Below are 177,461 nucleotides of genomic sequence, written 5' to 3' on the forward strand. Positions count from 1 at the left end.
CATCTGGTTCTTCACCGACGCGGACACCAAGAAGGTCGAGGAGGCCGAATCGGATGATGAGGTCGGTCTGTCGTACTGCGACCCGAAGGGCATGCGCTACGTCTCGGTCGCCGGCCGCGCCCGGATCGTCCACGACGACGCACTCATGCAGGAGTTGTACTCGCCCTCGCTCGAGGTGTGGTTCGAGGACGGTTTGGACACGCCGGGCATCACCCTGCTGCGCGTGACCCCGGTCGAGATCGAGTTCTGGGAGCCCGGTCAGAACCGGCTCGAGCAGGCCGCGGGAATGCTCAAGGCGTTCGTGACGCGCGACGCCCCGGACGACGACATCGTCCGACACGCGAAGATCACGTGCTGAACGGGACTCAGGCTGTGAGGCGGCCGATCGCCGCCTCGAACGTCAGCGTCTCGCGGTCCCCGCTGCGACGGTCCCAGAGTTCGACCTCGCCTGTCGCGGCGCCTCGGCCGACGATGAGGATGCGGGGCACGCCCACGAGCTCCGCATCGCCGAACTTGACCCCGGGCGACACCTTCGCACGGTCGTCGTAGAGCACGTCGAGCCCGGCGTCCTCGAGCCGCGCACACGCCTGCTCGGCAAGATCGAAAGCGACGGCATCCTTCCCCGTGGCGACGACGTGCACATCGAAGGGGGCGACGCTCGACGGCCAGATGAGCCCCTTGTCGTCGTTGTTGAGCTCAGCGATGATCGCGAGGATCCGTGTCACTCCGATTCCGTACGAACCCATCGTCACCGTCACGAGTTTGCCGTTCTCGTCGAGCACCTTCAGTCCCAAGGTCTCGGCGAAGAATCGTCCGAGCTGGAAGACGTGACCGATCTCCATGCCCCGCGCGAGCTCGACCGGGCCTGAGCCGTCAGGGGCCGGATCGCCCGGAGCGACGTCCGCGACCTCGACGAAGCCGTCCCCTGTGAAGTCGCGGCCCGCGACGAGCGAGTGCACGTGCTTCTGATCGATGTTGGCGCCGGTGATCCACGAGGTTCCGTCGACGACGCGGGGGTCGAGCAGATACCGGATGCCGGTTGCCGACTCCTCACCGAGCAGCGCACCCGTCGACGACCAGGGACCGATGTAACCCTTGACCAGCAGCGGGTGGGCCTCGAAGTCCTCGGGCGTGGCAGCCTCGACGGTCGCCGGCGCGAAGGCCACCTCCGCGCGCTTGTCATCGACGTCCCGGTCACCGGGAATACCGACGACGACGACCTCCCGGGACCCGTCGAGGTGGGTCAACGCCAGAACGACGTTCTTGAGCGTGTGGGCGGCGGTCCATGTCGTGGCGCCCTGCGTGGCAGGGCCGGCGATCCCGGGCACCGGGGCGTCGAGATGCGTGTTCGCGTGGTCGACGAGCGTGGCGATCGTGGGGGTGTCGGGAGAGTCGAAGATCACCGGCTCCGGCAGTCCATCGAACGGGATCGGCTCCGGGGCGAGCGTCGTGAAGGCTTCCACGTTGGCGGCGTAGCCGCCGGCGCTGCGGACGAAGGTGTCCTCGCCGACAGGAGTCGGATGCAGGAACTCCTCGCTGCGGGCCCCACCCATCAGACCGTTGTCGGCGTTGACGATGACGTATTCGAGTCCCAGCCGCTGGAAGATGCGCTCGTAGGCGTCCCGTTGAGCTTGATACGAGGCCTCGAGACCGGCATCCGTGTAGTCGAAGGAGTAGGCGTCCTTCATCGTGAACTCGCGCCCGCGCAGCAGGCCCGCCCGCGGCCGCGCCTCGTCTCGGTACTTGTCCTGGATCTGGTAGATCGTCAGCGGGAGGTCCTTGTACGAGGAGTACAGGTCCTTCACGAGGAGAGTGAACATCTCCTCGTGGGTCGGGGCCAGGAGATAGTCGGCACCCTTCCTGTCCTGCAAGCGGAAGATTCCGTCCCCATAGGACTCCCAGCGGCCCGAGGCCTCGTAGGGCTCCCGGGGCAGAAGCGCCGGAAAATGCACTTCGTAGGCACCCGCGGCCGCCATCTCGTCACGGATGATCTGCTCGATCTTCGCCTTCACGCGCAGGCCCAACGGCAGCCAGGCGAAGATGCCGGGCGCTTGCCGGCGGATGTAGCCGGCGCGGACGAGCAGCCGGTGGCTCGTGACCTCCGCGTCGGCGGGGTCCTCGCGAAGCGTGCGGAGGAAGAAGTGCGAAAGACGGGTGACCACGAGCGTCAAGTCTAGGCCGCGCCGCGGTGGGCGATCGGTCCCGGCGAGACCGATCGGCAGGGGAACTCAGGCATCCGCGGGCGCAAACGCCAGCAGATCGTCCGTCGCACCCTCGGGCTCACCCGCGCGCGCCCAGCGCAGCTGAGCCTCGCTGCGGTCAAGTCGTGTGCGCAGCTCGGACCACCCGGACGGCGACTCCCAACGCAGCCGAAGCCATCCGTCGTCCTCGAGTGCGGACTCGAAAGCCCCGTCGAAACCCGGGGCGGCTGCGCGGAACCGGCAGAGCGCGAGGAGCGCCGCGACGACGGGGCGCTCAAGTTCGCGGTCGAGTTCGGACGCGCTGTAGACGTGCCGGTTGATGTCGCGACCGACGCCGGTGCGCTCCAGCAGCGCCCGGTCGTTGTGACCGGCGAGCGCGCCGACGTAGTAGATCTGGTGGATCCCCGGCAGGAAGAGCTGGACGGCGCGTGCGGCAAGATAGGCGCGATCATCGCGGCCCATGGCGTCGTAGAACGTGCTGTTGACCTGATAGATGTCCAGGTTCGACGCTGCAGCTCCCGTCGCGGCTCTACTGTCCCCGCCGGTGGCGTCATGGATCGCATCGACCAGGGCATCCAGCTGTTGCGCATTCAGCAGGCCCGGCTCCCCCGTGGCCGGGTCGGGTCCGACATCCACGATGCCGATGCCGTCGTGGGTGTCGAGCACGGTGACGGCATTGACCGGTCGCTCGGCCACCCACCGCGCCAGCGGCGCATGATCGCCCGTCGCTGCCGCGAAGAGGACCAACGGTGGCAGGGCGAAGTCGTAGACACGGTCGACGCGAGCCGCGATCTCGATCTGTCGCCGGTAGAACGAGTGCACCTCGACGAGCACCTCCAGCCCGCGCGCGTGGGCGAGGGCGGTCAGCTCGTCGATGAAGGCGAACGTCTCGGGTGTCATGAATGACGAGGTCCCGGGCGTCTTCACCGCATACCCGACGGCATCGAGGCGGATCATCCGCACCCCCGCCTCCCGCAAGGTGTCCAGGATCGCGACGAGGTAGGCGGCGCCTTGCTCGCTGCGCACGTCGATGTCGACCTGGGCGGAGGTGAAGGTCGTCCACACGAGCCGCGTGCGCTCACCCCACACGTACGGGGGTGAACGGCAGGCCCGGGCGCGGCCGGTAGATCCGCAGGAGATCGGCTTCGGTCGCACCGTCGGGAAAGACCGCGCCCATCGTCAGGAACATCGACGCGTACGGCGACGCGTCCCCGCGCTCCATCACGTCACGGAATTGGGGCGAACGGGCCGAGACGTGGTTGACGATCACATCCACCATGACGTCGAGATCGCGTGAAAGGGCACGGACGTCCTCCCACGTCCCCAGCCGGGGATCGACCGTGGTGTGGTCGTCGGGATCGAAGCCGGCATCGGCTCCGTCGAAGGGCGTGAAGAAGGGGAGGATGTGCACCCCGCCGAAAGCGCCGCCGAACCGCTCCCGCACGAGTGCGCCCAACGCCGGAATCGTGCCGCCCAGGCGGTCGGCGTAGGCGATGAGCTGGATGGGGTGGGTCATGAGTCGCGCTCCGGATGCGGTCGCAGGTGTACGTCGAGGCGTATCCCGCTGCTAAATCGTTTGAGCTAATTTTACCGCGATGTCCACGCGCACGCCTGACACTCCCAGCGGGGCCAGTCGTCGATTTGACACCGTCGCTGCGGTGAAATGCAATATATTGCATGCCGGTCCCCTCCGACGTGGGCGCCCACCGCCCCCTCCTCCGCGAAGAGGTGGAGGCGCGCCTGCGTGCCGCGATCGTCGATGGGACGCTCGAGCCCGGAGAGCAGGTGCGGGATGTCGACATCGCCCAATGGCTGGGCGTGAGCCGCACCCCCGTGCGCGAGGCTCTTCTCGAACTGGCTCGCGCCGGACTGGTGCATACACTGCCGGGGCGTGCCACGATCGTGTCACCCATCGAGCCGCGTGCCGTATGCGCGGCTCGCGACGTCGTGGCGGCGATGCACCGACTCGCCGCGCTGGCCGCCGTCCCCCGACTCAGTGAGGATGACATCGCCCGCATGAGGGCGGCGAACCGGCTGTTCACCTCCGCGCACCGCTCGGGCGACATCGATGGCGCGATCGCGGCGGATGAGCTCTTTCACGCGGTCCTCATCGACGTCGCCGACAATGACGCGGTGCGCACCGTCCTCCACCTCTACCAGCCCGTTCTGCTCCGAGCTGAACGGGCACGGTTCTCGTCGGAACGCGCCGAGCTGTCGACGCTTCGACACGGCCAGCTGATCGAGAGGTGCGTTCAGGCTGACGCCCTCGGCGCAGCCGCGATCGCAGAGGAAATCTGGACCGACCTCATCACCGACATCGAAACGAGGACCCCCACCGATGAAGCTTCATGAGTTCCCTCGCTACCCCTTGACGTTCGGACCGAGCCCCGTCCACCACCTCGCGCGACTGAGCGCCCACCTCGGGGGCGCTCAGATCTGGGCCAAGCGCGAGGACGTGTCCAGCGGACTGGCCTATGGCGGGAACAAGGTCCGAAAGCTCGAGTACATCGTGCCGGATGTCCTCGCCTCCGGCGCCGACACCCTGGTCTCGATCGGCGGGTACCAGTCCAATCACACGCGTCAAGTCGCTGCCGTCGCCGCGCACCTGGGCCTGCGAGCGCGACTGGTGCAGGAGAAGTGGGTTCCCTGGGACGATCCCATGAACGACAAGGTCGGCAACATCCTGCTCTCGCGAATGATGGGCGCCGACTCCCGCCTCGATGACGCAGGGTTCGACATCGGCATCCGGGATTCTTGGAAGTCGGCGCTCCAGGAGGTCGAGGATAGCGGCGGCACTCCGTACCCCATCCCCGCCGGGGCATCCGAGCACCCGCTGGGCGGACTGGGCTTTGCCAACTGGGCGTTCGAAGTCGCTGAGCAGGAGAAGCAGCTCGGCGTCTTCTTCGACACGATCGTCGTGTGCACGGTGACCGGGTCGACCCACGCCGGCATGATCGCCGGTTTCGCTGCGCTCGAGGACCTCACCGGGGTACGGCGCCGCGTCATCGGCATCGACGCGTCAGCGACCATCGAGAAGACCCGCGACCAGGTCGCCCGGATCGCCCGCAACACCGCGGACCTCATCGAGCTCGGTCGCGACCTCCGCGACGACGAAATCCAGGTCCTCGAGGGTTGGGCGGGTGATCTCTATGGCATCCCGGTCGAATCGACAATGACCGCGATGGCGCTCGGCGCCCAACTCGAAGCGATGATCACCGACCCGGTGTACGAGGGAAAGTCTCTGGCCGGACTGATCGACCTCGTGCGGGACCGCGAGATTCCCCAGGACTCGACGGTGCTCTACGCCCACCTCGGCGGCCAGCCTGCGCTGAACGCCTACTGGCGCCTATGGGACTGATCCCGTCCTGCGCAATGGGATAGCGTCGCGCGGGGGTCGTATGGCAGGTTAGGCAGACGACCGGACGGCTCACCTATCGCTATCCGGAGCCACGGGAGGAATGCATGACCGCCGCGGAGCCGACCACCAACACGGTTTCCATCCCGATCCTGACGCAGGAGCCGTTCCCCGACACTCCCGGCAGCGCCGAGCCGGAATGGTTCAAGACCGCGGTGTTCTACGAGGTTCTCGTCCGATCCTTCAAAGACAGCGACGGGGATGGCACAGGCGACTTTCGGGGCCTGATCGACAAGCTCGACTACCTGCAGTGGCTCGGGGTCGACTGCTTGTGGTTGCCGCCATTCTTCCCCTCGCCCTTGCGCGACGGCGGGTACGACGTCGCCGACTACACCGGCATACAGCCGGGACTGGGGACCATCGAGGACTTCCAGGAGTTCCTCGATGCCGCCCACGAGCGGGGTATGCGCGTCATCATCGACTTCGTCATGAACCACACCAGCGACGAGCATCCGTGGTTCCAGGAGAGTCGGCGCGATCCGGATGGCGAGTACGGCGACTTCTACGTGTGGAGCGACACCGACGAGCTGTACGAGGACGCCCGGATCATCTTCGTCGACACCGAACCGAGCAACTGGACCTGGGACCCCGTGCGCCAGCAGTACTTCTGGCACCGATTCTTCTCGCACCAGCCCGATCTGAACTTCGACAACCCGCGGGTGCACGACGCCGTCCTGGACGCGATGCGATTCTGGCTCGACATGGGCCTCGACGGCTTTCGCCTCGACGCCGTGCCCTACCTGTACGAACGCCCCGGGACCAACGGCGAAAACCTGCCCGAGACGCACGAGTTCCTCAAGAAGGTGCGCCGCATCGTGGACCGCGAATACCCCGGTCGCGTGCTGCTGGCAGAAGCCAACCAGTGGCCTGCCGACGTCGTCGACTACTTCGGCGATCCCGACGTCGGCGGCGACGAATGCCACATGTGCTTCCACTTTCCGGTCATGCCGCGCATCTTCATGGCCGTACGCCGCGAATCGCGGTACCCGATCAGCGACATCCTCGCGGAGACTCCGCCCATCCCCTCTGGATGTCAGTGGGGCATCTTCCTGCGAAACCACGACGAGCTGACCCTCGAGATGGTCACCGACGAAGACCGCGACTACATGTGGAACGAGTACGCGCAGGATCCGCGCATGAAGGCCAACATCGGCATCCGGCGCCGCCTGGCCCCGCTGCTCGATAACGACCTCGACCGCATCGAACTGTTCACCGCCCTGCTGCTCTCGCTGCCCGGCGCACCCGTGCTGTACTACGGCGACGAGATCGGGATGGGCGACAACATCTGGCTCGGTGACCGCGACGGTGTGCGCACGCCCATGCAGTGGACCTCGGACCGCAACGCCGGATTCTCGAGCGCCAATCCCGGCAAGCTCGCGCTACCGATCGTGCAGGATCCGGTGCACGGGTATCTCGCGGTGAACGTCGAGGCCCAGCAGGAGAACCGGTCGTCGCTGCTGCAGTGGACGCGGCAGATGATCCAGGCCCGCAAACGCCACCCCGCGTTCGGGCTCGGCAGCTTCAACGACCTCGGGGGCTCGAACCCGTCGGTGCTGTCCTACTCGCGAGAACACACCAACGACGATGGCACGGTGGATGTCATCATCTGCGTCAACAACCTGTCGCAGTTTCCGCAGCCGGTCGAACTGGATCTGCGCCGCTTCGAGGGCCTCGTGCCCGTCGAGCTCGTCGGCGGCGTGCCCTTCCCCCGGATCGGAGAACTGCCGTACCTGCTCACGCTCGGCGGCCACGGCTTCTTCTGGTTCCAACTACATGCACCGGCCGACGACGCAGAGGAGGTAGGGCTGCTGTGACCGCTGTCGACAACGCTCTCCTGGAGAACTACCTGGTACGGACCCGGTGGTTCGGCGGCAAGGGCCGGCCGTTCGAGGTCGAACACGTCCGCACCATCGCCGAAGTGGCCCCCCACAACGGCAGACCCTACCTCGCGCTCTACCTTGTCACCGTCGCCTACCGCGACGACGACGCGGGGATCGAGCTGTACCAGGTGCCCCTCAGCGGGTATGAGGACATGGAGGAGCGGCTGAGCCACGCCTACGTCGGCACGCTCGACGCCGAGGGCACCCCCATCCATCTCTATGACGCCATACACGACCGCGAAGCCATGCAGCTGTGGCTCGACGGGTTCATCGCGGCCGAGGGCACCGGCACCGCACACGTCGACCGGATGCGATTCCGCCGAGTGACCGACGCAGACCCACTCGACGCGTCACTCGTCTCCTCCCCCATGACCGGCGAGCAGTCGAACTCGTCGGCGAGGTTCGACGACACCGCGATCATGAAGCTGTTCCGTAAGGTGAGCCCCGGGATCAATCCCGACATCGAGATCCACGAAGAGCTCACGCGAGGGGGCTCGCAGCATATCGCGCAGCTGTACGGCTGGGTCGAAGTGGATGTCGACGGCGAGCTCCTGCAGACAGCGATGCTGCAGGAGTTCCTGGCGACGGCCACCGACGGCTTCGAGCTCGCGGTCGCCAGCGTGCGCACCCTCCTCGCCGACCCGGAGCAGCGGGTCGAAGACTCCGGCGGAGATTTCGCCGGCGAGGCAGCCCGGCTGGGTGAAGCCCTCGCCGATGTCCACGCCCTCCTGCGCGACCGTTTTCCCGCCAGCCGCCGTGGAGCCGACGCGACAGCCGAGCTCGCGCGGGCGATGCGGGAGCGACTCGACCATGCGCGGCGCTTCGTGCCCGACCTCGAGAGGGTTGTGCCGCACCTGCACCACCTGTATGCCGCGGTCGCGCAACTCCGCGGGCTCGACGTTCAGCGTGTCCACGGTGACCTTCACCTCGGGCAGACGCTGCGCACGTCGCACGGCTGGCGCATCGTGGACTTCGAGGGTGAGCCGGGCAGACCGTTCCGCGAGCGATCGTTGCCCGATTCGCCGTGGCGAGACGTCGCGGGGATGCTGCGCTCCTTCGACTACGCCGCGGCCATCATCGACATGTCGTCCGGGACGGATGCCGATGACGACGACGGGCGAGCACTGCGCACTGCGCGCGCCCGGGAGTGGTCGGCCCGCGCTCGGGAACACTTCGTGGCCGCGTATGTCGCCGCGGTCCGCGGCGCGAGCGGCGAGTCGGAAGCCCCGGCCGGCGAGGCGACGCGGGCCCACCGCGTGCTCCTGGACGCCTACGTCGCCGACAAGGCTGTCTACGAAGTCATGTACGAGACACGCAATCGTCCGTCATGGGTGTCGATCCCCCTCGAAGCCCTGGAACGGGTCACCGAGACCTGAGCGATCCCGCAGCACGGAAGCCCACCGGGGGAGGCACACCGCCGCGACCGCGCCCCGGCACGGTTCCCTCGCCCGGTCCCCATTCATCGGGTGCCGGTTCGCCGCGCCCTAGCTCGTCACGACCTGCGCGGTGCCCAGCGGCGCATCCGGTCCCATCTCATCGGCGAGACGGTTGGCCTCCTCGATGAGGGTCGCGACGATCTCTGATTCGGGAACGGTCTTGATGACCTCACCCTTGACGAAGATCTGCCCCTTGCCATTGCCCGACGCCACGCCGAGGTCGGCATCCCGCGCTTCGCCGGGTCCGTTCACGACGCAGCCCATCACCGCCACCCGCAGCGGGACGGTCATGTCCTTGAGCCCCTCAGTGACGTTGTCGGCGAGCGAGTACACGTCGACCTGGGCCCGGCCGCACGACGGGCACGAGACGATCTCGAGCTTGCGCTCCCGAAGATTCAGTGACTGCAGGATCTGGTGACCGACCTTGACTTCCTCGGCGGGCGGGGCCGAGAGCGACACGCGGATGGTGTCTCCGATCCCCTCGCCGAGAAGGATTCCGAACGCCGTGGCCGACTTGATCGTGCCCTGGAAGGCCGGACCGGCCTCGGTCACACCGAGGTGCAGAGGCCAGTCGCCCCGCTCGGCCAGCAGCCGGTAGGCCTTCACCATGACGACGGGATCATTGTGCTTGACCGAGATCTTGAAGTCGTGGAAGTCGTGCTCCTCGAACAGTGACGCCTCCCACACCGCGCTCTCCACGAGCGCTTCCGGGGTGGCCTTACCGTACTTCTCCAGAAGACGTCTATCGAGCGACCCGGCGTTCACGCCGATCCGCAGTGACACGCCGGCGGCCTGCGCGGCCTTCGCGATCGCGCCGACCTGGTCGTCGAACTTGCGGATGTTTCCGGGGTTCACGCGCACCGCGGCGCACCCGGCGTCGATGGCCTGGAAGACGTACTTGGGTTGGAAGTGAATGTCGGCGATGACCGGAATCTGACTCTTCGCGGCGATGATGTGCAGCACGTCAGCGTCGTCCTGGGAGGGAACGGCGACGCGCACGATCTCACACCCGGACGCCGTCAACTCGGCGATCTGCTGCAGGGTCGCGTTGATGTTGGTCGTCGGAGTCGTCGTCATCGACTGAACGCTGACGGGAGCGTCACCGCCGACGAGGACCTTGCCCACCTTGATCTGGCGGCTCTTGCGGCGCGGAGCGAGGGTTTCGGGGACCTTCGGCATTCCGATGTTCACAGCTGGCACGGGACCAGCCTACGCATTCCGGCTGAGTGGCAGGCCGACCTCCCCAGATGCATCACGCCTACTGCAGTCGGCGCATCTCGTCCTGGATCTTGCTCTCGGTGAGCGCGCCGCGGGTAGGTCCGTAGGCGTTGAACGCGGAGAAGGCGACACCGATCGCGATCCCCGCGATCGGCCAGGCGGGCCAGAAGTAGCCCATGCCCGTGAGCGCCCAGATGAGAACGAAGAAGATCGAGAGCACCACCCACGTCGCCAGCGTGTACCAGAACCCCTGCTTCGCGCGAAGACTTGCGACCGCGCGTTGGCGGAGCTCGTCGGAACCACTCGTACCCTGCGGATCAGTCATGTCTCGAATGTATTGCGAGTGCGTGCCGTAGCGCCAGAGTCTCGGTCCGACCCGCTGCCGCTGTGGTAGTTTCGGCGCATGTTCGCGAGCACCGCTTGGTGGCCCACCGCTTGAGGCGGTGTGCTCGCGTTGACGCAGAGACCGCCCCGGGGCGGTCTTCTTTGTGAGGGTGGCCGCCCCACGACGAAAGACCGACCATGACCGGGACCCCCCTTCCCCCGCTCGCCGGGCTCGCCCACAGCGACATCCCGTTCGCGATCCTCGCCCGTGACGCCGACACCGTGGAGTTGCTCACCGGCGAGATCGTCGACGTCGATCTGCTTCGCGACATCCCGCTGCTGGGCGTCGACGGCACGCCACGGGAAGTCCTTGCCCTCGTGCCGTTCCGCCAGGTGCGCGAACGGGGCTTCGACTGCCTGGACGACGACGCACCCCTTCGGTGCCTCGTGATCACGCAGCGCGCGACGTACCTCCGGAGCGAGGCACTGGCGGTGCTTCCGCACGATGACATCCCCTTGCGCGCCGCGGGGTTCGACATCGATGACGAATCGTATGCCGACATCGTCCGCCGCGTGATCGCCGATGAGATCGGTCGCGGCGAAGGGGCGAACTTCGTCATCCGTCGCGACTTCACGGCCGAGGTCGACGCCGACCCGCGCGTGGCAGCGCTCGCCTGGTTCCGCGCCCTCCTCGAGCACGAACGCGGGGCGTACTGGACGTTCGCGGTCGTGACCGACGGTCACGTCGCGGTGGGAGCCAGTCCCGAGGCCCACGTCAGCGCGGAAGCGGGCGTGGTGACCATGAACCCGATCTCGGGGACGTTCCGCCACCCCGCGGAGGGTGCCACCGTCGAGAACCTCAGCGAGTTCCTGCGCTCCACGAAGGAGACCGAGGAGCTGTTCATGGTCGTCGACGAAGAGCTCAAGATGATGAGCGCCGTGTGCACGGACGGTGGACGGATCACCGGTCCGCACCTCAAGGAGATGTCCCGACTCACCCACACCGAGTACATGCTGCGCGGGTCCAGTCGCCTCGACCCGCGTGACATCCTGCGGGAGACGATGTTCGCGCCGACCGTCACCGGTTCGCCCATGCAGAACGCGTGCACGGTGATCACACGCCACGAGAAGACGCCGCGCGGGTACTACTCCGGCGTCGCCGCACTGTTCACGCCGCGGACGGATGCCGGCCCCGGCGAGGTCACCCACGACCTCGACGCGCCGATCCTCATCCGGACTGCCTATCTTGAGGACGGCCGCCTTCGGGTGCCCGTCGGTGCGACCCTCGTTCGCCACTCCGATCCCTACGGCGAGGTCAGCGAGACGCACGGGAAGGCGGCCGGTGTGCTCGGGGCGATCGGGGCGATCCCCCGCGCGGCGGTGCCCGTCGACGAAGATGCACCGGCCGGCGCTCCCCGACGCTTGGCCGACGATCCGACGATCGCAGCGTTGCTCGAGTCCCGCAACGCGCGGCTCGCGCCCTTCTGGTTGAACCCGCAGGCGCCGGCGGATTCCGGACCGTTCGCCGGTCATCGCGCACTCGTGGTGGACGCTGAGGACCGCTTCACCACGATGCTCGCGCACCAGCTGAGCCATCTGGGCCTGGACGTCTCGATCGTTCCCTGGGATGCCGTCAGCGACGACGAGGTGGACTCGGCGGAGCTGCTGGTGTCGGGCCCCGGCCCCGGCGACCCGCTCGATCCTGCCTCACCGCGGATGGCGCGGTTGCGCGAGATCATCACGCGGCGGCGGATGTCATCGCTGCCGCTGTTGACAGTGTGCCTGAGCCACCAGATCCTGGCGAGCGAACTCGGTATGGGTCTCGCGCCCCTCGCCCAGCCGCACCAGGGGATGCAGCTGACCGTCGACGTCTTCGGGCACCCCGCATCGATCGGCTTCTACAACACGTTCACTGCCCGGGTCGAACCGGGCCACACGCCCAGCGGCGTGGAGATCTCCGCCGATGCGACGACCGGCGACGTCTACGCTCTCCGAGGTGCGGGATTTGCCTCCGTGCAGGGGCATCTGGAGTCGATTCTCTCGCGCGACGGCATGTCGACCCTGGAGCAGCTGATCGCCTGGGCGCTGAGCACCCAGAGCGCCTGACCTCCGGGACCGGTCAATCCATCGGCCCCTCCGAATCGCCGCTCAGCCCAGGAGGGAGATCGGGTTCACCAGGTCGGCGATGATCAGGATGCCGCCCATCACGATGAGCGCGATCACGACGACGAAGGTGAGCGGCACGAGTCTGGTCGCGTCGATCGGGGCGGGTTCCGCCTTGCCGCGAACGCGTGCCCACCAGCTCCGGATGCCGCCCCACAGCGCGACCGCGATATGCCCGCCGTCCAAGGGCAGCAGCGGAATGAGATTGAAGACGAACAGGGCGATGTTCAGCGACGCCAGCAGTGACAGGATGACGGCGACGCGGTTGATGACCGGCGCATCCGTCGCAGCCACCTCGCCGGCGATCGCTCCCGCGCCCACGATGCTCAGCGGCCCGTTGGGATCGCGTTCCTCTCCCGTCACCAGCGACGCCGCGGTTTCGTACACCTTCACGGGAAGCTGCACAACGATGCCCGCGACGGCGGCGACGTTGTCTGCGACCGCGGCGGGCGCCGACCAGATCGGCTGGCGGACGAACTCGACGGTGCCCGTCACACCGATGACGCCGACCTCGGCATCCACTGTCTGGCCGTTATCGTCGACGATCTGACGCGTGACGACATCGGGAACCACCGTCAGCGCGAGTGTTTGCCCGTCGCGGTCGACGACGAGCGGCACACTCTCGCCGGGCGCCGCCTGGATGAGAGCGGCAGCTTCGGCGAAGTCCGAGACCTCCTCGCCGCCGACCGAAACGATCACGTCGCCGGGCTGGATGCCGGCCTCCGCCGCCGGTGACGCAGGATCGCCCGGCTGACACGAGGTGTCGGCGGCCGCGGGGACACACGCGCTGACCGAGGCGACGGTGCTCGTGACGGTCTGCACGCCGATGCCGGTGAGCACGATGGCCATGAGCACGACCGCGAACACAAGGTTCATGAGCGGCCCGCCGAGCATGATGATGACGCGCTTGGAGACCGGCAGCCGGTAGAAGACACGGGTGTCGTCGGCACTCTCGAGCGTCTCGTCGTTCGCCGCGCGTGCGTCCTGCACCATCGTGGCGAAGAACCCGCCACCCGCGCGGCCCGCCGCCGCGGATCCGTCCGACGCTGCGGCGCGGGCGGCGGGCGAGGGCGGGTACATCCCCGCCATCGAGATGTAGCCGCCGAGCGGAATCGCCTTGATGCCGTATTCGGTCTCCCCGCGGCGTCGCGACCAGAGCGTGGGTCCGAAACCGACCATGTACTGGCCGACGCGCACCCCGAACCGCTTGGCGGGAACGAGATGCCCAATCTCATGCAGCGCGATCGAGATCGCGAGGCCCACGACGAGCACCACGACACCGACGATGAAGGCGACCAGATCCACGCCGCCACGCTATCGGCTCTGCCTTGGAGTCAGCCCAGCGCGCGGGTGAGAAGATGGATGCGCCATGCCGACCGATTCCGCGAACCTGCCGCCCGTGCTTCGGCCGGAGCATCCGCCCGTGCACCGCCTCGCGGATCTCGCCGCGCACCTCGGCGCTGCCGTCGAGCGGCGCGACGCGGGCGAGCAGGCGAGCGATGCCGCAGCCGAGTCGTCGGCATCCGTCACCGGCCTCACGCTTGCGACGGCCGACCTGCGCGCGGGCGATCTGTTCGTCGCGGTGCAGGGCGGTACGCGGCACGGCGCAGAGTTCGCCGCCGACGCTGCAGCTCGCGGGGCTGTCGCCATCGTCACGGATGCCGCAGGCCGCAAGCGCGCTCTCGCGAGCGGACTGCCGACCATCGTGGTGCCCGACCCCCGAGGATGCCTGGGCTCCCTGTCCGCGTGGATCTACGCGACCGGACCGGACGACGAGCTTCCGATCCTCTTCGGGACGACCGGGACCAACGGCAAGACGAGCGTGTCGCACCTGCTCGAGGGGATCCTGACGCAGCTGGGCGTCACTTCGGGGTTGTCCTCCACCGCCGAGCGTCACATCGCCGGCGACGTGATCGTCTCACGGCTCACGACTCCCGAAGCGTACGAGATGCACGCTCTGCTGGCGCTCATGCGTGAGCGCGGAGTCGAGGCGGTCGCCGTCGAGGTCAGTGCGCAGGCCCTCAGCCGCCGACGCGTCGATGGGATCGTGTTCGACGTCGCCGGCTTCACGAACCTCTCCCACGACCACCTGGACGACTACGCAGACATGAGCGAGTACTTCCAGGCCAAGCTGCCGCTGTTTCGTCCTGACCGGTCTCGGCGCGCCGTCATCTGCCTCGACTCCGCATCCGGCGCCGACGTCGTCGCAGCGTGCGAGGTGCCGTACGTCACGATCGGCACCCCCGCGATCGCCGCGGATCCGGATGCCGCCGCCGGAGCGGACTGGACAGTCGAGATCCTCGACGAGCTGCCGGACGGGACCCGGTTCGCTCTGGCGGGGCCGCAAGGCCGGCGTCTGACCACGACCGTCCCTGTGATCGGCCGTCACATGGCCGCGAACGCGGCGCAAGCGATCGTGATGATCGTCGAAGCCGGCTACGACTGGGAACGCATCGCAGGCACCCTCGACGACGACGTGATCCGCGCCTATCTGCCCGGACGCACCGAGCTCGTCTCGGGACCCACCGGCCCCGCAATCTACGTCGACTTCGGCCACTCCCCTGACGCGTTCGAGAAGACGCTTGCGGCCGTGCGTCGCGTCACGCCTGGTCGCGTGCTGATGCTCTTCGGCGCTGACGGCGACCGCGACAAGAGCAAACGACACGACATGGGGCGAACGGCAGTGCTCGGCAGCGACATCCTCGTGATCACGGATCACCATCCGCGGTTCGAGGACCCCGACTCGATCCGTGCCACGCTGCTCGAGGGAGCGCGGCGGGCACGGCCGGATGCCGAGATCCACGAGTACTCGCCGCCCGAACGCGCGATCGTCGAGGCTGTCGCGCTGGTCGGCGACGGCGACGCGATCCTGTGGGCAGGACCGGGCCACCAGGACTACCGCGACATCCGCGGCGTGCGCACCCCCTACTCGGCGCGGGAACTCTCGCGACGAGCCCTTCGGGACGCGGGATGGCCAGTTCCCGAGCCGCGGTGGCCCGTGCCCTATCCCGACTGAAGATCCGCGTCACCCGACTCGAGAGGACCGATCCCGTGGGATTCATCGCCTTCGCCGTTCTCGGCATCCTGACGGGCGTCATCGCCCGCATCATCCTGCCCGGCAAGCAGGTCGGAGGCTGGTTCGTCGCCATCCTGCTCGGGCTTCTCGGCGCGATGGTCGGCGGATGGATCGCAGGGCTGTTCGGTCTCGATGTGTACACGACGTTCTGGAACTTCTCGGGCTGGGTGTTCGCGCTCCTGGGCTCGATCGTCGTGCTGCTCCTGTTCGGCCTCATCTTCGGACGCCGGCGCGGTTGAGACTTGTGGTCTGACCACAAGAAATCGTGTGGTCAGACCACAGGGTCAGGCGGATTCGTGCATCTTTCCGTCAGGTCGCCGCAGCGGGTCTAGCGTCGTAGCCAGAAGCACTCCCGCGATAGCGGAACCCCCGCCATCCCGCGAGCGGCCAACACTTCGACACCCACGAAGGAGATGCGCCATGAGCACCGCAACCCCCGTCCGGACCGACAACGCTGACACCCTCCCCCCGGCATGGAACGGCTTCGTCGCCGGACCCTGGCAGGACGCCATCGACGTGCGCGACTTCATTCAGCGCAACTACACCCCCTACAGCGGTGACGCCTCGTTCCTCGCCGGTCCGACCGAGCGCACGCAGCGTGTCTGGCACACCCTCACAGCGATGTTCCCCACCGAGCGAGAGCGCGGCGTGTACGACGTCGACGCGACGACTCCGTCGACGATCACCTCGCACGCACCGGGCTACATCGCCCGCGACGACGAGCTCATCGTGGGCCTCCAGACGGATGCCCCACTCAAGCGCGCCATCATGCCCAATGGCGGGTGGCGCATGGTCAAGGGCGCCCTCGAGACCTACGGATACGACGTGCCGGAGGATCTGGAGAAGATCTTCACGACCTACCGCAAGACCCACAACGACGGCGTCTTCGACGTCTACCCGCCCGCCGTGCGCCGCGCACGCAGCAGCCACATCATCACGGGGCTGCCCGACGCCTACGGTCGCGGACGGATCATCGGCGACTACCGCCGGGTCGCCCTCTACGGCACGGCAGCGCTGATCGACGCGAAGAAGGCCGAGCACGCGGAACTGGACATGCACTTCTCGACCGAGGAGATCATCCGCGATCGGGAGGAGAACGCCGAGCAGATCAGGGCCCTGCAGGAGCTCACGCTCATGGCGCAGAGCTACGGCTACGACATCTCCCGTCCCGCCGCGAACGCCCGTGAGGCGATCCAGTGGCTGTACTTCGCCTACCTCGGTGCCGTGAAGGAGCAGAACGGCGCAGCCATGAGCTTCGGCCGCAACACCGGATTCCTCGACGTCTACGTCGAACGCGACCTCGCCGCGGGAGTGCTCACCGAGACCGATGTGCAAGAACTCATCGACGACCTCGTCATCAAGCTTCGGATCGTGCGCTTCCTGCGCACGCCCGAGTACGACGCCCTGTTCTCCGGTGACCCGACATGGGTGACCGAGTCGCTGGGGGGCACGGGCGTTGACGGGCGCACGCTTGTCACCAAGACCGCATTCCGCTTCCTCCAAACGCTCTACAACCTCGGGCCGGCCCCGGAACCGAACCTGACGGTGCTGTGGTCGAACGATCTGCCGCGGGGCTTCAAGGAGTTCTGCGCAAAGGTCTCGATCGACACGTCCTCCATCCAGTACGAGTCCGATGCGCTCATCCGAGGCCTCTGCGGCGACGACGCGGCCATCGCGTGCTGCGTATCCCCCATGAGCGTGGGCAAGCAGATGCAGTTCTTCGGCGCACGCGTCAACCTCGCAAAGACACTGCTGTACGCCATCAACGGCGGGCGCGACGAGATCACGGGCACGCAGGTCGCGCCGGTCATGCCCCCCGCTACCGGCGAGGTTCTGGACTACGCCGATGTGCGTGGCAAGTTCCGCACGATGATGGAGTGGCTCGCCGAGACCTACGTGGACGCTCTGAACTGCATCCACTACATGCACGACAAGTACGCGTACGAGCGGCTCGAGATGGCGCTGCACGACCGGGAGGTGCTGCGCACGATGGCCTGCGGGATCGCAGGACTGTCCGTCGCTGCAGACTCGCTGTCGGCGATCAAGTACGCCACAGTGACACCCGTGCGCGATGAGACCGGCCTCGTGGTCGACTACCTCGTCGACGGCGACTTCCCGCTCTACGGCAATGACGACGACCGCGTCGACGACATCGCCCGCGAACTGGTCACCGAGTTCATGGAGATGCTGCGCACCCACCCGACGTACCGCAATGCGGTGCACACGCAGTCGGTACTGACGATCACCTCGAACGTGGTCTACGGCAAGAAGACCGGGAACACCCCGGATGGCCGCCGGGCGGGCGCCCCGTTCGCTCCGGGTGCGAACCCGATGAACGGCCGCGACACGCACGGCATGCTGGCAGCCACCCTGTCGGTGGCCAAGCTTCCCTTCGATCAGGCTCAGGATGGCATCTCCCTGACCACGACCGTGGTCCCTGCGGGGCTGGGTCGCACCGAGCAGGAGCGAGTCACGAATCTGGTCGGCCTGCTGGATGCGCAGATGGCCGCGGGCGGCTATCACCTCAACGTCAATGTGCTCACGCGCGAGACGCTCGAGGACGCGATGGCACACCCCGAGGAGTACCCGCAGCTGACGATCCGCGTCTCCGGATACGCCGTCAACTTCGTCCGGTTGACGCGCGAACAGCAGCTCGACGTGATCAGCCGCACCTTCCACGCGGGGGTCTGACATGGCCGCCGTCGCGCTCCCCCAGCCGACGGTCCACGCGGGCCGCCTCCAGACGCACCACGCGCGTCTGGAGGCGGCCCGTGCCGGCGAGGTGGGAAGTGTCCACTCCTGGGAGCTGGTGACCGCCGTCGATGGCCCGGGAACGAGGATGACACTGTTCCTCTCCGGCTGCCCGCTGCGCTGCCAGTACTGCCAGAACCCCGACACGTGGATGCAGAAGGATGGCACACCGACGACCCTTGCCGAGGTCGTCGGCCGCATCCGCCGCTACGCAGGAGTGTTCCGCGCGACCGGCGGCGGGTTGACGATCTCCGGCGGTGAGCCCCTGCAGCAACCGGCCTTCGTGGCGCGCATCCTGCACGACGCGGCGGCCTCCGGCATCCACACCGCGATCGATACCTCCGGCTACCTCGGCCGCAATGCCTCCGACGAGATGCTCGAGGACCTGAGTCTCGTCCTGCTGGACGTCAAGTCAGGCATCCCGGACACCTACCGGACGGTCACGGGCCGTGACCTGCAGCCGACGATCGATTTCGGTGACCGGCTGGCCCGTCGCGGCGTCCCCACCTGGATCCGGTTCGTCCTGGTTCCGGGCCTGACGGATGCCGAAGACAACGTCGACGCGGTCGCCGACATCGTCGCGCAGTGGCCGAACGTCGAGCGAGTCGAGGTGCTGCCCTTCCACCAGATGGGCGCGTCGAAATGGGACCGATTGGGCCGCGCCTACACGCTCGCCGAGACGCGGGCGCCCGAGCCCGAACTGATCGACCGCGTCCGGGGCCAGTTCCGCGCGCGCGGCCTGACCACCTACTGACTCCCCCGCATCTCAGTCTGTCAGCGCCTCAGCGCGAACCAGGGCGCGAACCCACACCTTCCGCGCCGAGCCCACACGTTCTCGCACGCGAATCCTGTGGGTTCGCGCCGAGTCGTGTGGGTTCGCGCCCTGGGCGGGCCGTCAGGAGGGCAGAAGTTCGGATGCCGTGCGCCGTGCCCACTGCTCGGCATCCGAGAGGCTCTCCCGGGTCAGCGCCGACGGCGCGTCGTGCGCCTCCACAACCCGCTCCACGGTCTCCAGGATGCCGAGAAAGCCGAGGCGTCCCTCGTGGAAGGCGTCCACCGCGACCTCGTTGGCGGCGTTGAAGACCGCAGGGTATGTGCCGCCGGCGCGTCCTACCCGCTTGGCCAGCGCGACGGCCGGGAAGGCGGCCTCGTCCAGCGGTTCGAACGTCCACGACGTTCCGGTGCTCCAGTCGAGCGGGACACCGATGCCGGCGATGCGATGCGGCCAGTCCAGGCCGAGCGATATGGGCAGTCGCATGTCGGGCGGCGAGGCCTGCGCGATCGTGGACCCGTCGGTGAACTCGACCATGGAATGCACGATCGACTGCGGGTGAACGACGACATCGATCTGCGGGTAGGGCACGTCGAACAGCAGATGAGCCTCGATCACCTCGAGACCCTTGTTCACGAGAGTCGCCGAGTTCGTCGTCACGACGCGGCCCATGTTCCAGGTGGGATGCGCCAGGGCCTGGGCGGGAGTGACACGGTCGAGTTCCTCGCGCGAGCGGCCGCGGAACGGTCCACCCGATGCGGTGAGGACCAGCCGTCGCACTTCTGAGCGCTCCCCCGAGCGCAGCGCCTGTGCGATCGCCGAGTGCTCGGAGTCCACCGGGACGATCTGACCGGGACGCGCAATCGCGGTCACGAGCTCGCCACCGACGATGAGCGACTCCTTGTTCGCGAGCGCGAGGGTGCGTCCCTCCTCGAGCGCCGCGAGAGTCGGCCCCAAACCCACCGAGCCCGTGATGCCGTTGAGCACGACATCCGTCTCGACCTCACGGACGAGCTGCTCTGCCTCGCCGATGCCCACTGCCACATGCTCGACGCCGAACTCGCGAGCCTGAGCGTCGAGTACGTCCCGCCGACTTCCGGTGGCCAGCCCCACGACTTCGAAACGATCCCGGTTGGCACGGATCACATCGAGCGCCTGGGTCCCGATCGAACCGCTCGAACCGAGGATGATGACACGGCGCATGCGCTCAGCCTATCGAGACCGTTCCCCGCGCCCGGGGCGCGATGCCGGCAGCCGCCGCGTCACCGTCACCCGGCGGCAGGCTCGCTGGAGATGATCTCCACGACGAAGACAAGCGTCTCGCCCGCGAGCTCGTGCGTGTTGGTGGCCGACGCGTCGCCGTAGCCGCACAGCGGCGACATCGTCACGAGCACCGTCGAACCGACCTTCTGCCCCTCGATGGCGCGCTGGAATCCGGATACGACATCGGTCGTCGCGAACGTCGCCGGCGAGCCGCGTTCCCAGCTGGAGTCGAAGACCGAGCCATCGCTCCACTTCACGCCGGTGTAGTTGAGGGTCACGCTGTCGCCGGGCTCCACGACGTCGCCGTCGCCCTCTTCGAGCACCTCGACCACGACACCGCTCGGCGGCGCGGAGCCGGGAACCGTGACCGTCGGAACGCCGGCGTCGTCGAAGGTCACCGTCGGCATCGCGGCGTCGGCCTCCACGACCTGGCACCACTGGTCGGCCGGGGTCACCTCGAGCACGTCGAGGACGTAGATCTGAGCGGCGACATCTCCTTGGCCTGGCACGGCCAGGACGATGCGGGACCCCGCTTTCGCGCATCCGAAGAACTCACCGATGCCCGTGCCGACCTCCACCGGAATCGGGGCGAGCGGATCGGTGTCGCCATACCCCGCGGCATCCACCTGCTCCCCGGTGTCCCCGTCGAACACGGTGAGGGCATAGGTCACGTAGGCCCCGTCGGTGAGGGGTGTGCCGTCGCCGTCGATGGCGACGCTGCGCTGCATGGCGTCCACCGCGATCGGCGTGCTGAAGGTAGCAGTGGGAATGGCCCCGAACTCGCCCTCGACGGTGACGGACTCCGAGACGGGACCTGGCTCTGCCGCAGCCGCGCAGAGCCCCCCGTCATCGACCGTCGTAGCGGTGGGATCGGTGTCCGGGTTCGACGTGCACCCGGCGAGAAAGAGAGCGGCGGCCGCGGCAACGGTCAGGGCGACAAGGGGACGTGAGCGCACAATGGTCCTCTGCTGTGTGGGAGGGGAGTTCCCATCCTGTCGCACACTTCCTCTGTCTCTGCTGGGAATCGCAGACCCCGCACCATTCCTGTCCCGGAATGGAATCGACGGTAGCCTCGATGGGTGACGGTCGAATCGAATGCCCCCGAGCCCGAGGAGTCCGCCGACGGCCAGCGAGGGCGCCGCCGCCGCATGGGGCTCACGTATGCGCTCGGACGCATGGTGGTGACGCCACTTGCTCGCCTGGTCTACCGACCCCGGGTGGAGGGCAAGGATCTCGTGCCCAAGACCGGTCCGGTGATCTTCGCGAGCAACCACCTCTCCTTCATCGACTCCATCGCCATTCCGGTTGCCGCGCCCCGCCAGGTCCACTTCCTCGCAAAATCGAGCTACTTCGAGGGCAAGGGGCTTTCTGGGTGGGCCTCACGACAGTTCTTCACCTCGATCGGCGCCATCCCGGTGCGCCGGGGCGCCGGCCAGGCCGCCCTGGACGCCCTCGATCAGCAGCGCGCGCTGCTGGAGCGCGGAAGCGCGGTGGCCCTTTACCCGGAGGGTACGCGCTCGCTCGACGGCCGTCTGTACAAGGGACGGACGGGCGTGGCGTTCCTGGCCCTGCAAACCGGCGCGCCGGTGGTGCCCGTGGGCCTCATCGGCACCGACAAGGTCATGCCCAAGGGTGCCACCATGCCGTCGCTGAAGCATCGCGTCACCGTCAAGTTCGGCGCACCGCTGGACCTTTCCCACCACGGAGACTCGGGCTCGGGGCGCGCTCGCCGCGGCGCGACGGACGAGATCATGGCGGCGATACACGCCCTCTCCGGGCAGGAGCTCGCAGGTACCTACAACGAACTCCAGCCCCAGTCCCCGATCGAGCGCATCAAGCAGGCGCTCCCCCACGAACGGCGCTGACGCCGTCTCAGCCGTCTGCCCCCACCACGAGAGTCGTCGGCACGTGACGGACGGGGAAATTCACCGAGTTGGCGATGAAGCACCACTCATTCGCCTGCCGGTGGGCGGCTTCAGCCGCGGCACGCATCCCCTCCTGTGCCACCGTGACCACAGGATGCAGCGTCACCTCGCGGAACCTGCCCCCGCCGCGCCCGTCCTCGACCATCGTTCCGATGGCACGGTCGCGGTAGGCGACGACAACGACACCCGCCCGCACCGCAGCGTGCAGGTAGGACAGCAGGTGGCACTCGCTGAGAGCGGCAACCAGGAGATCCTCCGGGTTCCACCGCGACGCATCTCCGCGGAACGGCTTGTCGCTGGATGCGAGAAGATCGGGCTTTCCGTCGACACGGAGGGTGACGTCACGGGAGTACTCGCGGTACCCCGACGTCCCCACACCGCGGTTGCCCGTCCACTCGGCATGGATCGTGTAATCGTGCTCGCCCAACATGAGGTCAGTCTGTCACCGCCTCCCCGGGATCGGCAGCGGCGGCGCGGATAGGCTGTGAGGGTGCCTGAGACCCTCTCTGTTGCCGGAGCCGTCGAGCTCGCGCGCGTCGAGCGCGGCGGATTCGTGGAGTCGCGTCATGCCGGAGCGGCCCTCGTTCTCGACCCGGACGGGCAGGTGATCGAGCGCCTCGGCGACGTCGACGCTCCCATCCTGCCCCGGTCCTCCCTGAAGCCGGTCCAGGCCCTCGCCTGCATGGCCGCGGGCGCGCCGCTCGCGGGCCAGTCGCTCGCGCTTGCGACAGCGAGTCACTCCGGCACAGACCGCCATGTCGCCGTCGTTCGCGACATCCTGGACAGCGCCGGGGTGGATGAGCGCTCGCTCCAGTGTCCGCCTGCGTGGCCAGCGGACACGACCACCCGCGACACGCTGGTGCGTGCCGCCGGCGAACCTGAGCGGCTCCGCATGAACTGCTCGGGCAAGCATGCCGCAATGCTGGCGGCGTGCGTCGCTCAGGGATGGGAGCGCGAGACCTACCTGGATCCGGAGCATCCGCTGCAGGTGCAGATCCGTGAACTCGTGGAACGGCTCACGGGTGAGCGCGTCCAGGCCATCGTCGTCGACGGATGCGGAGCTCCCGTCTTCGCCGTGAGCTTGTCCGGTCTCGCAAAGGCGGCGCACCGGATCGGGGGATCCTCGGAGCGGTCCCCCTTCGCGTTGCACCGAAACGCGGCAGCGCTGGTCGCAGCGGTGCGAGAGCATCCGTGGGCGATCGACGGTCCCGGCCGCCCGGACACGATCGCGGTCGAAACCACGGGTGTCTTCGCGAAAGGCGGGGCGGAGGGCGTGATGATCATGGTCGCACCCGACGGCACGACCGTCGCTCTCAAGATGCTCGACGGCTCGGGCCGTGCTGCCGGTGTGGTCGCGCTCCGACTCCTGGAGCGGGCAGGCGCCCTCTCGGCGGCGGACGTGACACGGGCACGTGAGGCGCTGCCCCTGCGAGTTCGTGGCGGCGGACGCGACGTCGGGGCCATCTCTCCCGCGTTCTGAGCAGACCTCACCCCAGTCGGACTCGCCTGACTTCTCGTCCCGGCTCTACAAGCCAGCCGCGGCCGACACCGGAGACACACAACGGCGGAAGCTCACGGCGTCCCGTGAGGAGCCGATACTCCCCGGCGCACGACGGGTCGATGAGCAGTGGCCGCTGCGCCCGCAGGGACATCAGAAGCGTCCACTGCCTCTGCCACTGTTCCGGGTCGGCGCGCAGCACACGGGTCCGCCCGTCATCGAGCTCGGGGCGCCCGTCCGGTCCGAGAGCCTCGTCAGCGTCTGTGACCGCAATGCCCGCCTCCTGCCAGAGCGTGTGGAGCCGCCCGGCCCCGGGTGTCGCGCGCGTGACCCACGGCGTGATCCCGGATGCCGGCTGCCACCGGGGCGCGGGAGGCGGGTGCGGAGGCTCGAGAGGAGTCCTGGGCCGGAACGTCTGAATCAGCGTTCCGTCGAAGCGGCCCCTGCCAGGCGGCGCGGCCGGGTCGTGGTGGCCGGCCCGTCCGCCGTGCGCGAGAAAGTCGGGACGCTGAACGTGCCGGAGCAGGAGGCGGTGCGGAAGGAGATCCGCGACTCGCGCGAGCGGCCCCGTGAGGCGTTCGGCACCCAGGAGGAGCGGGCTATCGTCGCGGGAGGTCCGCGCTATCGACTCGAGCATGCTCACGACGGCGTTCGCGTAGTCGAGCGGAAGCGTGGAGAGCAGCGCGTCCGCCGCGTCGACAACGACGACTCCGCGTCGGTCCGCCCCGACCCGCTCAGCTGCGACCCTGGTGAGGTCATCCCACGCCGACTCGGGATCGCCGGCATCCACCCAGGCATCGATGCGGTGGTATTGGGTCGCCACCGTCCACAGCGCGGTCGTGACACCCGATGAGCCGGCTCCGATCACGCAGAGGCCGCGCGACCCCGGATCGAGCCCGACAGGTCGCTGCCGTTGGAACTGGGGCTCGTCGGCCAGTCCGACCAGGATCCGGCCATCACCGATCGGGGGATCGGGAAGCGTCACGGAGTCGGGAAGCGGCTCGAGCCAGGGTGAGCTGACCGGCGCGGATCCGGCTCTCCCCGCGATCCGCGAGAGCAGATCCTCACCGACCATCGCGACTCGCACCGGCACCGGTCGATCGTCGTGGGCACGCTTGACCAGTGCGCTGCCCACGGCGCGCGCGCCTCGCGCGGGTATCCGCGCACCGGTGTCGTCGCCGATCATGAGGCGGCTGTCAGCGGCATCTGCCGCCCGAAGCACGATGCGCAGTGCGCAGTTGGCCAGGAGCGCGTCCCGAAAGACGCCGGTAGCTCGCTGGGTGCCCAGGACGATGTGGATGCCGAGCGCCCTGCCCCGAGCGGCCAGATCCACGAACAACCCCGCGAGCTCGGGGTGGGCCGCCAGCAGCGTCGCGAACTCATCGACGACGACGACCAACCGGGCCAGATCGGTCCCTCCCTCGCCGATATCGCGAATCCCGGCCGCTGCGAGCGCGCTTTCCCGGCGGCGCACCTCGGCGCGTAAGCTCTCCAAGCCTCGCGCCGCTTCGGCTTCGTCGAGGTCTGTGAGCACGCCGGTGACGTGAGGCAGGGCTCGAAGCGAGGAGAAGGCGGTGCCGCCTTTGAAGTCCGCGAGGACGAACACCACCTCTGCCGGGCTGAACCGTGCGGCCATGCCGGCGACCCAGGTGCGCAGAAGCTCGCTCTTGCCGCTGCCGGTGGTTCCGACGACCAGGGCGTGAGGCCCCTCCGACACGAGGTCCACCGCAAAAGGATCGGAGCCCGTCTGACCGATGACGGTGGCAAGTGTCCGGGAGCGCTCCGCGCGCACCAGCGGGACCGCTGAATCCAGCAGGCTCGCCAGCGGCTGCGGCTCCGTGTCCGAAGACGTCGGTGCAACCCGAACGCGCAGGGAGCGAGCCACCGCGCGTGCCTGCAGCTCGGAGAGCAGCTGTGGGCGGAACGCGTGGCAGGTCTCGCCGGTATCCACGGTTGCCGCAGCGATTCCGGTTCCCGCATCACCCACCGTGATCTGCACGCCGCCACCGCCGATGCCGGAACCGCCGACCAGGATGACGGCGTCGAGCTCCGGTGTCGAGAAATCCCATCGGTGGGTCGAGACGAGCCCCAGCCTCCGTCGTCCCGGGGTGAATCGGTGCGGGAGCTGCTCGATCCAGGGGTGACCGTCGGGGATCTCGCCCACGATCTCGAGGTCGCCGGGCGGGTGCACGAGGCAGGCGTGCGTCACGATCGCCCGCACGGTTGCCGCCACGAGTGGTTCGGCTCCGGCCACCTCGATCCGTCCCTGCAGCGGTATCGCAACGGGAGCGTCAGGTACCGTCACCGTCTGGTCTGTCGTGCGCGGGAAACCGGACTCCTCGGTGAGCTCCTCGCGCGGCGCGTCGAGGTCGGGCGTGCGGTCGACCCTCATGTCGCCGCAGCCCAGCAGCACGTACCCCTGACGACCGGGGATCGCGCGCCACACCTCCCCCGGTTCATCCAGGAGGCGACGGATGTCCGGCGATCGGCGCCAGGCACGGTCGCGCTCCCGCGTGACCAGCGCGTCGACTGCGGCGGCGCGCGAGGCCGCGCTTCGGGCAGCGGCGATCCCCGCACGGCGCCGAGCGCGGTGCGCCGCCCAGCGGCGATCCCCGATGGCCGCCAATGCCAGCATCGGGGCGAGCGCGGCAAACCACAGGCTCAGCACGGATCCGGTCAGCGCCCACAGTCCGACGGCGCCGAGCACCGGAACCGCCGTCGCGAGGATCGGAACGCCGCTCCTGCCGGGATCGACGGCGCGCGCCGTGGTCGACGGCATCCGGCGCAGTGAGGGACGAGCGAGAAAACCCATGGCTCCAGACCACCAGTCTGGAGCGCCCGCCCGACCGTCTCTTGCAGCAGGGCCGCACGACGGCCCGTCACACGCCGCTGGGGAGGAATGCGTCCTCAGACGCCGGGCACCCTCGCAACGTTCACGACGACGATCGAGATGTTGTCGCGCCCGCCGTTTTCCAAGGCGGCATCGAGCATCGCCTCGACGGCGGCTTCGGGCTCGGCGTGGACCGTAAGGAAATGCTGGATACCGAAGTCGGTGAGTTCCTTGGTCAACCCGTCCGAGCAGATCACGAACCTGTCGCCGTCGACCACGTCGAGCCTGACGTAGTCGGGAGTCACGCTTTCGCTCGGGCCAAGCGCCCGGGTGATGACGTTGCCGTACGGGTGGTTCTCCGCCTCGTCCGGGCTGAGACGGCCAGAGGCGATGAGCTCCTGCACCACCGAGTGGTCGGTCGTGACCTGCACGATCGCCCCATCGCGCAACAGGTAAACGCGCGAGTCGCCGATGTTCAGGGCCACCCAGGATGGCTCGGCTCCGGAAAGGTCGAGGAACAAGCCTGTGACGGTCGTTCCGGTCGCCTCATCCGTCGCCTCCGGGCGCGCGGCGATGTCCTTGACCGCCCGGGCCAGGGCTTTCTCGATGGCCTTCGTCGACACTGATCCCGTGTCGGCGACCGCGTGGAGACGTTCGACGGCGCTCGCGCTGGCGATCTCGCCGCCGATGTGGCCCCCCATACCGTCGGCCACCACGAACAGCGGAAACTCTGCGAGCACGGCATCCTGATTGATCTCGCGTCGACGGCCCGTGTGCGTCACGGCGGCCCAAGCGAGCTCCAGCCGGTCGCGCGTCAGATCGACGGTATGGGAATGGGCGGAAACCTCGGCCACGCGACCCTTTCCTCGTCGTTGTCGGGATCGGCGCGAGGCACCGACCGTCACATACTAATCGAACGTCTGCCACGCGGCGGCGCGACCCCGCGGCGCCGCGCCGGTCGGGAGGGCTGCGACGTCATGGAACGGCCGGCTCCGGTCCCTCGTCGGCGGGGGCGTCGAACTGCGCGTTGTACAGCGCCCAGTACGCTCCCCGCGCGCGCAGCAGCTGCTCGTGGGTTCCCTGTTCGACGATCGCGCCGCTCTCCATCACCAGGATGAGGTCGGCGTCCCGGATCGTCGAGAGCCGATGCGCGATCACGAAGGAGGTGCGGTCGCGGCGGAGCCGGGACATCGCACGCTGAATGAGCAGCTCGGTGCGAGTGTCCACCGACGAGGTGGCCTCGTCGAGGATCAGGATGCGAGGATCGGCGAGGAACGCACGGGCGATCGTGACCAGCTGGCGCTCTCCCACCGAGAGATTCGTGGCCTCATCATCGAGCATCGTGTCGTATCCGTCCGGCAGCGCATGGACGAACCGATCCACATACGCCGCGGTCGCTGCCTCGATGATCTCCTCGTCGCTCGCATCGGGACGGCCGTACGCGATGTTCTCGCGGATCGTGCCCGTGAACAGCCACGTGTCCTGGAGCACCATCCCGGTGCGGGCCCGCAGATCGTCCCGCGTCATCCGTCGCGTGTCGATGCCACCACCGGACAGACCCGAGGCGGTGTCCAACAGGATGCCGCCGCTGTCGACGTCGTAGAAGCGCATCACGAGGTTCACGAGCGTGGTCTTGCCCGCGCCCGTGGGTCCCACGATCGCGACGGTGCTTCCGGATGCCGCGCGCAGGCTCAGCCCGTCGATCAGCGGGGTGTCTGCGACGTAGCGGAACGAGACATCACGGAACTCGAGCGTGCTCGCATCCTGCGGGACCGTCCCCGCCGGGGCCGGATCGTCGCTCTGTTCGGGTTCGTCGAGGAGTTCGAAGACCCGCTCCGCGCTCGCGACCCCGGATTGCAGCAGGTTGGCCATCGATCCCAGCTGGCTCAGCGGCTGGGTGAACTGGCGCGAGTACTGGATGAACGCCTGCACGCCGCCGATGGACAGGAGTCCCCCCGCGACCTGGAGGCCACCCACGACGGCGATCGCGACGTAGACCAGGTTCCCGATGAACATCATCGCCGGCATGATGATGCCCGAAAGGAACTGCGCCCCGAAGCTTGCGCGGTACACCTCCTCGTTCTCGGCGGCGAAGTCGGTCTCGGCCTCGCGCTGGTGCCCGAAGACCTTCACGACGGAATGGCCCGAGAACGTCTCCTCGATCCTGGCGTTCAGGACTCCCGTCGCGCGCCATTGCGTGACGAACAACGCCTGCGAGCGACGCGCGACGAGGACGGTGACCAGAACCGTCAGGGGGATCGTGACCAGCGCGATGACCGCCAGCAGCGGCGAGATCACGAACATCATCACCAGCACACCGACGACCGTCAGAAGCGAGATGACCACCTGCGAGAGTGTCTGCTGGAGGCTCTGACCGATGTTGTCGACATCGTTGGTCACACGGCTGAGCAGTTCGCCGCGCTGGACGCGGTCGAAGTACGACAGCGGCAGGCGGTGGATCTTGTCCTCGACCTGGATGCGCAGCCGGTGCATCGCGCGCTGCACGACGCCGTTGAGGATGCGGGCCTGCAACCACCCGAACAGGCTCGCCCCCACGTAGACCGCCAGCACGACCAGGAGGAGGTGTCCGAGCGTCGCGAAGTCGATCCCCGCGCCCGGCGTGAAGGTCATCGTGGAGAGCAGATCCGCCTGTTCCTGCTGACCGCTCGCGATCAGCTGGTCCATGATCTGCTGCTGCGTCGTCCCCGCGGGGACATCAGCGAACTGCAGGGAGATGAACCCGGCGAAGACGAGATTGGTGCCGTCGCCGAGGAGTTTCGGACCGATCACCGACAAGGCGACGGAGAACACGCCCAGGATGATCACAACGACCAGGAGCGCGTTCTCCTGGCGGAGGTGGGCGAGCAGCCGCCGAGCACTGCCACCGAAGTTCTGCGCCTTCTGCACCGGCATCCCGACACCTCGCCCCATCGGGCCCCCCATCGGGCCGCGTGCGGTCGGTGCGGGTCCCGCAGCGGGACGTGGCGCGCTCATGCGGCAGCCTCGGCCGACAGCTGCGAGTCCACGATCTCTCGGTAGGTCTCACACGACTCCACGAGATGATCGTGCGTGCCGATGCCGACGACGCGGCCGTGATCGAGCACCACGATCTGGTCGGCGTGCTGGATCGTTGAGACCCGCTGCGCGACGACCAGACGCGTCGCGTCAGGGAGTTCGGTGTCCAATGCCCGGCGCAGCGCCGCATCCGTCCGCAGGTCGAGCGCCGAGAACGAGTCGTCGAAGACGTAGATTGCGGGCCGCTTCACGAGCGCCCGGGCGATCGCCAGCCGCTGCCGCTGACCACCCGAGACGTTGGTGCCACCCTGCGCGATCGGCGCGTCGAGCCCGAGCGGGAATCCTTCAACGAACGAGCGGGCCTGAGCGAGCTCGAGCGCGCGCCAGAGACTCTCGTCGTCAGCCTCGGCATCGCCGTAGCGCAGATTGGAGGCGACGGTGCCCGAGAACAGGAACGCCCGCTGGGGGACGAGCCCGATCCGCGCCCAGAGCTGGTCGGGTTCGTACTCGCGGACGTCGACGCCGTCGACCCTGACCTGCCCTGCCGTCACGTCGAACAGCCGCGGCACCAGCCCGATGAGCGTCGACTTGCCCGCCCCGGTCGACCCGATGATCGCGGTCGTCGTTCCCGGCTCGACGGTGAACGTGATGTCGTGAAGCACCGCATCCTGGGCTCCCGGGTACGCGAAGTCGACATGAACGAACTCGATCCGGCCCTGCGGCGTCGGTGCGGCCACGGGTGTGACAGGTGGCTCTACCGACGGCTCGGTCTCCAGCACCTCGCCGATACGGTTCGCGCACACGGCAGCGCGCGGGATCATGACGAACATGAACGTCGCCATCATGACGCCCATGAGGATCTGCATGATGTAGGTGAGGAACGCGAAGAGCGTCCCGATCTCGACGTCGTCGTACTGCACTTGGAAGGCGCCGAACCAGATCACCGCGACGCTCGAGACGTTCAGCACGAGCATGACGACGGGAAACATGAGCGCCATCAGGTTGCCCGCACGAAGCCCCGTCGCCATGACATCGCGACTCGCGACGTCGAATCGCGCGCGTTCCTGATCTTCGCGGACGAAAGCCCGCACGACGCGGATGCCGGTCAGCTGTTCCCGCATGATCTGATTGACCCGGTCGATGCGCTGTTGCATGACGGTGAAGGCGGGGACCATCCGCACCACGATGAGGGCCACGAGGATCAGCAGCACGGGAACCGCGACGGCCATGAGCCACGACAGCCCCGGGTCCTGCCGGATCGCCATGACGACACCGCCGATGGCGAGCATGGGCGCCGACACCATGAGCGTCGCCGACACCTGAACGAGCATCTGCACCTGCTGCACGTCGTTCGTGTTGCGCGTGATCAACGAGGGGGCGCCGAAGTGTCCCACCTCGCGTTGCGAGAACGCGACGACCCGACGGAAGACGTCGGCGCGGAGGCGCTTTCCCATCCCCATCGCCATCCGCGAGCCGAAGTAGACCGCGACGATCGCGCACACCACCTGCACGAGCGACACGATGAGCATGACACCGCCGGTCGACCAGATATACGCGATGTCCCCCGTGACCACGCCGTTGTCGATGATGTCGGCGTTCAGACTCGGCAGCAGCAGCGACGCGATCGACTGCGCGAGCTGGAAAACGACGACAGCAACGATCAGCGGCCATGCGGGCCGCAGATAGCGAACCAGAAGCGTCCAGAGCACGAGGAGGTCCTTCCCTCAGAGAGCACAGCGCCGGGTCTGCGCCGAGCGCGCCCTCGCTGACGCTACGCCCGGCATCCGACCGCGGGCAAATCGCCACGTGCCACGACGCGGAGGGCGGAGTTGCGGCAGCGTCGGCGCATCTGGCCGAACGAGAGAAGAGGCTCCCACCGATGCGGTGGGAGCCTCTTCTGTCAGGCGTTTCCGTCAGGCCTTGGGGTCCTCCGGAGCCGCGGGCGGCTCGGTGTTGGCCGGGGGCTGCGGTGCCGCGGCGGGCGGAGCGGCCGGGGGCGCGTACCCGGTCGGCGGTGCGGGCGGCGCAGCGTAGCCGGGCGCGGGGCTCGTGGCCGGGTTGGCGGGGTACCCGCCGGCCGGGACCTGCGAGGGGATGCCGTCCCAGTTCGTCCGGTCGCCCAGGAATCCGTTGCCGGCCCACGGTGCGGCAGGGATCGCCGTGTTCCACCGCGACTTGTCGAAGGCGGCGATACCGAGCCACACGATCGAGAGGAAGAAGTAGAGGATGAGCCAGACTGCTTCCTTCTGCAGCTTCAGACCCACGCGCCATGCGGCGAGCAGCGTCAGGATGAACGCGGCAAGACCGATCAGCTGGCCGATGACCGGGATCCAACCGAGCAGGATTGCGGCACCGATGGCATACAGCAGCAGCCAGGGGCTGAGGTCACCGAGCTTGAGGAAGATCATGCCGTTGTAGACCGGCACCCACGCGCGCCACTTGCCCTGCACGCCGGCCTTGTCGAAGATCCTCATCAAGAAGAACGAGGTGAGGATGTACCCCGCGGCAGCGAACAGGATCCAGAAGAAGGCGAGAAAGATCAGCAAGCCGATCGACGCGCCGTCGTTGTAATAGACGACCGATGCGCCTACGTTTTCGAACATGAACGTTCCTCCCGAACGGTCAGGACTCGCACCTCGAGCTGGTGCGCGACGGGGCATTCGCCCGTTGCTCCACATGCTAGCGACACGCGATGCCCGGTGTCATGCACCCGTGGCACGTGCATCGCGTTGCTCGGGCCGACTCAGACGAACAGCGCGAGCTCTCCCGGCGCGCCGGGCGCCAGATCGAGGCCGGACTCCCGCGCCCAGTCCACGACGTCGGCGACGCTCGCCAGCGGCGGTCGGTGCCGGGCCAGGCGGCGCACCAGTTCGCCCTTGGCCGCCTTGTTGAAGTGGTTCAGCGCCCGCGTCTGACCGTCGGCACCGCGCGTGAGAACCCGCAGGTACACGCTTCGCTCGATCGGCGCAGCTCCGAGCGCGACGTAGGCCTCGGACCTCAGGTCGAGCACGAACGCCTCTTCGCGCCGAGCCAGCGCCGTTGTCACCGCCGGGCCCCACAGGCGCCGCGCGGGCGGGAGATTCGGCACACGGATGCCGGCACCGAGGCGGTAGGACGGGATCGGATCCAGGGCCCCGATCGGCCCGAACGGCGCGGAGTGGATCAAGACGTGGGTGCCGAGCCACCGTCGGGCAGAAGCGTCAAGGGTGGCAGCGTCGAGAGCATCGAAAAGAACTCCGGTGTACCGGTCGATTGCCGGCATCGTCGGGGACGTCCGCAGCACCCGATTCGTCTCGATCTCGCCGCGCTGCGTCGGTCCGAGCTTGAGGACCCTCGCCGCAGCATCCGGATCATCGCTCAGCCGGACCAGTGCGTCGATGACCGACTCGCGGATGGACGTCAGTTCGGAAAGTGCCAGCGCGGATGCATCCCACGGCGGCCCCTCCCCACCTGGCCGCTTCGTCTCCGACGGCGGCAGCAGGATCAGCATGGCCGCCCGTCACCGGGGAAGACGCACTCGCCGGGGTGGGACGGATGACAGTGCATTCGTCCCACCCCGGCGAGTGTTCGTGCACCCCGCACGGGCCGACTCCGTCGACCTCGGCAGGGGGACTGTCGTGTCAGGCGACGAGCGCGGCGTTGCCCGCGACGATCGTGACGACGTTACCCTCAATCGAGAGGAAGCCATCCTGAGCGTTCGCGACGACCTTGCTGCCGTCATCCTTCGTGATGCGCACCTGGCCCTCGGCGAGGATCGCGAGCACAGGCTCGTGCCCCGTCATGAAGCCGATCTCGCCTTCGACGGTCTTCGCGACCACGAGGGATGCCTCCCCCGACCACACTTCCGCGTCGGCGGAGACGAGGCTCACGTGCAGCGGCATGATCAGCCGTTCTCCTTCTGGATCTGCGCCCAGCGCTCTTCGACGTCCGAGATGCCGCCGACGTTGAAGAACGCCTGCTCGGCCACGTGATCGAAATCGCCCTTGACGATCGCGTCGAAGGACTCGATCGTCTCCTTGATCGGAACGGTGGAACCCTCCACGCCCGTGAACTTCTTGGCCATGTAGGTGTTCTGCGAGAGGAACTGCTGGATGCGACGCGCGCGGGCGACGACAACCTTGTCCTCTTCGGAGAGCTCGTCCACACCGAGGATCGCGATGATCTCCTGCAGTTCCTTGTTCTTCTGCAGGATCTGCTTCACGGCCGTCGCCACACGGTAGTGGTCCGCGCCGATGTAGCGCGGGTCCAGGATGCGGCTGGTCGAGGTCAGCGGGTCCACGGCGGGGTACAGACCCTTCGACGCGATCTCACGCGAGAGTTCGGTCGTGGCATCCAGGTGGGCGAAGGTGGTCGCCGGCGCGGGGTCGGTGTAGTCGTCGGCGGGAACGTAGATCGCCTGCAGCGAGGTGATCGAGTGACCGCGGGTCGAGGTGATGCGCTCCTGCAGGATGCCCATCTCGTCAGCCAGGTTCGGCTGGTATCCCACAGCCGAGGGCATGCGGCCCAGCAGCGTCGAGACCTCGGAACCGGCCTGCGTGAAGCGGAAGATGTTGTCGATGAACAACAGCACGTCCTGCTTCTGCACGTCACGGAAGTATTCAGCCATCGTCAGCGCCGACAGGGCGACGCGCAGACGCGTCCCCGGCGGCTCATCCATCTGACCGAACACCAGCGCCGTCTTGTCGAAGACGCCCGCCTCCTCCATCTCGTGGATGAGGTCGTTGCCCTCACGGGTACGCTCACCGACGCCCGCGAACACCGACACACCGCCGTGGTCCTGCGCGACGCGCTGGATCATCTCCTGGATGAGGACGGTCTTGCCGACGCCCGCACCGCCGAACAGGCCGATCTTGCCGCCGAGCACGTACGGGGTGAGCAGGTCGATGACCTTGATGCCGGTCTCGAACATCTGCGTCTTGGACTCGAGCTGATCGAACGCGGGAGCCTTGCGGTGGATACCCCAGCGCTCGGTGATCTCGACCTGCTCGCCGGGCTCGCCGTTGAGGATGTCACCGGTGACGTTGAACACGCGCCCCTTGGTGACGTCACCCACGGGGACGGAGATCGGTCCCCCGGTGTCGCGCACCTCCTGGCCGCGCACGAGTCCGTCCGTCGGCTTGAGCGCGATCGCGCGGATGAGGTCGTCGCCCAGGTGCTGTGCGACCTCGAGGGTCAGCTCGCTGGACTCGCCCTCGATCGTGATCGTGGTCTTCAGCGCGTTGTAGATCTCGGGAATCGCATCGTGCGGGAACTCGATGTCGACGACGGGGCCGGTGACGCGCGCGACGCGGCCGACGACCGCGGTCTTCTCGGCGGTAGCGGTGGGGGTCATGGTCATTCTCTTTCGTGTCAGGTCTACTTGCCCGACGCCAGAGCGTCGGCGCCGCCGACGATCTCGGCGATCTGCTGCGTGATCTCGGCCTGTCGCGCGTTGTTGCGCAGGCGTGTGTAATCGGTGATGAGCTTGTCTGCGTTGTCGCTCGCGGACTTCATGGCCTTCTGCGTCGCGGCGTGCTTGGCCGCCGACGACTGCAGCAGAGCGTTGAAGACACGGCTCTGGATGTACACCGGCAGCAGCTGGTTGAGCACCGTTTCGGCATCCGGCTCGAACTCGTACAGCGGGTACACCTGAGCCGACGCCGACTCTTCGGCTTCGACGACCTCGAGCGGAAGCAGGCGCACCTGCTCCGGCGTCTGGGTCATCATGCTCACGAAGCGGTTGTAGACGAGATGGATCTCGTCGACGCCGCCCTCGTCGCCGCCGCGGTCGTAGGCATCCAGCAGAGCAGCCGCGATCTCTTCGGCCGTGTGGAAGTGAGGCGTGTCGGTGTCTCCCGTCCACTGCGCGGCGCTGGCCATCTTCCGGAACTGGAAGTAGCCGACGGCCTTGCGTCCCACGAGATAGAAGACAGGTTCCTTGCCCTGCTCACGGAGCAGCTGTGCCAGCTCGAGACCCTCGCGGAGGATCTGCGAGTTGAACGCGCCCGCAAGCCCTCGGTCCGAAGCGAAGATCACCACCGCTGAGCGACGGATGACCTCCCGCTCCGTGGTCAGGGGGTGATCCACGTTGGAGTGCGTGGCGACCGCCGAGACGGCGCGGGTCACGGCACGCGCGAAGGGAGCGGACGCGCGCACGCGCGCCATCGCCTTCTGGATGCGCGAAGCCGCGATGAGTTCCATCGCCTTCGTGATCTTCTTGGTCGTCTGAGCAGAAGAGATCTTCTGCTTGTAGACCCGGAGTTGTGCGCCCATGGTTTATCGACCTCGCGCGCCCTTAGTGGCGGCCCTTGACGATCTTCTCCTGGTTGACATCCTCGGCGTGCGCCGCGCCGACCTCTTCGTGGCCGGGCTTGGAGATCGCCTGACCCTTGCCCGAGCGGAACTCCAGCACGAAGTCGTCGACGACCTTCTCGAGCTCGGCGACGGTGTCGTCATCCAGCACGTTGGTCTCGCGCAACCGGTCGAGGATCGTCGTGTTGCGACGCAGGAAGTCCAGAAGCTCCCGCTCGAACGGCAGCACGTCTTCGACCTCGATCGTGTCGAGCTTGCCGTTGGTGCCGGCCCAGATCGAGACGACCTGCTCCTCGACCGGGTACGGGTCGTACTGCGGCTGCTTGAGCAGCTCGGTCAGACGAGCGCCGCGGGCCAGCTGACGGCGAGACGCCGCATCCAGGTCGCTGGCGAACATCGCGAACGCCTCGAGTGAGCGGTACTGCGCGAGCTCGAGCTTGAGTGTTCCCGAGACCTTCTTGATCGACTTGACCTGCGCGTCGCCACCGACACGCGAGACCGAAATACCCACGTCGACGGCCGGACGCTGGTTCGCGTTGAACAGGTCCGACTGCAGGAAGATCTGTCCGTCGGTGATCGAGATCACGTTGGTCGGGATGTAGGCCGACACGTCGTTGGCCTTCGTCTCGATGATCGGAAGACCGGTCATCGAGCCGGCACCCAGTTCGTCGGAGAGCTTCGCGCAGCGCTCCAGCAGACGCGAGTGCAGGTAGAAGACGTCACCGGGGTACGCCTCACGGCCCGGCGGACGGCGCAGCAGCAGCGACACGGCACGATACGCCTCGGCCTGCTTCGACAGGTCGTCGAAGATGATCAGGACGTGCTTGCCGCCGTACATCCAGTGCTGGCCGATGGCAGAGCCGGTGTACGGAGCGAGGTACTTGAAGCCGGCGGGGTCGGAAGCGGGGGCCGCGACGATCGTCGTGTACTCCATGGCACCGGCATCCTCGAGGGCGCCCTTCACGGATGCGATCGTCGAACCCTTCTGACCGATCGCCACGTAGATGCAGCGCACCTGCTTGGTCGGGTCGCCGGACGCCCAGTTGTCCTTCTGGTTGATGATCGTGTCGATCGCGATCGCGGTCTTGCCCGTCTGACGGTCGCCGATGATGAGCTGGCGCTGTCCGCGGCCGATCGGGATCATGGCGTCGATCGCCTTGATGCCCGTCTGCATGGGCTCGTGCACGCTCTTGCGCTGCATGACGCCCGGCGCCTGCAACTCGAGCGCGCGACGGCCCTCGGTCGCGATCTCGCCAAGGCCATCAATGGGGTTGCCGAGCGGGTCGACGACGCGGCCGAGGTAGCCGTCGCCGACGGGAACCGAGAGCACCTCGCCGGTACGCGTGACCTGCTGGCCCGCCTCGATGCCGGCGAAGTCACCGAGGACGACGACACCGATCTCGTGCTCGTCGAGGTTCAGGGCGAGGCCCTGAGTGCCGTCGGCGAAGGTGACCAGCTCGTTGGCCATGACGCCGGGGAGGCCCTCGACGTGGGCGATGCCGTCGGCGGCGTCGATGACGGTTCCGACCTCGTTGGCCGCTGCCCCGGAGGGCTCGTACGCGGCGACGAAGTCTTTCAGCGCGTCACGGATGACGTCGGGGCTGATGGAGAGTTCTGCCATGGTCTTCCTTCGTTGGGGTCCTTCTCGGGTTCCGTGCATCGGACCCGAAGTCTGCGCCTCGCGGCGGTGTCGTTAGCCGGCCAGTCGCTGACGCAGGTCGGCGAGCCGGGAGGAAACACTCATGTCGATGACGTCGTCGGCGATCTGCACGCGCAGTCCGCCCACGACGGCGGGGTCGATCACGGTGTTCAGGGAGATCTTGGTGCCGTATCGACGGGTGAGCAGCTCCGTCAGGCGCGCCGTCTGCTCTGCGCTCAGGGGCGCCGCGGCCGTCACCGTCGCAACGGCACGACCGCGCTCGTCGGCGACGATTCGGATCGCCCGCGAGAGCAGCTGGCGCACCCGCCGCTCGCGCGGTTGCTGCGCCAGCGAGGCCGCGATAAGAACGGTCGCCTCGCTCGCACGCCCGGTAAGCAGTTTCTCGACGAGAGCACCCTTCAGCGACGCCTCGCCCAGTCGGCTGCCGAGCGCAAGCTCCAGCTCCGGGTTCGCCGCAACCGTGCGGGAGAACTCGAACAGCTCAGACTCGACATCCGCCGAGGACGCGATCGTCGCGGCCCTGACAGCGAGCTCTTCGATGCCATCCACGAGGTCGGACGCCGACGACCACCGCTGCTGCACAGCATTGCTGAGCAGCCCGACCGTCGCGGGAGCCATCGATGGCCCGAAGACGTCGGTGATCACCTTTGCGCGCGCTGCGGGGGCCGCTGCGGAGTCCGCGAGTGCGCCGCTCAGCTGTGTGGACTCCGCGAGCTCGCGGGCAGCCACGAAAAGCTCGCGGGCGACGGTCAGGTCGACGCCACGAGCCGCAGCCAGCGCCGCGGTCGTCTCCGCGAGCGCCTGATTCGTCGCACTTCCCATTACTTCGCCGCCGTCTCGGATGCCTCGAGGTCAGCGAGGAAACGGTCGACAACGGCCTTTGCCTTCGCGTCATCGGAGAGCGTCTCGCCGATCACGCCACCGGCGAGATCGAGCGCGAGCGTCCCGACCTCACTGCGCAGCGACACGAACGCGGATTGCCGTTCGGCATCGATCTGCGCGTGCGCTGCCGCGGTGAGGCGTGCGGCCTCGGCCGACGCGTTCTCCTTGGCCTCGGCGAGGATCTTCTTGCCGTCCTCGCGGGCGGCGTCGCGGATCTCACCGGCTTCGCGGCGCGCGTCAGCGAGCTGAGCGGTGTACTCCTCGAGCGCCGCTTCGGCCTTGCGCTGGGCCTCGTCGGCCTTCGCGATGTTGCCTTCGATCGCCGCGGAGCGCTCGTCGAGCAGCTTCTTCATCCGCGGCAGGGCGTAGAGCCAGAACAGGACGAGGATGACGATGAAGCACACGCCCGACCAGATGATGTCGTACCACGCCGGGATGAGAGGGTTTTTGGCAGCCCCCTCTTCGGCGGCGTACGTGACAAGAGCCGTGAGCATCCTGTCTCCTTAGTCAGCAGTGGGGGATCAGACGAAGATGAAGCCGGCGGCGATACCGATGAACGCCAGCGCCTCGGTGAAGGCGATACCGATCCACATGAGGACCTGCAGTCGGCCGGCCAGTTCGGGCTGGCGAGCGACGCCTTCGATCGTCTTGCCGACGACGATGCCCACGCCGATCGCCGGGCCGATGGCGGCGAGGCCGTAACCCATCGTCGCGACGTTGCCGGTGACCTGGGCGAGAACCGTAGTTGCGTCCACGGATTTTTTCCTTTCGGTTGAGGGCGGCTTTCGGGCCGACCCGCTTAGTGCTCTTCCGCCACCGCGAGCTGGATGTAGACCGCGGTGAGGAGGGCGAAGACGTACGCCTGGAGGACAGAGACCAGGATTTCGAAGAGAGTGAAGACGAACCCGAACGCGAGGCTGCCGGCTGCCAGAGCCGACCACCAGCCGCCGAGGTCGAAGAGGAAGAACTGCGTCGCTGCGAAGAACAGCACCAGCAGGAGGTGGCCGACCATCATGTTCATGAGAAGTCGGAGAGTCAGCGTCACCGGGCGGATGATGAACGTCGAGATCAGCTCGATGGGGGTGACGATGATGTAGATCGGCCAGGGCACGCCCGAGGGGAACAGGGAGTTCTTGAAGAAGTTCTTCGGACTCTTGCGAATACCCGCGTAGATGAACGTGACGTAGCTGATGATCGCCAGCACGAGGGGCACAGCGATGACGCTGGTGCCGGCGATGTTCATGAACGGGATGATTCCCGTGATGTTCATGAACAGGATCATGAAGAACATCGTCGTGAGGATCGGCAGGAACCGCTGGCCGTCCTTCTTGCCCAGGAGGTCTTCGGCGATGTTGACACGAACGAAGTCGAGACCCATCTCGACCAGGCTCTGGAACCGGCCCGGGACGACGCGCATCCGTCGGGTGCCGAGCCAGAAGATCAACACCACAGCGATCGTCGCGGCGAACTGGATGAGGGTGATTCGAGTGACTGCGAGAGCCTCAATACCGAAGAGGTAGAAGATCGGCTCGGGGAAGAACTCGTCGACGGACGGTCCGTGGAATCCCCCGCCGTCTTCGGCGGTGGACGCAATCAGGGTCGCAGCTTCGGTAAACAGCGCTGGCTCCAGCTTCGGGGCATCGGGTACTAGCCGTTGCGACGATGGGCGGTGAAGTGGCGATCCCGACAGCGCTCGTCAGGCGAACGGGCGGGCGCAAGACCACCCTAGCAAATCCGGAGAGCTCCGGGCGCCGCGTCAGTCTCCCGGGGCCTCGTCAGGGTCGGTCGTCGGCAGGGTCGTGTCGCTCGCATAGGGCACGCGCATGCGGGTCACGACGATGACATCGACCGCAAGCGAGGCGAGAACCCCCGCCACAATGGCGACGAAGAAGACGAGCGAGTTGACCCACGGCTGATCGCGGACGACGAACAGAACGATCAAGAAGACGACGAACTTCAACAGCCATCCACCGAGCACGATCCCGAAGAACAGCGGCACGTACAGGTCCGTGCCGAACCAGCGGTTGGCCACGAGGATGCTGATGCCGGTGATTCCCAGGAACAACGCCGCCAGGAGCACGCCGACCAGTGCGCTCCACAGACCGGACTCGCCCGCGACGAGATAGCCGACGACGGAGCCTGCGACGGCAAGAGCCCCGGTCACGATCGCCGACCAGATCAGGGTCGTCCGCAGGATCGGGGTGCTGGACACGGTACTCACGAGGCCTCCTGGGCGGTCGTGGCGCGCGCGGGGCGGCGCTCGGGGGGCATGAGGGTCACAACGAGGCAGGCGATGACGCCGAGGGCACCGAATCCGACGCCGATGAGGTACTCCCCCGGCCAGTCGGAGGCCGTGCCGATGTACATCAGCAGCATCGCCAGTCCGATCACCGCGGTCCACGCGTAGAAGATCAGAACGGCGGTCCGGTCACTATGCCCCATGTCGAGCATCCGGTGATGCAGGTGCTTGCGGTCGGGGGAGAACGGCGACTTGCCGGCGCTGACCCGGCGGATGATCGCGAGACCGAAGTCCAGCAGCGGCAGCAGGACGATCGTGATCGGCAGGAGGATCGGGATGAAGGCACCCAACAGCTGCGACCTGCCGAAGTTGTCGGGATCGAGCTGGGATGGGGTGATCTGACCGGTGATCGCGATCGCGGACACGGCCATCAACAGACCCAGCATGAGCGCGCCGCTGTCACCCATGAACAGCTTGGCGGGCGTCCAGTTCAGCGGCAGGAAGCCGATACAGGCGCCGATGAGCGCGGCTGCGATGAACGACGCCAGATTGAAGTAGGTCGTGGCGCCGGCATCGCGCACCAGCAGATATGAGTAGGCGAAGAAGACAGCGTTGGCGATGAGGGCGACGCCGGCGACCAGGCCGTCCAGGCCGTCGATGAAGTTGACGGCGTTCATGACGACGACGATCGAGAGCACCGTCAGCACGAAACTCATCCAGCTGGAGCCGACGGTCAGGCCGCCGATCGGCAGGGACAGGATCTGGAGCTTGCCGAACCAGGCGATGATCCCGGCTGCAACGAACTGCGCACCGAGCTTGATCATCCAGTCGAGGTCCCACACGTCGTCGGCCACCCCGACGATGACGATGAGGGTCGTCGCCCCGAGGATCGCCCACACCGCGGCGGGATCGGCCCAGAAGATCGAGAAGAACGGATGTTGTGACGAGGCCAGGAAGGCGGCGACGATTCCGATGTACATCGCGACACCGCCCAGCCGGGGCGTCGGGGTCTTGTGGACGTCACGCTCGCGGATGCCGGGGTAGAGCTTGTACCGCATGCTCAGCTGCCACACCGCCCACGCCAGCACGAGAGTGATGGTCGCGGTCAGGATGACGACGAACAGGTACTGCTTCACGCGGATCCGGGGGCGTCGGCATCCGTGTCGGCGTGCGGCGCCGAAGGATCCTCGAGAAGGTCGCCGATCACGTCACGGATCTCATCGACGCTCACGGCGCCCTCGCGCAGGATACGAGCGTGGCCCGGCTCGCGACGAGCGAGTCCGGTCGCGTCGAGGATCGTCGAGGGCACGCCGGTGGGCACAGGTCCCGAATCGAGGTAGACGTCGACGCGATCGCCGAGCATCTGGCGCGCGTTCAGCGCGTCGATGGCCGCGGCCTCCCCGGTGAGATTCGCGCTCGAGACGGCGAGCGGGCCGGTCTCCTCGAGGAGTTCGAGGGCGATGCGATGGTCGGGCATGCGGACCGCCACGGTTCCTCGGGTCTCCCCCAGGTCCCACGTGAGCGAGGGCTGCGCGGGAAGGACGATCGTGAGCCCTCCCGGCCAGAATCGGTCGATCAGCCGTTCGACGGGTTCGGGCACCTCGGCCACGAGCGCCCGCACCATCGCGACGCCCGCCACCAGCACAGGAGGAGGCGACTGGCGGGTGCGCCCCTTGGCGTCCAGGAGGCGCTGCACGGCGGCGGCGTTGAAAGCGTCGGCGGCGACACCGTAGACGGTGTCGGTGGGGATGACGACGAGGGCGCCCCGGCCGATCGCCTGGCGTGCCTGTCGCATGCCGGGCAAGAGCTGGGCGTCGTCGCGGCAGTCGAAGACGTCGGACATGGCGTGCCCAGTCTACGGAACGAGGCAGTGGTTACGGATGCAGCGCTGTCGTGACGCGGTCGCGACGCGTGAGATCCATGTGGGTGGCGGGGGCGCGCCACCCGTCTGCGGCCAGCAGCTCGCGGATCGCCGCGCCCTGGTTCTCGCCATGTTCGATGGCGACCATTCCCCCCGGGTGAGCAAGCCGCAGCGCGGAGGCGCTGACCTCGCGGACGACGTCCAAACCATCAACGCCGCCGTAGAGCGCACTGGGGGGATCGAACCAGCGCACCTCGGGATCGCGTGGGATCGCCGCTTCCGGGACATACGGCGGATTGCTGACGACGACACTAGCGGTGCCGTCGAGGTCGGGGAACGCGCGAGCCAGGTCGATGAAGGCGAGCGTCGCGTTGTGCGCCCCGACGTGGGCGAAGTTCTCCTTGGCCCACACGAACGCATCGACGGCGTTCTCTGCCGCGTAGACACGGGCGTGGGGCACTTCGGTCGCCATCGCGAGCGCGATCGCGCCGGACCCGGTGCCGAGATCGATCGCGATCGGTGCGGGCGAGGCCGACGCGCGCAGCGCGTCGATGGCGATCTGGACAAGAGTCTCGGTCTCGGGACGCGGCACGAAGACGCCCGGACCGACGCGCAGCTCGAGATGACGGAACGGGGCAGTTCCGGTGATGTGCTGCAGGGGCTCACGAGCCGCGCGACGTGTGACGCAGTGGGCGAACTCTTCTCCCGTCGCGGGCTCGATCACCTCACCGCGCAACGCCGCCGCCTGCAGCTCTCCCCGACCGACATCCAGGACATGGGCCAGCAGCAGCTCGGCATCCACGCGCGGGTCGGGAAGGCCCGCCGCAGCCAGGGCGTCCGCTGCCGTCGCGAGCTGATCGGCAATCTTCTGCGGGGCGCGGGCGGGGTCGGAGGGGCGTTGAGGGGGCATGAGCGACCCCAAGCCTAGGGCGATGGGACCTTCTTCGTCACAATCGGGCCCGATCAGGTGAGGCTCGCCTAGGCTGAGTGGTCGTCACCTACGTCGCCCGAAAGGCCCCGCAATGACCGGTATCCACAACGACATCACGAGTGCATTCGGAAACACCCCCCTCGTCCGACTGAACCGCGTCGCGGAGGGCGTCGAGGGCACCGTGCTGGCAAAGCTCGAGTTCTACAACCCGGCCTCCAGCGTCAAGGATCGCCTCGGCATCGCGATCGTCGATGCTGCCGAGGCGTCCGGTCAACTGCCCCCGGGCGGCACGATCGTGGAAGCGACCAGTGGCAACACCGGTATCGCCCTGGCCATGGTCGGCGCGGCACGCGGATACCGTGTCATCCTCGCGATGCCCTCGTCGATGTCGACCGAGCGGAAGCTCCTTCTCAAGGGCTACGGGGCAGAGCTGGTCCTCACCGACCCGGCCCTGGGCATGAAGGGCGCCGTCGCGAAGGCCGAGGAGATCGCCGCAGAGACGCCGGGGGCGGTGCTGGCCAAGCAGTTCGCGAACGAGGCGAACCCCGCGATCCACCGCAAGACCACCGCCGAGGAGATCCTGCGGGACACCGACGGCAAGGTCGACTACTTCGTCGCAGGCATCGGCACCGGCGGCACGATCACCGGCGTCGGGCAGGTGCTCAAGGAGCGCGTCCCCGGCGTGAAGGTGGTCGCCGTCGAGCCGAAGGACTCTCCGCTGCTGACCGAAGGCAAGCCCGGACCACACAAGATCCAGGGCATCGGTCCCAACTTCATCCCCGAGATCCTCGACCAGGGCGTCATCGACGAGGTGATCGACGTCGAGTTCGACGACGCGATCTCAACGGCGCGCGATGTCGGAACCAAGGACGGCATTCTCGTCGGCATCTCCAGCGGTGCGGCGGTGTGGGCAGCCCTGCAGGTGGCCTCGCGCCCCGAGGCGGCGGGCAAGAACATCGTGGTCGTCATTCCCTCCAACGGCGAGCGCTACCTCTCGACTGCCCTGTTCGAGCACCTGCGCGAGGACTGACGATGGGAGTCCGACGCATCGTCGGCCGCATCCGTGAAGACATTGCGGCAGCGAAGCTGCGCGACCCGGCGGCCCGTAGCGGCATCGAGATCGCAGTGCTCTACTCGGGTCTGCACGCCATCTGGGCTCACCGCGTCAATCACTGGCTGTGGACCCACAACGCGAGATTCCTCGCCCGCGCGGGCTCACAGCTGACCCGCTGGCTCACGGGGATCGAGATCCATCCGGGTGCCCGGATCGGACGACGGTTCTTCATCGACCACGGCATGGGAGTCGTGATCGGTGAGACGGTCGAGATCGGTGACGATGTGATGCTCTACCACCAGGTCACGCTGGGCGGACGCCAGCGCGAAGGCGGGAAGCGTCACCCCACGCTGGGCGATGAGGTCGCGGTGGGTGCGGGGGCGAAGATCCTCGGGCCCGTCACGATCGGTGCGCGTTCGGTCGTCGGCGCCAACGCCGTCGTGACGAGGGACGCACCGGCCGACAGCGTCCTCACGGGGATCCCGGCCAAGGCCCGCAAGCGCAAGGACGGCATGGACACCCGGGCGCTTCTGACAATGCCGGAGTACCAGATCTGACGCGTCACGCCCCGGACGCTGACGCCGCCCCTGACTGCGTTGCGGCCTGCATCCGGTCCCAGCGGCGGTAGAGGATGACCGCGGCCGCCGAGAGGACGGCGATCACGATCGCGACGATGATCGCTGTTGCGACGAAGCCGTCGCGATATGCCTCCGCGGCTCCCGCCAGCAGCGCGGTGCCGCCCTCTGCAGACGACGGCGTTGTGCCGGACTGCGTGTATTGCTGCACCGCATCCAGCGCCTGACCGAGTCGGGTCGGCGGTACGCCGGCCTCAGCCAGACGGCGCGAGAAGTCGTCACCGGCCAGCGCGTTGACGAGAATCACGCCACCGGACAACCCCAGCGCGTAGCCGAACTGTCCGATCGTCGTGCGCGAGGAGGTTACGACCCCGAAATGCTCGGGCGGCGCCAGCCTGATGATCAGGGCACCGTAGGGAACGAGCCCGGAGATACCGAAGCCGATCAGGACGAGAGCGGGCAGGAAGGCCCAGAACGACCCCGACAGGAGAGTGAGTGCAAGCGACAGGAAGCCGAGCGTCGTTGCGGTCCCGGTCAGGATGATCGCCATCGGCACCGAAAGCCCCCGGGTGAGCCAACGCCCCAGCAGCACCGAGGCGATGACCGACACGACGGTCATGGGCAATTGCGCGAGGGAAACCTCGATCGTCTGGAAGCCGTACACGAACTGCCAGATGTTCGCGGTTTGCAAGATGGCGACAGCCTGCGAGATGTTGAACGCGAGTCCGATCGCCACGGCAGCCAGAAAGCCCGGGTTCGCGAAGATGTCGATGGGAAAGAAGGGGTGGCGCACGCGCGCCTCGACGAGGACGAATGCGGCCAGAAGCACCAGCCCCACGACGAAGGGTATCCAGGTCAGGGGCTCGGTCAGTCCCCGCCCGGCGTGACTAATCCCGTACAGCACCCCGATGATGCCCAATATCAGAAGGATCTGCCCGCCGATGTCCGCGGGTCCCGAACCTGACCGCGGCTCGCCGGGGAGGACGAAGACCACGGCGACGACGGAAAGGCCGGCGAGGACCGGTGTGACGAGGAACGCAAGCCGCCAGTCGACATCGGCAAGTGCTCCGCCGAGAAAGCTGGCGCCGATGACGGTCAAGGCGCTGTACGCAGCGAACGAACCCATCGCCGCGGGCAGCCGCGGCGCCGGCACCACCGCCCGCAAGTAGGCGAACGAGGCGGCGAAGACGGCACCCAGTCCGATGCCGGCGATTGCCCGACCGAGCATGTACGAGATCGGATCGAACGCTACCGCGGCGATGAGTCCACCGACGATCGAGGCGACAAGCGCGAGCATCAGGAGGAGCTTGCGCCCGATGCGGTCTGCCAGCAGACCCGTGCTGATCACGGTCGCGGCCAGCATCAGCGTGGAGATCGATGCGGCGATCGCCTGAACACCGGCATCCATTCCCAGTGCGCGCGATGACTCGACCAGCGCGGTGCTCGCGATCGTCGGGTCCGCCGTCTGCACGCCGGCCATGACGCCCAGCAATGGCACGGCGAACACCGCGACCGACTGCCGCGCCGCGCCGGACCCCTGACCTGGCGCAGCGGCGACGCTCACTCGGACGCCTTCACCACGTGGTGGCAGCAGGCGGGCACGCCGTAGGTTCGGAGTGTGGCGAAGTCGCTGTCATCGACCTGGTGCGAGGCCGCCGCGAACGCGTCCAGGTCGATGCGTTCGCCGCCCAGCCACGTGCCCGTCACGCCGATCGCGCCGATCCTGTCGGGAGAGACCGTGTACGGGTCGGCGTCGAGGGCAACGAAGTCGGCGAGCTTGCCGACCTCGATCGATCCCACCTCGTGATCGATCCCGAGAGCGTATGCGGCGTTGAGGGTGTGCGCCTGAAGCGCTTCGTCGAGAGTCACGGCCTGCTCGGGACCGTGGAGCGTCCCGGACGAGCTGCGACGCGTCACGGCGGCCTGCATGTTCAGCAGCGGGGTCGGCGGAGACACGGAACCGTCGTTGTGGAAGGACGGACGAACGCCCGCGTCGAACGCGTCCCGGAAGCGCTGCCAGGATCCGCCGATCGCGGGTTCGAACATCCCCCCGTCGAGAAGGTCCCCCCAGTAGTAGAACTGGAACGGGCCCATGGAGGGGACTACGCCGATCGATGCCATACGGCGGAACTGGTCGGTGCGCGCGCCGCCGATGTGCTCGACGCGCCACCGGTGGTCGGAGTCGATGAGCCCGTGCCGTCCCAGCACGGTGGAGAAGGCATCCAGCACGATGTCGATCGCGATGTCCCCGTTGGCGTGGAATGCCATCTGCCACCCCTCGCCGACGTGCGCCTCGAGCAGGGCGTCGAGCTGGTCGCGGGTGTAGTTCATCATCTTCTCGCCGGGGACGCCCGGCGTGATGCCCGCGGCTCGGGTGACATCCGTGTCCAGATACGGGACACTCATCGCCACGTTCCCCACCCACGGCGAGCCGTCGGCCCAGAGCTTGATGCCCTGCTTGCGCAGCATCGACTCGGGTGCGCTGGACTGGAAGGGCTCGCCGCAGTCCGGCTCGGTGGACATGTGGTAGAGCGACACGCGCAGCGGCGAACTGGGCAACGACGCGAGCGCTTCATAGGCGCCCTTGAGATCTGTGCGGTAGGTGTGTTCAGACGTTGCCGTGATGCCGGCGCTGGCCAGCAGAATGTAGTACTCCACCGCCCCCTGCAGGGGACGCGGGCCCTTCGCGATCGCCTCCAGCACCGGCGCAGCCTGCGCCATCGCGGCGGGAATCTCGGTCGCCCGGCCCGTGAGGGAGCCATCCGGGTTGCGATCGAAGAAGCCCCCGACGGGATCCGCAGGCGGATTGTCGATCCATCCCAGCTTTCGCAGCACAGCGGAGGTGACATAGGACGTGTGTCCCGAGTTTCCGAACAGCAGTGCGAGGCGGTCACCGAAGATCGCGTCCAGCTCCGCCGCGTTGGGCTCGGTGTGCTTGTGCAGCAGACCGTCGAACCCGAAGAAAGCCAGCGGCGCGTCCGGCGCCGATTCCGCGATCGCTTTGCGGAACACGGCGACGACATCATCCCAGGTCGGCGCGAACCACGGTGCGATCCAGTACGCGGGAGGCATCGTTGCCATGCCGCTGAGCACGGGATGCGAATGCGGTTCGATGAAGCCGGGGAGCAGCGCCGCAGCGCCCGTGTCTTCGATGTCGGCGCCGGGCAGTGCAGTCCTGCACTCATCGACCGTCCCGACGGCGACGATGCGACCATCGTCAACCGCGACGGCCTCGGCCCGCGTGCGATGCGGGTCGAGAGTGAGAATCGTGCCGGCCTTCAGAATCTTCTTCATCGTCGAGTGCCCCCCCAGGCAACGTCATCCGGTGTCGATCGCGCCCACCGTATCGAGGCGGGATGAGGGACACAACCCCGGAGCGCGGCGTGTCACTTCTCCGCTCGACGCTCCTCGACCTTCTTCTTGATGAAGACCATCGGGAGCAGCCACGTGGCGAGGGCGGTCACGAGCCAGACGATGACTGGCGCAAGGATCCACGTCAGCACGAACGGCTCGCCGATGCTCACACCGCTGGCGGGGATCACCACCACGATGACGAGGGCGACCAGCGTCGAGATGATCCCGATCCCCCCCAGGAGCGCGGGGGCGTTGCGCTTGGCGACCGTCGCGATCCACGGAGAGAGCACGCTCTGCAGGACGGCGAAGATCAGCACTGCGAGCAGGAACCCCCACCAGTCCCGCCAGTCGATGCGGAAGCCGGGGAGCAGCACGTCGGCGGCGATGAGACCGACAGCTGCCGAGAGCACGAAGATGAGCGCACGGATGAGGAACATGACCACGCCCCGACAGTAGCGGGTCCGGGGCCCACTCGACAGCATCCCGACTCCGGTGGGCGCTCGCGTCAAGCGCACTGCGCAGCCGACGCGTGTCTGTTACGGTGACGGGCCGACGAGGCGACCGCTGGGGAGAGGACGGGGTGGGATGACGGGGAGTTGGGGGCTATGGCCGAGCCTGATCGCGTTGACGGGCTCGATCGGCGTGCTGTGGGTCGCCGGCACACGTCTGGCATACACCGCGGACGAGCTGGCCGGGCGCACCGGGATGGGGCGCGCGATCGCGGGGGCGGTGTTCCTGGGCGCGGTGACCTCTCTCACGGGCATCATCACGACGATCACGGGTGCCGTCGCGGGAGACGCCGGATTCGCGCTGGCCAATCCCGTGGGTGGTGTGGCGATCCAGACCGTGTGGCTCGCCGTGGCGGACCTGGTCTATCGCCGTGCGAACCTGGAGCACGCGGCGGCGTCTCTGGAGAACCTCGGCCAGTCGTTGACACTGGTCGCCCTGCTCACGCTTCCGGTCATCGCGTACGCCACTCCCGCGCTGTCGTGGGGCTGGATACACCCCGTGTCGCTCCTGATTCCGGTCATCTACGTGTACAGCCTGCTGTTGCTGCGCCGCATGCGCTCGGATGAGATGTGGCGTCCGCGCCGAACATCTCAGACCGTCGACGACGATGACACGACGTCTTCGCACCGGTCGCTGCGCCGGCTGTGGGTCACGTTCGCGGTGCTCGCGGTGATCACAGCGGGCACGGGCTGGGTCATCGGCCAGGCAGGTCTCGGCGTCGCCGCTGCCACGGGCTGGCCGAGCGACATCACGGGGTTCACAGTGACGACGGCGGTGAGCTCTCTGCCCGAGCTGATCACCCTCATCGCCGCGGTGCGGATGGGCGCGCTGACTCTGGGCGTGGGCAACATCATCGGCGGGAACGTGTTCGACACCCTCATGATCTCGATCGCCGACGTCTTCTACACGGAGGGGACGATCTACGCCGCGGCGGGGCCGTCCAGCCTCGTCCTCCTGGCGGGCACCGCGTTCATGTCTGCCGTGCTGGCCGTCGGGCTGCTCGCGCGCGAGAAGAAGGGGATCGGGTTCGAGGGATTTGCCATCCCGACCGTCTACCTCGCCACGATCGCCCTCGCGATCACGGCGTAGGACGGCCGGTCAGCTCTCTGCCGCCAAGGCTGCCAGCCGTTCTTCTTCGTCGGCGGCGATGCACGACGCGATGATCGGTTCGAGGGCGCCATCCATGACCTGATCGAGGTTGTAGGCCTTGTAGCCGGTGCGGTGGTCGGCGATGCGGTTCTCCGGGAAGTTGTAGGTGCGGATCCGTTCCGAGCGATCCATCCCGCGGATCTGCGAGCGACGAGCGTCGGATGCCGCAGCATCCCGTTCCTCCTGTTGTTTGGCCAGCAGCCGGGCCCGCAGCACCCGCATCCCGGCCTCCCGGTTCTGCAGCTGCGACTTCTCGTTCTGCATCGACACGACGATCCCGGTCGGCAGGTGGGTGATCCGCACCGCCGAGTCGGTCGTGTTCACCGATTGCCCGCCCGGACCGGAGGAACGGAACACGTCGATCTTGAGGTCGTTCGGGTCGATCTGGATCTCTTCGGGCTCGTCGACCTCGGGGAACACGAGCACCCCGGTCGTCGAGGTGTGGATGCGGCCCTGCGACTCGGTGGCCGGCACCCGCTGCACGCGGTGCACTCCGCCCTCGTACTTCAGATGCGCCCATACTCCCTGGGCGGGGTCGCTCGAGGATCCCTTGATCGCGACCTGCACGTCCTTGTATCCACCGAGGTCGGACTCATTGCGTTCCAGGAGTTCTGTCTTCCACCCCTTGGACGCGGCGTACTGCAGGTACATCCGCAGGAGGTCGGCCGCGAACAGCGCACTCTCGGCGCCGCCTTCGCCCTGCTTGATTTCCATGATGACGTCTCGTGCGTCATCCGGGTCCCGCGGGATGAGCAGGCGCCGCAGGCGCTCCTGCGCTTCAGCGAGGCGCTCCTCCATTGCGGGGATCTCCTCGGCGAAGGCCGCGTCCTCACGCGCCAGGTCACGCGCGGCGGCGAGGTCGTCGGACACCGACCGCCACGCGTCGTGCGCCGCGATGATGCGGCTGAGCTCGGCGTACCTGCGGTTGACGCGCTTGGCCCTGCCGGGGTCGGCGTGCACGGCGGGGTCAGACAGCTCCGCCTGGACCTCGCGGTGCTCGTCGATCAGGGCGCGGAGGGAGTCGAACAGTGCCGGCTCGGGCATGAAGGGCTCCCCGCTCAGCGGATGCTGTTCTCGTGCCCGTGGCCGTGGCCTCCCCCACCGTGACCGTTCGAGGTCGGCGCGGGGATCGACTTCTGCATCTGCACGAGGAACTCGACGTTCGAGGACGTCTCCTTGAGCTTGCCGAGCACGACCTCGAGAGCCTGCTGCGGATCGAGGCCCGCGAGCGCCCGACGCAGCTTCCAGGTGATCTTGACCTCATCGGGCGAGAGCAACATCTCTTCGCGGCGAGTGCTCGAGGCGTTGACGTCGACCGCGGGGAAGATCCGCTTGTCGGCGAGCTGGCGCGACAGACGCAGTTCGCTGTTGCCGGTGCCCTTGAACTCCTCGAAGATCACCTCGTCCATCTTGGACCCGGTCTCGACGAGCGCCGTCGCGAGGATCGTGAGCGATCCGCCGTTCTCGATGTTGCGGGCCGCGCCGAAGAAGCGCTTCGGGGGGTAGAGCGCGGACGCATCGACACCGCCGGTGAGCACGCGACCGGATGTCGGCGCCGAGATGTTGTAGGCCCGGCCGAGGCGGGTGATCGAGTCCAGCAGCACGACGACGTCGCGACCGAGCTCGACGAGGCGCTTGGCGCGCTCGATCGCGAGCTCGGCGACCGTCGTGTGGTCTTCCGCAGGACGGTCGAACGTCGAGGCGATCACTTCGCCCTTGACGGTGCGCTGCATGTCGGTGACCTCTTCGGGACGCTCGTCGACGAGCACGACCATGAGGTGAACCTCGGGGTTGTTCGTCGCGATCGCGTTCGCGATCTGCTGCAGCACGATCGTCTTTCCGGCCTTGGGCGGCGCGACGATCAGGCCTCGCTGGCCCTTCCCGATCGGGGCGACAAGGTCGATGATGCGCTGTGTGAGCTTCTCGGGCGCCGTCTCCAGGCGCAGGCGCTCCTGGGGGTAGAGCGGCGTCAGCTTGCTGAACTCGACCCGGCCGGCGGCATCCTCGACCGAGAGACCGTTGACGGCGTCGACCTTCACGAGCGCGTTGTACTTCTGACGCCCCGTCTGCTCGCCTTCGCGTGGCTGCTTGATCGCTCCCACAACAGCGTCGCCCTTGCGGAGGTTGTACTTCTTGACCTGACCGAGGGACACATACACGTCGCTCTGGCCGGGCAGGTACCCGGTCGTGCGCACGAACGCGTAGTTGTCGAGGACATCGAGGATGCCGGCGATGGGGATGAGGACATCGTCCTCGCCGACTTCGGGCTCGAACTCGTCGTTCTGGTTCTGTCCGCGGCGCTTGTTGCGCTGTCGACCGCGACCGCTGGTCGAGCTGCCCTCGTCGTCCGCGTCGGCGGCCTTGGGCTGCTCTTGCGCACCGGCGTTGCCGTTGTTGCCGTTGTTTCCACCGCTGTTGTTGCCCGATGCGCGGCTGCGGCTCCGGCTCCGGCTGCGGCTGCGGCTGCGGCTCGGCGTGCTCTCGTCGCCGGAGTCCTCCCCGGACTCACCGGAAGCCGTCTCCTCGTCGCTACGCGCGGGTGCGGCGTCGGTTGGCGCAGTGTCGGTCTGCGTGGTGTCGGTCTGCGCGGTGTCGGCCGGTGCGGCCTCTGCCGACGCGTTCGTGTCAGCGGGGGCTTGACGTGCAGCGGGCGGCTCACCGGGAGCTTCGGCGTCGGGAGCCGCCGGAGCCTCCGCAGCCGCTGACGTGTGGGCGGGAGCATCCGTGCTCTTGGCGCGGCGCGGTGCACGCTTGCGTGCGGGCTTGGTCGGCGCCTGCGCGGCAGCCTCATCCGGCTGCGCCTCAGCGGGGGCCGCCTCGCTCGGCGGGGCAGCCTCCTGCTGCTCAGCGGACGCGGCCGGAGTGCCGGACTCGGCAGCAGGCGGGGCCTCCGTCTGCTGCGCGGACTCGGTATCGGCCGCCGCAGCGGGCTCGGCCTGCGCAGTGGGCGCAGTCTCGCTCACGGGCTCAGCCTCGGCCGGCTCAGCCTTAGCCTCAGCCGGCTCGGCCTCGGCCGGTTCAGCCTCGGCCTCAGCGGGCTCAGCATCAGCCGGCTCAGCCTCGGCCGGCTCAGCCTCGGCCTCAGCGGGCTCGGCCTCCGGAGCCGCCGCTGTGGGCTGCTCCTCGGCGGATTCGGACTGCGTGGCGGCCTCGTCGGCCGCGGGGGTGGTCTGCTCAGCGGCGTCGCTCTCGGACGCGTCGGTGTGGACCTCGGAGATGGACTCCACGAGTACTCCCTTGTGTACCTAATGTGCGGTGAATCGAATGATGTGCGGATCCGCACGGATGAAGAAGCCGCCGCGACGGGCTCGACGTGCTGAGCGGGACTCAGCGTCTCGTGCTCATCTGCCTCTCCTCGAGTCCTTCCGGGCATGGATGCTCGGAAGAAGGGTGTCGAGGGAATTGCGGAGGCTTCGCAGATATGCGGCGGGGGCCAGATTCACGGGTTACGTGGAACCCCCCGCGTGCACCTTCACTGTACCACCCTTGACGTCGACGGCCAGCATATGAGCCTGCCACGGGGTGTCGGTGACCCGCTCGGCGACAGCCGCTGCTTCCAGGCGACGGCCAGGACCGTCGGCCAGCACGAGCACGCTGGGCCCTGCCCCCGACACGACCGCCGCGAACCCGTGCTCGCGCAGTACGCGCACGAGCTTGTCGGTCTCGGGCATCGCCTGGGCCCGATAGTTCTGGTGCAGCTTGTCTTCGGTCGCCGCCAGCAGCAGCTCGGGGCTCTGCGTCAGTGCAGCAACCAGCAGGGCTGAGCGGGAGAGGTTGAACACGGCATCCTCCCGAGGGACCTGCAGCGGTTGCAGGCTCCGCGCGACGCTCGTAGACATCGTGAATCCCGGGACGAAGACCACGGGAGAGACGCCGCGGTGGACGAGGAGTTTCTTGTGCTGCGGCACCGCCTCGTCCATCCACGCGATCGTGAGTCCGCCGAAGAGCGCGGGCGCGACGTTGTCGGGATGCCCTTCGAGTTCGGTGGCGAGCCGGAGCATCGTGTCGGGCCCGATCTCGACGTCGCCCTCCAGAAGCCCCTTCACGGCGAGGATCCCGGCCACCACGGCCGCCCCGGAAGAGCCCAACCCCCGGCCGTGCGGAATCGAGTTGCGTGCCCGGAGGCGCAATCCCGGCACGGGACGCCCGACGGCCTCGAACGCGTAGGCCATGGCGCGCACGACCAGGTTCGACGCATCACGCGGGATCTCCTCGGCACCCTCACCCTCGGCCTCGATGTCGAGCCCCGGTTCGGGGAGGGACGTGACGACGAGGTCGTCGTAGATGCTGAGCGCGAGTCCCAGCGTGTCGAACCCGGGACCCAGGTTGGCACTGGTCGCGGGAACCCGTACCGCAACCGAGCGCTCTGCGACCCCGGCTGCGCTCACTCGGTCGCCCCCGACGAGGTCAGGCCGAGCACCGCGGCCACCTCGGAGGTCGTCGCATCGACGACCGTCGGCCGAGCTTCGGAACCATCCGCGCCGCGCAGCGCCCACTGCGGGTCCTTGAGGCCGTGACCTGTCACCGTGAGGACGACCTTCGCGCCGGCCGGGATGACTCCCGCTTCGGCGCGGTCCAGCAGACCCGCGACACTGATGGCCGACGCCGGCTCCACGAACACTCCGACCTCGCCGGCGAGGATCTTCTGCGCCGCGAGGATGCGCTCATCGTCGATCGCCCCGAACCAGCCGTCCGTGGCGGCTCGGGCCTCCAGGGCGAGCTCCCACGACGCCGGGTTCCCGATACGGATGGCGGTGGCGATCGTCTCGGGGTTCTTGACGATCTCTCCTCGCACGAGCGGCGCACTTCCCTCGGCCTGGAACCCGAACATCCGCGGAACGCGCGTGGAGACGCCACGATCGGCCTCCTCGCGGTAACCGCGGGAGTATGCCGTGTAGTTTCCGGCGTTCCCGACCGGGATGAAGTGGAAATCGGGCGCATCGCCCAACACCTCGACGATCTCGTAGGCGGCGGTCTTCTGACCCTCGATGCGGTCGGGGTTGACCGAGTTCACCAGATGCACCGGGTAGTTGTCGGCGAGCTCGCGGGCGATCTCGAGGCAGTCATCGAAGTTCCCGCGGATCTGGATGAGTTGGCCGTTGTGCGCGACGGCCTGACTGAGCTTGCCCATCGCGATCTTGCCCTCGGGCACGAGCACGGCAGCGGTGATGCCGGCGTGTGCCGCGTAGGCGGCGGCGGATGCCGACGTGTTGCCCGTCGAGGCGCAGATGACGGCCTTGGCGCCGTGCTCCACCGCGCGCGAAAGGGCGACGGTCATCCCCCGGTCCTTGAAGGAACCCGTCGGATTCATCCCTTCGAACTTCACCCAGACCTGGGCGCCGGTGCGCCGCGACAGCGCCGGTGCCGGCACGAGCGGCGTGCCTCCCTCGCCCAGCGAGACGACGGTCGATTCGGCGGTCACGCCCAGTCGATCGGCGTATTCGTGCATGACTCCGCGCCACACGTGTGCCACGTCAATCTCCTTCTACTCGCAGGACCGAGACGACCCGGTCCACGACGTCACTGTCAGCGAGGCGTGCCACCGTCTCGCTGAGGTCTTGCTCCAAGGCCTTATGGGTTCCGATCACGAGACGGGCCACGCCCGTCGGATCCGCCATCACCCGCGCGAGCGGATCGACGGATGCCTCAGCGACCGTCTGCTCGACTGTCGCGATCGAGACGCGACCCTCGCTCAGGATGCCGGCGACTGTCGCAAGGACGCCGGGCTCATCGGCGACCTCGAGCGTGATCTGGTACTGCGTGGTCACGTGCCCGATCGGCAGGATCGGCAGATTCGCGCGGGTGGACTCCCCCACTCCGACGCCGCCGGCGATGTGACGGCGCGCGGCCGAGACCACATCGCCGAGCACGGCGGATGCTGTCTGCACGCCCCCGGCGCCGGCGCCGTAGAACATCAGGTTTCCGGCGGCCTCGGCCTGCACGAAGACGGCGTTGTTGGCCCCGTGCACACTTGCAAGGGGATGCTCGCGGGGCACGAGCGCGGGGTACACCCGCACCGAGATGGCGTCGCCGGAGCCGTTTGCCACCCGCTCGCACACGGCGAGGAGCTTGATGACGTAGCCGGCCTTGCGTGCCGCATCCATCATGGGCTTGTCGATCGTGGTGATGCCCTCACGGTGCACCGCCTCCAGCGGCACCGACGTGTGGAACGCGAGGCTCGCGAGGATCGCCGCCTTCTGCGCCGCGTCGTATCCTTCGACGTCGGCGGTGGGGTCAGCCTCGGCATAGCCCAGGGCCTGCGCCTGCGCCAACACATCGCCGAAGTCCGCGCCCTCGGTGTCCATGCGGTCGAGGATGTAGTTGGTCGTTCCGTTGACGATCCCCATGATGCGCTGCACCCGGTCGCCGGCGAGCGAGTCGCGTAGCGGCCGGATGATGGGAATCGCCCCCGCGGCGGCAGCCTCGTAGTACACCTGGGCGCCGACCTGATCGGCGGCCTCGAAGATCTCGGGGCCGTGGGTGGCCAGCAGCGCTTTGTTCGCTGTGACGACATCCGCGCCGGACCCGATCGCCTGCAGCACATGGGTACGGGCCGGTTCGATCCCGCCCATCAGCTCGATCACGATGTCGGCGCCGAGGATCAGCGTCTCGGCATCCGTCGTGAACAGCTCGCGCGGCAGGTCCGCCTCACGAGGTGCATCCGGGTTGCGCACGGCGATGCCCACCAGTTCCAGGCGCGCTCCGGCGCGATCTGCCAGTTCATCGGCGTGCTGACGCAGCAGCGCGGCGACCTGGGAGCCGACAGCTCCAGCGCCGAGCAGCGCGACTCGCAGGCGGCGGTAGTCGGTCATGCCGTCCTTTCGGTCGGGGGGATGCCGGCATCACGCGCCAGCAGGTCATCGAGGGTCTCACCGCGCACGATCACGCGCGCTCGCCCGTCTCGAACCGCCACGACGGCGGGGCGAGGCAGGAAGTTGTAGTTGCTGGCGAGCGAGAAGCAGTACGCGCCTGTCGCGGGCACGGCCAGGAGGTCGCCGGGCTCGACATCGGCGGGCAGGTACTCCGCATCGACGACGATGTCCCCGGACTCGCAGTGCTTCCCGACCACCCTCACCAGTTGCGGCGGCGCGTCGCTGACGCGCGCGGCGAGCCGAGCACTGTAGTTCGCGCCATACAGGGCGGGACGCGCGTTGTCGCTCATCCCACCGTCGACGCTCACGTAGAGGCGCTCGAGGCCACCCTCGAGCGCAACCGCCTTGGTCGTCCCCACGGTGTAGAGGGTGACCCCCGCCTGGCCGACGATGGCCCGCCCCGGCTCGAAGGCAAGATCCGGCATGCGCACGCCCCGCTCGGCGCACTCGGCCGCGACAGCATCCACGATGCCGTCGGCGAGGGTCTCGATCGCCGTCGGCCGATCAGCGCGCGTGTAGGCGATCCCGAACCCGCCGCCGAGATTGAGTACCCGCATGTCCTGCGCGGCATCCGCGTCGGACGGCGCCAGCAGATCTGCATAGAGGGACACGATGCGTGCGGCGGATTCGGCGAAACCGGCGGTGCCGAAAATCTGCGAGCCGATGTGGCAATGCAGTCCGACCAGCCGCAGGCCCTCCGCATTCCGCACGAGCGCAGCGGCGCGAACCGCGTCGGCCAGGGTGAATCCGAACTTCTGGTCCTCGTGCGCCGTTGCGAGGAAGTCGTGGGTCTCGGCGTGGACACCGCTGTTGACGCGCAGCAGCACGTCCTGCACGGTCCCCGCGGCAGCGACGATGGCGGCGAGGCGCTCGATCTCCTGGAAGCTGTCGACGACGATCGAGCCCACACCGCTCGCGACGGCGCGCTCGAGTTCGGCGATGCTCTTGTTGTTGCCGTGCAGTCCGATCCGACCCGGGTCTGCTCCCGCGGCTAGAGCGACAGCCAACTCGCCGCCGCTGGCCACATCGACAGCGAGGCCCGCATCCGTGACCCACCGCACCACCTCGGTGCTCAGGAATGCCTTTCCGGCGTAATAGACACGGGCGGCGACACCGTGCCGCGCGGCGGCGGATTCGAACGCCTCGCGCGCGCGTCGCGCGTGGGAGCGGACCTCGTCCTCGTCGACGACGTACAGCGGCGTGCCGTACTCCCGGGCCAGCGCGGATGCGGTCACTCCCCCGATGATCAGATCGCCGTCAGCATCGCGCGCGGCATCCGTCGGCCACACGCCATCGACGAGGTCGTTGGGATCCGACGGCACGTCCAGCCACGCCGGCAGGGGCGGGGTGGAAGTCGGGTGGGCGGACACGCAGAAGCCAATCGGTGAAGTCTTCGGCGCCGAACAAGCGGCGCGAGCAGGCCCCGGGCGGTCAGCGCACGCGCCGAGACACTCCGGTCAGTCTAGGGCACCGGGTATCCTCGCCCGGGAATCCGCCGGCCGGCACGCTCAGGCCTCCGCGCGCTGTTCCGTCGGGGTGTCCAGTCGGCTCCGCCAGCCCTGTCGTACGCCGTCTGCGACGAACGCCGCGTCCACGCTGTGCCGCTCCAGCGCCGCGATCATGGCGTCATCGAACCCGAGGTCCTCGCGCAACACGGCGACTTCGCTCGACAGCAGCGAGCCGGTCTGGCGTGGATTGTCATCGCCGAGGACGACGCGGGCACCGGCGCGGGCGAATTGCGCCGCGGGGTGGGACGCCATCGACGACACAGCACCCGTGTAGACGTTCGAGGTTGGACACACTTCGATCGCGATTTCGCGCTCGACGAACCAGCCGATGAGGTTCGGTTCCTCGGCGATGCGCGCACCGTGGCCGATCCGTGTGGCACCCAGGAGCTCCACGGCCTGCTGAGCCGCGCGCCCGGATGCCGCCTCGGCAGCGTGGCATGTGATGCCCAGGCCCGCGCTGCGCGCGATCGCGAACGCGTCCCGATAGCGCTCGAGATCGGGGAAGAGCAGTTCGTCGCCGGCAAGATCGAATCCGACGACACCGGTCCCGGCCGCACGAGCGGCGGCCCGGGCCACCGCCTCATTCACCTCGGTCGGGTCGCTCCGCAAAGCGGCAACGACGACGCCGGCGGAAATCCCGGTGTCCGCCATGCCCGCTACGATTCCCGCGCACATTGCAGCGATCACGGCATCCAACTCAGCGAGCGTCGAGGCGTGCGAGGCGGGACCGAACCGCAGTTCGAGGTGCTCCTCACCATCGGCGGCAGCGTCTTCGACGGCTTCCCGCGTGATCCGCTCGAGCAGGTCGAGGCGCGAGAAGAACGGGAAGGTCGCGACAACCTTCACGAGGTACGTGGTGAGGTCTGCGGGACCGTCCAGTTGCAGCGCCGCAGTCCAGTCGCGGTCGGCATCCGGCAGCCCGAGTTTGCGCGCGATCCCTGCCGCCGTGCTCGGCCGCACCCGCCCTTCGAGGTGCGAGTGCAGGTTGATCAGGAGAGGCGCACCCGCCATCACGCGCTCTGCTGGAGTGAGATGGTGCCGGCCGCAGGCAGAATGACGTCTTTGGCATAGAGCACAGTCGTACCGCGATAGGAAACATGCTGCGTGAGAATCAGGGCGCTGGTGTCGGGGTCTGCTCCGAGCGCCTTGGCGCGGTGCTCACCGAGAACGCCCACGGAGATATCGCAGGCACTCGATACATGGGACGGGTCGACGGAGGCGAGAAGCCGAGTCAACGCGGTGGCTTCGGGCATGGTGTCTGTTCCGGGGTCCGGGAACGCAGAACTGGCGGCAGGAACAGCCTCGAACGTGAGTGCGAGCTCGTTTCCCGTCCGCCGCAGTACAGACTCCCACGTCCACACGGCAGCAGACGGATCGAGTGCTAGCGCCTGACTGAGCAGATCAGATGCCGGCTGCACTTCGTGGCTGATCCGATCCACCGTGATGGCGCCGACGGATTCGCCGAGCAAGAGCTCGAGTCCGCGTACGCGCTCGAGGCCGATCCCGGGAATCGCGTCGCTGACGAAGCGACCGACACCGCGACGCGTCGAAATCAAGCGGTCCTCTTCGAGGAGCAGCATCGCCTCGCGCACGACTGGTCGGCTCACACCCAGAGCTGTGCAGAACTCTGCATCGCTGGGCAGCACGGACCCGAGGGGGTATGTCCCGTTGCGGATTGCTCGGGAAATGCTGTTGTACACCGCGACACGCAGAGGTTGGCCGACGGTGAGAGACAACGGCTCGAGGGTCATACGGCCATCTCTCCTCACAAGCGTCTCGGCGGTCACAATCCTCCCCCCAGCGAGGTCGGGGAGGTCATGAGAGGACGCCGATCATGGTCTGGAAGAACAGATCCTCGTCGATCTCCTCGATCACGCGCGCATTCGGCTCGCGACCGGATCGACGGACCGAGTCGACCAAGCAGTAGCCGGTTGCGATTCCGCGCGCGGTCTCGACGTCCACATAGTAGTCGCTCGCCTTCGTTACGATCCGCGGCTCCACGGCGATCGCGACCGCGATGGAGTCCGGGTGGGTACTTCCATCCATCCCGTGGGCCTTCTTGTTGTAGGCGAGAGTGCCGCGGTTCGCTCGAACGAAGAACCGGGATGCCGGCGTATCCAAGCTCTCGATGCGCTGCAGCTTGTCCGGACCGAACACGCCCTGACGCATCACGAGATCCCAGGGGACGAGCGTCGTGCGAAAGCCTGCCCGGAGCACGATCGCGGCGGCCTCGGGGTCATGCCAGAAATTGGCCTCAGCGGCTGCTGTGATGTTGCCCGCGGCGTTATTCGTCCCCCCCATGATGACGAGTTCTTTGACGTTCCCGGCGAAGCGTCGATCCGCGGCGGCAGCGAGCGCGAGGTTGGTCAGCGGCGCCTGGGCGATGATCGTGAACTGTCCGGGGTTGCCGGCGACGAGACGGAGCAGAGCAGTGACGGCATTCTCGGGTTCGGGGCGCTGCTGGGCTCGGGGAAAGCCCGCCCCACCGAACCCGTCGGCACCGTGCACGTACGAGGAATCATCGACGGGGGCCAGCAGCGGTAGCCGCGCCCCCTCGTAGACGGGCACCTCGCCCCCGCGGCCCGCTACCTCGATCGTATAGAGAGCGTTCTCGACCATCTGGTCGAACGCGACGTTGCCGTAGTTGATCGTGACGGCCTCCAGCTGCGCGCGCGGGTCGCGCAGTCCGATCAGCAGCGCGAAGGCATCATCCTGCGCGGTGTCGGTGTCGATGATCATGCGAACTGTCATTGACGGCCCCTTTCTCGGTGGTTGTCTCTGATGATGGGCTGCGCGCAACGGCGCAGCCCATCAGGAGGGTCAGGAGCCGAGCGCGACGAGCTCAGGGAACTCGGCGTACACCTCGGCGAGCAGGGTCAGATCGAACAGATCGTCAGCCGCGACCTCGATCCCTGCGGCGGACAGGCTCGCGAGGGTACGCTCCTGGAGCTCTGGGCTGATGGTGAACAGGCCGTTGGCAACCGTCTCGTCCGACACGACGAGCGTGTTCTGCGCCTCGGCCCCGGCGCGCACGGCGACGGGGTCAAGGTCAAGGTCAACACCGAACTGCTCCGTGACCAGACGCACGGTCTCGTCGACGTTTCCCAGCGCATCAGCCCACCCCTGGATCTCGGCACGAAGGAAGGACTTCAGCATTTCCCGGTTCTCGGCGATTGTCTCGTCGGCGGCGGTGATCGTCTTTGCAACGAACGGCAGCCCGTTGGTCGCGAAGGGGAGCGTCGTCGTCGTGATGCCCTGGGCTTCCAACACGAGCGGCTCGTTCGTGAGGTAGGCGATGAATCCGTCGACGTCGCCGTTCACGAGCGGCGCCGGATCGAACTGCACGGGCACGACCGTGACCTCGTCGGCGCCGATTCCGTTCGCCGCGAGCAGTGCGGAGAACAGCGCGGAGTTGCCATCTTGAACGCCGATGCGCTTGCCGATCATGTCTTGCGGCGTCGCGATATCGGCCCCTTCCTTCAACGAGAGCACCGCGAACGGGTTCTGTTGGAACACGGCGCCGAGGATCTTCAAGGGCGCCTGCTCGCGGGCAACCGCGGCGCCGATGGTCACGGCGTCGCTGAACGCGACATCCGCCGTTCCGCTGATGAGTTCGGGCACACCTGCGGAGGGTCCGGGAACGAGCTGGACGGGACCGAGCCCCGCCTCGGCGTAGTAGCCGCTGGTTTCCGCGAAGTACTCCCCGGCGAACTCTTCGTTGAAGATCCAACTGAGTTGGACCGATACCGGCTCGGTCTGGGCGTTCGGATCAGCGGATGCCGAGGCTGAGGCCCCCGGGGCTTCGGAGGAACACGCGGCAAGGGCGAGTAGGCCGGTCAGTAGGGCGGCGAATCCGACGGCGTGACGAGCGCGGCCGGGTGAGAACAGGGTTGTCATGACGAGCTGACTCCGGGATCGAGGGGACCGACACGGATGTGCCGACACCATGAAGCTAGGCAGCCAGCATTTCGTCCCGTCATCCGGAAAGTTTCCATCTGATTTCAGATATCGGTTGTCTGACATCTGTAGGCATCCGACGGCCGATACACAGCGTGCGGCGCTGGTCAGCAGGTGCCGTTCTGCTGCAGCGTCGCGTCGTCAAGCATCCGGCCGTCAATGTCGAAGGTGGCGACAAGGTGATCGTCCGTGACGGATGCTGCCGTGAGCGTCGCCCCGGCCGGCAGGTACTGTGCGACGCAGATCTGCCAGTCCTGCAGGATCGGGTCGGCAATCGTCCCGAACTGCCGCCTCACACCGTCCGCGGTGACGGCCAGGCCGCTGACCTGAAGGCTCTCGGGACGAAGCACGAGCTCCCCCGCCTGCGCGCTGGGCACCAGCGACAGCGAGACCGGGATGCCGAATCCGAACAGCGAGAGCTCGGTACCGACGACGATCGCCGGGTCTTCGAGTGCGAGCTCGAGGATGTCGATCTGGGCGACGCTGTCGGTGAGTGCGGCGACCTGGCTCTGGTCCAGGGTCACGGTGGCAGCTCCGACCCCGACCGTATACGGAGCGGTCGTGCTGACGCCGCGCAGCGTGACCTCGACGTCCGCCGTTGTCGGACCGAGCGGGACGTCATCGGAAGAGAGCCGGAGGTCGTCGAGGCTCCCCGTAAGCAGCTGAAGGGTGAGCGGTCCCTCGATCGACACGTCGACGGGCTGATCGGCGGGCAGTTCCAGACCCGTCCGTACCTGGCTGGCGATGCCCGACTCGATGTTCGATCGCACGACGGTCTCGACGATGACGACGGCCACCACGACGACGATGACCACCGCCGCAGCGGCAACGAGCCACGGCCACACCCGGCGACGCTTCTTCGGCTCTTCGGGAACCGCGAGCACCCACCCCGCGCGCAGGTCCGGCAGCGGGTCGGTCGGGTGTTCGGCATCCGTCATGGGTTACATCCGTTCGGGGGCGCCGACGCCCAGCAGCGTCAGTCCGTTGCGCAGCACCTGGCCGGTGGCGTCGTTGAGCCACAACCGCGTCTGGTGCACGGGCTCGATGGGATCGTCGCCGAGCGGGATCACGCGGCAGTTGTCGTACCAGCGGTGATAGAGCCCCGCGAGCTCTTCGAGGTAGCGGGCGATCCGGTGAGGCTCCCGCACCTCTGCGGCGAACGCGACGGTTCGGGGGAACTCCTGCAGCGCGCCCAACAGCGCCGACTCGGTCTCGTGGGTCAGCGTCTCGGGCGCGAACACGCTGCGGTCGACGCCTGCCGCGGCAGCGTTGCGACCGACGTTGTGCGTGCGGGCGTGCGCGTACTGCACGTAGAAGACGGGGTTGTCGTTCGTCCGCTTCTGCAGGATGTCCAGGTCGATGTCGAGGTTCGAGTCCGCCGAACTCCGGGTGAGGGCGTAGCGGGCAGCATCCACCCCGACTGCCTCGACGAGGTCCTCCAGCGTCACGACCGTTCCGGCACGCTTGGACATCCGCACCGGCTGGCCCTCGCGCAGCAGGTTCACCATCTGGCCGATGAGGATCTGCAGGTTCACGTACGGCTCGTCGCCGAACGCTGCGCACATCGCCATGAGGCGCTTGACGTAACCGTGGTGATCGGCGCCGAGCATGATGATGCAGCGGTTGAAGCCCCGCTCGCGCTTGTCGAGGTAGTACGCCAGGTCGCCGGAGATGTAGGCAGGCTGACCGTCGCTCTTGATGACGACGCGGTCTTTGTCGTCGCCGAAGTCGGTCGAGCGCAGCCAGATGGCACCGTCTGCCTCGTAGATGTGGCCGAGATCGCGCAGCCGGTCGACGGCGCGGGTGACCGCGCCGGACGCGTGCAGATCGTTCTCGTGGAAGTACACGTCGAAATCGACACCGAACTCGTGCAGGCTCTGCTTGATCTCGTCGAACATGAACCCGACGCCGAGCTCTCGGAACGCCTCCTGCTTGGCCTCGGCATCCAGCGCACCGAGATCGCCGTCGTAGGCATCCGTCACTCGCGCCGCGATGTCGGCGATGTATGCCCCGCCGTATCCGTCCTCGGGCGCCGGGCGCCCCTCGGCCGCGGCGACGAGGCTCCTGGCGAACCGGTCGATCTGGGCGCCGTGATCGTTGAAGTAGTACTCCCGCGTCACGCGTGCGCCCTGGGAGGCGAGAATGCGGGCAAGGGCGTCGCCGACTGCCGCCCACCGGGTGCCGCCGATATGGATCGGTCCTGTCGGGTTCGCCGACACGAACTCCAGGTTGATGATCTGACCGTCGAGCACGTCAGAGGTCCCGAACGCGGCACCCGCGTCGACGATCGTCTTCGCGAGCGAACCCGCGGCTGCGGCATCCAGTCGAATGTTGATGAATCCGGGGCCGGCGACCTCGACGCTCGCGATCCCCTCGACCTGCTCGAGTCCGGCCGCGATCTCCGCCGCAAGCTCCCGCGGGTTGGCGCCGATGCTCTTCGCGAGCTTGAGTGCGGCGTTGGAGGCCCAGTCACCGTGATCGCGGTTCTTGGGACGCTCCAGTGGCAGGTCGGCGGCGGTGAGATCGGATGCCGAACCCGCGCGTCGCGCCTCCGCCAGGGGCGTGATGACGGCGAGCAGGGCGGCGGAGAGGGCTTCGGGATTCATGGCCGAACCAGTCTAGGCGCGCCGCGCGCCTGCCCCATCCGTCGTCGCAGCAGCACAGGACCAGCCAACAAGCCCCGCGACGGCGAAGCAGCCGCGTCCGCGGGCTGGTTCGCCGTGCGCGGGCTGGTTCGCGTTCAGGCGAGCTGGACGAGGGACGTGAAGTCGTCGGGCGCGGTGGGGGCGGGGGCTTCGGTGGGGGCGACCCAGGCGTCCACGCGCATCCGGTCGAGGGTGAGGTTTCCGCCGTGGTAGCTCAGGAACGCGCAGTCGGCGGCATCCCGGCCCGTCGCGATGCGCACGAGGGACCGGCGGTCCGCCAATCGCGTCGCATCGATGACGTACCAGGTCCCGTCGAGATAGGCCTCGGCGACGGCGTGGAAGTCCATCGGCTCCAGGCCCGGGGCGTAGCAGGCGGTGTACCGCGCTGGCACATCCATGGCCCGCAGGAGCGCGATCACGAGATGCGCGAAGTCGCGGCACACTCCCTGGCCGGTCATGAGGGTCGTGACCGCCGAATCCGTCCCGAGGCTCAAGCCGGGCGTATAGGCGACGGCGCCGGCCACGAAGTCGGTGACGGCAGCGACGAGCTCGGCGCCCGCGAGGCCCCGGAACTGCCGGCGCGCCTGCGAGAAGACCTCGTCGGACTGCGCGTAGCGGCTCGGACGCAGGTACGTGACGGCCTCGAGGTCGCTCGTCGGGCGCGAGGTGGGCTGCGCGTCGACGACGGCGTCATAGCGCACGGCCAGCGCGCCCGGCTCGCCCCGGAACCGGTGAAGCCGGCTGCCGGTCTGGTCGATGATCTCGATCGGGGTGTACACGCGCTCGCCCTGCGAGAACGTCAGATTCTCAGTCACGACGGGTGTGTACTGGGCCGCCGTGATCTGGAAGATGAGGTCGATCGACGCGGCCAGTTCCAGGTCGAGTTCGGCGGTCACGATGCGCTGCACCGGAGTATCCTCGCATGCTGCGATGACCTCGGGATGACGCGCCTCGAGGGCCCGTCCGCCGCGCCGTCAGAGAGGGCTGGGTCCGCGGTGGTAACCTCGATCGGTGCGCCTCCGTAGCTCAGGGGATAGAGCGTTGGTTTCCGGTACCAAAGGTCGCAGGTTCGATTCCTGTCGGGGGCACGATATCGAGAAAGGGGCCGTCCGAAGGGCGGTCCCTTTCTCGATATCTACACCACCCGTCGGGCGGGCCCCTGCCGCCGGAGGCTCCGCGCGACGCGAAGCGGCGCGTGGAGTGGCGGTAGGGCGCGGGGGCACGTTATTGAGAGAGGGATCGTCCCGGAGGGGCGGTCCCTCTCTCAATCTCTACACCCACCACCAGGCGGGCCCCCACCGCCCGAGGCTCCGCGCGACGCGAAGCGGCGCGTGGAGTGGCGGTAGGGCGCGGGGGCACGTTATTGAGAGAGGGGCCGTCCCGGAGGGGCGGTCCCTCTCTCAATCTCTACACCCACCACCAGGCGGGCCCCCACCGCCCGAGGCTCCGCGCGACGCGAAGCGGCGCGTGGAGTGGCGGTAGCCCTTCCGCTGCCGCCACCGCGTCGATAGCCTGCCCACGACAACACTCGGGGAGAAACCATGGCTCACCTCTTCGGCCGGCACGCACACGACGTCTTCGAGACGGGCTTCTACAGCGAGGACTTCGACTTCGACGTCCGCATCCAGCTCGGTATGGCCCCGTACGGCGGCGCGGATGCGGGTGAGGTACTGCGCACGATCGTCGACGTCAAGGATGGCGACCACGAGGCGTGGTTCTCGGCGTGGTCGGCCCTGGGTGCGCGTCTTCGTACGCAGGCCGAGGGGAGCGATGCTGCCGGACACCGGGTGAGCGCAGCATCCGCGTACCTGCGCTGCGCGAACGCGTTCGCTGTCGCGGTGAACGCGGCCGCGGCGCTGGGCGACGACGACCGCCTCCACACGGCGTTCCGAGCCCACCGCTCCGCCTGGGACGCATTCGTCGACCGCGCTCCGTATCGCGCCGAGCGCGTCGAGGTCCCCTACGGCGACGAGACGATGCCGGGATACTTCTTCGCCGCATCCGACGGACCCGGTCCTCTGCCGACGCTCATCCTCGTCAACGGGAGCGACGGCGCCATCAGTGGCATGTGGGCGACGGGGGGCCTGGGGGGACTACGACGCGGCTACAACGTGTTCATGTTCGACGGTCCGGGCCAACAGTCGATGCTCTTCGATCGCAACATCCCGTTCCGGCACGACTGGGAGGCCGTGCTCACACCGGTCGTCGACACGCTCGTCGCCCGGGCCGACGTGGATGCCGCCCGCCTCGCGGCGTACGGCATCAGCCAGGCCGGATACTGGCTCCCCCGGGCGCTGGCGTTCGAGCATCGGATCGCTGCGGCCGTCGCCGACCCGGGCGTCGTCGACGTGTCGCAGTCCTGGCTCGCGCACTTCCCCAAGAGCGAGCTCGCGCTGGTCGAGAAGGGCGAGAAGGAGAAGTTCGACCACGGGATGCGGCTTGCGATGCACTACTCGGCATCCGTCTCCCGCCTATGGAAGTTCCGCGCGCGGCCCTACGGCAAGGACAGCCCGTACGACACGATCGTCGAGATGATGACGTACCGCCTCTCGGACGAGGACGCGGCGCGCATCACCACTCCCCTGCTGATCACCTCCCCCGAGAAGGAGCAGTTCTGGCCGGGTCAGTCCGAGCAACTGGCGCAGATGGTGCCGAACGGGACGCTGCAACCGTTCACGGCAGACGAGGGCGCGGACTACCACTGCCAGCCGCTGGCGCGCCTGCTCACCGACGAGCGCATGTTCGACTGGCTCGACGTGCGCCTCGGGCGCTGAGGAGCCCGCGCCGCGAACGGCGAAGGCGCGCCCCTCAGGGCAGCACGATGTCGAAAGCCGGGTCACCCGGCTGCAGTACGCCGGCCAGCTGCTCGAACACCCTCCCGTCTCCGTCCGACTCGATACCGGGGCTCGACCTGTCGCCCCCGAGCAACGCGAGCAGGCGAAGCTTCGACATCCGCAGCACGAGAGGAGCATCCGTCGGTTCGGGCCGACGTCGGTAGACGAGCACGCCGTTTCGCAGCGTCACACGGTAGGTGGCGTCCAGGTCGGTGAACACGAGATCCAGGGCAAGGTCCAGATCCCATGCCGCCGGACCGTCGACCGACACCGCGAGCGAGTCCAGGAGCTGCTCGGGCGAGAGCTGCGCGACGATCGAGGGCGCGTTGGGACTGGTCGGAGTGCCGAAATTGCCCTCGGTCAGCTCGGTGGCACCGGAGAGGAAGAAGTTGCGCCACGGGCCGTTCTCGGAGCCGTAGCCGAGCTGACGAAGCGTCGCCGCGTACAGCTCCCGTACCGCAGTGTGCTCGGGATCGACGAAGACCGCATGATCGAGCAGGGTCGCCGCCCACCGAAAATCACCCTCGTCGTACGCCATCTGCGCACGCTCGATGACACGATCGACTCCCCCGATGGCCTCGACGTAGCGCTCGGCCAGCGCCTCGGGAGGATGGGGCCACAGCCGTGCCGGGTTCCCGTCGAACCAGCCCATGTAGCGCTGGTAGATCGCCTTGACGTTGTGGCTGACCGACCCGTAGTAGCCCCGAGCGTTCCACGCGTTCTCCAGCGCCGGGGGCAGCTGGATGACCTCAGCGATCTCCGCGCCGGTCATCCCCTGATTGAGCATGCGCACGGTCTGGTCGTGCAGATAGGCGTACAGGTCCCGCTGGGTCGAGAGGAACTCGACGATCTCGTCGCGGCCCCAGGTCGGCCAGTGGTGGGAGGCGAAGACGACATCGGACGCGTCGCCCCACCGCTCGATCGCCTCCGTGAGGTACTGCGACCACACGTGCGGGTCGCGCACGAGCGCGCCGCGCAGTGTGAGGATGTTGTGGAGGTTGTGGGTCGCGTTCTCGGCCATGCACAGGGCACGGAAACGCGGGAAGGAGAAGTGCATCTCGGCTGGCGCCTCGGTGCCCGGGGCCATCTGGAACTCGATCTCGATTCCGTCGATCGTGTGCCGTTCGCCTGTCTCACGGATGTCGAGGGTCGGGACGATGAGCCCGACCGAACCGGTCGAGGTCGTCTGTCCGAGGCCCGTGCCGACCTGCCCCCGAGGTCCCCGGGCCAGCACCGCTCCATACATGTAACCTGCGCGACGCCCCATCGCCGTCCCGGCATAGACGTTCTCTGCCACCGCGTGCGCCACGAGTCCCTCGGGGGCGATGACCTGCACCGCGCCGGAGTCCACCTCCTGCTGGGAGGTCACGCCGAAGACACCGCCGAAGTGATCGACGTGACTGTGGGTGTAGATGACCGCGACCACGGGACGCGCACCGCGGTGCTGCCGGTACAGGGCGAGTGCCGCGGCGGCTGTCTCGCTGGAGATCAGCGGGTCGATGACGATGATCCCGGTGTCCCCCTCGACGAACGTGATGTTCGAGAGGTCGAACCCGCGCACCTGATAGATCCCGGGCACGACTTCGAACAGACCGTGCCGCGAGGCAAGCGTGGACTGACGCCACAGACTCGGGTGCACGGATGCCGGAGGCTCGCCCTGCACGAAGGCGTAACTCTCCCCGTCCCAGACGACGCCGCCATCGGCATCCGTGATCACGAGCGGATCGAGCGTGCCGAGGAAGCCGCGCTCCGCGGCAACCACGTCCCGATCATCAGCGAACGGCAGGGTGTTCAGGGCGAGCGCATGAGCATCGACGATGGCCGGTGCCGGATCGAGGAGGTCGGTCATGGACTCAGCGTGGATGAGGTGTCCGACCGGCACAAGGGGCGAATGGCGTAGCCGGCCACGGGGTTCAGACCAGGAAGAACCCGTCGAACAGCCCGGGGTTGTGGGCGTGCACGAGCACGGCGAACACGACCGCGTCGAAGAGCAGATGCACCGTGACGACGTAGGCGAGTGACCGCGTCACGAGGAAGATGTACCCCTGTAGCAACGCGAACGGGATGGTCAGCAGCGGTCCCCACGCCTGGTAGCCGAGCTCCCACAGGAACGAGACGAACACGACAGCCTGCAGCAGGTTCGCGGTGACCGGATGCAGGTGGCGCAACAGCAGGACGAACACGGTGCAGATGAAGAAGAGCTCATCCCAGATCCCGACCGCGCCGACCCCGACGAACAGGCGCGCGATGAGGTCGGGGGTGTCGACGACTGGCCAGTTGAGGTAGACGCCGGAGGTGATGAAGTAGAACGGCAGGATGAGCCAGCCGAGCACGAGGACGGCGACAAGCCACGTCCATTGAAACCACGTCCACCGCCCGCCGCCGCGCCACGGAAAGCCGATCGCCCGATCCCGGTACACGAACCGTGAGATCAGGTAAGGGACCGCGACAGCTCCCCCGAGGGCGAGAGCGAAGCGGAGGATGGCGAGGTTGTCGAGCTCAGCCTTGAGCGGGATCGCGCTGACGATGAGCATCCCGATCGCGATGAGCGACAGGTCGCGGACGATCGACGGGGGCCGGGACACGACCCAGGCCGTCTCCCGGCGGGAGCCCGCGCGCACCGTCGGGCGCGACGGCGCGGGCGCGAACCGCTCGACGAGGACGGCGGCGATCATCCCGGCCGCCAGCAGCGTCCACCCCAGCCAAGGGATCAGGGCGACGAAGAACGCCGGCGCCGCCAGGACGACGAACCCGGCCGGCACGATCGACCACGAGATCGCAGGAAGCCGGGCCGTGACGCCGTGCCCGGCAGGGGAACCGACACTCACGGGGTTCGCCGATAGGTCAGGTCGCGGATCTCGCGTCCCGCGCGCACGCCCTTACGCTCGAAGGCCGTCAGCACCCGACCCTCGTAACGCTCTGCCCACTCGCCCTCGAACGCGCGCACGACGCCAGGTGCTGCATCCATGACCGACCGCATCTGGTCGGCGTAGTCCTGCCAGTCCGTCGCAAGACGCAGCACCCCGTCAGGGCGCAGCACGGATGCCGCGAGCGCGGCGAACTCGGTGGTGACCAGCCGGCGCTTGGTGTGCTTCTTCTTGTGCCACGGGTCGGGGAAGAAGACCCAGAGCTCATCGACGGATGCCGACGGCAGGAGATACTCGAGCACCTCCGGAGCGTTGCCCTCGACGAGTCGAAGGTTGGTAAGGCCGGCCCGGTCGGCATCGAGCATCGTCCGCGCGAGGCCCGCCCGGAAGACCTCGATGGCCAGGAAGTTCGCGTCGGGACGGGCTGACGCCCCGTGCACGATCGCGTGTCCCTGGCCCGATCCGATCTCAACGACCAGCGGCGCCGTGCGACCCCACACGGCTGCGGGGTCGATGGTCGACCCTTCCCGGATGCTCGTGGATGCGGCATCCCGCTCGACGGGAATCAGCATCCGGGGACTGACCTCGGCCCACGCGCGCTGCTGCGCTTCCGACATCCTGCCGCTTCGGCGGACGAAAGACACGGGCTGCTGACGAAAACCCGTCGAGGCGTTCTCGGCAGTCGTCACCGCGGGTGCCCGACCGCTCACGGATACCCGATGGTCCACAGCAGGAACACGGCGACGACCTGGAGGGCCAGGCACCCGAGCAGGAGCCATTGGCGGCGATGCTGCGTCGACGAGAAACGTTCGTCACCCAGCAGCGGCGACAGCGGCATCATGAGGCGGAACGTGCTCTGCTGCGGCAGGAAGACTCCGAACAGGTACAGACCGTAGCTGGCTGCGTACGCGACGATCACGAGGCCGAGCTTGCGAGTCGGCTTCGAGAACATCCACCAGGCGAAGGCCGCCATGATGGCCAGCACGACGAGAATGCCGAAGACGTTGAGGTAGGTGCCGAAGAACCGGAACCACGGCGTGAGCGGGACGAAGTCACCGGTGCCGACGAGAGGAATCCACCAGGCGGTCTCGGTGCGCACGTAGGCGTGAGGAATGCCCGTGACGGCATCGGCGATGTAGGTCCACGACAGGCCGGCAGCCGCGATCGCGAGGCCGCTCGCGGCAAGACTCAGCCGCTGCGTCCAGGGGAACGGGTCGGTGCGGTGCTGCATCCACCGCACGACGAAGACGATTCCCAGGCCCAGTGCCAGAGCGAGGACACCGGGACGTGTGTACGCCGCGAGCACCCCGACCGGCAGGATGAGCAGGTATTGGCGCCGGATGGCGAGTAGGAGCGCCGTGAAGATCAACAGAAGGAACAGCGACTCGGCGTAGGCGAGCACGAACACGAACGACAGCGGCGCGAACGTGAAGAGGACGACACCCCACCACGCGGCCTGCGGGGTCGTCACCCGACGCAGCAGCAGGAAGAGCACGAGCGTGGCGCCCAGGCTCGCGGCGATGCTGACGATGACGCCGATGATGCCCTCGTCGACTCCCGTCAGATCCGAACCCACCCGCTCGAGCAGCGGGAGGACGGGGAGGAACGCCCAGTCGTTGGTCTGGACGATCCCCTCTTCCATCGGCAGTCGGATCGGGTATCCGGTGCGCGCGATATTGAGGTAGTGGTCGGCGTCCCAGCCGGTGAGGAAGGTGAGGAAGCTGCGTACGTGGATGCCGAAAGGACCGAAACCGAGGTCTGCGAGGCGCGAGATCTCGAAGAACATCCACAGCAGGCCCATGTTGACCGCGCGTCCGATCGCCCAGATCCCGACGACCTTGGTGAGGGTGCCGGGTGCGATCGGTTCCACGCCGACGCGCGGCGACGTGAGATCGGCGAGCCAGGTGCTGAGGGCACGAGGAACTCCTCGCCATCCCCGGGAGGAGGGGGCTCTCCCTGCGGAGAGCGCGACATCCTGTCGAGAGGTGGGAACCACTGCTGACCTTCCGCGCACACAAAAGGAGGCGAGAACGCCTTCCCCCAGTATGCCAGGCCCCGACCCCGAAGCGGTGCAGCCGGGTCCGCCGGAGCGGATCAGTGCGAGGCGGTGACGTAGTCGATGAGCTCCTCCACGCGCCCCAGAAGACTCGGCTCGAGATCGCGGTAGGTGTGAACCGCCCCGAGGATCCGCCGCCAGGCCCGACTCAGATCCGCCGCGGACTCATGCGGCCAGCCCAACGCGCGGCACGTGCCCACCTTGATGTCTGTGCCGCGGGGAACGGTGGGCCACTCCCGCAGTCCGAGCGCTGCGGGCCGGACGCACTGCCAGACATCGATCTCGGGGTGGCCGACGATCAACAGGTGGGCGCCGTGCCGCCCGCGCGCGATCCCGTCAGCGATCCGTGACTCCTTGGACCCCGGGACGAGATGATCCAGGAGGATGCCGTAGCGGCGCCGCTCGGACGGAGGTTCCTCGTCGAGGAGAGCGGCCAGGCGGTCGACGCCCTCGAGATACTCGACGACCACGCCCTCCGCACGCAGGTCGTCGCCCCAGACCTTTTCCACGAGCTCCGCATCGTGGCGCCCTTCGACCAGGATCCGGCTGGCGCGCGCCACGCGCGCACGGGCCTGGGGAGCAGCGAAGGAACCGGAGGCGGTTCGGGCGGGAGTCCGCGACGGCGCGGGACGGTGCGGCACGAGCACGACGTGCGCGCCGTCGATGAGGAACCCCGGCCCGAGGGCGAATCGGCGCCTCGCTCCCCGCCGATCCTCGAGCTCGACCGTCGCCGCATCCGACTGCGTCACGGCGCCGCAGAATCCGTCGGCTTGGACCTCGACGACGAGTCCACGCTCGGCCGGGACACGCGGACTCTCAGACCGGCCGTGACCGCGCCAGCCGCTGTCGAGCACATCCGTTCCGTAGCGATCGTCCACCACCGCACCTGCCTTTCGGGCATTCACCCTATGTCGCAGGCTGTGAGGATCCGGTGTGCCCCGCGGAGCGCTTCCGCGCGACCTCACCGCCTCAATAGGATCGAGGGGCGCAGGCTGTCGCGCACCGGGAGGGGAATCGATGCCGAGTCGATGGTCGTTCGGGGCGTTCGTGAGCGCATGCGCGGCGGCGGTCGCGCTGGCGTTCACCGCCGCCCCGGCCGCTGCCACCGACCCGGTCACGCTCGGCTCCGGCTATGTCCTGGACGAGGTCGGCGCGCTGAGCGCAGCCGACGAGGCCGCGGCGAACGCTCGCCTGACCGAGCTCTACGACACGACCGGAGTCGACCTCTACGTCGTGTTCGCCGACGAGTTCACAAACCCCTCGAACAGCCAGGAATGGGCGGATGCCGTCGCTGCGGCCAACGGACTCGGGCCGAGCCAGTACATCTTCGCCGCTGCGACCGAATCCCGTCAGTTCTACATCTCAGCCGATACCGCGGGGCCCCTCAGCGAGGATCAGCTCCTGGCCATCGAGGCCGACATCAAGCCATTCCTGAGCGCTGGGGACTACCTGGGCGCGGTGACCACGGCAGCGGACGGCTTCGAGGCAGCGCTGGCCGGAGGGTCGGGTTTCGGCGGGTTCTTCACGGTGCTCCTGGTGCTCCTGGTGATCGTGGTGATCGCCGGGGTCGCGGCGCTCGTGATCTGGCTCGTCGTGCGCTCGCGGCGCACGCGCGCACCGGACGTGCACGCGATGGATCTCGGGGAACTGGCACGGCGCGCGGCGTCGGCGCTGGTCGCCACCGATGATGCGATCACGACGAGCGAGCAGGAGCTCGGTTTCGCGCGCGCCCAGTTCGGTGACGCCGCCGCGGTCGAGTTCGAGAAGGCCCTCGAGACGGCGACCGCGAGCCTTGCCGAAGCCTTCTCGCTTCAGCAGAAGCTCGATGACGGGCAACCCGACACGGACGCCCAGATCCGGGAGTGGAACCTGCGCATCCTGGAGCTGTGCGACAGCGCGAACGCCGCGCTCGACGAGAAGGCCGCGCACTTCGACGCGCTTCGCGAGCTCGAGCGCAACGCTCCCCAGGCGCTCGAGCGCGTCGCTCGGGACCGCGAGGAGGCGTTCGCTCGCATCGCGGATGCCGATCGCCGTCGCCAGGAACTGGCCGCGGCATTCCATCCGGACGCCATCGCCACGGTGGCCGACAATCCGGAGCAGATTCGGGAGCGGATCGTGTTCGCAGACGCCGCGCTCGCGACCGCGCGCAGCGCCCTCGATGCCGGCCGATCGTCGGAGGCCGCTGTCAGCATCCGTGCCGCCGAAGACGCCGTCGCCCAGGCGCTGCAGCTGGAGCGCGCGATCGACACCCTCGCGAGCGACCTGCGCGGCGCGACCACCCGCGCACAGTCCCTCATCGCGCAACTCGAGGCGGATGTGGCAACCGCGCGCGCTCTGCCCGACCCCGATGGCCGCTTGGCGGGCGTCGCGGCAGGCACCGCGCAGCAGATCGCGTCCGCACGGGCGCTGCTGAACGCGCCCCAGCAGCGCCCGCTGGCGGCCCTGCAGATGCTCGAGTCCGCGGATGCCGAGATCGACGCGGTCCTCCAGCACGCACGGGATGCGCAGGCGCAGGCCCAGCGCGCCCAACAGATGCTCGCGCAGGTCACGATGCAGGCGAGCGCTCAGATCTCGGCCGCCGAGGATTTCATCGCGGCACGCCGTGGTGCCGTGGGAGCGGAAGCGCGCACGCGACTGGCCGAAGCTCGTGCAAGCCTCGCCGCCGCGACCCGGCAACAGACCTCCGACCCGACCGGCGCGCTTGCCCATGCGCAGCGTGCCGATCACCTCGCCGCGCAGGCGATCCACGCCGCCCAACGCGACGTCGGCGCTTTCAGCGGCGGATACGGTGGCGCCCCCACGCGCGCCGGCTCGGACGGGATGATGGGCGCAATACTCGGCGGAATCGTGATCAACTCGCTGTTGGGGGGCGGCGCGCCCCGCGGCGGATTCGGGGGGTTCGGCGGCGGCAGCTCGCGGCGCGGCGGAGGCATCGGCGGCGGCTTCGGGGGCGGACGCGGTCCCGGCAGCTTCGGCGGGGGCGGCACCCGCGGACGCCGCGGCGGAGGCCGGTTCTAGCCCGCCACATCGACGTTCACCGGGCAGCACCTCTGAAGACTCAGCACTCGATACACCCAGCTTCACCCACACCCAGCAGGAAGGACACCCCGATGGCAAAGCAGTCCATCTTCGGACGCATCTCCACCCTCGTGAAGGCGAACATCAATGCGATGCTCGACCAGGCCGAGGACCCGCAGAAGATGCTCGATCAGCTCGTGCGCGACTACACCAACAACATCGCCGACGCCGAAGCGGCGATCGCCGAGACGATCGGCAACCTGCGCCTCCTCGAGCGCGACCACCAGGAAGACCTGCAGTCGGCTGCCGAGTGGGGCAACAAGGCGCTCGCCGCAAGCCGCAAGGCCGACGAGTTCCGCGCTGCGGGTGACCCCGTGGATGCCGACAAGTTCGACAACCTCGCAAAGGTCGCGCTGCAGCGTCAGATCGCGGCCGAGAACTCGGCGAAGGCTGCCGCTCCGCAGATCGCGTCGCAGACCGAGGTCGTGGGCAAGCTCAAGGACGGCCTCAACGGCATGAAGCAAAAGCTCGAGCAGCTCAAGGCCAAGTCGGCCGAGCTGGTCGCGCGTCAGAAGACCGCCGAAGCGCAGACCAAGGTCGTGGATGCCGTGAAGTCGATCGACGTTCTCGACCCGACGAGCGAACTCGGCCGCTTCGAGGAGAAGGTGCGTCGCCAGGAGGCGATCGCCCAGGGCAAGACGGAGCTCGCGGCGTCGAGCCTCGATGCGCAGTTCGAGAGCCTCGAGGACCTCGGCGAGCTCACGGAGGTCGAGGCGCGGCTGGCGGCGCTGAAGTCCGGCGGCTCCCCCGTCAAGCCCGCGATCGAGGGCTGACCGCATCACCTCATGGCTCACTTCGTCATCGCCCCGCAGTGGCAGGGTTCGGGCTCGGCCCGCGCGATGCAACTCATCGACGGCGCGGAGGCGATCGCGGCCGATCTCCCGGCTTCGGCCTGCACTCGTCTCGAGTTGCCGGTCGAAGCCGGTGAGAGCCTGGACAGCGGCATCCGCCGCGCGAGTTCGCTGGCCCGGATCCGCGATCTGGTCCGCGACGCGGTCGCGAGTCGAACCGAGCCTGTCGTCGTGATCGGCGGGGACTGCGGGGTGAGCCTCGGCGCCCTCGAGGCGGTGGCTGCCGAGGATGTCGCGCTCGTGTGGCTCGACGCCCACGCCGACCTGCACACGCCGGAGAGCTCGCCGAGCGGCGCCTTCCACGGGATGGTTCTGCGCGCCGCGCTGGGCGAGGGCTCCGACCGGCTTCGTCTCCCGCCCGGCGCCCTGGCCGCCGAGAGAGTCGTGCTGGCAGGGGTCCGGGACATCGACGACGCCGAGCGGCAGTTCCTCGACGAGCGGGCAATCCGGGTCGTCCCACCCGGCGACCTCGCCGATCCCGCAGCTCTCGTGACCGCGGTCGCAGCCACCGGAGCGAGCAGGGTGTATCTGCACATCGACCTGGACGTCTTCGATCCGTCCGTGATCACGGGGCTCTCGTTCCCGGTGCCGTTCGGTCCGGATGCCGCCGCCGTGATCAGCGCCGTCAGGGCGGTGCGCGACCGCTTCCCCCTCGTGGGCGCAACCGTCGCGGAGTTCTCACCGTCTCCCGCGGATGCTGCCATCGAGGACATGCCCACGATCTTGCGCCTGCTCGGGGCCGTGGCGTGAGTCCGATCCCGGCTCCACCGCCCGGATGGGAGGCGGCAGCAGAGCGCGCCCTCGCGCGGGGGCGACGGGTGGATCGCTGGCTGCCGTTCCTCGACTCGGTGTTCTCCCGCGCCGGCGCCACGGTCGGCACCGCCGTCGGGTTCGCGTGGGGTCTGCTCTGGAGCACGGGCCGGGTGACGCGCCATCGCGGCGCCGACGGCGTCGTGGTCTATGTCTTCCGCGGCATGCCTCGGTGGACCTTTCCCCGAGGCGGCGTCTGCGTCGGTGCCTGCTATCTCACCGCCGACAATGACGGCCCCCGAGTCCTGCGGCACGAACTCGTGCATGTGCGCCAGTGGCGCCGGTACGGCCTGCTCATGCCGCTGCTGTACCAGCTTTCGGGGCGCAACCCGCTCCGGAACCGCTTCGAGATCGAGGCGGGCCTCGAGGACGGGAACTACATCCCCCGCCGTCGCGCCCGCCGCACGATCACTCGATGAGCACCGCAGCCAACTCCTCGACCTCGTCGTCTGTCATGCCGTGGGCATGCAGGTAGTCGCGGGGAGATCCGTACGCCGCGTCAAGGCTGTCCAGCAACCTCGCCATCACGTCCGCCGGCGACCTGGTCGCAAGTTCCTCGAGGTTGACGGCATCCGGGTAGAACTGTCGGATACGCGCGATGACATCCCGGTTTCGTGAGGGGGGCAACAGCCCCTCGGTCCGCGCGTAGTCGGCGATGACGGCGCGGCGGTCGACCCCTGCCGCCGCCAAGGCGACAGCCACCGTCACCCCGGTCCGGTCCTTCCCGACGGTGCAGTGGACCAGTACCGGCTGATCGGCGATGATTCCACGGACGACGTCGACGACCCGTGACGCCGAATCCTCCACGAGCCGTCGGTACATCTCGGAGAGGGGAACATCCTCGACGAAGAACGACGCCACGGAACCGAGGAAGAGCGGGACTCGCTGCACGACGAGGTCGCTCTCGGCGATACGGCTCGGAGCGCTCGCGACCTCCGCATCGTCACGCAGGTCGATCACCCGGCGGATGCCGAGACGTGCGAATTGTCCGACACCACTGTCGTCGAGCCTGGCCAGGTTGCCCGACCGGTAGAGCACGCCCATCCGAGTGATGCCGGCGCCGGCGGGCAGACCGCCGGTGTCCCGGAAGTTGACCGCGCCGGGAATGTCGAGTGTGCTCACGTCCCTCCACCCTATCGCCGTCGCACCGCCCCGGGAGGCGCTCCTCCCCCGCCCATCGGCGGTCGCCGCGCAAGGGTCCACAATGGATGCATCTGCGCAGGCGACCGAGGATGGACGGCAATGACCACTCCCGACGACGAATTCCGCTTCCTGGCCATGGATGCGCGAAGCGTTGGCGCATCCGAGGTTCTTCCCCGGGTGGAGCGCCTCACCCTCACGCTCGATGACGGACGGACCCTGAGTGCGCTGCGGTTCGGCGATGCCGCGCCCGAGGTCACCTTCGTCCACGGTGCCGGTTTGAACGCCCACACGTGGGACTCCACCATCCTGGCGCTGGGGCTTCCCGCGCTCGCGATCGATCTTCCGGGCCACGGCGACTCGTCATGGCGACCCGACGCCGCCTACACGGCGAGGACTCTCGCCCCCGACGTCGCAGCCGGGCTGGCGGCATGGACCTCGCAGCCGCAGCTGATCGTGGGTCACTCGTTGGGAGGCCTCACGGCCGCGGCCGTTGCCGCATCTGTCCCCGACGCCGTGGCGCAGGTGATCGTGATCGACATCACGCCGGGCATCGATCCGAACGCCGGAGCAGCGCAGATCCGCGCCTTTTTCGCCGGACCCACCGACTGGGCCAGCCGTGACGAGTTGGTCGAGCGGGCGATGGCCTTTGGTCTGGGCGGCGGGACGCGGGAGAAGGTCGAGCGCGGCGTCTGGCTGAACTCACGCATACGCGAAGACGGTCGGGTGGAGTGGAAGCATCACTTCGCGCACCTCGCTGCCGCCCTCGCCGATGCTCCGGAACTCGCCGCCCAGGTCGATGCCCGGCAGGATGCACTCGCCGAGATCCTTACCGCCGATGGGTGGGAGGATGTCGCCGCCGTGGCGGCCCCGCTCGCCCTGGTCCGGGGCGAGCGGGGTTTCGTGACCGCCACCGACGCGGAGGAGTTCACGCGACGTCGCCCCGACGCCGTCGTCGTGGCGCTGGACACCGGTCACAACGTGCATGAGGAGGCGCCGACGGCGCTTGCCGCGACCGTCGCACAGCTGCGCGCCGGCGCACAACGATGACGTTACGTTCGCTTCCCGATGAGGGGAACACAGCCCCCGGACCCTAGAGTTATCTACCGCAGATCCCCTTCGCGCTCCGCGAGCCCCCTCCTTCGCCGCGGATGCCCCCCGGAAAGGACTCCCATGTTCCGCCGCACCGCTCTGGCCGCCTCGGCCTTGCTCGCCGCGAGCGCCCTCGTTCTGACCGCGTGCTCCGGCAGCAGTGACCCCGCCTCCACCACCACGGCAGCGCCCGACCCGAACGCGTCGGTGGCGATTCGCCTGGTGCTGGAGCCGGGCAATCTGGACATCCGGCAGACCGCGGGCGCGGCGCTCGATCAGATCCTGATCGACAACGTGTACCAAGGACTCGTAGGCCGGACCTCGGAGCAGGAGATCGTGCCGGTTCTCGCGGAGGACTATGAGGTTTCGCCTGACGGCCTGACGTATACGTTCACGCTGCGGGAGGGCGTCACCTTCGGGGATGGGCAAGCACTCACACCGGAGGATGTCGTGTGGTCGCTGACCACGCATCGCGACACCCCCGAATGGGCGGACTCCGCGCGGCTCGCGAAGGTCGCCTCGCTCACCGCCGACGGGCAGGAGATCACGCTGACGCTCTCGGAGCCGGACTCGAGCCTGCTGTGGAACCTCACGGGTCGTGCCGGCCTCATCTTCAAGCAAGGCGACACCGTCGATTACGCGACGGCGGCCAATGGCACCGGACCGTTCCTGCTGGACTCGTGGCGTCAGGGAGATTCGATCACCTTGGTGCGCAACGATGCGTACTGGGGTGAGAAGGCAGCGGTTGCCGAAGTCGTCTTCGACTACATCCCGGAGACGCAGGCGGCCCTCAACGCCGCGCTGGCCGGCGAGGTCGACGTCGTGACGGGATTCGATGCGAACTTCACCGAGCAGATCCAGGAGGGCGGCGACTTCGAGGTCGTGCTGGGGCAGTCAACCGACAAGGGCACCCTTGCGATGAACCAGAGCCCCGGCAGCCCCCTCGCCGATCAGCGGGTGCGGCAGGCGATCCGTCAGGCAATCGACCACACCTCGTTCACGGATGCCTTCGGGGCGGGCCAGACGCTGTACGGACCGATCCCGGAACTCGATCCCGGATACGAGGACCTCTCTGACGTCGCCCCGTACGACCCCGATGCAGCGAGGGCGTTGCTCGCTGAGGCGGGCGCCGAAGACCTCGAACTGACCCTCACGATCCCGTCGTTCTACCCGACGACCATCCCGCAGATCCTGGTCTCGGACCTCAACGAAGTCGGCATCACCCTCACCGTGAACAGCGTCGACTTCCCGACCTGGATCAACGACGTCTACATCAACAAGGACTACGACCTGAGCTTCGTCTTGCACACCGAAGCCCGCGACTTCGAGAACTGGGCGAACCCGGACTACTACTTCACCTATGACAACCCCGAGGTCCAGGAGCTCTACCAGGAGGCCCTCGCCGCGACGGACGAAGCCGAAGCAGCCGCTCTGCTGGCCGAAGCAGCCCGGATCGTGTCCGAGGATGCGGCCGCCGACTGGCTTTACAACGGCGCCTCCATCGTGGCCGTCGGGAGCGGCATCAGTGGAATGCCCACCATCAACGTGAACGAACGACTCAACCTCGCGGACCTGACCAAGAACGCAGGCTGAGGCGAACGCTGACCGGAGTACCCTGATGCGCCGCCCACCGTCGCCTGCCCGGGCGGTGCCGTGATCCGTTACGTGGTCACCCGGCTCGCACTGCTCGTGCTGGGTCTCGTGGTCGCGAGCGTGATCATCTTCCTCACGCTGCGAGTGCTCCCAGGGGATGTCGCGCAGTTGATCGCGGGGACAAGCGGCACTCCCGCGCAGATCGAGGCCATCCGAGAGCAGTTGGGCTTGAACCGTCCGCTGATCATGCAGTACGTCGACTGGATCGGCGGCGTGCTGCGCGGCGACCTCGGCACGTCGCTGCTGACCGGGACGCCGGTCGCGGTGGAACTCGCCGAGAAGGCGCAGGTGACGGTGCCCCTGGGCATCCTGTCCCTGAGCATCGCGATCCTGTTCAGTGTTCCGCTCGGCGTCGCCTCGGCGATCTGGCGCGGGCACCGCCGAGGAACCCTCATGAGCGTCGGCGCACAGACGCTGGCGGCCGTGCCAGTGGTGTGGGCGGGCATGATCCTCGTCGTCATCTTCGCGGTGTGGCTCGGATGGCTCCCGGCACAGGGTTTCCCCCGCGCCGGCTGGAGTGATCCGGCGGCCGCGGTGCGGTCGCTGATCCTGCCCGCGGTGACCATCGGTATCGTCGAAGGCGCGATGCTTCTGCGTTTCATCCGCAGCGCGACTCTTCAGGCTGTCGGGCAGGACTACGTCCGCACGGCAGCGGCCAAAGGGCTGACACGGACCACCGCCCTCATCCGGCACGGGCTTCCGAGCGTGGGCCTGTCGGTCATCACCGTTCTGGGATTGCAGGTCGCCGGGATCATCGTCGGGGCGGTCATCATCGAGCAGTTGTTCTCCCTGCCCGGGATCGGACGGATGCTCGTCGCTGACGTGGGCGCCCGCGATCTCCCGAAGGTCCAGGGCGAGCTGCTCGCCCTCACCGGGTTCGTCCTCATCGTGGGCTTCTTCGTCGACCTGCTCCACCGGGTCCTCGACCCGCGGCAACGGGAGACGTCATGACCTCGACTCGCACTCCCCCGCGCAACCGTCGCCGGAGCTGGGTTCGGTGGCCCCTGCGCGTCTGGGCGGTGGCGACGGGGCGCTTCGGCATCTGTGTCGTCGTCGCGCTCGTGGTCGTCGCCGTGATCGCATCCGTGTGGACACCGTTCGACCCGCAACAGGTGGACGTGCAGAACCGATGGCTACCGCCAAGCTGGCCCCACCTCCTGGGAACTGACGGGGCGGGGCGAGACATCCTGAGCCTGGTGATGGCGGGGGCGAGCACCACGATCTGGGTCGCGACGGGGTCGGCCTTCGTCGCGACGGTGATCGGCATTGCGCTTGCCGCGCTGGGCGCACTGACCACGCGCTGGGTGCGGGAGTCGGTGGCCGTCATGATCGACATCCTCGTGGCATTCCCGGTCCTGCTCGTCGCGATGATGATCTCGGCCGTGTGGGGCGGGTCGCTCTGGGTCGTGATCTGGTCGGTGGGGATCGGATTCGGGGTGAACATCGCCCGCGTCACGCGGCCTGAGTTGCGCCGCGTCCTGCACAGCGACTTCGTGCTCGCCGGGACGGCGTCTGGGCTCACACCGGCGCAGAACCTGTGGCGTCACCTCCTGCCCAATGTCGCGCCGGTGTTCATCGTTCAGCTGTCCTGGGCGATGGCGGTCGCTGTCCTCGCGGAGGCGGGACTGTCGTATCTCGGCTTCGGCGCTCCCGTCACCGAGCCGTCGTGGGGAGTCCTGCTGCAGGACCTGCAGCAGTACCTCACCGTGTACCCCCTGGCGGTCCTGTGGCCGGGACTTGCGATCACCGTGACCGTGCTCGGACTCAATCTCCTCGGCGACGGGATCCGAGAAGCCTCCGACCCCACACTCGCCCATGCGGCGGGCGCCGCGCGCACCTCGCGCACGCACGTTCCCGAGGTGGTCTCATGAGCCTTGAGGTGCGTGACCTCGTGATCGAGATCGGTGGACGGCGGGTTGTCGACGGAGTCAGCTTCGAGGTGCCCGACGGCAGCAGGATCGGTCTCATCGGGGAATCCGGATCGGGCAAATCACTGACGGCGCTCGCGATCACGGGACTGCTGCCCGAGGGTGCGAGCGCATCGGGCAGCATCCGGTGGGGCGGGCAGGAGATTCTGGGGCTCGGCGATCGCGCGCTCGCGCGGATTCGGGGCGACGAGATCGGAATGGTGTTCCAGGATCCGCTCACCGCGCTCAACCCGATCCGCACGGTCGGGCGCCAGATCGCGGAATCGATCCGGATCCACCAACGGGTGCGCGGCGCCGAACTCCGCGCACGCGCTGTCGCCGAAGCCGACCGCGTCGCTCTCCCCGACCCGCAGACCATCGTCCGGCGATATCCGCACCAGTTGTCGGGAGGCCAGCGCCAGCGGGTCGCGATTGCGATGGCCCTGGCCTGTCGACCGCGACTGCTCATCGCCGACGAACCGACCACAGCGCTGGACGCGACGATCCAGGCCGAGATCCTGAGGCTCCTGCGCGGCCTGACCGCGGACGACGCGATGTCACTCCTGTTCATCACCCATGACCTCGCCGTCCTCGCGCAGGTCGCGACTCATGCCCTCGTCCTCGAGCGCGGGCGCATCGTCGAATCGGGCCCGGTGTCTCACCTGTTGAGCGCCCCCCGTTCGGCGGTCACGCAGGGGCTCCTGCGCGATGCCACCGCAACGCTCTGGCGCGGTGACCAGCCATCCGGTGGGAGTTCCTCATGAGCGACGAGCTCGTTCGCGCTGCCGCTCTCACCCGCCGGCACCGTGTGCCCGCCACCCGGTTGTTCGCGCGGGCGGGGTACACCACCGCCCTCGATGCCGTCGACCTCGCGCTGCATGAAGGGGACGCGCTCGGGGTGATCGGCGAGTCGGGCTCGGGCAAGTCGACGCTCGTCCGGCTGCTCCTGGGGCTGGACCTGCCGACATCCGGAACGGTCCGCATCGCCGGCCGGCCGGTGGATGCCTCGGCATCCGCGCGCTCTCTGCGCTGGCTACGACACCTGACAGGCATCGTCTTCCAGGATCCCTACGCCTCGCTCGATCCGCGCATGAGCGTCGGGCGCATCGTCGGCGAGCCGCTGTGGGCCCTGGGCATCGAAGGAGACCGGCGCAGCCGGGTGCGCGAGGTTCTGCGGCAGGTCGGCCTGGATGACGCGGCGGCTGATCGATTCCCCCACGAGTTCTCGGGCGGCCAGCGTCAACGGATCGCGCTGGCCCGTGCGATCGTGCACCGTCCCCGGCTGCTCGTCGGCGACGAGCCGCTCTCGGCACTCGACGTGACCGTTCGCGCTCAGATCCTCGAGCTGCTCGGGCGGCTCCGCGCCGATGAGGGCATGACGATCATCCTGGTCTCCCACGACATCGGGGTCGTCCAGCACCTGTGCGACCGGGTCATCGTCATGAAGGACGGACGCGTCGTCGAGCGGGGGGCGACCGCAGACGTGCTCCGCACACCCCGGGAGGACTACACCCGCGCGCTCCTGGCCGCGATCCCCACGATCACCGCGCGGGCCGATCCGGGCGAGGACCGCGACGGAACAAACCCTTCCCGGCGGGCTTGAGCGATTTCTGCAGGTAGATCGTTCCGAGCCATCTGCCGAACTTGAAACCGACGCGGCCCATGCGCCCGACTTCGGTGAAGCCCAACCGTTCGTGGAGGGCGACGGATGCTTCGGCGCCCTTGTCGCTGATGACAGCCACGATCTCGCGGATGCCCTTCCGGCGGCACGCCTCGATGAGCGCCTCCAGCAGAGCCCTGCCCAGCCCCTTGCCCGCCGCAGCCTGCCCCAGGTAGATGGAATTCTCGACCGTGTAGCGGTACGCGGACTTCCCTGCCCACGGCTGCACAAGCGCGTACCCCAAGATCTGCCCGTTGGGTGACTGCGCGACCAGGAAGGGGAGGTCGAGCTTGCGCAAGAACGCGTACTTCTCGCGCCACTGCGCGTGCGACCAGATCTTCTCGTCGAAGGTCACGACGGAATTGCGCACGTAGTAGTTGTAGATCTCCCGGATGTCGGGCAGATCCCGCTCCTCAGCGGGGCGGATCACATAGCGGAACGGCCCCTCGGGCTCGGGTCGGCGCCGCAAATGGAAGGGAAGCCGCCGCTTCTTCTCGTATTCCTCTTCCAGCATGGGGTTCAGCCTACGCCGACCGCTCGACGCGCCAGTCGATCGGCGCAGCGCCCTGCTGCTGGAGCAACGCATTGGCCCGGGAGAACGGGCGCGAGCCGAAGAATCCACGGCTGGCCGACAGCGGCGACGGATGCGGCGACTCGATGATCGGCACGGAGCCCAGCAGCGGTCGGAGGCCCGCCGCATCCCGCCCCCACAGAATCGCGACGAGCGGCCGCTCGCGGGCCGCAAGAGTGCGGATCGCATGCTCCGTGACGGCTTCCCACCCCCAGCCGCGGTGGGAGCCGGGCGCGCCCGGCGTCACCGTCAGCACCCGATTCAGCAGCATGACGCCCTGGTCGCTCCACGCCGACAGGTCGCCGTGCGTCGCCGGAGCGATCCCGAGATCGTCCTCCAGCTCGCGGTAGATGTTGGCGAGGCTCCGGGGCAGCGGCCGGACGTGGGCATCGACAGCGAACGAGAGCCCGATCGGGTGTCCGGGAGTCGGATACGGGTCCTGCCCCACGATGAGGATGCGGACCTCCTCGAGCGGGCGGGCGAAGGCGCGCAGCACCCGATCACCCGAGGGAAGATAGCGGCGCCCGGCGGCGACCTCGCCGCGGAGGCGATCGCCCAGTCCAGCGATCCGATCCGAGACGGGGGCCAGCGCACGAGCCCATCCCGGATCGATCAGACCGGCCTCGGCGAGTTCAGGCAGGGACATCGCCATGGGTCACCCCACCCCGGCAGCCGCCATGTCCTCGTCGAGCACAGATCCCTGCCACGACCAGGGGAAGTCGATCCACAGGGCGGTGTCCTTCCACGACCAGTCCGGGCGGATGATCGTCGTGGGCTTCGTGTAGATGACCACACTGCGCACGAGCGCACCCCGCTCCGTCAACAGGCGCACCGCGAGATCGAGGGTGCGGCCACTGTCGGCGACGTCGTCGACCAGGAGCACCCGGCGTCCGTCGAGATACGACATGTCCAGCTCGGGCGGCAGCAGTTCAGGGTCGGGAAGCACCGTGCCGATGCCGGTGTAGAACTCGACGTTGATGGCGCCACAGTTCTTGACCCCTAGGCCGTACGCGATCGCACCGGCCGGGAGGAGACCGCCCCGCGCCACCGCGACGACGACGTCGGGCACGAAACCGTCGGCGACGATGGCACGAGACAGGTCGCGCGTCGCCTCCCCGAATCCCTGCCAGGTCAGCGTCTCACGCTCGTCCGTCACCGCATCTCCTCTCACCGTTCCCCCGCACCAGACTAGGCCGGTCGCGGTGCTATTCTCGCGGGCATGCCCGACGCATCCGCCCTGGACCGGTTGCGCGGAACGGGCCTGGGAATCACTGCGGGGCTGATCGGCTGGTTCATCCTGGTCGAGGTCGTCAGCGGCATCCTCCAGGGCTATTACGTTCCGCTCTTCAGCGACATCGTCATCAACCTCGACATCCACGACTCGGATGTCAACTGGTTCGAGGCGGCGCAGTTGCTGCTGTCGGCGATCGTGGTGCCGATCCTGGCCAAGCTCGGCGACATGTACGGGCACAAGCGGATCCTGTTGATCTCCTCGATCATCACCGCGGGCGCCAGTTGGTGGCTCGCCTTCGCCGGTGACTTCTGGACCTTCCTTCTCGCATGGGCCCTCCAAGGGTTCTACGTCGTGTGGTTGCCTCTCGAGGTCGCGCTGATTTTCGAACGCGGGCGCCGCCAGAACCGCGGCGTCTCTTCGACGCGGCGGGCGGCGGGGCTGCTCGTGGTCGGTCTGCAGGCCGGCGCGATCGCCGGTGCTCTCGCTGCCGGCGCCATCTTCGAGGCGACGGGCGGCAACCTCACGGTCACGATGATGATCCCGGCCATCGCGGTGACCCTTGTCGCCGGCGTGATCTGGCTCGGGGTCCCGGAGTCGGAACCGGCACCGGGGCGGCGGTTGGACACCTGGGGCTTCGTGCTCCTGACCTGGGGGCTGCTGCTCGTGACCGGCGCGCTGGTCTACATGCGGATGATCCCGCAGCTCGATCTGGGCGCCGGAGCCTGGTGGTGGGTCGTCGCGCTCATCGCCGCCGGCATCCTGGTGTTCGTCTGGTTCGTGCGGTTCGAACTGCGCCAGCAGGACCCCGCGATCGACATCCGTGTGCTGCGTCGCCCCGAGATGTGGCCGATCCAGATCACGGCGTTCCTCGTCGGGATCAGCCTGCTCGGGGCGCAAGGGCCGCTGTCGACGTACGCCGGCACCGACTCGGCCCTGGGCTACGGGCTCGGGCTGTCGACGTCGCAGCGCTCGTACATCATCGGCGTGTACCTGCTCTCGCTGATCATCGGGGCGGTCATCTTCGCGGTGCTCTCCCGCCGAGCCAATCCCCGTCTCATCCTGATCGGGGCGTCCCTTCTCGTCGGCGTCGGCTACACCCTGTTCCTGCCGTTCCACCTCGAGCTGTGGCAGGTGCTGATGAATCTGATGATCGCGGGCCTGGGTTCGGGGGCCCTGGTCGGAGCGCTCCCCGCGGCCGCGGCGGCCGCCGCGCCTCGCGGCCAGACCGGCATCGCGTCGGCGTTGACCAACACGACCAAGACCGTGGGCGGAGCGTTCGCGTCGGCCGTGTTCGGGGTGCTGCTCGCGGCAGGCGCCGGTGCCGTGGCGAGTGAGACGGCGGCCTCCCTCGGCGGCTACCTCTCGGTCTGGGCGATCTGTGCCGGCGGCGGCTTCCTCGCCGCGCTTCTGCTCCTGTTCGTCCCCAAGGTCGCCTTCGCAGACACCGGCACCAGCCAGCTCGACGCCACCCGGAGCGCGGGCACGCTCACCTGAGCGCCGGCCGGCGTCAACGGGCATCCGCGTGCAGCGACCACAGAGGGGCGATACCGGCTGCCCGCGGAGCGCGGCGGGCTCGATTACCGGATGCGGGGCACCAGCGGACCGCGCGCCAGCAGGTGCTGTGCGGACTGGGCGACAGGCCGCATCGTGACGAGGTCGAGGTTCACGTGGCCAGGCACCTCGAGCGCGTACCCGATGACATCGGCGACGTCCTCCGCGGTGAGCGGGTTCTGCACGCCCTCGTAGACGGCCGCCGCACGGTCGCGGTCGCCCCCGACGCGGTTCAGCGTGAACTCCTCGGTGTAGACCATCCCCGGCGCGATCTCGACGACCCGCAACGGCTCCCCATTGAGTTCGAGACGAAGGGCACCCACGAGCATCGACTCGGCTGCTTTCGCGGCGTTGTAGCCGCCTCCCCCCGGGTACGCGGCCTGGGCCGCGGTCGATGTCACGAACACCAGGTCGGCATGACCGTCGGTTGCCGCTGCCGACCGCAGGTGCGGCAGCAGAGCGCGTGTCAGCTGCTGCACCGCCAGGACGTTCACGTCGTACATCCAGCGCCAGTCCGCCGCGTCGCCGTCCTCGACCCTGTCGGTCCCCCGGGCACCGCCGGCAACGTGCGCAACGGCGTGCACGGGCCCTGACTCCGCCAGGAACTGGGCGAGCGCCGCGGTGTCGGCCTCCGCGGTGAGGTCCGCCGCGAATGACACCGCGCCGGTCTCGCGCTCAAGCTCCGCGAGGCGATCGGCGCGTCGGGCGACACCCACGACTTCCCACCCGCGGGAGCGGAGTCGCCGCACGGTCGCGGCGCCGATTCCCGAGCTTGCTCCTGTCACGACAGCGCGTCTGGTCATGCCTCCACGCTAGCTGTCGAAGTGTTACGTCACATTTCCCCCTTGTTGTTGACACCTCCACGGTGTTCGTACTCTCGGTGGTGGCCGGTCGACCCGCCGACCGACCCCACGACTCGAGGAGCACACCATGTCCGAGGCCCAGAACTGGCAGTTCGAGACCAAGCAGATCCACTCGGGCGCAGCACCCGACCCCGTCACCAAGTCGCGTGCGACGCCGATCTACCAGACGACGTCCTACGTCTTCGACAACGCCGATCACGCCGCGAACCTGTTCGCGCTGGCCGAGTTCGGCAACATCTACACCCGCATCCAGAACCCCACGCAGGATGTCGTCGAGCAGCGCGTCGCTGCGCTCGAAGGCGGCACCGGCGCGCTGCTCGTGTCGTCGGGCCAGGCCGCCGAGACCTTCGCGGTGCTCAACATCGCGCAGGCAGGCGACCACATCGTCTCGTCGAGCTCGATCTACGGCGGCACCTACAACCTCTTCAAGTACACGCTCGCCAAGCTCGGCATCGAGACCACGTTCGTCGAGAACCAGGACGACCCCGAGGAGTGGCGTCGCGCCGTTCGCCCCAACACGAAGCTCTTCTTCGCCGAGACGATCGGAAACCCGAAGATCAACGTCCTCGACATCCGTTCCGTCGCGAACGTCGCTCACGAGAACGGTGTTCCGCTCATCGTCGACAACACGATCGCGACCCCGTTCCTCATCCGTCCGCTCGAGCACGGCGCCGACATCGTCATCCACTCGGCCACGAAGTTCCTCGGCGGTCACGGCACGACGATCGGCGGCATCATCGTCGACGGTGGCAAGTTCGCCTGGTCGCAGAACGTCGAGAAGTTCCCGGGCCTGACCGAGCCGGACCCCTCGTACCACGGCGCCTCGTACACGACAGCGGTCGGTGACGGTCTGGCCTACATCATCAAGGCGCGCGTCCAGCTGCTTCGCGACCTCGGATCGGCGATCTCACCGATCAACGCGTGGCTGCTCCTCCAGGGCATCGAGACGCTGTCGCTGCGCATCGAGCGTCACGTGCAGAACGCGCAGGAGATCGCCGAGTGGCTCGAGAACCAGGACGACGTCGCGAGCGTGAACTACTCGGGTCTGCCCACCTCCCCGTGGTATGCCGCCGCCAACACGTACGCTCCGAAGGGTGTCGGCGCCGTGCTCTCGTTCGAGCTCAAGGGCGGTGTGGACGCCGGCCGTGCGTTCGTCGACTCGCTGACGCTGTTCAGCCACCTCGCCAACATCGGCGATGTGCGCTCCCTCGTCATCCACCCCGCCTCGACGACGCACTCGCAGCTCACCCCCGAGCAGCAGCTCACGGCCGGCGTGACGCCGGGCCTCGTGCGCCTCTCGGTGGGCCTCGAGAACATCGACGATCTGAAGGCTGATCTCGCTCAGGCCCTCGCGGCAGCCCGCAACGTCGGCGCCGCAGCGAACGCCTGATCGCACCCGCGCAGTCTCGGCCCGGTGTCCGTCCCCTGTGGACGGATACCGGGCCGTTGCGGTTCTCCTACCGCGGCGTGACTCGGTGGCGCGGCCGGACGCGGGAGAGCCCACCATCGACGGCGAGCACCTGACCGGTGATCCACTCGTTGGCCGGGTCCAGCAAGAAGGCCACGGCGCGACCGACGTCCTCGGGTCGCCCGAGCCGCGGCAGCGCGTGCATCGCGTCGGATGCTGCCCGCGCCTGCTCGCTGCCGGTCAGGGCGGCGGTGAGCCGGGTCTCCACGAGCCCAGGCGCAATGGCATTGACTCGAAGGTTCTGGGTCGCGTAGGTCGCTGCTGCCGACAACGTGAGCCCGATGACTCCCGCCTTGGCCGCAGCGATAGCCTCGTGGTTGGCGTAGCCGTCCATGGCCGCCGCCGACGAAAGCAGCACGACGGCGCCACCGGAGCGCATGTGCCGACCCGCCGCTCGCACCGCGGCAAAGGCCGTCGTCAACGACGCCGCGATGACCTCGTCGTACGCGTCCCGGGACGTCAGATGGGCCGGCTTGAGCAGCAGCGACCCCGCGAACACCGCAACCCCGTCGAACGGACCTCGCTCAGCGAACACGCGATCGACAGCGTCGAAGTCCGTCGCGTCGAGCACGACGTCGGGGTGGATGATGTCGGTGCCTCTCGCGGTGCGCACCACCTCGTGTCCCTGCTGCTCGAGCAGCGCCGTCGTGGCGCGCCCGATGTCGCTGGATCCGGCGATGAGAAGAAAACGGGCCATGGCCCCATTCTGACGCGCCATACGGGCCCGTGAGCCGTGTCGCCCGGACCCGCCGCCCGTAACAGATCGCGTGGGGGCACCGCGTCCGCGCTAGCGTTGGCAGTCCAAGCCTTCCTGAGTGAGAGATGACGTTACCAAGTGGACTGGCAGACCTCGGAAGACACGGTGCCCTCGGCTCCCGTGACGGAAGCCGACGCGCGCCTGCTGCTCGGACGTCCTCCTGCGACAGGCGCGTGGCGCGACGGCGATCCCCCCGGCGACCGCCGATTCGCCTCGTTCGGGGCCTTCCGCACCGAGGGGGGTGCCGAGCTTCCCGCGTACCGCCTCGCGTTCGAAACCTGGGGCGACCTGTCGCCCGCACGCGACAACGCCATCCTCATCCTTCATGCGCTCACCGGGGACTCCCACGTGCGCGGTCCCGCCGGCCCGGGGCATCCGACCGACGGCTGGTGGGACGGGATCGTCGGACCCGGCAACGCCATCGATACAGACCGGTGGTTCGTCGTCGCCCCCAACATGCTCGGCGGATGCCAGGGCTCCACGGGTCCGGCAACCATCGCACCGGACGGGTACGAATGGGCGGCGCGGTTCCCGTACCTCACCATCCGCGATCAGGTGCGCGCGCAGCGTCAACTCGCCGACGCGCTCGGGATCGATGTCTGGGCCGCCGTCATCGGGGGGTCCATGGGCGGGATGCACGCGCTCGAGTGGGCGGTCGAGTACCCCGACCGTCTCGCACGCGTCGCGGTGCTGTCGGCTCCCCCGGCGAACACGGCGGACCAGATCGCTCTCAACTCCGTCCAGCTCGATGCGATCCGGGTCGATCCCCGGTTCCAGGGGGGCGAGTACTATGACGCCGCCGACGGCGACGGTCCACACCGCGGCCTCGCTCTCGCGCGGCGGATGGCACTGCTGAACTACCGCTCCCCCACGGAGCTCAATCAACGATTCCAGCGTTCGTGGCAGTCCGAGGTGAGTCCGCTGGGCAGCGGCGGCCGGTTCGCGGTCGAGTCCTATCTCGACTTCCACGGCAACCGCTTCACGCGTCGGTTCGACGCGAACAGCTACATCACGCTGGTCGAAGCGATGAACTCCCACGATGTCGGTCGGGGCCGCGGCGGAATCGAAGAAGCCCTGGCGCGGGTGAAAGCGACGGCGCTGATCGTCGGGATCGACAGCGACAGGCTCTTCCCGGTCGACGGGCAGCACCGCATTGCACGCGGCATCCGTACGAGTCTCGACGGCGACCGGGCCGCGATCATCGCGAGCGATTTCGGGCACGACGGGTTTCTCATCGAAACCGCTGCCGTCAGCGCTCAGCTTCGCCGGCTGCTGGCCGACTGACGCAGTCGACGCGGTCAGTCGTCGGCGTCGATCGCGGCTTCGAGCCTCTCGAGTTTGCCGTCGAGTTCACCGGTGTACCCCGGCCGGATGTCGGCCTTGAGGACGAGCGAGACCCGCGAACCGAACGCGCCGACCGCCTCGGTCGCGGCCTTCACGACGGCGAACACCTCGTCCCACTCGCCCTCGATCTCGGTGAACATCGAGGTGGTGCGGTGGGGCAGGCCCGACTCTCTGACGATCCGGACGGCGGCGGCGACCGCGTCGTGGACCGACCCGTCAGCACGGCCGGTGCCGCTGGGCGCAACGGAGAAGGCGACGATCATGATGATGTCCTTTCGATGACGGATGGCGCGGACCTCGGCGACGTCGCGCGCTGTCCGGACCGCCTGGCCGGGGCATCCACGGCGACCCGGACGAGGTGGAGGACAGACCACGCGAACAGAACCACCAGCGCGAGGTTTCGGACCGTGAGCACGGCCACAACACCCCACGCGGGATGGTCGGTCATGAGGAAGTTGTAGAAGATCGGGTACACGATCTGCGTGAGCAACGCGGTACCGGCCGCGAACGCGGCGGGGCGAATCCAGGTTCCTCGATCCAGAACCAGACCCAGCACGAGCGGAGCGACGATCCACGTCATGTACTGCGGCGATCCGACCTTGTTGACCACGATCAGCGCGAGCACGAGGGCGAACCCGAGCGCCGGGAGCACCCGGATGACGTGAGCGCCCCGTCGCACGGCCCACACCCCCAGGAGCAGGAGCGCCAGGACGGATGCCGCCAGCAGCGGCGTCATGACGGCGATGACGGCGTTCACGGCCGGGCCGGTGACCTGGAATGTGAGCAGATCCGCGTCGTAGTAGACCTGCGAACCGAAGACGTCCAGCGCCGAGTACCACAGGTAGACGGCCGAGATCGGGGCTTCGATCTGCAGCCCCCGACCGGTCTGATCGGTGATGAACCCGAACAGGTATCGCCCACCGCCGAGAGCAACGACGGTGGCCATCGTCGCCGCCGAGACCACGATCGCCCCGCCGACGATCGCGAGGCGACGTCGCAGTGCGACCACGGCGGCGGCCAGCACCGCCGCCGGCCACACCTTGATCCATGTCGCCGCCGCCAGCAGCATCGAGGCGAGCCACGGGCGTCGCACGAGCCACAGGCATCCCATGATCGCGAGGGGCACGGTGATCCCCTCGAGCCGGTAGATCCCGACGGGACCGAGCAGGAGCATGAACAGGAGCCAGAAGCCCGCGGCCACCGCCCGTCCGCGCGAGCGACCGTTGCCGATGAGGACGGCGAACGCGACGGCATCCACGAGCGTGACCAGGATCGCCCAGGCGGGCGTGTACGACACGAGCCCCTCGAACAGCCATGCAGCGAGCATCGGGACGAGAGCCAGCGCCGGGTACACCCATGACTCGGTGATCCCGACGATCTCCCGTCCGGACGCGCCGCAGTACTCGGCGAACCCGAGCGCGCAGCCCGACCACGGCTCATAGACCAGATAGACATCGCCCATCGGTCCATGCGGCAGCACGTACCCCATGACCGCAACGAACCCATGAACCAGGGCGAACGCCACCCACAACCAACCCCGACGCGTCACTCGACCATCCTACGGACGCCGCATGGGCCGCCCGATCACGATCGGATGAGCACGACCCGACAGGCGCCGGCGCGGCGACTCACGCCGCGCCGAGCAGGCGACCGACGACGATGGGCAGGTGCTCTGCGACATCGAGCGCCGTGATCGGACCACCGCCGACGGCGCTCGAGGCCAGCTGTGCGGCGTGACCGTGCAGCCACACCGCTGTTGCCGCGCATTCGGCCAGCGACACGGATGCTGCTCTGGCAGCCGCACCAGCCGTCACCGCGCCGAGCACCCCCGCGAGCACATCGCCGGTGCCCGCGGTCGCCAGCCAGGAGGTCGGCGCCTCGATGTGACACTCCCACCCGTCCGGTGCCGCGATCACCGTGAGCGCCCCCTTGAGAAGCACCACAGCGTCGAGTGCGGCCGCGGTCTCTGCCGCACTCGACGGATTCCTCGCCGTCGTCGGGTCCAGGCCGAGGGTCTCGCGCAGTCGCGCGTGCTCGCCGGCATGCGGGGTCACCACGACCGGCGCCGTCGCCGATGCTGCAAGGTCGAGAGCCCCGGCGTCGACCACGACGGGGTCCGTTCCGCCCAGGATCGCGCGCAGCGCGTCGGACTCGGCATCCGTGCGCTCCTGGGCATTCGTCCCCGAGCCGAGAACCCACGTGTGTGCGCGACCAGCGACCGTCACCGTCTCCGGACGCCGCGCGAGCACGAACCGGGCCGGTCGGTCGGGGCCCACGTAGCGCACCATGCCGACCCCCGTGCGCCACGCACCCTCGACGCCGAGCACGGCGGCCCCGGGGAACTGACGCGATCCCGTCCGCATGCCCACGACTCCGCGGGAATACTTGTCGTCATCCACGGTTGGCCTACCGAGGACGCGTTGCGCGTCATCCGCCGACCATGACCGGGTCATGCGAGCCACCCTACCTCTGGAGAGTCGATGAGTCTGCTGTTCACCCCCGTCGAGATCGGTTCGTCGCGAGCGCGAAACCGCCTGTGGGTCGCGCCGATGTGTCAGTACAGCGCCACCGACGGGATGCCCAACACGTGGCATCTGACGCACCTGGCCGCATTCGCGACGGGCGGGGCAGGGCTGGTCATGACGGAGGCGACGGCGGTGAGCCCGGAGGGTCGGATCAGTCCGGACGACACGGGCATCTGGAACGACGCGCAACGCGATGCCTGGCGGCCGATCGCTGCCGAGATTCGCGCGCGAGGCGCCCTCGCCGCTATCCAGCTAGCGCACGCCGGACGCAAGGCGTCGACGTGGTCTCCGTTGACGGCGGGCACAGGAACGGTCCCTGATGCCGCAGGCGGATGGCAGGCGCTGGCCCCCTCCCCGGTCGCCTACGACGGCTACGCGACGCCCCAGCAGTTGGACACCGACGGCATCGCGAAGGTCATCGCCGACTTCGGCGCGGCTGCGCGCCGCAGCGTCGACGCGGGGTTCGATGTCCTCGAGGTGCACGCCGCGCACGGGTACCTCCTGCACGAGTTCCTCTCGCCGCTGTCCAACCAGCGCACCGACGAGTACGGCGGGTCGCTGGCCAACCGGGCGCGCCTTCTGTTGGAGGTGCTGGACGCGGTCCGCGCGGCCGCACCGGCGACCGCCGTGATGGTGCGGTTCTCGGCAACCGATTGGGCGGACGGGGGCTGGGACCTCGCCGACACGACGACGGTCGCCGCGTGGGCTGCCGAACGCGGCGCGGTCTTCGTCGACATCTCCAGCGGCGGCCTGGTCGCGCACCAGCGCCTCGTCGTGGGGCCCGGGTACCAGGTCCCCTTCGCCCGCGAGGTGCGGGAGAAGGCGGGAGTGCCGGTGGCAGCTGTCGGTCTGATCACGACCGGCACGCAGGCCGAGGAGGTCCTCCGGTCGGGTGCAGCGGATGCCGTGATGGCGGGCCGCGAGTGGCTGCGGGACCCGCACTTCGCGTTGCGTGCCGCAACCGAACTCGGCGCCGAGATCGACTACTGGCCCCCGCAGTACGAGCGGGCCCGCATCAGGCGCGCGAGCTGACCCGCTCGATCGCTACCGTTCGAGCCTCCAGCCACGGCGCGTCGCATCCTGCACTTCGCCGACGAGCTCCTCGATGACATCTTCGAGGAACAGCACGCCCGTCACCGCACCGCTGGCATCGCGCACCTGGGCGAGGTGACGGCCCTCCTCGCGCATCAGCGCGAGGGCGTCCTCCAGGTCCGTGTTCTCGGTCACGGGAACCATGTGGTGGATGCGGGCCGGATCGATCGGACGCAGGACATCGGTGGCGGCATCCTGTCCCTCGGCGGCGCGCAGGATGTCCTTCAGGTGTACGTACCCGAGCGGCGCGCCTGCCGGATCGACGATCACGTAGCGCGAGAAGCCGTTCTTCGCGACGGCCCGTTCGATCTGCTTCGGCGTGGTGTTCTGCGGCAGCGTCAGCAGGTCGGCAAGCGGGACCGCGATATCGCGCGCCTTCTTCTCGGTGAACTCGACAACCGCGGCGACGGTTCCCGCGGTGTCTTCGAGCACGCCTTCCATCCGCGATTGCGCGACGATCGTGGCGACTTCCTCGAGCGTGTACGTCGAGGTCGCCTCGTTCTTTGGCTCCACGCGGAACAGGCGCACGATGTGATTGGCGATCCAGTTCAGCGTCACGATGACCGGATGGAACACCTTCGACACCCAGACCAGAGGGGGCGCGAGCATCAGCACGGCACGATCGGGCACCGAGAAGGCCAGGTTCTTCGGAACCATCTCACCGAAGACGACGTGCAGGTACGAGACGATGACCAGGGCGATCACGAACGCGATGACATCGACGGCGGCATAGCTGAGCCCCGTCAGCTCCAGCGGCACCGCCAGAAGGTGATGGATCGCCGGCTCCGAGACGTTCAGGATCAGGAGCGAACAGATCGTGATCCCCAGCTGTGAGGTCGCCAGCATGAGCGTCGCGTGCTCCATGGCATACAGCGACGTCTTCGCGGCTCGGGAGCCGCGCTCGGCGAGCGGCTCGATCTGGGATCGGCGCGCGGAGATGACGGCGAACTCCGCGCCGACGAAGAACGCGTTCGCCACCAACAGCACGACGAGCCATGCGATGCCTGCCCAGTCGCTCATCCGGACACCTCCTCGTCGGCATCCGCGCCGGGGATGGCCACGGGCACGAACCGGACCCGGTCGACGCGCCGCCCTGCCATCCGCTCGACCGAGAGCGTGCCCTCGGGAAGGGCTACCGCATCGCCGACCACGGGGATGCGTTCGAGCTCACTCATGAGGTAGCCGCCGACGGTGTCGTAGACATCCCCTACCGGGATGCGGATGCCGACCCTGTCGAGCACCTCGTCAGGCCGGAGCTCACCGGGGAAGACCACGTCGCGATCGATCCGGACGATGTCCGTGCGACGCCGGTCGTGCTCGTCGAGCACCTCGCCGACGATCTCCTCCACGAGGTCCTCCAGGGTGACAACCCCCGCCGTTCCGCCGTACTCGTCGACGACGATCGCCATCTGGTACCCGCGAGAGCGCAGTTCCGCCAGAAGCGCATCCAGGTGCACGGCTTCGGGAACGCGAAGCGGCTCAGTGGCGATCGCGCCGACCGGCACACTGCCCCGCTTGCCGCGCGGCACGCCCACGGCAGCCTTCAGGTGTGCGATGCCGACGATGTCGTCCATCGACTCCTCGTAGACCGGGAAGCGGCTGTGACCGGTCGATCGAGCGAGCTGGATGACGTCCTCGACCGAATCATCGGCCGCGAGCGCATGGACGCTCGGGCGCGGTGTCATGACATCCGCCGCCGTGAGGCGCGCGAAGGTCAGCGAACGGTCGAGCAGCGAGGCAGTGTCCTGCTCCAGGACTCCCGCACTGGCGGAGCGGCGCACGAGGCTCGACAGCTCCTCGGCTGAGCGCGCACCCGACAGCTCCTCCTTCGGTTCGATGCCCACAGCGCGAAGGAAGGCGTTCGCGCTGCCGTTGAGCAGGACGATCGCCGGCCGGAAGACCGTCGTGAAGGCGACCTGGAAGGGTACGACGAGCTTCGCGGTCTGGCGCGGGACGGCGAGAGCGAAATTCTTGGGGACGAGTTCGCCGATCACCATCGAGAAGATCGTCGCGATGGCGACCCCGATGATCGCGGCGAGCGGGCTGATGACGGCATCCGGCCAGCCCCACCCGACGAAGACGGGACGCAGGAGACTCGAGATCGCCGGTTCCATCGTGTACCCGGTGAGCAGTGTCGTGAGTGTGATGCCCAGTTGCGCGCTCGAGAGGTGAGTCGAGGTGATCTTGAGCGCGCTGATCGTAAGCGACAGCCGCGTCTCGCCCGCAGCACGACGCGCCTCCAGATCGGCGCGGTCGAGGTTGACGAGAGCGAACTCGCTGGCCACGAACAGTCCGGTCCCGACGGTGAGCAGGAGCCCCACCCCCAGCATGAGGAGTTCCATCACGCATCACCCCCGGTCGGGGGTTCGGGTCGGTGGGGCGATCGTCGGCAACTCGGAGGGTCGTCCATCGTGCGTCGAGTCTACCCTCTGCAGCCCGACCGGCCGCCTGTCGGGCGCTGCCGCGCGCGGTCCTCATCCGCCGACAGCTGGAGCCCCGCGGGGACCCGGTCACCAGCTGACGGGCAGCGCCTTGCCTTCCTCGTACCCGGCCGCCGACTGCAGCCCGACGAGCGCCCGCTCGTGGAACTCGGGGACCGATGCGGCGCCGGCGTAGGTGAACGAGGACCGAACGCCGGAGGTGATCATGTCGATGAGGTCCTCAAGGCCTGGCCGCTGCGGGTCGAGGTAGATCTTCGAGGACGAGATCCCCTCCGCGAACAGTTCCTTCCGGGCGCGCTCGTAGGCGTCGAGGCGACCGAAACGAGCCTGTACGGCCTTTGTGGAGGCCATCCCCCACGATTCCTTGTACAGGCGGCCGGCGGAGTCGCGCTGGAGGGAGCCGGGAGCCTCGATCGTTCCCGCGAACCAGGAGCCGATCATGACGGATGCCGCACCTGCCGCGAGCGCCAACGCCACGTCGCGGGGGTAGCGCACGCCACCGTCTGCCCACACGTGGGCGCCCGCTGCGCGCGCGGCCAGCGCCGTCTCGTGGACGGCAGAGAATTGGGGACGGCCGACGGCGGTCATCATCCGCGTCGTGCACATCGCCCCGGGCCCGACACCGACCTTGATGATGTCGGCTCCGGCGGCGACGAGGTCGTCGACACCGGCGCTCGTGACCACGTTGCCGGCCACGAGCGGTACCCGTAGATCGAGCGCCGACACGGTGCGCAGAGCCTCCAGCATCCCCTCCTGGTGCCCGTGGGCGGTGTCGAGCACGAGCACGTCGACGCCTGCCGCCACGAGAGCTCTCGCCTTGCCCGCGACGTCGCCGTTGATCCCGACCGCGGCAGCCACGATCAAGCGTCCGTCCCGGTCAACGGCCGGCTGGTAGAGCGTGGCACGCAGCGCGCTGCGGCGCGACAGCGTGCCGACCACCAGTCCGTGATGGATGACGCAGACGATCTCGGCCTCGGCGGCGACGATCACATCGAACGCGTGCCGGGCGGATTCGATGTCATCTGCATCGATCGACGCGGGCCTGCCTCGCGCGAGGTCGCCCAGTCGCGCATCCGGGAGAGCCGAGCCGAGCCGGATGGCGGAGACGATGCCCCGCACATCATCGATCATGAGGCGGTCCGCGGAATCGGCGACGATCACGCCGTACCCCTCTGTCGGGGGAAGCAGCGTCGCCGCTTCAGCGACGGTGGCATCGGGCGGGAGCACCAGCGGGGTGTCCCACGCGACCGGCTGCTCCTTGACCCATCGGATCGCGGCGTCGAGGTCCTGCAACGGCAGGTCCTGCGGGAGGACGCCCAGACCGCCGCGGCGCGCGAGCGTCGCGGCAAGACGCGCGCCCGTCACGGAGTTCATGTTCGCCGACACGAGGGGCACGGTGGCCGCCGTCCCATCCTGCGGGGAGAGATCGACCTCCAGCCGGCTTCCCACGCCCGAGCGATGGGGCACGAGGAAGACGTCCGAATACGTCAGATCGAAAGCCGGTGTTTCACCGTAGAACTCCATGTGCGCCAAGCGTACCGGTCGCTCCTGTCAGCGAAATCGTGACGAATTCGCCGCGGGGGTGTGGCTCCGGATGGCCTGCCGGGGCACCGGGACGGACTACGCTGGGATGTTGAATGGCGCGGGCGCGAGGACGATGATCCGCGACGACAATCGTGACGAAAGCGGGCGATCTAACGTGTCGAGTCAGGTGACCGGCGTCGGAGTGTCGAACGAAAGCGAGTTCGGGGCTAACGAGTGGCTCGTGGAAGAGCTCTACGAGCAATTCCGCAAGGACCGCAACTCCGTAGACAAGGCGTGGTGGCCGGTTCTCGAGGCCTACCACTCGGCATCCGACACCGACGCGGCATCCGACGGCGCTGCGAAGACATCGTCGACGGATGGCGGCACGGACGCGAAGCCGCAGACCAGCGACGCGCACCCCGTCACCGCCCCCCTCCCGGTCATCGGCTCCCAGCCCGTCGCGCGCACGACCGCGCGTCCTGCCTCCGCGCAGCCGATCCCGGCTCAGGCGCCGGACACGACGCGTCCGACCTCCAACGAGGCGCCGTCGGAAGACAAGGTCACCGTCCTCAAGGGGATGCCCAAGACCCTCGCGGCGAACATGGACGAGTCGCTCACCGTCCCGACCGCGACGAGCGTCCGCACCGTCCCGGCCAAGCTCATGATCGACAACCGGATCGTGATCAACAACCACATGGCCCGCACTCGCGGCGGCAAGGTCAGCTTCACGCACCTGATCGGCTGGGCCATCATCCGGGCACTGACGGAATTCCCGAGCCAGAACGTCTTCTACGCCGAGATCGACGGAAAGCCCTCGGTGGTCGCTCCGGCGCACGTGAACCTGGGAATCGCGATCGATCTGCCCAAGCCCGATGGCACACGGGCGCTGCTCGTGCCGAGCATCAAGCACGCCGACACCCTCACCTTCGCCGAATACCTGGCGGCTTACGAGGACCTCGTCTCGCGCGCCCGCAAGAACAAGCTCACCGCGGCCGACTTCCAGAACACGACGATCTCGCTGACCAACCCGGGCGGGATCGGTACGGTGCACTCGGTCCCGCGCCTCATGAAGGGCCAGGGCTGCATCGTCGGCGCCGGTGCGCTGGAGTATCCCGCGGAGTTCCAGGGCGCGAGCGAGAAGACCCTCAACGAGCTCGCGATCGGCAAGACCATCACCCTCACGAGCACCTACGACCACCGTGTCATTCAGGGTGCCGGCTCCGGCGAGTTCCTCAAGAAGGTCCACGAGCTGCTGATCGGTGAGCGCCGCTTCTACGAGGACATCTTCGCCGAGCTGCGGATCCCCTACGCTCCCATCCGCTGGAACTCCGACATCAACGTCGACGTCGCGGAGCGGATCGACAAGACCGCTCGTGTGCAGGAGCTGATCAACAGCTACCGCGTCCGCGGCCACCTGATGGCCGACATCGACCCCCTCGAGTACAAGCAGCGCACGCACCCGGACCTCGAGATCGAGTCGCACGGTCTGACCTTCTGGGACCTGGACCGCGAGTTCGTCACGAACGGTTTCGGCGGGAAGCGCACCATGAAGCTGCGCGAGGTCCTCGGCGTGCTGCGCGACTCGTACTGCCGCACGATCGGCATCGAGTACATGCACATCCAGGATCCCGAGCAGCGCGCGTGGTTCCAGCAGAACCTCGAGGTCAAGTACACCAAGCCCGGCCATGACGAGCAGCTGCGCATCCTGAGCAAGCTCAACGAAGCCGAGGCCTTCGAGACGTTCCTGCAGACCAAGTACGTCGGGCAGAAGCGATTCAGTCTGGAAGGCGGCGAGTCCCTCATCCCGCTGCTGGACGAAATCCTCCAGGGCGCGGCTGAGTCGGGACTCGACGGCGCCACGATCGGTATGGCGCACCGCGGGCGACTGAACGTCCTGACGAACGTCGCCGGCAAGACCTATGGGCAGGTGTTCCGAGAGTTCGAAGGGCGCGTCGCCATCGGCTCCAAGCGCGGCTCCGGCGACGTGAAGTACCACCTGGGCACCGAGGGAACGTTCGTCGCCGAGGGCGGGGAAGAGCTCCCGGTGTACCTTGCGGCGAACCCGTCGCACCTCGAAACCGTCGACGGTGTGCTCGAGGGCATCACGCGCGCCAAGCAGGATCGTCTGCCGCTCGGATCGTTCTCCTGGCTGCCGATCCTGATCCACGGCGACGCCGCGTTCGCCGGCCAGGGCGTCGTGGTCGAGACCCTTCAGATGTCGCAGTTGCGGGCGTATCGAACGGGCGGCACGGTTCACGTCGTGGTCAACAACCAGGTCGGGTTCACGACGCTGCCGCAGGACGCGCGCACGTCGGTCTACGCCACCGACGTCGCCAAGACGATCCAGGCTCCGATCCTCCACGTGAACGGCGACGACCCCGAAGCGGTCGTCCGCGTGGCTCAGGTGGCTTTCGCCTATCGTGAGCGGTTCCATCGCGACGTCGTCATCGACCTCGTCGTGTATCGCCGCCGCGGCCACAACGAGGGTGATGACCCCTCGATGACGCAGCCGCTGATGACCAACCTCATCGAGGCGAAGCGTTCCGTGCGACGTCTGTACACCGAGTCCCTCGTCGGTCGCGGTGACATCACAGAAGAACAGTACGAACAGGCCAAGAAGGACTTCCAGGATCGCCTGGAGCAGGCGTTCGCCGAAACGCACGCCGCCGAGACCGGATCGACGCAGGTCGCGAGCGCGCCGGCGACCGGCCCGATCGACACGATCGGGGAGCCCGAGACGACGGGTGTGTCGCGCGATGTCGTCCAGCTCATCGGAGACGCCTTCGTCAACAAGCCTGACGGCTTCACGGTGCACCAGAAGTTGCAGCAGCTGCTGGACAAGCGACAGGACATGAGCCGCAACGGTGCCATCGACTGGGCGTTCGGCGAGCTGCTCGCGTTCGGCTCCCTCCTCGTGGAGGGGACCAACGTGCGGATGGTCGGGCAGGACTCGCGACGGGGCACGTTCGTGCAGCGCCATGCCGTGTTCCATGACCGCGCGAACGGGCAGGAATGGCTCCCGTTGGTGAACCTGTCGCAGTCCCAGGGGCGCTTCTGGATCTACGATTCGCTGCTCAGCGAGTACGCGGCCATGGCTTTCGAATACGGTTACTCGGTCGAGCGGTCCGACACCCTCGTGCTCTGGGAAGCCCAGTTCGGCGACTTCGCCAATGGTGCCCAGTCCGTGATCGACGAGTTCATCTCGTCCGCCGACCAGAAGTGGGGACAGCAATCGAGCGTGGTGCTGTTGCTGCCCCACGGCTATGAGGGTCAGGGGCCCGATCACTCCTCGGCGCGCATCGAGCGGTACCTGCAGATGTGCGCCCAGGACAACATGACAGTTGCGCGGCCGTCGACGCCCGCTTCCTACTTCCATCTGCTGCGCCGGCAGGCCTACGCACGTCCCCGACGCCCGCTCATCGTCTTCACGCCGAAGGCGATGCTGCGCCTGCGCGGCGCGACGAGTTCTGTGGAGGACTTCGTGAGCGGCCGGTTCCAGCCGGTGCTCGACGATGACCGCGGGATCGACAAGAGCGCGGTCAAGCGCGTCCTCCTGCACGCGGGCAAGATCCACTGGGATCTGAAGTCCGAGCTCGAGAAGAACCCGAACCCCGAGATCGCGCTGGTGCGGATGGAGCAGTTCTATCCGGCACCTGTCGACGAGCTCAACCGCGTCATCGACGAGTATCCCCATGCCGAGCTGGTGTGGGTACAGGATGAGCCCGAGAACCAGGGCGCGTGGCCGTTCATCGCTCTGGAGGTCGTCAAGCACCTCCACGGGCGAACGATCAGCCGCGTGTCGCGGGCGGCCGCCGCATCGACGGCGACCGGATCCCCCAAGGTCCACGCGGCAGAGCAGGCAGAGATCATCCAGAAGGCGCTCACTCTCTGAACGTCACCGTACTGGTCAACCCGGCGGCCCGAGCCGGGACGGGCAGCGCGATAGCAACCAGGGCGGCGAATCGGCTGCGTGAGCACGGCATCCGCACGACCCTGATCAGTGGCGGGAGCGCTGCGGAGTCGACGACGCTGCTTCGCGAGGCCGTGCGCTATGGAACGGATGCCGTGGCCGTCGCGGGCGGGGACGGCACCGTGGCCCTGGCTCTGCAGGTGCTGGCGCAGACGGGGACGCCGCTGGGCATCATCCCCGCAGGGACGGGAAACGACATCGCCGAGATGCTGGGATTACGCGAACTGCGCGCCGACGACGCCGCGGACGCCATCGCCGGGGGCCAGACTCGGGATATCGACCTTGCCCGTGTCCGACGGGATGGGCAGCCCCCCGTGTTCTTCGCTTCCGTCCTCGCGAGCGGGTTCGACTCGCGGGTCAACGATCGCGCCAACCGGATGCGGTGGCCACGCGGGTCCTCCCGGTACACGATCGCGATCCTGCGCGAGCTCGTGGCGCTGCGACGCATCGCCTACGAGGTGGAGCTGACGGATGCCGACGGCACGCTCACACGGTTCGATGGACCGCTTCTGATGGCCGCGGTGGCCAACGGAACGAGCTACGGTGGCGGCGTGCGCATCGCCCCGGGGGCCGATCCCGCGGACGGGGAGCTCGATGTCGTGCTCGTTCGCCCCACCCGGCGAGCACGGTTCCTCCGCCTTCTCCCCCGGGTGTACCGGGGCACTCACGGCAACGTCCCAGAGGTCGGCATGCACCGAGCGAGGCGGGTGACCCTGCGGGCTACCGGCGTCACGGCATACGCGGACGGCGACCCGATCGGGCCGCTCCCGGTGACGATCGATGTGGTCCCGCGGGCGCTTCGCGTGTTCGCGCCTTCCCCCGGCTCCGTCCCGTAGGGTGCGCTAGGTCGAGGGCGACGACTTGGTGGCAAGCTCCGTGTCGTGGACGGCTTGCACGGCGCGCAGCTTCGCCATGACCTGGTCGCGCAACTCCTCGGGCGCCGTCTCCTTGCACGCGCGCGCCACCGCTTCGGTGAGCGTGGTCGCCACCAGCGCCTCCTCGCGGCACGCGGGGCAATGCTCCAGATGCTCGCGGATGTCGGCGTGCTCGGTCTTGCACACCTCGTTGCGCAGGTACTCCTCCAAGTCCCGCGTGGCTTTTGCGCAGCCGCAATCGGTCATGTCGCACTCCTCGGGGCGACCGAGATCCCGCGCTCGGTCGCATATTCGGCCAGCAGCTCCCGCAGCATCCGCCTGCCACGGTGCAGGCGACTCATCACGGTGCCGATGGGGGTCTTCATGATGTCGGCGATCTCCTGGTACGCAAAGCCCTCGACGTCGGCGAGGTACACCGCCAGCCGGAAATCCTCGGGAATCGACTGCAGCGCGTCCTTCACGACGGATGCCGGCATGTGGTCGATCGCCTCCGCCTCGGCCGAACGCGTCCGCGTGGAGGTCGTCGACTCGGCTCCGCCGAGCTGCCAATCCTCGAGGTCCTCGATGGCGCTTTGGTAGGGCTCCCGCTGCTTCTTGCGGTACGTGTTGATGTACGCGTTCGTGAGGATGCGGTACAGCCACGCCTTCAGGTTCGTGCCCTGCGTGAAGCTCGACCACGACGCGTATGCCTTGACGAACGTCTCCTGGACGAGGTCGGCGGCATCCGCGGGATTGCGCGTCATCCGCATCGCGGCGGCGTACAGCTGGTCCATGAACGGCAGAGCCTGCTCTTCGAACTGCGCGCGCGTGTCTGCCTGATCAGTCATCACGCGCCAGTCTACGTCCGGCGCTACAGCGATCGTCATCGGGCTCCTTCCGTCCCTCGTTAGGCTAGAAACCGATGAGCGGCGACGAATATTCCCCCCGGACCGGTTCTGCACAGCCAGGCTGGCCGGCCCCACGCGCGGAGGGCGGCCTCGCCGCGCGTCTTGCGGTCCCGGGGTCCAAGTCGCTGACCAATCGAGAACTGATCCTCGCGGCGATCGCGGACGGCCCGAGCACTATCCACGCGCCGCTGCACTCCGACGATTCAGTGCGCATGGTCGCGGCTCTCACCGGCCTGGGCGTGCAGATCGAGTCGGTGGACGGCGACAGCCTCTTCGGTCCCGACCTCCTGGTCACTCCCCCGAGCGGGTCAGGCTCGGTCGGCGCCGCGTCGTCCGGGCTGCGAGGTGCGACGATCGACTGCGGCCAGGCCGGAACCGTCATGAGGTTCATCGCCGGGATCGCGGGGCTCGCGGACGGCGATGTCACCCTCACGGCGCACGAGAGCGCGCTGCACCGCCCCATGGGCGCCATGATCACGGCGCTGCGCGACGTCGGTGTCGACGTCGACGACGAAGGGCGGTGGGCCCTGCCCTTCCTGGTCCGCGGCCGCGGGCACATCCGCGGCGGCGAGGTCGTCATCGACGCGAGCGCGTCGAGCCAATTCGTCTCGGGCATGCTGCTGGCCGCCCCCCGGTTCGATACGGGGCTGCACCTCATCCACTCGGGGTCCCGACTGCCGAGCCTTCCGCACATCGACATGACGATCGAGTGCCTCGCCCACCGAGGGGTGCACGTCGAACGCCCCTCGCCGCGCGAGTGGATCGTGCCTCCGCACCCCCCGCGCGCGAAGAACGTGACGATCGAGCCGGACCTGTCCAATGCGGCGCCCTTCCTCGCGGCCGCCATGGTCACGGGAGGCACGGTGACCGTGACGGGGTGGCCTGCCCACTCCACGCAGCCGGGTGCGATGCTCGCGACGATCCTGCACGAGATGGGAGCACGGGTCGCGCGCCGAGGCGGGGCGTTGACCGTGTCGGGCGGACGCGGCATCCGGGGCATCGACATCGACCTGTCCGCCGCAAGCGAGCTGACCCCGACCATCGTGGGCCTTGCCGCCTTCGCATCCGACCCCACGACGATCACGGGGGTCGGGCACATCCGAGGTCACGAGACAGACCGGATCGCCGCTCTCGTGGGCAACCTGCGGGCCCTGGGAGGGGCCGCAGAGGAGCTCGAGGACGGGCTCCGGGTGCTGCCGCAACCTCTTCACGGCGGGGTATGGCGAGCGTTCCACGATCACCGCATTGCCACGACCGGCGCGCTCATCGGACTGGTCGTCGACGGCGTCGTCGTCGACGACATCGGCACGACGGCCAAGACGATGCCGCAGTTCCCCGAACTGTGGCACACGATGCTCGAGGGGAACGCCGCGGAGTGAGTTGGCTGGGGGACGTCGACGACGACGATGAACTCGGTGTGGACGAGAGCGACATCCGCGTCCGCCCGAACCCCAAGGCGAACCGTCCGCGCACCAAGCGCCGCCCCCGTCACGCCGACGCGCAGATCGCGCGTGTCCTGGGCGTGGACCGAGGACGCTACACGGTCCTGGTCGGCGAGGACACGCCTGACGAACGCCAGGTGATCGCCGCCCGCGCGCGGGAACTGCACCGCACCGCGATCGTCACCGGCGACCGAGTCCGTGTCGTCGGAGACACCTCGGGGAACGAGGGGACCCTCGGCCGCATCGTCGGGATCGAGCCGCGCACGTCGCTGCTGCGCCGCAGCGCCGATGACACCGATCAGGTCGAGCGGGTCATCGTCGCCAACGCCGACCAGATGCTCATCGTGATCGCGGCAGCCGACCCCGAACCGCGCCCTCGACTGGTGGATCGGTACCTCGTGGCTGCGCTCGATGCCGGCATCCGCCCGCTCATGGTCATCACCAAGACCGATCTCTCCGACCCGTCGGCGTTCCTGTCGCACTTCACCGGTCTCGACCTCGAGGTGTTCACCAGCGCCCGCGACGACATGCCCGTCGACAGGATCGGTGCGGCGCTCGTGGGCCATACCACGGTGTTCGTGGGCCACTCGGGCGTCGGCAAGTCGACACTGGTCAACGCGCTGGTCACCGGAGCGGATCGGGCCACCGGGTATGTCAACGAGGTCACCGGCCGCGGTCGCCACACCTCAAGCTCCACCGTCTCGCTGCGCTACGAGGCGCCCGAGGGGACGGGCTGGGTGGTCGACACCCCGGGGGTGCGGTCGTTCGGGCTCGGTCACGTGAACCCCGACAACATCCTGCGCGCGTTCACCGATCTCGCAGAGATCGCCAGAGAGTGCCCTCGCGGGTGCACGCACCTCCCGGATGCTCCCGACTGCGCGATCGTCGAGGCCGTCGCCGAGGGCCGGTTGGGGCCGGGAGGACCGGCACGGCTGGATTCGCTGCAACGACTCCTGGCGACGTTCTCGGATCGCCCCGGACACCCCTAGACCCGAGCCGCCGAGAGAGGACGCGCACCTCTAGGCTGGAGGCATGACCGTTCGTCTCGAGCCCGGCGCCGAAGCCCCCGATTTCACCCTCGTGAACCAGGACGAGAAGGATGTCTCGCTCCACGACCTCCGCGGGCAGGGCGTCATTCTGTTCTTCTACCCGCAGGCGATGACCCCCGGGTGCACGACGGAGGCCTGCGACTTCCGCGACAGCGTGGAGCCGCTGCGCAGCGCCGGCTACATCGTGCTCGGCATCTCCCGGGATGCGCCCGCCAAACTGCGTGCGTTCCGGGAGCGCGACGCGCTCCCCTACGACCTGTTGAGCGACCCCGACCGCGCCGTTCACGAGGCGTACGGGGCGTGGGGGGAGAAGACGATGTACGGCAAGGCCACGGAGGGTGTGTTGCGCTCGACGTTCGTGCTCGACGCGGACGGTGTCGTCACCCACGCGCTCTACAACGTGAAGGCCAGCGGGCACGTCGCCCGGATCCGCGGCCTGCTGGGGGTCTGAGGCCAGACCCCTCGCTTAGCGCGACGCGTCCCGACCACCGTCATCGGTGTTCGGAGTCGCGCTTCGCGACGACCCCCGGACCGCCACCACCAAGAGGACGAGGGCCAGAACGGCCGGGATCGCGATCACGAGCCCGGTCAACGGATGCGCATACTGCCCGGTGGCCGCGCCGAGCGCGACCGCGAGAATCAGCAGCTGCGTCACGATCGCTCCCGAACGCCCCCACGATGCGCCCTGCCAGGTCACAACGCCGAACACGGCGACGATCGCCGCTCCGGCGATCGTGAGGACCAACAGCGCGATGGCGCTGTCGAACGCTGTCGTGTCACCGGCGGCAAGGGCGATGATCTGCCACACGCCGAGCGCGAGGAGGCCTGCTGCTTCGATCGCCACGATCAGTCCCGCCGCTCGAGCGGCGACCACAGTGCGCATCGCGAACCTCCCGGGCTTTCGGCCGACGCCAGACCTTTTGCATCCCACTCACCACTCAACCCTTGATTCGGGTGAACGGCTGTGGGACGATTGGTAAAGCCGTGTGCTCCCACAAGGTCGTGGGACGAGACATCACTCGTACACCTCCCCAGAGTATCCGACCGCCCGGTGGTCCGATGCTCATTTCCCTCAAGGAGCACCCCTATGGACTGGCGCGACAAGGCCGCCTGCTTGACTGTCGATCCCGAGCTGTTCTTCCCCGTGGGAAACACGGGACCAGCCGTCGATCAGATCGAAAAGGCGAAATCCGTGTGCGCCCGGTGCACCGTCACCGAGATCTGCCTCCAGTACGCCCTGGAGTCCGGTCAGGACTCGGGCGTGTGGGGCGGACTCTCCGAGGACGAGCGCCGCGCACTCAAGCGCCGCGCAGCGCGCGCCCGGCGCGCCAGCTGACTCGCACGTCGCCCTGACGCGCTGACCGCGAGCACCGATGACCGGTGCCGCGTCGGATGATCGCGCTCAGTCGAGAGCGATGTAGCGAAGCGGGATGTCGATGGTGACTTCGGTACCGCTGCCCACGAGGGTGTGCCAGTCGATCGTCCCACCGAGCTCGCCCTGAATCAGAGTCCGGACGATCTGCGTGCCCAGCCCTCGGCCGACCTGCCCCTCCGGAAGCCCGACACCGTTGTCGCGCACGCGGACGAGGAGTCGTTCGGGATCCCGCTCGGCCTCGATCTCGACATCGCCTTCCTTGCCGGCCAAGCCGTGCTCGACGGCATTGGTCACCAGTTCCGTGAGAGCGAGCGCAAGCGGCGTCGCGTACTCACTCGGCAGCGTGCCGAACCGACCGACGGAGCGCGTGCGCGCGCGGGTGGTCGGTGCCGCGGCGACCTCGGCTACCAGCTTGAGCACCCGGTCGAAGACGTCGTCGAAGTCGACTCGCTGCGTCAGGCCCTCGGAGAGCGTGTCGTGGACGACCGCGATGGCCGACACCCGGCGCATCGCTTGAGTGAGCGCCTCCCTCGCTTCCTCGGTGTGCGAACGCCGCGCCTGGATGCGCAACAGCGACGCGACAGTCTGGAGGTTGTTCTTGACCCGGTGATGGATCTCGCGGATTGTCGCGTCCTTGGTGATCAGCTCCTGCTCCTGGTGTCGCAGCTCCGTCACGTCGCGGCACAACAGGATCGCACCGATGCGGATGCCGTGATCGCGCAGCGGGATCGTGCGCAGACTCACCGTCACCCCGCGCGCCTCGATGTCTGCTCGCCACGGTGCGCGGCCGGTCACCACGAGGGGAAGCGACTCATCGAACTGGCGCTTCTCGGGGAGGATCGCGGTCGTGACCTCCACGAGGGACTCGCCCTCGAGTTCGTCTTCAAAGCCCATGCGGTTGAACGCCGAGAGGGCGTTGGGGCTCGCGAACGTCACGGTCCCATCGACATCGAGCCGCACGAGTCCGTCCGAGGCGCGAGGGGCACCGCGCCGTGGCGCCGTCGGCGCGCTCAGGTCCGGAAAGTCGCCCGAGGCGACCATCCCGAACAGGTCGTCGGCGCACTCGTTGAAGGTGATCTGCTGGCGCGAGGGCGTACGGGTCTCACCGAGGTTGGTATGGCGGGTGAGAACGCCGAGCGTGGTGCGGCTCTCGCCGGTCCCGCGGACGATCGGCACCGCGCGGACGCGGGTGGGAGTCTCTTCGAACCAGTCGGGCGATGCCGAGTCGACGATCATCCCCGAGAAGAACGCTTCCCGGATCTGTGTGCGCCACTGCGGGCGGACCGGATCGCCGACGATGTCGCGATAGAAGAGGGTGGCCGCACCACTCGGGCGCGTGTGACCGACCGCGACGAAGGAATCATCGGCCGTCGGCACCCAGATCACGATGTCGGCGAAGGCGAGATCGGCAAGCAGCTGACCGTCTCCCGCGAGACGGTGGAGCCATTCGACATCCGCATCGGTGGAACGCCCCTGGGCATAGACGAGATCGCTGAGCGTCGACATCGTCTCAGCCTAAAGCCCCGACCGCATGCTCGAGCTACGCTGCGTTTCGAGAGTCGACGGTAAGCGCCTCTGCCGCAAAACGCCGCACGGCAGAGACGATCGGAGATCGACGTGCCACCTCGGCAATCGGTCGGGCCGCCAGAAGCGCGGCGTCCGCGGACCGCGGGTCCTGGGGGACGAACCAGACGTCGCGGATGCCTGCGAATCGGTCGAGGCTCCGCCGCACCTGACCGCGCGCGTCGATGCCCAGCGCGCCGGGACGAAGCCTGTTCGCGATGACCGCGATCGGCGTGGAGCCGACAGTCTCGCGCAGCTGCGCGTATCCCCGGACGAATCGACCGATGCCCACCGGGTCCGCGCCGGCAACGGCAACGACCAGATCCGCCTCCTGGAGCGCAGCGATCGTCGCGGCGTTGCGTCGATCGCCCGCGAGGTCGCTCACGATCTCCTCATCCCGATCCAGCGGCGCAGCCACGTCGACCACCGTGTCATCCACCCACTCCCGGCAGACCGCCAGGGCACGTCGGACCCGATCCTCACGCAGCTCCGGCCATCGAGACGGACGGTTGATGCCCGTCAGCACACGCGGTCCGCGTCCGACACGCAGCGCGATCCGTTCCAGTTCCGCGACATCCAGCGCGCCGCGCGTGACCTGGCGGCATGCGGCAGCGAACCCGGGCCCCTCGTCCGGCAACCCGAGCGTGATCGCCACGGATGGTGCGTGGGAATCGGCGTCGACGAGCGCTGCCGACCGGTCCCGGGCGAGGTGCACAGCCAGTTCGATCGCGATCGTCGAGCGTCCCGGCGACCCCGCCGGCCCCCACACGACGATGACGCGGCGCCCGCCGGGTGGCATGGGCGCCGCGGGAATCGGCGCACGCACGGCCTGCATCAACTCACGTCCAGAGACCCGCGGCGACATCAGAACGCCCAGTCCGAACGCCTGAGCCAGTCGAACGGATGCCTCCCCCTCCCCCACCGGGATGATCCGGATTCCCTCGCGATCGCACGCCATCACGACATCGCGGGTCAGCGTGTCGTGGCGGGAGGCGATGACCAGCAGCTCCGGTGAGCGGTCTGCGAGTTCGCGCATCCGACCCCGCGCTGCCATGAGGCCGGGAGCAGCCGGCGGGCGAGCCTCGGCATCCCATCCGAGACGGGACAGCTCGTCCGCGAGGCGTGCACCGTGGGGCTCGTCGAGAGCGATCACCGTCCTCATCGCTGCCCCGGCGCTGCGGGCACTACGGACAGTGCCGCCCCGTCCGCGATCGCGGCGAGCGCCGCCGCGACGTCGGCCCTCGGGATGACGAGTTCGACGGCGGCGGTCCCGCCCGCAAGCGGCGACTCGTCCCGGGTCACGCCGACCACCGTCGCGTCGGCCACGAGGATGCGCGGTGTGTCGTAGCGCGACTGGTCGAGGCGCGGCGCCGCCCACAACTCGACGGTCGAGCCGGCGACGACCGAACCGGGGACGTCGACTGCGCTGCGAACGACGACCGTCGTGGACTGGGCGCTCTCGTCCGAGACGAGGGCATCGGCGGGGACGAGCTCGCCCGCCGCGACCGTCCGTGTGGCCACGAGCCCCTCTTCGAGCTGATCGGCATGGAGGTAGGCGTCGGATGCCGCGCCCAGCGTGACCTCGACGACAGCGAGATCAGCGGCGTCGACCGGCTCACCCGGGACGATCGCGCGAGCGGCGACGTACATCGGCTGGGTCTGGCGCGCGGCCGAGACGACGATCCAGACACCTCCGACGGATGCCACGACCAGGACGATGCCGACCAGGAACCTCAGATCTGCCCAGGCGGGGCGCCGACTGCTGCGGGATTCGGAGACCATGCGAACCATGGTGGCCGAGCATCGCCCCCTGCCGCCGCGCTTATCCACAGCGCGCTCTAGAGCGCAGCCGTGTCCGAGCCCGGGGTCATAATGGGGACATGCCCCATCCCCCCGCTGCCGACGCGCGCCTGCTGACGCCCTCTCAGGTTGCCGAGGTGCTCGCTATCGACGTCGACGACGTGCTCGCTCTCGTGCTGGCCGGGCAGCTTCGCGGAATGCGCGTGGGTCAGAGTGGGCAGTGGCGGATCGACGAGAGCAGCGTCGATGCCTACCTCGACGATCAGGTTGAGCAGACGCGACGGATGGCGTTGTGGCACCAGTCACAGACCGCGAGTTTCCCGGAGCTGTGGGGAACCGGAGCGATCCGCAATCCCGACTGAGATCCGCTGCAGCGAATCAGAGCCCCGCGTCGTCCGCGGCCACGACCAGCTGGGTCACCGCCGCGAACGGGATCATCCGATAGCCGCTGACCGCCGACGGATGCCGCGCCGTGTCGAGATCGTGCACCGCCAGATCGAAGTGATCGGCACCGGCCCGATCCACGGTTCCGGTGACGACGGTGCCGGGGATGAGCTCCGCGAGCACCGGGACACGGCGCCGGGCGAGGTCGCGAACCACGAAGCCGAGATCGAGTCTGTCCCGCAGGGCTCCTCCGGCGCGACCGGCCGCGCTGCGCAGCAGGTCGGCGTGCGGCATCCGGAGGCTCACCACGGCGGAGAACGGAACGATGCTCACCGACGACGGGACGCGCTCCACCGCGAGCCAATCAGCGCCGACGGCGATCACCGGCCCCTCGATCCCGCTCCCGGCCGTGAGATCGGCACGCACGTGCGCGGTGACCTCCCGCAGGAGGAGGAGCCGGTCCCGCAGCGTCACGCGCGAGAGGCGCACCCGTTCTGACTCCGACGCGAGGGCGGCGCGTTCGGCCTCCCACTCCGCGGATGCCTGAGCTTCGAGGTCGTCGAACAGTCGGTCCCAACGCACTCGGCGAGCGTACGTCCTAGATGAGGAGTCGATGAGAAACTGTCCACAGCGACCCCCTCGCCCTCTTCTGGGAGTTCGCTGTGTGCTCTACTTCTCGACATCCTGTTTCCGGTCGAGAGTGAGATCTCATGGCGACGACGCAATCGAGCTTCGCACGCGCCTACCGCGCGGCAGACGAAGCGGCCGAGCTGACCCAGTACTTCGCGCCTCAGCGCACGAGCACCGCGGACCTCCCCGATCCCGACACGTTTCTGCGCAACATCTCCCGCGGCGTCCTGGAGATCTTCGCCGGTGTCCGCGAAGTGGACCAGCTCGCCAGGTGGCTGACCGAGGATGCCTATCGAAAGCTCGTCACGCGGGCGAACCTCGCCGCGCGTGCGCGAAGCGCCCGCGGTGTGCCGGCCAAACGCCCGGTCCACCAGATCGTGTCCGTTCGCCATTCTTCGCCGGCAGACGGCGTCGTGGAGGGCGTGGTCATCGTCCGCGGCCCGGCGCGGACCCGTGCGGTTGCTCTACGGCTCGAGGGCATGGACGGCCGGTGGCGGACGACGTCCCTCGCGCTGCTGTGAGGCCGTCGCAGATCCCGCCGTTCACCGCGGCGGTCACTGCCGATACGTCGACAGGAAGTTGCCGAGGCGCTCGATGGCTTCGGTGAGCACCCGCGACTCGGGGAGCGTCACGATTCGAACGTGATCCGGCGTGGGCCAGTTGAACCCGGTTCCCTGCACCAGCAGCACCTTCTCGGCCACGAGGAAGTCGTAGACCAGACGAGCATCATCGCGGATCTCGTACACGTTGGGGTCGAATCGCGGGAAGGCATACAGCGCGCCGTCCGGCTTGACGCAGCTGACGCCCGGGATCGACTCCAACGCCTCCCACGCGGCTTCGCGCTGCTCATGGAGCCGCCCGGTCGGAGCGATCAGCGCATCGATCGACTGCACGCCGGAGAGGGCCGCCTGTACCGCGTACTGGGCTGGCACATTGGGGCACAGCCTCGTCGATGCAAGCAGGGTGATTCCCTCCAGGAACCCGGCGGCGTGGTCTTTCGGCCCGGTGATCGCGAGCCATCCGGACCGATAGCCGGCCACCCGATAGGTCTTCGACAGGCCATTGAAGGTCAACACGAGCAGGTCGGGCGCGACCGCGGCCATCGGGATGTGGACCGCGTCGTCGAACAGGATGCGATCGTAGATCTCGTCGGCGAGCACGAGCAACGAGTGCTCCCGAGCGATGTCTGCGATCTGGTCGAGCACCTCGCGGGTATACACGGCGCCGGTGGGGTTGTTGGGGTTGATCACGACGATCGCTTTCGTCCGCTCCGTGACCTTGGAGCGGATGTCCTCGATGTCGGGCTGCCAGCCGTTCTGCTCGTCGCACAGATAGTGCACCGGCGTGCCGCCACCGAGACTTGTCATCGCGGTCCACAGCGGGTAGTCCGGAGCGGGGATCAAGACCTCGTCGCCCTCGTCCAGGAGCGCCTGCATCGTCATCGTGATGAGTTCGGAAACGCCGTTGCCGAGGTACACGTCATCCGGATCGAGTGTCGGGAAGCCGGGAACCTGCTCGTACCTGTACACCACGGCGAGCCGGGCGGACTTGATCCCGCGGCTATCGCTGTATCCGTGCGCTTCGGGAACAGCCTCGATCATGTCGCGCACGATCTGAAAAGGCGCCTCGAATCCGAATGCCGCGGGGTTTCCCGTATTCAGCTTGAGGATCCTGTGCCCCTCCGCCTCCAGACGGTCGGCTTCGACCAGAGCCTGCCCTCGGATCTCGTAGAGGACGTGCTTCAGCTTGCTCGACTGGTCCAGGGGCCGGGGGTGGGTCATCCGTTCAGAATAGTGCCGCACCTTCCCTGCCACCTGACCGGTCGTGGCCCGCCCGAACCTACTTCTTCTTGTCGGCCGCACGCCGCTGAGCGCGGTTCATCGGCTGGGGACGCGCGGGCTGCGCCGACGACTCGCCATCGGTCCGCTGCCCGAACGCGCCGCGCGCGGCCGGCGGGGCAGGGGCGACAGGTGCGGCGGGCACGGATGCGGCAGTCTGCCGCGCGCGGCTGGTCGCCGCCTGCTGCACCTGGCCGCGCTCATTGCGCACCTCGACCTCGCCGGCGTCGTTGGCCGCGGAGTACTGCAGTCGCTGCCCATCGACCGTGGGAGCGATCGACAGTCCCTTCGCCTCGACCTCCGCGGCGTGCTCGCCGTCGGCGCGACGCACCTCGACATCGAGGTTGTACAGGTACCCGACCGACTCCTCCTTGATCTGCCCCATCATCTGCTGGAACATCTGGTACCCCTCACGCTGATACTCGATCAGCGGATCCCGCTGCGCCATGGCGCGCAGGCCGATACCGTCCTTGAGGTAGTCCATTTCGTACAGGTGGTCACGCCAGCGGCGGTCGACGACCTGGAGCACGACGCGACGCTCGAGTTCGCGCATCGCGGCTTCCCCGAGGCTCTCCTCGCGCTTCTGGTAGGCGATCCGTGCATCCGAGATGAGCTCCCGCTTGAGAACCTCAGGCGTGACCTTGCCCTTGCTCCCGGACTCGGCGACCACCTCATCGATCGTGAGCGACACCGGGTAGAGGGTCTTCAGCTCGGTCCAGAGGGCATCGAAGTCCCAACTCTCCGTGTGCCCCGAACCGGTGTGGTCGTCGATCAGCGCGCTGATCGCATCCTCGATGAAGTGCTGGACCCGGTCGGCGATGTCATCACCCTCGAGGATATGGCGGCGGTCCGAGTAGATCGCCTCACGCTGACGGTTCAGCACGTCGTCGTACTTCAGCACGTTCTTGCGCAGCTCCGCGTTGCGAGCCTCGACCTGCGACTGGGCGCTCTTGATCGCGCGCGAGACCATTCCTGACTCAATCGCGACATCGTCGGGGAAGTTCGTGCGAGACAGGATCGCCTCGGCGGCTCCCGACTGGAACAGGCGCATGAGGTCGTCTGTGAGCGACAGGTAGAACCGGCTCTCGCCGGGGTCACCCTGGCGACCGGACCGACCGCGCAGCTGATTGTCGATGCGCCGAGACTCGTGCCGCTCGGTGCCCAGAACATACAGTCCGCCCGCCGCGACGACCTTCTCGGCCTCGGCCGAGACGCGCTCCCGCATGTCGTTGTAGACGGCGTCCCACTCGGCCTCGTACGCCTCGGGCGTCTCGACCGGGTCGAGTCCCTTCGCCTTCATCTCCTGAACGGCGAGGAACTCTGCGTTGCCGCCGAGCATGATGTCGGTACCGCGACCGGCCATGTTGGTCGCCACCGTCACCGCACCCAACCGGCCGGCGCGCGCGACGATCTCCGCCTCGCGCGCGTGGTTCTTCGCGTTCAGGACCTCGTGCTTGATCCCCTTCTTCGCGAGCAAGCGCGAGAGGTACTCGCTCTTTTCGACCGAGACCGTCCCGACCAGCACGGGCTGGCCGGCTTCGTGACGCTTGGCGATGTCCTCCACGACCTGCGCGAACTTGGCGGGCTCGTTCTTGTAGACAAGGTCCGCCTGATCCTTACGGATCATCGGCTTGTTGGTCGGGATCGAGACCACACCGAGCTGGTACGTCGACATGAACTCGGCCGCTTCGGTCTCGGCGGTACCGGTCATTCCCGAGAGCTTGTCGTACAGGCGGAAGTAGTTCTGCAGCGTCACGGTCGCAAGAGTCTGGTTCTCGGCCTTGACCGGGACCCCTTCCTTCGCCTCGATCGCCTGGTGGATGCCCTCGTTGTAGCGCCGGCCGACGAGGATTCGCCCCGTGTGCTCATCCACGATCATGACCTCGTCGTTCATCACGACGTAGTCGGTGTCGCGCTTGAACAGCGCAAGCGCCTTGATGGAATTGTTCAGGAACGAGATCAGCGGAGTGTTGACCGACTCGTACAGGTTGTCGATGCCGAGGTAGTCCTCGACCTTCTCGATCCCCGGCTCGAGGACGCCGATCGTGCGCTTCTTCTCGTCGACCTCGTAGTCGACACCCGGCTCAAGCGTGCGAGCGATCTTGGCGAACTCGGTGAACCAGCGGTTGGCCTCTCCCGCGGAAGGTCCGGAAATGATCAGCGGCGTGCGAGCCTCGTCGATGAGGATCGAGTCGACCTCGTCGACGATCGCGAAGAAGTGGCCGCGCTGAACGAGGTCTTCCTTGCGCCAGGCCATGTTGTCGCGCAGATAGTCGAAGCCGAACTCGTTGTTCGTGCCGTACGTGATGTCGGCGAGGTACTGCTCACGCCGGACCTCGGGCGTCTGCCCCGACACGATCGTGCCGGTGGTCATCCCGAGAGCGCGATAGACACGGCCCATCAGTTCGGCCTGATAGCCCGCGAGGAAGTCGTTGACGGTCACGACGTGCACGCCCTTGCCCGCAATCGCGTTCAGGTACGCGGGAAGGGTCGCCACCAGCGTCTTGCCTTCACCGGTCTTCATCTCGGCGATATTCCCGAGGTGGAGCGCCGCACCGCCCATGAGCTGCACGTCGTAGTGGCGCTGACCGATCGTGCGCTTGGCGGCCTCACGCACGGCAGCGAAAGCCTCGGGCATGAGCTTGTCGAGCGTCTCACCGGCTTCGTAGCGGGCACGGAACTCGACCGTTTCGTCTCGCAGTTCTTCGTCGGTCAGCTGCGAGTACTCGTCCTCGAGGGCGTTGACCGCCTTCGCGACCTGCTGCAGCCGTCGCAGCAACCGGCCTTCACCGGCGCGAAGGAGTTTCTCGAGAGGATTGGCCACGGAAAGCTCTCCATCTGTCAACGGCGGCACCCAGGGTGCCGACCCGGCGCGAACCGCGCTCGGACATACCGACTCATGTTACCGGGCCGTGACCTTGGCGTGGGCTGAGACCGTTCGCGAGCGGTGATATGCACTCAGCCCGAACTCGGCCGCGCGCTCCTAGGATCAAGACATGGCCGGATTCTGGGGACGACGCAAGCGCGAACAGGCGGAGACGGCTGAGCGGGATGCCGATCTCGCTCGGCGCGCGCAGAGCGCTCTGGTCGCGGCCGACGAGCACATCCGTCTCGCCGTCGACGAAGTGTCGTTCGCGGAGGCCGAACTCGGACCGAACGCCGTGAGCGATCTGCGCACCGCACTCGAGTCGGTACGCACCCACATGCAGGAGGCGTTCCACCTCCAGCAGCTCAATCACGACGAAATCCCGGATACGCCCGAGGAGCTCCGCACCCGCAACACGCGCATCATCCAGCTCTGCGAGTGGGCCGAGGACCTGCTCGAAGACCGGATGGCGGCCCTGGCCGAACCTATCGAACGCGCTCGCCGCGCCCCGGAGATCATCGCGCGCGTGCGTGCTGACGCGACCCGCATCCGTGCCCGGCTGCCCCACGCCCGCGAAACCGTCGAGCGGCTGGGTGCGAGGTATGCGCCGAGCGCTCTGGAGGGTGTCGCGGCCAACCCCGCCGAGGCTGAGCAGCTCCTGGGGTTTGCCGAGCACAGCGCCGCCGTCGCAGAGCGTCGCCGTGAAGCCGGTCAGCGAGAGCAGGCCAACCTGGCCTTGGAGGCGGCCACCGAAGCCGCCCGACGCGCGGAGACCCTCGTGGACGCCGTGGAGACCTTCGAGGTCGAGGCGCTGCGCGCGGAGTCGACCCTCGCGGCAATCATCGAGGACTCCCGAGCGGACCTAATCGCCGCTCGGAGTGCTCCCCAGGTGCCCGCCGTGGTCGACGCGATGTCAGCACTGCAGTCGGCCCTCGCCTCCCTCCCTGCAGCCGGTGTGAACACGGATCCGTTCGCGCACTTGACTCGGATGCGCGAGGCCAACGCGGCACTGGACGCCGCGGTCGCCGCCGCCCGCGAGCGGGCCGCCCGGCCGATCCCGGAGCTCGGCCACGTGCGCCACGCGATTGATGACGCCGACCGCCAGCTCGCGGTCGCGCGAGACGTGATCGCCGGTCACCGCGGGTGGATCGGCGCTGACGCGCGCACCCGCCTCGCGGAGGCCGAGCGAGTCAGAGCGGATCTCGACCGGGTGGTCGGAGGCGCGGCGGCCACCGTGTCGACGATCGCCGAGGATGATCGGGAACAGGCGATGGAGGTCGCTCGACGCGCCGCCCATCTGGCGAGCGAGGCACTTCGCTATGCGCAGCGGGACATCGATGCCTCCCGGCCCGCCGCCGGTCCCCCGCCCCAGTGGGGAGGCCCCATGGAGGGGTTCGGTCGCCGAGCCGGCGGGGGGTCGGACCTCGTGGGCGGCATCCTCGGAGGTCTCGTGATCGGCAGCATCCTGGACGGAATCTTCGACTGACACGCCGGATGCCGCGGGCGCCTGAGCCCGCGGCATCCGTTCAGCGAACCGTGCGATCCCGTGGGTCAGACCGCGACGGCTGCGGGGCTCGCCTCGGTCGTCAGCGAGATGACGCCGTAGTCCCATCCCTTGCGCCGGTACACGACGCTCGGGTGATCGGTTGCCGCGTTGATGAACAAGAAGAAGTCGTGTCCGACCAGTTCCATCCTGTCGACGGCCTCCTCGACGGTCATCCACTCCGCCTCGAACTCCTTCGTGCGAATGACGACCGGAGTGTATGCCTCCTCTTCCTCCCCGTCGACGATCGGCACCTCACCCGTTGCGACGCGGCGAAGCACATCGGCGGACGCGGGTTGAATGTCGATGCCGTCGAGTTCGCCGCGACCCTTGTCGAAGCTGGCCTTGCGCGGGTGGTTGCGCGCGTCCACCCTCTTGTCCTTCGCCCGGCGCAACTGCTCGCAGAGCTTGTCGACGGCCAGGTCGAGCGCCGTGAACTTGTCGGCGTCCGTGGCCTCGGCCCGCACCAGCGGACCCTTGCCGGTCAGCGTGAGTTCGACGGTGTGGTCCTCGACGCGCCCGGTGCGGTACGTGCGGTGCGTCACCTTGACATCCACGCGTTGCGCGCGGGGCGCGAGGTGTTCGATGCGAACCACTTTCTCCTCGACGACCGAGCGGAAGCGGTCTGTGATACCTACCCCCACGCCGACGATGTTCGTGTCCATCATGACCTCCTTGTTTCCGGTCCGCCCGGTTCCAAGGGCGGACCATCAGTCGCCTTGTCACCCCCACGTTAGACCCTGGCCACCGGACTGTCACGCATGATGTGCATCGTGTCGATAGAGTTCGCCCCCCTCGGGCAGACCGAGGTTTTTCACGGCCTCCGGGCGCGCGCCGGTGGCGGTGATCCACTCCCGTCATCGCGCGGTGCGCCAGTGTCCGGGGGCACCCACCGCAACGGGGTCGACGCGACAGTGACGGCGCCGACGACCGTTCCCCCGGCAGCGCGTATTGCGTGAGCGGCGGCCCGAAGAGTGGCTCCTGTCGTGACGACATCGTCGACGAGGATGAGGGGAGCCCGCGGGAGGGACCGGACCGTGAACATCCCCTCCGCGTTCTGGTGTCGCTCTGCTCGACCGAGCGCGCGCTGGTCGGCGGCCGCTGTGGCCACTCGAAGGACCGGAACGCACCGCAGGCCCGCGTGGCGAGCGATGAGGTCGACGACACGGTATCCCCGGCGACGGAACGCCGCGGCAGACGAGGGAATCCCGACGGGGACCCACGCGGCCCCGGCGGCACCGGGGATCAGCTCGGGGGTCCCGGGGCTGATCTGCTCGAGCGCGGTGCGCAGCGCCATCCCCAGAGGGCGTGCGAGACCTGTTCTCCCCTCCGACTTGAGTGAGCGCAGCACCCCCACCACCGGTCCGGTGTACTCCATCGCGCTGACGACGTCGACTCCAGGCAGCGCGCGATGCCGCGGGCGGGAACGTCGGAGGGTGTCATCGCACGCCGGGCACAGTGCGCGGTCCGGCTCGCCGCATCCCGCGCACTCCACGGGGATGAGCCACGACAGCGCCCCGGCTGCGGCGTCACGTATTCGCTCGGCGGCGGTCGACAGGCTCGGAGAGATCACAATGAGAGCATCCATCGCCGCGCAAGGCGCTCCGTGCGCGCACCGAAATCGGCGGCATCACCACCCGCTCCCGCGGCCTGGGGAGGAACGCCGGAGGGGACTACTGCGGCGTGCCCTGCTGCACCGCCAGCAGGGTGATGCCCTCCGCGGTCTGCAGCCAGTTCGCACCGCGGCGGACGTACAGTCCCCCGGCGTCCGAGCGAAGACGGATGCTCGAGGTCGCCGTGGCGACTGTGGTGATCGACGCTCCGGCAGGACCGGCCACACCCGCGGGCGCTCCACCCACCACCTGCTCGACGATCTCCGTTGCCGAACCGTCACGCACGACGACCGAGACGGTGACGTCGTCTGTCCACGCCATCGAGACTGCCTCGCCGTCGATGAGCCCGGCAACGATGGGCTCGCCGAGGCGCGCAGGAACGCCGTCGCCGTTGCGGATGACCCCGGAGAGCCAGACCTCGGCACGATCCCCCACCCGCACGACTCCCGCCATCCGGGTGCCGTCTCGCGAGATCGAGATCGCCTGAACATCCGTCGCCCCCGCGGCCGCCCACGGCTGCGAGAGCAGCGGGGACTCGACGTCGGGGGCGAACGCGGTCAGCGCTGCCGGCGAGCCCGCGGGGATGCTCCACACAAACCCGCCCGGATCGATGACGGGGTCACGGAGCCCGCTTCGGGTGTCGAAGACGACAACACCACCGGTCGCCTCGGCGCGCGAGACCGACCCGTCCACCGAACGCACGGCAGCGACGTCCCGGTCCGGGCCCACCTGGACGGCGACAGGGTCACTGCGTACGACGGCATCCGACAGTCCCGGAATCGGCGTGAGCTCGTTCCCGGTGAGAAAGCCGAACCCCGCGTCCGTCATCACGAGCGGTCCGCCGGTGACGGTGGTCGACCGGGTCTCCACGGGCGTCGCGGCAACGGGAGCGCCATCGACGGTGAGCTGGACCTCGGTGATGCCCGCTGTTGCGAGGCTCGCCTCCAACTGGGTGGCCATCCGGTCGATCGTGAGCTGCTGGAGGGCAAGCACCTCGGGAGACAGCTCCACCTGTGCGGTGCCCGCACTCTGCGGGACCGACGACCACGCGAACGTCACGTCGTCCGGGAACGCGGTGGACACCGCACCTCGGAGCCAGTCGCTCGGCTGCTCGTCGACCAGCGCTCCGGTGATCCGGACGGCGGCGGAGGTCGTCGGGAACCATCTCTCGTCGGGGACGAGGTAGGTCCAGGACGGGTCGAAGTACATGACGGAATAGCGGTGGAAGACCGTGCCGAACACGCTCTCGTCGAGCACGATCCCATCGGGAGCCTTCGAGATCCGCCACTCGCCCGATATCTCGACGAGCTCGTACGCGAGGGTCACCATCCCGCCCGCCGCCGGCTCGTAGTGGCCGGTGGCATCGACGCTCGCGAGGGGATTGAGCACCACTTTGACGGTGTCCTCAACCGCCGGCTGCGCAGCGATCTCTCCGGTCGGCACGACGGCGACACCCGCGAGCGGATCCCACGTCGTTCGGATGGAGGGGGCCAGGAAGAGACGAGCCGTCTCCCAGTCCCCGCTGGATCCCGACCCGGCACGAAGGAAACCGTCGACGATCTCCTCACGTGATGCACCTGGCTGGGGCCCGTCCGGGAAAAAGCGCACTTCCGGACCGGTCCGCGTCTCGTCGACCGGTCGACCGGCGGTCACCGGCCCGCTCACCGGGAGGCCCGCACACGCGGCCAGAGCCAGGACACCGACCATCGCGAGGACTGCACCGATGATCCTTCTCATGTCCCCTCCCCCCCATGACGGTCGGTGTCGGACACCGTCGAGATCGGTTGGGTGTGCTCGAACGCCTCGATTGTGTTCTCATCGCCGGGATCGAGCGGTATCGGCGAGTCCAAGGGAACGGGCGGCGAACCGACTCCGCGACGGGCGCCGCGTGGAAGCGTGAGCACGAAGTGTGCGCCGCGTCCGGGCTCTGACCACACCGCGAGATCGCCACCGTGCAGTCGCGCGTCTCCAAGCGATATCGCAAGGCCCAGGCCCGTACCCCCGAGGGTTCGCTTGCGGGACGGGTCCGCGCGCCAGAAGCGGTCGAAAACGCGCGCGGCATCCTCCGCGGCGATACCCATGCCGAAGTCGCGAACTCCCACGGCCACCGCCTGCTGATTGCTGTCGACGGTGATCACCACCGGCTTGCCCTCGCCATGCTCGATGGCGTTTCCGATCAGGTTCCGCAGCACCCGGCGCACGCGCCGGGGGTCCATGTCGACGGGTGAGTACCCGCCGGGCGCGACCAGGCGCAGGTCGGTGCCGTGCTGTTGCGCGACCTGCTCCATCGAGCCGATCACATCCTCCGCCACAGCCACGAGGCTCGTCGGCTCGAGCTCGAGTTGCACGGAGCCCGCGTCGTACCGGCTGATCTCCAGGAGATCACCCAGGAGAACCTCGAACCGCTCCACCTGCGCGTTGAGCAGTTCGGCGGCGCGCGCCGTCGTCGGGTCGAACTCATCCCGGCGGTTGTTGAGCATGTCCGCGGCAAGTCGGATCGTGGTCAGCGGCGTGCGCAGCTCGTGGGAGACATCGGAGACGAAGCGCTGCTGCACCAGCGACAGGTCGGCCAGCTCCTTGATCTGCGTCTCGATGCTGTCCGCCATCGCGTTGAACGACTCGCCCAGCGTGGCGAGCTCATCCTCACCGCGCACCGGCAGCCGGACGCCCAGCTCGCCCGCCGCGAGCTTGGCACTTGTCTGCGCGGCCTCCCCTATGGGCGTCGTGACAGAGCGGAGCACGAACCACGCGATGCCACCGATCAGCAGCACGAGCGCGACACCCACGACCCACAGCGTCGCCTGGACGAAACGCAGGGTCTGCTCGGCCCCGTCGAGTCCGTAGGCGTAGTACACCTCGAAGCTTCCGACCTGCGGAAAGATGAGCTGCTGGCCGACGACGATCCCTGGAGTACCCGATCCGTCCAAGGCCACGGACTGCCACCACTGCTGGTTCGGGTCGGCGCGGACTTTCTCGCGCAGGCCGTCGGAGATGATGGCGGTGTCGAATTCGCCCACCCGGTAGCCCTGTGCCGCCGACGGAGTGCCGATGCGGAACGTCGCGATCATGTCGGTGGAGGACTGCTGCTGCAGCACGGGCCGCAGCCCCAGCCAGACGCGCTGGATCTGCGCGCTGTCTCCCTGCGTGTCAGCGCCGTCGAGCACTGTCTGGGCGGACGCGGTCGCGCGCAGGGCCTGCTCGGTCACCTCGTCCCGACGGGAGGCGAACAGGTCATCCTGGATCGCGAGCGCGGTCCACGTGACAGCGATGAGGATCGAGAAGGCCGTGAGCACGATCGTGACGCTGAGCGTACGGAAGCGAAGAGATCGCCGCCACAGGTGCACCAGGTTGTCGGGCCACGCCCTCCAATCGCGCCGCCAGATCAGCGGGCGGTAGGCCCGCTCCGCAGCCCCCGGGGAGCCCACGCTCTCACCTCGCGCAACCGCGGCGCGCGGCTCGGGTAACGGCCGGTGTCACTCGACAGCACCGGCCCGGTATCCCACGCCGCGCACCGTGGTCACGATGCGGGGGTTGTCGGGGTCGAGTTCGACCTTGGCGCGCAGCCGCTGTACGTGGACATTCACCAAGCGCGTGTCGGCCTTGTAGTGGTATCCCCAGACCTGTTCCAGGAGCATTTCGCGCGAGAACACCTGCTGGGGCTTCGAGGCGAGGGCGACCAGCAGCTCGAACTCGAGGGGAGTGAGAGAGATCACATCGTCGCCGCGCCGAACTTCGTGTGCGGCCACATCGATCGTGAGATTCCCGATCCGCAGCGTCTCCTGCGAGACCTGTCCGCCGGGCCGAAGCCGGGTACGGATGCGGGCGACAAGCTCTTTCGGATTGAACGGTTTGACGATGTAGTCGTCTGCGCCCGACTCGAGTCCACGCACGACATCCGCCGTGTCGGTGCGCGCGGTCAGCATGATGATCGGCACGCCCGACTCCGATCGGATCGATGTGCAGATCTCGATTCCGTCGCGCCCCGGGAGCATCAGGTCGAGCAGAATGAGGTCCGGACGCTCCGACCGCCAGGTGTCGACCGCGGCGTCGCCGTCGGCGCAGAAGACCGTGTCGAACCCCTCGGTGCGCAGCACGATCCCGATCATCTCCGCCAGGGCGGTGTCATCGTCGACCACCAGGATGCGTGAGCTCATCGCGCCTTCGTTCCTTGCGTCCAGCCTGCGCGCTGACGGCGGGTGACCGCCTGCGCTTCTCCCCGAGAGTAGTCGACTCCGCCTGTGCGCACGCCGATGATTCGTACGCGCGTCGGCGCGCCGTTCCCGTGGCGGGCAGGCACGAGCGCTCCGCCACCCCGTATGACACGATGGAGGTCGCGCCGATTCCAGCCCCACGAGGAGGATTCCGTGACCGCGTATCCGTCTTGGACGCCCGCGCCGCGGCCGGGGATCATCCCGCTGCAGCCCCTGACCTTCGGCACGATCCTGGGCCGCTCGTTCTCGGCGCTCCGCCACAACCCGAAGGTGCTCCTGGGGTTCGCCATGGTCGTGCAGACCATTGCCTACCTCGTGGTCACGGTCGCCATCTCCGGCATCGCGTTCGCGAGCTTCTCGCGATTGGACACCGTGCCGACCGGGACGGACGAGTGGGACGCCGTGCTCACCGGGTCGATCACGCTCACAGCACTGGCCGGACTCGTTCTCGGCTTGCTCGCCGGCGCTGTCGGCGTGCTCGTGCAGGCGGTGGTCATCTCGGACGTGCTGCACGCGGCAGTGGCCGAGAAGATGACGCTGCGCATGCTCTGGAAGCGCGTGCGACCCGTGGCGTGGCGTCTGATCGGGTACACCATCCTGCTGTCGCTCGCGATCGGCGTTCTCGTGGTCGTCGTCGGCGGGCTCATCGTCGTGCTGGCGGCCGCCGTCCCCGCCGCCGCCGTCGTGCTGGGTATTCTCGTCGTTCTCGCGGCGATTCCGATCAGTCTGTGGCTCGCGGTCAAGCTGCTGCTGGTCCCCGCCGTCCTCATCGTCGAGCACACCTCGCTGGGCACCGCCCTGGCCCGCTCGTGGCGGCTCACGCGGGGACGATTCTGGGTGATCCTCGGAATTCTGGTGCTGGTGTCGCTCGTCTTCGGCGCCGTCGCGCAGATCGTGAGTATCCCGTTCTCGTTCCTCGCCTCCGCGCTGTCAGCTGTCATCGCGCCCACCGGCGACCCGAATGCCACTGCGATCATCGGCATCGTCGCCACACTCGGTCTCACCCAGATCGTGACGCTGCTCATCCAGTCCGTCGCCGTCATCGTCCAGTCCACGGCGGCCGGACTCGTGTACATCGACTGCCGGATGCGGCACGAAGGCCTCGACCTCGACCTGCTGGAGTATGTCGACCGACGAGACGCCGGCGCGTCCGACCTCCCCGATCCGTACGTGGTGCACATCGGCCGTGCAGTCCCCCCGCGGTGGCCCGCTGCCCCCGCCCCGCCGCCGTCGCCTGCGCCGCCTCCCGGGTATCCCGTGCCGCCCCCGGGATACACGGTCCCACCGCCCGCGCCAGCGGCCCCGACCGCAGCATCCGCCGACCCGGCACCTGACCGCGCCGCCGGCTCCGACCCAGCACCAGACCCGGACTCCGGCCCGGACGACGACCACACGACATGGGCGACACCTCGGTGATCTTCGAGATCCCCCTCGTTCCGGATGGCGAGCAGGCTCGCGAGTGGGCGAGGCAAGAGCTCGCGGACCCGGTGTATCAGGCTGCCCAGCCGACCTGGTTCGACCGCGCCGCGCAGGCCGGCCGGGATCTGCTGGCATCGCTCTTCTCCGCCGACGTCGCGCCGGAGTGGGCGGCCGTGCTCGCCCTCGTTGCGGCGGTTCTGGTGATCGCGGTCATCATCGTCGCGCTCGTGGTGTGGGGCATCCCCCGCCGAGCATCATCCCGCACCCACCGAAGCGGGGAACTCTTCGGCGACGTCGACTACCGCAGCGCCGACGGGCTGCGGGCGGCAGCCGCCGCCGCGCAGAGCCGCGCGGACTGGGACGCCGCGATCGTCCTCCGGTTCCGCGCCGCCGCACGCGGCCTCGACGAGCGGGGGATGCTGGAGCTTGCGCCGGGCACGACGGCGCGCCAGTTCGCCCACCGCGCCGAGGCGCTGCTCTCCCCCGGTAGCGCCGACCTCCGGGGGGCCGCCCGAGTGTTCGAGGACGTGCGTTACCTCCAGCGGCCGGGAACAGCGGCTGGCTACGATCTCGTGGCTGCCGCTGACACGGCACTGGCCCGTTCGCACCCCGCTCCCGCCCCGGCGACGGTCCCGGCGGGCATGACATGAGCGTCGACACGCGACAGGCCCGGCCGCTCCCCGCCGCGGGTGAGGGGACCACGCTCGCCCCGCGGCGCACCCCGGTGCTCGGCTGGATCGCCATCATCGTCGGCCTGATCGCCGTGGGAACGATCGGCGCAACGCTGGTCGGCGGGAGCGAGTGGTCGCAGCGCGATGCGCTGGATCCGGAGTCGGCCGCACCCGACGGCACGCGGGCGCTCGTGAGCATCCTGGCCGATCAGGGTGTGGACGTTCGCGTCATCCGATCGCACGAGCGCGCAGCCGCCGAACTGCGCGAGGGGCATGCGACCCTTGTGCTCCCGGATGCGCCGGCCCTGTCGGACGACGCGATCACGGAACTGACCGCTGCCGCCGCCGACGTCGTCCTGATCGATCCGCGCTCGCGGACGCTGCGTCTGGTCGCCGACGGTGCGAACGCGGTCGGTGTTGCCGACGACGCGCTCGTCGATCCGCAGTGCTCGGTCGCCGACGCGCAGCGGGCCGGGGCGATCCGGCCCCGGACGGTGTTCGCCGGCGGCGAGGCCGCCCAGTGCTATCCCGCAGCGGGAGGCTACGCGCTCCTGGTGAGGGAGGCAGTCCGCAGCGGGATGCCCGGGACGCAGCGGGTGTCAGCGGTCGACGGCGTGGCCCTGTTCACGAACGAGCACCTGGCGGAGGGGGGCAACGCTTCCCTCGCGCTCGGGCTCATGGGTAGACACGCGACGCTCGTCTGGTACGTACCCTCGATCGCCGACACCGATCTGGAGCCGCTCAGCCCGTCCCTGGGCGAGCTCACCCCGCCGTGGGTCAGCCCTGTCATCGTCATCCTCCTTGCCGCGGCGGTCGCGGCGGCGCTGTGGCGCGGCATCCGTTTCGGGCCACTCGTGGGCGAGCGCCTTCCGGTGACGGTGCGCGGGGACGAGACGACGCGTGGCCGCGCGCACCTTTACGCCCACTCCGGCGATCTCGCTCATGCCGCAGCCCTGCTGCGCCACGGTGCGCGGGTGCGGATCGCGCGGGTGCTGGGACTGTCGGGCGCGTCCTCGGCCGAGGAGGTCGCGGACGCTCTCGCCGCAGCATCCGTCATCTCCCGGGAACAGGCGCGTGCGGACCTCGCCGGTGGCTCGCCGACGGCGCGACGCGAACTCGACGACCTCCATGACCGGCTGCGGCGGCTCGAGGCTGCCGCGCGCGCCTCGCTACACCCCGAAAGGACCGAGCAATGACGACCCCCGATCCCTTGTCGACACCCGCCGAGGAGTCCGTTCCGGGCGAGAGGGACGCCCGAGCCGCCGTCGGCCGCGTCCGGGACGAGATCGGCAAGGCGGTGGTCGGTCAGGATGCTGCCGTCACGGGCCTGCTGATCGCCCTGCTCGCGCGCGGCCATGTCCTGGTCGAAGGCGTCCCCGGCGTGGCCAAGACGCTGCTGGTGCGGGCGTTCAGTCGCGCCCTCGGACTCGAAACCAAGCGCGTGCAGTTCACCCCGGATCTCATGCCCGGCGACGTGTCGGGATCGCTCATCTACGACGCACGCTCTGGCGAGTTCGAATTCCGGGAAGGCCCCGTCTTCACCCACATCCTGCTCGCCGACGAGATCAACCGCACGCCACCGAAGACGCAGGCTGCGCTCCTGGAAGCGATGGAGGAGCGCCAGGTCTCCACCGACGGCGTCACCAGGCGCCTGCCCGACCCGTTCCTGGTCGCCGCGACCCAGAATCCGATCGAGCACGAGGGCACATACACGCTTCCCGAGGCGCAGCTGGACCGGTTCTTGTTGAAACTGATCGTGGACATGCCCGCACGCGACGCGGAAGTGACGGTGCTCCGACGACACGCCGACGGCTTCTCACCCCGGAACCTCGATGAGGCCGGCGTCGCCACCGTCGTCACACCGGCCGACCTCCACGCTGCCCAAGCCGCGGTACAGGCCGTCACCGCCACCGATGACGTCCTGGCCTACATCGTGGATCTCGCCCAGGCCACCCGCCAGAGCCCATCCGTGCAGCTCGGCGCGAGCCCGCGCGCCGCGACGGCGTTGCTGGCGACCGCAAAAGCGTGGGCGTGGCTCGGTGGGTCGCCGGCCATCACTCCGGACCACGTTCAGACGATGCTGCTGCCCACGTGGCGGCACCGACTGCGCCTTCGCCCGGATGCCGAACTCGAGGGCGTGTCGGTCGAGGCCCTGCTCCAGAGCATCCTGCAGCAGACCCGCGTTCCCCTGTGAGCGCGACATGGGTGTGAGCGCGACATGGCTGTGAGCACGACGTGTACGTGACAGGACGGTACCCGCTCCTGGTCGGCGCCGGAGCGGTGCCGGTGGTCCTCGCCTCCGTCGGCGCAGTCCCGGCTTGGGCCGGCGCCGCTGCATGGCTCGGACTGTGTCTGCTGCTGCTCGCCATCGATGTGCTGGTCGCTCCCGACCCGCGCCGGGTGAGCGTCACCCGGTCGGGCCCGGCAAAGGTCTTGCGCGATCAGCCCACGCAGGTGACGGCTGCCGTGCGCAACACCGGTCACCGCACCCTGCGCATCCGTGTGCGAGACGCCTGGCAGCCGACGGCAGGCGCGACCACCGGAAACGCGGTCATCCGTATCGACCCCGGGGGCTCCGGTCGTGTCGTGACCTCGCTCCTTCCCCGGCGGCGCGGAGAACTGCGCAGTCTGGGGCTCGCGGTGCGCTCCGCCGGGCCGCTGGGGATCGGGGGCCGCAGCGCGCTCGTCCCGGCTGCGGGAAGCATCCGTGTCCTGCCTCCGTTCACCTCGCGGCGCCACCTTCCGTCTCGCCTTGCCCGGCTTCGCGAACTCGACGGGAACACGAGCGTGCAGGTGCGTGGACAGGGCACCGAGTTCGATTCCCTCCGCGAGTACGTGCGAGGCGACGACGTACGTTCGATCGACTGGCGCGCGACGGCGCGGGCGAGCGCCACGATGCTGCGCACGTGGCGCCCGGAGCGAGACCGGCACGTCGTGATCATCATCGACACCGGCCGCACCGCCGCGACTCGCGTGGGCGACGGCGTGCGGCTGGACGCCGCCATGGAGGCGGCGCTTCTGCTGTCGGCGCTCGCCGCGCAGGCGGGAGATCACGTCCACCTGCTGATGTTCGACAGAGCCGTCAGGGCGCGCGTGACGGGACGGGACGGCGCGGCACTGCTCCCGGCGCTCGTGGACGCGATGGTCGCGGTGGATGCGAGCCTCATCGACACCGACTGGGATGCGGCATTCGCCCAGGCGCGACTGATGACCACGCGCCCATCGCTGGTGGTGGTGCTCACGGCGCAGGACGATCCCGAGGCATCGCGCGGATTCCTCGGGGCCCTTCCGCTGCTTCCCGCGCACTCGCACGTCCTCGTCGCCGCAGCACAGCCCGAGCACACCGCGGGACCGAAGGAGGATGCGTTCAGCGCAGCGGCACGTGAACGCGCGCGGTGGGACGCCGACCGGATGGTCATGGCGCTCTCGCGCGCGGGGGTCGACGCCCTGTCGGCATCCGCAGAGGACCTGCCGCCGCGCGTCGCGGATCGCTACCTGGCGCTGAAGGCCCTCGGTCGGCTCTGATGCGCAGCGGCCAGACCCTGCCCCGCGGCTGGCACAGGTGAAAGTCAGGGTGATTTCCCGGGCCGGACGCATGTCGTTTGCTCGTGCGCCGTCTGAGAGCGCTAGGTTTCGGCCGACGGAAAGGAGCCAGAGATGGCTGACACCACATCTGCCCCCGCAACAGCGACGAAGCTGATCGCGGAGGCGCTCGGCACATTCCTCCTCGTATTCGGATCGATCGGCACCGCCCTGTTCGCCGCGAACTTCGGCGCAAGCGAGAACGGCACCTCGCTCGGCGTCGGGTTTCTCGGCGTGTCGCTCGCGTTCGGCCTGACCCTCATGGCGGGCATCTACACGTGGGGGCCCATCTCGGGGGGCCACTTCAACCCCGCCGTGACGTTCGGGCTTGCCGCTGCCGGAAGGTTCGCGTGGAAGGACGTTCCCGGCTATCTCATCGCCCAGATCGTCGGCGGTGCCGTCGGGACGACTCTGATCGTCCTGATCGGCCTGTTCGGCCCGGACGGATGGCTCAGCGCCGCCCAGGACGGCGGATTCGCGAGCAATGGCTATGGCACGGCGTCGCCCGGAGGGTTCGGAATCGGCGCGGCGATCATCGCCGAGATCTTGCTGACCGGAGTCTTCCTTCTCGTGATCCTCGGGGTCACCCACCCGCAGCGAAACGCCGAGCGGTTCGCCGGCCTTGTCATCGGGTTCGCCCTCACAATGATCCATCTCGTATCGATCCCGATCGACAACACCTCGGTCAACCCCGCCCGTTCGATCGCCACCGCGATCTACGGCGGAGGTGAAGCGCTCGCGCAGCTCTGGGTCTTCATCGTGTTCCCGCTCATCGGCGGCCTCCTGGCCGGCTTCGCGCATCGCGCGCTGTTCGAGCGGAAGCCGCTGCCCCCGGTCCAGGCCGAAGCGCGCGTCAACTGACATCCGTCGCGCGCCGCCGAACGCGGAGCGCGACGGCGATCAGACGCACAAGCGGCCCGTCCCCTTCGGGACGGGCCGCTTGTTCACGGATGCCGAGAGCTATGCGCGTCAGACCAGATCGAAGCGGTCGAGCTCGGTCACCTTGCCCCAGGCCGCAACGAAGTCGCGCACGAACTTCTCGTTCGCGTCATCGCTCGCGTACACCTCGGCGATCGCGCGCAGCTCCGAGTTCGAGCCGAACAGCAGGTCGACGCGCGTTCCGCGGCCGACAAGCTCGCCCGACCCGTCCTTCGTGCCCTCGAAGGCGTGCTTGCCCGGGTCCAGCGGTCGCCACGTCGTGCCGAGGTCGAGCAGGTTCACGAAGAAGTCGTTCGTGAGAACTCCCGGTCGGTCAGTCCACACGCCGTAGGCGGATCCGTCGTAGTTGCCTGCGACGACCCGCAGACCGCCGACGAGCACTGTCATCTCGGGGGCGGTGAGGGTCAGCAGGTTTGCCTTGTCGATGAGCAGGTGCTCCTCGGGAAGCCCGGATGCCGCAGCGACCGGCCCGACGTAGTTGCGGAATCCGTCGGCGGCCGGCTCCAGGTACTGCATGGACTCGACATCCGTCTGCTCCTGCGTCGCGTCGGTGCGCCCCGGGTGGAACGGGACGACAGCGTCGACACCGGCATCCTTCGCCGCCTTCTCGACGCCCGCGTTGCCGGCCAGCACGATGAGGTCGGCCAGCGACACCTTCTTGCCGCCTTCCGCGGTCGCGTCGAACTCGGCCTTGATGCCCTCGAGGATGGCGATCACCTTCGCGACCTGCGCGGGGTTGTTCACCTCGAAGTCCTTCTGCGGCGCCAGACGCAGGCGGGCGCCGTTGACGCCACCGCGCTTGTCGCTGCCACGGAAGGTGGATGCCGCAGCCCACGTCGTCTGGACGAGCTCGGCAACGGTCAGGCCAGAGTCCAGGATGCGCTGCTTGAGAGCTGCCGCGTCGGCGTCGTCGATGAGCGGGTGGTCCACCGGCGGCACCGGGTCCTGCCAGACGAGATCCTCGGCCGGTACTTCGGGGCCGAGGTAGCGGGACTTCGGACCCATGTCGCGGTGGGTCAGCTTGAACCAGGCACGCGCGAAGGCGTCGGCGAAGGCGTCCGGGTCCTCGAGGAACCGGCGCGAGATCTTCTCGTACTCGGGGTCGAACCGCAGTGCCAGGTCGCTGGTGAGCATCCGCGGTTCACGACGCTTCGAGGGGTCGTGGGCCAGCGGCACCATGTCGGCGCCGCCGCCGTTGACCGGACGCCACTGGTTCGCCCCGGCCGGGCTCTTCATCAGTTCCCACTCGTAACCGAACAGGATGTGGAAGAACTCGTTGTCCCAGCGCGTGGGGTGGTAGGTCCAGGTCACCTCGAGGCCACTCGTGATCTGGTCGTCGCCCTTGCCCGAGCCGAAGTTGTTCTTCCAGCCCAGTCCCTGCATCTCGGGACCGGCCGCCTCGGGGTTTTCCTCGAGGTAGGAATCGGGAGCGGCGCCGTGCGTCTTGCCGAAGGTGTGTCCACCGGCGATGAGGGCGACCGTCTCCTCGTCGTTCATCGCCATGCGCTTGAAGGTCTCACGGATGTCGCGCGCCGACGCGAGCGGGTCGGGATTGCCGTTCGGGCCCTCGGGGTTGACGTAGATGAGACCCATCTGCACCGCCGCGAGCGGACGTTCGAGGTCGCGCTCACCGGTGTAGCGCTCGTCGCCGAGCCAGGTGGTCTCGGGTCCCCAGTAGACGTCATCGTCGGGTTCCCAGGCGTCCACGCGTCCGCCTGCGAAGCCGAAGGTCGTGAACCCCATGTTCTCGAGTGCGACGTTCCCGGCGAGGATCATCAGGTCGCCCCACGAGAGGGAGCGGCCGTACTTCTTCTTGACGGGCCAGAGGATGCGGCGCGCCTTGTCGAGACCGACGTTGTCGGGCCAGCTGTTCAGCGGCGCGAAGCGCTGCTGTCCGGTTCCGCCACCGCCTCGGCCGTCCATCACGCGGTACGTGCCGGCGCTGTGCCAGGCCATGCGGATCATGAGCGGACCGTAGTTGCCGAAGTCGGCCGGCCACCACTCCTGGGAGACCGTGATGGTCTCCTCGATGTCCTTCTTCACCTGGGCAAGGTCGAGCGCCTCGAAGGCGGCCTTGTAGTCGAAGTCTGCGCCGTACGGGTTCGCCTCGACGGGATTCTTCGCGAGGATCTTGAGGTTCAGCTTGTTCGGCCACCACACCTGGTTGGCCGACCCGTTGGTCGGGTGGGGCTGGGCGTGGATGACGGGGCAGGCGCCTTCGCCGGTCGCCTCCGCGAGCTGGGCTTCGTCGGTGTCGGTGACGGTGACCGACTGATCGATGTCGTTCGCCTGCTCCCCGAGAGGGGTGACAGCCGGGTCGTTCTGGCTCATGATCGTCCTTCCGTGACGGTCGGGTTTTGGGTGGGTGATGGGGGGTCGATCGCTGCGGCGGCGCAGGAGGGGCACCGGCCCCAGAAAGTGACTTCGGCGTGCGTGAGCGCGAAGCCGTGGTCCTGCGACGGATGCAGGCACGGGGCCTCTCCGACGACGCAGTCCACGTCCTCGACTCGCCCGCAGGACGTGCAGACGAGGTGGTGGTGGTTGTCGTCGATGCGGACCTCGAAGCGCATCGGCTGCCCTGCGGGCTGGATGCGACGTACCAGCCCCGCGGCCGCGAAGTCGTTCAACGCGTTGTAGACCGACTGCAAAGCCGTGCCCGGCGCGCGGCGGTCGACATCCGCGAAGATCGCGTCAGCACTGGCGTGCGGCTGGTCACGGAGCGCATCGAGCACGGCGACACGGGCGCTCGTGACACGCAATCCGGCAGAACGGATGGCGGATTCGGCGGATTCCCCCCCATCGAACCGCCGTGCATCCATCACGCGTCAACGTTACCGCACTTTTGATCTGTTCAAAAGGAGCGGTTCATCCCCCCGCCCATAGCCGCGCCGTGCCGGCGTGGAACTCGGTGAGGTCCCCCGTCTCTCCCGCTCGCGCCGCCCGGCGTCCGACAACGAGCATGTAGACCAGGAACGCGCCGAGGGCCGCGGTTCCTATGCCGATCTTGATCACCCAAGGCCATGCCTGCGCGGTCACGAACCCCTCGATCAGCCCCGCGACGGCGAGCGCGAACACGAGTCCGATCGCGACCGTCGCCAGAGCGCGTCCCTGCGACGCGAGAGCCTCTCCCCGCGTCCGCGATCCCGGGGCAACCCACGACCAGAACAGGTGGAGCCCGGCGGCCACAGCGACGAACACGCACGTCAGTTCGAGTTGACCGTGGGGAAGGATGAACAGGACGAAGGTGTCGATGCGGTCGAACGCGGCGAGCACGGCTGCGGCGGTGCCCACGGCTACCGCGTTCTGGACGAGCACCATGACCGGCCAGATCCCGGTGATCCCGAACAGGACGCTCTGCGCCGCAATCCACGCGTTGTTGGTCCACACCGTCCCGGCGAAGACCGCGGCCGGGTTCTCGCTGTAGTAGCCCTCGAACTCGACCTCGGCGTAGTACTCCAACTGCGCCTGGGAACCCAGCGAGGCGACCAGCGCGGGATCCCTCGAGATCCACGCAGCAACGATCGCGGCAACGGTGATGAAGAACACCGCGACCGCGAGTGTCGTCCACCGCAGCCGATACAGCGCCGCCGGCAGCTGCCAGAGGAAAAACCGCGGAATCTGCCGGAGCGGGTTCTCGCCGCGGCCCGTGAGGCGCCGTCTCGCGCGGGCGAGCAGCATCGAGACGTAGTCGCTCTCGCGCGTACGTCCCGCGGTCGTCTTGATGTCGGCAAGATCCGCCGACGCCGCCCGGTATCGGGTGACCAGCTCGTCGATGTCGGCGCCCGAGAGCCTGCGCGCACGGCCGAGTTCGTCCAGCCGCGCCCACTCCGCGCGCCGCGCATCTGCCAGGGCGTCGAGGTCCATTTGCTTTACTGTACCCATGGCCGCCGACCACCCGATGACGGTGCAGATCCGTCAGGACGAAGTGCTCACCGGCGAGGCCGTGGCGCTGGACATCCAGCCGCTGAGCTTTTTCCAGCGAGCTCTCGGATGCCTGATCGATGTGGTCGCGTCCGTCGTGCTGCTGCTCGTCCTGGTGGTCGTGTCGAGCTGGCTGCTCGGCGGCGCACTCCTGGATGCTGCGGCAGCACCGATCCTCGGGATCACCACGGCGGTGGTCGTGTTGGTCCTGCTCCCGGCGCTCGTCGAGACCCTCACCGGCGGTTCGAGCCTCGGCCGGTGGGCGGTGGGCGGACGCATCGTGCGGGTCGACGGCGGTGCGGCGGGCTTTCGCCACGCGTTCATCCGTGCCTTCATCGGAGTGCTCGAGATCTGGCTGACCTTCGGGGCCGTCGCCGCGATCGTGGGGGCGTTCACGCCGCGGACGCAACGCCTGGGCGATCTGGTCGCGGGGACCTACTGCGAACGTTCCCGCGCACCGACATTGCAGCCGCGCCCGGTCGAGCTGCCCGACGCGTTGAGCGGCTGGGCCACGGTCGCCGATGTCGGTCGGATGCCTGACCGGCTTGCCCGCCGCGTAACCCAGTTCGTGCACCAGGCGCCCTTCCTCGACCCCGGCGCCCGCGCGCGCGTCGCAGCCGCGCTCGCGGCGGACGTCACCCCGCACGTCTCGCCCATTCCCGCCGTGGACCCCGAGACGATGCTGCGCGCAGTAATGGCGCTCCGGCGCGCGCGGGAGAGTCGCGCCCTGGCGCTACAGAACGAGCGACTCGCGGCGCTCACCTCCGGCGACGCCGATACCGCAACGATCCGGACGGCGCGTCAGTAGCGATAGTGCTCGAGCTTGTACGGGCCCTCGACCGGGACGCCGATGTAGGCGGCTTGATCGGGTGAGAGCTCGGTGAGCTGCACGCCGAGGGCGGCCAGATGCAGCCGGGCGACCTTCTCGTCGAGCAGCTTCGGGAGCGTCGAGACGCCGAGCGGATAGCTCTCGCCGCGCGTCCACAGTTCGATCTGGGCGAGCACCTGATTCGTGAACGACGCACTCATGACGAACGACGGGTGCCCTGTCGCGTTGCCGAGGTTCATGAGCCGGCCTTCGCTGAGCACCAGCACGCTTCGGCCGGTCGGAAGGCGCCATTCGTGCACCTGCGGCTTGATCTCGATCCGTTCCGCGCCGGCGAGACTCTCCAGCCCCGCCATGTCGATCTCGTTGTCGAAGTGTCCGACGTTCGCGACGATCGCGAGGTGCTTCATCGCGAGCAGGTGGTCCACGGTCACGACATTGCGGTTGCCGGTCCCGGTGATGAGGATGTCGACCTGGCCGATCACGTCCTCGAGCCGGGCGACCTGGTAGCCGTCCATCGCTGCCTGCAGCGCGCAGATCGGGTCGATCTCGCTGACGATGACGCGGGCGCCCTGGCCCCGCAGTGCTTCGGCCGCACCCTTGCCGACATCCCCGTATCCGGCGACGAACGCGACCTTGCCGCCGATCAGAACGTCGGTGGCGCGGTCGAGTCCATCCGGGAGGGAATGGCGGATGCCGTACTTGTTGTCGAACTTGGACTTCGTGACGGAGTCGTTCACGTTGATCGCCGGGAACAGCAGCTCACCGTCGCGGGCGAGCTCGTAGAGTCGGTGCACCCCCGTCGTCGTCTCCTCCGTCACCCCGACAAGCCCGCGGCTCATTCGCGTGAAGCGCTCGGGGTCGCGAGCGAGGGATCGCCGGAGCACGTCGAGCACGACGCGGTACTCCGCTGAGTCGCCGGGGTCAGCATCCGGCACTACCCCGGTCTTCTCGAAGGCGACACCCTTGTGCACCAGGAGGGTGGCGTCACCACCGTCGTCGAGGATGAGGTTCGGACCGTCGAATCCCTCGGCGGACCAGTCGAAGATCCGGTCTGTGCAGTCCCAGTACTCCGCGAGCGTCTCACCCTTCCAGGCGAAGACGGGCACGCCGTGGGGCTGGTCGACCGTTCCCCCCGGCCCCACCACGACCGCGGCGGCAGCTTCGTCCTGGGTCGAGAAGATGTTGCAGCTGGCCCAGCGCACCTGCGCCCCCAGCGCCACGAGCGTCTCAATGAGCACGGCGGTCTGCACCGTCATGTGCAGCGATCCGGCGATGCGCGCCCCACGGAGCGGCTGCTGTGCCGCGAACTCCTCCCGAAGCGCCATGAGTCCGGGCATCTCGTTCTCGGCGAGCCGGATCTGGTGGCGCCCGGCCTCGGCGAGGGAGAGGTCGGCGACGGCGTACTCGAGCGCGGCGATCGTGGGGGTCGACATGACCGCCATTCTCCCACGCCGGGGCGGGCCGGGCCCGCCGCGCGTCAGCTCACCGCTCCGTCAGGCCCGAAGCGTCTCGTGACGCACGATGACCCACCCGCGCGGCATCGCCACACGCTCGGTGTGGATACTGCAGAGGTCATGGGCGTGGGCTGCCGCCTCGGGACCGAGGGGCCCGAGAACCGCCATCTGATCCCCGTAATCGTAGGTGAGCGTGGCGACGGCCTCCCGCGCGCACGCGATCTTGGAGCACAACCGTTCACGCATCACCGCCACGGTACCCGCAGTGCTTCTCTCGTCCGTCCCGCCACGCGGGCGATCGCCGCACCGCCGTCGCCTCCGCCTCCCCGCGTGTCTCGCCCCCGGTCCCACCCCGGCGCGCTCGCGCTCTGCTGTCACGGATCCTGGAAGGGACCACCCCAGAGCGTGGGCGTGTGACCGTGGGACCGGCACGAGTCGGCGGAACTAGGATGGGCGCATGGCCTGGCGACGCTCCCGCACCGCGTCGGTGAGTCCGCGCAGACCGGCCCGTCACGGTCGTCACGGGCGCGTCGGTCGCAGTCCCGTTGTGCGACCGCCGCTTCCGCCGCTGGACACCCGGATCGACCGGTTCGATCTGACGGTGGGCACTGCGGCGGAGTTCCTGCGTTCGGCCTGGGAGGAACTGCGGGAGGTCAGTTTCGAGATCGGGGACATGCCCCCCGCCGCGGATGCCGACGGTATTCCCCGGTGGGCGGTCCTGGCCGACCAGAAACGCATCATCCTCTACCGCGTGCCGCTCGAGCGGCTCTCTCACCTGCACCGCAACGACGACCTGCACCGCCGGATGATGATCGAGGGCGCGGTCTTCCGCGCCGCCGCGCAGTACCTCGGAAAGGACCCGTGGGACCTGGGGCCGGACCGGTTCCGCTACTTCTGATCGCTCTCAGGGGTGGACGATGATCGGTTCCTGACCGGCACTGGTCGGTGATACCGGGAAGGCGGCAAGCGCCCCCGCGCCGGCGTAGCCGACCGAGGCCAGCACCGGCCCACCCGTCAGCTCATACGTCGTTGCCGCGCGCAGCGGCACCTGCGTGCTCGATCCGGCCGCGATGGCGATCGTCACCGGCTCCGTCCCGGGTTCGCGGAGGTCGACGGCGATATCGTCCGTGCCGGGGTTGGCGATCGTGAGGACCGGCGCCGGGCCGGTCGGCACGGCGATCACGGCGTCGGTGTCGATGACGGGTGACGGTTGATACCAGGCGAAATCGGATGCCGCGCCGAAGCCGGTCGTCTGCCACACTGCCGCCGCGACGGGCTCGCCGGCGTCGACATCCACGATGTAGGAGCCCACCGGCACGCTGGGCATCTCGATCGCGGCCGGGATCCCCGCCGCCAGCTGCACCGTCACGGGGTCGATCACCGGCGTTGCGCCGCCGACGGCACGCACCGAGATGGTCGCCTCTGTCGCCGACTGCGGCGAGAGCACCCGCACGATGGTGCCCGACAGTCCCGAACCCGTGCTCAGCGCCCCCTCCGTGACGGTGACCCCCGGGATCGTCTGACGTCCCGCCAGCTCACCGAGTGCGCCGGCCTGGTCCACCCCGCCCGGCTCGAGGACGCGGGTGATGCTCGACTGCAGCGACGCGGCGACCGGGGCTCCCGCGGCCTGGACATGGATGACCGGGCTCTGCTCTCCCAGAGCGATCCCGGCCACCGGGACGATGCGCTGCGCTCCGGGTCGCACGACGATGTCTGCGCCACCGGGAGGCACATCGGCCCCGGAAGCCCCGTAGACGGTGAGCGTGACGGTCGCCGCGACCTCCCCGGGGTTCGAGAGCACGACGAGGTCGGCAGCGCCCGTCGTGCCCGCGCCGGCGACGAGCCAGGAGTCGAGGAGCGGGACGCGGCACGCCGACGCGCTGAACCCCGAGAGGTCGGGATCGCCGACGGTCGCGGAACCGGCTGCGGCGAACGGCGCGGACCCCGCCGAGGATCGCAAGACCAGGGGCGCCGCCCCCGCGGCATCCGACTCCAGCTCGGTCCGCCCGAGCGCACCCTCCCCCGCGGTCACGACGGCTTGGGAGGCCGCGACCGTGATCGCGTCGACCGCGGTGGAGTCTCGCGCCGTCGCGAGGATCTCACCGGTACACACGAGCGTCTGGCCCGCCGACGGGGGCGCGATGGCAACGGATGCCGGTTCCGGCGCGACAGCCGGCAGATCCAGCACCGGCAGCGCCACCACCGCGACGATCGCACCGGCCCCCGCAAGCGCGCCGAAGAGGGGCCGAGCCCAGTCCGAGAGCGATGGCGTGCGGGTCATGCCGCTCCCTCCCCGCTCGGCTCAGTGGGCAAGGCCTGCGCGTCCTGGGTGCCGTCGTCGAACCGCCGGCGTGCGCGCCCGGCATCCGACTCGCGTTCGGCGCGCGTCAGGCCCACGATGCGCGGATGCTGTCGCGCGCGTACGCGGCTGCGCCCGGTCGGGGCCGCAAGCAGCAGGGCGATGAGGATCACGCCCAGTTGCACCGCCTCGACGGCGATTCCCGCAAGCGGCGTCGACCCGCCGGGCCGCGCGGCGATCTCGGATGAGACGCGCCACAGGTCACCGCGGTCGGTCGCGCCGACCGGGTCGAGCTCGTCCCGCTGATCGAGCGCCGTCGAAGACTCGAGACGGAGCAGTGTGGCCGGCGGCGCGTCGGCGCCCGGGGCCAGGAGAACGAACGCGATCCCCTGTTCACCCAGCGCGGCGACCGCATCCGGAGAGGTCGAGCTCACCAGGGCCGCTGCGGTCGCCGCGAGCTGCGACGAGGCGTCGTCCACACTCGTTCGGGTTTCGAGCACGGTGCTGTGGGAGCCGAGGGTCTCACTGCCTCCCCACACGACCCGCGCCGCCAGGGTTCCGTCAGGCTCCGGGGTGAGCACGATCGTGCCGGTCGCGGTTCCGCCGCCGCTGTCGGCTTCGACGTAGGCCGGGAGGGTGCTGGTCGGACCGTTGGTCAGCGCGGATGCACCGCGGGCCTGCGCGCTGAGCGCCGGAACAGCCAACACGACGAGGGCCGCCATGCACACGACGGCGGCGGATGCCGACACCGCGCCCGCCCGGCGTCGATAGCGCGCCATTTCTCCGCGGCCGACCTGATCGAGCGTCAGAACTGCCGCGCCCACGAGGCCCCACCAGGCCAGGCTGAGCCCCGCGCCAGACCACAGGGGGAGCGCGTCAGCTCCGTCGAAGCGCACCGCCACGTGGGTTGCGGCGACCGCGGTCGCGCTCCCGAGCACGACCAGGCCGAGGTGCGCCAAGCCCACCGGCCACCGCGGGGTCGCCGCTGCCGCTGCCGCCAGGAGGGCGAGAGGCAGGAGCAGGAGCGCCACGGCCCAGAGCGGAAGCGGAGGCAGGAACTCCGCCCAGCCCGCAGCCCCGGGGGCGGGGAAGCCGAGAGCGATCCACCATCGTGCACTCGCGTCTGTGGCGGGCACGAGGCCGCTGATCGGTGCACCGGGATCGGCGAGGAGCCCCCACGCATTGCCGACGTGAAGCTGAGCCCACGCCACGGGCGCGAAGACGGCGATGGTGGGAACGGGAATCCACAGCATCCGGGCAACCGCCGCCCCCGACCGGCGCGCGACAGCGACGACGATCGCGACGAGCAGGACGACCGCGAGGGCGGGCGCGAGGGACGGAGCGGCGGCGATGACCGCGGCCGCCAGCAGCGATGTGGCGGCAGCGGGAACCCACGAACGGTGGGCGACCGCGCCCGCGAACACGAGCCACGGCAGCAGAAGGTGGGCGATCACGCCGGTCGGGACGCCCTCGGTCAGGGCGACCAGGAAGGTGGGCGCCAGCGCCCACGACAGACCCGACAGGATCCGCAGCACGGGCCGATCTGTGATCCGAGTCGCCGCGAACCACCCGCCGAGGGCGGCCAACGGCAACGCCGCGAGCCAGAGCACCACGAGCGCCCGGCTCGGCGCGAACGGCCAGAGCGATCCGATCACGGCGACGACTGCCGAGAACGGATCGGCGGGGCCGGTCACGTTCCATCCCATCGGCCGCAGTCCGTACGCGGCGTCGGCCCAGAGCCCGGCCACGGTGTCGCGTAGCGGCTGGAGCGCACCTCCGCCGAGCGCCGGCCAGGCCAGCAGCGCAGGGAAGGCAGCGATCGAGACAGCGGCCATCGCGAGAACGAGCCACGCCCCGCCGCCACCGAAGAAGTGAAGCTCTCCCCGGGGAAGGGAGTCGGGTGACGGCTCTTCCGGCTCCGCAGCGCGCTCACGCGCCAGAGCGGTGGACACGCGAAGCGGCGCGATCCTCGACCACGGCACGGTCCGGTGGCGCCGCAGGCGGCGTCGCCCTCGCGCAATCGCGCCCAGGCGCACCATGGCCAGGATCGTCGCGCCCCACTCCCCCGCGATCCTGCCCGGGTCCTTCATGACCAGCTGCGCGACGGTGCGCCCTAATGCCAGGAACGGCAGCGAGAGCCAGACCGGAAGGACCAGCAGGGGATGCGCGGTGGTCAGGCGCCGATGCAACTGCGCCGCTCGGCGGCGGGCGATGATCATGCGGCGCCGGCGGGGACTGTCGGCGAACGGCAACCCTGCGACCCCATCACCCGAGACGGCGACCCGCGTCGCGGGCACGAGCGCGACGCGCCCTCCCATCAGACGCGCCGCCACCGCGAGATCGAGGCCCTCGTCGGCGTCCCGGAGCGCTGGGTCGATGCCGCGCAGCGCGCGGAACACGGGGCCGCGCACCAGCACGGCACGGATGTCGGAACCGAGGACGTCCGTGATGCCATCGCGCTGCCCCTGGTCGAGGTCTCCGGCCGCGAGTTCGACCGATGCGCCGGTGCGGGTCATGCTGACCCCGAGCGACACGATGCGGTCCGGCCGGTCATCGCGCACGAGCTTGGGTGCGACGACTGCGAGCGTGGGCGAGAGCTCCAACTGACCCGCCAGGCGCTCGAGCGCCTCCGGGTCGGGGGCGGTGTCCTGGGCGAGCAGCCACAGCAGGTCGGCATCCGTTGCCGCACCGCCGTGTCCGTCCGGCGCGAGCGCGGCACGCGCGACGGCTGCTGCGAACCGCACGCGTCGTCCCAGCCGGATGACCCGGATGCCGCGTCCGTCGGCCGTGGGGTCGGGCAGGCTTCCGGGTTCGAGCGCGTCCTCGACCGCGGGGTCGGTGCCGCAGACGACGAGGGTCACAGCATCCGGTCGACGCGAACCTCCCGCCAGGGAGGCCATGGTGCGGCGCAGGTGGTACGCCGCAGAGGTGCGACCGTCGGGACGCACGACGACGATCGCGTGAACTGTGCCGGGCATGACGCCGTCAGCCTATGGTCGTGTCCGCCGACGAAACCGGCTTGGCTGCGGCGTTTCCGGCTCGGGCGTTTCGGGCGGCGACTCCGCCCCAGACACCGTGTCGGCCGAGGCGCGTGGTGAGGCGATCAGCTGGCCCGGCGCTTCAGCTTGCGGCGCTCACGTTCGCTGAGGCCGCCCCAGATGCCGAACCGCTCGTCGTTCTGGAGCGCGTACTCGAGGCACTCGCCGCGCACGTCGCATGAGCCGCAGATCCGCTTCGCGTCCCGCGTGGAGCCGCCCTTCTCAGGGAAGAACGCCTCGGGGTCGGTTTGCGCGCACAGCGCGTCGGTCTGCCAGGCGAGCGCGTTCTCGTCTTCGGGATCGATGCGACGCACGCCAGGCACACCGAGGTGCACCGGGTCGACGAACCAGTTGTCCGGAACACCCGAGCGGTACTGCGAGGCGGTCATGTCGTTCTCCCCACCTAAAGAACTCCCCCACGCGGTCAGCGTGTTGCAGTAATTACACCGGTGTAGTTCGCCGCGGTCAAGTCGCAGATCGTAAACCCTCAATCGCCGCCTTAACCTTCTTGGCGGATTTCCCGGCGTGTCGCGAGCGCCCTAGCGGCCAGGTTCGGCGAGGAACACCTCTCCGGTTCCCGAAAGGGACACCGATCCCTCATCCGGGGTGATGAGCACGGCCGACCCCGGACGCAGGGTGCACGTGCTTCCCGTGCCGGCGGCGGTGAGCTCGACAGTCCCGGATGTGGCGAGCGCGATCGCCACCCCGCTCACGGCGCTGCGCGGGGTCGACTCCGGGCCGGCCGTCAGCTGCGTCAAGACGAAGTCGGGCACCTGACCCGAGAAGACCCGCACCGCACCGGGCGCCGGGTCGAGCACCGGCGCGGGACCCGGCCTCGGGTCGAGGATCGCGGCCAATTCCGTGACGTCGATGTGCTTGGGCGTCAGTCCGCCCCGCAGCACGTTGTCGCTGGCGGCCATGATCTCCACGCCGAGCCCTTCGATGTACGCGTGCAGGACGCCCGCCGGCACGAACACACCCTGTCCGCGGCGCAGGGTCACGAGGTTCAGGAGCATCGCGACGACGATCCCGGGGTCGCCCGGGTAGTGCCCCTCGAGGTGACGCACGAGCGCGAGTTCGTCCGCGAACTCGGCGGATGCCGCATCCGTCGCCGCCGCGATGATCGCGCCCACCGCCGGCTCGGCGACCGGGGACAGGATCCAGGCGATCGCCGCCGCGAGCGCCTGCGCGTCGTCGGCGTGCGCGTCGAGGATCTCGCGCAGGGGCAGAGTCGCCGGGCCGACGATATCGAGGAGTCGCCGTGTCTCCTCGAGCCGGCGCAGGCCCGCGAGGGCGAGGAACCTCTCGCTCAGCGCGACGATGATCTCGGGCTTGTGGTTGTCATCACGGTACGTGCGCGTCGCGCCATGGCGCGGGATCCCCGCGGCCTCCTCACGGGCGAAGCCCTCCTCGGCCTGAGACTTGGACGGGTGCGCCTGGATCGACAGCGGCGAACCGGCCGCGAGGATTTTCAGCAGGTAGGGAAGCTGAGCGGGCGTGCCCTCGGGAGCCTCGCCGGAGGCGAGCCACTCGCCGAGCGTCCGCCCATCAGGCACGCGCGCGGGATGCCCCGCGTGATCTCCGAACCAGACCTCCGCTTCGGGGGCGCCGCTCGGGGCGCGCCCCTCGAGCTCGGCGATCAGCGTCATGGACCCCCACGCGTAGTCGCGGGGCGTGTTCGTGAGCGGCACCAGCACACGCCCAGCGTACCGACGCGAGAGCGCTCGTCCGCACCGCGGGAAGCCGCGCGGGCGGTGCGCCGAGCGCTACCCTGAGAGCACCATGGCCCGATTCAGCCGCCACCCCGCCTCGGCGCCGCCGGTCGCCCCAGAGCGGGAGCGCACCGGACACCTGCTCCTGCGCGGATGGATGGTGTTCAGCCTGTTCTTCGCGTTCACGGCGCCGGGCTGGGTGCTGGGCTTCGGCATCCCGATAACCGCGATCGTCGGCGCCGTCATCGTCACGACATCCGCCGTCGTCGTGGGGATCATCCGTCCACCGTTCCAGTGGCGGAGACTGCCGTGGATCGCGGGCGCGTTCATCCTGTGGGCGGGGCTGTCGATCGCGTGGTCGCAGTGGGCGCAGACGTCCGCGCTGACCTGGCTCCTGCTGCTTGCGACGACGTTCCAGGGCATCGCCATCGCGAGCGTGCTCACGTGGCGCGAAATCGTCCGGGCGATCGGGAGCGCGCTGGGGTGGGTCATCGGGCTGTCACTGGTCGCCGAGATCCTCGTCGCCTGGATCGTCGGCGGACCCCTGTATGCCGGATTCCAGACGGATGCCGACGCCGGCGCACCCGAGTGGATCAGCGGCGGGATCTTCGCCGGCGCCCGGATCGACGGTGTGATCGGCAACCCGAACCTCCTCGGCATGATCGCCCTCCTGGCCGTGGTGGTCTTCGCGATCGAGTTCGCCGCGCGCGAGTCTCGCCGCAGCATGCTCGGGGTCTGGATCGGCCTGTCGGTTCTCACGCTCGTGCTCGCGGCATCCGTCACCGCCTGGATCGCCGCAGCGGGTGTGGCGCTGGTCCTCGCCACCGTGCTGCTGATGCGCACCGCCCGCCGGCCCGGCGAGCGGACGCGCTATTACGTCGGGTACGCCGTCATCGGAGCGGCCGGCGCGCTCGCGATCTGGATCTGGCGGGTACCGCTGTTCACCGCGGTGGACCGGACCGCAGACCTCCTCGACCGTGAGGCGATCTGGAGCGCCGTGCTCGACCGGGCGGGCGACCATCTCGGCGTCGGCGGCGGCTTCGCGACCCCGTGGCTGCCGTGGGATCCGGCGTTCCGGGACTGGATCGTGCTCGGCGGCAGGCAGATCACGCAGGCGCACAGCGTGTGGGTGGACGTGCTGTTCCAACTCGGGATCGTCGGCGTCATCCTGCTCGCGTTCACCTACCTTGCCTTCGTCTGGCGGTCGTGGTTCTTCGCCGTCGACCGGCCCCGCTGGGATCTGCGGGCCGATCGTCCGTACTCGGCGCTCACGCTCCTGCCGACGCTCACCGGGGCCATCCTGCTGGTCCAGGGCCTTGCCGAGACGGCGCCGCTCATGGGCTGGGGATGGATGCTGCTCATCCTGCTCGGGTCGAAGATCAAGCAGTCCCCGCACATCGGTGAGGGGCCCGCCGAGCAGCGCCTCGCGATCGAACGCGGCGAACTCCTGCGCGCCGGCTGAGAGCGAAACCCGGCCTGCGCGTGGGCGCGGATTCGGTGCGGAGGCTCGGGAGTCTGTGACCGATCTGTGATCTCGGGCGGCTAGCGTGGCCAGCGATGACGACCTTCGGCGCCTCCACGGCCACGCTCCCCGTCGTCGCCCCCTCGACCACGATTCCCCTCCGCTGGATCACGCAGACCTGGGCCGGCGTGGTGTTCTTCATCGCCTTCACGGCGCCCGGGTGGGCGGCGGCATTCGGGGCGCCCGCGGCTGCAGGCACGGGCGTCGTCGCGGCCCTGGGAACTGCCGCGCTCGCCCTCCGCACGATCCGCTCCCCCCAGTGGCGGTCGCTGCCCTGGAGCGCACTCGCGTTCGCGGGGTGGGCCGGCGCAAGTCTCGCCTGGTCTCGATGGCCCGAGACGACAGTGCTCACCTGGACCCTGCTCGCGGCGACGGCGCTGGTCGCGATCGGCATGGCCGCGATGCTCAGCTGGCGCCAGCTCGTGTCCGCACTCGCGTGGGCGCTGGCGGCGGTCATGGCCCTCTCGCTCGCCTTCGAGGCGTGGGCGGCCGCGATCGTCGGCGGCCCCGTGGGGATCGAGTTCGCGCCGGTGGATGCCGGCACCGATCGCAGCGACATCTGGACGAGCGCGCAACTGTTCAGCGGCGGGCGTCTGGACGGAATCGTCGGCAATGCCAACCTGCTCGCGATGCTCGCTCTCTTGGCCGTCGTGGTCCTCAGCATCCGGCTGGCCATCGAGCCCCGGCGGCGGGCGCTCGCCGCGGCAGCACTCGCCCTGTCGGCCTACCTGCTGGTGCGCACCGAGTCGGCGACGGCCTTCGTCGCCACGGTCGCCCTCGCCGTGGCCCTCGTCATCCTGCTGGCCGCTCGCCTGGCGCGCACGACGCGGGGCCGGGTCCGCGTGTATCTCGCAGCGGCCGTCGTCGGCGCCGTCGCAGCGGGCGTCGCATGGCGGATGCGGCACACCCTCCTCGGCTTCCTGGGACGAGACGGCGATCTCACCGATCGCACCGAGATCTGGGATCTCGTGGTCTCGCGCGGTGCCGCGCAGCCGGTCGTCGGCAACGGGTTCGCGACCCCCTGGATCCCGTGGGACCCCGCGTTCTCGGACTGGATCGTCATGCCCCGCGGCCTGCACATCATCCAGGCGCACAGCGTCTGGGTCGACGTCTGGTTCCAGCTCGGCGCCGTGGGGGTCGTGCTCCTTGCCGGCATGTACGCGCTGTTCGTCTGGCGCACCTGGGTCTTCGCGGTACGCCAGCACCGGTGGGAGCGGCGCGACGACCGAGTCACCGCGACGGTGTCACTCCTTCCTGTCGCGGTCGGCGTGATCGTGGTCATCCAGGGACTCACCGAGTCCAGCCCGCTTCTGCTGTGGGGCTGGATGCTGACCGTGCTGTTCCTGGCCAAGCTGCAGCCTCGCTACGCAGCGCGCCACTCGGATACTGCGAAGGGAGGGAAGGTAGGCTACGGTCTCGGCCTCGATCAGCCACCTCTCGTCTGACCGGAGACTTCCTTCGTGATCCACGTCCTCCAGAACGCCGTGTTCCCCCTCGAGCGCGACCCCGACCTGCTTCCGCTGTACGCCGACCCCGAGATCTGGTCGGTCATCGACGAGCAGCCCGTGCGCGTGTCAAGCCGAGCCCACCTCGGCAACATCCTCGACCGCCGGCGAGCGCGCATCGTCGCCGGACGACGCGTGTCACTCGGCACCTACTTCAACGCGTTCCCCGCGTCCTACTGGCAACACTGGACGGTCGTGCGACAGATCCGGCTGACGGTGCGCACGAGCGGCCCTGCGACGGTCCTGGTCTACCGTTCCAACGGCAACGGCGTGCGTCAGCGACTGGACACCCGCGAGGTCTCGGGCAATGCCGAGACCCATTTCGATTTCGCGCTTGATCGCTACAGCGACGGCGGCTGGATCTGGTTCGACATCGTGGCCGACGAGAGCACCGCGGTGTTCGAGGGTGCCGAGTGGACCACCGAAGAAGAACCCGTCCGAAACGGCAAGGCAAGCCTCGGCATCACGACTTTCAACAAGCCTGACTACTGCGTGCAGACGCTCGCGAGCCTCGCTGACAGCCCCGACGTTCTCGAACTCGTCGACCGGATCTTCGTCATCGACCAGGGCACCGAGCTCGTCGCCGACCGCCCCGAGTATCCTGAGCTGAGCGAACGCCTCGGCGAGACGCTGCAGATCATCCGGCAGCCGAATCTGGGTGGTTCGGGGGGTTTCTCCCGCGCCATGCTCGAAACCCTCGACCGCCCCGACAGCGACTTCGTGCAGTTGCTGGATGACGACGTCCTGATCGAGCCGGAATCCCTACGTCGCTCCATCGTCTTCGGGCAGTACGCGGCCCGGCCCACAATCGTCGGCGCGCACATGTTCGATCTGCTCGATCGCCCCAAACTGCACGCCTGGGCCGAGGTCGTGGATGAGGTGCCGTTCATGTGGCGCACGCTCTACCAGGAGGAGTTTCCGCACGACTTCAGCGCGAGCAACCTGCGGCAGACGAAGATTCTGCACCAGCGGCTGGATTCAGATTACAACGGCTGGTGGATGTGCCTCATCCCGATGGAAACGGTCCGCGAGGTCGGCCTCGCTGTGCCTGCCTTCATCAAGTGGGACGACGCCGAGTACTGCCTCCGGGCGGGCGAAGCGGGGTTCCCGACCGTTTCCGTACCGGGCATCGCCCTGTGGCACGTCTCGTGGGTCGGCAAGGACGACTCCCTCGACTGGCAGGCCTATTTCCATGCCCGCAACCGGATTGTGGCTGCGCTGATTCACTCGGAGGTGCCGGAGGGCGGAACGCTGCTACGGCACAGCCGGCGGATGGACCTTAAGCATCTGATGATGATGCAGTACTACCCGACCGCTCTGCGGCACCGCGCGCTGCGCGACATTCTCAGCGGCCCTGAGCATATGTGGCACACCCTCGCGACGGCGATGCCCGAGGCTCGGGCGCTGGCCTCGAAGTTCCCCGAAACAGTCGTACACACAGCCGACAGCACTCGTCTGCGTGCGCGCAGAGGTCGGGTTGTCTTCAAGCAGACTAAGCGGCACGAGTTCGACAGCCCGACGGGTCTTGCGCTGCGCTGGTTCACCCTTCGGACCCTCATGTCCCACTGGCTGCGCCAGCCGAATCCGGCGAACGTTGTGCAGCCGGAAGTGGAGTTCGGCAAGCTTGACGCCCACTGGTGGCGGGTCCCGGCGTACGACAGCGCGCTCGTAAGCTCCGCGGATGGGCGCGGGAAAGCGATCTATACCCGCGACCGCTCACAATTCCGCCGGATGTTGCGCGATTCGGTCGCCCTGCACCGGCAGCTCCGTAGACGCTGGCCAAAGCTGGCCGAGCAGTATCGTCGCGCCCTTCCCCAGCTCACGTCGCCCGACGCGTGGCGGGCGGTCTTCGAGGCGGAGCGATGACCGCGACAGCTGAAGGGTTCGATCCCGCGACGGCAACCATCGTCGCGGTCACGTTCAATCGCTCCGGGTTGCTGACGCGCCTCCTGACCAGCATCAGCGAGATGGAACCGAAGCCGGGGCACGTCGTCGTCATCGACAATGCCTCCTCGGATGACACCACCGAGGTCGTGGAGTCCTTCCGCGACCTCCTCGGTACGGAACTGGTCTACCGCCGCCTCGAGACCAACACGGGCGGCTCCGGAGGATTCAGCGCCGGAATGCAGACGGCGTATGAGCTCGGATCCGAGTGGATCTGGCTCATGGACGACGACGTCGAGGTGATTCCCGACGGGCTCGCGAAGATGGGCCGCTGGTCGGGGCGCTTCCGCTCCATCCAGGGTCGCCGCTACGACTTCGACGGCAGCGAGTTCTACTGGCAGTACCGCATCGCGGCCCGGATGGGCATCCCGATCCCCTTCGCCCCGGCGGAGTTCGACGACTCGGGCTTCAAGGAGATGAACTCCGGGTGCTTCGAGGGGATGTTCATCCATCGCGACATCGTCGCCCGCATCGGCCTGCCCGATCCGCGGTTCTTCATCTACTGGGACGACCAGGTCTACGGATGGCTGGCATCTCGAATCACGACATCCGTCATCGTGAACGAATTCGTGCTGCGGCGCAGCCGCGAGATCAAGCAGTGGGATATGGGTGTGCGCCACATGAACGCCTCGAGCGACGCCTACCGGTACTACATCATGCGCAACCGCGCGCTGATCAAGCAGTACTACCGGTCGGTGGGCTTCTACCGCCCCCTTCCGTTCGCCGTCGGCACGGCGCTCACCTTCGCCAAGGAGATCATCCGGCTGGTCGTCGTCGAGCGCACCATGCGTGGCACCAGCCATCTCTTCCGCGGACTGCGGGACGGCCGTGCCATCGCCCGGGACCGAGAGTGGATGCCGATGCCCGCGCTGGTGGAGGAACCGACGCCGCGCTGACCCCTGCCGCTCAGGCGAGGGTGTTGTTCCACATCGTCAGGGCGGAGCCGATGGCCATGTGCATGTCCAGGTACTGGTACGTGCCCAGTCGCCCGCCGAAGTGGACGTCTTTCTCCCCCTTCTGCAGGTCGCGGTAGGCCAGCAGACCCGCGCGGTCCTCGGAGGTGTTGACGGGGTAGTAGGGCTCGTCGTCGCGAGCCGCGAAGCGGGAGAACTCCCGCATGATGACCGTTCGATCGGTCGGGTAACGGTCAGCCCGCTCGGGGTGGAAGTGCTTGAACTCATGGATGCGGGTGTACGGGACGTCCGCGTCGGCATAGTTCATGACCGGCGTGCCCTGGAAATCCTGGACGTCGAGGACCTCTTCCTCGAAGTCCAGCGTGCGCCACGACAGCTGCCCCGCGGCATAGTCGAAGTACCGGTCGATCGGGCCGGTATAGACGACCGGGACCTGCCCGACAGTGGCAGCCTTGTGTAACGGCTGCGACGCGTCGAAGAAGTCGGTGTCGAGCTTCACGGTGATGTTCGGGTGATCGGCCATCCGCTCCAGCCATGCGGTGTACCCGTCGACGGGCAGACCCTCCCAGGTGTCGTTGAAGTACCGGTTGTCGTAGGTGTACCTCACCGGCAGACGACTGATGACCTCGGCAGGCAGTTCAGTCGGATCGGTCTGCCACTGCTTGGCCGTGTAGTCCCGGATGAACGCCTCGTACAGCGGGCGGCCGATGAGACCGATCGCACGCTCCTCGAGATTCCGAGCGGTCCTGGGATCGAACTCCCCCGCCTGTTCAGTGATCAGGGCCCGCGCCTGCGCTGGGGAGTAGGCAGCGTGGAAGAACTGGTTGATCGTGCCGAGGTTGATCGGCAGCGGGTACACGACACCGCCGTGGTTCGTGTAGACCCGGTGCACATAGGGCGTGAAGGCCGTGAATCGGTTGACGTACTCCCAGACGGTCGCGTTCGAGGTGTGGAACAGGTGCGCCCCGTACCGGTGCACCTCGATACCTGTCGAAGACTCCGCCTCACTGAACGCGTTCCCGCCAATGTGGGAACGGCGATCGATGACAGTCACCTTGCGGCCGGCGGCTGCCGCCCGCTCCGCGATGGTGAGCCCGAAGAACCCCGAGCCGACGACGAGAAGGTCCATAGTGGATCAGGCTTTCGATCTGGGAGCCACCCGACAGCGGCTCGGCGCGAAGTCAACCACGGCAGTTTACCCGCGCCCCGGCGCCGCCAGCGCACTCGCAGGGTTCAAACGGACGCATCGACTACCATGATGCGTTGACCGAGTGAAGGGGCGATCACGCACATGATCGAGAGCTGGTCGGCTGCGATCGCGCCGTTCACGGTGGCGGCCCTCGCCCTGGTCCTTCCCGGCGCCGTGATCGTCGTTGCGGGCTGGGGTGTTCGCCGACTCTCTCTCTGGTTCTTCGCCCCGGCCCTGTCGCTTGCCGTCCTGGCGGTGGCTGCCGTCCTCGCCGGAGCCGTCGGGCTGCGCTGGGGTCCGCTCCCCATCGTGATCGTCACGGTTCTCATCGCTGCCATCGCCGCATCGATCCGGCTGCTCTGGGTGAGAGATGCACCGACCGCCCCGCCCTTGCGAGTGACGCTGACCACGGCTGCCGCGTTCATCGCGGCGATCGCGGCCATCAGCATCCAGCTCATGACCGTCTTCGGCCGCCCCGAGAACATCTCACAGACCTTCGACGCGATCGTGCACCTGAATACCATCCGCTACGCGATGGACAGTGCGAATGCATCGGCCTTCCACATCGGTGCTACCAGCGACATCGCCTTCTACCCCAATGCGTGGCACGCACTGGTCTCGCTGTCGGGCCTCATGTCAGGCTCCAGCGTGCCGGTCGCGGTGAACGCGGCGAACATCGCGATCGGCGCCGTGGCCTGGCCCGCCTCCGTGATCGCGCTCTCGCTCACGACCCTCGGTAACCGGATGGCCGTCGGTATCGCTGCTGCGGCCCTGTCGACCGGGTTTGGCGCATTCCCGATCCTGCTCTTCGACTTCGGCGTGCTCTATCCCAATGCGACAGCGTATGCCGTGCTTCCCGCAGGGCTGGCTGCCGTGTGGATGTTGCTGCGAGCCGCCGACTGGGGCGATGCCATCCGGACCACGGCTCTTCTCCTGCTGCTGATCGTCGGGATCGGACTGGCCCACCCCAACGCGTTTCTCGCGCTGTATGCGATGGGCGCGGCGGTCGTGCTCATGTTCCTGCTCATACGGGCAATCGAGGGCGCATCACGCCGCGTGTGGCTCACGAACTCCGCGATCGCCCTACTCATTCTGCTCGTGGGCGCGGGCCTGTGGCGCTTCTCTCGCACCGGTTGGGACATGTCCCGCTGGGGACCGTGGCAGTCGACGGCGCAAGCCTTCGGCGAGGCAATACTCATCAGCCCTCGCTCCTACCCCGTAACGCTCCTGACGGCCGCCCTGCTGATCGCCGGTCTCATCGCGATCGCCCGACGTCCGCGACAGGGGCTTTTCGCACTGCCGTTCGCGGTCGCCTCGTTCATGTTCATCCTCGTCTCTGGCACGCCGGTGGAGTTCCTGATGCGCGAGATGGTGACCAACCCCTGGTACAACGACTCCTTCCGACTGGCAGCGTTGCTTCCGGTCGCGGGGATCCCCGTCGCCGTGTTCGGCGTTGTCTTCGTCGCCGACGAGTCTGCGCGGAAGCTCCGGGCCGGCACCCCGCTGCGGGCGGGGGCAACCGCCGCGGCGGCCGTGGTGCTGTTCAGCGTCGCTGTAGGTCCGAACGTGTCGGGTGCCATCGCGCAGGCTCAGGTCGCCTACCGTCTCGATCCGTCGGCCGCCCTGCTCACCTCGGACGAAGCGGCGTTGCTGGAGCGCCTCGACGAAGAGACGCCCGCCGACGCCCTCATCGCCGGGAGCCCGTGGACGGGAACTTCCCTGGCTTACGCGCTGGCAGGGCGAGATGTCGTCGAGCTTCACGTATTCGGATCCCGCAACGCCGACGAGATCTACCTCGACGAACACCTGCGAGACATCGACCAGGATCCACGAGTGTGCAATGCGGTGCGAGCGCTCGGGGTATCCCATGTGCTGGACTTCGGTACACAGGACGTCTTCAACCGGGACGACGCAGCCGCCGACCGTGCAGGGATCCAGAACCTGGCCCCGGGCGAGCACCTCGAACTGGTCGACTCGCAGGGTGACGCGCGGCTGTTCCGGGTCGTGGGCTGTTGAGAATGCCCCGTCGCGACATCGCAATCGTCTTCGACTGCCTGTACCCGCTCACCAAGGGCGGCGGCGAGCGCCAGTACGACGCCTTCGCCCGGGACCTCGTCGCGCGCGGCGAGAACGTCGAGTACCTCACGGCGCGGCAGTGGGACGGAGCGGCGCCGGAGGTCCCGTACCGCGTCGAGGCGATCACCGACCGCCTGCGTCTGTACGACGACGCGGGTGTGCGCCGCAGCGCCGCTGCGCTGCGATTCGCTGTGGGCGTGTTCGGGGCACTCCGGCGTCGACGGCACAGCGCCCGGGCAGTCATCGTCAGCGGCCTGCCCGTGCTCAACGTCTTCGCGGCGCGCCTGGCCCTCCTGGGCTCGCGGACCCCCCTGATTGTGGACTACCTCGAGGTCTGGGGGCGGTCGCAGTGGACCGAGTACACGGGTCGGGTGATGGGCACCGTCGCGTGGCTGCTGCAACGGCTCGCGATCGCGGCGACCCCGATCGCGACGTGCCACTCTCGGCTGAGTGCCGAGCGCCTCCGTGGCGAGGGATTCCGCGGCACCCTGCTCGTGAGCCCCGGACTCATCGACGGCGCCGCAGCCACCACGCCGCCGAGGCCGGCAGCAGAGCCCCCGTTCGTGCTGTACGCGGGACGCCATATCGCCGACAAGCGCGTCGAGTCCCTCCCCGCGGCTGTCGCGGCCGCACGGACGGACGTCCCCGGCCTCGAACTCGTGATGCTCGGCCAGGGTGCGACGACCGAGCAGATCCGGTCAGAGGTCGCCCGTGTCGACGGCGGCGCGTGGACACGGATGCCCGGCTTCGTCGCCCAGGAGGAACTGGACGAGCTCATGTCCGGTGCCACATGTCTGGCGAACCCTTCCCGACGCGAGGGCTACGGCCTGGTCGTCGTCGAGGCGGCCGCCCACGGCACGCCCGTGGTGCTCGTCACGGGCGAAGGCAACGCGGCGACCGAGCTGGTGGATGAGGGCGTGAACGGCTTCGTGGCCGCATCCGTCGCTGCCGAAGATCTGGCCGCGGCGATCGTGGCGTGCGTGCGCGCCGGCGATCGGCTGCGAGACTCGACCTATCAGTGGTACCAGGACGCGGTGCAGACCCGCACGATCGCTCGGACGATGGATGCCATCGTCCGAGCGATCGACGGTCTCGCCGACCCGGTCCCCCCGAACGAAGGACACCGATCGTGACCGCGACGAACGACGCAGCCGAGCTCGAGCTGACGATCCTCATGCCGTGCCTCAACGAGGCCGAGACGCTCGAGGTCTGCATCCGCAAGGCACAGGGATTCCTGGAGCGCTCCGGCATCGCCGGCGAGGTACTCATCTCTGACAACGGCAGCACCGACGGTTCTCAACAGATCGCGCAGCGCCTCGGTGCGCGCGTCTCCCACGCCCCGCGGCGCGGTTACGGTGCTGCCCTGATCAACGGCATCGAAAACGCACACGGCCGCTACATCATCATGGGGGACGCCGACGACAGCTACGACTTCGAGAACCTGCAGCCGTTCGTCGACCGGCTCCGCGACGGCGCCGACCTCGTGATGGGCAACCGGTTCAGAGGCGGTATCGCCCCCGGAGCCATGCCGCCGCTGCACAAGTACCTGGGCAACCCCGTGCTCTCGGGGATCGGGCAGCTGTTCTTCCGCCCGAACATCGGGGACTTCCACTGCGGGCTGCGCGGGTTCAACCGCGACCGCATCCGTGACCTCGACCTGCAGACGACCGGCATGGAGTTCGCCTCGGAGATGGTGGTCAAATCGACCCTCGCCCGCCCCAAGTACCGCATCGAGGAGGTGCCGACGACCCTCAAGAAAGACGGCCGGTCCCGCCCGCCGCATCTGCGGAGCTGGCACGACGGATGGCGGCACCTACGGTTCCTGCTGATCTTCGCCCCCCGCTGGCTGTTCGTCTATCCGGGGCTGGTGGCGTTTTTCCTCGGCGCGATCGCCGTCGGCATCCTATCGTTCGGGGGTGTGCAGATCGGCGGCATCGGCTTCGACGTCACCACGATGGTCTACGCCAGCGCGCTGTGCGTCATCGGATACCAGTCCCTACTGTTCTTCTGGCTCACGAAGCTGTACGCGACACAAGAGGCCTTCCTGCCGACAAGCCCGCAATACCGCAGCATCGTGTCCAGTTGGACCGCAGAGCGGGGTCTCTTGATCGGGCTCGCGCTGTTCGTCGTAGGGGTCGGGATCGGAGTGGCCCAGGTGATCCGATGGGGCAGTCTTGACTTCGGCCCCCAAGACGCCGCCGAGGTCGTACGCATCGCGATTCCGAGCGCGCTGGGAATGATGTTGGGCTTCCAGACGATCATGATGAGCTTCTTCTCGGGCGTACTGACGACTCCGCGACGCGAGCAACGTCCGGACGCCGTGATCGAGAGCTGAGCGGCGTGCGAATCGTCGTCGATCTACTCGGCTTCACCGGTTCACGAGGCGGCACCGAGACATACGTGCGAGAACTCGTCCCCCGCCTGGCAGCCGCGCTTCCCGACATCGAGTTCATCGCCCTGACGGGCCGAGCGGGCCGGGGCGGCGTCTCGAGCTTCTTTCCGGGCCCGGTGAACACAGTCGAGCATGTCGGCCCAAGCCCTCGTAGTTGGGCACTCGGAGCCATGACCGTCACGGACCGCATGGCCAGGAGGCTCGGCGCAGATCTCGTTTGGGCTCCCGCGAACTTCGGACCGATCGTGCGCGGCGTCCCGCGCGTGGTCACAGTGCATGATGCGATCTACGACGACGTCCCCGGCGGCGGCATTGTCGAACGGGCGCAGCGAACAGTCACATCCTGGCTGATGAGAAGGTCCGCCCGAACGGCGGACCTCGTGGTCACCGTCTCGCAGGCGGCAGGTTCCAGCATCGCGGCGCAGCTGGGCGTGCCCGCGGAACGCATCCGTGTCGTCCACAATGGCAGCGCACCTCCACACCCGGTCAGCGACCCCTGGCCGCATCTCCGCCCACTCGGGATTGAGCCTGGCCGGCGCGTCCTGCTCAGCGCCGGCAACCGGCTCCCTCACAAGAACTTTGACGGCCTGCTCGCGGCTCTGACGTCCCTGCCCGCTCGCGAGAGGCCTCTGACTGTGATTCCGGGCGGAGGGGAAGAGGATCCTCTCGCTTCCCTCGTGGCCCGATGTGAGCTTGGAGAGGATGTCGTCCTTCCCGGCTGGGTGAGTGCAGAGCAACTAGAGGCGCTCTACTCCGTCGCCACCCTCTATGTCTGCCCATCCCTGGCTGAAGGGTTCGGCCTGCCCGTGCTCGACGCTCTGCGCCGGGGGGTGCGTGTGGTCGCCAACGACATCCCCGTACTGCGAGAGGTCGGCGCGGAGTGCGTAACCTACGCCGACGCGAGCAACCCCACGGCCTTCGCCGCGGCGATCGCGGATTCTCTGCGCTCCCCCATCGATCCGGGCGAGCTTGAAGCAGCGACGTCCTGGGCCGAGACGTTCACGTGGGAGCGCAGCGCCGAACGCACCGCCGAAGTCCTCCGTGAGGCGCTCGGGATCGCGAGCGGTCGCTCATGACACCCCCGCCACTCAGCAGGCGCCTGGTCGGCTTCCTCCTCATACCGGCGTTTGCCGCCGCCTCTCCGCTGATCGTCCTACCTTTCGTCTCTCGCAACGCCGGCCCCGCTGGCTGGGCCAGCGCGATCGCGGGTGAGTCGGTGGGAACTCTTGCCGCGATCGCGATCGGCTACGGGTGGGCATCCATTGGGCCTGCCATAGTCTCGGTCGCAGGCGAGGACATGCGACGGGCGCGGATCTACCGCGACTCGATCGTGATCCGCGTCCTCTTGGCCGTTGTCGTGCTGCCATTGCTCGCCATCGTGTGCTGGTTCGTCGCCTCACCCGGCTTCGAGTGGCTGAGCGTGCTCATGGGCACGCAAGGAGCTCTCATCGCCCTGTCGTTCACGTGGTATTGCGCAGGCGTCGGAGACCCACGCACGATCATCGTCTTCGACGCGGCACCGCGCCTGATCGCGACCGTCGCTGCCGCGGGAGCGATCGCTGCTACCGGTATCGTCGAGCTCTACCCCATGGCGGGCATCCTGGTGACCCTCGGTGGCACGGCCGTGTTCACGTGGCGTCTGCTCCGGCGCAATCCCGGGCCGTGGCCGACGGCGCGCGAGATCCCGGGGCTGATGCGCAAGGGCGCACCGGTCGCACTCAACGACGCCGCGCTCAGCGGGTATTCGAGCCTGCCTGCTCCTCTCGTGAACGTGACTTCCCCGCCGATCGCTGCCGCCGGCTTCGCGTCGGCGGAGAAGATGCTCAAGCTCGGACAGTTCCTCCCGATGACGCTCGCGAACGCTTTCCAGAGCTGGGTTGCCGAGACCGACGGCGCTGGCCGCCGGAGACGGATTCTGCTGGCCCTGGCGGTCCTCATCGCGGGCGGGCTGGCCGGGTGGGGGGGCCTGGCGGTTCTCGGGCCCTGGGCCAGCACGGTGCTCTTCGGCGAGGAGGTCTCGTCGAGCATCGGGATCCTGTTCACGATGGGTCTGGTGTTCGCCTTCTTCTCGTTCCGAACCGGGCTGACGCGTCTCGTCCTCTTCCCCGCGGGGCTGGCGACGCCAGTCATGCGCGCGACCCTCATCGCCACCGCGCTCGGCGCTCCGCTGATGATCGGGCTGGGACTCGCATGGGGGCCGATCGGCGCTGCAATCGGCTACGCCGCGACGGAGGGCGCGGCCGCCGCCCTCCTGGTCCCTCGCAGTCTGCACGTCCTACGCGCGCTCGCGAACGCATGAACCACGGAGCGCGATGGCTCGAAGCTAGGCTAATGCGGTGACCATCGCGATCAACGGGCGCTTTCTGCTGAACTCCTTCGGAGGCGTCCGGCGCTTTGCCACCGAGCTGACTGTGCGGCTCGCACGAGAACGGGACGACGTCGTGCTGCTGCTGCCCGCCGGCGGCGCCGACCTCAAGATCCCCGGTCTGCCGTACGAGGTCGTGGGGCGATTCGGGGGTCCGGTCTGGGAGCAGTTCGAACTCCCCTCCTGGCTGCGCAGACATGGGCGCCCCGTGCTGTTGAACTTCGCGAACATTGCACCCGTCTTCTACCGCAAGCAGATCACCGTCCTGCACGACATCGCTCCCGCCCTCCGCCCGGGGGACTTCTCTTTGCTCTTTCGCATCCAGTGGCAGCTGTCGACCCGTCTCGGAGCGATCCGCCCAGGCCGCGGCGTCGTCACGGTGAGCGAACAATCTCGGGACGAGATCTGCACCTACTTCCGGCTCCCTCAAGACCGTGTCGACGTCATCTACAATGGCGCCGACAGCTTCGCGGTCCCCGAAGGCGCTGACGTCGCGGACGAGACACCCGTCGCACTTGTGTTCGGCCGGCACGGCGCAGCCAAGAACGTCCGACGTGTCATGGATGCCGCAGCCGCTCTGCCCCACGGATCTCCGCTGCGCGTCCGTGTGGTCGGACAACTCGATCCGGCCCTCGAACCGTACGCGCGCGACGTCGGTGTGCCCGCGAAACGCCTAGCCTGGGTCGGCCCCGTCAGCGACGAGGAGCTGGCGAGGGAGTACCTTCGGGCACGCGTGTTCATCTGGCCCTCTCTGCACGAGGGGTTCGGCATCCCGCCATTGGAAGCCCAGGCTCTGGGAACACCTGTGATCGCATCCGACATTCCCATCAACAGGGAGATTCTCGGCGACTCCGCCCGCTACTTCGCGCCACACGATGCCGGAGCCCTCGCAGATCTGCTCCGCGCCGTCACCGACGACGACACGCTGCACACCGAGTTGGTCGCGGCGGGGCGAAGCAATGCCGCTCGGTTCACGTGGGCAGAGACCACGCGCCAGTGGAACACGATGCTCTCGCGCTGCGGCGCGGGATGCCGCGGAGGAGAGAAGCACAGATGAAGCCATCGTTCGGCCTGGTGGTGACGACCCTCGGACGTCTGGACGCGCTGCGGGCTCTGCTCGCCTCGCTCGACGGCCAGCTGGCGCCCGACGATCACATCGTCCTCGTCGCTCAGGGCAACCAGGACGCCGTCGCCGCGCTCGCCGCCGAGTTCGCCGCCGCCGGGCTGCCGGTGACGGCAACTACCTCGGGTCGCGGCGCGTCTCGAGGTCGCAACACGGGGGTCGCTGCCCTTCCGCCAGGTGAACGCATCCTGACCTTCCCGAACGACAACACGCTCTACCCCGAGGGAACGCTCGCCCGCCTGCGGGAGGCGGTCGCGGATGAGAGCTTCGTGGTGGGCGGATTCACGTCGTGGGATGAGCGCGGGCCCAAGACCACCCTGCCCGCACCGGGCACCCGGCTCGACATCTTCAACCTGTGGAGCGTCATCGAGATGGGCATCCTCATGAAGAGGTCGCTCTTCGATGACGTCGGCGGCTTCGACGAGAGCATCGGTCCGGGTGCCGATACGCCGTGGCAGGTCGCCGAGGGAACAGACCTGCTGCTGCGGGTCATGCAGACCCACCCTGCCGTCGTCGACTCCTTCGTGTGGGTCGATCGCGCTGTCCACGTGGACGGTATCTCGACAGCGTTCGGCCTTACGGACACCGAACGCCGCCGCAAGCTGCGCGCATACGGCCGCGGAACAGGCCGGGCAATGAGCGTCCACCGCTACCCGCTGTGGTGGCGCGCCGCATTCGTCGGAGCCGGGCTGCTCTACGGCATCCGCAATCCGAAGCCGGTGCGGGTCAGCGACGGCTGGCCGATGTTCGTCGGCCGACTCGAAGGCGTGCTCGGTCACACCTTCGGGCAGCGGACCATGGTCTCGACTACCCGCTGAGCGCCTGATCCCCCGGTGCTAGGCTATGGCGGTGTCATCGAGAGTTCTGATCACCGGTGGCGCAGGCTTCATCGGATCCCATCTCAGCGAGCGTCTGCTCGACGAGGGACACGAGGTCATCTGCGTCGACAACTTCTTCACGGGCAGTCGCCGCAACGTCGAACACCTCTTCCCCAATCCTCGGTTCGAGGTCATTCGTCATGACGTGACGTTCCCCCTCTACCTCGAAGTCGACCAGATCTACAACCTGGCTTGCCCCGCCTCGCCCGTGCACTATCAGCACGATCCCGTGCAGACGACCAAGACAAGCGTGATGGGCGCCATCAACATGCTGGGGCTGGCCAAGCGGCTACGCGTACCGATCCTCCAGGCCTCGACCTCGGAGGTCTACGGGGATCCGGCCGTGCATCCCCAGGTGGAGGAGTATTGGGGCAACGTCAATCCCATTGGCCCGCGTTCCTGCTACGACGAGGGCAAGCGAGCGGCCGAGACGCTGTTCTTCGACTACCGCCGTCAGCACGACCTCGACATCAAGGTCATTCGCATCTTCAACACCTACGGGCCTCGCATGCACCCCAACGACGGCCGTGTGGTCTCGAACTTCATCGTGCAGGCGTTGCGTGGCGAGCCCATCACGATTTACGGCGACGGCTCGCAGACGCGGTCGTTCTGCTTCGTGGACGACCTCGTCGACGGCATGGTGCGCCTCATGAACACGGGACACGACGTGACGGGCCCGATCAACGTCGGCAACCCGGGCGAGTTCACCATGCTCGAGCTCGCGCAGACCGTACTCGAGATCACCGGCAGTTCTTCCGGCATCGAACACCGCCCGCTCCCCCAGGACGACCCGAAGCAGCGGCAGCCCGACATCACCCTTGCTCGCCGCGAGCTCGGCTGGGAACCCACCGTGGAATTGCGTCGCGGCCTCACCCAGACAGTCGACTACTTTCGCGGTGTCGTCGCCTGACGCTGATCGACCATCATTGCCACGTAGCGACGCCGTCGACCACGCTCACGCGTCCCCGCTCAAACCTCTGCTCATAAGTGTTGGGAGCCTGACCCGCTTTTCCGGTCACCTGAGTTGAGGCGATGATCGTCTCGGAAGGAGTCCGTGAGATGCCTGCTGCCCACCCGCCGGAGTTCCGGCGTCGAGCCCTCGATCTGGTCGCCCAAGGCAACCCGGTCGGTCAGACCGCCCGGGACCTCGGGATCAGTGAGTCCTACCTGCGGAACTGGATGTCCAGAGATGCGGTCGACAGCGGCCGCAAGCCCGGGCTGACTACCGAGGAGCACAAGGAACTCGTCGAGCTGCGGCGCCGGTTGCGGGTGTTGGAGATGGAGAACGAGATCCTCAAGCGCGCCAGCGCCTACTTCGCCAGGGAGAACGTGCTCCCAAATAGGGTTCCGGCTGGTCCAGGAGTTCGCCGCGGACGGTGTCCCTGTCGCGGTGGCCTGCCGGTTCCTGAAGGTCTCGATCTCGGGGTCTCGCATCGCCGCAAGCGGCGCAGCTGGAAGCCGGACACCGCGACGCACGAGGACCTCGTGAAGCGGCAGTTCCGCGCGGAAGCGCCGAACCGGCTCTGGTTCTGCGATATCACGCAGCACCGCGCGAGAGACGGGTGGGTCCACTGCCCCGCCGTGATCGACGCATACTCGCGCCGGATCGTGGGCTGGTCGATCTCTGACCGGATCACCGCAGAGATCGTCGTCGATGCCCTCGAGATGGCCCGCTGGCGACGCCGACCCAACCCGGGACCGTGGTTCATGCGGACCGCGGAGCGCAATACACCAGCTGGCTCTTCGGGCACCGGCTGCGCCAAGCCGGGCTGCTCGGATCGATGGGCAGAGTCGCCTCCAGCGTCGACAACGCCCTCATCGAGAGCTTCTGGTCCACGATGCAACGCGAGCTCCTCGACCGCACCGTCTGGGACTCGCGGGCACAGCTCGCGTCGGCGATGTTCGAGTGGATCGAGGGCTTCTACAACCCCCGCCGCCGGCACACCAGCCTCGGCAACATCAGTCCCGCCGACTACGAAGCCACTTCACACCGCCGCAGAAATCGCGGCATGATCAACACACAAGAACCGTCCGGGAAACCGGGTCCGGCTCCCGTCCCTCGTGGACTATTCCGCATCGTTGCACGCCCTCGAATCTCATCGTTACTCGGGTGCGGTGTCCGTCGAGATGCGATCCGCGGCGCGCGGCACGAACCTCCGTCGAGTGTCGGCAGCAATTCTCACGACTCGTCGCGCAGCGAACGCAGCGGGAGTCCACCTCTGAACCCGTGCTAGCCCGGGGGGACAAGCTCAAACGCGGGGGCGGCGCAACGAGACGTACTCGAATGGATCCTCCCGGGGCTGCCAGGCAAGCGAAGCCTTCGCGTACGCCGGGTCGGCGACGCTGAACGACCGGATCGAGGCGTCGCCGTCCACGTAGCGATCCGGACACGCCGCAGCCAACTGGGAGTTGTCCACTCCCCTGCCGCTGCCAATGTTCACCGCACCGATGACGTCATCCCGCTGGGCGGCGAGGAGCAGCGCGCTCGCGACGTCGTCGACATGCACATAATCACGAACGAAGTGCGGCGTCACGGCCAGAACAGGGGGCGGCCCTTCGACCAGCGCGTTGAGGAGGGAATCCCGACAGCCAGGCCCGAAAACGTTGAAGATGCGAGCGCTAGCGGCAGATAGGCCGCGATCGAGCGCGAACTTCTCGAGTTGACGCTCCGCCGTGATCTTCTCCGCTGCGTAAGCCGACACGCCTTCGGTGGGATCCGATTCTCTCCTGGGCGCTCGATGACGATCACCGTAGACAGCAGCAGAGGATGCCAGAACGAAGCGGCTCACACCTGCCTGGACTGCAAGTGAGGCAACCCGAAGCATCTGCTCCACGGCGGTGTCGATCTGCCGGTCACTTGCCCCTCTCGGTGCCCGCACAAGATAGACGAGCGCCTCGGGACGCACACTCCGAAGGATCGCCTCCACCTGAGCGGGAATCGACACGTCAACGGTCAATGATCCGCTTCTGCTTGTCGCCACAACGGGGAGATCGTGAACCCCGGAAAGGCGTGACACGGCTCGTCCAATCGGGCCGCTAGCACCGACGAGAAGCGTGTGCGGAAATACGGAGGCCCTCAATAGATCGCTCATTGGAGAGCTGAGAACCCGAAGGCTCGCAATCGAGCCCTGAGCTCCTCGTCCGTGATCTTGTGCTGGAGCGTCTCAGCGAGGGTCTCCTCGACCCAGGCGAGTGTTTCCCCCCGACCGTGATCGTCGTGCTCCGTCAAGACAAAGATCTTGGGATGAGTTGTCGCATCCACGGAGCTTGCCTGATACGAGAGCTCCTCGAACATCTTCTCGCCGGGGCGCAAACCGACGATGTCGATTGAAAGTTGCGGATTGACGGCGTTGATCAAGCTCTGCGCGAGGTCGAAGACCCGGATTGGGTCCCCCATATCGAGGACGAAAAGCTCGCCGTTCTGCCCGGTCGTAGCTGTCTGGATGACGAGTTGCGCGGCTTCGTCGATTGTCATGAAGTAGCGAGTGATATCTGGATGAGTGACCGTCAGGTTTCTTCCAGACTGGAGTTGCTGCCGGAAAGTCTGCATAACACTTCCCTCGCTCTCGAGGACGTTCCCGAATCGAACGCCGGAGAATCGCGTGGATGTGCTCTGGCGACCGAGATCAGCGACGATGAGTTCTCCGATACGCTTCGTTGCGCCCATGACGTTCGTCGGGTGCACCGCCTTGTCGGTCGAGACATAGACAACCCGTTTCGCGCCGTGCGCCTCGGCTTGCCGCATGACGTTGAGAGTGCCCCAGACATTGTTGTTGAAAGCCTCGACCGCGTTGGCCTGCATGAGCGGAACGTGCTTGTAGGCAGCAACGTGGAACACAAAATCTGGAGCGTGCGCGGCCATGAGCTGAGCGACTCGCGACTCGGACTGCACGTCCGCGATCTCGACGCGGACCCGGGGGTCGCTGCCCAGCTGCTGGCCGAGCCGGAAGATGGCCGGCTCCGACCTGTCCACACACACCACGAGGGCGGGATCGAGGGCAACCAGTTGCGAGACAATCCGCGACCCGATAGACCCGCCTGCGCCGGTGACCAAGACGCGCTGCCCCTCAATGAGCGCGCGAGCATGCACCATGTCGTGCTTCACCGGCGCGCGACCAACGAGATCCAGCACATCAACGTCGGTGAGATCCGATACCGAGACCCGCTCACGCGACATGATCCGATAGGTGCGGGGGATGATGGCGAGCTCGACGCCCGCTCGCGTGACACGTGACGTGAAATCGCGCACCACGTCCCCGGAGGCCGAGGGGATAGCGAAGTAGACAGCATCGACGTCGTAGTCGATCACGACTGCCTCGACATCAGAGAGCGTCCCGAGAATCTCGACTCCCTTGAGCCGGTCATCGAGGTATCCGACGACCGAATCGCCTGCGCTGGATACGTCCTCCGCGAGGCTTCTGCCCGCCGTTCCGTGTCCCGCGATCAGTATCCGTCGACCCGACATCCGGTCCCCTCAGCTCAGTGTATGAACTCGAGAATCCTATCGACCTCGTGCCCCTCGCCTGGGAGCCCGCTGGGGAGTCGCCGACGTTCCCTCATGCGGCGCTATGAGAGGATGATTCGGCCGGCCGGTACAGGGGGAAGCCGGGAGCGTATGCGCGGCTCTGCGCTGCGCGCGGGTGAAGAGGAAGGGTGTCGAGCAATGACCGTCACGCTGACGGCCATCGTGACTGCACACAGCGAAGGGCGACTACTCCGCCCAACGATTCGGTCAGTACGCGCGGGCTTGGAGAAGGTCGTATCCGACGGCTATTCGGCAGAGCTTCTCATCGTCGCGGACAACGCAAGCCCGCATACCCAGATGCAGATCGGTCGCGAGCTGAAGACGGGAAGCGCAACGGTTCCGAGCCGTGCGATTAACGTCGCCGTCGGCGACGCTGGCGCGGCGCGCAACACGGCGGCGCAGGCAGCTCAGGGCAAGTACGTGGCGCTGGTGGACGGCGACGACATCGTGTCCTCCGACTATCTCGTGAAGGCCCTTGAGCTACTGGAGGCGACCGATGAACGCATGATCGTTCATCCCGAGTACGTGATCAGCTTCGGCGCCCGCTCGCTCCTTTGGCACATTAGATCCGCCGTGACCGACGACGTCAGCTACCTCGATCTCATACGCCACAATCCCTGGCCCGCATGCAGCGTCCTGGAGCGGCAGGTGCTACTGGACACGCCATACCGACCCATGGTGGAAGGGACGGGCTACGGCCCCGAGGACTGGCTGTGGAACATCGAGACAACCGCGGCGGGCGTTCGGCATCATGTCGCAACCGATACCTACTTCTTCTATCGGGTACGAGAGTCCGGCGGTGTCAACAACCGGCATTCCGCGTCAGTCTTGCCGTCATTTTCGATGAGCGAGATCGAGGACGCACTGCCCAACGAGGACAACGAGGAGCAGGCGACGACAAACGTGCCACCCCTGTCGCATCGGATATACCGAACAGTGCTGCCGACGGCACGGTTCGCCACGAGCTGGCTGAGCTGGGAGGCCAAGCACGCCATCTACCGGTCGGCTAGATGGGCGCTGAGAGCCGCAACCCGCCGGGGGAAAGTATCGCGGACCGAGCTCCCTCTGCGTTCAGAGTATCCCCCGCTCGCCGCCGCGCTTCGAGAGGCGACGAGCTACGAGCCGGCTATTTCGTGGACCGCTTCGGCCATCGACGGGTTGGTTGCATGGGAAGCGTGCGATGACGGCTACGGACGAGTGCTCAAGAAGGCGCTCGACCAGATCGGTGAGCGTGGGGACGCCCTGGTGATGGTGCCTTGGCTTGGCGTCGGTGGCGCTGATCTCGTATCCCTGAACTACGCGCGAGCACTGAACGAGACCTCTGAGTTCAACGGACGTACAACGATTCTGGGAACCTTCGATGTGTCGCGCACTGATGATGACCTCATCCCTGACGAGCTCAATTACGTGCACCTGGACCCACTCTGGTTGGAACTCCCGCTACGGACTCGCCAGCGCCTGATCGCACAGCTTGTCGTGCTGTTGCGTCCCCGACTCATCGTCTCGGTCAACTGCTTTCATCTTCTCGAGGCACTGAGCGCATACGCCGCACCGATCACGGACGGGACCGACGTGCACACGACGCTGTTCTCTTTCGACAAGATCGGGGACGGTTACCCGACAAATCCGATAACCGATGACGCGCAGCGGGCCTTCCTCGACCACATCGCAGGCGTGCTTACTGACAACAGCAACAGTGCGGCACTCATTGACGATGTCCTTGCCCTGCCGACGCCGAACGTCGCCGTTCATGTGCACCGTCAACCCGCGGAAGTATCTCCTCAAGCGTCACTCATCTCTTACCCGGCGACCCCATCCGCGACGGTCCGGCTCCTCTGGCCTCACCGCCTCGATATCGAGAAGAGGCCCGACGTCCTTCCGGCGATCGCTCACGGGCTGGCCGAGGCAGGCGTAGACGCAGTCATCGACGTCTGGGGCAAGCGAGTGCTGTCCGAAAACAGCGACACATTGATGGCCGATCTTGCACGAGCCGGAGTACGTTACCGGGGACCGTACACGGGCGGTCTCTCCGCGATCAACCTGTCTGACTACGACGCACTGCTCCTGACGTCGGAAAACGAAGGCCTTCCTCTCGTGCTGGTCCAATCCATGCTCTTGGGGCTTCCCGTGATCGCGTCCGGGGTAGGGGGCGTGCCAGACATCGTGCATGACGGTGAGACGGGCCTGCTCACATCGGGTCCCGAGGACGTTGCGGGATACGTTCGGGCAGTGGCCCGGCTGGTCAGCGAGGAAGGACTTCGAGAAGGCCTGATCAGCCGAGGCCGGGCTTTTGCGGAACAACATCACTCCTGGGCCGCCTTCGTCTCGACCGTCGAGAGAGATCTCGTGCACCCAAGTGCGCGGCGGGAACGAGAACCCGTGGCCTAACTGAGGGACGAGGCTGCCGAAGCGTCAGCCTCGGAACCCTGGACCGCACGGAAGTACCCGACAAGCGTGGTCAGGCGAGCATCGAAGGCCCCGACGGAGAACTCTTCGGAGACTCGCGCCTTCGCGAACTCTGCACGCTCCCTCGCATCTCGGGGGTTGTTCCTGATAGCCAGGAGAGCATCGAGATACGCCTCGATGTCGTCGAACCTGGCGATCGGATAGCCGGTCAAGTCGCTCAGAACTTCTCCTACACCTCCGACAAGCGGCCCCACGACAGGGATACCTTCGCACATCGCTTCGAGAACGGTCAACGGAATCCCCTCCCACTCACTGGTCAGGACGTAGGCGCCGAAGACCTCGAGTGGCAGGTCAGCAAATGAGGCGTAGGGCGGGTGACGAACAGCGCCCGCAGCGTCGAGCACAGCCAGGGACTCGGAGAGGCCGCTGGAGCCCATGACCTCCTGTCCGTAGAAGTGGAACTCGATCGGCATATTCCGTTCCGCCGCCCGAGCGGCAAGCGCGGCGTAGATGTCGAGCCGCTTGGGCAAGTCGAATCGTCCAGCCCAGAACACCCTCAGGACATCGGCCGACTCGTCACGAGGAGCGGAGGCAGACCGTCGTGCCGACGAGACGACGCTGCGCTGGACCAGGAACTTTTCCGGCGCATAGCCGTGCTCGTGGACCAGACGAGTTGCATAACTCTGGCTGTCGACGAGCACCTTCGATACCGGATCCAAGAAGCCGGGTCTCCGGAGGAACATCACGGAGAGAGCCTCACCGTCTTCGCTGCGATCGATCGCAAAGCTCGTGAGGAAGAGGTTAGAGTGCTGACTCAGTCGGGGACCATGACGCTCGATGACGTCGAAGCCCACCGTGCTGTTGAATGCATGGACGGTATGCGGTTGGTACTGAGCGATGAGTTGAGGAACGATCCATTCCACGAATGCGTCGCGCGGCACCCCACGCGCGAGCAATGGCGCGAGTTCTACGGTGCTCACGCCAGCGGGCACTTGGTCAAGTCGCGTCGAGATGACCGGCTCAGTCGTCAACAGAACAACGCTCGCCTGCGGATCCTGGCGCTTCACCGAGGACAGGTATTCAATGAGCACGGAATCGCCGCCACCGGTCCGGAGCCACGGGGCGAAGTAGAGATAGTCGATCGACGACGGTAATGCATCGATGATTCGCAGGTAGGCGCTGGATTCGCGAACGATCTGGGGCGTGGGAGGACCCCATCGCTCGATCCATGCCCCGGTATCTCTGCGCGGGTAGGGAAGGAGCGGTTCAATGCTGTTCAGCATTGCCCATTCTGCGAGCACGCTCGTGGGCACAGGACGCGGGCGGCTGCGGCGCATGAAGGATGACAGTGCGTCACGCCAGGGTTTGACGAGGCGGCCGGCGACTCGGAGAATTCGCGCGGGACGTGGGGCACGCACGGGCAAGGGCGGCGGATCTGTCGCCAACCGTTTGTCGGTGAGGAGCGGTACTCTCTCGAGAACTGGCCCGGTTCGCCAAAATGGGTGCTCCGGGCCCCATCGACGGATGAATCCGACGCTACCGACCGGAGTGCGTACCGCTATCCCCTCCTCGGCGAAAGCAGCAGCAAGCGCGAGGGACCCTCCGCGCAGATCACCGGCGGCGACTGCTTGCCGAACGGTGTCGGCGCGTGCAGCGAAGATTGAGGCCCACACATCGACGTGCGCAAGCAGCCGCGAGATTTTGTCGATCCCTTGCGAGGTCGGCTGACGTCCGATTCCTGTCCGCTGACCGAACGTCACGATGAACTCAGGGCGGATGACCTCACCGCGTGCGACTCGCGCCGCAGCACTAAGCCAATCCACCCCGACCAGATCGCCCGCCTCCACGACCCCGACGACGTCAGCCGTGGACTGGCTGAGGCCCCGGCCAGCGAGAACCGCGGCGTCAGAATCGCCGATGAGAACAACACGAGCGTGTGAGCGCACCACCGCAGGGAGCGCATCCGCGCATGACTGCGCGACGGCCAGCACAAGCGATGTCTGCGCCACCGCGGAGGCTGCCTCCGCCGACTCCAGGAGCGAGCGGACGGTCGGGACGGCCTCTCGCCCATGCCGCCACACCGGAATGACGATCTCGATACGCACACGCACGTCGACTCCTTCCGGCACCGCACCATGCTAGCCGCACGCCACTTCGCGCAGCGGTCCACGATTCTCACACGGCAGATTAGGATGCTGTGGTTGCGTGTTCCGCTGACGCGCTGAGGGATCCATGACGAACGAAACGCTCTCCGGCGCCGACCTGCGTCCCCCCGGTACGGGGCTCGGCCTGATCGACGTGCTGCGCCGACGGCATCTGCTGATGTTGTTGGTGCGCAAAGAGGTGCAGATTCGTTACCGAGGGTCGGTCCTCGGCTGGCTCTGGTCCTACGTCAAGCCGCTGATTCAGTTCGCCGTCTTCTTCGTGGCTCTTGGCATCTTTCTGAATCTCAACAGTTCGGTCGGGTACTACCCCGTGTACTTGTTGGCGGGTATGACGGCCGTGACGTTCTTCACCGAGGCGTTCACGAACGGCACCCGCTCGATCGTCGACAACGCTGCACTGATCAAGAAGATCTACTTGCCGAGGGAGCTTTTCCCCGTGTCGAGCATGCTCGTCGCGATCATCAACACGATCCCCCAGGTCATCGTCGTCTGGGCGATCGCGCTCGTCATCGGTTGGGAGTTCTCTCCGATCGCGGTCGCAGCCGTTCTGTGTGGACTACTGATCGTCGCGCTGCTTTCCACCGGACTGGGGCTCCTTTTCGGCGCCATCAATGTCGCGTTCCGTGATGCGCAGAGTTTCGTCGAGATCATCGTGATGTGTGCGATGTGGGCATCACCTGTCATGTATCAGTGGTCGATGGTGCGGCCACAACTCGGGGAGGTCGGCTTCCTGATCTACTGCTTGAACCCCCTCACCGTCGCTGTCGAGCTCTTCCACGCAGGCTTTTGGTTCCCGTTGAACCCTGAGAACGGCCAGCTACTTCCTGACCTGTGGACATTTGCGGGTCTCGCTCTCCTGATCTCATTACTGACAGTGGTGGTCGGACAGTTGGTCTTCCGGCGACTGGAGGGTCGTTTTGCCCAGGAACTCTGATAGGGACGCGCGCGCAGCGATCGTGGTAGACGACGTTCACAAGAATTTCCGGCTTCGCCACACTCACTCGCTCAAAGAGACGTTCGTTGCGACGGTCAAGAGAAAGCCCGTGTCGACCGATTTTCATGCTTTGGATGGAGTGTCGTTCACGATCGACCAGGGCGATTCCGTTGCACTTCTCGGGTTCAACGGTTCAGGCAAATCAACGATGCTGAAGCTTATCTCGGGGGTGCTCACTCCAGACTCCGGACGCGTCCTCACCCGTGGCCGCATCGCCGGCCTGATCGAAGTCGGAGCAGGTTTTCATCCCGACCTCTCGGGACGGGAGAATGTCTTCCTCAACGCCGCGATCCTCGGGATGAGCAAGCGTGAGACCGAGCAGCGATTCGATGAGATCGTCGCGTTTAGCGAAATCGAGCGATTCATCGACACTGAGGTCAAGCACTATTCGTCCGGCATGTTCTTGCGCCTCGCATTCGCCGTCGCGATCCACACAGAACTCGACATCCTTCTGATCGATGAAATCTTGTCGGTTGGTGACGAACCGTTTCAGAAGAAGTGCATTGCGCGTATCCGCGAACTTCATGAGCAAGGGAAATCCCTCGTCGTGGTGTCACATGATCTCGATATGGTGTCAGGCCTCTGTGCGCGCGGCATTCTTCTTCGCGACGGCAAGGTGAGCTTCGACGGCGACAGCAAGCATGCCGTCGCCGCGATGCGAGCCTGAGAGTATTCGCGCGTCGACCTCAGCGTCGCCGGAGAATACGGCGGACACGGCGCCACACCGGGTGCCGGTCCCAGATCTCTCGAACCAGGACCTCGCGCTGCCGGTCGAGTTGCTCCGCGAGTTCGCGCGCAAAGCTTTCGCGCAGGCGCCTTTCGACACTGGCAATGAAGAGAGGCATTCCAGCGCCATTTCGTTCCACCCAGGCTCGAAGCGCCGCGTCCCTCACCGCGAGGTCATCACGCTCATGCGCTCCCGCGAGTTCGAACATGCTATTGCCGTCACTCCCGCGAGCAGTGGGACGCTGTGTCCAGTAAGCGAGGGGAGGTCCGGCAAGAAAGCCCAACGAGTGCCGTGCTGTCAGCCGCAGGTAGAAATCCCAGTCTTCGACTGTCTCGAGCGACTCATCGTAATACCCGACATCGTCGTGGATGGCACGTCGGTACAGCACAGAGATCGGTACAGCCCGATTGATCTCGAGCAGCTCCGTGAAAGTCACCGAAGAGAGGCCCGGCCAGAATGGCTCCCGTCGCTGTTCAAGCCAACCACCATCAGCTGCACGCTCGTAGATGATCTCGGTCGGTACCACGACGCCGGCCTCCACGGGATGCGCGTCAAGGTAGGCCACCGTCGACGCGAGGAAGTCCGGATGCCAAAGGTCGTCATCGTCGTGCAGAACGACATAATCCGCTGTTGCGGCACGGACTCCCCGGTTGGCCGCAGCGCAGCGACCACCCGGGGAAGACGTCGCCAACACGCGGGTGCGATCTGCTAAAGGCGACGAAGCGACGACAGCACGAGCGGCGTCTTCGTCGCCCTGATCGTTCACAACGAGAACATCGAGTTCGTCGTGACCCTGAGCAGCGATATCAGCGAGCGCCCTCGCGAGGAAGTATGGCCGATCTTTCGTCCGAACAATCACCGATACGCGTGAGCTCACTCGGTCAGCCTAGTTGTTGTTGTCTCAGAGCCCCCGGGCGCGAGTGCGCCCCTGCGAGCCGTGTCGCCCGATAGGCAGTCATCGTCTACCGTGCTTGAGCGCCTTGAGCAGGTAGACGCCGTATCCACTCTTCACGAGCGGCTCGGCCGGGCGTGAGGAACGGATCGGTGACAACTGATCGTTAGTGCCGGGAGGCGCTGGCGGGGAGGATGTCATCATGCCCGGTCCCTATCCCCGAGAGTTCCGCGAGGACGTTGTCGCGGTCGCCCGCAGTCGTGAGAGCGGCGTCACCATCAAACAGATCGCGTCCGACTTCGGGATCAGCGAGGCGACGTTGCAGAACTGGCTCCGCCAAGCCGATGTCGAGGAGGGCGACCGTCCTGGCCAGACGGCTGCGGACGCTGCAGAGGCTCGCGAGTTGAAGAAGCGGATTCGGTTGCTCGAGCAGGAGAACGAGGTCCTTCGGCGGGCGGCGGCTTATCTGTCGCAAGCGAATCTGAAGCTCGGTGGCTCCCCAAAATGACGTACCCGCTCGTTGCTGAGCTCGCCGATGCGGGGATTCCCGTGACGGTGTCGTGTCGGGTCCTCAAGCTCGCAAGACAGCCTTACTACCGGTGGCGAAACGACCCGGTCCGGGATGCCGACGTGCTCCGGGCGTATCGGATCAACGCGCTCCACGACGCCCACCACGACGACCCGACCTTCGGATACCGATTCCTCGCCGACGAAGCCCGCCGAGCGGGGTGGCGGATGAGCCGTCGAACGGTGTGGAAGCTGTGCTCACAGGCCGGGATCCTCTCGTCCGCGCAACGCCGCCGGCGTGGGAAGGGCAAGAAAGCCGGCCCTACTGTGTTCGACGACCACGTGCAGCGGGTGTTCCGCGCCGACGCGCCGAACCGGGTCTGGCTCACGGACGTCACCGAGCATCGCACTACCGAGGGCAAGCTGTACTGCTGTGCCGTCAAAGACGTGTTCTCGGACCGCATCGTCGGGTACTCGATCTCGGATCGGATGACCGCGAAGCTCGCCGTCGATGCCGTCCGAAACGCTGTCGCCCGCCGCGGTGAGGTCGCCGGATGCATCCTGCACGCCGATAGGGGCAGCCAGTTTCGTAGCAGGGCCATGGCCCGCGAGCTGCGCCGACACGACATGGTCGGATCGATGGGCCGCGTCGGTGCCGCCGGGGACAACGCGGCCATGGAGAGCTTCTGGTCGCTGCTGCAGACGAACGTGCTCAACCAGCAGCGGTGGACGACCAGGCAGGAGCTGCGCCTCGCGATCGTCGTCTGGATCGAGCGGAAGTATCACCGCCAGCGAGCACAGGACACCCTCGGCGGCTTGACGCCCATCGAGTTCGAAGCCAAGCTAGCCGAGCCGCTTGAAGCGCCCTGGGTCTGATGGAGACTCGCGCTACTTGATTCCGACCAGTTGTTCGCGGTCGTTGGGCACAGCATAGAACGCGTTCTCGAACTCGGCGGGCGGGATGTCGCCGAGGTAGTCGTGGAGGCGTTGCGTGTCGTGCCAGTGCACCCACCCGAGCGTCGCGAGCTCGAGATCCTCGACCGTCTTCCACGGCTCGGACCGCGCCGGCCCGCGAACCAACTCAGCCTTGTAGTACCCGTTCACCGTCTCGGCCAGGGCATTGTCATAGCTGTCCCCGACGGTGCCGATCGATGGCGTCGCGCCGATCTCCGCGAGCCGTTCGCCGTAGCGAATCGACGTAAATTGAGAGCCCGCGTCGCTGTGACATCGCAGGTCGGCGTGGTGGTGGCCGCGGGACCAGCGGACCATCTCGATCGCGTCGAGGACCGTCTCGGTGCGCATGTGTGACGCAACCCGCCACCCCACGATCATGCGGGAGAACGCGTCAACGATGAAGCAGACGTAGGCGACACCGGCCCACGTGGGCACGAACGTCAGATCCGTCACCCAGAGCCGGTTCGGCGCCTCGGCGGTGAACTCCCGCTGCACCAGATCCGGGTGCCGCGCCGACGCCGGAGCCGGCCGCGTCGTCTTCACCCGCTTCGACCATCTGGCACCCTCGATCCCCGCAACCCGCATCAACCTGGCGGTCTGGTCGCGGCCGATCATGATCCCTGCCCGTCGGGCTGCTTTCCAGAGCTTGCGGACCCCATAGACCCGATAGTTCATTTCCCACAGCTCGACCAGCTGCGGAATCAGTTCCTCGTCCCGCCGGGCACGGGCGGACGGGGCACGGGTCTTGGCGGCGTAGTAGCTGCTCGGCGCTACCTGCAGCAGCCTGCAGATGAGCTCGACTCCGAGTCGGCGACCGTCCACCCGGTCGTCCTTGTTCGCGTCGATGAACGCGACTACTTCCGGTAGTGGCGGTCGAGCTCCGCCCCGAAGAAAGACGCGGCCCGCTTGAGCACTTCGTTGGCCCGACGCAGCTCCCGGACCTCCTGCTCGAGCTCACGCACCCGCTGCGCTTCCGCGCTGCTCACGCCCGGGGTGTCGCCGTCGTCGATGTCGGCCTGCTTCACCCACATCCGCACGGACTCAACCCCATAGCCGAGCTGCGTCGCGACGCGCTGCACCGTTCCCTGCGTGACGCCGAGTTCGGCACGCAGCGTCCTCACCATCCGCACCGCGGCGGCCTTCTCCTCGATCGAGTAGCGACGCGTCGTCGGCTTCCCATTCGCCAGTTCCTTCGGCATAACTCCATCCTCGTTTCCAAGATCAGGAGCCTCCAACAGACCCAGGGCGCTTCAGCTCACGCTCGCGGCCTAAACCGAAACTGTCACCAGTTCGTTCCTCACGCCCGAAGCCGTTCAAGCTCGGTGATGGGCGGCTGCTCGAGGCCGTGACGACGCAGTTGGAACAGCTGTGGTCGCCGCAGGAGATCGCCGCCCGCCTACGGTTGGAGCATCCCGACGATCCGGAGATGCACGTGAGCCACGAGACGATCTACCAGTCTCTGTTCGTGCAGGGGCGCGGGCAGCTGCGTCGCGAGCTTGCCCGTTGCTTGAGATCAGGGCGCGCGGCTCACAAGTCCCGGACCGCGACGGACGGGCGCGGCCGGCTGCCGGGAATGGTGATGATCAGCGAACGCCCGGCTGAGGTAGAAGACCGCGCGGTTCCGGGGCATTGGGAGGGTGATCTGATCCTCGGCGAGAACAGTCGCGGCGCCGTCGGGACTCTTGTCGAACGCAGCACTCGCCTCACGCTCCTGCTGCACCTTCCCGACGGGAAGAGCGCGGACCAGGTGGAGACTGCGATGCGCGAAGCGATCACCGCGCTACCGTCGGCGTTGACGCGGACGATCACGTGGGATCAGGGCGCGGAGGTGGCCAAGCATGCCGAGTTCACGACAGCGACGGGGATCCCGCTCTACTTCTGCGACCCGCACTCCCCGTGT

The 177,461-nt window shown here is 68.1% G+C and carries 153 protein-coding genes, 1 tRNA gene and 2 pseudogenes (1 of these 156 only partly in view); 67 read left to right on the plus strand and 89 right to left on the minus strand.

Features of this window, described 5'->3' with window-relative positions:
- Nucleotides 1-358, plus strand: the 3' portion of a protein-coding gene (locus ACSGC5_RS07120) for a pyridoxamine 5'-phosphate oxidase family protein (RefSeq protein WP_434969955.1). Its footprint begins 146 nt before the window's first position; the window shows 358 of its 504 coding nt (coding positions 147-504); the start codon falls outside the window, past its left edge; it ends in the stop codon at nt 356-358.
- A 7-nt stretch (nt 359-365) separates the two neighbouring features.
- Here the strand turns inward: ACSGC5_RS07120 and ACSGC5_RS07125 are convergent, their stop codons facing one another.
- From ACSGC5_RS07125 to ACSGC5_RS07135, 3 genes are all read right to left on the minus strand, one after another.
- Nucleotides 366-2,162, minus strand: a complete 1,797-nt coding sequence (locus ACSGC5_RS07125; protein ID WP_434969956.1) for a proline--tRNA ligase — start codon at nt 2,160-2,162, stop codon at nt 366-368.
- 66 nt (nt 2,163-2,228) lie between these two features.
- Complete coding sequence (locus tag ACSGC5_RS07130) at nt 2,229-3,290, minus strand: hypothetical protein (RefSeq protein WP_434969957.1); 1,062 nt, start codon at nt 3,288-3,290, stop codon at nt 2,229-2,231.
- Nucleotides 3,280-3,717: an alpha-amylase family glycosyl hydrolase gene (locus ACSGC5_RS07135; protein WP_434969958.1), complete on the minus strand. Its 438-nt coding sequence runs from the start codon at nt 3,715-3,717 to the stop codon at nt 3,280-3,282. The genes ACSGC5_RS07130 and ACSGC5_RS07135 overlap by 11 nt, the downstream gene beginning before the upstream one ends.
- 161 nt (nt 3,718-3,878) lie before the next feature.
- Here ACSGC5_RS07135 and ACSGC5_RS07140 point away from each other — a divergent pair, with 161 nt between their 5' ends.
- The 4 genes from ACSGC5_RS07140 (at nt 3,879) to ACSGC5_RS07155 (ending at nt 8,872) form a co-directional block, all read left to right on the plus strand.
- Nucleotides 3,879-4,553 (plus strand): GntR family transcriptional regulator, encoded by a 675-nt coding sequence (locus ACSGC5_RS07140; protein ID WP_434969959.1) that lies wholly within the window; start codon nt 3,879-3,881, stop codon nt 4,551-4,553.
- Nucleotides 4,540-5,559 (plus strand): 1-aminocyclopropane-1-carboxylate deaminase, encoded by a 1,020-nt coding sequence (locus tag ACSGC5_RS07145; protein ID WP_434969960.1) that lies wholly within the window; start codon nt 4,540-4,542, stop codon nt 5,557-5,559. The genes ACSGC5_RS07140 and ACSGC5_RS07145 overlap by 14 nt, the downstream gene beginning before the upstream one ends.
- A gap of 104 nt (nt 5,560-5,663) precedes the next feature.
- Nucleotides 5,664-7,430 (plus strand): maltose alpha-D-glucosyltransferase, encoded by a 1,767-nt coding sequence (gene treS / locus ACSGC5_RS07150; RefSeq protein WP_434969961.1) that lies wholly within the window; start codon nt 5,664-5,666, stop codon nt 7,428-7,430.
- Complete coding sequence (locus ACSGC5_RS07155) at nt 7,427-8,872, plus strand: maltokinase N-terminal cap-like domain-containing protein (RefSeq protein WP_434969962.1); 1,446 nt, start codon at nt 7,427-7,429, stop codon at nt 8,870-8,872. Before treS ends, ACSGC5_RS07155 begins: the two co-directional genes overlap by 4 nt.
- A gap of 108 nt (nt 8,873-8,980) precedes the next feature.
- Here ACSGC5_RS07155 and ispG read toward each other — a convergent pair whose 3' ends face one another.
- Nucleotides 8,981-10,111, minus strand: coding sequence for a flavodoxin-dependent (E)-4-hydroxy-3-methylbut-2-enyl-diphosphate synthase (gene ispG / locus ACSGC5_RS07160; RefSeq protein ID WP_434970091.1), 1,131 nt, complete (start codon nt 10,109-10,111; stop codon nt 8,981-8,983).
- 79 nt (nt 10,112-10,190) lie between these two features.
- The gene (locus ACSGC5_RS07165) at nt 10,191-10,475 is read right to left on the minus strand and encodes a 2TM domain-containing protein (protein WP_434969963.1); all 285 of its coding nucleotides are present in this window, start codon (nt 10,473-10,475) and stop codon (nt 10,191-10,193) included.
- 197 nt (nt 10,476-10,672) lie between these two features.
- On the opposite strand from ACSGC5_RS07165, the gene ACSGC5_RS07170 reads away from it, so the two are divergent.
- A complete protein-coding gene (locus tag ACSGC5_RS07170) occupies nt 10,673-12,580 on the plus strand; it encodes a chorismate-binding protein (protein WP_434969964.1) in 1,908 nt (635 codons plus the stop codon).
- Nucleotides 12,581-12,622: 42 nt separating this feature from the next.
- On the opposite strand, the gene ACSGC5_RS07175 is transcribed toward ACSGC5_RS07170, so the two are convergent.
- A complete protein-coding gene (locus ACSGC5_RS07175; RefSeq protein WP_434969965.1) occupies nt 12,623-13,942 on the minus strand; it encodes a M50 family metallopeptidase in 1,320 nt (439 codons plus the stop codon).
- A 64-nt stretch (nt 13,943-14,006) separates the two neighbouring features.
- On the opposite strand from ACSGC5_RS07175, the gene ACSGC5_RS07180 reads away from it, so the two are divergent.
- The 4 genes from ACSGC5_RS07180 to pflA all read left to right on the plus strand — a co-directional run bounded on the left by ACSGC5_RS07180 (nt 14,007) and on the right by pflA (nt 19,218).
- Nucleotides 14,007-15,653 carry a Mur ligase family protein gene (locus ACSGC5_RS07180; protein WP_434969966.1) on the plus strand — a complete coding sequence of 549 codons (1,647 nt, stop codon included), beginning with the start codon at nt 14,007-14,009 and terminating at the stop codon, nt 15,651-15,653.
- Between the two features lie 35 nt (nt 15,654-15,688).
- Complete coding sequence (locus ACSGC5_RS07185) at nt 15,689-15,952, plus strand: GlsB/YeaQ/YmgE family stress response membrane protein (protein WP_434969967.1); 264 nt, start codon at nt 15,689-15,691, stop codon at nt 15,950-15,952.
- 181 nt (nt 15,953-16,133) lie between these two features.
- The gene (gene pflB, locus ACSGC5_RS07190) at nt 16,134-18,404 is read left to right on the plus strand and encodes a formate C-acetyltransferase (RefSeq protein ID WP_434969968.1); all 2,271 of its coding nucleotides are present in this window, start codon (nt 16,134-16,136) and stop codon (nt 18,402-18,404) included.
- A gap of 1 nt (nt 18,405) precedes the next feature.
- Nucleotides 18,406-19,218 carry a pyruvate formate-lyase-activating protein gene (gene pflA, locus ACSGC5_RS07195; RefSeq protein WP_434969969.1) on the plus strand — a complete coding sequence of 271 codons (813 nt, stop codon included), beginning with the start codon at nt 18,406-18,408 and terminating at the stop codon, nt 19,216-19,218.
- Nucleotides 19,219-19,359: 141 nt separating this feature from the next.
- Here pflA and dxr read toward each other — a convergent pair whose 3' ends face one another.
- Both dxr and ACSGC5_RS07205 read right to left on the minus strand, forming a co-directional pair.
- A complete protein-coding gene (gene dxr / locus ACSGC5_RS07200; protein ID WP_434969970.1) occupies nt 19,360-20,439 on the minus strand; it encodes a 1-deoxy-D-xylulose-5-phosphate reductoisomerase in 1,080 nt (359 codons plus the stop codon).
- 65 nt (nt 20,440-20,504) lie between these two features.
- The gene (locus tag ACSGC5_RS07205) at nt 20,505-21,455 is read right to left on the minus strand and encodes an FKBP-type peptidyl-prolyl cis-trans isomerase (protein ID WP_434969971.1); all 951 of its coding nucleotides are present in this window, start codon (nt 21,453-21,455) and stop codon (nt 20,505-20,507) included.
- Nucleotides 21,456-21,647: 192 nt separating this feature from the next.
- On the opposite strand from ACSGC5_RS07205, the gene ACSGC5_RS07210 reads away from it, so the two are divergent.
- Nucleotides 21,648-22,364: a lysophospholipid acyltransferase family protein gene (locus ACSGC5_RS07210; RefSeq protein ID WP_434970092.1), complete on the plus strand. Its 717-nt coding sequence runs from the start codon at nt 21,648-21,650 to the stop codon at nt 22,362-22,364.
- 7 nt (nt 22,365-22,371) lie between these two features.
- On the opposite strand, the gene ACSGC5_RS07215 is transcribed toward ACSGC5_RS07210, so the two are convergent.
- The gene (locus ACSGC5_RS07215) at nt 22,372-22,854 is read right to left on the minus strand and encodes an OsmC family protein (RefSeq protein WP_434969972.1); all 483 of its coding nucleotides are present in this window, start codon (nt 22,852-22,854) and stop codon (nt 22,372-22,374) included.
- A gap of 60 nt (nt 22,855-22,914) precedes the next feature.
- Here ACSGC5_RS07215 and ACSGC5_RS07220 point away from each other — a divergent pair, with 60 nt between their 5' ends.
- Nucleotides 22,915-23,904, plus strand: a complete 990-nt coding sequence (locus ACSGC5_RS07220) for an asparaginase (RefSeq protein ID WP_434969973.1) — start codon at nt 22,915-22,917, stop codon at nt 23,902-23,904.
- A gap of 7 nt (nt 23,905-23,911) precedes the next feature.
- Here the strand turns inward: ACSGC5_RS07220 and ACSGC5_RS07225 are convergent, their stop codons facing one another.
- The 18 genes from ACSGC5_RS07225 to prmC form a co-directional block, all read right to left on the minus strand.
- A complete protein-coding gene (locus tag ACSGC5_RS07225) occupies nt 23,912-26,734 on the minus strand; it encodes an FtsK/SpoIIIE domain-containing protein (protein ID WP_434969974.1) in 2,823 nt (940 codons plus the stop codon).
- Nucleotides 26,735-26,829: 95 nt separating this feature from the next.
- Nucleotides 26,830-27,606, minus strand: coding sequence for a PP2C family protein-serine/threonine phosphatase (locus ACSGC5_RS07230; RefSeq protein WP_434969975.1), 777 nt, complete (start codon nt 27,604-27,606; stop codon nt 26,830-26,832).
- A gap of 121 nt (nt 27,607-27,727) precedes the next feature.
- On the minus strand, nt 27,728-29,746 hold the full coding sequence (locus tag ACSGC5_RS07235) for an ABC transporter ATP-binding protein (RefSeq protein WP_434969976.1): 2,019 nt from the start codon (nt 29,744-29,746) through the stop codon (nt 27,728-27,730).
- Nucleotides 29,743-31,476: an ABC transporter ATP-binding protein gene (locus ACSGC5_RS07240; RefSeq protein ID WP_434969977.1), complete on the minus strand. Its 1,734-nt coding sequence runs from the start codon at nt 31,474-31,476 to the stop codon at nt 29,743-29,745. Before ACSGC5_RS07240 ends, ACSGC5_RS07235 begins: the two co-directional genes overlap by 4 nt.
- A 204-nt stretch (nt 31,477-31,680) precedes the next feature.
- Nucleotides 31,681-32,370, minus strand: coding sequence for a large exoprotein (locus tag ACSGC5_RS07245; protein ID WP_434969978.1), 690 nt, complete (start codon nt 32,368-32,370; stop codon nt 31,681-31,683).
- Nucleotides 32,371-32,510: 140 nt separating this feature from the next.
- Nucleotides 32,511-33,257: a YaaA family protein gene (locus tag ACSGC5_RS07250; RefSeq protein ID WP_434969979.1), complete on the minus strand. Its 747-nt coding sequence runs from the start codon at nt 33,255-33,257 to the stop codon at nt 32,511-32,513.
- 130 nt (nt 33,258-33,387) lie between these two features.
- Complete coding sequence (locus ACSGC5_RS07255) at nt 33,388-33,648, minus strand: F0F1 ATP synthase subunit epsilon (RefSeq protein ID WP_434969980.1); 261 nt, start codon at nt 33,646-33,648, stop codon at nt 33,388-33,390.
- 2 nt (nt 33,649-33,650) lie between these two features.
- Entirely contained in the window at nt 33,651-35,099 is a 1,449-nt protein-coding gene (atpD, locus tag ACSGC5_RS07260; protein WP_434969981.1) for a F0F1 ATP synthase subunit beta, read from the minus strand.
- Nucleotides 35,100-35,122: 23 nt separating this feature from the next.
- Nucleotides 35,123-36,019: a F0F1 ATP synthase subunit gamma gene (locus ACSGC5_RS07265; protein WP_375236624.1), complete on the minus strand. Its 897-nt coding sequence runs from the start codon at nt 36,017-36,019 to the stop codon at nt 35,123-35,125.
- 22 nt (nt 36,020-36,041) lie between these two features.
- Nucleotides 36,042-37,679: a F0F1 ATP synthase subunit alpha gene (atpA, locus tag ACSGC5_RS07270; RefSeq protein WP_375236625.1), complete on the minus strand. Its 1,638-nt coding sequence runs from the start codon at nt 37,677-37,679 to the stop codon at nt 36,042-36,044.
- Nucleotides 37,680-37,751: 72 nt separating this feature from the next.
- Nucleotides 37,752-38,540 (minus strand): F0F1 ATP synthase subunit delta, encoded by a 789-nt coding sequence (locus tag ACSGC5_RS07275; protein ID WP_375236626.1) that lies wholly within the window; start codon nt 38,538-38,540, stop codon nt 37,752-37,754.
- On the minus strand, nt 38,540-39,094 hold the full coding sequence (locus tag ACSGC5_RS07280; protein ID WP_434969982.1) for a F0F1 ATP synthase subunit B: 555 nt from the start codon (nt 39,092-39,094) through the stop codon (nt 38,540-38,542). Before ACSGC5_RS07280 ends, ACSGC5_RS07275 begins: the two co-directional genes overlap by 1 nt.
- Before the next feature lie 27 nt (nt 39,095-39,121).
- On the minus strand, nt 39,122-39,355 hold the full coding sequence (atpE, locus tag ACSGC5_RS07285; RefSeq protein ID WP_324253920.1) for an ATP synthase F0 subunit C: 234 nt from the start codon (nt 39,353-39,355) through the stop codon (nt 39,122-39,124).
- A gap of 44 nt (nt 39,356-39,399) precedes the next feature.
- A complete protein-coding gene (gene atpB / locus ACSGC5_RS07290; RefSeq protein WP_375237241.1) occupies nt 39,400-40,218 on the minus strand; it encodes a F0F1 ATP synthase subunit A in 819 nt (272 codons plus the stop codon).
- Nucleotides 40,219-40,356: 138 nt separating this feature from the next.
- On the minus strand, nt 40,357-40,821 hold the full coding sequence (locus ACSGC5_RS07295; protein WP_434969983.1) for a hypothetical protein: 465 nt from the start codon (nt 40,819-40,821) through the stop codon (nt 40,357-40,359).
- The gene (locus tag ACSGC5_RS07300) at nt 40,818-41,975 is read right to left on the minus strand and encodes an MraY family glycosyltransferase (protein WP_434969984.1); all 1,158 of its coding nucleotides are present in this window, start codon (nt 41,973-41,975) and stop codon (nt 40,818-40,820) included. Before ACSGC5_RS07300 ends, ACSGC5_RS07295 begins: the two co-directional genes overlap by 4 nt.
- A complete protein-coding gene (locus tag ACSGC5_RS07305) occupies nt 41,972-42,682 on the minus strand; it encodes an L-threonylcarbamoyladenylate synthase (protein ID WP_375237237.1) in 711 nt (236 codons plus the stop codon). The genes ACSGC5_RS07300 and ACSGC5_RS07305 overlap by 4 nt, the downstream gene beginning before the upstream one ends.
- 31 nt (nt 42,683-42,713) lie before the next feature.
- Nucleotides 42,714-43,610: a peptide chain release factor N(5)-glutamine methyltransferase gene (prmC, locus tag ACSGC5_RS07310; protein WP_375237236.1), complete on the minus strand. Its 897-nt coding sequence runs from the start codon at nt 43,608-43,610 to the stop codon at nt 42,714-42,716.
- A gap of 112 nt (nt 43,611-43,722) precedes the next feature.
- On the opposite strand from prmC, the gene cysK reads away from it, so the two are divergent.
- Together cysK and epsC are read left to right on the plus strand one after the other, a co-directional pair.
- A complete protein-coding gene (gene cysK, locus ACSGC5_RS07315; protein ID WP_375237235.1) occupies nt 43,723-44,661 on the plus strand; it encodes a cysteine synthase A in 939 nt (312 codons plus the stop codon).
- 2 nt (nt 44,662-44,663) lie between these two features.
- Complete coding sequence (gene epsC, locus ACSGC5_RS07320) at nt 44,664-45,242, plus strand: serine O-acetyltransferase EpsC (protein WP_434969985.1); 579 nt, start codon at nt 44,664-44,666, stop codon at nt 45,240-45,242.
- A 4-nt stretch (nt 45,243-45,246) separates the two neighbouring features.
- On the opposite strand, the gene ACSGC5_RS07325 is transcribed toward epsC, so the two are convergent.
- The 3 genes from ACSGC5_RS07325 to ACSGC5_RS07335 all read right to left on the minus strand — a co-directional run bounded on the left by ACSGC5_RS07325 (nt 45,247) and on the right by ACSGC5_RS07335 (nt 49,051).
- Nucleotides 45,247-46,824, minus strand: coding sequence for an MFS transporter (locus ACSGC5_RS07325; RefSeq protein ID WP_434969986.1), 1,578 nt, complete (start codon nt 46,822-46,824; stop codon nt 45,247-45,249).
- Nucleotides 46,821-48,554 (minus strand): amidohydrolase, encoded by a 1,734-nt coding sequence (locus ACSGC5_RS07330; RefSeq protein ID WP_434969987.1) that lies wholly within the window; start codon nt 48,552-48,554, stop codon nt 46,821-46,823. The genes ACSGC5_RS07325 and ACSGC5_RS07330 overlap by 4 nt, the downstream gene beginning before the upstream one ends.
- 92 nt (nt 48,555-48,646) lie before the next feature.
- Nucleotides 48,647-49,051 (minus strand): hypothetical protein, encoded by a 405-nt coding sequence (locus ACSGC5_RS07335; protein WP_434970093.1) that lies wholly within the window; start codon nt 49,049-49,051, stop codon nt 48,647-48,649.
- Between the two features lie 148 nt (nt 49,052-49,199).
- Here ACSGC5_RS07335 and ACSGC5_RS07340 point away from each other — a divergent pair, with 148 nt between their 5' ends.
- Entirely contained in the window at nt 49,200-50,213 is a 1,014-nt protein-coding gene (locus ACSGC5_RS07340) for a sodium:calcium antiporter (protein ID WP_434969988.1), read from the plus strand.
- Nucleotides 50,214-50,222: 9 nt separating this feature from the next.
- Here ACSGC5_RS07340 and prfA read toward each other — a convergent pair whose 3' ends face one another.
- The 13 genes from prfA to ACSGC5_RS07405 form a co-directional block, all read right to left on the minus strand.
- Entirely contained in the window at nt 50,223-51,317 is a 1,095-nt protein-coding gene (gene prfA / locus ACSGC5_RS07345) for a peptide chain release factor 1 (RefSeq protein WP_434969989.1), read from the minus strand.
- A gap of 14 nt (nt 51,318-51,331) precedes the next feature.
- A complete protein-coding gene (gene rho, locus ACSGC5_RS07350; protein WP_434969990.1) occupies nt 51,332-53,500 on the minus strand; it encodes a transcription termination factor Rho in 2,169 nt (722 codons plus the stop codon).
- 219 nt (nt 53,501-53,719) lie between these two features.
- Nucleotides 53,720-54,661 (minus strand): homoserine kinase, encoded by a 942-nt coding sequence (gene thrB / locus ACSGC5_RS07355; RefSeq protein ID WP_434969991.1) that lies wholly within the window; start codon nt 54,659-54,661, stop codon nt 53,720-53,722.
- Nucleotides 54,658-55,746 carry a threonine synthase gene (gene thrC / locus ACSGC5_RS07360; protein WP_434969992.1) on the minus strand — a complete coding sequence of 363 codons (1,089 nt, stop codon included), beginning with the start codon at nt 55,744-55,746 and terminating at the stop codon, nt 54,658-54,660. The genes thrB and thrC overlap by 4 nt, the downstream gene beginning before the upstream one ends.
- Nucleotide 55,747: 1 nt before the next feature.
- Nucleotides 55,748-57,085, minus strand: a complete 1,338-nt coding sequence (locus ACSGC5_RS07365) for a homoserine dehydrogenase (protein WP_434969993.1) — start codon at nt 57,083-57,085, stop codon at nt 55,748-55,750.
- The gene (lysA, locus tag ACSGC5_RS07370) at nt 57,082-58,515 is read right to left on the minus strand and encodes a diaminopimelate decarboxylase (protein WP_434969994.1); all 1,434 of its coding nucleotides are present in this window, start codon (nt 58,513-58,515) and stop codon (nt 57,082-57,084) included. The genes ACSGC5_RS07365 and lysA overlap by 4 nt, the downstream gene beginning before the upstream one ends.
- Before the next feature lie 138 nt (nt 58,516-58,653).
- On the minus strand, nt 58,654-59,664 hold the full coding sequence (gene add / locus ACSGC5_RS07375) for an adenosine deaminase (protein ID WP_434969995.1): 1,011 nt from the start codon (nt 59,662-59,664) through the stop codon (nt 58,654-58,656).
- A complete protein-coding gene (locus ACSGC5_RS07380) occupies nt 59,664-60,404 on the minus strand; it encodes a GntR family transcriptional regulator (RefSeq protein ID WP_434969996.1) in 741 nt (246 codons plus the stop codon). Before ACSGC5_RS07380 ends, add begins: the two co-directional genes overlap by 1 nt.
- Before the next feature lie 64 nt (nt 60,405-60,468).
- The gene (locus tag ACSGC5_RS07385) at nt 60,469-61,404 is read right to left on the minus strand and encodes a nucleoside hydrolase (protein ID WP_434969997.1); all 936 of its coding nucleotides are present in this window, start codon (nt 61,402-61,404) and stop codon (nt 60,469-60,471) included.
- Nucleotides 61,405-61,473: 69 nt separating this feature from the next.
- On the minus strand, nt 61,474-62,550 hold the full coding sequence (locus ACSGC5_RS07390) for an ABC transporter substrate-binding protein (RefSeq protein WP_434969998.1): 1,077 nt from the start codon (nt 62,548-62,550) through the stop codon (nt 61,474-61,476).
- A 167-nt stretch (nt 62,551-62,717) separates the two neighbouring features.
- On the minus strand, nt 62,718-63,548 hold the full coding sequence (locus tag ACSGC5_RS07395) for an LmeA family phospholipid-binding protein (protein ID WP_434969999.1): 831 nt from the start codon (nt 63,546-63,548) through the stop codon (nt 62,718-62,720).
- Nucleotides 63,549-63,551: 3 nt separating this feature from the next.
- A complete protein-coding gene (gene argS / locus ACSGC5_RS07400) occupies nt 63,552-65,216 on the minus strand; it encodes an arginine--tRNA ligase (protein WP_434970000.1) in 1,665 nt (554 codons plus the stop codon).
- 134 nt (nt 65,217-65,350) lie between these two features.
- Nucleotides 65,351-66,163, minus strand: a complete 813-nt coding sequence (locus ACSGC5_RS07405) for a transglutaminase-like domain-containing protein (RefSeq protein WP_434970001.1) — start codon at nt 66,161-66,163, stop codon at nt 65,351-65,353.
- 107 nt (nt 66,164-66,270) lie between these two features.
- On the opposite strand from ACSGC5_RS07405, the gene ACSGC5_RS07410 reads away from it, so the two are divergent.
- Nucleotides 66,271-66,343 (plus strand) — tRNA-Arg (locus tag ACSGC5_RS07410).
- A 453-nt stretch (nt 66,344-66,796) separates the two neighbouring features.
- Complete coding sequence (locus tag ACSGC5_RS07415) at nt 66,797-68,029, plus strand: alpha/beta hydrolase family protein (RefSeq protein ID WP_434970002.1); 1,233 nt, start codon at nt 66,797-66,799, stop codon at nt 68,027-68,029.
- A 34-nt stretch (nt 68,030-68,063) separates the two neighbouring features.
- On the opposite strand, the gene ACSGC5_RS07420 is transcribed toward ACSGC5_RS07415, so the two are convergent.
- The 5 genes from ACSGC5_RS07420 to ACSGC5_RS07440 form a co-directional block, all read right to left on the minus strand.
- Entirely contained in the window at nt 68,064-69,938 is a 1,875-nt protein-coding gene (locus tag ACSGC5_RS07420) for an alkyl/aryl-sulfatase (protein WP_434970003.1), read from the minus strand.
- Between the two features lie 64 nt (nt 69,939-70,002).
- Nucleotides 70,003-70,917, minus strand: coding sequence for a CPBP family intramembrane glutamic endopeptidase (locus ACSGC5_RS07425; protein WP_434970004.1), 915 nt, complete (start codon nt 70,915-70,917; stop codon nt 70,003-70,005).
- Nucleotides 70,914-71,573, minus strand: coding sequence for a tRNA (guanosine(46)-N7)-methyltransferase TrmB (gene trmB, locus ACSGC5_RS07430; RefSeq protein WP_434970094.1), 660 nt, complete (start codon nt 71,571-71,573; stop codon nt 70,914-70,916). Before trmB ends, ACSGC5_RS07425 begins: the two co-directional genes overlap by 4 nt.
- Before the next feature lie 89 nt (nt 71,574-71,662).
- Nucleotides 71,663-72,826 carry a hypothetical protein gene (locus tag ACSGC5_RS07435; protein WP_434970005.1) on the minus strand — a complete coding sequence of 388 codons (1,164 nt, stop codon included), beginning with the start codon at nt 72,824-72,826 and terminating at the stop codon, nt 71,663-71,665.
- A gap of 224 nt (nt 72,827-73,050) precedes the next feature.
- The gene (locus ACSGC5_RS07440) at nt 73,051-73,890 is read right to left on the minus strand and encodes a DUF3097 family protein (protein ID WP_434970095.1); all 840 of its coding nucleotides are present in this window, start codon (nt 73,888-73,890) and stop codon (nt 73,051-73,053) included.
- Between the two features lie 139 nt (nt 73,891-74,029).
- Here ACSGC5_RS07440 and ACSGC5_RS07445 point away from each other — a divergent pair, with 139 nt between their 5' ends.
- The 4 genes from ACSGC5_RS07445 (at nt 74,030) to ACSGC5_RS07460 (ending at nt 78,170) form a co-directional block, all read left to right on the plus strand.
- Complete coding sequence (locus ACSGC5_RS07445; RefSeq protein ID WP_434970006.1) at nt 74,030-76,030, plus strand: TPM domain-containing protein; 2,001 nt, start codon at nt 74,030-74,032, stop codon at nt 76,028-76,030.
- A gap of 92 nt (nt 76,031-76,122) precedes the next feature.
- Nucleotides 76,123-76,863 carry a PspA/IM30 family protein gene (locus tag ACSGC5_RS07450; protein ID WP_434970007.1) on the plus strand — a complete coding sequence of 247 codons (741 nt, stop codon included), beginning with the start codon at nt 76,123-76,125 and terminating at the stop codon, nt 76,861-76,863.
- Between the two features lie 12 nt (nt 76,864-76,875).
- Nucleotides 76,876-77,691: an arginase family protein gene (locus tag ACSGC5_RS07455; RefSeq protein WP_434970008.1), complete on the plus strand. Its 816-nt coding sequence runs from the start codon at nt 76,876-76,878 to the stop codon at nt 77,689-77,691.
- Nucleotides 77,688-78,170, plus strand: coding sequence for a Fe-S oxidoreductase (locus ACSGC5_RS07460; protein ID WP_434970009.1), 483 nt, complete (start codon nt 77,688-77,690; stop codon nt 78,168-78,170). The genes ACSGC5_RS07455 and ACSGC5_RS07460 overlap by 4 nt, the downstream gene beginning before the upstream one ends.
- On the opposite strand, the gene ACSGC5_RS07465 is transcribed toward ACSGC5_RS07460, so the two are convergent.
- Nucleotides 78,160-78,873: a tyrosine-protein phosphatase gene (locus ACSGC5_RS07465; RefSeq protein ID WP_434970010.1), complete on the minus strand. Its 714-nt coding sequence runs from the start codon at nt 78,871-78,873 to the stop codon at nt 78,160-78,162. The two genes, ACSGC5_RS07460 and ACSGC5_RS07465, sit on opposite strands and share 11 nt — an antisense overlap.
- Before the next feature lie 120 nt (nt 78,874-78,993).
- Between ACSGC5_RS07465 and ACSGC5_RS07470 the strand changes: the two genes are divergently transcribed.
- The 6 genes from ACSGC5_RS07470 (at nt 78,994) to ACSGC5_RS07495 (ending at nt 85,146) form a co-directional block, all read left to right on the plus strand.
- A complete protein-coding gene (locus tag ACSGC5_RS07470; protein ID WP_434970011.1) occupies nt 78,994-79,941 on the plus strand; it encodes an alpha/beta fold hydrolase in 948 nt (315 codons plus the stop codon).
- Between the two features lie 123 nt (nt 79,942-80,064).
- Nucleotides 80,065-81,576 carry an ABC transporter substrate-binding protein gene (locus tag ACSGC5_RS07475; protein WP_434970012.1) on the plus strand — a complete coding sequence of 504 codons (1,512 nt, stop codon included), beginning with the start codon at nt 80,065-80,067 and terminating at the stop codon, nt 81,574-81,576.
- Between the two features lie 60 nt (nt 81,577-81,636).
- The gene (locus tag ACSGC5_RS07480; protein WP_434970013.1) at nt 81,637-82,587 is read left to right on the plus strand and encodes an ABC transporter permease; all 951 of its coding nucleotides are present in this window, start codon (nt 81,637-81,639) and stop codon (nt 82,585-82,587) included.
- Nucleotides 82,584-83,507 (plus strand): ABC transporter permease, encoded by a 924-nt coding sequence (locus tag ACSGC5_RS07485; protein ID WP_434970014.1) that lies wholly within the window; start codon nt 82,584-82,586, stop codon nt 83,505-83,507. The genes ACSGC5_RS07480 and ACSGC5_RS07485 overlap by 4 nt, the downstream gene beginning before the upstream one ends.
- On the plus strand, nt 83,504-84,307 hold the full coding sequence (locus ACSGC5_RS07490; RefSeq protein ID WP_434970015.1) for an ABC transporter ATP-binding protein: 804 nt from the start codon (nt 83,504-83,506) through the stop codon (nt 84,305-84,307). The genes ACSGC5_RS07485 and ACSGC5_RS07490 overlap by 4 nt, the downstream gene beginning before the upstream one ends.
- Nucleotides 84,304-85,146 (plus strand): ATP-binding cassette domain-containing protein, encoded by an 843-nt coding sequence (locus ACSGC5_RS07495; RefSeq protein WP_434970016.1) that lies wholly within the window; start codon nt 84,304-84,306, stop codon nt 85,144-85,146. Before ACSGC5_RS07490 ends, ACSGC5_RS07495 begins: the two co-directional genes overlap by 4 nt.
- On the opposite strand, the gene ACSGC5_RS07500 is transcribed toward ACSGC5_RS07495, so the two are convergent.
- Genes ACSGC5_RS07500 through ACSGC5_RS07510 form a run of 3 tightly spaced genes read right to left on the minus strand, consistent with a single transcriptional unit; the run spans nt 85,085 to nt 86,930 of the window.
- Nucleotides 85,085-85,717 (minus strand): GNAT family N-acetyltransferase, encoded by a 633-nt coding sequence (locus ACSGC5_RS07500; protein WP_434970017.1) that lies wholly within the window; start codon nt 85,715-85,717, stop codon nt 85,085-85,087. The genes ACSGC5_RS07495 and ACSGC5_RS07500 overlap by 62 nt on opposite strands.
- A gap of 10 nt (nt 85,718-85,727) precedes the next feature.
- Nucleotides 85,728-86,426, minus strand: coding sequence for a uracil-DNA glycosylase (locus tag ACSGC5_RS07505; protein ID WP_434970018.1), 699 nt, complete (start codon nt 86,424-86,426; stop codon nt 85,728-85,730).
- Between the two features lie 3 nt (nt 86,427-86,429).
- Complete coding sequence (locus tag ACSGC5_RS07510) at nt 86,430-86,930, minus strand: phosphoribosyltransferase (protein ID WP_434970019.1); 501 nt, start codon at nt 86,928-86,930, stop codon at nt 86,430-86,432.
- 63 nt (nt 86,931-86,993) lie between these two features.
- On the opposite strand from ACSGC5_RS07510, the gene ACSGC5_RS07515 reads away from it, so the two are divergent.
- Nucleotides 86,994-88,502, plus strand: a complete 1,509-nt coding sequence (locus ACSGC5_RS07515; RefSeq protein ID WP_434970020.1) for an MFS transporter — start codon at nt 86,994-86,996, stop codon at nt 88,500-88,502.
- Between the two features lie 83 nt (nt 88,503-88,585).
- Here ACSGC5_RS07515 and ACSGC5_RS07520 read toward each other — a convergent pair whose 3' ends face one another.
- Nucleotides 88,586-89,362: an SDR family oxidoreductase gene (locus ACSGC5_RS07520; RefSeq protein WP_434970021.1), complete on the minus strand. Its 777-nt coding sequence runs from the start codon at nt 89,360-89,362 to the stop codon at nt 88,586-88,588.
- A 127-nt stretch (nt 89,363-89,489) separates the two neighbouring features.
- Here ACSGC5_RS07520 and ACSGC5_RS07525 point away from each other — a divergent pair, with 127 nt between their 5' ends.
- On the plus strand, nt 89,490-90,812 hold the full coding sequence (locus ACSGC5_RS07525; protein WP_434970022.1) for a bifunctional o-acetylhomoserine/o-acetylserine sulfhydrylase: 1,323 nt from the start codon (nt 89,490-89,492) through the stop codon (nt 90,810-90,812).
- 67 nt (nt 90,813-90,879) lie between these two features.
- Here the strand turns inward: ACSGC5_RS07525 and ACSGC5_RS07530 are convergent, their stop codons facing one another.
- Complete coding sequence (locus ACSGC5_RS07530; protein ID WP_434970023.1) at nt 90,880-91,587, minus strand: SDR family oxidoreductase; 708 nt, start codon at nt 91,585-91,587, stop codon at nt 90,880-90,882.
- 138 nt (nt 91,588-91,725) lie between these two features.
- Here ACSGC5_RS07530 and metX point away from each other — a divergent pair, with 138 nt between their 5' ends.
- Entirely contained in the window at nt 91,726-92,931 is a 1,206-nt protein-coding gene (gene metX, locus ACSGC5_RS07535) for a homoserine O-acetyltransferase MetX (protein WP_434970024.1), read from the plus strand.
- Between the two features lie 14 nt (nt 92,932-92,945).
- Here metX and ACSGC5_RS07540 read toward each other — a convergent pair whose 3' ends face one another.
- The 3 genes from ACSGC5_RS07540 to ACSGC5_RS07550 all read right to left on the minus strand — a co-directional run bounded on the left by ACSGC5_RS07540 (nt 92,946) and on the right by ACSGC5_RS07550 (nt 95,444).
- Nucleotides 92,946-93,254 (minus strand): thiamine-binding protein, encoded by a 309-nt coding sequence (locus tag ACSGC5_RS07540; protein WP_434970025.1) that lies wholly within the window; start codon nt 93,252-93,254, stop codon nt 92,946-92,948.
- Nucleotides 93,251-94,540 (minus strand): hypothetical protein, encoded by a 1,290-nt coding sequence (locus ACSGC5_RS07545; RefSeq protein ID WP_434970026.1) that lies wholly within the window; start codon nt 94,538-94,540, stop codon nt 93,251-93,253. Before ACSGC5_RS07545 ends, ACSGC5_RS07540 begins: the two co-directional genes overlap by 4 nt.
- Nucleotides 94,541-94,619: 79 nt before the next feature.
- Nucleotides 94,620-95,444: an ADP-dependent NAD(P)H-hydrate dehydratase gene (locus ACSGC5_RS07550; protein ID WP_434970027.1), complete on the minus strand. Its 825-nt coding sequence runs from the start codon at nt 95,442-95,444 to the stop codon at nt 94,620-94,622.
- A gap of 27 nt (nt 95,445-95,471) precedes the next feature.
- Here ACSGC5_RS07550 and ACSGC5_RS07555 point away from each other — a divergent pair, with 27 nt between their 5' ends.
- Entirely contained in the window at nt 95,472-96,548 is a 1,077-nt protein-coding gene (locus ACSGC5_RS07555; protein WP_434970028.1) for an NADH:flavin oxidoreductase/NADH oxidase, read from the plus strand.
- Between the two features lie 12 nt (nt 96,549-96,560).
- On the opposite strand, the gene ACSGC5_RS07560 is transcribed toward ACSGC5_RS07555, so the two are convergent.
- From ACSGC5_RS07560 to ACSGC5_RS07570, 3 genes are all read right to left on the minus strand, one after another.
- On the minus strand, nt 96,561-97,628 hold the full coding sequence (locus ACSGC5_RS07560) for a hemolysin family protein (RefSeq protein ID WP_434970029.1): 1,068 nt from the start codon (nt 97,626-97,628) through the stop codon (nt 96,561-96,563).
- A complete protein-coding gene (locus ACSGC5_RS07565; RefSeq protein ID WP_434970096.1) occupies nt 97,625-98,950 on the minus strand; it encodes a hemolysin family protein in 1,326 nt (441 codons plus the stop codon). Before ACSGC5_RS07565 ends, ACSGC5_RS07560 begins: the two co-directional genes overlap by 4 nt.
- A 168-nt stretch (nt 98,951-99,118) precedes the next feature.
- Nucleotides 99,119-100,573 carry a GuaB1 family IMP dehydrogenase-related protein gene (locus ACSGC5_RS07570; RefSeq protein WP_434970030.1) on the minus strand — a complete coding sequence of 485 codons (1,455 nt, stop codon included), beginning with the start codon at nt 100,571-100,573 and terminating at the stop codon, nt 99,119-99,121.
- Nucleotides 100,574-100,748: 175 nt separating this feature from the next.
- On the opposite strand from ACSGC5_RS07570, the gene ACSGC5_RS07575 reads away from it, so the two are divergent.
- Together ACSGC5_RS07575 and ACSGC5_RS07580 are read left to right on the plus strand one after the other, a co-directional pair.
- Complete coding sequence (locus tag ACSGC5_RS07575) at nt 100,749-104,465, plus strand: multifunctional oxoglutarate decarboxylase/oxoglutarate dehydrogenase thiamine pyrophosphate-binding subunit/dihydrolipoyllysine-residue succinyltransferase subunit (RefSeq protein ID WP_434970031.1); 3,717 nt, start codon at nt 100,749-100,751, stop codon at nt 104,463-104,465.
- An 11-nt stretch (nt 104,466-104,476) separates the two neighbouring features.
- Nucleotides 104,477-105,379, plus strand: coding sequence for a diacylglycerol kinase (locus tag ACSGC5_RS07580; RefSeq protein ID WP_434970097.1), 903 nt, complete (start codon nt 104,477-104,479; stop codon nt 105,377-105,379).
- 6 nt (nt 105,380-105,385) lie between these two features.
- On the opposite strand, the gene ACSGC5_RS07585 is transcribed toward ACSGC5_RS07580, so the two are convergent.
- Both ACSGC5_RS07585 and ACSGC5_RS07590 read right to left on the minus strand, forming a co-directional pair.
- Nucleotides 105,386-105,664: a zf-HC2 domain-containing protein gene (locus tag ACSGC5_RS07585; RefSeq protein WP_434970032.1), complete on the minus strand. Its 279-nt coding sequence runs from the start codon at nt 105,662-105,664 to the stop codon at nt 105,386-105,388.
- Entirely contained in the window at nt 105,661-106,284 is a 624-nt protein-coding gene (locus tag ACSGC5_RS07590; protein ID WP_434970033.1) for a sigma-70 family RNA polymerase sigma factor, read from the minus strand. The genes ACSGC5_RS07585 and ACSGC5_RS07590 overlap by 4 nt, the downstream gene beginning before the upstream one ends.
- A gap of 35 nt (nt 106,285-106,319) precedes the next feature.
- Between ACSGC5_RS07590 and aroA the strand changes: the two genes are divergently transcribed.
- Genes aroA through bcp form a run of 3 tightly spaced genes read left to right on the plus strand, consistent with a single transcriptional unit; the run spans nt 106,320 to nt 109,247 of the window.
- Nucleotides 106,320-107,684: a 3-phosphoshikimate 1-carboxyvinyltransferase gene (gene aroA / locus ACSGC5_RS07595; protein WP_434970034.1), complete on the plus strand. Its 1,365-nt coding sequence runs from the start codon at nt 106,320-106,322 to the stop codon at nt 107,682-107,684.
- A complete protein-coding gene (gene rsgA / locus ACSGC5_RS07600; RefSeq protein ID WP_434970035.1) occupies nt 107,681-108,736 on the plus strand; it encodes a ribosome small subunit-dependent GTPase A in 1,056 nt (351 codons plus the stop codon). Before aroA ends, rsgA begins: the two co-directional genes overlap by 4 nt.
- Before the next feature lie 43 nt (nt 108,737-108,779).
- Entirely contained in the window at nt 108,780-109,247 is a 468-nt protein-coding gene (bcp, locus tag ACSGC5_RS07605) for a thioredoxin-dependent thiol peroxidase (protein WP_434970036.1), read from the plus strand.
- A gap of 15 nt (nt 109,248-109,262) precedes the next feature.
- Here bcp and ACSGC5_RS07610 read toward each other — a convergent pair whose 3' ends face one another.
- Complete coding sequence (locus ACSGC5_RS07610) at nt 109,263-109,679, minus strand: histidine kinase (RefSeq protein WP_434970037.1); 417 nt, start codon at nt 109,677-109,679, stop codon at nt 109,263-109,265.
- A gap of 204 nt (nt 109,680-109,883) precedes the next feature.
- On the opposite strand from ACSGC5_RS07610, the gene ACSGC5_RS07615 reads away from it, so the two are divergent.
- The gene (locus ACSGC5_RS07615) at nt 109,884-110,132 is read left to right on the plus strand and encodes a WhiB family transcriptional regulator (protein ID WP_019182239.1); all 249 of its coding nucleotides are present in this window, start codon (nt 109,884-109,886) and stop codon (nt 110,130-110,132) included.
- A gap of 66 nt (nt 110,133-110,198) precedes the next feature.
- Here ACSGC5_RS07615 and ACSGC5_RS07620 read toward each other — a convergent pair whose 3' ends face one another.
- The 3 genes from ACSGC5_RS07620 to ACSGC5_RS07630 are packed head-to-tail and all read right to left on the minus strand — an operon-like array spanning nt 110,199 to nt 113,516.
- A complete protein-coding gene (locus ACSGC5_RS07620; protein ID WP_434970038.1) occupies nt 110,199-111,677 on the minus strand; it encodes a sensor histidine kinase in 1,479 nt (492 codons plus the stop codon).
- A gap of 34 nt (nt 111,678-111,711) precedes the next feature.
- Nucleotides 111,712-112,896 carry an AAA family ATPase gene (locus ACSGC5_RS07625; RefSeq protein ID WP_434970039.1) on the minus strand — a complete coding sequence of 395 codons (1,185 nt, stop codon included), beginning with the start codon at nt 112,894-112,896 and terminating at the stop codon, nt 111,712-111,714.
- Nucleotides 112,893-113,516 (minus strand): SAF domain-containing protein, encoded by a 624-nt coding sequence (locus ACSGC5_RS07630; protein ID WP_434970040.1) that lies wholly within the window; start codon nt 113,514-113,516, stop codon nt 112,893-112,895. Before ACSGC5_RS07630 ends, ACSGC5_RS07625 begins: the two co-directional genes overlap by 4 nt.
- A 98-nt stretch (nt 113,517-113,614) precedes the next feature.
- On the opposite strand from ACSGC5_RS07630, the gene ACSGC5_RS07635 reads away from it, so the two are divergent.
- On the plus strand, nt 113,615-113,896 hold the full coding sequence (locus ACSGC5_RS07635) for a helix-turn-helix domain-containing protein (RefSeq protein ID WP_434970041.1): 282 nt from the start codon (nt 113,615-113,617) through the stop codon (nt 113,894-113,896).
- 16 nt (nt 113,897-113,912) lie between these two features.
- On the opposite strand, the gene ACSGC5_RS07640 is transcribed toward ACSGC5_RS07635, so the two are convergent.
- Entirely contained in the window at nt 113,913-114,500 is a 588-nt protein-coding gene (locus ACSGC5_RS07640) for a hypothetical protein (protein WP_434970042.1), read from the minus strand.
- Between the two features lie 128 nt (nt 114,501-114,628).
- Here ACSGC5_RS07640 and ACSGC5_RS07645 point away from each other — a divergent pair, with 128 nt between their 5' ends.
- On the plus strand, nt 114,629-115,069 hold the full coding sequence (locus tag ACSGC5_RS07645) for an Rv3235 family protein (protein ID WP_434970043.1): 441 nt from the start codon (nt 114,629-114,631) through the stop codon (nt 115,067-115,069).
- A 33-nt stretch (nt 115,070-115,102) separates the two neighbouring features.
- On the opposite strand, the gene ACSGC5_RS07650 is transcribed toward ACSGC5_RS07645, so the two are convergent.
- Nucleotides 115,103-116,329, minus strand: a complete 1,227-nt coding sequence (locus tag ACSGC5_RS07650; RefSeq protein WP_434970044.1) for a pyridoxal phosphate-dependent aminotransferase — start codon at nt 116,327-116,329, stop codon at nt 115,103-115,105.
- A 58-nt stretch (nt 116,330-116,387) separates the two neighbouring features.
- Nucleotides 116,388-119,210, minus strand: a complete 2,823-nt coding sequence (secA, locus tag ACSGC5_RS07655) for a preprotein translocase subunit SecA (RefSeq protein ID WP_434970045.1) — start codon at nt 119,208-119,210, stop codon at nt 116,388-116,390.
- A 172-nt stretch (nt 119,211-119,382) separates the two neighbouring features.
- Here secA and ACSGC5_RS07660 point away from each other — a divergent pair, with 172 nt between their 5' ends.
- A complete protein-coding gene (locus ACSGC5_RS07660; RefSeq protein WP_434970046.1) occupies nt 119,383-120,738 on the plus strand; it encodes a hypothetical protein in 1,356 nt (451 codons plus the stop codon).
- 65 nt (nt 120,739-120,803) lie between these two features.
- Here the strand turns inward: ACSGC5_RS07660 and hpf are convergent, their stop codons facing one another.
- From hpf to mtrA, 5 genes are all read right to left on the minus strand, one after another.
- On the minus strand, nt 120,804-121,460 hold the full coding sequence (hpf, locus tag ACSGC5_RS07665) for a ribosome hibernation-promoting factor, HPF/YfiA family (RefSeq protein ID WP_434970098.1): 657 nt from the start codon (nt 121,458-121,460) through the stop codon (nt 120,804-120,806).
- Between the two features lie 149 nt (nt 121,461-121,609).
- Nucleotides 121,610-122,368, minus strand: a complete 759-nt coding sequence (locus ACSGC5_RS07670) for a ComF family protein (protein WP_434970047.1) — start codon at nt 122,366-122,368, stop codon at nt 121,610-121,612.
- A 100-nt stretch (nt 122,369-122,468) separates the two neighbouring features.
- Nucleotides 122,469-124,145: an LpqB family beta-propeller domain-containing protein gene (locus ACSGC5_RS07675; RefSeq protein WP_434970048.1), complete on the minus strand. Its 1,677-nt coding sequence runs from the start codon at nt 124,143-124,145 to the stop codon at nt 122,469-122,471.
- The gene (mtrB, locus tag ACSGC5_RS07680) at nt 124,142-125,833 is read right to left on the minus strand and encodes an MtrAB system histidine kinase MtrB (protein WP_434970049.1); all 1,692 of its coding nucleotides are present in this window, start codon (nt 125,831-125,833) and stop codon (nt 124,142-124,144) included. Before mtrB ends, ACSGC5_RS07675 begins: the two co-directional genes overlap by 4 nt.
- 48 nt (nt 125,834-125,881) lie before the next feature.
- A complete protein-coding gene (mtrA, locus tag ACSGC5_RS07685; protein ID WP_434970050.1) occupies nt 125,882-126,562 on the minus strand; it encodes an MtrAB system response regulator MtrA in 681 nt (226 codons plus the stop codon).
- A 210-nt stretch (nt 126,563-126,772) separates the two neighbouring features.
- Between mtrA and ACSGC5_RS07690 the strand changes: the two genes are divergently transcribed.
- From ACSGC5_RS07690 to aqpZ, 6 genes are all read left to right on the plus strand, one after another.
- A complete protein-coding gene (locus ACSGC5_RS07690; protein ID WP_434970051.1) occupies nt 126,773-128,035 on the plus strand; it encodes a glycerophosphoryl diester phosphodiesterase membrane domain-containing protein in 1,263 nt (420 codons plus the stop codon).
- Nucleotides 128,017-128,688 (plus strand): DUF4129 domain-containing protein, encoded by a 672-nt coding sequence (locus ACSGC5_RS07695; RefSeq protein ID WP_434970052.1) that lies wholly within the window; start codon nt 128,017-128,019, stop codon nt 128,686-128,688. Before ACSGC5_RS07690 ends, ACSGC5_RS07695 begins: the two co-directional genes overlap by 19 nt.
- Nucleotides 128,685-129,905 carry a DUF4350 domain-containing protein gene (locus ACSGC5_RS07700; RefSeq protein WP_434970053.1) on the plus strand — a complete coding sequence of 407 codons (1,221 nt, stop codon included), beginning with the start codon at nt 128,685-128,687 and terminating at the stop codon, nt 129,903-129,905. Before ACSGC5_RS07695 ends, ACSGC5_RS07700 begins: the two co-directional genes overlap by 4 nt.
- Nucleotides 129,902-130,903, plus strand: a complete 1,002-nt coding sequence (locus ACSGC5_RS07705; protein ID WP_434970054.1) for an AAA family ATPase — start codon at nt 129,902-129,904, stop codon at nt 130,901-130,903. Before ACSGC5_RS07700 ends, ACSGC5_RS07705 begins: the two co-directional genes overlap by 4 nt.
- A 41-nt stretch (nt 130,904-130,944) precedes the next feature.
- Nucleotides 130,945-132,234, plus strand: coding sequence for a DUF58 domain-containing protein (locus ACSGC5_RS07710; RefSeq protein WP_434970055.1), 1,290 nt, complete (start codon nt 130,945-130,947; stop codon nt 132,232-132,234).
- A gap of 132 nt (nt 132,235-132,366) precedes the next feature.
- Entirely contained in the window at nt 132,367-133,152 is a 786-nt protein-coding gene (gene aqpZ / locus ACSGC5_RS07715) for an aquaporin Z (protein ID WP_434970056.1), read from the plus strand.
- Between the two features lie 108 nt (nt 133,153-133,260).
- Here aqpZ and katG read toward each other — a convergent pair whose 3' ends face one another.
- From katG to ACSGC5_RS07730, 3 genes are read right to left on the minus strand one after another with little or no spacing between them, the layout of a single operon-like run.
- Nucleotides 133,261-135,561, minus strand: coding sequence for a catalase/peroxidase HPI (katG, locus tag ACSGC5_RS07720; RefSeq protein WP_434970057.1), 2,301 nt, complete (start codon nt 135,559-135,561; stop codon nt 133,261-133,263).
- Entirely contained in the window at nt 135,558-136,049 is a 492-nt protein-coding gene (locus ACSGC5_RS07725) for a Fur family transcriptional regulator (RefSeq protein ID WP_434970099.1), read from the minus strand. Before ACSGC5_RS07725 ends, katG begins: the two co-directional genes overlap by 4 nt.
- A 46-nt stretch (nt 136,050-136,095) precedes the next feature.
- On the minus strand, nt 136,096-137,094 hold the full coding sequence (locus ACSGC5_RS07730) for a stage II sporulation protein M (protein ID WP_434970058.1): 999 nt from the start codon (nt 137,092-137,094) through the stop codon (nt 136,096-136,098).
- Between the two features lie 16 nt (nt 137,095-137,110).
- Between ACSGC5_RS07730 and ACSGC5_RS07735 the strand changes: the two genes are divergently transcribed.
- Nucleotides 137,111-137,959, plus strand: coding sequence for an RDD family protein (locus ACSGC5_RS07735; protein ID WP_434970059.1), 849 nt, complete (start codon nt 137,111-137,113; stop codon nt 137,957-137,959).
- On the opposite strand, the gene ahcY is transcribed toward ACSGC5_RS07735, so the two are convergent.
- Entirely contained in the window at nt 137,953-139,413 is a 1,461-nt protein-coding gene (gene ahcY / locus ACSGC5_RS07740; protein WP_434970060.1) for an adenosylhomocysteinase, read from the minus strand. The genes ACSGC5_RS07735 and ahcY overlap by 7 nt on opposite strands.
- A gap of 60 nt (nt 139,414-139,473) precedes the next feature.
- On the minus strand, nt 139,474-139,680 hold the full coding sequence (locus ACSGC5_RS07745) for a DUF3499 family protein (RefSeq protein WP_434970061.1): 207 nt from the start codon (nt 139,678-139,680) through the stop codon (nt 139,474-139,476).
- Nucleotides 139,681-139,891: 211 nt separating this feature from the next.
- On the opposite strand from ACSGC5_RS07745, the gene ACSGC5_RS07750 reads away from it, so the two are divergent.
- Complete coding sequence (locus ACSGC5_RS07750; RefSeq protein WP_434970062.1) at nt 139,892-140,332, plus strand: metallopeptidase family protein; 441 nt, start codon at nt 139,892-139,894, stop codon at nt 140,330-140,332.
- Between the two features lie 6 nt (nt 140,333-140,338).
- Here ACSGC5_RS07750 and ACSGC5_RS07755 read toward each other — a convergent pair whose 3' ends face one another.
- The 4 genes from ACSGC5_RS07755 to manA form a co-directional block, all read right to left on the minus strand.
- Nucleotides 140,339-141,715, minus strand: coding sequence for a DUF5719 family protein (locus ACSGC5_RS07755; protein ID WP_434970063.1), 1,377 nt, complete (start codon nt 141,713-141,715; stop codon nt 140,339-140,341).
- Entirely contained in the window at nt 141,712-144,711 is a 3,000-nt protein-coding gene (locus ACSGC5_RS07760; protein ID WP_434970064.1) for a glycosyltransferase, read from the minus strand. Before ACSGC5_RS07760 ends, ACSGC5_RS07755 begins: the two co-directional genes overlap by 4 nt.
- A gap of 125 nt (nt 144,712-144,836) precedes the next feature.
- Nucleotides 144,837-145,160 (minus strand): WhiB family transcriptional regulator, encoded by a 324-nt coding sequence (locus tag ACSGC5_RS07765; RefSeq protein WP_195693231.1) that lies wholly within the window; start codon nt 145,158-145,160, stop codon nt 144,837-144,839.
- Nucleotides 145,161-145,310: 150 nt separating this feature from the next.
- A complete protein-coding gene (gene manA / locus ACSGC5_RS07770; RefSeq protein WP_434970065.1) occupies nt 145,311-146,468 on the minus strand; it encodes a mannose-6-phosphate isomerase, class I in 1,158 nt (385 codons plus the stop codon).
- Between the two features lie 85 nt (nt 146,469-146,553).
- Here manA and ACSGC5_RS07775 point away from each other — a divergent pair, with 85 nt between their 5' ends.
- The 4 genes from ACSGC5_RS07775 (at nt 146,554) to ACSGC5_RS07790 (ending at nt 152,350) form a co-directional block, all read left to right on the plus strand.
- Nucleotides 146,554-147,945 carry an O-antigen ligase family protein gene (locus ACSGC5_RS07775; RefSeq protein WP_434970066.1) on the plus strand — a complete coding sequence of 464 codons (1,392 nt, stop codon included), beginning with the start codon at nt 146,554-146,556 and terminating at the stop codon, nt 147,943-147,945.
- A 95-nt stretch (nt 147,946-148,040) separates the two neighbouring features.
- Nucleotides 148,041-149,450: an O-antigen ligase family protein gene (locus ACSGC5_RS07780; RefSeq protein ID WP_434970067.1), complete on the plus strand. Its 1,410-nt coding sequence runs from the start codon at nt 148,041-148,043 to the stop codon at nt 149,448-149,450.
- Nucleotides 149,451-149,465: 15 nt separating this feature from the next.
- Nucleotides 149,466-151,376, plus strand: coding sequence for a glycosyltransferase (locus tag ACSGC5_RS07785; protein WP_434970068.1), 1,911 nt, complete (start codon nt 149,466-149,468; stop codon nt 151,374-151,376).
- Nucleotides 151,373-152,350 (plus strand): glycosyltransferase, encoded by a 978-nt coding sequence (locus ACSGC5_RS07790; RefSeq protein WP_434970069.1) that lies wholly within the window; start codon nt 151,373-151,375, stop codon nt 152,348-152,350. The genes ACSGC5_RS07785 and ACSGC5_RS07790 overlap by 4 nt, the downstream gene beginning before the upstream one ends.
- Nucleotides 152,351-152,360: 10 nt before the next feature.
- Here ACSGC5_RS07790 and glf read toward each other — a convergent pair whose 3' ends face one another.
- Nucleotides 152,361-153,497, minus strand: a complete 1,137-nt coding sequence (gene glf / locus ACSGC5_RS07795; RefSeq protein ID WP_434970070.1) for a UDP-galactopyranose mutase — start codon at nt 153,495-153,497, stop codon at nt 152,361-152,363.
- A 162-nt stretch (nt 153,498-153,659) separates the two neighbouring features.
- On the opposite strand from glf, the gene ACSGC5_RS07800 reads away from it, so the two are divergent.
- The 10 genes and pseudogenes from ACSGC5_RS07800 (at nt 153,660) to ACSGC5_RS07845 (ending at nt 164,625) form a co-directional block, all read left to right on the plus strand.
- The gene (locus ACSGC5_RS07800) at nt 153,660-155,573 is read left to right on the plus strand and encodes a DUF6541 family protein (protein WP_434970071.1); all 1,914 of its coding nucleotides are present in this window, start codon (nt 153,660-153,662) and stop codon (nt 155,571-155,573) included.
- Nucleotides 155,574-155,575: 2 nt separating this feature from the next.
- Complete coding sequence (locus ACSGC5_RS07805; protein ID WP_434970072.1) at nt 155,576-156,766, plus strand: glycosyltransferase family 4 protein; 1,191 nt, start codon at nt 155,576-155,578, stop codon at nt 156,764-156,766.
- Nucleotides 156,763-157,968 (plus strand): glycosyltransferase family 2 protein, encoded by a 1,206-nt coding sequence (locus ACSGC5_RS07810; RefSeq protein ID WP_434970073.1) that lies wholly within the window; start codon nt 156,763-156,765, stop codon nt 157,966-157,968. Before ACSGC5_RS07805 ends, ACSGC5_RS07810 begins: the two co-directional genes overlap by 4 nt.
- A gap of 5 nt (nt 157,969-157,973) precedes the next feature.
- Nucleotides 157,974-159,101, plus strand: a complete 1,128-nt coding sequence (locus ACSGC5_RS07815) for a glycosyltransferase family 4 protein (protein ID WP_434970074.1) — start codon at nt 157,974-157,976, stop codon at nt 159,099-159,101.
- Nucleotides 159,098-160,324, plus strand: a complete 1,227-nt coding sequence (locus ACSGC5_RS07820) for a lipopolysaccharide biosynthesis protein (protein WP_434970075.1) — start codon at nt 159,098-159,100, stop codon at nt 160,322-160,324. The genes ACSGC5_RS07815 and ACSGC5_RS07820 overlap by 4 nt, the downstream gene beginning before the upstream one ends.
- A 37-nt stretch (nt 160,325-160,361) precedes the next feature.
- Entirely contained in the window at nt 160,362-161,447 is a 1,086-nt protein-coding gene (locus ACSGC5_RS07825) for a glycosyltransferase family 4 protein (protein WP_434970076.1), read from the plus strand.
- Complete coding sequence (locus tag ACSGC5_RS07830; RefSeq protein ID WP_434970077.1) at nt 161,444-162,331, plus strand: glycosyltransferase family 2 protein; 888 nt, start codon at nt 161,444-161,446, stop codon at nt 162,329-162,331. The genes ACSGC5_RS07825 and ACSGC5_RS07830 overlap by 4 nt, the downstream gene beginning before the upstream one ends.
- A gap of 25 nt (nt 162,332-162,356) precedes the next feature.
- Nucleotides 162,357-163,301 carry a UDP-glucuronic acid decarboxylase family protein gene (locus ACSGC5_RS07835; RefSeq protein ID WP_434970078.1) on the plus strand — a complete coding sequence of 315 codons (945 nt, stop codon included), beginning with the start codon at nt 162,357-162,359 and terminating at the stop codon, nt 163,299-163,301.
- Nucleotides 163,302-163,450: 149 nt separating this feature from the next.
- Nucleotides 163,451-164,071: pseudogene (locus tag ACSGC5_RS07840) on the plus strand (DDE-type integrase/transposase/recombinase); the annotation flags it as partial.
- A 101-nt stretch (nt 164,072-164,172) separates the two neighbouring features.
- The gene (locus ACSGC5_RS07845) at nt 164,173-164,625 is read left to right on the plus strand and encodes an integrase core domain-containing protein (RefSeq protein ID WP_434970079.1); all 453 of its coding nucleotides are present in this window, start codon (nt 164,173-164,175) and stop codon (nt 164,623-164,625) included.
- Between the two features lie 15 nt (nt 164,626-164,640).
- Here ACSGC5_RS07845 and ACSGC5_RS07850 read toward each other — a convergent pair whose 3' ends face one another.
- Both ACSGC5_RS07850 and ACSGC5_RS07855 read right to left on the minus strand, forming a co-directional pair.
- Nucleotides 164,641-165,483, minus strand: coding sequence for an NAD-dependent epimerase/dehydratase family protein (locus ACSGC5_RS07850; protein WP_434970080.1), 843 nt, complete (start codon nt 165,481-165,483; stop codon nt 164,641-164,643).
- The gene (locus tag ACSGC5_RS07855; protein WP_434970081.1) at nt 165,480-166,856 is read right to left on the minus strand and encodes a polysaccharide biosynthesis protein; all 1,377 of its coding nucleotides are present in this window, start codon (nt 166,854-166,856) and stop codon (nt 165,480-165,482) included. The genes ACSGC5_RS07850 and ACSGC5_RS07855 overlap by 4 nt, the downstream gene beginning before the upstream one ends.
- 198 nt (nt 166,857-167,054) lie before the next feature.
- Between ACSGC5_RS07855 and ACSGC5_RS07860 the strand changes: the two genes are divergently transcribed.
- Entirely contained in the window at nt 167,055-169,304 is a 2,250-nt protein-coding gene (locus ACSGC5_RS07860) for a glycosyltransferase (RefSeq protein WP_434970082.1), read from the plus strand.
- Here ACSGC5_RS07860 and ACSGC5_RS07865 read toward each other — a convergent pair.
- Nucleotides 169,301-171,451 (minus strand): glycosyltransferase, encoded by a 2,151-nt coding sequence (locus ACSGC5_RS07865; protein ID WP_434970083.1) that lies wholly within the window; start codon nt 171,449-171,451, stop codon nt 169,301-169,303. The genes ACSGC5_RS07860 and ACSGC5_RS07865 overlap by 4 nt on opposite strands.
- A 103-nt stretch (nt 171,452-171,554) precedes the next feature.
- Between ACSGC5_RS07865 and ACSGC5_RS07870 the strand changes: the two genes are divergently transcribed.
- A complete protein-coding gene (locus ACSGC5_RS07870; protein WP_434970084.1) occupies nt 171,555-172,421 on the plus strand; it encodes an ABC transporter permease in 867 nt (288 codons plus the stop codon).
- The gene (locus tag ACSGC5_RS07875) at nt 172,405-173,148 is read left to right on the plus strand and encodes an ABC transporter ATP-binding protein (protein WP_434970085.1); all 744 of its coding nucleotides are present in this window, start codon (nt 172,405-172,407) and stop codon (nt 173,146-173,148) included. The genes ACSGC5_RS07870 and ACSGC5_RS07875 overlap by 17 nt, the downstream gene beginning before the upstream one ends.
- Before the next feature lie 19 nt (nt 173,149-173,167).
- Here the strand turns inward: ACSGC5_RS07875 and ACSGC5_RS07880 are convergent, their stop codons facing one another.
- Nucleotides 173,168-174,085 carry a glycosyltransferase family 2 protein gene (locus tag ACSGC5_RS07880; RefSeq protein ID WP_434970086.1) on the minus strand — a complete coding sequence of 306 codons (918 nt, stop codon included), beginning with the start codon at nt 174,083-174,085 and terminating at the stop codon, nt 173,168-173,170.
- A 217-nt stretch (nt 174,086-174,302) separates the two neighbouring features.
- Here ACSGC5_RS07880 and ACSGC5_RS07885 point away from each other — a divergent pair.
- A protein-coding gene (locus ACSGC5_RS07885; protein WP_434970087.1) for an IS3 family transposase occupies nt 174,303-175,483 on the plus strand; the annotation gives its coding sequence in 2 pieces (ribosomal slippage) (nt 174,303-174,569 and nt 174,572-175,483; 1,179 coding nt in all).
- A 12-nt stretch (nt 175,484-175,495) separates the two neighbouring features.
- On the opposite strand, the gene ACSGC5_RS07890 is transcribed toward ACSGC5_RS07885, so the two are convergent.
- A protein-coding gene (locus tag ACSGC5_RS07890) for an IS3 family transposase (RefSeq protein ID WP_434970088.1) occupies nt 175,496-176,760 on the minus strand; the annotation gives its coding sequence in 2 pieces (ribosomal slippage) (nt 175,496-176,457 and nt 176,457-176,760; 1,266 coding nt in all).
- 92 nt (nt 176,761-176,852) lie between these two features.
- On the opposite strand from ACSGC5_RS07890, the pseudogene ACSGC5_RS07895 reads away from it, so the two are divergent.
- Nucleotides 176,853-177,461 (plus strand): annotated as a pseudogene (locus ACSGC5_RS07895) (IS30 family transposase); the annotation flags it as partial.

Source organism: Microbacterium sp. bgisy207 (genome assembly GCF_965345035.1).
Lineage (GTDB): Bacteria > Actinomycetota > Actinomycetes > Actinomycetales > Microbacteriaceae > Microbacterium.

Excerpts from the sequence above, each read along its gene's own strand:
- ACSGC5_RS07135 (WP_434969958.1), bottom strand. The coding sequence starts at position 3,717 with ATGACCCACCCCATCCAGCTCATCGCCTACGCCGACCGCCTGGGCGGC.
- ACSGC5_RS07140 (WP_434969959.1), top strand. The coding sequence starts at position 3,879 with ATGCCGGTCCCCTCCGACGTGGGCGCCCACCGCCCCCTCCTCCGCGAA.
- ACSGC5_RS07145 (WP_434969960.1), top strand. The coding sequence starts at position 4,540 with ATGAAGCTTCATGAGTTCCCTCGCTACCCCTTGACGTTCGGACCGAGC.
- treS (WP_434969961.1), top strand. The coding sequence starts at position 5,664 with ATGACCGCCGCGGAGCCGACCACCAACACGGTTTCCATCCCGATCCTG.
- ispG (WP_434970091.1), bottom strand. The coding sequence starts at position 10,111 with ATGCCGAAGGTCCCCGAAACCCTCGCTCCGCGCCGCAAGAGCCGCCAG.
- ACSGC5_RS07165 (WP_434969963.1), bottom strand. The coding sequence starts at position 10,475 with ATGACTGATCCGCAGGGTACGAGTGGTTCCGACGAGCTCCGCCAACGC.
- ACSGC5_RS07170 (WP_434969964.1), top strand. The coding sequence starts at position 10,673 with ATGACCGGGACCCCCCTTCCCCCGCTCGCCGGGCTCGCCCACAGCGAC.
- ACSGC5_RS07180 (WP_434969966.1), top strand. The coding sequence starts at position 14,007 with ATGCCGACCGATTCCGCGAACCTGCCGCCCGTGCTTCGGCCGGAGCAT.
- pflB (WP_434969968.1), top strand. The coding sequence starts at position 16,134 with ATGAGCACCGCAACCCCCGTCCGGACCGACAACGCTGACACCCTCCCC.
- pflA (WP_434969969.1), top strand. The coding sequence starts at position 18,406 with ATGGCCGCCGTCGCGCTCCCCCAGCCGACGGTCCACGCGGGCCGCCTC.
- dxr (WP_434969970.1), bottom strand. The coding sequence starts at position 20,439 with ATGCGCCGTGTCATCATCCTCGGTTCGAGCGGTTCGATCGGGACCCAG.
- ACSGC5_RS07210 (WP_434970092.1), top strand. The coding sequence starts at position 21,648 with ATGGGGCTCACGTATGCGCTCGGACGCATGGTGGTGACGCCACTTGCT.
- ACSGC5_RS07215 (WP_434969972.1), bottom strand. The coding sequence starts at position 22,854 with ATGTTGGGCGAGCACGATTACACGATCCATGCCGAGTGGACGGGCAAC.
- ACSGC5_RS07225 (WP_434969974.1), bottom strand. The coding sequence starts at position 26,734 with ATGGGTTTTCTCGCTCGTCCCTCACTGCGCCGGATGCCGTCGACCACG.
- ACSGC5_RS07235 (WP_434969976.1), bottom strand. The coding sequence starts at position 29,746 with ATGAGCGCGCCACGTCCCGCTGCGGGACCCGCACCGACCGCACGCGGC.
- ACSGC5_RS07245 (WP_434969978.1), bottom strand. The coding sequence starts at position 32,370 with ATGTTCGAAAACGTAGGCGCATCGGTCGTCTATTACAACGACGGCGCG.
- ACSGC5_RS07250 (WP_434969979.1), bottom strand. The coding sequence starts at position 33,257 with ATGCTGATCCTGCTGCCGCCGTCGGAGACGAAGCGGCCAGGTGGGGAG.
- ACSGC5_RS07255 (WP_434969980.1), bottom strand. The coding sequence starts at position 33,648 with ATGCCGCTGCACGTGAGCCTCGTCTCCGCCGACGCGGAAGTGTGGTCG.
- atpD (WP_434969981.1), bottom strand. The coding sequence starts at position 35,099 with ATGACCCCCACCGCTACCGCCGAGAAGACCGCGGTCGTCGGCCGCGTC.
- ACSGC5_RS07265 (WP_375236624.1), bottom strand. The coding sequence starts at position 36,019 with ATGGGCGCACAACTCCGGGTCTACAAGCAGAAGATCTCTTCTGCTCAG.
- atpA (WP_375236625.1), bottom strand. The coding sequence starts at position 37,679 with ATGGCAGAACTCTCCATCAGCCCCGACGTCATCCGTGACGCGCTGAAA.
- ACSGC5_RS07275 (WP_375236626.1), bottom strand. The coding sequence starts at position 38,540 with ATGGGAAGTGCGACGAATCAGGCGCTCGCGGAGACGACCGCGGCGCTG.
- ACSGC5_RS07280 (WP_434969982.1), bottom strand. The coding sequence starts at position 39,094 with ATGCTCACGGCTCTTGTCACGTACGCCGCCGAAGAGGGGGCTGCCAAA.
- ACSGC5_RS07305 (WP_375237237.1), bottom strand. The coding sequence starts at position 42,682 with ATGTCCGACGTCTTCGACTGCCGCGACGACGCCCAGCTCTTGCCCGGC.
- prmC (WP_375237236.1), bottom strand. The coding sequence starts at position 43,610 with ATGCCCCCTCAACGCCCCTCCGACCCCGCCCGCGCCCCGCAGAAGATT.
- cysK (WP_375237235.1), top strand. The coding sequence starts at position 43,723 with ATGACCGGTATCCACAACGACATCACGAGTGCATTCGGAAACACCCCC.
- epsC (WP_434969985.1), top strand. The coding sequence starts at position 44,664 with ATGGGAGTCCGACGCATCGTCGGCCGCATCCGTGAAGACATTGCGGCA.
- ACSGC5_RS07330 (WP_434969987.1), bottom strand. The coding sequence starts at position 48,554 with ATGAAGAAGATTCTGAAGGCCGGCACGATTCTCACTCTCGACCCGCAT.
- ACSGC5_RS07335 (WP_434970093.1), bottom strand. The coding sequence starts at position 49,051 with ATGTTCCTCATCCGTGCGCTCATCTTCGTGCTCTCGGCAGCTGTCGGT.
- ACSGC5_RS07340 (WP_434969988.1), top strand. The coding sequence starts at position 49,200 with ATGACGGGGAGTTGGGGGCTATGGCCGAGCCTGATCGCGTTGACGGGC.
- prfA (WP_434969989.1), bottom strand. The coding sequence starts at position 51,317 with ATGCCCGAGCCGGCACTGTTCGACTCCCTCCGCGCCCTGATCGACGAG.
- ACSGC5_RS07365 (WP_434969993.1), bottom strand. The coding sequence starts at position 57,085 with ATGACCGACTACCGCCGCCTGCGAGTCGCGCTGCTCGGCGCTGGAGCT.
- add (WP_434969995.1), bottom strand. The coding sequence starts at position 59,664 with ATGGCGGGTGCGCCTCTCCTGATCAACCTGCACTCGCACCTCGAAGGG.
- ACSGC5_RS07380 (WP_434969996.1), bottom strand. The coding sequence starts at position 60,404 with ATGACCCTCGAGCCGTTGTCTCTCACCGTCGGCCAACCTCTGCGTGTC.
- ACSGC5_RS07385 (WP_434969997.1), bottom strand. The coding sequence starts at position 61,404 with ATGACAGTTCGCATGATCATCGACACCGACACCGCGCAGGATGATGCC.
- ACSGC5_RS07390 (WP_434969998.1), bottom strand. The coding sequence starts at position 62,550 with ATGACAACCCTGTTCTCACCCGGCCGCGCTCGTCACGCCGTCGGATTC.
- ACSGC5_RS07395 (WP_434969999.1), bottom strand. The coding sequence starts at position 63,548 with ATGACGGATGCCGAACACCCGACCGACCCGCTGCCGGACCTGCGCGCG.
- argS (WP_434970000.1), bottom strand. The coding sequence starts at position 65,216 with ATGAATCCCGAAGCCCTCTCCGCCGCCCTGCTCGCCGTCATCACGCCC.
- ACSGC5_RS07415 (WP_434970002.1), top strand. The coding sequence starts at position 66,797 with ATGGCTCACCTCTTCGGCCGGCACGCACACGACGTCTTCGAGACGGGC.
- ACSGC5_RS07420 (WP_434970003.1), bottom strand. The coding sequence starts at position 69,938 with ATGACCGACCTCCTCGATCCGGCACCGGCCATCGTCGATGCTCATGCG.
- trmB (WP_434970094.1), bottom strand. The coding sequence starts at position 71,573 with ATGTCGGAAGCGCAGCAGCGCGCGTGGGCCGAGGTCAGTCCCCGGATG.
- ACSGC5_RS07445 (WP_434970006.1), top strand. The coding sequence starts at position 74,030 with ATGCCGAGTCGATGGTCGTTCGGGGCGTTCGTGAGCGCATGCGCGGCG.
- ACSGC5_RS07450 (WP_434970007.1), top strand. The coding sequence starts at position 76,123 with ATGGCAAAGCAGTCCATCTTCGGACGCATCTCCACCCTCGTGAAGGCG.
- ACSGC5_RS07455 (WP_434970008.1), top strand. The coding sequence starts at position 76,876 with ATGGCTCACTTCGTCATCGCCCCGCAGTGGCAGGGTTCGGGCTCGGCC.
- ACSGC5_RS07470 (WP_434970011.1), top strand. The coding sequence starts at position 78,994 with ATGACCACTCCCGACGACGAATTCCGCTTCCTGGCCATGGATGCGCGA.
- ACSGC5_RS07475 (WP_434970012.1), top strand. The coding sequence starts at position 80,065 with ATGTTCCGCCGCACCGCTCTGGCCGCCTCGGCCTTGCTCGCCGCGAGC.
- ACSGC5_RS07485 (WP_434970014.1), top strand. The coding sequence starts at position 82,584 with ATGACCTCGACTCGCACTCCCCCGCGCAACCGTCGCCGGAGCTGGGTT.
- ACSGC5_RS07490 (WP_434970015.1), top strand. The coding sequence starts at position 83,504 with ATGAGCCTTGAGGTGCGTGACCTCGTGATCGAGATCGGTGGACGGCGG.
- ACSGC5_RS07495 (WP_434970016.1), top strand. The coding sequence starts at position 84,304 with ATGAGCGACGAGCTCGTTCGCGCTGCCGCTCTCACCCGCCGGCACCGT.
- ACSGC5_RS07500 (WP_434970017.1), bottom strand. The coding sequence starts at position 85,717 with ATGCTGGAAGAGGAATACGAGAAGAAGCGGCGGCTTCCCTTCCATTTG.
- ACSGC5_RS07505 (WP_434970018.1), bottom strand. The coding sequence starts at position 86,426 with ATGGCGATGTCCCTGCCTGAACTCGCCGAGGCCGGTCTGATCGATCCG.
- ACSGC5_RS07515 (WP_434970020.1), top strand. The coding sequence starts at position 86,994 with ATGCCCGACGCATCCGCCCTGGACCGGTTGCGCGGAACGGGCCTGGGA.
- ACSGC5_RS07520 (WP_434970021.1), bottom strand. The coding sequence starts at position 89,362 with ATGACCAGACGCGCTGTCGTGACAGGAGCAAGCTCGGGAATCGGCGCC.
- ACSGC5_RS07525 (WP_434970022.1), top strand. The coding sequence starts at position 89,490 with ATGTCCGAGGCCCAGAACTGGCAGTTCGAGACCAAGCAGATCCACTCG.
- ACSGC5_RS07530 (WP_434970023.1), bottom strand. The coding sequence starts at position 91,587 with ATGGCCCGTTTTCTTCTCATCGCCGGATCCAGCGACATCGGGCGCGCC.
- ACSGC5_RS07540 (WP_434970025.1), bottom strand. The coding sequence starts at position 93,254 with ATGATCGTCGCCTTCTCCGTTGCGCCCAGCGGCACCGGCCGTGCTGAC.
- ACSGC5_RS07550 (WP_434970027.1), bottom strand. The coding sequence starts at position 95,444 with ATGACCCGGTCATGGTCGGCGGATGACGCGCAACGCGTCCTCGGTAGG.
- ACSGC5_RS07555 (WP_434970028.1), top strand. The coding sequence starts at position 95,472 with ATGAGTCTGCTGTTCACCCCCGTCGAGATCGGTTCGTCGCGAGCGCGA.
- ACSGC5_RS07560 (WP_434970029.1), bottom strand. The coding sequence starts at position 97,628 with ATGAGCGACTGGGCAGGCATCGCATGGCTCGTCGTGCTGTTGGTGGCG.
- ACSGC5_RS07565 (WP_434970096.1), bottom strand. The coding sequence starts at position 98,950 with ATGGAACTCCTCATGCTGGGGGTGGGGCTCCTGCTCACCGTCGGGACC.
- ACSGC5_RS07570 (WP_434970030.1), bottom strand. The coding sequence starts at position 100,573 with ATGGAGTTCTACGGTGAAACACCGGCTTTCGATCTGACGTATTCGGAC.
- ACSGC5_RS07585 (WP_434970032.1), bottom strand. The coding sequence starts at position 105,664 with ATGACCGATTGCGGCTGCGCAAAAGCCACGCGGGACTTGGAGGAGTAC.
- ACSGC5_RS07590 (WP_434970033.1), bottom strand. The coding sequence starts at position 106,284 with ATGACGATCGCTGTAGCGCCGGACGTAGACTGGCGCGTGATGACTGAT.
- aroA (WP_434970034.1), top strand. The coding sequence starts at position 106,320 with ATGAGCGGCGACGAATATTCCCCCCGGACCGGTTCTGCACAGCCAGGC.
- bcp (WP_434970036.1), top strand. The coding sequence starts at position 108,780 with ATGACCGTTCGTCTCGAGCCCGGCGCCGAAGCCCCCGATTTCACCCTC.
- ACSGC5_RS07610 (WP_434970037.1), bottom strand. The coding sequence starts at position 109,679 with ATGCGCACTGTGGTCGCCGCTCGAGCGGCGGGACTGATCGTGGCGATC.
- ACSGC5_RS07615 (WP_019182239.1), top strand. The coding sequence starts at position 109,884 with ATGGACTGGCGCGACAAGGCCGCCTGCTTGACTGTCGATCCCGAGCTG.
- ACSGC5_RS07620 (WP_434970038.1), bottom strand. The coding sequence starts at position 111,677 with ATGTCGACGCTCAGCGATCTCGTCTATGCCCAGGGGCGTTCCACCGAT.
- ACSGC5_RS07625 (WP_434970039.1), bottom strand. The coding sequence starts at position 112,896 with ATGAGGACGGTGATCGCTCTCGACGAGCCCCACGGTGCACGCCTCGCG.
- ACSGC5_RS07630 (WP_434970040.1), bottom strand. The coding sequence starts at position 113,516 with ATGGTCTCCGAATCCCGCAGCAGTCGGCGCCCCGCCTGGGCAGATCTG.
- ACSGC5_RS07635 (WP_434970041.1), top strand. The coding sequence starts at position 113,615 with ATGCCCCATCCCCCCGCTGCCGACGCGCGCCTGCTGACGCCCTCTCAG.
- ACSGC5_RS07645 (WP_434970043.1), top strand. The coding sequence starts at position 114,629 with ATGGCGACGACGCAATCGAGCTTCGCACGCGCCTACCGCGCGGCAGAC.
- ACSGC5_RS07650 (WP_434970044.1), bottom strand. The coding sequence starts at position 116,329 with ATGACCCACCCCCGGCCCCTGGACCAGTCGAGCAAGCTGAAGCACGTC.
- ACSGC5_RS07660 (WP_434970046.1), top strand. The coding sequence starts at position 119,383 with ATGGCCGGATTCTGGGGACGACGCAAGCGCGAACAGGCGGAGACGGCT.
- hpf (WP_434970098.1), bottom strand. The coding sequence starts at position 121,460 with ATGGACACGAACATCGTCGGCGTGGGGGTAGGTATCACAGACCGCTTC.
- ACSGC5_RS07675 (WP_434970048.1), bottom strand. The coding sequence starts at position 124,145 with ATGAGAAGGATCATCGGTGCAGTCCTCGCGATGGTCGGTGTCCTGGCT.
- mtrA (WP_434970050.1), bottom strand. The coding sequence starts at position 126,562 with ATGAGCTCACGCATCCTGGTGGTCGACGATGACACCGCCCTGGCGGAG.
- ACSGC5_RS07695 (WP_434970052.1), top strand. The coding sequence starts at position 128,017 with ATGGGCGACACCTCGGTGATCTTCGAGATCCCCCTCGTTCCGGATGGC.
- ACSGC5_RS07700 (WP_434970053.1), top strand. The coding sequence starts at position 128,685 with ATGAGCGTCGACACGCGACAGGCCCGGCCGCTCCCCGCCGCGGGTGAG.
- ACSGC5_RS07705 (WP_434970054.1), top strand. The coding sequence starts at position 129,902 with ATGACGACCCCCGATCCCTTGTCGACACCCGCCGAGGAGTCCGTTCCG.
- aqpZ (WP_434970056.1), top strand. The coding sequence starts at position 132,367 with ATGGCTGACACCACATCTGCCCCCGCAACAGCGACGAAGCTGATCGCG.
- katG (WP_434970057.1), bottom strand. The coding sequence starts at position 135,561 with ATGAGCCAGAACGACCCGGCTGTCACCCCTCTCGGGGAGCAGGCGAAC.
- ACSGC5_RS07725 (WP_434970099.1), bottom strand. The coding sequence starts at position 136,049 with ATGGATGCACGGCGGTTCGATGGGGGGGAATCCGCCGAATCCGCCATC.
- ACSGC5_RS07730 (WP_434970058.1), bottom strand. The coding sequence starts at position 137,094 with ATGGACCTCGACGCCCTGGCAGATGCGCGGCGCGCGGAGTGGGCGCGG.
- ACSGC5_RS07735 (WP_434970059.1), top strand. The coding sequence starts at position 137,111 with ATGGCCGCCGACCACCCGATGACGGTGCAGATCCGTCAGGACGAAGTG.
- ahcY (WP_434970060.1), bottom strand. The coding sequence starts at position 139,413 with ATGTCGACCCCCACGATCGCCGCGCTCGAGTACGCCGTCGCCGACCTC.
- ACSGC5_RS07745 (WP_434970061.1), bottom strand. The coding sequence starts at position 139,680 with ATGCGTGAACGGTTGTGCTCCAAGATCGCGTGCGCGCGGGAGGCCGTC.
- ACSGC5_RS07750 (WP_434970062.1), top strand. The coding sequence starts at position 139,892 with ATGGCCTGGCGACGCTCCCGCACCGCGTCGGTGAGTCCGCGCAGACCG.
- ACSGC5_RS07755 (WP_434970063.1), bottom strand. The coding sequence starts at position 141,715 with ATGACCCGCACGCCATCGCTCTCGGACTGGGCTCGGCCCCTCTTCGGC.
- ACSGC5_RS07760 (WP_434970064.1), bottom strand. The coding sequence starts at position 144,711 with ATGCCCGGCACAGTTCACGCGATCGTCGTCGTGCGTCCCGACGGTCGC.
- ACSGC5_RS07765 (WP_195693231.1), bottom strand. The coding sequence starts at position 145,160 with ATGACCGCCTCGCAGTACCGCTCGGGTGTTCCGGACAACTGGTTCGTC.
- ACSGC5_RS07775 (WP_434970066.1), top strand. The coding sequence starts at position 146,554 with ATGGCCCGATTCAGCCGCCACCCCGCCTCGGCGCCGCCGGTCGCCCCA.
- ACSGC5_RS07780 (WP_434970067.1), top strand. The coding sequence starts at position 148,041 with ATGACGACCTTCGGCGCCTCCACGGCCACGCTCCCCGTCGTCGCCCCC.
- ACSGC5_RS07790 (WP_434970069.1), top strand. The coding sequence starts at position 151,373 with ATGACCGCGACAGCTGAAGGGTTCGATCCCGCGACGGCAACCATCGTC.
- glf (WP_434970070.1), bottom strand. The coding sequence starts at position 153,497 with ATGGACCTTCTCGTCGTCGGCTCGGGGTTCTTCGGGCTCACCATCGCG.
- ACSGC5_RS07800 (WP_434970071.1), top strand. The coding sequence starts at position 153,660 with ATGATCGAGAGCTGGTCGGCTGCGATCGCGCCGTTCACGGTGGCGGCC.
- ACSGC5_RS07805 (WP_434970072.1), top strand. The coding sequence starts at position 155,576 with ATGCCCCGTCGCGACATCGCAATCGTCTTCGACTGCCTGTACCCGCTC.
- ACSGC5_RS07820 (WP_434970075.1), top strand. The coding sequence starts at position 159,098 with ATGACACCCCCGCCACTCAGCAGGCGCCTGGTCGGCTTCCTCCTCATA.
- ACSGC5_RS07830 (WP_434970077.1), top strand. The coding sequence starts at position 161,444 with ATGAAGCCATCGTTCGGCCTGGTGGTGACGACCCTCGGACGTCTGGAC.
- ACSGC5_RS07835 (WP_434970078.1), top strand. The coding sequence starts at position 162,357 with ATGGCGGTGTCATCGAGAGTTCTGATCACCGGTGGCGCAGGCTTCATC.
- ACSGC5_RS07845 (WP_434970079.1), top strand. The coding sequence starts at position 164,173 with ATGGGCAGAGTCGCCTCCAGCGTCGACAACGCCCTCATCGAGAGCTTC.
- ACSGC5_RS07850 (WP_434970080.1), bottom strand. The coding sequence starts at position 165,483 with ATGAGCGATCTATTGAGGGCCTCCGTATTTCCGCACACGCTTCTCGTC.
- ACSGC5_RS07855 (WP_434970081.1), bottom strand. The coding sequence starts at position 166,856 with ATGTCGGGTCGACGGATACTGATCGCGGGACACGGAACGGCGGGCAGA.
- ACSGC5_RS07860 (WP_434970082.1), top strand. The coding sequence starts at position 167,055 with ATGACCGTCACGCTGACGGCCATCGTGACTGCACACAGCGAAGGGCGA.
- ACSGC5_RS07870 (WP_434970084.1), top strand. The coding sequence starts at position 171,555 with ATGACGAACGAAACGCTCTCCGGCGCCGACCTGCGTCCCCCCGGTACG.